The following is a 222,477-nucleotide window of genomic DNA, read 5'->3' as shown; positions in this document are numbered from 1 at the left end:
TTCGATACGGCGTCGCTTGATGCAACCCAAGCCCAGGGTCGGCGTTTCGACGAAACTTGACCATACCAACAAGGGTTCACACCATGCGCAAGATCATCACCCTGTCCATCGTCGCCGCCGCTCTGGCCGTTTCGGCCTGCAACACCATCGCCGGCGCCGGCCGCGACGTCTCGGCCGCCGGTTCGGCCGTCACGCAGGGCGCGAACGAAGCCAAGAACTAAGGCTTTTTCAAAAGCCCATGTTGGAAAGGCCCGCCGAATCCCGGCGGGCCTTTCTCGTATCCGTCGCATGACGGTGTTACGGTGCGCCATCATTCGGGAGACGGCGATGGGCTTTCTGGACAATGTGGTGAAGGGTCTCGGCGACGATGCCGCAGGCGGTCTGAGCGATCTGCTCAAGGGTCAGGGCGGCGTCGGCGGACTGGCCGAGAAGTTCGGTCAGGCGGGCCTAGGCGATGTGATCGGCTCCTGGGTCGGCACGGGGCCGAACGCCAACATCTCGCCTGAGCAGATCACGGCCGTCCTGGGCCACGGCCCCATCGCCGACATCGCCGCCAAGATGGGCGTGACCCCCGAACAGGCCGGCGAGACCCTGGCCGGCTTCTGCCCGAAGCCATCGACCGCTTGACCCCCGGCGGTCAGATCGACGGCGCCGACGACCTGCTTGGCAAACTGCCGGGTGGCCTGGGCGACATGATCGGCGGTTTCCTGAAGCGCTGAAGCCTCAGGACGGCTGGCCCTCGGTCGCCGCCACGGCAGATGCCAAAGCGAGCGAGTGCTCAGCTATAGCGTTGGAGTTTCAAGCTGTTTTCGTTGCCGCAGCAGAAGCAGCCAGCACAACAGAACAGCAGGTACGCCCACCGCAGCTGTCGCGGCGAAGAACAGGGCGTAGGCTTCCATCAGCGGCCGTCCCTGTTCCAGTCGTTCAACGGCGACGCCGGACAACCCCTTCAGGAACTTGCCGAGCAGAGCATAGAACGAACTCAGCAGAGCATATTGGGTCGCCGTGTAGCCGATGCTGGTCAGACTGGCCATGTAGGCGACAAGAGCTGCGCCAGCGAAGCCCTCGGAGAAGTTTTCCACGAACAGAACGCCGCCGAAGACCGGCGTCGACAGGCCGACCAACGCCATCACCGTATAGCCGAGGTTCGACATCGGCCCGATCAGGGCGCCCAGCAGCAAGGTCTTGCCGAAGCCGAACCGGACTGCGAAGAGGCCCCCTGCAGCAATGCCTAGCAAGGACGCAATAAGTCCGACGCTCAACCGCATGGCGCCGATGGTTTCCTTGGCCAGTCCCAAGTCGGTGTAGAAGGGCCCGATCATCGGCCCCATGACGAAGTCCGGCAGGCGGTACAGACTGATCGCCGCCAACATCAGGATCGCCGCCGCGCCATGCGTCTTCAGGAAGGTGAGGAAGGGGCCGACGATGGCGTCGAAAAGCCCTCGGGGTGAGAGCAGCGATACCTGCCCCGTGACCTGCTCCAACGTCCGACGATCCACCGGCTCCTTTGCGAACAGGGTGGCGACGACGGCGATCCCCATGGCCGCGCCATACATACCATAGGCACCATTCCAGCCGATGCCGGAGGCGACGAAAAGGATCAGCGCATTGCCCGCCAATATCGCCGCGCGATAGCCAAGCTGGAACGCGGAGGTGAGCAGCCCCTGATCCTCGTCGCTTTCGGCGCTCTCGATCCGCCAGGCGTCCGCGACGATATCCTGTGTCGCGGCGGAAAAGGCTGTCGCCAAGGCCGCTGCGCCCAACAGGGTCAGGCCGCCTTCCGGCCCGATCAGGGCCATGGCGATCAATGAAAGGCCGACCGCGATCTGGGACAGCAACAGCCAGCCCCTGCGTCGTCCCAGCCTGCCGAGCAGCGGCACATCGACCCGGTCAATTACCGGGGCCCATAGGAATTTTAGAGAATACGCCAGACCCACCCAGGAGATGAAGCCGATCGCCGCCAGCTCGGTTCCGCCCTCGCGCAGCCAGATACCTAGGGTGTTGCCGACCAGCATGAAGGGTAGGCCCGAGCCCAATCCGATCAGCAGGGTGATGAGCACGCGTCCACGCCCCAACGCTTTCAGGACATCGGTTGCTCCGACCGCCTTTTTCGGTGTGGGCTCGGCGGCGGGGGCAAGGGGGCCGTTGGGCGGCGTGAAGTTCGTCATGGGCAGGCGTCTCCGAGGGCGCCCTTCGGCGTCCTGATCTCAGCCGACCTTGGCGCGGATGTCGCGCTTCGTCCAGCGGGCGAGGGCGGCGCGCAGGGCCTCGGCGTCCAGCGGCTTGACGATATGGTCGTCCATGCCGGCCTCCAGACAGGCGCGGCGGTCCTCGGCGAAGGCGTTGGCGGTCAGGGCCAGGATCGGCGTCGTGTCGCCCGCCGCGCGGATTGCGCGGGCGGCGGCGGGGCCGTCCATGCCGGGCATCCGCATGTCCATGAAGACCACGTCATAGCGCGCGCGTTTCAACGCGGCGACGGCTTCATCGCCGGTGGCGGCCGTCTCGACGGTGCAGCCCTCGCGGCGCAACAGGGTGCGGGCCAGAAGCGCGCCGACGGGATTGTCCTCGGCCAGCAGGACGCGGATGCCTGCGAACTGCACGGGGGCGACGCGGTCGTCTTCGACCGGGGCGGCGCAGTGGGCGCTGGCCTTGTCCGGCGCCTCGGCGCCGATAGCGGCTAGGACGCGCTCGGCCAGGGACGCGCGACGCAACGGTTTGATCAGATAGCCGTGGAAGCCGACGGCGCGATAGCGGGCGATCAGATCGCGCTCGGCCGGTTTCAGCAGGACGATGCCGCGACCGCTCGAAGGCAGGGCCGCCAGCGCGCCCGCCGGAGCGTCTGCGTGATCGACGAGGGTCACCGGGGCATCATTCGCCACGACGCCGCCCGAGGCCTCGATCTGGGCGCGAGCCGCCGACAGGACGAAGGGATCGACGGCGCGCACCGCGACCGTCTGGCCGCGCAACGGCTTGTCGCGCGCCACCGCGACGGCGGCGAAGGCGGCCTCGAAGCGGAAGCGGGCGCCCCCGCCGGTTGCAGCGGCGTCGGGCCGGCTTTCGGCCTTCACCGAGCCGTCCATGGCGGCGGCCAGCTTTCGCACCACCGCCAAACCCAGGCCCGCCCCATCCTGACGCACCGCGTCGGAGCTGTCGGCGTGGCCGAATTCCTCGAAAATGCGTGTACGCGCCTCGGGCGCAACGCCGGGGCCGGTGTCGTCGACCAGGAAGGCCAGACGCGGGCGCGCCGCGCTGCCGCCGACGCGCTCGACCGCGATGCGCACCCCGCCGGTGTCGGTGAACTTCACGGCGTTGCCCGCCAGGTTGAAAAGCACCTGACGCAGCCGGCCTTCGTCCGCCAGCACGTCGGGCGCGTCGGCGGCGACCGACCAGACGATCTCCAACCCCTTGTCGTGGGCGCGCGGGCTCAGCAACTCGGCGACGCCGCGCACCAGACCTTCCAGATCGACGGGCGCCAGATCGAACTCCAGCGCCCCGGCTTCCAGCCGGGCGTAGTCCAGCAGGTCGTTGACCAGACCCAGCAGATGTTCGGCCGACTGACGCGCGTTCTCGGCATAGGCGCGCTGTGCGCCGTCCAGCCGGGTCCGCTGCAACAGGTTGATCATGCCGATGACGCCGTTCAGCGGCGTGCGCATCTCATGGCTCATCAACCGCAGGAACTGCTGGGCGGGGTCAACGGGTGCGCTCGTCCGCTCCTCGATCCGCTTCGTCGCCGTCCGTCGCGTCATGGCCGCCTCCCCAACAGGACAGAACCTAAAGACCGACGGTTAAGGATGTCTCCACCATGACGCGGGCGCGTCACGCGTGCAGGAAGGGCGTCTGCTCGTCATCGCCCTCGCGCAGGCCGAAGCCTTCATGGCGCTGCGCCACGCGGCGGTCGAAGTCGGCTTCGGCGCCAATGGTGGTGCGGCGGTAGATCAGGGCCTCGGCGATGTGGCGACGCAGAACGCCGGTGCTGCCATCGAGATCGGCGATGGTGCGCGCCAGGCGCAGGGTGCGGGTCCAGCCGCGGGCGGTCAGGCCGCCGGCCTCGCCCGCCCGCATCAGCAGCATCCGCCCCGCCTCGTCCGGCGTGGCAAACCGATCCAGCGTGCCGCCGGAGGCGCGGGCGTTCAGGCCTTGGGCGGCGTCCAGCCCCGCCTCGCGCACCCGGTCCTCCTGCATGGCGCGGGCGGTCGCGACGCGCGCCCGGGCCTCGGCCGTGCCCTCGGCGGGCGGGGGCAGGGCCATGTCGGCGGCGGTGACCGGCGGCGTCTCCACCGTCAGGTCGATACGGTCGAACATCGGACCCGAGACGCGGTTCTGATAGTCGCGCTGGCAACGCGGAGCCTTGCCGCATGCCCCGCGTCCGGCCCCGCCCATGCCGCAGCGGCACGGATTCATCGCCGCCACTAACTGGAACCGCGCGGGATAGCGAATGTGGGCGTTGGCGCGGGCGACGACGATCTCGCCGGTCTCCAGCGGCGCCCGCAGCGAGTCCAGGGCTTGGGCCGAGTATTCCGGCAGTTCGTCCAGGAACAGAACGCCATTGTGCGCCAGCGACGCCTCGCCGGGCTTGGCGCGAAGACCCCCGCCGGTCAGGGCCGCCATCGACGCGGAATGGTGCGGGCTGCGGAACGGGCGATCGCGGGTCAGGGCGCCGCGTTCGATCAGGCCGGCGACCGACCACACCATCGAGGTCTCCAGCAACTCCTGCGAGGTCAGGGGTGGCAAGAGGCCCGGCAGGCGCTGCGCCATCATCGACTTTCCCGACCCTGGCGGGCCGATGAAGAGCAGGTTGTGGCCGCCGGCCGCCGCGATCTCCAGCGCGCGCTTGGCGCTTTCCTGACCCTTGACCTCGCGCAGGTCGGGCACGGCCTTGCCGTCCGCCAGCGGTCCGGGCTCGGGCGCGCGCAGAACCTGGGTTCCCTTGAAATGGTTGACCAGGCCGATCAACGAGCGCGGGGCGAGGATGCGGGCGCCGCCCGCCCAGGCGGCCTCCGGTCCCGTCGCTTCGGGGCAGATCAGACCCAGGCCCATGGCGTCGGCGGCGACGGCGGCGGGCAGGGCGCCGCCGACCCGCGCGATCTGGCCGTCCAGCCCCAGCTCGCCGATGGCGGCCCAGCCGTCGAGCGCATCGGGGGCGATCACTCCCATGGCCGCCATCAGGGCCAGGGCGATGGGCAGGTCGAAATGGCTGCCCTCCTTGGGCAGGTCGGCCGGCGCCAAGTTGGCGATGATCCGCTTGGCGGGCAGGGCCAGACCAATGCCAGCGAAGGCCCCGCGCACCCGCTCCTTGCTTTCGGCCACCGCCTTGTCCGGCAGGCCCACGATGTTGAAGATGGTCGGCCCGTCATTGCCGATCAACTGGACCTCGACGTCCACGCGCCGGGCCTCGACCCCGTCAAAGGCGACCGTGACAACCCGCGCGACCATGTCGTTCTCCCACCTGAGAAGGAGAACGAACCATGAACTGAAATCTAATTCAAGTGGCGATCACACAACCTGTGCGGCGCGTTTGGCCTCGATGGCGTCCCACATCAGGGCCGTGGCGTCGATGCCGGTGAAGGCCTTCAACTGCTGGGCGCCGGTGGGGGAGGTGACGTTGATCTCGGTCAGATAGTCGCCGATCACATCGATGCCGACGAAGATCAGGCCGCGTTCCCTCAGCGTCGGGCCGATGGCGGCGCAGATCTCCAGGTCGCGCGGCGTCAGTTCGACCGGCATGGCCGTGCCGCCGACGTGCAGGTTCGAGCGCACTGCCCCCGCCGCCGGCACGCGGTTGATGGCGCCGACGGGCTCGCCGTCGATCAGCAGGATGCGCTTGTCGCCCTTGGACACGGCGGGGATGAACTTCTGGATCACCAGCGGATCGCGGCTGCCGGCGGCATGGATCTCGATCAGGGCGTCCAGGTTGGGATCATCGGCGCGCAGCTTGATCACGCCAGAGCCGCCATTGCCGTGCAGGGGCTTCAAAACCACTTCGCCATGCTTCTTGTGGAAAGCGTCCAGGGCGACGGGGTCGGCCGAGATCAGGGTCGGCGGTTGCAGGCCGGGAAAGGCGGTGACCATCAGCTTTTCGGGGGCCGAACGCACCTGGGCCGGGTCGTTGACCACCAGGGTCCGCGGATGGACCGTCTCCAGCAGATAGGTGGCGGTCACATAGGCCATGTCGAAGGGCGGATCCTGGCGCATCAGGATCACGTCCACGTCCTCGGCCAGATCCAGCTTTTCCCAGTCGCCGAAATCGACATGGTTGCCGACCTCGCGCCGCACCGTGATCGGGCGGGCGCGGCAGTAGAGGCGGCCCTCTTCCAGCGCCAGGGTGCGAAAGTCATAGACCCACTGTTTGTGACCGCGCGCCTGCGCCGTCTCGGCCATTAGGAAGGTGGTGTCCCCGGCGATGTCGACGGCCTCGATCGGGTCCATCTGGATGGCGACTCTGAGGGTCATTGTTCTAGGGCCTATCGCGCGTTGCGCTACTTGAGGCCCGTTGGGCGCGCCGCGCTCCGGGCCAGTGGATGTTCGGTGTCGGTGCGGCGGTCAGTCGAGCTGACGCGCTTCCTCGGCCAGCATGATCGGCACGCCTTCGCGGATCGGATAGGCCAGTTTGGCGCCCGCCGAGATCAACTCGTTGGCGTCGCGGTCGTAGGTCAGCTTGCCGCGCGTGACGGGGCAGACCAGCACCTCCAGCAGGCGGGGATCGACGGACACGGGCGTATTGAAGGCGTCACTCATTTTTCTTGGCCTATCGCGCTGGCGCTAGTTGAGAGCTCTTTAGGGGGCTACCGCGCTTTGCGCTACTTGAGCCCGTCATTGCATGGACGGCGCGGCGTCGTCACCGCCGTCGGCGGCGTCGATGCGCATCAGGGCGGTCAGGGCCTCGGCGCGGGGCATCAGGCCCATGGCCTCCAGCAGCGCCTGCTTCTCGGCGGGTTCGAACGGCAGGGCCATCGACAGGCTGTTGACCAGGGCCTCCATCGGCGCGGTCTCGGCCGTCTCCCAATCGATGTCCAGCAGCCGGTGGGCCATATAGGCGCGCAAGGCATCGAGGAAGGCGTCGCGGTCGAAGTCCGGCTCCTCGGGCGGGGAGACCAGATCGTCCTCATAGGCCTCGAACGCCGCTCGGACCTGGCGATAGGGGGTCTTGGACGGCATTTCGGCGGCGATGCGGAAGCGCGACACGCCGGTCAGGGTGATCAGATAGCGCCCGTCGGAGGTCTCGGCGAAACTGGTGATCCGACCCGCGCAGCCGACCGGCGACAGGCCGGGCAGGGCCGGGGTGCCGCCCTTGGGCTGGACCAGGCCGATGATCCGGTCGCCGGCCATGGCGTCGTCCACCATGTTCAAATAGCGCGGCTCGAAGATGTTGAGCGGCAGCTGTCCGCGCGGCAGCAGGATGGTTCCGCCCAGCGGAAAGACCGGGATCACCTGGGGCAGGTCGAGGGCGCGAACGTAACCCTGGGGCATCACTTCTCCTGGGGCCTACCGCGCTTTTCGCTGCTTGAGGCCCGCTTGTTCTGGATCACGAAAACAGAATGGACGACAGGCGGCGACGACCATCCTTGGACACGTCCGAGGTCAGGCCCGCCGCCTCGAAGATGACCAGCAGCTGTTTGCGGGCCGCCTGATCGTTCCACTCGCGGTCGGCCTGGATGATGGCCAGCAGATTGTCGACCGCGCCCTTGAAGTCGCCGGCCGCGCTCTGGGCCTCGGCCAGGTCGAAACGCGCCTGATGATCGTTCGGATCGGCGGCGACCTTGGCCTCGAGTTCGGCCGAGGCGCCGGAAGGGGTTTTAGAGGCCAGGGCCAGCTGGGCGCGCACGCTCTGGACCGCCGGTTCCTTGGAATCCTGCGGCGCCATGGCGATGGTCTGGGCCGCCTGTTCGGGGTCGCCGCCCGCCAGATAGACCCGCGCCATGCCGGCGATGGCCTTTTCGTTCTCGGGCTCGATCGACAGGACGTGGGCGAAGGCCTGGGCGGCACCGCCGAAGTCGTTCAGGCCCAGCGATTCCTCGCCCAGCTCCAGAAGCTGCGCCGTCTCGGTCGAGCCGCCCTGACCGCCGGTCAGTTTGTCGATGAAGGCCTTGATCTGGCTGTCGGGAATGGCGCCCTGGAAGCCATCGATCGGCTGGCCGTTGACGAAGGCGTAGACCGTCGGGATCGACTGCACCCGCAGCTGGCCCGCATAGGCCGGGTTGGCGTCCACATCGATCTTGACCATCTTCACCGCCCCCTTGGCGGCGCGCACGGCCTTCTCCAGCGCCGGGCCCAGGGTCCGGCACGGCCCGCACCAGGTGGCCCAGAAGTCGACGATGACCGGCTGATGTTTCGACGCCTCGATGACGTCGGTCATGAAGGAGGCGTCGGTGCCTTCCTTGATCAGGTCGCCGGCGGCGTCGGGGGTCAGGGTCGGGTCGAGCAGGGTCATGGGCGAGGTCCGCGCAGAGATCGGTCAGGTTCAACGGTTCAGATGGCGTCGGGATGCGTCGGCATCAAGCCGGGAAAAGGTCGCGCCGGGATTTCAGACGGTGGTCATGAAAAACACCGTCTAATTCGTCTAATTCGTCTGACTTCCCCCGCCGCTCGTCTGCCTCATTGTGCCCGACTTTGCGAGATGGGGCCTGTGCGGCAAGGTTCAAGCGGTCGGCGAAGACGAGGGTGTAAACGCAACGCTGCCGCGGTCCTCGCAACATTCCCGCAGTCCAACAGGATAGGTGCGCGACCGCTCTGGCATCGCCGCTAACCTGTCTTCAAGCAAGCCTGCCGTATTCAGGTTGAATGCTGGACAACCAAAACAGCCCCATCAGAAAGCCGCTGCCGCTGGCGGAGCGCGCTGCCGGTCGCAGGTTGCGCTTTGGTGAGGTGGTGTCGAACGCCCTCGGCACTGATCGGAGGGTTCTGGCGGCCGCCTTCGCGCCCGTGGATACAAAACGCAGCCTTTCGGAGGGCATCGAAGGCGGAAGCACAGCCGTTATTCCCTTAGGCATGGTTCACGGCTTCTTGGCCTTTGTCGCGCTCTTCACGGGCGACTGGTCCAGTCTGGTCGTGCATGGGGTGCTGACGGGATTTGTGATCCTGGCCTATTACGCCATCGTCTATGGACGCACGATTTGGCCGATCTGTTTTGTCCTCGCCTGGCTCGTGGTGGAAATCACCTGCGGCCGGTGGCTGTTCGACTACAGAATGGGCGGTAGCTATATGAACATCTTCGCCCTGCCGGTTGCGATCCTTGGCGTGCGGGCGGCGTGGAGAAGGGCGCGCCTGGCCAAGATGTAATTTCGCGTAATCGGTTCAAGCGCCCATCGCTTCGAAATCCACCACGATCGGCTCACGCTCCAACAGCGTCATCACGCGCCGAAAGGCCGACTGATCCAGGGCGGTGGTCGCCGTATTGGTCAGGGGGTGGAAGTTGACGATGTCGGCGTCCCAAAGGCGCTGGTCCAGCACGAAGGTGACGCGGCGGTCGATGTCGTTGATCAGGCCCAGCGCCGTGACCGAGCCGGGTCGGACGCCCAGCGTTTCCCACATCAGGGTCTCATTGCCGAACGACAGGCGGCCTGAGCCCATCGCCCCCGCCGCGCGCTTCAGGTCGATCACCGTGTCCTGACGCGCCGAGATCAGCCACAGCCGCCCTTTGTGATCCTTCAGGAACAGGTTCTTGGTGTGGGCGCCGGGCAAGTCGGCCTTGAGGTCCAGCCCTTCCTCGACGCGAAACACGGCCGGGTGGTCGTGGGTGAGGTGATCCACGCCGTTCGCCTTCAGCCAGACGGTCAGGGTCTCGCGGTCGAAAGCGGGTGCGTCAGTCATGGTTGAGCCGTCGGGTTTCGGGCGTTAGGAAATGGTCATGGTCGATAACGTCAACACGCGCCCGCTGGAACTGGAATGCTATCCGATGACGGCCCGGCCGCCGGACCTGGTGCCCGGCCGCCAGTCGCGCAACTGGATGGACGCCTTCATCAGCCGCCACCCCTATCGCTGTCTGCCGCTGAACATGGCCAACACCACGGGGTGGGAAATCCTGTGCCCGTTCGGCTTCTCGGCCGAGTGGAACGGCGGCCCGCGCCAGGAAGACATCGTCATCACGCCGGATCGGCCTCAGCACGATCTGGCCCATTTCGTCACCTCGCACTTCTCGCGCGGGGTGCTGACCATGCATCCGCAATATCTGTTCCGCACGCCGCCCGGCTGGGGGATGATGTGTTCGGGGTCGCCCAACCATGTGAAGGACGGCATCCAGCCTCTGGTCGGCCTGATCGAGACGGACTGGCTGCCCTTCCCTTTCACGATGAACTGGATCTTCACCCGGCCGGGGCGGATCACGTTTGAGAAGGGCGAGCCCTTCTGCTTCATCAATCTGATCGAGCACAAGAAGGTCGAGCAGTTCCAGCCGATCATCCGCACGCTGGAATCCAACCCGGTGATGAAGGGTCAGTTCGAGGCCTGGAACCGCGCCCGCACCGACTTCAACCAGCGTCTGGCCGGCGGCGATCCGGATGCGGCCAAGGAGGCCTGGCAGCGCTACTATTTCAAGGGCGAGGTGCCGGAAGACTTGGGCACGGCGCCCGCGACCCACTCCAACAAGCGCCGGCTGAAGTCGCCGCGCGTGGGATGAAAGAAAAAGCCCCTCTCCACGCCGTGGAGAGGGGCTTTCAGCATCAGGCCGCCGGGCGGGTGACCTGCGGACCCAGGTTCTGGATAACCTCGCGGGCGTCGAAGGCATTGGGGTCGTTGGCGGGTTTGGGCCCGCGACCCAGGACGATCTCGGCATTGGCCTCGAAGCGGTCGACCTGGCGGACGTCGAAGTCATTGACGCCCCACGGGCCGTACCGGTCCCACGGGCTCCAGAAGCCGCTGCGGTAGTAGCGCCACGACGGACCCCAGTAGGGGCTGTAGAAGCGGTTATAGCCCGAATAGAACGGGTCCGGCGTGCCGACGAAGCGGGTGTCGCGGTCGGTGGCGCGGTTGACGGTGGCGAACCAGTCATAGCCGCTCTCGACCGTCAGTTCGGCCGAACGCAGCAGCAGCGACTGCTCGACCTGTTCGCGCGAGGTCAGCGAATTGCCCGAGAAGCTGACCCGGAAACGGTTGTTCTCCAGGCGCTGCTCGGCATAGCCGCCACGTTGGCCGTTGAAGCCTGCGGGTTGGTACGGGGTGGCGGTGGCGCAGGCCGCCAGGGCCAGACCGGCGGCGACGGTCACCGCCAGGGTCTTGAAGGGGAGGGTTTTCATGACATCAAACTCCTTGATCGCCCATTCGGGCGCGCTGACGGCTGAACGGAGCATGAACGGCGGCGTTCCCGACAACTGTATGACGAAGCGTCGCGGCGTCTAGAGCCTAAGGACGATCAGGATCGCGGCGACCATCAGCAGCAGGCCGACGAAGACACCGAAGCCCTTTCGAAAGCGCGGTTGCTGCATGCGGCGCGACAGGGCGGCGCCGGACAGGGCGTAGGTGCTCATCGACACCATATCCATGCCCATGGCCGCCATGGCGAACATCGCCATCTGCGGGGCGACCGGCCGGTTCACGTCGATGAATGGCGGCAGGACGGCGGTGAAGAACAGGATGGCCTTGGGGTTGGCGATCTGGACGGCGAACCCGTCGATCAGGGCGCTGCGGCCTTTCTTGACGACGACCTCGTCGGGATCGGCGGCGGTGGCGAAGGCGCCGCGCAGCGCCTTGATCCCCAGCCAGGCGACATAGAGCGCGCCCAGAACGGCGATGACCTTGAAGGCGGCAGGCAAGGCCTTGACCAGGGCGCCCAGACCCAGGGCCGCCGCGCCGAACCACACCAGCGTCGCGGCGTTCATGCCCAGTACGCCGATCAGGGCCGAGGCGCGGCCCTTTTCAACGCCGGTCGCGACGGCGAACAGATTGGCCGGGCCGGGCGTGATCGCCATCACCGCCATGACGCCGAGGAAGGTCGAATAGAGGTGCGGATCGACGGGCAGGGCGGGCATGCGGCGCGATGTCGCTGCTTAGTCGGTCGCGGTCAAGGAACTCTGTCTCCTCCCCACGTCGAGGGGAGGTGCGCGGCGCGTCTTCGCGCCGTGACGGAGGGGCTCTTAACCGCCAATACGCATCCGCGCGATCACAAGAGCCCCTCCACCGCTGCGCGGTCCCCCTCCCCATTTCATGGGGAGGAGACGCGGATGTTAGGCGGCCGGGCGCGCGGGCGGCGCCGGCGGTTCGGGCGCTTCCGGGGCCTCGGGCGCTTCGGGAACCTCGGCGGCCGCTTCGTCCTCGACGACGGCGTCGGCGGCCTGGTCCAGGGCGTATTGGGCGACCAGGCTGTAGGTCTCCATCTGCTCGGGCGTCGGATTGGTCCAGGCGCTGTTGCGGGCGATGCCTTCTGCGGTGACGACGCCCTTCTGCATCCCCTCTTCCATCGCCTGTTTGACCTCGGGGTCGTTCAGCGCCTCAGCGACAATGGCCTCGACGTCGATGTCCTTCAGGGCCTGGGCGGCCATTTCGGTCGCGTGTTTCGTGGTCTCGGCGGTGAAGGCGGCGATGTCGGGCGCATACTCCGACCAAAGGGCGGCGATGCGACGACCGCGTTCGGCCTCGCTCAGGCTCTCGTCTTCGGAAATCGCCTCGGCCCGTTCGCCAAAGGTCTCCATGCGCGCCTCGAAGGCCTCGGCGGCGGCTTCCATCCGGGCCTCGGCGGCTTCGGCGGAAGCCGGAGAGGGCGCAGGCGGAGGGGTCTGGGCCAGGGCCGAGGACAGGGGCGCGATCGCCAGGGCGGCGGTCAGGCTGAGCGGGCGGATCATGGGACGGCTCCCGTTGAATGACCCGCGCTAACTCCGCCCTCCGCCGCCTCGTCTCAAGTGAAATCGCGGTAAGGCTCGGCTTACTGCGGTTGGGCGGGGGCTGCGGCGGCCGCTTCGATCTCGGTGCGGGCCTTCAGCGGAATGCCTTTGATCTGCTGCATCGCCATGGCCATCTGTTCGGCTGGCGCGCCCTGGCTGGTGGCGAAGGTGTTGACCTCCTCGGCGAAGGCGTCGACCTCGGCCTGATACTTGGCCTGCAAGGCGTCGAGATCGGACTCGGCCTTGGTCTTGTCAGCTTGCGCCGCTGCGGCCTGCATCTCGCTCGCCATGGCTTCCATGCGTTCGCCGAAAGCCTCGGCCTTGGCTTCGAAGGCGGCCTCTTCTGGGCTGTCCGCTTCTTGGGCGGGCGCCGGAGCGGCCTGCGGCGCAGGGGCGGCGGCCTGACCGGCGGCGAAGGCGGGGGTGGCCAGGGCCAGGACGGCGACGGCCGCGGCGGAAGACAGAAGGCGCATCGGAAACTCCACGACGGGCCGCCTTGCGGCCCCGAACGAGGCTGCATCCCAGCCCCGGCGGCACCCTCCTACAGTCCGGTCAGATTTCAAAGACCCGATAAGGCTTGTCGCCGAGGGTCTTCAGCACCGGCAGGGCGACATTATAGATGGGCGTGCCCTTGGTGGTGCGTCCCTCCGATCCGCCGCGATGGGCGTGGCCGTGCACAACCAGGCGAACATTGTCATAGCGGTCGATGGTCTCGGCGAGGCGCGACGACCCCAGGAAGGCGTGGATTTCGGGCGGCTCGCCCATCACCGTCTCGACCACGGGCGCATAGTGCAGCAGCACGACCGAGCGTTCGGTGCGCAGCATGCGGATCGAGTTTTCGATCAGATTGGCGTCCTCGACGGCCTCCTGCACGAAACGCTTGATCGAGGCCTCGCCAAACGAGGAGAGCATGTAGCGGCCGAAGCCGCCGACGAACCCCTTGCCGCCCGCAAAGCCGACGCCGTCGATCTCATAGGCCTCGCCGGTCAGCATCTTGACCCCGGCGTCGGTCAGCATCTTGGTGACGACCTCTGGCTGGCCGCACTCGTGCTCATGATTGCCCAGCACGCCGACCATCGGGATTTTGCAAAGCTTGAGATCCTCAAGCAGCCGCTCGACCTCGGGCGTCTTGCCGTAGTTGGTCAGGTCGCCGCACAGGCACAGGACATCGGCGTCGTCCGACACCCGCTCGAACAGGTCGCGGTAGCGATGCTCGGTGGTCTCGCCGACATGAAGGTCCCCGACGGCGGCGACGCGCAGTGTCTTGGCGGGGCCGGGTTCCAGGCCGGGTTGGGTCGTCTGGGGATCGGGGACGGTGTCGGTCATGGCGGCTTACCTTTCAGTGGCCCAGGTTGACGGGGTCGTGGCGTTCCTCCAGCCCCTTGCCGACGACATCGCCAAAGCCCCATTCGGCGACGTCGGCGACATAGTCGCGCGGGCTGAACAGCCGGCCGCGACAGACCTTCACGCGCGGCGCCGGCAGATCGATCTGGGCCGTCAGTCGCTGGACCAGCTCTTCCATCAGCCAGCGCGGAATCCGGTCGCGCTCGGTCGGATAGGCGAAGCGGAAGTTCAGCAGATGCGCCGCCAGGACCTCCCAATAGAGGTCCATCTGGTCCAGCAGGCTCTTCCAATCGATGGCGTCCGACTGTTTCAGGATGACGTGGTTCACATCGGCCCCGTCATAGCGATAGCGGTCCTGGATGAAGACCTTGGACAGGATCAGGGCCGTGGGCGGGGTGATCTGGACCTGATGCCCATAAACGGTGATCCGGTCCTCGCTAAACCAGCTGTCGGACACGGCGATGGTGCCGTTGGACATGGCGAAGATGACGTCGAAGAAGTGTTTCTCGTCCTTCCAGACCTTGGCGATCCAACGCTCGTCTTCGACGTCGGTGCGGTAACCGTGCTTCTGGAAGAAGGCCAGGATGCGGGGGTAGTCGCCGGGCTTGCAGAAGACGTCCAGATCCTTGGTCGGACGCCGGATCCCGGTATAGGCCGTGACCGCATAGGTGCCCGACAGCAGGAAGGGGATGCCGCTCTCCTTGAGCAAGCGCAGGCTCTCTTCATAGAAGGCCAGGGCGTCCGCCGGCGGCTCGAAGGTCGGTTCGGCGATCACATCTGACATCGGCTGGGCCCTTTGCTGGCAAGGGCGAATAAACGGCGACGCTGAACGGCGGTTCCGCAATTCTACCTAGCTGGGCCGCTACGGGATCCTTAACCCCTGCATGTCACTGTTCCGTCATGGGACTGGAATTGGTGAACGCAGAACGCGGGCGCTGGCGGCTTTTCCGCCACGAGGCCGGCCGCGCGGCGGGTCCGTCGCCCTATACCTATGTGGCGCTGTTCGTTCTGTGTCTGTCGATCAGCAAGTGGAGCGTTTACGCATTCGGCGCGACCGTGCTGTGGCCCGCGAATGCGGTGCTTCTGGCCGCTGTGCTGCAGCTTCATCGCCGTCAGGCCATCGGCGTGATGGTCGCCTGCGCCGCTATCAATCTGACCAGCAACATCCTCCGCGGCGATCCTGGCCCGATGATGTTCACCAATGTCATTCTGAACATGACCCAGGTCGTGGTCGCGGCTGTGCTGGCGCGTCGATTCTGCGGCGCCGCGTTGGATATGCGCCGGCCCTGGCGGCTGTTCCGCTTCGCCTTTTTCGCAGCCGCCCCTTCTGTTCTGCTTTCCACCCTGCTGGCGGGCGGCGTCGTCATTCTGATGAGATGGCATGTGCCGGGCACGCTTGGCTTCCGCATGCACCACCTGTTCGACATGGAACTGCTGGCGATGATGATCGTCACGCCGTCCCTGCTGCTGCTGGCGCGCAATCATCGTTTCCGGGATGACGCCAAGGCCAGCCTGGCCGAGGCGACGGCGATCATGACCCTTGTCGGCGGCGTCACGCTTTTCGTTTTTTCTCAGACCGCCGCGCCGGTCCTGTTCGCGATCTTCCCGCCCCTTATCCTGCTGGCGTTCCGGCTGGGCCCGCCGCTGACGGCGGCTGCGGTGATGATGGTCGCTGTGATCGGCGGAGCCGCCACGCTGACTGGGCATGGGCCGATCGTGGTGACGCATCTGACGCCCGATCCGATCCTGGCCGCCCTGCCGCCCGTGATGCGCCAGATGAATGTGTTCCATCTGTTCCTGCTGTGCGTCGTGGGGTCGGTGCTGCCCATCACCACCTTGTCGACGGAGCGTCGCCGGCTGACGGCGCGTCTGAGGGCGCGGACGGCGGCGGCGCTGGACGCCCTGGCGCGCGCCAAACGCGCCGATGAGGCCAAGTCGCGCTTCCTGGCCTTGATGAGCCACGAGATGCGCACGCCCCTGACCGGCGTCACCGGCTATACTGACCTGCTGTCGCGCTCGCCCCATCTGGACGCCGAGGGGCATCGCCAGGTGAATGCGGTGCGTCAGTGCGGCGAATCCATGCTGCGTCTGGTCGAGGATCTTCTGGAGATTTCGCGCGGCGGCGACGAGGTCGTGCTGAAGCCCGCCGATCTGCGCGCCTTGATCCAGGACGCCGTGGCGCCCGCGCGCGAGTGGGCCGAAATCCGCGGCCTGACGTTCGACCTGCACATCGCGCCGGAGGCCGAGGGCTGGGTGCTGACCGACATGCGCCGTCTGCGCCAAATCTTGCATCACCTGACGCTGAACGCCTCAAAGTTCACGATGCGGGGCGGTGTGACCGTGCGCGTCGATCGGCGCGATGATCGGCTGCGGATCGCCGTGTCAGACAGCGGCTGCGGCATGGACGCCGCCACCCTGGCGGGCGTTTTCCGCCTGTTCGAACAGGCGGACGCCTCGACCAGTCGTGCGCACGAGGGGGCGGGCGTCGGCCTGGCCCTGGCCAAGAGCCACGCCGAGCGGCTGAACGGAACGATCGCCGTCGAAAGCGTGCAGTGGCAGGGCTCGACCTTCACCCTGGAGATCGAGGCGCCGATCGTGGTTCCGGTAGAGACGGAGAGCGCCGCGCCGCTGGACAGCCGTCGCATGAAGGTTCTGATCGTCGACGACCACCCCGCGAACCGCGATCTGCTGCGCATCATGCTGCAGGCCGCTGACTGCGACACCGCCGAGGCCTGCGACGGGCGCGAAGCGGTGAACGCCGCCTCGGCCGAGGCCTTCGACCTAATCCTGATGGATGTGCGCATGCCGGTCATGGACGGCCTTGCCGCCAGCCGTGCGATCCGCGCCCTGGCCGATCCCGCCAGCCAGACGCCGATCCTGGCGGTCACCGCCGAGGCCATGCCCGAAGACGCCGCACGGTGCCTGTCCTCCGGCATGGACGGTCATCTGGCCAAGCCGGTGACCCAGGCCAAGCTCTACGCCGCCATCGACGAGACGCTGAGCGCGGCCGCGTCTCGCCCGGACGCCCAGGCTGCCTGAGCCGTCGGGCGCGGCTTCATCCCCAGGCCCGTCCCCAGGAATGTGCGGCATGGACACAACATCTAGCGGTCGAGATAAATTGTGATCGCAACATAGACCTATTTTGACTTGGCGCCGACGCCTTCAAATCGCATGGTGAATGCGTCTTCAGAATCGCCCTCAGGTCCAGTTCGATGAACGCCATCACTCCGATCATCCTTCCCGAGCGCGCCGGTCTTCTGACCCCGTCGGCCGCTTACAAGCCGTTCCGCTATCCGTGGGCGTTCGACATGTGGAAGAAGCAGCAGCAAGTCCACTGGATGCCCGAAGAGGTGCCGCTGGGCGAGGACGTCAAGGACTGGGCCTCGACCCTGAACGACAACGAACGCAATCTGCTGACCCAGATCTTCCGCTTCTTCACCCAGGCGGACATCGAGGTTCAGGACAACTACATGGAACGCTACGGTCGGGTCTTCAAACCGACCGAGGTGAAGATGATGCTGGCCGCCTTCGGCAATATGGAGACGATCCATATCGCGGCCTACGCCCTGCTGCTCGAGACCATCGGCATGCCCGAGAGCGAGTTCGGCGCCTTCATGGAATATGAGGCCATGCGGGACAAGCACGACTACATGGGCCAGTTCGGGGTCGACTCCGACGCCGACATCTGCCGGACCCTGGCCATGTTCGGCGGGTTCTCGGAAGGCGTTCAGCTGTTCGCGTCCTTCGCCATGCTGATGAACTTCCCGCGCCAGAACAAGATGAAGGGCATGGGCCAGATCGTGTCCTGGTCAGTGCGCGACGAAAGCCTGCACTGCGAAGGCGTCATCAAGCTGTACCACGCCTTCAACAAGGAGACGGGGGCCGTCACCAAGTCGGTCGCGGACGACATCGTCGACTGCTGCAAGACGGTGGTGAACATGGAGGACAAGTTCATCGACCTGGCCTTCGAGATGGGGTCGGTCCAGGGCATGACGCCGGACGACATCAAGCAATACATCCGCTTCATCGCCGACTGGCGCTTGCGTCAGCTGAAGCTGCCGGAAGTCTATGGGGTGACGGAAAACCCATTGCCGTGGCTGCAGTCGCTGCTGTCGGGCGTCGAGCACGCCAACTTCTTCGAGGCTCGCGCCACCGAGTATTCGAAGGCCGCGACGCAAGGAAACTGGCACGGCGCCGACGGCGTCTGGACCGAGTTCGACCGCATGATGGCGCGCCGCGACATGAGCCTGGTCGCGGGCTGAGCCTTTTGCCTAGACTCGCGGTCGGCGTCCGCTCGCCGTCGCAAAGCTGTCCAGCTTATTGGGCTGGCGCGACCCACGCGGGGCGCGACGTGCAGGCGGGACGGAAGCCTGTGCGGCACAGTCGCACCTGTTCCTGCCAGGCGGCGTAGTCGCGATCATATTTTTCCTGGGCCAAACGCGCCGTCTCGGCGGCGGCGCGCGCCTGTTCCTCCGCCTGACTGACCTCGATCTGATGACGGGCCAGGGCGGCGTCGTAGTCCAGCCGGTTGGCGGCGTCGGTCTTGTCGGCCAAGGCGTTCTGGGCGGCGATTTCGTCGTTGAGAGCGCGGGTGGTGCGCAGTTCCTCTTCGGTCTGCTGGGCGTCGCTGGCCCGGTGATAGGCCTCGCCCCGCGCCTTCAGCAAGGCGTCGCGGCTGGCGGGATCGGCCGGATCGGGCAGGGCGCGCTGATCGCGATACGGGTCGGCGGTCGCCGGCGCCGCCGTCTGGGCGGCGACGGGCGCGGTCAGGGCGGCGACCAGCAGGGCGGCGGCGACGGCGGTGCGAACGATCATGACTGTCTCTCCCGAGGCCGTGGCGTTCTGCGCAGCTTGGCCATTGTGATCCTGCTGCACAACGCCGCAGCGATGAAAAGGTGGCGAAAGGCCGAGCTTCGCGTCATGGTCGATCTCTCCCGACCGCAGCCTATCCGAGAAGACCGATGATCCTGAGCACCGCGTCCGGCGATTTCCCCATTCCTGCGGAGGTCGCGCGTCAGTTGCCGAACGTGCCGGCCCTGCCGGATACGACCGCCGCGGACGCCCGGCTCCAGATTGAGGACTTCCGTCACTGGCTGGACGCTTCGCCCGAGCACGCCATCGAGTACGAGCGGCTGCGGCGCTGGCATCTGGTTCAGGAAGAACTCGCGGCCCAGGCCAAGGCGGAGAACCGGCCCTTCGTCGTGTCGGACGACGGTCTGGAATAGGGCGGTTCAGCCCGGCAGGCGCAATTCGAACACGGCGCCCTTGCCGTCGGTCTCGACCAGCCGCAGATCGCCGCCGTGAAGGGCGGCCAGTTCGCGCGAGATGGTCAGACCCAGGCCCGAGCCGTCCGAGCTCTTTGAGCTGACGAAGGGTTCGAACAGGCGTTCGGCCAGACGCGGCGGAATGCCGGGGCCGTCGTCGGCGATGCGCACAACGCAGAAGCCGTCCTGACCGAAGGCGCTGACGGTGATGGCGCCCTTGCCGCGACGTTCGGGCGGACGCGTCGGATCGGCCTCGATGGCCTGGCGGGCGTTGCGCATCAGATTGACCAGGATGCGGTACAGCTGATCCGGGTCGGCCTCGACGGCGAACCGGGGCGGCAGCTGTTTGACCAGGCGCACGCCGTCGGGGTCCAGCCCGGCGTCCTCGGCCGCCAGGGTCAGGGCCTTGGTCAGGACGACGCGGGTCTTCTGGGGCGCGGGCTCCTCGCTCTTGCCGTACTCCAGCACATTGCGCGACAGGCCGGCGGCGCGGCTGAGCGCGCGCTCCAGCCGGGGCAGGGCCTTGGCCACCTGCGGGTCGGCGGAGGTCGCCAGCCGCTCGGACGCCATCTGGGCCGAGGTCAGCATGTTTCGCAGGTCGTGGTTGATCTTGGCCACCGCCTCGCCCAGCGCGACCAGACGGGCGCGAGAGCGCAGGGAATGGCGCACCTCCTCCTGCATCCGGCTGAGTTCGCGCTCGACGCGGCCGATCTCGTCGTGTCGGTCGGACGGCGCCTCGGCCTCGCTCTCGGGATCGGCGGCGAACCGCTCCATCGAGCGGGTGACGCGACGCAGCGGGCGCAGCACCAGCAGGGCCAGACCGCCATATAGCAGCGCGCCCGCCGTCACCGACACCAGCAGGGACACCAGCAGGCTGTTCAGCAGGAAGGCGCGCAGTTCCAGTTTCAACGGCTGGGCGGGGGTGACGATCTCGATGAAGTCGCCCGAACGATAGCGCGGCTTGGCCTGAACCCGCAGCGAGCGGTCCGGATGTCCGAACAGGGTGCGCCACGGGTCTGTCAGGCGCGACCAGCTGTCCTGACGCCTCAGGTCGATCAGTTCGGGCGCGCGGGGCAGGTTGGGAGCCTGAAGCAGCAGGCGGCGCACGCCTTGCTCCGTCAGGGCGACCGCCTGCACCCCGCCGATCCGCATCAGCTCGGCCGCCGTGTCGTCCTCGACTGCGCTGTAGGGCAGGGCTTCGACCCCGACCGAGGCCAGTTCGGCGGCCTGAAGCCGGTCGCGCAGCCAGCGCTCATGGAAGGCCGCGAGATTCGGCCCCAGGATCAGGGCCTCGACCGCCAGGGTGAAGGCGACGGTCAGCAGCAGCAGCCGCGCCGACAGGCCGTCTGGCGCCCTTGGATTCAGGGTCGGGGGCGTCAGACGCTCGCGCCAGAGACTGGCCTGGTCCGGCGTCAGGTTCAGCCGCGCCGCGATCCGGTCGAACAGGGCGCTCATGCCGCCGTCGCCCCGATCCGCCGTGCACGGATCATCTGGAATAGCTTGATGCCGATGGGCAGAAGCAGGGACAGGAAGACCACGCCCATCAAGGGCCAGAAGAACTGTTGCAGCAGCATGGGCAGGTCCGGGCGCACGCCGGCGCGCAGCAGGCCGCCCAGCTGCGATCCGATCCAGGTGTAGATGAAGGTGGACGGCAGCAGGCCGATGAAGGTGGCGATGATGTAGGGTCTCAGCGGCACCGCCATCATGCCCGCCGTCGCGTTGACCAGAACGAAGGGCACGCTGGGGATCACGCGCAGGGTGAACAAGGTGGTGAAGGCGTTGCGGTCGATGCCCTTGGCCAGCCGATCCATGAAGCCGGCGTCGGCCTCGAACTTGGCGCGCAGCCAGGAACCGATCGAGGTGCGATAGACATAATAGATGACGACCGAACCGATGGTGGCCCCCGTCGACTGGGCCAGGGCCCCGACATAGGGGCCGAACATCATCCCGCCCAGCAGGGTCAGGAAAACGGGCCCTGGAATGGTCGAGGCCGTCGCCACGGCATAGACGGCGATGAAGGCGACCAGCGCGATCCACCAGTTCTGTTGCGCATAGGCCTGAAGGTTCAGCCCGTGCTCACGGATCAGATCCATCGACAGATAGCGGTTCCAGCCCAGGGCGAAGAAGGCGATCACCAGCCCGGCGATGGCCGCCAGCGGCGCCAGCCGCAGGGCCCATTCCTTCGCCGTTCGTTTCGCCATCCGTTTCATCGTCCCGAAATGCCGTCCGAGCGTTGACTCACGCGGACATGCGACTTATACGCCCGCCCTTCCTGCGGCGGACGCCTCTTGCCCCGTCGCCCAACCTTTTAACGTCAGGAGCCGACCGTGAAGCGGACCTATCAGCCGTCGCGACTCGTGCGCAAGCGCCGTCACGGCTTCCGCAGCCGGATGGCCACCAAGAACGGCCAGAAGATTGTTGCGCGCCGTCGCGCCAAGGGCCGCAAGCGCCTGACGGCGTAAGCGGCTTACGCGTCCGGATCTTTTGGACGCATGAGCGACCCTTTACAGATCAAGCGTCTGTTGCGGCGGCCCCAGTTCCTGGCGGCCGCCAAAGGCGTTTCCGAGGCGCGCGGCGCCGTGGTGATCCAGCGGCTGGAGCGCGGCGACGGTTCGCCGCACATCGGACTGGGCTTCACCGCCACCAAGAAGATCGGCGGGGCGGTTCAGCGCAACCGCGCCAAACGCCGTCTGCGCGAGGCCGCACGGGCCATGCTGGCCCAGCACGGCGTGCCCGGAAGCGACTATGTCTTCATCGCCCGCATGGGCACGACCGAGCGTGCGTGGGACCGTCTGCTTGACGACGTGAAATCGACGCTTACAAGGCTGGCGACACCGCGACATGATCGGGGGGGCCACAAGCCCTCGCCCGCCCGCGCCCCCTCCGGCCAGGACCGCCAGAATCCATGAAAAACGAAAACACGCGCAACACGATCATCTTCATCGTGTGCTCGGTCCTGATCATGGGGATCTACTATTTCGCCGTGCTGCGTCCGCAGGCCGAGCGTCGCGCCGTGCAACAGCAGGCCCAGGCTGAGCAGTCGCAGACCGCCGATAACGCCGCGCGCACGGCGCTGAGCCCGCAAGGCCCGACCTTCGTCACCGACCGCAGCCAGGCGCTGAGCACCGCCGCGCGCGTGCCGATTCAGTCCGGCACGCTGAAGGGGTCGCTGTCGCTTCAGGGCGGCCGGATCGACGACCTGTTCCTGACCGACTACCGCGAGGTTCAGGACAAACCCCAGCCGGTGGAGCTGTTCCGCCCGCAGGGGATGCAGAACGCCTACTTCGCCCAGTTCGGCTGGACCGGCCCCAATGTCGTCGGCGGCGTGCCCGGACCCAATACCGTCTGGCGCCTGACCAATGGTTCGACCCTGACGCCGACGACGCCGGTCACCCTGACGTGGGACAACGGCCAGGGCCTGCGCTTCACCCGCGTGATTTCGGTCGACGACAAATACGTGTTCTCGGTGCAGGACACGGTCCAGAACCTGGGCACGCAGGCGATCACCATCGCCCCCTACGGCAGCGTCCAGCGCCAGGGCGTGCCGCCGGCAGCCGGCTCGTCGCACATCGTCCACGAGGGCGCGATCGGCACCTTCGGCAAGCCGGGCGACTACCGGACCGAACAGAAGAAATACAAGGACTGGCTGAAGGAGCCGCGGATCGAGAACGCCTCGACCGGCGGCTGGCTGGGCATCACCGACAAATACTGGCTAGCGGCCCTGCTGCCCCAGCAGAACGAGGCGGTCGAAACCGAATTCCGCGTCCGAGACCTGAACGGCGCCCAGCAGCTGGAAGCCAATGTCCTGGGCACCACCCGCACGATCCAGCCGGGCGCCACCGCGACCGAGACTCAGCGCCTGTTCGCCGGGGTCAAGCGCGCCGAGGTGCTGAAATCCTATGAGCAGAGCCTGAACCTGCCGCGCTTCGTCTATGCGATCGACTGGGGGATGTTCTGGTTCCTGACGCGTCCGATCTTCTGGATCCTGGAGAACGTCTATGGCCTGGTCGGCAGCTTCGGCGTCGCCATTCTGGCCCTGACCGTCATCGTCAAGCTGGTCATGTTCCCGCTGGCCAACAACGCCTACGCCTCGATGTCCAAGATGCGGAACCTCCAGCCCAAGATGGAGGAGATCAAGAAGAAGTTCAAAGACGACCCGCAGAAGCAGCAGCAGGAGACGATGGCCCTGTATCAGCGCGAGAAGATCAATCCGGTCGCCGGATGCCTTCCGCTGGTGCTGCAGATCCCGGTCTTCTACGCCCTGTACAAGGTGCTGACCGTGACCATCGAAATGCGTCACCAGCCGTTCCTGGGCTTCATCCATGACCTGTCGGCGCGCGATCCGTCGTCGATCTGGAACCTGTTCGGCCTGATCCCGTGGGATCCGGCGATGGCGCCGCTGATCGGCGGCCTGTTGGCCGGCCCGCTGCACCTGGGTCTGCTGGCGATCGCCTATGGCCTGACGATGTGGCTGCAGACGGCGATGAACCCGCCGGCGGCCGATCCGGTCCAGCGCCAGATCTTCCAGTTCATGCCGCTGCTGTTCACCTTCATCATGGCGCCGTTCGCGGCGGGTCTGCTGATCTACTGGGCCTGGTCCAACATCCTGACCATCCTGCAGCAGTATGTGATCATGCACCGCTACAAGGCCGAGAACCCGATCGATAGCTTCTTCGCCCGGTTCAAGAAGTCACCGGCGTGATCGACGAGACCGAGTTTACGCCCGAGGAGATCGAGGCGGCGCGCGTCCTGTTCGCGCGGCCTGCGACCTTCGTCATGGGCGCGGCCAAGATCGAGCAGTTGCCCGACCCCGACCTGCCCGAGATCGCCTTCGCCGGCCGCTCGAACGTGGGCAAGTCCAGCCTGATCAACGGGCTGGTCGGCATGCACAAGCTGGCCCGCGCCTCGAACGAGCCGGGCCGCACGCGCGAGGTCAACTTCTTCGATCTGGACGGCCGGATGCGTCTGGTCGACCTGCCCGGCTATGGCTGGGCCAAGGCGTCCAAGACCACGGTCAAGAAGTTCCAGGATCTGGGCCGCGACTATCTGCGCGGCCGGGTGACGCTGAAGCGGGTCTATCTGCTGATCGACAGCCGCCATGGGCTTAAGTCGGTGGATACGGAGGCGCTGGATGCGCTCGATCTGGCGGCCGTCAGCTATCAGATCGTCCTGACCAAGGCCGACAAGCTGAAGAAGGGCGAGGGCGAGGCCGTGCAGGCCGCGACCCTGAAGGCCATCTCCAAACGCCCCGCCGCCTTCCCGGTGGTGGCCCTGACGTCGTCGGAAAAGGGTCTCGGTCTGCCGGAACTGCGCGCCGAGATCATGCGCACGACGGGCGCGACGCTGGACTAGCGGCCCTCATCGTCGGGTCACACCCGAGCATGACGGCAAAAAGAAAAGGCCCGGAGATCGCTCTCCGGGCCTTCATCGTTGTGGTCTGTCGTCGCCCTATTGGGCGGCGGGGGCCGCCGCGCGGACCTCGACAGGGATGCCCAGGGCGTCCAGTTGCGGCTTGACCACCGAGGCGTCGCCGACCACGACCCAGACGAACCTGGACGGGTCGATGGCGGCCTTGGCGGCGGCGTCCAGCTGGGCCGCGGTCAGGGCGTTGGTGCGCGCCGCGATGGTTTCCGGATAGTCGTCCGGACGGCCCAGCAGGGCGTTGGAGCGCATGGCGCCGAGGACGGCGGCCGAGGTCTCGTAGCTGCCGGCCAAACGGCGGGTGTTGCCGTTGATCGTGCGTTGCAGCTCTTCGGGCGTCACGCCCTTGCCGCCCGACAGGAAGTCGTTGAATTGCTGGTTCAGGGCTTCGATAGCCGGGCCAGTCTTGTCGGCCTGGACCGGGGCGGTGACCAGATAGGGCACGCGTCCGGCGAACGGATTGACCGAGGCGTTGACGCCGTAGGACCAGCTCTTGGTCTCACGCAGATCCGAGTTGATGCGCGACAGGAAGTCGTTGCCGAGAACATTGTTGGCGGCGTTCAGCACCAGCAGGTCGTCCTTGCCCGACACGCCCAGGACCTCGCCGCCCATGATGTAGGACTGGGGAGATTGCGGGCGGTCGATCAGCACGATCTTGGGCGTCGCGGCCGGGATTGGGGCCGAGAAGTCCTTGACGGCCTTGGCCGATGCGGGCGGCACCCATTGACCGAAGGCGCTGTCCAGGATCGGCGTCAGCTCGGCCAGGGGCCGGTCGGAGACGACAAACAGCTTGGCGTTGTCCGCGCGGATCCACTTGGCGTAGTCGGCGCGGATGTCGGCGTCGGTGATCGCCTTCACGCTGGCCTCGTCGCCATTGCCGCTGAACGGACGGCCATAAGGGCTGTTCGGGCCATAGATCAGCTCGGGCAGGGCGCGGCTGGCCAGGGCGGCCGGCTGGGTCCGCTCGGCGGCGATGCGCGACAGGCGGGTGGCGCGAAGGCGCTCCAGCTCGGCCGGGGCGAAGGCGGGATTGCGCACCACCTCGGCCATCAGATCCACCGAAGGCTTCAGGTTCGGCGTCACCGCCGACAGCTGGACGACCGAACTGTCCATCGTCGCGCCGGTGGTGATGGTCGCGCCCAAAGCTTCCTGCGCCTCGGCCAGCTGCGTGGCGTTCAGGGTGCGGGTGCCCTCGTCCATCAGGTCCAGCATCAGGGTTTGCAGACCCAGTTTGGACCGGTCGTCGGCGGCCAGACCGGCGTCGAAGTCGAGCGCGATCTTCGTCGTCGGGGTGGCGTCGCGCTGGGCGTAGATCACCTCCATGCCGTTCGACAGGCGCGTGCGCTCAACGGCCGGGAAGTCGACGTTGGCGACCTGACCGATCTCGGGCTTGGGCATGCGCGGCTTGCGCTCGATTTCCGGGGCCGGCGTGCGGTTGGCCCCGGACGGCGCGGCGGCCGCCTCCTGATAGGCTTCGCGCTGGCCGGGCAGGGTGGTCAGCGTATAGGCCGGACGGGTCAGCCACTTCTGCATCGCCGCCTTGACCTGGGCCGGCGTGACGGCGGCGTAGGCGGCCAGCTGCTTCTTGTAGAACTCCGGATCGCCGGCATAGAGCTGGCCCTCGGCGAGCGCCGTGGCCTTGCCGCCGAAGCCGCCGACCTGTTCCAGGCCCTGGATGCGGCGCGAGGCGTATTGGGTCACGACGCGGTTGATCTCGTCCTGTGTCGGGCCGTTCGCGATCAGGCCGTTCAGGATTTCACGCATGCGCACCTCGACGGCGGCGGGGTCTTCGCCCGGCTTGATCGTGGCGCTCATCTCGAAGATGCCGACGCGGTGGAAGTCGCTGTTGTTGGCGGTGACCGAGACGGCGGTCTGCTCGCCGCGCACCAGTTCATTGTCCAGGCGCGAGGAGGCCAGGCCGCCCAAGACCGAGGCGGCGACGCTGAGCGGCACGGAATCCGGGTCCAGCATGCCTGGCACGGCCCAGCTGACATCGATCTTGGCGTTCGAGACGCGGTCGTGCGTGGTTTCGCTGAGCGGGGCGGACAGGGTCGGCACCGGGGCTTGGGCCGGATTGTTGACCGGACCCTTGGCGATCGGGCCGAAGTATTTATTGGTCAGTTCGCGCGCCTTGGCGGGGGTGATGTCGCCGGCCAGCACCAGCACGGCGTTGTTGGGGCCGTAGTTGGAGGTAAACCAGTCGCGCACCGTCTGCATTGAGGCGGCGTCCAGGTCGGCCATGGAGCCGATGGTCGAGTGGCGATAGGGGTGGCCTTCGGGGAAGAGCGCCTCAAGTTGCTTGTACTCGTTCAGGCCATAGGGCTGGTTGTCGCCCTGACGCTTTTCGTTCTGGACGACGCCGCGCTGCAGATCGAGCGTCTCCTGGCTGATGGCGCCCAGCATGTAGCCCATGCGGTCGCTTTCCATGAACAGGGCCTGTTCCAGCGCGGGGGTCGGGACCGTCTCGAAATAGTTGGTGCGGTCGAAATAGGTTGTCCCGTTCATGTCGGTCGCGCCCATGTTGCGCATCGGCGTGAAATAGCTGCCGGGCGCATTTTCCGAACCGCCGAACATCAGGTGTTCGAACAGATGGGCGAAGCCGGTCTTGCCGGCCGGCTCGTCCTTGGAGCCGACGTTGTACCAGACGGAGACGGCGACGACGGGGGCCTTATGATCCTCGTGGACCAGGACGGTCAGGCCGTTGTCCAGGGTGAACTTGGTGTAGGGGATGTCGACTTCGTTGATCAGCTGCGACACCGGCGCGGCCTGGACGGCGGGCGCGGCGGCCTGACCGGCGGCCTGATCGGCGGGTGCAGGCGCCACGGAGGCCCAGACGGGCGTTGAAACCGCCAGAAGGGCGGCGGCGGCGACGAGAGAGCCAGTGCGGCGCATGCGATATCCTCGGGATTGCGATGAAGGGGACCATAACGTCGGTCTGGCGACTGGCAACGCAACCAAATGGAACATGACGAAAGGTTCACCTTCTTGCCTGCGCGACCCGGAAAAGGTTGCATCGCCTGACCCCCGGTCTTATGCGCGCGTCAACTCCCCGACTGACCGCCCCTTGCTGAAAGAGCCGCCATGTCCGCCGCCGCCGACAAGCCCGTCAAGAAAGTCGTCCTCGCCTATTCGGGCGGGCTGGACACCTCGATCATCCTGAAGTGGCTCCAGACCGAATATAACGCCGAGGTCGTGACCTTCACCGCCGACCTGGGCCAGGGCGAAGAGTTGGGCCCGGCGCGCGAGAAGGCGCTGAAGCTGGGCATCAAGCCGGAAAACATCTTCATCGACGACCTGCGTGAGGAGTTCGTGCGCGACTTCGTCTTCCCGATGTTCCGCGCCAACGCCCAGTATGAGGGCGACTACCTCCTGGGCACCTCCATCGCCCGGCCGCTGATCTCCAAGCGCCAGATCGAGATCGCGCGTCAGGTCGGCGCCGACGCCGTCTGTCACGGCGCGACCGGCAAGGGCAACGATCAGGTCCGCTTCGAACTGGGCTACTATGCGCTGGAGCCCGACATCCGCGTCATCGCTCCGTGGCGCGAGTGGGAGTTCCGCAGCCGCGAGGCCCTGCTGGACTTCGCCGAGAACAACCAGATCCCGATCGCCAAGGACAAGCGCGGCGAGGCGCCCTTCAGCGTCGACGCCAATCTTCTGCACTCCTCGTCCGAGGGCAAGGTGCTGGAAGACCCGGCGGTCGAGGCGCCCGAGTTCGTCCACCAGCGCACCATCAGCCCTGAGGACGCGCCGGACGTGGCGACCGTCATCGAGATCGGCTTCGAAAAGGGCGACGCCGTCTCGATCAACGGCGAGGCCATGTCGCCCGCGACGATCCTGACCGCCCTGAACCAATATGGCCACGACAACGGCATCGGCCGCCTGGACCTGGTTGAGAACCGGTTCGTCGGCATGAAGTCGCGCGGCGTCTATGAGACCCCTGGCGGGACCATCCTGATCGCGGCGCACCGCGGCATCGAAAGCATCACCCTGGACGGCGGCTCCATGCACCTGAAGGACCAGCTGATGCCGAAATACGCCGAGCTGATCTACAACGGCTTCTGGTTCTCGCCCGAGCGCGAGATGCTTCAGGCCGCCATCGACAAGAGCCAGGAAAACGTCTCCGGCACGGTCAAGGTCAAGCTGTACAAGGGCAATGTCTCGGTCGTCGGCCGGCAAAGCCCCAACAGCCTGTACGATCAAGATCTGGTGACGTTCGAAGAAGGCGTCCAGGCCTACGACCACAAGGACGCCGCCGGCTTCATCAAGCTGAATGCCCTGCGCCTGCGCGTCCTGGCCAAGCGCGACACGCGCAAGAGCTAAGGCGTCTTATCCGACCGGGCGATCCTGAGGATCACCCGGTTTCGGTCGTCCGTGACCCAGATCGATCCGTCGGCGGCGACGGCCAGCACGACCGGCGCGCCGCGCGGCTGACGGCCTGCGACCCTGTCCCAGCCCGGAGTCAGCACCTTGCCGCTTATGCTGGGCGCGGCGGCGGGATAGGACAGGGCACCGCGCGGATAGATGGCGTAGCGGCCGCCGATGTCGGTCAGGGGGCGGCCCTCGCCATCCGTCTCGGTCGCCACGATCCGGCCGCCCGCATGACGATAGCCGTGCCAAGTCATCAGCAGCCGGCCGCGCAATTCTCGGAACATCGCCCCGTCGTAATAGATCAGGTCCAGCGGCGCGGCGTGCGGCGGCAGCAGGGCGGCCGGGCGGTCGCGCTGGCTGCACCGCGCCTGAGCCGCGCTCCAACCCGGCAGGGGCGTCGCCAGATCGACGCAATAGGGCCAGCCGTAATGGCCGCCCTGACGCAGGACGTTTATCTCGTCATAGGGATGGTCGGGCGTGGTCAGATCGACCGAGTTCTCGCCTTGCAGGATCGTGCCCGACGGATGCCGGACCACGGCGATGGAGTTCCGAAGGCCCGAGGCGAAGACCGTGCTGTCCTCGGCCCAGCGGCCGTTGCCCAGATAGGCGTGACGGCGCACCTGGGCCGTCGCGGCGCTGTCGATACAGGCGCCGGCCGCATTGGACCGCGCCCGGCCTCGCGCATCCACGCAGCGGTCACTGGGCGCGCCGACATTGACCAGCAGGTCGCCGTTGGCGTCGAAGACGAAGCTGGACAGGGGGTGACGATTGGCGTGTAGCCGATTGTCGGGTAGGTCGCCGATCACGGTGCGCACCGTCGCCGCCGGATCGGCCGCGTCGGGGTCCAGCGTCAGGATGCGGTTCATCTCGGACACATAGATGCGCCCGTCCGGCCCGCGCGCCGCCGTGTGCGGCATGCTCAGGCCTTGCGCCAGCCGTCGCCAGCGCGGTGCACCGTCGGGGCCGAACGACAGCCGCCAGATCGCGCCATTGCCCGGATACCAGTTGCCCAGATCCGTCACCAACCAGTCGCCATTGGTTAGCGCCAGCAGGCCACGCGGCATTCGCGGTCCCTCGGCACCCGCGCCCTGCCAGACCAGCCCCAGGCAATAGCCCGGCGCCATCCGCACGGTGGTCATGGGCCGCCCGCCGCAGTCGCCGTCGGTGGCATAGGCGCCTTGCGCGCCCCTCGCGCTGACAGGCGCGGCGACGAGCAAGGACAGCAGGGCCAGCAGGCGGACGGTCTTCATGACGCCAGAAGCCCCGACGGACGGTCCAAGATCAAGTGCGGCGTCAGATCAGCCCTTGCTCGCGCGCCGCCGCCGTCAGACCGTCGCGAAACTCCGGCGCGGCCAGGGCGATCAGGGCGCGGGCGCGCTCGCTGGACGACTTGCCCTTCAGATTGGCCCAGCCGTGTTCTGTGGCGACGATGTGGGTGTCGTTGCGCGGGGTGGTGACCGGCCCGTCCAGCCGGGCGACGATGCGAGAGGTCGTCCCCTTCGCCGCCGTGGAATGACAGGCGATGATCGACTTGCCGCCCTGCGACCCATAGGCGCCGCGCACGAAATCCAGCTGGCCCCCGGCGGCCGTGAACTGGCGCCCGTTCAAAAACTCTGAGCAGCAGGCGCCGGTCAGGTCGACCTGAAGCGTGGCGTTGACCGAGATCATCTTCGCATTGCGCGCGATCACGGCCGGGTCGTTCACATAGGAGACCGGATGGGCCTCCATGTCGCGATTGCCGTCCAGAAATTCATAGGTGTTGAGGTCGCCCATCGAGAAGGCGAAGACGCCCACACCCGGATGCAGGGTCTTGCGGGCATGGTTGGCGACGCCGGCCTGCATCAGCTCGACCAGGCCGGGCGTCAGCATCTCGGTGTGAACGCCCATATCGCGGTGGTCCATCAGGGCGTCGCAGACGGCGTTGGGCAGGGCGCCGATCCCCATCTGAAGCGTCGCTCCGTCCTCGATCAGGCCCGCGATGATCCGGCCAATGGCCAGGTCCGCCGGCTGAGGCTCGGCGCGCGGCACGACCAGCAGGGGCGCGGCATGTTCCACGATGCCGGCGACCTGGGACACATGGACGGTGCAGTCGCCGAACACGCGCGGCATGTGCGGATTGACCTCGACAATCACCGTCCGCGCCGTCTGCGACACCGGCTTGGCGTAGTCGGTGTTGGTCCCGAACGAGAAGAAGCCGTCCGCATCCATCGGCGAGACGGTGCAGATCAGCGCATCCACCTTGACCTCGTCGCACAGAAGGCGGGGCGACTGCTGAAAGCCGGTGGGGATGAACTGGACGGGATTGGGCCGGCCGTCCTCATGGGCCCGCTGTTCCAGCCGCCGTTCGATGGCGCTGTGGAACAGGCTCCATGGCCGGATCCGATCCATCAGCTCATAGCGCAGCACCGTGTCGCCTGCGATGGCGGTCGAGAGCAAATAGTAGAGGTTCACATCCTCGACCTCGCCACGCTCGGCCCGTTCGGCCAAGGCCTTGAGCAGGGCGGGCGGTTGGGAAACGCCAAGGCCCATGGCGACCTTGGCGCCCGACACGATCAGGTTGGCGGCCTGATCGGGGGTCTTGAGGCGTTCGGCGTAGAGGGCGGCGTGGTTCATGGCGTGCGTTTGCGTCATGTCGCCAGACTAGTCCGCCGCGAGACGGATCGCGGGCCTAGACTTTGGTCGGGTCGGGGGCGGCTTCGATCGGGGAGGCTTCGTCCTGCAGCGCCGCGCGGTGACGCTTCTGCCAGCGCGCCACCCCATAGGCGACCAGCCACAGGGCCATGGCCCAGGCCGCGCCGACCGCCCAGCCGGCGAAGACGTCGGTGGCCCAGTGGGCGCCCAGATAGATGCGCGTCAGCCCGACCAGCAGAGCCAGCAGAATGCCGACGCCCAGGACGAAGACCTTGAATCGCTCGCGCGGGAAGGCGCGGGTCAGCATAACGGAGACGCTGAGATAGAAGACGGTGGACAAGAGGGCGTGGCCTGAGGGGAAGCTGGCGTTGATCGTCTCCACCGCCTGCATGGCCGCAGGGGGCCGGGCGCGCTCGAACACCGCCTTCAGGCCTTCCGAGAGCACGACGCCGCCGGCCAGGCCGATGACCAGCAGCAGGGACGACAACCATTTCCGTTGGCTCAGCAGGAAGACGATCACGATCAGGGCGAACAGACCCAGCACAGAGATGCCGCCCAGCGAGGTGATGTCCGCCGCCGCCTCCTTCAGCCACCACGGCCCCCACGGCCGGCCGGGATCGTCGGCATAGGGCCGCATCAGCGCCAGGACATGAAGATCGAAGGCCTGGCCCTCGCCCTCAGTCATCTCATCGGCGAGGCCGGCGAAGGTCAGAACGCCGCCGGCGACGACCAGCAGGGCCAGAAGCGCGGCGATTTCCGTGCGGGCGACCGTCAGGGCGCGTATCAAAAAGGCGCGTAAGTCAGAAAGCGTCATGCGCGAGCCAACGGCCAAGCTGGGCAGTCGTTCCGATCACGCGTTCGTGATCACGCTGTCGCAGGCGCTCAAAACGGACGTGCTGGCTTGCACGCGGGCTTTTCCCCAGACGGCTGGGACTTGTCCGACCGATTCGCCCACAATGGTCGGCGTCAACCCGTTGACGGGTCATTAGGCATATGCGCCCTATATCTGGGCTCGGGGAGCGCAGAGGCCACAAGATGATGTGGTCGCGGCGCGGGCGGCTCAAACGACTTTTTGTTCAGGACGCAGATGACCATGGCTGGCGGCGAGGCATTGAAGACGACGGAATTCCAAGGCGTTGCGGCGACGCCGACGCCGGAGCGCCCCCACCTGACCGTGGTCAAATCGGTCCAGGTCGACCGCTCGCGCGACGATCTGCTGACCGACTTCGGCAAGAAGACGCTGGAAGATCGCTATCTGCTGCCGGGCGAAAGCTATCAGGACATGTTCGCGCGCGTCTCGACCGCCTTCTCGGACGACGCCGAACACGCCCAGCGCCTGTACGACTATATGAGCCGCCTGTGGTTCATGCCGGCGACCCCGGTCCTGTCGAACGGCGGCGCGGATCGCGGCCTGCCGATCTCCTGCTTCCTGAACGCGGTGGGCGACAGCCTGGACGGCATCCAGAACGTCTGGAACGAGAACGTGGCCCTGGCCTCCAACGGCGGCGGCATCGGCACCTATTGGGGCGGCGTTCGCTCCATCGGCGAAAAGGTGAAGGGCGCGGGCAAGACGTCAGGCATCATCCCCTTCATCCGCGTGATGGACAGCCTGACGCTGGCGATCAGCCAGGGTTCGCTGCGCCGCGGTTCGGCCGCCGTCTATCTGGACATCCACCACCCGGAAATCGAAGAGTTCCTGGAGATCCGCAAACCGTCGGGCGACTTCAATCGCAAGTCCCTGAACCTGCACCACGGCATCAACGTCACCGACGAGTTCATGGAGGCGGTCAAGGTCGGCGGAACCTTCGATCTGAAGTCCCCCAAGGACGGCGCGGTCATGAAGACCGTCGACGCCCGTTCGCTGTGGACCAAGCTGCTCGACATCCGCATGCAGACCGGCGAGCCCTATCTGATCTTCTCGGACACGGTGAACCGCCAGATGGCGCCGCACCAGCGCGACCTGGGCCTGAAGGTCAAACAGTCGAACCTGTGCGCCGAGATCATGCTGCACACCGGCCGTGACCACCTGGGCGTGGACCGGACCGCCGTCTGCTGCCTGTCGTCGGTGAACGCCGAGACCTTCCTGGAATGGCGTGAGGAGCCGCGCTTCGTCGAGGATCTGATGCGGTTCCTGGACAATGTGCTGGAGGACTTCATCCGTCGCGCCCCGCCCGCCATGGCCGCCGCCGTCTATTCGGCCAAGCGCGAGCGTTCGGTGGGTCTGGGCCTGATGGGCTTTCACTCCTTCCTGCAGGGGCAGGGCGTCGCCTTCGAAAGCGCCATGGCCAAGTCGTGGAACATGCGCCTGTTCAAACATCTGCGTCGCGAGGCCGACAAGGCCAGCCGCCTGCTGGCCGAGGAGAAGGGCCCGTGCCTGGACGCCCAAGAGCGCGGCGTGATGGAGCGGTTCAGCCACAAGCTGGCCATCGCCCCGACCGCCTCGATTTCGATCATCTGCGGCGGCACGTCGGCCGGCATCGAGCCGATCCCGGCCAACATCTACACCCATAAGACCCTGTCGGGGTCGTTTGCGGTCAAGAACCCCTATCTGGAGCGCCTGCTCGACGAAAAGGGCATCAACACCGAGGCGGTGTGGAGCTCTATCCTGGAGAACGAAGGTTCGGTCCAGCACCTCGACGCCCTGAACGAGGACGAGAAGGGGGTATTCAAGACCGCCTTCGAACTGGACCAGCGCTGGGTGATCGAACTGGCCGCCGACCGCGCGCCGGAAATCTGCCAGGCCCAGTCGCTGAACCTCTTCATACCCGGCGACGTCAACAAATGGGATCTGCACATGCTGCACTGGTCCGCCTGGGAGCGGGGCGTGAAGTCGCTCTATTATCTGCGCTCCAAGTCGGTCCAGCGCGCCGCCTTCGCGGGCGCCGAGGACAAGGCCGAAGAGGTGGTTGATCCCAATCAGCCCGATCTCTTCTCCCTGCCCAAGACCGACTATGACGAGTGCCTGGCCTGCCAATAGGGCCATCTGCACCGAACGATCCGAAGGGCTCCGCGACAGCGGGGCCCTTTTTCGTTTTGGAACCGCTGCTGGTCGTCCTCGTTCAAAAGCGACGAAACCATGACCAAAAGCCGTTGGACTCTCGCGCCTGCGGGTTGCAGTGTGTGTCCAGCGGATCGGTGGGGAGACCGGATGCGATTAAAGGCCTGTATTGTCGGCTTGGGGGGCGTGTTGGCGATGGCCGGCGCGAGCGCCGCCTGCGCACAGGCCTGGGCGCCCAACGCCTTCGACGCCTCGCCCGATGTCGAGGCGCGGTTGACTGAACAGACGCGTTTTCGCGTAGCACCTGACGCTCGGTTCGGCGCCCAGATCGAAATCCCGACCGCCTTCCGTCCCGACGACCGATCCGGCCTGTCCGCCAGTACGCGCAACGACGTCTGGATCGATCGCACCGACTTCACCGACCGGGTGACGCTGGAGACGGCCGGCCGTCTGCGCCGCGCCGACGGCTCGCCCCTGCCGGTCACGCCCGTCGACCGGGCCGAGCTGGACCCCGACGCCTATGACCTGCGCTATGTGCGCGGTTTCCGCGGCGCGCGCGGCCATACCGCCTCGGGCCTGGAAGTCAGCCTGACGCCCCACGCAGGCCTGGGCGTCGGCAGCGAAGGCCGTTCGGCCGAGGCCGGCGTCACGCTGAAGATCGGCGAGGGGCTGGATCGTCTGGCCCCCAACGGCCGCGAACGGTTCGGCGAGCGGCCGCGCTGGTATCTGTACGCCGCCGGATCGGGCCGGGCTGTCGGCTACAACTTCGCCCGCACGCGTGACGGCGACTACGCTCGCTCCGGCTACACCCAGGACAAGGGCAGCTTCCTGGGCGACGCCTCGATCGGGGTGGCCTATCGCAAGGGCGACATGCAGACCTCGTTCGGCGTAGTCTATCGCGAGATCGACGCCGGCAAGGGTCTGCGCGGCATGAACGGCCTGGACACCGACGTCAGCGAAGGCCTGCTGGCCTTCCAACTGTCGATCCGTCCCGGCCGCTGAGCCTTTAGCGAACCTCCGAGACCGCGACGCCCTCGCGTCGCGGATCGGCCCCGCGGTCCCAGCGCCCGTCGCGCCAGATCGCGCCATGCAGGCCCGAGGTCTCGGTAGCGTTGGGCTTAAGGGCCATGCCAGCCGCCGCCAGGGCGTCGCGAATATCCGGCGTGATCATGTCCGTATCAGCCCCGACCATCTCGCCCCGCACCACCAGATTGGGCAGGGCGATCGCCTCCTGCATCGACAGGTTCCACTCCAGCGTCCCGACCAAGGCCTTGGCGACATAGGCCAGGATGCTGGACCCGCCCGGCGAGCCGATGGCGCCGACCAGCCGCCCCTGACGATCCAGGATCAGCACCGGCGTCATAGACGAGCGCGGCCGCTTGCCCGCCGCCACCGCATTGGCGGCCGGATGCCCGTCCTCCAGCGGCGTGAAGGAGAAATCGGTCAGCTGGTTGTTCAGGAAGAAGCCGTCGACCATCCGCCCGTTGCCGAAGATGCTCTCGACCGTCGTAGTCATGCTGACCGCATTGCCCCAGGCGTCCACCACGACCATGTGCGAGGTGCCGCCCGGCTCGGCGGTCTGGTCGGCCCCGCGCGGCGGCGATCCCGTCGGGGCGCCGGCCTCGACCGGGCCGTTCACCTGAGGGGCCAGAGCCGCGCGCGACGCAACATAGGCGGGATCCAGCAGACCCGCGATCGGCACGCCGACGAAGTCGTTGTCGCCGATATAGCGGTCCCGGTCGGCGTACATCAGCCGCTGCAACCGCCCGAAGGCCACCCAGGCCTCGGGGCTGGTCGCGCCCTTGTCCAGATCCGGCGTGGCCTCGGCCATACCGAGGAATTCCAGCAGCGCGACGCCGCTGGACGGCGGCGGCGGTACGCAGATCACATAGGCCTGGTAGGGCCGGCACAAGGCGTCTCGGCGCAACGGACGATAGCCGGCGATGTCCGCCTCGGTCAGACCGCCGGGACGCGGTCCTTCGCGAACCGCCGCCGCGATGTCGCGCCCGATCGGCCCGCCATAGATGGCGCCCGGCCCCTGCTGCGCCAACCGCGCGACCGTGTCGGCGTAGGCCGGGTTCTTCAACGTATCGCCCGTCTGATATCGCGTGCCGTCAGGCTTGGTGAAATAGGCGCTGGCCCAGCGAGTCCACGCCTGCGGATTGCGCCCATTGATCATGCCGGCCAGACGCGGGCTGACCCTGAACCCGTCGCGCGCCAGCCGCTCGGCGTCCCCGAACAGATCGCGCCAGGCCAGCTTGCCGTGGTCCTTCTGCGCCATCGCCAGCATGGCCACCGCCCCCGGCGCCCCGGTCGAGCGGCCCGACAACACCGCGTCGATGAAGGGCAGGGGCTTGCCGTCTTCATAGAACAGTTCGGGAGTCGCCGACGCCGGCGCCGTCTCGCGCCCGTCATAGGCCGTGACGGTCTCGGTCTCGGCGTCATAGCTCATCAGGAAGGCCCCGCCCCCCAGGCCTGACGACTGCGGCTCCACCAGCCCCAGCACCGCCTGGATCGCCACCGCCGCATCCACGGCCGATCCGCCGCGCCGGAGCACAGTCATCCCGGCCTCGACCGCCAGCGGATTGGCCGCCGCGACGAAGGGTCCGCGCGCAGGCGATGGGGCCGACAAGGCCTGCGGCGATGCTGTCGTCGCCGAGGGCGCGCCTTGGCTGGCTGTCGCGGTCTGGCATCCCGCCAGGAGGACGGGAACCAGCACAGCGGCGATCTGGCGACGGAAAAGGCGCATGGAAGATCCGAAAGCAGGGAGCGTCAGACAGGCCTAAGCCGTCGCAGACGCCACGCCAACCGCTTCAGACGCAGAAACTGCATTCCCCCGCTTGCGTCCGCCCGATCCACCGGCTAAAGACCCGCCCTCGCCGCAAGGCAGCCGCACCCGTAGCTCAGCTGGATAGAGCATCAGACTACGAATCTGAGGGTCGGGCGTTCGAATCGCTCCGGGTGCGCCATCTTTTTCAACGACTTAGTGGACGAGGCGCGTGTTTTGATCCGCGCTGTTACAGTCGTTTTACACCCTTCGTTACAGTCTGCGTTCACGTCCCGTTCGAAGACCGTTTTCTCTCTGCCTTGAGCGCTACGACATTATCGACTCGGTCCTGTCCGCTGTCCGCCATGCGGCGACGCTGCGCCTGCCGGCGGTAAATCCGCGCCGCTCGTTCGGTGGTGTGTTCAAGCTGCGCCATGATTTCGGCATCAGATGCACCTGCGTACGCGAGTTCAAGCCCACGGGCATGGCGCAGGCCATGAGGTGTAAGATTGGGACGAGCGCGCTTAGTCTTAGCCAGCGCAGTGGCCAGGCGGGTGACAGCCTGATTAAGAGCGCGCACCTTCCAGGGGTGGCCGCGTTGGTTGTATGCGATGGTAAGAGCTTTGGTGGGCGTGCTCTCCAAAAAGGCAGAGAGGCGGTTGTCTTCACGTTTGTCGCACAAAACCTTACGCTTCTCGGTCGTCCAGTAGAGCCGGCGCTGGGGGAAACCGTCATCATCTTGCGCGATGATTCGAGCGCTCAGCGGGATGTTGCAGATTGTACCCCGACGGAAGCCGCCCCAGCGCCCTAGAGCCACGGCACGGGCCAGACCCGGCATGTTGCGCCGAAGGGCTAGCGCGATGAACGCGTCCACTTCCTCGTCTGTCCAGGCAAGGTTCACCTCATCAGCGTCATGAGGCGGAGCCAGCTTTTTCAGCCCCAAAAAAGGGTTGGTCTTTATGCGGTCGTCCTCAATGGCCGGCTTCAGGGCGTTTTTGAGCATCTGAACGCGGTCATTCGTGGCTTTATGGCCACGCGGCGCCCAAAGATCACGCAGGTCTCTTACCCAACCTTTATCAACTTCAGCGAGGCGAACGTCGCCGACGTCTACCTCGATCTCATTGAGTAGGCGCCCATATTCTATCTGTGTCGACTGGGCGAGCCCGATAAAATCGGCGGACTTTCTGTAGCGCTGGATAGCGCCGCCTACAGTCCCCGCCCTCGGCGTCTGAGCGGCTTGCGCCCTGGCGAGTCGAGCGAGAATCGCATCGACCTCGGCCTTCAGTTCTGGGGAACCATCGAGTGACCGCAGAGGGCCCTCACGGTGGTTCCCTTTGCGAAAATAGAGATCGACGGTGCCGTCCGGGCGTCGGATGCGCTGGACGTATTTAACCTTATCCATCGCGCGCTTCATCATTCAGTGACTGGCGGCTTTGGCTCAGACGATTAAGGGTACGGGCCCGAACCTTATCCAGCGCTGAGGTTCGACGTTCGTCGCTTTCGGCCTCGATGTTCGAAAGCGACGGAGCCGCTGGCGCAGCGTGTTTGATCGTTTTGGGCGGCAGGCTCGCAACCCATTCGTCGATCTGAAAACGGTTGTAGCGGATCACGCTGGCTCCCACATCAACAGGAGCCACCGTGCAAATCTTGGAAATCGTGGACCACGACAGCGCCAAGTAGGCGCTCAACTGCTCTTTCGTGAGCAGAAGCGGCCAGAACACTGGGGGTGCGGACGGTCGGCCTTCTTGGTCGATCTGTCCCGAGGGCAACAGGTGAAAGGCGACGGCCTTAAGTTGCGACCAATCTGTTGACGCCTTGTCGGCGGACGGGGAGGGGCGAGGGCGCATTGACGACAGACAATAGGTGTGCGGGCTCGGGATTGAGCGGTGCCTCCCTCGGTTGTCGTCACTGCCGAGGGAGAACATGATAGGAGCTGGTTATAGCAGGCCCTGCTGAATAAGCAACAGTGGATCTGGATTAACATACTGTTATTGTAAAGGAATTTTCTTCAGTCGCGTCGCTTTTGTTTAGTGCCCCCGTGAGGCGGGTGTGGTGGCATAGGCCGTCATAAAATCGAACATCGCGGCGGCTTCCTCGGACGACGCTAACGTTACATAGACGGCGACAGTCCAGCAGGGGCCGGGAGGGATCTGACCGAACTCGACCATGACCGCCTCCAGGGGCGTGACCTCGTCGTTAGCAGTGCTGATGTAGTCAATCAGGTCAGACTGAACGCATTGGCCGAGCCAGACAGCTTCAGCTTCACTGGTGCACCCATCGATTTTTATGATCGACATGACCCAGCCGTCTTCGAGCGGCTTGGTGCCGACGAGGACGCGCTGGTGGCGTGGAGTGACCTCGAGAGCCATAAAATGGCGCTGCAAACCTTCGCTGTAATCAACTTGGTTGGGCATCAGCGCTTCCAATCAGCGCGAACGAACGCCGCCTCCAGGAAGTTGGCCACCTTCGCCCATTCCTCACCGGCGCGCCCCTCAAGCGCTGCCTTACGCCGCACCTCGGCAAGCAGAAGTTCCCGGTCGAGGTACGCGGCCAGGCGCGCATAGTCTTCACGGCGCTGATCGACCGAAGCCACAGCGCGCTTGATCAGCCCCTCGATGTCGAGGGCGCCTTTCAAACGGTTCGCTTGGTCAGAGATCACGCGGGTGTTGCCGCGAACATAGCCAAGGGCGGGCCGGATACGATCAAGTGATGGCGAATTTGGCGACCGCATCTCGCCAATGACGAGTGGCACGCCCAGGGCTGGGCAGATCGAAGGCACAACCACATCGCTCACATCCAGATCGAACGGCAGCCCGCGACGGGCTGCACGCTGGCGGGCGCGGCTATGGAGCGCGACGGCCGGCGTCACTCGCCGCTGAACCTTGAGATAGCGACGCATATAGGCGGCATTGCACTTTGCGCAGGTCGAGCGCTGAAGGCATGCGCCGTGGATAGGGCAAGAGGGGTTGGGCGGATCGTAAACAGTCATGTAAGACACCTTCATCAGATTGAGCCTAGCAATTCAAACTTGGGCTAAAGAGTCAAATTGAATCATGAAGGCGCTTAGGAAGAAGCCAGCAGACCATCCGACGGGCGCCCAGTTGCGGGCGGCGCGAGGGCTGTTGAACATGTCGGTATTGGACCTAGCTGAGCGCACAGGTCTGGCGCCAAATACGGTTAAGCGGGCCGAGGGCGACAACGGACCCGCGCCCGTAAACACCGCCAATGCCAAGCTTATGGTTGCGACGCTTCAGGCTGCCGGCGCCGTGTTCCTACCCGCCGAAGGCGATATGGGCGCTGGGGTGCGCCTCGCGGCGTCGTCTCAGCCTGCCTTGGCTAAACGTCGGGTGCGGGATTAGTCGGAGCGCTAGTTGCAGCAGACTTTCGTTTGCCTGCACCCACGTTAGTCTGCGTTTCGGGTCAATGTGCCGCGCCGCCGGCCGCTGGTGCTGGGGGTGAAACCCCAGCCCCTGCACCAGCGGACCTCCGGTACGCAGTTTGCTCCCGAACTTGGATGTACTTTCCTGATATCTATCAGATTTGTATGGATTAATACCAGAGTCACGTTCCGTATATTGTCAAGAAACTAGACTTGATGCGAAACGTGACTCTGATTGAGCGACTGTTTTCGTTGAGGTTTTTTGTAGGTGTCATCAACGGGCTCTCTCGCGGGAATTCCTGAAGTTGGATGACCGACGGTCTCGCCACCACAGGTTCTGGCGCCACGCCTCAACAGATGCCCAAAGCCCAAGCGGCCAGCGACCTCGCCGCCGCAAAAGCGGCTTTGGCGGCACTGGCCGTTGACCCGTTCGTCGCTACGGCGGCCGGGCTAATCCCAAGGCTCGAGGCCTTGGCGGCCGATCCAGCCGCCGCAGCCGGCGTCAAGCGCGAAGCCCTGCTGACGAATGCGCTCGACCTGTTTGACGGTGAACAATGCCCGACGTGCGACACGCCCTACGGGCCTGACGCGTTCGTCGCTCACGTAAAGGAGAAGTTGGAACACTTGAAGGATGTCGCCGACCAGCGGGCGGCCCTGACCAAGGATATCGCGCCTCTCCTGACCGCCATACACGCCGCCGGCACGGGCCTCGCCACCATCATTCCCTATGTCGCGCAGTTGCAGCCGCCCGTGGACGGCAAGCCGTTGGCAGATTTCAAGCAGGTCTTGGTGGGCCGCTACCAGCAACTGCAGGTACTCGTGCCCCTTGAGGATACCAGTGCCGTCCTCGCCGTCGCCTATGAGGTGGCGGACCTGACGCCGACGCTTGATGCGCTGGGCGACGCCATCAACGCTTTACCGGAGCCGACCGCTCAGGACGCGGCGCGTCAGTTCCTCACAATCGCTGAGGAACGGTTGATCCAGTTTCGAGCGGCGCGCCAAGCCCATGCAGTCGGCAAGGAAAAGGCGACGAAGGCAGCCCGAGTCCACGCCGTCTTCAATGCTGAGACGACCAAGGCCCTTGAGGCGATCTATAACCAAGTCCAAGATCGGTTCGCCGAATTCTACCGCGAACTCAACAAGGACGACGAGAGCGCCTTTACGGCCAAGCTGATCCCGTCCTTGGGCAAACTCGGTTTCGACGTCGACTTCTATGGGCGCGGCCAATTCCCGCCCGGCGCCTATCACAGCGAAGGCCATCAGGACGGTATGGGGCTGTGCCTTTATCTGGCGCTGATGAGCCATCTGCTGGGCGACGGCTTCACCATCGCGGTTCTCGACGACGTCCTGATGTCGGTAGACAAGGGGCATCGACGGGAGGTCTGCGCCCTCCTGAAGGCCCGCTTCCCGAAAACTCAGTTCATCTTCACGACCCATGACGACGTCTGGCTCCGACACATGCGGTCGGAAGGGATAATCACCGATAAGAACGTCGCTCATTTCAAGACTTGGAGCGTGGACACCGGACCAGCCGAATGGACGCACGACACCGTCTGGGACGAGATCGACGCGCAGTTGGCGGACAATAATGTGTCCGGCGCGTCTGGCACGCTTCGCCGCTACCTCGAATATTTTTCTGGCGAGGCCAGCCACCGTTTAAGGGGTAGAGTTGAATACCGGGGCGACGGACAGTTCATGCTCGGAGATCTATTGCCGGGCGCCCTCTCCGCCATGAGCGACGGGCTGAAGAAGGCAAAAGGCGCAGCCAATTCGTGGGGACAGAAGGACGTGATCGACGTAGTCGCGCAGCGGGAAGCTGTCTTCGCCGCTGCCCGTCACGCGGCCGACGCCGACCAGTGGCAGCTTAATGCAGCCGTTCATTATAACCCTTGGGCTGACCTTTCTAAGGAGGATTTCACGCCGGTTGCGGCCGCTTATAAGACCTTGGTTGAGCAATACTCATGCACGACATGCAAAGGAATGTTCCATGTCACGCCGTCCCGGGGAGCAAAGGAGGCGCTGAGGTGCGGCTGCGGCGTTACCAATCTGAACTTAATGAGCAAATCTGGCGCTTAACATTGCGACGCCGTTGACGTCTTCAAGGGCCTCGTCGCGAGATTCCGAACGTCCTCTGATGAACGCCTTCGGCCATCGCGTCTTCTGGGTGGTGACGTGGATGTTTTCGGGCGGTTGATAAGGCGCTGGGCGGCCTTCAGCGCTGGGGGGTGATAAACGGAGTTCGCCCATGCGCAGCCGCCCCCATTATATCCACTTCCGTCGTGGCCGTCAGCTTTTCGGCGTCCGGCGCGTGACGGCCGGAGACCGCCTCCAGTTCGTCGGTTCCCTGAACGGCATCGACTGCGGCACCTGGCCCACCAAGGAGGCCGCTGTGCAGGCGCTGCTGCGGCGCGCGGCGTCGAACGTGCCCTACTAGTCCTCTCGTGCTAAACTTGCGCCAGATGCTGTCACCAACCCGAGAACCCTCGTGAGCCGTCCTCCTTTGGACGAAGACGACGATGCGGTCGCCGCTGACGTCGCGCGTGCGATCCGCAGAATCTTGGTGGATCACGATCACCCGCTGACGCGGGATGAGGCGAAGGAACTGGAGGCTTTGAAGGCCAAGCTTCCGTGTCCGTCGCGTAAAACTATGCGCGACCTCGGTCGACGCCTGGCTATGCCCGAAGACCCTCAGGACTGACCGACTCCATCCGCGTGCTGGACCAAGGATGCGGTCGCCGGGTCATACTCATAGGCGGTGATAGTCTGGTTGGTGATCCGCTCCACCACCTCGTCGATGACGTGTAGCGGCACTAGGTGTTCAGTCCAGGCATCTGGTGGATCGGATTGACGATGAACCGGTCAGGCTCTGACGTCCAGATTCTGGCGATGTATTCGTAAGGCGTGAGACCGTTGAGGGTCTTGAGCCTTCGGGCGAAGTTGTAGGCGGCCATAAAGTCGGCGAGGTGCGTACGCAGTTCGTCGTGGCTGTCGTAGTGGAAGCGTTTGACGGTGGCGTCCTTGATGGTGCGGTTCATCCGCTCGACCTGGCCATTGGTCCACGGATGGTTCGGCTTGGTCAGCCGGTGCTCGATGTCGTTGGCTTCGCAGATCATGTCGAAGCGCATCTGTCGCGAGAAGGCGGTGTTGCGGTTGCGAGGCTGCTCGGCGAACTGGATGCCGTTGTCGGTCAGGATCGTGTGGATCTTGTACGGCACGGCCTCCAACAACTGTTCGAGGAACTCCCAGGCGGTTCGTCTGTCGGCCTTGTCGACCAGCTGGGTGACAGCGAACTTGCTGGTGCGATCAATGGCGACGAACAGATTGAGCCTGCCCTCGGCCGTCTGCAGCTCGGCGATATCAACATGAAAGAAGCCGATCGGGTAACGCTTGAAACGCTGCCGCTTCGGCTTGTCGCCTTCGACATCCGGCAGGCGTGAGATGCCGTGTCGCTGCAAGCAGCGGTGCAACGCTGAGCGCGTCAGGTGCGGGATGGACGGCTGCAGGGCGTAGAGGCAGTCGTCCAGCGGCAGCAGCGTGTGCCGCCGGAACGCGACGACCATCGCTTCCTCGGCTTCCGTCAGAACCGTCGAGCGCGGCTCCTTCGGCCCGGTCTTGCGATCCTCGACCGAGGTCCGCTTACGCCACTTCGCCACCGTCTTGGGGTTGATCCCCAACTCCCGGCTCAGCGTCGCGAGCGAAGCCTGCGATCGCTGTATTGCTGCTCGGACGGCGTGCGTGGTCGTGGCGCTCCCGTGACGAACCTGGCCCATATGGCTTCCTTCCATTCCAACGAAAGGATCACACCATCTAAGCCTGGGACCAAACACCTAGTCGGGCCGGGTGGACGCTATATCACCGGCGCCACAATCGACGTCAACGCCGGGCGCACCGCAGCGAGCGTGGTGTAGGTGAACTCTCAGGTTCTTTAGAATAGGCCGGCATTGTGCGTGATCGGCTCACGTCCCTGAGGACCGGTCGCCGGGACTGTTCATGAGTTGATCGCGGATTTCGAGAACAGAAGATCGGCGAAGAGGGTCAACAATTCGCCGTCCTTTATTGTGGACGGTTCCAGTAGGCGCTGGAACATGGCGCCTTCGTGGACCGCCAGAATGAGGCGAGCGACGCGGGAAGACGCGTGGGGGCGGCTCGGCTCGATTCCCCTCCAGACACGGCCGACAGCCTCTTCGATAACCGAGAGGATGCGATTCTGCCGCGCGGCGTAATGGCTCGCCACCGCAGGGTTTCGTAGGGCGTGCAGACCGAAATCCGCCTGCAGCAGATACCAACTGCGGTCGAAGGCGTAGTCGGCGATGAACGCCCTGACGAAGTTCTCCGCCGCGGGTCCCGGTCTGGACAGGGCCGACGCAATCGAGATCTCGAGATGCCGTTCCAGCCGTTTGATCGTCCGATCGTAGATGGCGAAAAACAGCTCCTCCTGGGACCGGAAATTGGAGTTGTACGCGCCCCGGCTCAATCCGACCCGATCGCAAATGTCCTCCTGTGTCGCCCCCTGGAAACCGCGTTCGGCGAAGGCTTCCAGGGCGCCGTTGAGGATACGCTCGCGCGTCTGGGCACGCGTGGGACGGCTCCGGACAAGCCTTGGGCTCAAGAGAGCAGTCTTCTGAATCATTCGATACAGGTATGTATTGAGGTGGATCCATGCCAACGCTACGGTCGGCCAAGGAGAACCTCGCTCATGACCTTGCGACCTTCCATCCTGCTGGTCCTGCTGATCTCGTCGACCTGTGCGGCCGCCTACGCTCCCGCATCCAAGGCCCAGATCTCTGACGCCAAAACCTCCGGCCTCCAGACCGTTGGTCCTTTGCCCCTGACCTATCGCGACGCGCAGGCCAGGCTCCTGCAACGCTCGGACGCCATCGAGGCGTCGGACGCCGATGTCCGCAGCCGGGAAGCCCAGGAAAACGCCGTAAGGACGCTGCGGCTGCCCACGGTGGAGTTCGAGGGCCAGATGATGCGGTATCAAAAGACCCTCTATCTGCCGCTGGGGCCCTTGGCGGATGTCGCTCAGGACTACGCCATCAGCGATCCGTTGCAGTTCCAGATGGAACGCGACAGCACGCGGCCGATCGTCACCGCCACCGTCCCGCTTTATTCCGGCGGCCGGATTCCGGCCGCCCAAGCGGCCGCTGAGGCTCAACTCGGCCAGTCCCGGGCTGAGCGCCAGATCGTCGTCGATAACGCCCTGTTGCAGATGACCGAACTCTATTTCGGGCAACAGTTGCTCACCCGGGTTCGGGACGTCCGCCGCGACGTCCTGGCGGGCCTCGAACGCCACCTGGCCGATGCGACGATTCTGGAGCGCGGAGGGTTCATCAGTCGCGCCCAGCGCCTGCAGGTGGAGGTGGCGCGTGACGACGCGGCGCGCGAACTGGAGACGGCCGAAGCCAATCTGGCCAGCGCGGACACGGCGCTCTCTGGGACCTTGAGGGCGCCGTCGGGGATCGATCCGGCTACGTCTCTCTTCGTGCTTCTCCGGCCGCTCGAGCCGCTGGAAACCTATCTGCAAGCCGCCTATCGCGCCCACCCGCAGCTGGAGCGGCTCCAGGCCCTGGAAGACCAGGCGGAAGCCGGTGTCACCGCCCAGCGCGCCGAGCTTCTGCCGACGGTCTATGGCTTCGCCCAGTACAACTTTGATCGTCGGGACACCTTGTTGACCGATCCGGACTGGTCCGTGGGGGTCGGTCTCCGTTACACCCTCTTCTCCGGCGTCGATCGCTCGCAGAACGTCCGCGCCGCGCGCGAGAAGGTCGCTCAGGCCCAGGCGGGGCTGCGCGAGGCGCAAAGCCAGATCGAGATCGGCGTGACCCGATCCTGGAACGACGCGGAAGCGGCCCGGCGGCGGTTCCAGAGAACCGACAGCGCCATCGTCGCCGCCGAGGAGAACCTGCGCGTCCAGATGGTCGGCTACCAGGTGCAGCAAACCACCTCGCTCGACGTCATCGACGCCCAACTCGGCGTCGGACGCGCGCGGATCCAGCGCGCCCAGGCCGCCCATGACTTCGTGGTCGCGCTCGCCCGCCTTCTTCATGTCAGCGGCCGGATCGAGGACATGCCCGACTATATCGACCAGGGCGAAAGGATCGCGCCATGACCGACACCCAGGACACGCCGACGCCGAACACGGAGCCGGGCGGGGAACGGGGCGACGCCGGACCGTCTCGACGGCGCCGAAAACTGCTGCCCCTCGGCATCGGGGCGCTGATCGTGGCGGGGCTCGGCGTCGGCCTCTGGCTCAGCTATCGGCCCGTTCCCGATCAGCTTCAGGGGATGGTGGATGCGCGGGAGCTTCGGATCACCAGCAAGGTGACGGGCCGGATCGCCGACTTCCATGTGGAGGAGGGGCAGCCGGTCCGGGCCGGCCAACTGCTCTACACCCTCGACAGTCCCGAGGTCGCGGCCCGCTCGGAACAGGCGGGCGGCGCCCTCGTCGCCGCCGAGGCCACGGCCGACAAGGCCGACGAAGGCGCGCGTCCGGAGGATATCCGGGCCGCGGAAGCGCAATGGCGGCGCGCGCAGGCGGCGGCGGATCTGGCCCAGACGACCTATGCCCGCACCCAGGAGATGTACGACCAGGGCGTGATCGCGGGGCAGAAGCGCGACGAGAGCCGGGCCAATGCGGTGGCCTCGACGGAGGCCGCCCGCGCCGCTCGCGCCCAGTATGACCTGGCGCTGGCCGGGGCGCGCCGACAGGATCGCCAGGCGGCCGGGGGACAGGTGCGGCAGGCGCGCGGCGCCGTGGCTGAGGTCGAGGCGGCGGAGCGCGAAACCCGGGTGCTGGCGCCGTCGTCCGGCGAGGTCGGCCGGCGGCTCGCCCAGCCCGGCGAACTGGTCCCGCAGGGGTTCCCGGTCTTCATGCTCACGGACATAGAGCATCCCTGGGTGACGCTCACCCTGCGCGAGGATCAGTTCAGCGGGATTCGACGCGGACAGACTCTGACGGGTCGTATTCCCGCTCTGGAGAACCGCACGGCCCGGTTCCGGGTGACCTTCATCGCTCCCGCCGGAGATTTCGCGACCTGGCGTGCGACCCGGCAGTCGAGCGGCTTCGACGTCAAGAGTTTCGAGGTGCGCGTCGCACCGGTCTCGCGCGTCGACGGGCTGCGGCCGGGCATGACCGTCCTGTTCGACTGGCCGCAATGATCGCGGCGTTTCTCGCCGGCGCCCGACGCGAGATCGCCTTTCTGCGCGGGAGCTTCTGGGATCTGTTCCTCGTCGTCTGGCTACCGCTGGCGCTTCTCGCCCTCGTCGCCGTGCAGATGTCGGCGGGGGTTATGCGCGATCTGCCGGTCGCCGTCGTCGACGCCGACGGCGGAAGCGTCGCTCGCGATCTGGTTCGTCGTCTGGACGCCTCGCCCGGCCTGCACGTGGCGGCCCGCCCCAAGGATATGGCCGAGGCCGAGAGCGTGGTGCGGTCCAACCGCGCCTATGCGATCGTCATGCTGCCGCAAGGGCTCGAACGCGCGGTGCTGCGCGGCGAGGCGGGCAGGGTGCTGGTCTTCTACAACGCCAGCTACTCCACGCCCTCGGGGTCAGTGCTGCGCGAGGTCGGCGCCGTGATCCAGAGCCAGGCACGGACCCTGGCCGCGCAACAGAGCGCGGCGATCCTCGGCCCGGGCCGGGTGCGGCCGGCGCCGATCCAGGTCCAGAGCCGCATCCTCTACAATCCCCAGGCCAGCTACGAGCTGCAACTGGTCGCCCTGATCCACCCGGCCTTGCTGCATCTGCTGTTCATGGTGGCGGTCGTCAGCGCCCTGGGACGCGAACTGCGAGACGGGACGATCGGCGGCTGGCTGGCCGGGCCGCCGCGCGAGGCCGCTGCGGCGGTCGTGGGCAAGATCGCGCCCTATGTGGCGATCTTTCTCGTCTGGGGCGCCCTGGCGACCATCTATCTCGCGGCGTTTCGCGGCTGGCCGGTTGAAGGCAGCGTCGGCCTGCTCCTGGCGGGCTATGTCGGCCTCTATCTCGCTTATGCGGGTATGGCCACGCTGATCGTCGGCCTGACGCTGTCCATGGGGCAGGCGCTGTCCATGACCGCCCTCTATGCGGGCGCCTCCTTCGCCTTCGCCGGGGCCGTCTTTCCAATCGAATCCGCTTCGGCCTTCGCGCGCGTCTGGAGCGCGCTTCTGCCCTACACCACCTTCGCCCGTCTCGTCGCCGAACAATGGATGATGGGCGCGCCCGCGGCGATGTCGGTCAACCTGCTGCTGATCCTGATGACCTTCGCGGTCGTGGGGTTCGGGCTGGGCCTGCCGCAATATCTGGCCGCCTCCCGCAAACCCGATGTCTGGGGGCGACGTTGATCGGCCGGGCCTTCATCGCGACGTTTCGCGCGGTCCTCGCCGACCGGTCGGCCTTCATGCTGATCGTGGTGTCGACGATCCTCTATTCCTTCTTCTACCCTTCCGCCTATTCCGGCGAGGTCGCCGTCCGGATCCCGGTCGCCGTGGTGGATCTGGACAACACCGGGGCCAGCCGTTCGCTGGTGCACAAGCTCTCGGGTCTGCAGCAGGCGGATCTCGTCGCCCGCCTGCCGTCGCCCGAGGCGGCGGACGACTGGTTGCGGACGAGAGGGGCGGGGGCGATCGTCGTCGTGCCTGCGGGGTTCGAACGTCGCATCCTGACCGGCGGGCAAGGGACGGTGGCCCTCTATGGCAACGGCGCCTATCTGCTGCGCAGCAGCACGGCGCTGGCCGGCATAGGCGCGGCGATCACGGCCGAGGCGGGCGAGGCCGCCGTCGATCAGGCGATGGCGCAGGGCGCGCCGGCGCCGCCGGCCCTGTCGGTGATCGCGCGCCCGCTGTTCAACACCCGCGAAGGATACGGCAGCACCGTCTTTCCGGGCGTCGGCTTCCTCATCATTCATCAGACGCTGCTGATGGGACTGGCGATGCTGGCGGCCACCCTGCGTGGCGAGGGGGGGCGGCTTCGGTTTGCGTCCCGTCGTCTCCTCGGCGTCGCGCTCGCCTTCTTCGTCATCGGCTGGATCGACGTCGCCTACTACGCCGGCTTCGTCTTCTGGTTCCAAGACTATCCACGGGCCGCCGCCGCGCCCGGAACGCTGATCGTGGCCGGCAGCCTCTTCGTGGCGGCGACGGTTGCAGCGGCGCTCGCCCTTGCGAGCGTCTTCCGCACCCGCGAGCGGCCCCTGCAACTGCTCATGGGCACCTCCCTGGTCATCTTCTTTCTCGCTGGACTGTCCTGGCCCGCGGAGGCGACGCCGACCTGGCTCGCCTTCCTCGCCCGACTGCTGCCCACGACGCCCGGAATCCATCTCATGGTCGGGGTGAACCAGATGGGGGCCGGCCTCGTCGAACAGGGGCGGGAGGTTCTCAACCTCCTGGGCCTCATCCTCCTTTACGGCGGCGTGGCGTGGTGGCGCTTCACCCGGCCGTCCGGAGCGCCCTCGACCGGAGCGTGAGCCACGGCGGGGAATGATCGCCCGCCGCCGCCTAGACCGGCGCCGGGCGTCCCGGACCGATCGCGAGGGCGGCGTCCTGTCCGCTGGCGACCAGCCTTCGGGCGACGAAGCCGGAGGCGACCAGATCTTTGAGAAGCGCCTCCAGGAAACCGCGCCCGTGAGGCCGCTCGCGGGGGAGGGCGACGGCCTGCTCGATGGCCTGGAAACTGTCCGGGAGCAGGCGGACGCCGGCCCGGTCGTGCGCCGCCGCCTCGAGCGTCTGGCGCACACCGGCGCAGACGTCTGCGCCGCCCTCCAGGAAGAGGGCGACGGCCGCCTGGGAGGAGGGCGTATGAATCCGTCGGGCCTGTTTCAGCGAGCGGTTGAGAAAGAGATCGTAGGCGGTGTTCAGGCCCGACGCGATCGTCACATCCGCGACGTCCACGTCGCGGACGGAGCGGAAGCGGGACTCGGAGGGAACCAGATAGGAGGCTTCGATCCGGACGTAGGGCGCGGTATAGTCCAGGACGGCGCGACGATCCGGATCGATTGCGAGGAAGGCGAGATCGCAGGCCTGATCCTGAAGCGCCGCCACCGCCGCCCCCGCCGTGGCGAGGTTCGACAGCTCCATCTCCACGCCGAGGCGCACAGCGATCTCCCAGGCGAGATCGACAGACACGCCGGCGAGAGCCCCGTCCGCCGCCCTCTGCGCCAAGACTGGATTGCCGAGATTGATCGCCACGCGCAACCGTCCCAGGGGCGCCAGTTCGGACCGGATGATCTGCATCGACACGTCCATTGCCATCCTCAAGCGCCGCACCGTTTCGACCGGTCTGGCTGACGATAGGTGTTTGGTCCTCGCCGTTCCACTCCGGCGAGAGCCGCGTCCGTCATATCCTCGTGGTCCGCAGCCGAAGCGCATTGCCGATCACGCTGACCGACGAGAGAGCCATGGCCGCGGCGGCGATGACCGGCGACAGCAGCAGGCCGAACACCGGATAGAGCGCCCCCGCCGCGATCGGCACGCCGGCGGCGTTGTAGAGGAAGGCGAAAGCCAGGTTCTGCCGGATGTTGGCCATGGTCGCCCGCGACAGGCGCCGCGCCCGGACGATGCCGGTCAGATCGCCCCTCAACAGTGTCACGCCGGCGCTTTCGATCGCCACGTCCGTGCCCGAGCCCATGGCGATTCCGACATCGGCGGCGGCGAGCGCGGGCGCGTCGTTGACGCCGTCGCCCGCCATGGCGACCACCCTGCCTTGAGCCCTCAACCGTGCGACGACCGCCGCCTTCTGGTCGGGCAGCACATCGGCCTCGACGTCGTCGATGCCGAGCTCGCGGGCGACCGCCTCGGCGGTCGTGCGATTGTCGCCGGTCAGCATGACGATGCGGATGCCCTCGCCGTGCAAGGCCTTCAGCGCCGCCGGCGTCGTGGCCTTGATCGGATCGGCGATGGCGAAGACCCCGCCGAGCGCGCGGTCGATGGCGATGTAGATGGCGCTGGCGCCGTCGCGTCTCAGAGCGTCCGCCTCCCGCGCGAGCGCGGCCGTATCGACGCCGTGTTCCGCAAGGAAGGCCGCGCCGCCGAGAAGGACGAACTGCCCGTCCACAAGACCGGTCGCCCCCTGGCCGATCGGCGAATCGAAGTCGGACACCTCGGGTATCGGAATGCGGCGTTGTTCGGCCGCGGCGACGATCGCCCGGGCGAGCGGGTGCTCCGACGCCTTTTCCACCCCGGCGGCGAAGCGCAGGAGGGGCTCCTCGCCGAAGCCGGGCGCGGCGACGATCCGGACCACTGACGGCCGGCCTTCGGTCAGGGTGCCGGTCTTGTCCACCACCAGGGTGTCGACCGTCTCCATCCGTTCGAGCGCCTCGGCGTTTCGGATCAGAACGCCGCTGGCCGCGCCCTTGCCGACGCCGACCATGATCGACATCGGCGTCGCGAGCCCGAGGGCGCATGGACAGGCGATGATCAGGACGGAGACGGCGGCGATCAGACCATGGGCGAGGCGAGGTTCCGGCCCCCAGATCGCCCATGCCGTGAACGCCGACAGGGCGATGGCGATGACGATCGGGACGAACCATCCCGAAACCCTGTCCGCCATGCGCTGGATCGGCGCACGCGACCGCTGCGCATCGGCCACCATCTGGACGATCCGGGCCAGCATGGTGTCGCGCCCGACCTTTTCCGCGCGGATGATGAGCGCTCCCGTCTGGTTCAACGTGCCTCCGGTCACGGCCTGGCCGGCCGTGCGGGTGACCGGCATGGATTCTCCGGTCACCATGGATTCGTCGATCGACGAGCGCCCCTCCTCGACCACCCCGTCGACCGGCACGGTTTCGCCGGGCCGGATCCTGAGCCTGTCGCCGATGGCGACGGCGTCGATCGGCACATCCTCCTCCCGACCGTCCCGTCCGATCCTCCGCGCGGTCTTCGGTGCGAGGTCGAGCAAAGCGCGGATCGCGCCGGAGGTCTGTTCGCGGGCGCGCAACTCCAACACCTGGCCGAGCAGCACCAGAACCGTGATGACGGCGGCCGCCTCGAAATAGACCGGGACCGCGCCGTCGGCGGTGCGGAAGGCCCGGGGGAAGAGGTGCGGCGCCAGGGTCGCGACGACGCTGTAGACCCAGGCGACGCCTGTTCCCATGGCGATCAGGGTGAACATGTTGAGATTGCGGTTCGCCAGCGAGGCCCAGCCGCGTTCGAAGAACGGCCATCCCGCCCAGAGGACCACCGGCGTCGCCAGGACGAACTGAATCCAGACAGAGACGCGCATCGGCACGAGATGGTGCAGCGCCGGGACCAGGTGAGCGCCCATTTCCAGCAGAAAGACCGGAAGAGCCAGCGCCAGACCGATCCAGAACCGCCGCGTCATGTCGGCCAGCTCGGGACTTAGGCCGAGGTCCGCCGTCGCGACCAGAGGCTCCAGCGCCATGCCGCAGATCGGGCAGCTTCCCGGCGCGTCGCGGCGAATTTCCGGATGCATCGGACAGGTCCAGATCACGTCCATGGATGCCGACGCCGTGTTTCGGCTTGCAGGTTTTCCGTGCGGATGGGGGCGGGCATGCGGACGGTCATCGGCGCTCAAGGCGTTGTTCTGGCCGGCCGATGACGCATAGCGGTGCGGATCGGCAACGAACTTCGCCTTGCAGCCTGACGAGCAGAAGAAGAAGCGCCGACCCTCGTGCTCCGTATGAACGGCGGTCGCGGGATCGACCGCCATGCCGCAGACCGGATCGCGCAGGGGCGGGCCGGCCGGCGTCGCGCCGTCCGATCCCTTAGGATGGTGATGTCGCCGGCCTGCGGCGGGGCCGCTGCGGCGATCGTCGTTGGTCATTCTTCACCTTCTTTCGCGACGACGTCGCGCTTCGCTCACTCCGATATCAGGTGAAACTCCTCGATCAGTTTCGCAATCTCGGTGCCTTCAAGCTTCTTCATCAGCAGTTTGCGCAGGAAGGCGGGGCCGGGAACTTCTATGCCTTCGCCATCCCGAAGAGGCGTGATGGCGGCGAGCAGGGTCCGAATGTCATAGGTGGAGTTGAACACTTCCGGCACGCCGCGTTCGACATTCATCAACGTATAAACGGCCTCCATCGGCGTACGCACCGAATATTCGGTGGTGAAGATGCAGTCGCGTTGTCTGGATTCCGCGAACTGGCCAATGAAGGCGAAGTTGACCGCTCCCTCCGGCACCACGTCGGGCCGATCGCCGACCTGGCGCGGCATGAAGAAGGCGGTGATGTAGGCTCAGGACCCATTGAAGTGAGGCGTGCGATCTGATTCAGGCTCCTGAGGAGTCTGGATATGAGCGACCTGTATTGGCTGACGGACGAGCAGATGGCTCGGCTGGAGCCCTTCTTCCCCAAGAGCCACGGCAAGCCGCGCGTTGACGACCGCCGGGTATTGAGCGGGATCATCTTCGTCAACCGCAACGGCCTGCGCTGGCGGGATGCGCCGTCGGCCTATGGGCCGCACAAGACGCTCTACAATCGCTGGAAGCGGTGGAGCGAGGCGGGCGTCTTCGTCCGGATGATGGAGGGCCTGTCCGGCGCCCAGACCGAACGTCGGACTGTCATGATCGACGCGACCTATCTGAAGGCGCACCGCACGGCTTCGAGCCTCGCGGTAAAAAAGGGGGCCTCGGGCGGCTGATCGGACGCACGAAAGGCGGCATGAACACCAAGCTTCACGCCGTGACAGACGTCAACGGAAGGCCCATCAGCCTCTTCATGACAGCGGGTCAGGTCAGCGACTACATCGGCGCTGCCGCTCTCGTGGACAGTCTGCCCCGCGCCCAGTGGCTGCTGGGGGACCGGGGCTACGACGCCGACTGGTTCCGGGACGCCTTGCAGGCCAGGGGGATCACGCCGTGCATCCCTGGCCGCAAATCCCGGACCGAACCCATCCGCTACGACAAGCGACGCTACAAGCGGCGAAACCGGATCGAAATCATGTTTGGCCGCCTGAAAGACTGGCGACGGGTCGCCACTCGCTACGATCGCTGCCCGACCGTCTTCCTGTCCGCCATAGCCCTCGCCGCCACAGTGCTGTTCTGGCTATGAGTCCTGAGCCTAGGGTCAGGCCGTTGTCTCGCAAGAAGGCTTCATACTGACACCCTCTGTACCGCGCCCAGTCCGAAGCGCTATTGTCGCTCCGATCTCGACACGCCCCATAGGCGGACCATCCTCGCCATCATCAAATCCGTCAGCATCTCAGCCGCGCGGGCGGTAACTGGCGAGCCCGCCTGACCGAAATAGCGGATCGATGCATCAAGGCGATCATCGCTCAGGCCGTCGATGGCCGCCTTGATATCCGTCCATTTGGATTGCCCAGGCGAAGGCTCTTCCACATCCAGGTGGCGAGCGAGCAGGAGAATCGCAGCAGTGTCTTGAGCCGACATCGACCTGTTCGATTAGGCCGTGAACCCATAAAAATTTCAACGGGCGGCCGAGGCAGCATGGCTATCGATTTACCTGAGGGATGAGCGTGCTAAGCGGGGTTTATGAATAATTCGAAACCGACTGATACGTTTATCGAGACACCTGATGGCCGTCTGTTCGCTCGCTTTTGGGGGTCGGTGGGAAGGCCAGAAGCACCACCGATAATCTTATTCCACGACAGTTTGGGCTCCGTAGACCAATGGCGGGATTTTCCATGCAAGCTGGCTGCGGCCACAGGCCGTCCCGTAATTGCATATGATCGGCTTGGTTTTGGCAGGTCCGACCCAAATCCGAGAAAGTTGGAGCCAGATTTCGTCCGGAACGAAGCATCTGCTGGACTTGCCCATATTCGGGAGGCGTTCGCGGTCGATCACATGATTCTGTTCGGACATAGCGTTGGGGGTGGAATGGCGATTGCTTCTGGCGCGACATTTGCGACCGAAACTGATGCTGTGATCACTCTCGCCGCCCAAGCATTTGTCGAGGATAGGACGATTGCCGGTATCGAACAGGCGCGGGAGATGTTTCGAGACGAGAAGCAGATAGGACGCCTCGCCCGATATCATGGTGGTAAGACGCTATGGGTCCTTGATGCGTGGATCGAGACGTGGCTTGCACCTGCTTTCGCGGATTGGTGCCTTGATGATGACCTGCGCCGGCTAAATTGCCCGATCCTCGCCTTGCATGGCGATCTTGACGAATATGGATCGCGGGCACACCCAGATCGCATCGCGGCCTTGGCTGGCGGTGGCGCGCAGGAAGTGCTGCTTACCGATTGTCATCACATGCCGCACCGTGAGATGCCAGACGAAGTGCTACGATTAGTTCGGGATTTCACCAGCAAGGTGCTTGTCGAAGCTCGTGACAAGCACGACTTTCAAACCACATGAAAATCTGATTCAGGGACGGCATGAGCCGATATGACCTGACCGACTTCGAATGGCGCGTGATCGCGCCGTTGCTCCCCAACAAGCCTAGAGGCGTGTGACGTGACCCCCTGAAACTCCTCCAGGAATAGCTAGAGTCCGCCCCTCGAAAGGACGGACAGAATGAAGCGATCACGGTTCACGGAAGAGCAGATCATCGGAATCTTGCGCGAGCAGGAGGCCGGTGTCCCGGTGGCGGACCTGTGCAGGAAGCACGGGCTGAGCTCGCCGACCTTCTACAAGTGGAAGGCCAAGTATGGCGGCATGGACGTGTCGGAGGCCCGTCGTCTGAAAGCGCTGGAAGACGAGAACGCCAAGCTGAAACGGATGCTGGCGGACTCGATGCTGGACAACGTCGCGCTGAAGGATCTGCTGGGAAAAAAGTGGTGACGCCCGCTGCGCATCGAGAGGCGGCGGCGCACCTGCAGTCGGCCTACGAGATGAGCGAACGGCGGGCCTGCCGGGTGCTGGGCATTGATCGGACGAGCGTGCGCTATCAGGCGACACGACCGGACGATGGCACCCTGCGCGATCGGCTGAAGGCCCTGGCCCAGGAGCGTCGGCGGTTCGGCTATCGTCGTCTGCACGTGATGCTCCGGCGCGAGGGCCATGCGGTCAACAAGAAGCGGGTCCAGCGGATCTACCGCGAGGAAAAGCTGACGGTGCGTCGGCGCGGCGGGCGCAAACGCGCGATGGGCACAAGGCGGCCGCTGGAGATTCCTCTGGTCGCGAACCAGCGCTGGTCGCTGGACTTCGTGTCCGATCAGATGACCGACGGGCGGCGCTTCCGCATCCTGACGGTGATCGACAACTGCACACGTGAGTGCCTCGGACTCGTCGCCGACACCTCGCTGTCGGGCCGGCGGGTGGCGCGCGAACTGGACGCCATCATCCTGCGACGCGGGCGCCCCGAGACGATCATCAGCGACAACGGCACGGAATATACGTCCAACGCCATCCTGGCCTGGGCCGACGGCACCGGCGTGGGCTGGCATTACATCGCGCCGGGCAAGCCCCAGCAGAACGGCTTCAACGAGAGCTTCAATGGCCGCCTGCGCGACGAACTGCTGAACGAGACGCTGTTCCGGTCCCTGCCGCACGCCCGTGCCGTGCTCGAAACCTGGCGGCGCGACTACAACGAAACCCGGCCGCACTCGAAGCTGGGATGGCTGACGCCGCAGGCTTACGCAGATGCGCTCAACGGACAGATCGGCCGGTCCGCTGCGCTGGTTGAAGGCTGCGCTGACCGGCCTCTTGCCAACCCCACCAACCCCAGTTCAGATCAGCAAAGGACTCTCGTTATGGCTGGATGAGAAACGGGGGTCACGTCACGTGCCGCGTGTCGATGACCGGCGCGTGCTGAACGGCATCTTCTGGGTACTGCGATCCGGCGCACCGTGGCGCGACCTGCCGGAACGCTATGGCCCGCGCACAACTTGCTACAATCGCTTCGTGCGCTGGCGAAAAGCGGGCGTTTGAGATCGGATGATGGATGCTATCACCTCCGCGCATGATGGCGACATCCAGATGATCGACAGCACTTCCATCCGGGCGCACCAACAGGCTGCGACAGCAAAAAGGGGGATCGAGATCATTGTCTCGGTCGCTCCAGAGGCGGCCTCACGACCAAAATCCATGCGGTCGTCGACGGGCAAGGTCTTCCGATCCGACTGGGCCTTGCCGCTGGACAAAGCCATGACGTCCAAGCTGCCGGTGATCTGCTCGACCATGTCGGTGCTGGAACAATCGTGCTGGCGGACAAGGCTTATGACGCCGATCGCATTCGAACAACTCTCCGCGAAAAAGGAGCGTTCGCCAATATCCCGCCCAAGTCCAACCGCAGGTCGAAACCTTACTTCAGCACATGGCTTTACCGTGAGCGGAACCTGATTGAGCGCTTCTTCTCAAAATTGAAGCACTTCCGCAGGGTAGCTACACGATACGACAAGCTGGCCGAGAACTTCCTCGCAATGGTCCAACTCGCCTCAATGCGATTGTGGCTCCGCGTTTATGAGTCTACGGCCTAGTCTCGAAGGCTGGCCGGAACCTGGCCGCCATTCTCCGCAAGCTTTCGCCAGACCGCTTTGGACAGGGCGATGTTCTGTTCCGCCGAGCCATGAGCGCCAGCGTGCACGCCCAACTCCTCGGCGAGGTCCTTGCGGGCGTCGAGGCTGGAATCCAGGTCGAGTAGCTTGAGCAGATCGACGATCGATGTCCGCCAGTTTCCGCCGCCGCCCTTCATCTCGGCCATTTGGGAGAGGATCTGGTCCACATCGACCGGTTGAGGCGTGAAGGGAGTGGCGGGCGCCGCAGGAACGGGCTGCACCGAGACTGGGGTGCTCGTGGGCGCTTGGGCCTGAGGCGTCGTGGGACGCGCCTTATGGCCGATGATCTTGTCCCAAATTCTTCCGAAAAAGCTCATGACGTCTCCTCTGAAGGTGGATGGCCCGGGCGCTAGCCCCGGCCTGTGCGGTTAGCGCTGGACGACGACCAGTTCCGTGCGGCGGTTTTCAGCCAGTCCTCCGGCGGTGGCGTTGCTGTCGACCGGGTTGGTTTCCCCGCCTGAAAGCGCCTCGATACGGCGGGCATCCACGCCGGCTGCCGTCAGGGCGGAACGGACGATATCGGCCCGGGCCTGGGCGAGGGTTCGGTTCGCGGCGTCGGAGCCGCGCGCGTCCGCATAGCCGTACAGGCGGATCTTGGCATTCGGGTAGCGGCTCAGAACAGCGGCGACGGCCGCGATCTCGGGACGATCCTGGGGCCGAATGGTGCTGCTGCCGGTGTCGAAGTTGACGCGCTCGAACGCGAAAGTGCGCGGGGCGGCGTCCGAGCCAGCGAGGTAGGCGTCCAGCCCCGAAACCCCAACGGAAGCATTTGTGGCGGGCATGACCGGCGTCTCGGTCGTCGGAGCTACGGCGACGTCGTCAGTCGCTGCGGGATCCATGGCGGCGCGGTCGTCGCCACAGCGGGTCAGCATGAGTAGCAGCAGCAGGAGCACGACGGCTCCGATGATCCAGGGGAGGTATTTGCGCCAGGCCGGGGCCACTGGGGTCAGGCGAGTGTCGCGATCGCGGTTATCGGTCATGTCGAACTCGTCGTTAAATGGGGAAAAGAATGCGGCCGGCGATCTCGTCGATCGTCGGCCGCGGGTCTCACTGGGGCGGGGTCTTCGTGACCTTGTCGGCCCACGTCTGGGCCACCTTGCTGGCGGCGTCGCGCCCGCCGAGCCCGAAGGCTAGCGCTGCCGCCACCGCAGCCGCCCCCAGAATCAGGCCGAAGGCGAGAAGGACGATATCGTCGGCGATGCCCATGAAGCGAAGGCCCATGGCCGTCGCCAATGCGATCGTGGCCCAACGCACCAGGGTGGAGGCGAAGCCATCGGCGCCGCCCGTACCCTTGTTGATCAGGTTGGCGAAGACACCGCCGATCAGCACGCCGGCGGTGATAATGATCCCGCCGACGATGACATGTCCGGCCAGGGCCAGGATTTCCTGCAGCGTCACGGCGATCGTGCCGAACTGCAGAAGCTTGGCGGCCTCGACCGCCGTGAAGGCGACGATCGCCGCCATTGCGATCTTGCCCACGATGCTGGACGGCGTCATCGGCTTGGGCACATCACTACCTAGAGCCCTTGCGGTAGCCGGTGTCACGTCACCGGCATAGGGAGCCGCGGTCGGCTTCGGCGCGGCCGGCGCCTGAGTCGTGGCGGTCAGAGCCGTCAGGCTCGAGATGCTGCGATCGAACCCAGTCGCCGGCAGGATGCGTTCGATCAGCTGGGCGACCCAGCGACCGATGAACCAACCCACCGCCAAAACGATGGCAGCGGCGAGAACATGCGGGATCGCAGCCAAGACAGTCGACAGCACGGCAACCGCCGGAACCGTCAAAGACTCGATGCCCAGCTGCTCCAGCGCCGCGATCGTGATTGGGATCAGAATCAAGACGAACACCAGGGTGCCGATCGCGGTGCTGACGCCAGTCGAGCCCGTCGCCTTGGTCAGGCCGGCCTTCTCAAGCCAGCGATCCGCGTTGGCGGCCTGCAGTGCAGCCTCGACGACTCGCTTGGCCAAAGTCGCGACTACAAACCCAATGAAGAAGATCAGGACCGCGCCGAGGACGCTCGGAACGAAGGACGCGACCTGCGTTAACAGTGAGTTCAGGGGCGTGACGACCTGGCCCAGGTTCAGGACGCCGAGGGCGGCGACGACACCGAACAAGAGGATTAGCCAAAAGGCGACATCTCCCAGGCTGGCGCCGATCGAGTGCTTCGGGTTGTCACTGGTGCTCGCCTTGGCGGCGCCAGGAATACGATTGATCCCCTTCGCCAGGGCCCATTTCACGGCCTTGCCGATAAACCAAGCCGCGATGAGGATCAGCACAGCGCCGATCACCTTGGGCGCCCACTCATAGAGCAGCGCGTCCCATCCGATGAACTCGTAGTTTGTCGTTTGCATACATCCCTCAGGCCTGACGCTGATCGCGCGGGTTTCCAGTGGGCCTAACAAGATCGAGCCTGTTCTTGTTCCGGCGCTAACGAGAGGATTCGCCGGAACGGATGGTTGGCTCATCGCTAACGGGGCCGAAGCGGCTTTCCGAACGTCCGCACGACATCTAATCAACTCATCCAGCAGGAACATCCATGTCGACGCCAGAAGATCTGAAAGGCCTCTACACCGACGAGCTGAAAGACCTGTGGTCCGCCAACGACCAGATGCAGCGCGTGTTGAAGGAGATCGCCCCGAAAACCTCTGATCCTTCGCTAAGGCGCAGGACCCATTGATGTGAGGCGCGCGATCGGATTCAGGCTCCTGAGGAGTCTGGATATGAGCGATCTGTATTGGCTGACGGACGAGCAGATGGCTCGGCTGGAGCCCTTCTTCCCCAAGAGCCACGGCAAGCCGCGGGTGGATGACCGCCGGGTGCTGAGCGGGATCATCTTCGTCAACCGCAACGGCCTGCGCTGGCGAGATGCGCCGGCGGCCTACTGGCCGCACAAGACCCTCTACAACCGCTGGAAGCGATGGAGTGAGGCTGGCGTCTTCATCCGGATGATGGAAGGCCTGTCCGGGGCTCAGACCGAACGCCGCACGGTCATGATCGACGCGACCTATCTGAAGGCGCACCGCACGGCTTCGAGCCTGCGGGTAAAAAAGGGGGTCTCGGGCGACTGATCGGACGCACGAAAGGCGGCATGAACACCAAGCTTCACGCCGTGACCGATGCGAACGGAAGGCCCATCAGCCTCTTCATGACAGCGGGTCAGGTCAGCGACTACATCGGCGCTGCCGCTCTCCTGGACAGCCTGCCCCGCGCCCAGTGGCTTCTGGGAGACCGAGGCTACGACGCCGACTGGTTCCGGGACGCCTTGCAGGCCAAGGGGATCACGCCGTGCATCCCAGGCCGCAAAACCCGCACCGAACCCATCCGCTACGACAAGCGACGCTACAAGCGGCGAAACCGCATAGAAATCATGTTCGGACGCCTGAAAGACTGGCGGCGGGTCGCAACCCGCTACGATCGCTGCCCGAACGTCTTCCTGTCCGCCATAGCCCTCGCCGCTACCGTGCTGTTCTGGCTATGAGTCCTGAGCCTAGGGGCGCACCAGTGTGGACTGTTACAGAACGCATAGCGTAAGTTGCTGACCATAAGAAGGTTTTTACCAGACTACGAATCTGAGGGTCGGGCGTTCGAATCGCTCCGGGTGCGCCATCTTCCTAGAAAACTTAAGCCTGCCACGGCGTCGCGTCCCTTTGTCAACGCTGCGCGCCCTTTGCGGGCCATCGATGGTCCTTGGCGCCTTAGAACTGTTTGGACAGCGACACGAAGGTGCGCCAGCCCTTGTCGGGTTCGTTGTAGGGCGCGCGGGACAGGGGTTTGGCGAATTCGATACGCAGGGTGGTCTTGCGGTCGAAGGTGATGCGAGAGCCGAAACCGGCGGAAGACAGGCGTTCCGACCAATCCCGGCCGGGCATCTTGTTCCAGACCTTTGCGGTGTCGAAGAAGGCGAAGGCCTGGGCGAAGGAGATCAGGTCGCCCTTCGGGTCATAGCCGACCCGAGCCTCGATCATGCCGGCGACGGCCTTGTCGCCGCTGGTCTCGCCATAGTCATACGCCCGGCCATAGGTGGGACCGCCCACGAAGAACTCTTCGGAACTGAGCAGGGGATCGTCCGTCCACTGTCCCGCAGCCTCTACATAGACGCCGACGTATTTGCTCAGGTCCCGGTAGGCGCTGACCTGCGCGTTGACCTTCAGGAATTCGCCGGTCGCATCATAGCGGGTGTTCAGCGGCGAACGTTGGGTCGTGGCCCCGAAAGCGTCGAGCCCCTTGGACAATTGCAGCGAGCCGGCGACCCAGCCTGGGCTATAGCGACGTTGCGCCGCCACCGAGACGCGCGCCACGGTCAAGGTCTCGTCGGAGCGGCCGGTTGCGGCGTAGTTTTGTTCGACGCGGCGCACGTCCAGTCCGGCGTTCAGCCACAGGTTCTTGTCTCGCGACCGGATGAGGGGATGCGAAAGGGTGACGGAGGCCATGCGGCTGCTGCCGCCGATCCAGCCCGAGGCGTTCTGGATCGGCGCATCCGTCTCATAGCCCGAGACGCCGAAACGAAGGCGCCCCCCACCTGGCGCAACGACGGAGTAGGACGCATCGACATAGGTCAGTTCCTTGGGTCGCTCCGGAACGGTCAGGACGCCCAGCGTCATCTGATCGCCCGGCGTGAAGGTCGAGTTGCGGGCGCCGGACAAGTAGACCTGCCACGGGCCTTGGTTTTCGGAACCGCGATTGTCGACATAGGCGCCGGCGCTGCCCGAGGTCATTTGCGTCTCGACCACAAGCCGGTGTTGCGCCGGGTCGCCGATGACGGGTTCGATGCGACTGGTCAGCTTGATCCCCGGAACGTCGGACGCTAGCGACAGACGGCGATCCAGTTCGCCGATGGTCAGGGGGCGTTGGTTCACCAACGGCTTCAGGATCGGTTCGACCGCCCGGGCGCCCTCACCGGTCAGTTGCAGTTCCGATATATAGCCCTCGAACACCACGATGCGGGCGGCGCCGATCGTCGGATCGGTCTCGGCGACCACGGCGCGGGTCAGAAAATAGCCGTCGTTGCGATAGTGGGCCGTAATCGCATTCGCGGATTGCACCAAATCATCGACCGAGACGCGGCGCGCCAGCTGCTGGTCATAGGTGTCGGCCAGATCGGCGAGAGGATAGGCGCTGACACCCTGGATCAACATGCTGGTCAGAACAAGGCAACCGGCGCAGCCGCCGTCTGCTGAGGCGCTCGGCTCCGCATCGGCGCGAACCTGGCCCGCCGCCGCCACGGTCAGCAGCGCGACCATACCGAAGAGGATCGCCGCCGTCCTTAACCATGCAGTATTGAAAATGTGACGCACGCGGTTCTCCAACTAGGGAACGTCATCTACGCAATGGGGCTGAAAATCCTGTTAATATAGCGAGTTAAGAGCTTGGCAGGCATCGACTGCTATCACGGCGGTCAAGATATCATGTCAGGATTCTGTGATGGCTCATCGGTACGCGGTCTTCTTCGCCGTCCTCTTCTTCTTCGTGCGTTACCCCACTCAGGCGCTTGCTGATGAATGGCGGGTCCGGGAAGTCTCTGGCGTTGTTCGCGTGGCCATACCTGCGCGTCCCGTCGCGAACGGCTCGGTCGGGCTGGTATTACCGACGGGAACCAGCGTCACCACGGGCGGGAACGGCCGCGCGTTGATCACGAATGGGCAGCAACGGGTCGTGGTAGGACCGAACAGTCGCACCACCCTCGCGCCGGAAGCCGGAGGCATGACACGGGTCTTACAGGACCTGGGTTCGGCTCTTTTCCAGGTCGACCGACAACGCCAACCTCACTTCCGTGTCGAGACGCCGCTGCTGGCCGCCGTCGTCAAGGGGACGACGTTTACAGTGACCGTCGATCCCATGGGCGACCGTGTGCACGTGGCCGAAGGTCTTGTGGAAGTGCGCTCCAACAGCGGCAATGCGGTCAGCGACGTCGCAGCGGGCGCGACCGCCCTGGTCCCGCGCCAGCAACCGACCAGTGTCGAGGTTTCGGCGCCGGTTGCAGCCGTTCCCTCCGAAACAGCGCCGGTGGCGGCGCCGAGCCTCGATTATGAGACCCTGACCGACGGCTTGGTCCAGAACCCGCCGGCGACCACGCCCGCAGCGACCTCGACAACCGCCTCGACGGCCGTCACGCCAACCCCGTCTGCATCGCCTGCAAGCGGCGGCGCAGGCACATCCACAACGACCACCGCGACATCTAACGCACTCGGTGCAAGCGGATCGACGGCGCCATCCAACGGAAGCGCTATTGGAACGCCAGGCACGGTCGGAGCGCCCGGCGGCGGCAACGGCGCAGCCGTCGGTGCGGGCAACCCCAGCAACGGCAACCCTGGCTCCGGTAATCCCGGCAACGGAAACCCTGGCTCGGGCAACCCTGGTTCGGGCGACCCTGGAAACGGCAACCCTGGCGCCGGTGATGCGGGGAAGGGCAACCCCAATTCGGGCAACCCCGGCTCCGGTAATCCCGGTAACGGCAACCCCGGTTCGGGCAATCCTGGGAACGGCAACCCTGGCTCAGGCAATCCTGGAAACGGCAATCCCGGCTCCGGTGATCCGGGCAAGGGCGACCCTGGCTCAGGCAATCCCGGCAACGGCAATCCCGGTCCGGGCAATCCTGGAAACGGCAACCCTGGCGCCGGTAATCCGGGGAACGGCAACCCCGGCTCCGGCGATCCGGGCACGGGCAATCCCGGTTCGGGCAATCCTGGAAACGGCAATCCCGGCTCCGGTGATCCCGGCAACGGCAATCCAGGCTCGGGCGATCCGGGCAAGGGCGAACCTGGTTCGGGCAACCCTGGAAACGGCAACCCTGGCGCCGGTAATCCGGGCAACGGTAATCCCGGTTCGGGAAACCCAGGAAACGGCAATCCCGGCTCGGGCGATCCGGGCAAGGGCGAACCCGGTTCGGGCAACCCTGGCGCCGGTAATCCGGGCAACGGCAATCCCGGCTCCGGTGATCCCGGCAACGGCAATCCAGGCTCGGGCGATCCGGGCAAGGGCGAACCTGGTTCGGGCAACCCTGGAAACGGCAACCCTGGCGCCGGTAATCCGGGCAACGGTAATCCCGGTTCGGGAAACCCAGGAAACGGCAATCCCGGCTCGGGCGATCCGGGCAAGGGCGAACCCGGTTCGGGCAACCCTGGCGCCGGTAATCCGGGCAACGGCAATCCCGGTTCGGGAAACCCAGGAAACGGCAATCCCGGCTCCGGTAATCCGGGCAACGGCAATCCCGGTTCGGGCAACCCTGGAAACGGCAACCCTGGCGCCGGTAATCCGGGCAACGGTAATCCCGGTTCGGGAAACCCAGGAAACGGCAATCCCGGCTCCGGTAATCCGGGCAACGGCAATCCCGGTTCGGGCAACCCTGGAAACGGCAATCCCGGCTCCGGTAATCCGGGCAACGGCAACCCCGGTTCGGGAAACCCTGGCACCGGTAACCCGGGCAACGGCAACCCCGAAAAGCCTGGTGTTCCGAGCGTCCCCGGTGTTCCGAGCGTCCCCGGTGTTCCCGCTGTCCCGGGAGTTCCCAGCGTCCCTGGTATTCCCAGCGTCCCGGGAGTTCCCAGCGTCCCTGGTATTCCCAGCGTCCCTGGGATTCCCAGCACCCCCGGCATTCCCAGCGTCCCTGGTGTTCCTAGCTTCCCCGGCATGCCGGGTAACGGCAATCCCGGCTCCGGTGATCCGGGCAAGGGTGGTCCAGGGCCTCAGAAGCCGTGACCATGCGTGCTGATCTTGCTCGGCGTCGGCGTCAACTGTCGACGGTCATCTGGTGCGGATTGATCCTGCTGGCGACGGCTGTGGGCATGCTGGCGAACGCCTATCGGCCCATCGACGACGTCGTCGCCTCTGCGCGGTTCTCGATCCTGCCGAGGACCGCCAGCCAGACGCTGACGGTCGTGGAGATCGACTCCAGGAGCCTGACCGCCGCCAAAGCCTGGCCCTGGGATCGGCGGCGATATGCTCAAGCGATCGACAATCTGATGGCGGCAGGGGCGACCCTGGTGGCTGTAGACGTCGATTTCAGCGCGCCGTCGAATCCGGCCTCGGATCAGGCGCTGGCGGCTGCGGTGTCGCGTCACCCTGGTCAGGTGGCTCTGGCGACGTTCGAGCAGATGGAGTCGTACGGCGCCGGTGAGACGCGTAGATCAGGCAATCGTCCGATCGGGCCTTTGCTGAACGACGCTCTGCTCGCCTCGGTCAATGTTCCGGTCGATGCAGATGGACGTGTACGCCACTATGCCTACGGCGCTTCGGACGAGGCGCCGCCATCGGTGGCGGCCCTGCTGGCAGACGCTTCGGTACGTCAGGGCGCCTTCACCGTCGATTTTGGGATCAAGCAGAAGTCGATCCCGCATCTCAGTTTCGAGGACGTCTATCTCGGCCGCTTCGACCCTTCGCTCGTGCGGGGGAAACAGGTTCTGCTGGGCGCCACGGCGCTTGAACTGGGCGACGAGTTCGCCACGCCCGTCGGGCTCTTGCCCGGCGTCATCATTCACGCCCTCGCCTATGAAAGCATCGCTGACGGACGCGCCTTGATGAGCCTCAGCCCGCCGGCCCTGCTGATCCTTTGCGCCGTCCTTATGGCTGCGCTCCAGCCTGCCAGAAGCGGGGGAACTGCGCTGCGGCGGCTGGTCGTGCGCCATGTCGCGATCGCCGCCCTGATCATTGTCCTGCCGGTCCTGCTCCAGGCCTGGGCGCCAATCAACATCGATATCGCCGCCCTTCTCGGGACGCAGATTCTGATGGCGATCTGGGCGACGCGGGTCGAACTCTCCCGTCAGGCCCAGGCCATCATCCAGGCGCGTGAGGCGAGCCTGCTTCATCTGGCCATGCACGAGCCCGAGACGGGGCTTCCCAATCGCCGCGCCCTGTTGTCGGACATCGACGAGACGATCGCCAAAGCTGAACTCAGTGTCGCTGTGTTCGCCGTCGGCGTGGATCGTCATGCGGAGATGCGAGGGGTCGTTGGTTACGACGTCGCCAACACGCTGATGGTCCAGCTTGCCGCGCGTCTGGCCGAGCTCGCCGAGGTCGACTTGGTTGCGCAGATTTCGTCGTCGGTGCTCGCCTTTGCGCGCGCCGACCTGTCCGCCGATCAACAAGGCGACCTGGCCCGATCGCTTCGCGCCGTGGAGACGACCTTTGTCGTCGAGGGCCAGCCGCTGGATCTGTTCGTTCGCATCGGCAGCGCGTCTCAAGAGCCCGGCTCGGCCAGCGGCGACGCACTGATCGAGCGGGCGACGACGGCCCTCAATCAGGCCGATCTCTCGGAAGATCGTACGGTGCTTTATGACGAGGCGACCTTCGTCGATCCCGACAACAACCTCGCTCTGATGTCCGAGCTTCGCGACGCCCTGCGCGATAATGACGTCAGTCTGCATTACCAGCCCAAGCGCAAGACGTCGGACGGCACGACGGCGTCTGTCGAGGCGCTCTGCCGCTGGCATCATCCGGTTCGCGGCCGGATCGGGCCGGACCTGTTCATCCCCATCGCCGAACAGACGGGCCAGATCCGGGCTCTGACGGAGTGGAGCATCGTCAAGGCGATCGAGGATCAGGCCGCGCTGAGGGCCAACGGTGTTCATATAGCGATCGCCCTGAACGTCTCGGGACGTCTCCTCGTAGACGAGGCGTTCCGGACGCGCGCGCTTCAGTTGATCGAGGGCTGCGACGCCGATCTGATCTTCGAAATCACCGAAACCGCCGTCATCGAAAACCCGAAGATCGCGGCCCAGGCGATCGCGGCCTATCGAGCCGCCGGGGTAAGGATTTCGATCGACGACTACGGAGCAGGTCTGTCTTCGCTCAGCTATCTGAAGATGCTGAACGCCGACGAGTTGAAGATCGACCGATCCCTGATCCTCGATGTGGTCGAGAGCGCGCGCGATCGCCTGATCATCAAGTCAACGGTCGATCTGGCGCATGGGCTGGGGATGACCGTCGTCGCCGAAGGCGTCGAAACCGGGGAAGTCTTCGACACCTTGGCCGCCCTCGGATGCGATACGATCCAGGGCTATTGGGTCTCAAGGCCGCTGCCGTTCGACGATCTGATCACTTTCTTCGCAACATCTGGTGTGGAGGAAAGGCAGCTTCTGGTCGGGTAACGAGGTTGCCGGGATCAGCGATGACCCGTAGCTCATAACGGCCACACGAACGCTTAACCGCGCCCAATTTACAATCTATGCGAGCAATCGTGAGGTTGGCATGCGGACGTTCGGACCCATTGCTTCTGCAAGGCGACGCGGGCGCGAGGGCGTGGCGGCGGTGGAGTTTGCGTTGGTGGGGCCGATCCTGGTCCTGCTGCTGATCGGCATCGTCGTCTATGGCGGCTGGTTCTTGATGGCCCAGTCGGTTCAGGCCCTGGCGTCCGAGGGCGCGCGGGCGGCCATCGGGGGCCTGGATGCGGCGGAGCGTGACGGCTTGGCCCGGCGCGAGGTCAGCCACGCCGTTCAGGGCGTGGCGCTGAAGCCGGAACACACGACCATCGAGGTGACCGAGGATTCAGGACGTTTGCGGGTGGTCGTGGTCTATGACGCCAGCGACAGCCTGATCATGGCCCTGGGTGGGATGTTGCCTCGTCCGCCCTCCGTCATTCGGCGTTCTGCGGTCATCCATGTAGGCGACCCTTCATGACCGCCCGCCTGCCTCGTCTGTTGGTCAGGTTCGGCGCTGATCGTCGTGGGGCGGTGGCGGTGATCGCGGCCGTGGCGGGCGGTCTGTTGTGTCTGTTCACGGCGGCGGTGATCGATCTGGGAGTTCTGGTTCTGCACACGCGTCGCGTCCAGGGCGCGGCGGACCTGGCCGCCTTGTCGGCGGTGCGAAATCTGGCGCAGGCCGAGGGGAGCGTGGCCCAGGCGGCTCTGGCGACGGTCGAGGCCAATGTCGCGCCCGACGTCTCGGTCACTGTGGCGACGGCGCTGGGCGTCTATACGCCCGATCCGACCAAGGCGCGCAACGCCCGGTTCGCGCCGGGTGGGGCCACGCCGAACGCCGCGCGAGTGGAGGTCGCCAGTCGCGCGCCAATGTTCTTCACCCATCTGCTATTGGGGCGCGATCTGGTGCGCGTGACGCGCCGCGCCACCGCGACGATCGGGGGAGAAACGCCAAAGGCCATGATCTCCATCGGCTCGCGCTTGGCGCGGCTGGACGACGGCGTGGCCAACCAACTGATCGGCGGCCTGACCGGGTCCAAGGTGTCGCTAAGCGTCATGGACTATCGTCGTCTGATCGATCTGGACGTCAATCTACTAGGATACACCGACGCGCTGGCGACCGATATGGGCGTCCAGGCCGGCGACTATGACCGGCTCTTGGCGACTCAGGTCGACGCCGGCCGTGCGCTGAGGGTGCTGGAGCGGGTGGCGGGCGGCCAGGACGGCGGGGCGCTGGGCAAGCTGGCCTCGGCCTCGGTCGGGACCAAGGTCAGGCTGGGTGATCTGATCGGACTGGAGGCGCGCGCCCCGGACGGGATCCGCGAGGGGCTGGACGCCTCGGTCTCGGCCATGGATCTGGTCATGGCCATGCTGGAGGTCGGGGGCGGGGATGGGCAGGTCGCGCTGAATCTGGGCGTGCCGGCGGGGCTGGCCGATCTGAAGACCAGCCTGGCGATCGGCGAACGGCCTAATCGCTCGCCCTGGCTCACGGTGACGGCCGACGGCCAACCGATCATCCGCACAGCCCAGGCCCGTCTCTATGTGCGGGCCAGGACGGCGCAATCCCTGTCTGGTTTGGCGCGGGTTGAGCTGCCGGTTCTGATCGAACTGGCGGCGTCCGAGGCGCGGCTGACGTCGCTGTCCTGCGATCCGACGCGCGAGGTCGAGGTCGATGTAAGGCCGGGCGTCGCGCGCGCCTCGATCGGGGTGGTGGACGAGACCAGGCTGAGCGATTTCAAAGCCCCGCTGTCGCCGCAGCGCGCAACCCTGCTGTCGGTTGCGGGTCTGGTCAGCATTACCGGCAAGGCGGATGTCGAGGCGGCGGACGCCGGCTTCAGATCGCTGGGGTTCGACGCGGACGATATCGACAATCAGCGCGCCAAGACCATGGCCTCGCGCGGCTTCGCCAGCGGCGCGGTCGCCAGCCTGCTGGCGCGGCTGGACGTGGTCGTGAACGTGGTCGGCCTGGGTCTTGGCTTGGGAGATCTGACCAAGGCGCTAGGTCAGCTGCTGGAACCGCTGGGGCCCGTGCTGGACGGCGCGCTCAATCCCGTGCTGGACCTGTTGGGCCTGAAGTTGGGCGAGGCTGATGTGACGGTGCACGGCCTGTCCTGCCCGGACCGGGGGCGCGCCACGCCGCGTCTGGTCGGCTGACGGCCTTCGCCGGATCAGGCGCGGGCGGGCCGCAGACCTTCGGCAGAGGCCTGCTGCACGGCCGGACGCTTTTGACCGCCCGAAGCGATGATGCGGTCGATGCGGGCCTTTTCGGCACGGAAGGCGGTCAGGTCGGCGCCGGCCAATTCGGTGCCTTCCTGGGTGCGCACGCCGGCGGGATTGATCCGTTGACCGCCGCGCCATAGCTCATAATGCAGGTGCGGACCGGTCGAGGCGCCGGTGGAGCCGACATAGGCGACGATCTGACCCTGGCTGACCCGCTGGCCGGCGCGGATGCCCGAACCGTAGCGCGACAGGTGGCCGTAGCCGCTTTCCAGGCCGTTGTTGTGGCGGATGCGCAGCCAGTTGCCATAACCGCCCCAGCGGCGCGCCTCGACCACCACGCCGTCGGCGGGGGCCACGACCGGCGTGCCGGTTCCGGCGGCGAAGTCGATGCCCTGGTGCATCTTCTTGTAGCCCGAGATCGGGTGCGTGCGGAAACCAAAGCCCGAGGACACGCGGCGGAAGTTCTGCAGCGGCGTGCGCATCATGGCAGAGCGCAGGTTCTTGCCGTTCGAATCGAAGAACTGGGCCTCCTTCGCGCCGGCGGGCTTGAATCGATAGAAGGTCACGCCGCGCAGTTCGGCGTACATCAGGTCGCCCACGTCAACCGTGCGACCGGCCTCGGTCACTTCACGGTCGAAGACCATGGTGAACTCGTCGGTGGCGCGAATGTCGCGCTGCATGTCGAACTTGGTGGCGAACAGGCGGCTGGCCGAACGGACGATCGAGGCGGTGGCGCCCAGTTCACGCGCGCTAGCGGACAGGCTGCGCTCGACATCGCCCTTCAGGACGACCGTCTCGTGGGTGACCTTTTCTTCCAGCGAGCGCAGGCGCAGCGCGCCGTCGAAGCTGCGCGACACCGTCAGCTGCGACGCAGGGCCGGTGCGCATGGTCAGGCCGATCAGGCGAGCGTCGCCGCGGCCGTCGCGCGGCTTGGCGATGGCGGTCTCGAATTTCAGTCCGGCGCGCAGATCGGCCAGGTCAAAGGCGTTGGCGACGGTGGCGGCGACGGCGCTGGCTTCTTCGGGGGCGACGCCCGTGCGGCGCACGGCCTGCTCGAAGGTTTCGCCGCGACGAATCTGGACGTTGACGGCCTCGGGCGCGGTCAGGCCGGCGGGCGCATTGGCGGCGGCGAAGGCCTGGGCTTCCATGGCCGCCATCTGCGTCGAGGTCAGCGCGGGAACTTCTTCCGCCTGAGCGGGTTGATAGGCTCGACCGGCGAGCATCGCCACCGAGATTGCAGCTGCCGCCGTAAGCATGTGCGGCGCGAGCCGTGTCGGCTGGCGGCGTGGGTCGAACTGAGCCATCGGTCCCCGTCGTATTGCGACGCCTTCGGCGCCAAAGCTTTACTCGTTCTCGAAGATCGCGCCGTATCGCCCGTGGCGCGAAGGCGGTCCTATACCGTGCTTGTCTCATTTTGGAAAGCAGACCGTTACAAACGGTTAACGTGCGTCAGACAAAGCTCGACGGCGCAGGGATCCCGACCGGTCGATTCGCCGTTATCTGGCCCAGCTTGACCGGCAGGAAGCGGGCGGCGAAAGCCGACCGTCACGCTTTGATCTTGTGCTGAAGACAAGGATGACCAAGGTGGGCGGCCCGCTGTTTCAATCACGCGATCGATCCGTTTGACCGACACACCGTCCAAGCCCGAGCCAAAGCCAAAGCAGCAGGCTAAGACCCGTCGCGTCCTGCGCGCCGTCGCCGTTGGGGCTCTGATCCTGGCGCTGCTGGTCGGCGTCGTCGCGGCCCTGATCTATCTCAATCGCCGCGCGGTGGCGCGCAACGTCCTCGTCGGCTGGCTGGACCAGCGTGGGATCCCGGCCGATGTCGAGGTGGAGCGGATCGAAATCGACGGCTTCGTCGGTCGCATCCGCATCGGCGATCCCAACAATCCGGATGTCGTGGTCGAGCGGGCCGAGGTCGATTACGCCGTCGCCCTGCCGTGGTCCAGGTCGGGCCTGGGCGTGACCCCCAGCCGCATTCGTCTGGTGCGACCGGTCGTCCGGGCCAGCTGGAAGGGCGGAAAGCTGTCGTTCGGCTCGCTGGACCCGCTGATCAAGGAGTTCACGGGCGGGCCGCCGCGCCCGGATTCGCGCGGACCCGTTGTCATCGTCGAAGGCGGCCGCGGGCGGTTGAATACGGAATACGGGCCGGTCGATCTGCTGGCTGACGCCCGGATCGACGACGGCAAGCTGATGCGGCTGGCGGCGCGGCTGCCGAAGGCCGCGCTGAAGAGCGGCGACACGCAGGCCCAGGGCCTGTCCGGCCTTCTGGATCTGACCACGACCGGCGACCGGATGGCGATCAAGCTGTCGGCCGCCGCCGAGAGTTTCACGACACCGGTTGCGCGCGGGCAGGGGGCTGCGCTGACGCTGAGCGGCGATCTGCCCTATCCGGATCTGAAGACGCGGCGCGGCGACGGCCGGGCGGTTCTGGACGCCCGCCTGACCGGCGCACGCCTGGGAACCCCAACACTCAGCGCCCGCAGCGCCGATGTCGTCGCCCGGTTCGACGGCGTCGTCTCCGGCTGGATCGAAACCTTCCGGCTGGACGGCGAAGTCACGACCGCGCTGAAGGCGGCGGCCGTCGAGGGCGCCGACCTGCGCATCGCCGATGTCGCCGCGACGGCGACGCGCAGCAAGCTGACGGTGTCGCGCGACGACGCCGTGCGCTGGCGCATGCAGGGGCCGCTGGCCCTGACCGCCGGTTCGGGACGGACGGGTCAGACGACGATCGGCGGACTGTCGTTGAGCTCGCGCGACCTCGCGTTAGGCGGCAAGAACTCGGCCTTCGAGGCGACAGGGCCGTTGAGCGCGACCTTCGACCGTTTCGGTTTCGGCGACCTGGCGCTGAAGCGCGGTCGCGCCGATGTGGACCTGGACGTGGTCAGCGACGGCGGGCTTCAGATCGCGGCGAACGGATCGCTTCGCGCCGCGGACGGCGCCTGGCCACTGTTCGGCGCGGTCGGCCCCGACGACATCGCCGAGCTGGCCGAGATGAAGCGCGCGCTGGGACGCTTCGCCCTGAATGCGCCCGCCATCCGCTTCGCCACGGGCGCGGCCGGCACGACCGTCGCCCTGTCGCGTCCCGTGACCCTGACGCCCGCCAACGGCGGCGTCCTGACGGTGGCTCAGGGTCAGGGCGGCGCTTATCAGGCCGAGCCGGGACGGCTGGGCGGCGGGGCGCTGACCCTGACCGCCACGCGCGGCAAGGGCCTGCCGGAAATGTCCGTCGCGGTCCCGAACTGGCGCCTGACCGAAGGCGGGTTCGAAGCGACGCTGGACGGTCGCGCCCGACTGGATTTCGACCTGGCGCGCGGCATCGACGCCCGGACGCGCGGCGTCCTGGCCATGAACGCCGGCCGGCTGACCTATGCGACATCGGACTGCGTCGACCTGACCGTCGAGCGGCTGGAGCTGGACGAGAACGATGTCCACCAGGTCGCCGGCAAACTGTGTCCCCAGGGCGGTCCGCTGTTGACGTCCAAGGACGGCGTCTGGCGCGTCGCGGGTGGTTTCGCCCAGGTCTCGGCCCAGGCGCCCTTCCTCGGAATGCGGTTCGCCGACGCCTCGGGCCGTGTCACCGTCGACGGGACCAAGGCGGGCATCCGCTTGACCGCCGATGTGGCCGCCGCCCGCGTCATCGACGCCCTGACGCCCGAACGGTTCGAACCCCTGTTCGCCAAGGGTCGGGCGACCCTGACCAACGAACGCTGGAGCGGCGCCTTCGACCTGAAGGGCACGGGCGCGGCCGCCGCCTATGATCTCGGCCGCCTGACCCTGGCGCACGATGGGCGCATTGGCGCGGGCGGCATCGTCATCACCGCCCCGAACGTGGTCTTTTCCGAGCAGGGGCTTCAGCCGGCGATGCTCAGCCCCTTGGCCGCCAACTTCCTGCAGTCGCCGGTCGAGGGCGCCGTCAGCTTCGATGGGCGTTTCGACTGGACCAAGGACGCCGAACCGACCTCCAGCGGCCATCTGGTCACGCCGGGCCTGGATTTCGTCAGCCCGGTCGGGGCCGTGAAGGGCCTGCGCGGCGACATCGTCTTCAGCAGCCTGACACCCCTGATCACCGCCCCGAACCAGAAGCTGACGGCTGACAGCCTGGCCGTCGGCACCGCGGTCACGGCGCTGGATTTGACCTTTGCCATCACCGAAGAGGGCCTGCTGATCGACGGCGCCCAGGTCGTCGCCGGGGGCGGGACCGTTTCGGTCGAGCCCTTCACCGTCCCGCTGGACGCTGCGCAGCCCTACAGCGGCGTGATCGTGCTGGACCGGGTGCAGCTGGGCGATATCGTCGCCGACACCGGCTTTGACGACAAGGTTCAGCTGGACGCCGTCGTCTCGGGCCGCTTGCCCTTCATCATGGACCCCAAGCGCGGGCTCAAGATCACCGCCGGCAAGCTGGAGGCGGTCCAGCCGGGCCGCCTGTCGATCAAGCGGGACGTCCTGACCGACGTCGCCGCCAGCGGCGGGGGCGGCGAGGTGTCGGAAAACGTCGTCGAGGACCTGGCCTATCAGGCGATGGAAAATCTGTCCTTCGATCAGCTCAGCGCCGATGTGAACAGCCTGGACGGCGGCCGTCTGGCGGTCCTGTTCCACATCCGCGGCCGGCATGATCCGCCCAAGCGCCAAGAGCTTAGGCTGACGATCGGCGAACTGATCAGCCGCCAGTTCCTGAATCGCAAACTGCCGTTGCCGTCGAACACCCAGATCGATCTGACGCTGGACACGACCCTGAACGCCAACCAGCTGATCTCGGATCTGCTGGCCGTCAATCGCGCCCGCCAGGGTCAGCAGGAGGCGACGCTCCCGCCCGTCCCGGCGCCTGCCGATTGAACTTCACCATTCAGCGCGCGTTCATTGGACGGCGTGCTATTAGAGACATCACCCTCGGCCGAACCGGAGCCCATGTCATGATCCACAAGCGCCAACTGGCCGGCCTCGGTTTCGGAGCCGTCGTCGTCGCCCTCGCGGCCTGCGCCCCGACCATCCGTCTTGAGGTCGCGCCGATCCAGATCTACGCCAAGCTGGACGCCGATGTACGCGTTCGGCTGGACCAGGAGCTGCAGCAGCTGTTGCAGCAGAACCCCAACCTCTTCTGATTTCCCGCTTCTCTCTGAAAGGGACAGGCTGACATGACCTTCCGCAAACTCTTCGTCATCGGCGCCGCCGTTGCGGCTCTGGGCGTCGCGGGCGCCGCCCTCGCCCAGACCAGCGCCCAGAAGGCGCAGATCGACCAAGCCAAGGCCGCCGGCGCCGTGGGTGAGCAGGCCGACGGTTATCTGGGCTTCCGCACCCCGACCTCGGACGCCAGCCTGCGCGCCGCCGTGGACGCCACCAACTCCGGCCGCCGCGCCGCCTACGCCCGCAGCGCTGCAGAGGCCGGCACCTCGGCCGATGTCGCCGGGGCCCGGATGTTCGAGGCCCAGCTGCTGCCCCGCATCGCGTCGGGTCAATGGTACCGCAACGCCCAGGGCCAGTGGGTCCAGCGCTAGGATCACGCTTTTCCCACCCCTCGGGCGATATCCCGGGGGGTGTTTGTATCTCGGCGAGCAGTCGGCTGCTTCAGGCGGCGGCGCGTCGATCCACCAGCGCCGGCAGCAACAGCCCTTCGGCCAGCGCCCTGACCACCGGCACGGCCACCGCATCGCCCATCAGCTTCAGCGCGGCGCTTTCGCTCGACGGCAACTGATAGTCGTCCGACACGCCCATCAGCCGCGCGGCCTCGCGCCCGGTCAGACGCCGAACCCGCGCCCGGCCTTGATCGCACACCACCACATATTGGCGCGACGAGCCGCCGGCCGGCGTGCGCAGGCATCCGGCCAGGCCATCGAACCGGATTTCGAGCCGCTGAACCTTATGGCCGTTCTCGATCCGCACTCGGCGATAGGCGGCGCCGACGCAACGCTGGCCAGACGCCAGGGCCGACGCGATCCGGGCGCGGTGCAGCGGCGCGGCCAGGGCCAGGATGGCGTCCGCATCATCCAGCCAATTGACGGCGTCGTCCGGCTCCAGAATGGCCGCCAGGTCCAGATTGCGCTGCGACGGCGCAGGCAGCGACCACCAGGCCCAGGCCGTCTTCACCACCTCGGGCAGGCGCGCGTGCGCGGCGATGAGACGCGCTGAATGGAAGGGCTGGGTCGGACCCGCCGCGCGCGGCGCCTCGTCCTGAATGGCCACCACGAACAGACGCGGCCGCGACTGGGGCAGCCAGTGGGCGGCGTCTATCTCCAGCGCGCCGACCGTATAGCCCGCCTCGACCATCGCCGTGCAGACGGCCGCGAAATCCCGACCCATTTCGGTTCTTGGCCCGGAAGTCAGCAGGCCAATGACATTCTCCAGCACGATCACGCGCGGGCTGGGTCCCTCGGCCGCGAGGCCCTGCATCAGCCGCCAAAAGCCCCAGAAGGCGCCCGACCGCCCGGCCTCCAGCCCGCCGCGCGCGCCCGCCAGGCTGACGTCCTGACAGGGCGACGAAGCCCAGGCCAGGTCCGGCCGTCCCGGCAGATCGTCGACGGTCAGGCTCCAGACATCGCCCTGACGAAACGGGGTATGCGGATGATTGGCCGTGAAGGCGCGCGCCTTGGCCCCGTCCATGTCGTTGGCGAAGACGGTGTCGATGCCGGCGGCGGACAGTCCCAGCCCCGCCAGGCCGCCCCCGGCGAAGAACTCGAATGCGGTGGGGCGAATCGACATGGAACCAGCATAACCCAGCCGCGCCCCTTGACCGAGGCCGGCGGGGACCTCACCTGCGCCCGAACCAAAAGGAGCCGTCATGCGCCTCATTCCGCTCGCCGCCGCCTCGTTCGCCATCGCCGTTGCTGGCCTCTCGCTCAGCGCCTGTTACGACCGCGAAGATTCCAAGCCCAAGGCGGCCCCGCAGCCCCAGGCCGCCGTCACCCTGGGCGGGGTCGATCTGGGCCAGCCGGTGCGGGCGCTGGGGACGGAACCCTTCTGGGGCGTGGAGATCACGCCGGACGCCCTGATCTACACCCGCGTCGATCAGCCGACCCAGCGCGCGCCGAACCATGGCGCGACGGTCCAGGGCACTGTCGCGACCTTCGCCAGCTCGACCAATCTGAACAAGGCGCTGAACGTCGTGCTGATCGCCACCGAATGTTCGGACGGCATGAGCGACCGCACCTATCCGCTGACGGCCAAGGTCGAGATCGGCGACGACGAGCTGACCGGCTGCGCGGCGCCTGCGTCGATGCTGACCACCCAGCCCGCCCCCTGAAGCGTCACCACCATTCGGCGTCGCGCAGCATCCGGGCGTAGCGGCGGCTGACGGGCGCCGACAGACCGCCGTCCAGCGTCAGGGTCGCGCGGCCGTCGCCGCGTTCGACGGCGCGCACCGCCTCGCGCGCCACCCACCAGCTGCGGTGCGTCTGGGCGCCCTCCAGCCCCTCCAGCTCTTCCACCGCGTCCGACAGCCGCATCAGTATCAGGTCCGATCCCCGGTCGGTGTGGATGCGCAGATAGTGGTCCTCGGCCTGCACCGCCCGGATCGTCGCGCCTTTCAGCTTCATGGGCAGACGGTCCAGAAACCGAACCGGGCGAGCCGCTGTCTCGGGCGGCGCCGCATGGGTCTGGACCGGCATGGCCCGACCCAGAAAGACGTTCAACGTCGTCACCGCCGCCGTGATGATCACGACGGGCACGACCAGTTGCGGCAGCACGCCCAGCGGATAGAGCCTCTGGGCGAAGAACAGGCCCGTCGCCGCCCAGACGATGACGCACAGCGGCCCGGTGATCACGACCACCATGACCGCGATGCTCAGCCACGGCCGCTCATCCGAATCCACAAACCGGCTGACCACGAGGCCGCACAGATGGCCCCACAGTCCGCCCAACACCATGACCAGAACCCAATAGACGAGACGCAGGGGCAACGACGCGCCTGCGCTGCCGAAAGCGCCGGTGACCGCTAGGAACACGCCCCCGAGCGCGGCCACAATGAGCCCGCGCAGAAAGGTGCGGCGGCGGTCGGCGGCAGGGGACGTCATGGCGGCTTTCGGCATCTGTAGGTCGGGCCTTGAGACCATGATTTTCGGCCGGGCGAAAGCCGGGTGCGCGCCGGCCCTGGCGTGAACGATCAGCCTTGGCGCGCTGACAGACCCGCCACGGCCCGGAAGCCGGCGGCGGCAAACCGGACCATATAGTCGCCCGCCGTCTCCAGATCGCCCGATCGCGCCCGCCCGTTCGACAGCCGGTCAAGACGGCCCGTCTCGCCCAGGGTCAGGGTCAGGGCGCCCGACAGATTGTGATAGCCCCAGTACAGATCGACCTCGCTGGCGTCGGGCAGCACCTTGGCGATCAGCTCGATCAGCCGGTGGATGGCCGGGTCGAAATAGCGCGCCATCGTCTCGCCGCCGAAGCTGGGGTTGGCGTTGGTCTGGGCGACCAGGGCGGAATAGTGTTTCCAGCCCGGCCCGCCCTTCAGCGACCATTCGAACGGCGGCCGCAGGAAGGCCTCCAACAGGCCCTCCAGCGTCATGTCGTCACCCGCCGTCTCGGCATAGCGGTCGATGGCGGCGACGCGGTCGTCGTTCCAGACCTCGGCCCGGCGCAGGAAGACGGCGTCGAACAGCTCGCGCTTGGCCCCGAAATAGTAGTGTACCAGGGCCGTATCGACGCCGGCCTCGCGCGCCACCTCGCGGATGGTGACGCCATAGAAGCCATGTTTGGAAAACAGGTCCTCGGCCGCATCCAGGATCAGGTCGCGCGTCTCGCCCGCCGCCTTGGCCTCGGTCTTGGGCGGGCGGCCGCGCCGCGCCGGTGCAGCGCCCGCCGCCTTGCGGCGCGCGGCGGCGACGGGGCGGGGAAGGGGGGCGGCGGCGTCCGGCTTGCTCATCCGGCAAGGCTAGGCGCACGACTGCGACGGTGCAACGGCGCCACGGTCGACGATCCAAGTGACGCTGCGTCAGTCCAGTGTTTGACAGACGGCCGAAACCGGGTAGGTTCCGTGAAAATCATTGAACGCTGAATAAAAGCGTCCATCGGGCTGGAAACGACAAAGGGGTCTAGGATCATGAACCGTCATGTGAAGTGCGCGCTGCTGGCCGGCGCGGCGTGGGGCGTGCTTGCGGGGGCCACGGTCGCCCAGGACGCGGAGGCGACCGCTCAGGCCGCGAACGCGCAGGACGCCGCCACCGTCGACGACATCGTCGTCACCGCGCGCCGCCGCGCGGAAAGCCTGCAGGATGTGCCGGTCGCCGTGACCGCCGTCAGCGGCGAACAGCTTGAGGCGCGCGGCGCTCTGGACATCACCGAACTGGCGCGCTCGACGCCCAGCCTGACGCTGAACGCCGCGCGGGGCTCGAACTCGACCCTGATCTCCTTCATTCGCGGCGTGGGCCAGCAGGATCCGCTGTGGGGCTTCGATCCCGGCGTCGGCCTGTATATCGACGACGTCTATGTCGCCCGTCCGCAGGCCGCCGTTCTGGACATCTTCGACGTGGAGCGGGTCGAGGTGCTGCGCGGTCCGCAAGGCACGCTTTACGGCCGCAACACCATCGGCGGCGCCATCAAATACGTCACCAGCCGCATCAATGCCGACGAGCCCGAGGGACGCCTGCGCGCCTCCTACGGCAGCTATAACCAGCGCGACGTGATCGCCAGCGCTCAGCTGCCCTTCAGCGACGAGTTCAAGGTCTCGGCCGCCCTGGCCCGCTATCTGCGCGACGGCTACGGCAAGAACCTGAACACAGGCAATGAACACTACAACAAGGACGTCACCGCATTCCGCGCCAGCGCGGAATGGAGCCCGACCGAAAGTCTGTTCTTCCGTTTGGCCGGTGATCTGGTGAACGACGATTCCAACGCGCGCCACGGTCACCGCGAAGTCGCTCCGTCGCCCGCTGACGTCTATGACACCAACGCCGGCGCCGGCGACAAGAATCGCGTCCAGACGCGCGGCGTGTCGCTGACCGGCGAGTGGGAGATGAGCGACATGTTCACCTTCAAGTCGATCACCGCCTATCGTGAAGGCCTGACGCGCGGCAACATCGACTTCGACAACCTGCCCCAGCCCATCCTCGACATCCCGGCCGCCTATGATGACGACCAGTTCAGCCAGGAGTTCCAGGTTCTGGTCAGCGCGGGCCGCCTGAACGGCGTCGCCGGCGTCTTCTACATGGACGCCAACGCCTCGGGCGCGTTCGACACCGTCGTGGGTCTGGCCAATCTGACGACCCTGACCTCGGGTTCTGTGGCGACCAAGAGCTACGCCGCCTTCGCCGACTTCTCCTATGATGTCACCGACGCCCTGTCGGTCTCGGTCGGCGGTCGCGTCACCAAGGACGAGAAGGAAGGCACCGTCTTCCGTCAGCGTTACTTGGGTATCCGCAGCCCCTATTTCGGCAATGCGACCGCCGTGCCGTTCTTGGGCGAGGCTCCGCGCACCAACTACACCCGCACGCGCGAGTTCGAGAAGTTCACGCCGCGCGTCTCGGTCAACTACAAGTTCGGCCCCGATCTTACGGCCTATGCCTCGTGGGGCGAGGGCTTCAAGTCGGGCGGTTTCGACATGCGCGGCGATGCGGTCCTGTATCCCGCCACCGTCAACGGCTATGCGCCGGAAACGGTCGAGACCTACGAAGTCGGCCTGAAGGGGTCGCTGCTGGATCGTCGCCTGACCTTCGCCACCGCGATCTTCGATTCCAGCTACGAGAACCAGCAGATCACGACCCAGTATCCGGCCGGCGCGACGATCGCCTCGGTGGTGGACAATGTCGGCTCGTCCTCGATCCGCGGTTGGGAGTTCGAAGGCCGCGTGCGCGCTACCGACGCTCTGACGTTCAATGCCTCGCTGAGCTACATCGACGCCAAGTTCGACCAGTTCCTGGCCTACATTCCGACCGGCCCGCTGAACACGACCTGCCCCACAGCGGTCGGCTGCTTCGTCGATGTGTCGTCGCAGCGCGATTTCCAGAACACGCCGGAATGGACCGGATCGATCTCGGCCAACTACAATTGGGTCATGGAGAACGGTTCGTCGATCGCCTTCATTCCGTCGGTCGCCTATCGCGGCGCCTATCAGCAGTTCGAGACGCCCGCGCCGCTGCTCGATCAGGACGCCTACTGGATGTATGACGCCAGCATCGTCTGGACCTCGTCCGACGACCGTCTGACCTTCGGCGTCCACGGCAAGAACCTGGGCGATGAGCGCTATCGCGTCGGCGGCTACACCTTCCCCGGCGCCCTGACTGGCGACTCGATCATCGGCTTCTACGGCCCGCCGCGCACCGTGACGGCGACCCTGGGTCTGAAGTTCTGATCCACATCCATAACGCCTGACGACGAGGGGCGGCGGTCTCCGGGCCGCCGCCCTTTTCGCTTTGTCGGACCTATTTTGCACAGGCCGGACTTGCGGCTAGGCTCGCCGCAACGAACAACAAGACGCCGAGGGGAAACGCCGATGACGACGGAGACGCTGACGGTCCAGGAGGCGCGGCCCGAGCGGCCTGAGCGGCCTGGCTATCGCTACTATGTGCTGGCGGTTCTGATCCTGATCTACATGCTGAATTTCCTGGATCGCCAGATCATCGGCATCCTGGCCGCGCCGCTGAAGGAAGAGTTCGGCATGTCCGACAGCCAGTTCGGCCTGTTGGGCGGCATCGCCTTCGCCTCGGTATATTCGACGCTGGCCATACCCCTGGCCTGGCTGGCGGATCGGTTCAGCCGGGTCTGGATCATGACCGGCGCGCTCGCCGTCTGGTCTGGCTTTACCGCCCTGTGCGGCATGGCCGGGTCGTTCGGCCAGCTGTTCCTGTGCCGAATGGGCGTGGGCATCGGCGAGGCGGGCGGCGTGGCCCCGGCCTATTCGCTGATCGCCGACTACTTCCCGCCGCATCAGCGCGCGCGGGCCATGGCGGCCTTCGCCTTCGGCATTCCGCTGGGCATGGCGGCGGGCACCCTGGTCGGCGGCCTGCTGGCTGCGACCTACGGCTGGCGAACCGCCTTCATCGTGGTCGGCCTGCTGGGCGTGCTGGTCGCCCCGCTGCTGCGTCTCACGGTGCGCGATCCCAGGCGCGGCGGAACCGACGCCATCAAGACCGAAGCCCAGGTCGCGGCCCTGGCCGCCGCCCCCGTCGGCACGGACCGGGCCGGCAAGATCGCCGCCCAGATCATGCTGGGTCTCGGCGCCGGCCTGCTGATCCTCGGCGCCTTGAGCTGGCTGATGGGCATGTCGCTCGGCAATCCGCTGGTGCTGGCGTTCGGCGGCCTGCTGGCGGTGGTGATCGGCGTTTCGCTGATGATCGCGCGGCGCACCGCCTCGGTAGTGATCAAGAAGCCCAGCTTCTGGCTCCTGGGCCTGGGCGCCGCCTCGTCGTCGGTGTGCGGGTATGGCGTCGCCGGCTGGCTGCCGTTGTTTTTCATGCGCAGTTTCGACCTGACCTTGAAACAGACCAGCATCTACTATTCCGGCATCGCCCTGATCGGCGGCATCCTGGGCATCTGGCTGGGCGGCATGATCGCCGACAAGCTGTCCAAGAAGGGCAAGGGCGCCTATCCGCTGACGCCCGCCGTCGCCTTCCTGATCTCGGCGCCGTGCTTCATCCTGGCGATGAACTCGCCCTGGCTGATCGGCCTGGTTCTGCCCGGCGGCGGCAGTCACGTTCAGCAGCTGACCCTGGCCTTCCTGATCTTCCTGTTGCCGACCGGATTGAACCTGGCCTGGCTGGGTCCGATCACGGCGGCGGTCCAGCATCTGGTGCCGGCGGCCATGCGCTCGACGGCCTCGGCCCTGTTCCTGCTGCTGAACAATCTGCTCGGGATCGCGGTCGGCTTCTATTATTTCGGCTGGATGAGCGACCTGCTGGCCCCGCGCTTCGGCGAGGAAAGCCTGCGCTGGGCCATCTACACGGGTATGGGCTTCTATGTGCTGGCCGCGATCCTGCTGATCGGGGCGTCGCGCACCCTCAAGAAGGACTGGGTCGACTAAAGGGGGCCTGTGGACGGTTGCACCTGCGAAGGGGTGGGGCCTATAAGCCCCGCAACTCTCCCAGCAGCGGTTGCGACGGTCCCCCATGAACATTCACGAATATCAGGCCAAGCAGGTCCTCAAAGGCTTCGGCGCACCCGTCGCCGAAGGCGTCGCGGTGACGTCGGTCGATCAGGTCGAGGCGGCCGCCAAGTCGCTGCCCGGTCCGCTCTATGTCGTGAAGTCGCAGATCCACGCCGGCGGCCGCGGCAAGGGCAAGTTCAAGGAACTGCCGGCCGACGCCAAGGGCGGCGTTCGCCTGGCCTTCTCGGTCGAGGAAGCCGTCGCTCACGCCAAGGAAATGCTGGGCAACACCCTGGTCACCGCCCAGACGGGCGACGCCGGCAAACAGGTCAACCGCCTCTACATCGAGGACGGCGCCGACATCGAGCGTGAACTGTACTGCTCGCTGCTGGTCGATCGCGCCTATGGCCGAATCGCCTTCGTCGTTTCGACCGAAGGCGGCATGGACATCGAAACCGTCGCCCACGACACGCCCGAGAAGATCCAGAACATCGTCATCGACCCGAGCGCGGGCGTGACCGACGCCGACGTCGCCGCCATCACCGCCGCCTACGGCCTGACGGGCGCCGCGGCCGAAGACGCCAAGTCGCTGTTCCCCGCCCTGTACAAGGCCTTCGTCGAGAAGGACATGGACATGCTGGAGGTGAACCCCCTGATCGTGATGAAGGACGGCCATCTGCGTGTTCTGGACGCCAAGGTCAGCTTCGACGGCAACGCCCTGTTCCGCCACGACGACATCAAGGAACTCCGCGACGAAACCGAAGAAGACGCCAAGGAGATCGAAGCGTCCAAGTGGGACCTCGCCTACGTCTCGCTGGACGGCAACATCGGCTGCATGGTCAACGGCGCCGGTCTGGCCATGGCGACGATGGACATCATCAAGCTGTACGGCAAGGAGCCGGCCAACTTCTGCGACGTCGGCGGCGGCGCCGGCAAGGAGAAGGTCGCGGCGGCCTTCAAGATCATCACCGCCGACCCGAACGTCCAGGGCATCCTGGTCAACATCTTCGGCGGCATCATGAAGTGCGACGTCATCGCCGAGGGCGTGGTCGCGGCCGTGAAGGAAGTGGGCCTGAAGGTGCCGCTGGTGGTGCGTCTGGAAGGCACCAACGCCGAGCTGGGCAAGAAAATCCTGAACGAGTCGGGCCTGACCATCCAGGCCGCCGACGACCTCGACGACGCCGCCCAGAAGATCGTCGCGGCGGTCGGCTGACCTGCCGATAACCGGCGGCCGGGTCTAGCGACGATGACAGGCTTCGACGTCGTCGCCATGGCCCTGGCCCCGGAACGGCACATCGGCGTCTTCGTCGATCATTACCGGGCGAGGGGCGCCCAGCGTGTGCGGGTCTATTTCGACGGACCCGCTTGCGCCGCCCCTCACCCGAAGGCCGTCGGCTTATCCGACGACGAGCTGATCATCTGCGACGACGCCTTTTGGGCGGCGCGCGGCGGTCATCCCGCCTCGGTTGAGGCCCGCCAGCGCATCGTCTACGCCGACGCCTATCGCGACCTGCAGGCCGACTGGCTGGTGATCGTGGATATCGACGAGCTGATCTTCGGGCCGGTCGATCTGGCCGCTGCGCTTCAGGCCGTGCCAGCCGGGCGCGATCTGGCGATCTTTCCCACGGTCGAGGCGGTGTGGCGCGCCGGCGACGACCTGAACCGCGAATACGGCGCCGTCCTGGCGCGCAAATCCTACAGCGGGCCAGGCTGGTCCGAGCTTGGCCATCTGCTCTACCCGGGCGCGGGGGCCTTTTTCGTGAGGGGTCTGCTGGGCCACCACATGGGCAAATATGCGCTGCGGCGCGGACTGGACTGCGCCACCCCCTGCATCCACGAAGCCAAGCGGAACGAGGTTCCGCTGAAGGCCGCGCGACCGCGCGATCCGCGCACGGGCCGGCCCGTGCGGCTGCTGCACTACGACGCCATCAACCTGGACGCCTGGCGGGCCAAGTGGGACCGGCGCCTGACCGCAGGCGACACGGTCGAGATCGGACGTCGCCGTCGTCGTCAGCAGGCGACCTATGCCGCCGCGCGCGACACCGGCGGAGAGCGCGCCCTGTTCGCCAGACTCTACAGCCTGAACCGCCTGCAGGAGGCGGTCCTGCGCGGACTGGGCCTGCTGCTGGACATCCCGCGCGAGCCAGGGTCGGTTCGCGACTGACTTGCCCGCCAGCCCTCCACGGCCTATGTGCTCCACATAACCCGTGTAAGGCCATGACCCGCAACATCACCCTCGCCATCGACGACGCCCTGCTCGACAAGGTGCGGGTGCTGGCGGCCATGAAGCGGACGACCGTCAACGAGGCGGTGCGCGGCTTTCTGACTGAGTGGGTCCAGCAGGAAACGTCCAAGGACGAGGCGCGTGAAGCGCTGCTGAAATTGATCGACCAATCCAAGGGTCGTATGGGCGATTGGCGTCCCGGAAAGCGCGACGAGATCTACAGTGGGGATCGGCGGTTTGATCGCTAATTCCGATGTCTTTCTCGACACCAACATCCTGCTCTACGCCGCCTTGGGGCAGGAGCATGCGGGTCATCGTTGGGAGCGGGCGCGTGAGATCGCGCTGACCGAGGACTATTGCACCTCGGGCCAGGTGTTGACCGAATTCTACAATGTCTCGACCCGAAAGGGCGCGCCGCCGTTGACGTCCGACGAGGCGCGCGAGTGGATTCGGGTCATCGCCTTGAAGCCTTGCCAGCCGGTCACGCCCGAAGTGGTCGTCGCCGGCATCGCCAACGCGCGTCGCTACCAACTGTCCTATTGGGACGGCGCGATCATCGCCGCAGCCGAGCGCCTGGGCGCCAAGGTGCTTTATTCCGAAGACCTCTGTCACGGGCAGACCTATGGGTCGGTCCGCGTCGAAAACCCTTTCCTTCCCGCCTAACCCAACCAGCGAGACCTCATGTCCATCCTCGTCGACAAGAACACCAAGATCATCGTCCAGGGCCTGACCGGCAAGACCGGCGGCTTCCACACCGAACAGGCCCTGGCCTATCACGGCACCCAGATGGTCGCCGGCGTGCACCCCTCCAAGGGCGGCACGAACTGGACCGGCTCGCACGGCGAAACCCTGCCGATCTACGCCTCGGTCGCCGAAGCCCGCGACGCCACGGGCGCCGACGCCTCGGTGATCTATGTCCCGCCGTCGGGCGCGGCCGCTGCGATCATCGAAGCCATCGACGCCGAAATCCCGTTCATCACCTGCATCACCGAGGGCATCCCGGTGATGGACATGGTCAAGGTCAAGCGTCGCCTGGAAGGCTCCAAGTCGCGCCTGCTGGGCCCGAACTGCCCCGGCATCCTGACGCCGGACGAGTGCAAGATCGGCATCATGCCGGGCAATATCTTCAAGAAGGGCTCGGTCGGCATCGTGTCGCGTTCGGGCACCCTGACCTATGAAGCCGTGTTCCAGACCACCAACGAAGGCCTGGGCCAGACCACGGCCGTCGGCATCGGCGGCGACCCGGTCAAGGGCACAGAGTTCATCGACGTGCTGGAGCTGTTCCTGGCCGACGAGGAAACCACCTCGATCATCATGATCGGCGAAATCGGCGGCGGCGCGGAAGAAGACGCCGCCCAGTTCCTGATCGACGAAGCCAAGAAAGGCCGCAAGAAGCCGATGGCCGGCTTCATCGCGGGCCGTACCGCTCCGAAGGGCCGCACCATGGGCCACGCCGGCGCCGTCGTCTCGGGCGGCAAGGGCGATGCGGAATCCAAGATCGCGGCGATGGAAGCCGCCGGCATCCGCATGTCGGAATCGCCCGCGCGCCTCGGCAAGACCCTTGTCGAAGTCCTGAAGGGTTGATGCTCTCTGTTTGATCGCGTTTCGGCATCAAATATGCCGAGCGACGCATTGATGGACGCCCTCGGCTCAGGCCGGGGGCGTTTTTTTCTTGGGCCTGCGACCAATTTCCTACCAAATTGCCCCGTTTCGGTCATGACCCGTCAGGAAACGACGCCTATATGACGGGCGCGCCCCTCACGGAGATGTGTCCGTCGGGGCCCAGGGATTGCGAAACGATGGCGGACGATGCCGGTCGGCTGAACCAGGTCTTTGCCGAGACCTCATTCCTCTACGGGTCCAATGCGGCCTATGTTGAGGAGCTTCAGGAGAAGTGGGCGAAAGACCCCGGCTCCGTTTCCGCCGAATGGAAAGCCTTCTTCGACCAACTGCGCGACAACGCCGCCCTGGTGACCGCCTCGGCCGGAGCCGGGAGCTGGGGTCGCGGCGTGGCGACCGAACCGACGGAGGAGACCGGCGTCTTCGACGGCCGTTGGCCGGCGCCTAAGCCCGATCCCAAAAAGCCTGGCGCTGCGCCGGCTGCTGCGCCCAAGGCCGCGTCCGCCGACGTCTCGGCCGATGCGATCCGCGCCGCCGCCCACGATTCCATCCGCGCCCTGATGCTGATCCGCAGCTATCGCGTGCGGGGTCACCTGCAGGCCAAGTTGGACCCGCTGGGCATCGAACAGCCGGTCGAGAACCCCGAGCTGACGCCGGAATTCTACGGCTTCACCGGCGCCGATCTGGACCGCCCGATCTTCCTGGACGGCGTCCTGGGTCTTCAGACCGGCACGATCCGCGAAGTGCTGGAGATCCTGAAGCGCACCTACTGCGGCACGGTCGGCATCCAGTTCATGCATATCGCCGAGCCGGAAGAGAAATCCTGGCTGCAGCAGCGGTTCGAGGGCGCCGACAAGTTCGAGCAGAACGCCTTCTCCAAGGAAGGCAAGCTGGCCATCCTGTCCAAGCTGGTCGAGGCCGAAGGCTTCGAACGCTTCCTGCACAAGCGCTTCCCCGGCACCAAGCGCTTTGGCCTGGACGGCGGCGAGGCCATGGTCCCGGCGCTGGAGCAGGTCATCAAGCGCGGCGGTTCGCTGGGCGTCGACGAGGTCGTGCTCGGCATGGCCCACCGCGGCCGCCTGAACGTGCTCGCCGCCGTGATGGGCAAGCCCTATAAGGTCATCTTCCACGAGTTCCAGGGCGGCTCGGCCGTGCCGAGCGACATCGAAGGCTCGGGCGACGTCAAATATCACATGGGCGCCTCGTCGAACCGCGAGTTCGACGGCAACCACGTCCACCTGTCGCTGACCGCCAACCCGTCGCACCTTGAAATCGTCAACCCGGTCGTGCTGGGCAAGGCGCGCGCCAAACAGGCGTTCGACATTCGCGAGGCCAACGAGGGCGTGCCGGAAGGGCAGTGGGCTCTGGACCGCTCCAAGGTCGTGCCCCTGCTGATCCACGGCGACGCCGCCTTTGCCGGCCAGGGCGTGGTCGCGGAGTGTTTCGCCCTGATGGGGCTGAAGGGTTACCGCACCGGCGGCACGCTGCACTTCGTCATCAACAACCAGATCGGCTTCACCACCAGCCCGCGCAACTCGCGCTCGTCGCCCTATCCGTCGGATGTGGCCCTGATGGTCCAGGCGCCGATCTTCCACGTCAACGGCGACGACCCCGAGGCGGTCGTCTTCGCGTCCAAGGTGGCCACCGAATACCGCCAGAAGTTCCACAAGGACGTGGTGGTGGACATGTTCTGCTACCGCCGCTTCGGCCACAACGAAGGCGACGACCCCACCTTCACCCAGCCGCTGATGTATTCGAAGATCCGCGCCCAGCCCTCGACCCGCGAACTGTATTCGCAGCGTCTGGTGGCCGAAGGCGTGATCAGCCAGGCCGAGGTGGACGCCGAGGTCGAGCGGTTCGAGAAATTCCTCGACGAGCAGTTCGAGGCCGGCAAGACCTGGTCCGCCGAGAAGGCCGATTGGCTGGACGGCCAGTGGCAGGGCTTCCAGTCGCCCAAGGACGAACTGCGCGGCGACACCGCCGTGCCGCTGGCCAAGCTGACCGACCTGGGCCACCGCCTGACCACGATCCCCAACAGCGTCGACATGCACAAGACGCTGAAGCGCGTCATCGACGGCCGCCGCGAAGCCATCACCTCGGGTCAGGGCCTGGACTGGGCCACGGCCGAGAGCCTGGCGTTCGCCTCGCTGGTCGATGAAGGTTTCCCGATCCGTCTGTCGGGTCAGGATTCGGTGCGCGGCACCTTCTCGCAGCGTCACTCGGGCATCATCGATCAGACGACCGAAGAGCGCTACATCCCGCTCAACAACCTGCGCGAAGGCCAGGCCAATTTCGAAGTCATCGACTCGGCCCTGTCCGAAGAGGCGGTGCTGGGCTTCGAGTACGGCTACTCACTGGCCGACCCCAATACGCTGGTCATGTGGGAGGCCCAGTTCGGCGACTTCGTGAACGGCGCCCAGGTGGTGATCGACCAGTTCATCAGCTCTGGCGAACGCAAGTGGCTGCGCATGAGCGGCCTGACCATGCTGCTGCCGCACGGCTATGAAGGCCAGGGGCCGGAACACTCCTCGGCCCGTCTGGAGCGCTTCCTGCAGGCCTGCGCCGAAGACAATATGCAGGTCGCCAACTGCACCACCCCGGCCAACTACTTCCACATCCTGCGTCGCCAGATGCACCGGCCGTTCCGCAAGCCGCTGATCCTGATGACGCCCAAGTCGCTGCTGCGTCACAAGAAGGCGGTATCCAGCCTGGCCGATCTGGCCGAAGGCTCGTCCTTCCACCGCGTCCTGCACGACGACGCCCAGACGCGGCCCGAGATCGCCGGCATCACGATCAAGGCGGACAAGGACATCCGCCGCGTCATCCTGTGTTCCGGCAAGGTCTATTACGACCTGCTGGACGCGCGCGAGAAGAAGGCCAAGGACGGCCAGGCGGTGGACGACGTCTACATCCTGCGTCTGGAGCAGTTCTATCCGTGGCCGATCCAGTCGCTGCGCAAGGAACTGGCCCGCTTCCCCAACGCCGAACTGGTCTGGTGCCAGGAAGAGCCGAAGAACATGGGCGGCTGGACCTTCGTGGATCCGTGGCTGGAGCTGACGCTGGACAAGCTGGACGTGAAGGCCAAGCGCGCCCGCTACGTCGGCCGTCCCGGCTCGGCCTCGACCGCCGCCGGTCTGATGAGCCGGCACCTGAAGGAACTCGAAGCCTTCACGACCGAAGCCTTCGCCTGATACACGTACAAAAGACCGACTAGAGACGAGCTGGACCTGACATGGCCGACATCCTGACCCCCGCCCTCGGTGAATCCGTCACCGAAGCCACCATCGCAAAGTGGACCAAGAAGGTCGGTGATCCGGTCAAGAAGGACGAACTGCTGGTCGAGCTGGAGACCGACAAGGTTTCGCTGGAAGTCGTCTCGCCCGCCGACGGCGTGCTGGGCGACATCAAGGCGGCCGAGGGCGACAACGTCGTTCCCGGCACGGTCCTGGGTTCGGTGACGGAAGGCGCATCCGCCGGCGCCGCTCCGGCCGCTGCGCCCGCCGCTGCCCCGGCCAAGGCCGCCAAGCCTGACGCCAAGGCCGCGCCGGCCGCCGCTGCTCCGGCCGCCGCCGCCGCGATTGACATCACCGTGCCGGTCATGGGTGAGAGCGTCGCCGAAGGCTCGATGGGCAAGTGGGTCAAGAAGAACGGCGACACGGTCAAGAAGGACGAACTTCTGGTCGAGATCGAGACCGACAAGGTCGCGGTCGAAGTCTCCGCCCCGGCTGACGGCGTTCTGACCATCGCCGCCGACGAAGGCGCGACCGTCACGCCGGGTCAGAAGATCGGCTCCATCTCGGGTTCTGGCGATGCGAGCGCGCCGGCCGCAGCCGCTCCGGTGCCCGCCGGCGACCCGGCCAACACCGGCTCGGCTCAGGTTTCGGGCACCAGGAACGAAACCCTGTCGCCCGCCGTCCAGCGCGTGGTCGGCGAGAACGATCTGGATCCCAAGGCCATCAACGCCACGGGGCCGAAGGGCAACATCACCAAGGCCGACGCCATCGCCGCCATCGGCCAGGCCTCGGCTCCAGCCCCTGCCGCCGCCGCTGCGCCCGCCGCGCCGCGCGCCGACCAGCCGCGTGAAGAGCGGGTGAAGATGACGCGCCTGCGTCAGACCATCGCCCGTCGCCTGAAGGAATCGCAGAACACGGCCGCCCAGCTGACCACCTTCAATGAGGTGGACATGACCAACGTCATGGCCCTGCGCGCCCAGTACAAGGACGTGTTCGAAAAGCGCCACGGCGTGAAGCTGGGCTTCATGTCCTTCTTCACCAAGGCCGTCGTCGCGGCCCTGCATGAGATCCCGGCCGTCAACGCCGAGATCGACGGCACGGACATCATCTACAAGAACCACTACGACATCGGCGTCGCCGTCGGCACCGACAAGGGTCTGGTGGTGCCCGTGCTCCGCGACGCGGATGCCCTGTCGCTCGCCGGCATCGAAAAGGGCATCGGCGCCCTGGGCAAGGCCGCGCGTGACGGCTCGCTGACCATGGATCAGATGCAAGGCGGCACCTTCACCATCACCAACGGCGGCACCTATGGCTCGCTGATGTCGACGCCGATCCTGAATGCGCCGCAGTCGGGCATCCTGGGCATGCACAACATCGTCCAGCGCCCGATGGCCATCAACGGCGAGGTCAAGATCCGCCCGATGATGTATCTGGCCCTCAGCTACGATCACCGCATCGTCGACGGCAAGGAAGCCGTAACCTTCCTAGTCCGGGTCAAGGAACTGCTGGAAGATCCGGCGCGGGCTCTGCTGGACCTCTGATTTCCTGAAAGGCGGCGATGATCTCGCCGCCTTTTTCTTTGCTGCGAGGCGCGACCATGCTGACCCTCTACACCGCGACCGGATCCTGCAGCCGGGCCAGCCATATCGCGCTGGAGGAGTCGGGGCTGGCCTATGAGGTTCGTCTGATCGACTTCGGCAAGGCCGAGCAACGTGAGCCGGCTTATCTGGCGATCAATCCCAAGGGGCGCGTTCCTGCGCTCGCGACCGATCAGGGCGTCCTGACCGAGAGCCCGGCCATTCTGGCGCACATCGCCGCCCTGTCGCCGCCCGGCCTGTTGGCGCCGACCGATCCCTTCGCCTTTGCGCGGATGCAGTCATTCAACCTCTATCTGGCCACCACCGTCCACGTCGCCCACGCCCACGGTCGCCGCGCCGCGCGCTGGAGTGACGATGCCGCCGCCCAGACGTCGATGGCGGCCAAGGTCACGCAGAACATGCGCGACAGCTTTGCTTTGATCGAGGCGGATCTGGCCGGCGAATGGGCGATGGGCGACGCCTATACGGTCGCGGACCCCTATCTGTTCACCTTCGCCGGCTGGCTGGAAAGCGACGGCGTGGACATCGCCGAGTTTCCGCGCGTCCAGGCGCATTTCGACCGCATGAAGGCGCGTCCGGCGGTCCAGCGCGCCCTGGCCGCCAAGGCGTAACGGGCGCGCTCGCAGACCAACGGTTGTGTCTAATTTGCGCCGGTCGTTAACGATCCGAATCGGCGTCGCATTTTCCCTGATTACAAGCGCGGAAAATGGCGCCTTATTTCGGACATGGAGTGGGCGGCGCGCGCAATAGGGATGTTCTACGTCTTGGGCGGACTGATGCTTTTGTATCAGGCCTGGCTCAACTGGCGTCTGCAACGGGCCCTGTCTGGCGTCATCGCCGTTCCCGCCAACGATCAGATCGCAGACGGGGTGATCGCCCTGGGCGGCGTGGTGGTCCTGATGTCGGGCGTCGCCCTGGCGGCGCTCAGCGCCTGGGCCGTGGTCGCCTTCCTCGCCGGTTGGGCGATCCAGGCCGCCTATCTGCTGTGGGTCAACCGCGCCGATCTCGACAGTCCCCTGGCCAGCGGTCGGTTGAAGTCGGTGCACGCCTTCGCGGCCTATACCGCCGTCACCGGCGTGGTGCTGTGGCTGCCGCTGACCGGCGTGCTGGGCTGATCAGCCGAACTCGGCTTCCAGATCGGCTAGGCGCGCCGCTTGATCCTCGGCGATCAGGGCGTTCAGCAGCGGATCGATGTCGCCTTCCATGATCTGGGGCAGGCTGTGCAGGGTCAGGTTGATGCGGTGATCGCTGACGCGCCCTTGCGGATAGTTGTAGGTGCGGATCCGCTCGGACCGGTCGCCCGACCCGACCTGGGACTTGCGGCTGTCCGAGCGGGCCAGATCCTTGGCTTGGCGCTGCATGTCGTACAGGCGCACGCGCAGGTTCTTCATCGCCTTGTCGCGATTGACGTGCTGGGACTTCTCCGACGACGTCACCATGATGCCGGTGGGCAGGTGGGTGATGCGCACGGCGGAATCGGTCGTATTGACGTGCTGACCGCCCGAGCCCGACGCGCGGAAGGTGTCGATGCGGATGTCCTTGTCGTGGATTTCGATCTCGACGTCCTCGACCTCGGGCAGGACCGCCACCGTCGCCGCAGAGGTGTGGATGCGCCCCTGCGACTCGGTCGTCGGCACGCGCTGCACCCGATGAACGCCGCTCTCGAACTTCAGCCGGCCGAACACGCCTTCGCCGGTCACCGTGGCGATGATTTCCTTATAGCCGCCGGCGTCGCCCTCGGTCGCCGAGTCCAGCTCGATCCGCCAGCCGCGCGTGGAGGCGTAGCGCGAATACATGCGGAACAGGTCGCCCGCGAACAGGGCCGCCTCGTCCCCGCCGGTGCCGGCGCGCACTTCCAGCACGGCCGAGGCGTTCTCGTCGGCGTCACGCGGGGCCAGAAGCAGCGCGACCTCGCGTTCCAACTCGGGCAGCCTGTCGGTCAGCGCTCGCAGCTCCTCCTCGGCCATCGCCGCCATTTCCGGATCGGCCGTCATGGCCTCCAGGTCCGCCATCTCGGCGCGCGCCCGCGCCAGGCCCTGAACCGCATCGACGACGGGCTTCAGCTCGGCGTGCTCCTTGGACAGCCGCACGATCTCGGCGCCGTCGGTCGCCGAACCCATGCGCGCCTCCACCTCGTGGAAACGGTCGAGCACCTGATCGAGACGGGCCTGGGGCAGTCGCAAGAGGGAAATGTCCTGAGAAAAAGCGGAGCGCCGTCCTTACCCGCCAGGGGGCGTCGTGTCGATTGCCGGCCTCGGAACGGGTCCGGCGCCGCGCTTGTGATCGGATGACGCCAGGGTCACGAGCGTCAGTTCGGGTGACGCGCGGTGTTCGAACCCCTTAGTTGACGCCGAACAGCCGTAAGGAGGACGCCATGTTCGATCGCCCGCCCCCGTTGCAGCCGAACGCCGCCGAGGTTGCCGAAAGCGTCGATCGTCTGTGCCGGCTGTACGACACCCGTCTGGTCGAGACCGGCGGCGAGCTGTCGCCCGAGGACGCGCGCGAACTGAGGGCCATGGCCGCCATCTACGATCTGGACACCGACCGTCCCTCGACCGAGGTCTGGCGCGACCTTCGCGCCGTGGTCACGCGCCAGGCGCCGCTTGACGCGACGGCGCCGGCCGAGGTCGAGGCCCTGACCCTGCTGGTGGTCGAGGACGATCCCGACGCCGCCGCCTCGCTGACCGAACTGCTGACCGAGGCAGGCCACAACGTCGTCGGCCCGTTCCATAGCGCCGCCGCCGCCGAGGCCGCCGCTGCGCTGCACAGCATCGATGCGGCCCTGCTGGACATCAACCTGTCCGGCGAGATGACCGGGGTGGAACTGGCCCGCGCCCTGACCGACCGTTGGGCCGTGCGGGTCATCTTCATCTCCGGCGATGTCGCCGCCGCCGCGAAGAATGCGGACATGGCCGAGGCCCTGGTGCTGAAACCCTACAATGGCGCGCAGATTCTGGAGGCGGTGGCGCGCCTCGCCTGAGGGGCGGATCGAGTCCCCCCGGCTTGCGTCGGCGGCGCAGCCGGGCGATCACGGATCATGCTGTCGAACCGGTCTCGCTACGCCCTGCGCGCCATGGTGCATCTGGCCGGTCTGCCGGACGGCGGTCCTGCGACCATCGCCGAGATCGCCGAGGCGGCGGCGGCTCCGCGAAAGTTCCTGGAGGCCATCCTGCTGGATCTGCGCCGTCAGGGTCTGCTGGCCTCGAAGCGGGGCAGGGCGGGCGGCTATGCGCTGGGCGCGCCCGCTGACGCCATCAGCTTCGCTGACGTGATCCGCGCGCTGGAAGGCCCGCTGGCCCTCGCGCCCTGCGCCTCGCGCACCGCCTATGGTCCGTGCGAGACCTGCCCGGATGTCGAGACCTGTCCGTTGCAGCCCGTGCTTCAGGACGGTCGCGACGCGATCGCCGCCGTCTTCGAGGCGCGAACCCTTCTGCAAGCCGCCGTCACTTCTTCTCCTATTGACCGACTAGGGAAATAACCCGCACCGTTCGCCCCCTATTCCAGAGGCCGTCATGCAAGATTTCCTGCTCTTCCTCGCCGTCGGTTTTCTGGCCCAGATCGTGGATGGGGCGCTGGGCATGGCCTATGGCGTGATCTCCTCCACCGTCCTGCTGTCGTTCGGTGTGCCGCCCGCCACGGCGTCGGCCAGCGTTCATGCTGCCGAGGTCTTCACCACGGCGGCCTCGGCCGGGTCCCATACGGTCAACAAGAATGTAAACTGGAAGCTGTTCGTGCCGCTGGCGCTCGGCGGCGTCGTCGGCGGCGGCTTCGGCGCCTTCGTCCTGACCAGCATCGACGGCGATCTGCTGAAGCCCTTCATCACCACCTATCTGGCCATCATGGGCGTGGTGATCATCTGGCGGGCAACGCGTCAGACGCGCGAGCGGATATTCCCGCGCAAGTTCGCCGGCCCCCTGGGCTTGGTCGGCGGCTTCTTCGACGCCATCGGCGGCGGCGGCTGGGGACCCACGGTCACCACCACCCTGGTCGGCACGGGCCAGGATCCGCGCGTGTCGATCGGCACCACCAATACGGCGGAGTTCTTCGTCACCTCCGCCATTTCCGCGACCTTCCTGGCCGCCCTGCTGACCGGACATTGGCAAGAGGCGGAGGGCTTCTCCACCCACGCCATGGCCGTGCTGGGCCTGATCCTCGGCGGCCTGATCGCCGCCCCCTTCGCCGGCGTCATCGCCCGCATCGCGCCGCGCCGCGCCCTGACCTACGGCGTCGGCGCCGTGGTGCTCCTGTCCGCCGGCTATCAGGCCTTGCGTCTGTTCAAGGTGATCTGACATACGTCAGGTTGCGCGGGGCGATTTTCAGGGTATCTTCCCTCAGCGCAGTGTTGCGCATGGGGCTTATCATGAAACTTCAATATGTTGGCGCGGCCGTGGCTGCGCTTTGCGTCAGCGGCTGTGTCTCGTCGGGCAGCGGCGACACCATTCTGGCTATGCCGCGTGAACAGGCGGCGCGCATGTCAGTGGGGCAAATCGTCCTAGCTAGCCGTCCCGACAATGTCTCGGCTGATTTCGATCAGGTTTTTGCGACCCAAATCCGCGAAGAAATGGACAAGTGCGCAAAGGGCGCAACGCCTCTGCGACTCGAGGTCCGCATCACGGAGTTTAAACGCGCCAATCCAGCGATGACCTTCCTGGTTGGCGACTCTAATGTCATCAAGGGTCAGGCTGTGCTGATCGATCCGGCTACCGGCCAGAAGGTCGCAGATTTCGACATCGCCCGCTCTGTCGGCGGAGGCGGTCTGATCGCGGCGGCGGGCATGAGCCAAGCCGAAGAGCAGATGACCGGAGCCTTTGGTCAGGAAATCTGCAAACGCGCTTTCGGCGCCTAGAAGGATTGTCAGGACGCGCGGATCGCGCGTCCTGACACCGTCCTCACCGCGTCAGAGCGGCGACGAAGGCCGGATCGGCCATCAGTTCCTTGAGAGCCAGGCTCAGCGCTTGAGAGAGCGTTGTTGCAGCGTTTCCGCCGTTCGCAAGTTGCACGGTCCGCTCGGCTTGCCCGGCAATGGCGCGACGATAGACTTCCGCGCCCGCTGCATTGGTGACTGTGACAGTCAGACCGACATCGGCCTTGGACTTGCCGGCCAGCATTCCGACGGAGAAGTCATTGTAGAAGGTCGTCACCTCTGCATTTACCCGAGCGCCGGCGTCGCCCACCTGATAGCCGCGTTGACGGAGTTCGGCGGCGATGGCGTCACGCACGATGTCGGTCACCTCGACCTGAGACCGGATCGCGGCCATTTCCATGCCGTAACCGTTGATCTGGGCGCCGATGCGTGCGCGGTTTTCCGTTCGGGCGTCGCTGGAAGCGACGGTGACCCGAATACTCTGCGCGCCGGGCGTCGGCGCCGCCGAGCTGACGGCGTATGGCACAGGCACGATGTCTTCGGACGTGGCGCACGCGCTAAGCCCCACAAGCCCAGCCAGAGCCAGACCTGCGAAGAGGTTCGATTTCATAGAGTTTTCCCCCAAGGAACGAGAATCGGCGAGACGCCGATCCGCGTTTCTAGCGCGAGGAATGTGAAGGGCGCTACCCGGCGCTGCGAAAAGCCGCGGCCTTATTCCGCCGCCTCAAGCGCCGCCGCGCGCGCAGCGTCCAGTTCGGCGGCCTTCTGTTCGACCAGGTCGACGATGTGGTCGATCATGCCGTCGTTGGCCTGTTTGTGGGCGATCTTGCCGTTCAGATAGATCATGCCCGCGCCCTTGCCGCCGCCGGTGAAGCCGATGTCGGTATAGAGGGCCTCGCCCGGTCCGTTCACGACGCAGCCGATCACCGACAGGCTCATCGGCGTCGAGATATGGGCCAGCTTCTCTTCAAGCACCGCCACCGTCTCGATGACGTTGAAGCCCTGACGCGCGCAGGACGGGCAGGCGATGATGTTGACCCCGCGGTGGCGCAGACCCAGAGACTTCAGGATGTCGAAGCCGACCTTGATCTCCTCCACCGGATCGGCGGCCAGGGATACGCGGATGGTGTCGCCGATCCCTGCCCACAGCATCGACCCCAGGCCGATGGCGGACTTGATCGTGCCGGTGCGCAGCGGTCCGGCCTCCGTCACGCCCAGGTGGAGCGGGCAGTCGATCGCCTCGGCCAGCTGCTGATAGGCGGCGACGGTCAGGAACGGGTCGGACGCCTTCACCGAGATCTTGAACTCGTGGAAGTCGTGGTCCTGCAGGATGCGGGCGTGGTTCAGGGCGCTCTCGACCATGGCGTCGGGGCAGGGCTCGCCGTATTTTTCCAGCAGTTCCTTTTCCAGCGAGCCGGCGTTGACGCCGATCCGCATCGAGCAGCCATTATCCTTGGCCGCCTGGATGACGTCCCGGACGCGGTCGGCCGAACCGATGTTGCCCGGATTGATGCGCAGGCAGGCGGCGCCCGCCTCGGCCGCCTCGATGCCGCGCTTGTAGTGGAAGTGGATGTCGGCGACCAAGGGGACCTTGGCCTCGCGCACGATGGTCTTGAAGGCGGCGGTCGATTCCACGTCGGGGCAGGAGACGCGCACGATGTCGGCGCCGGCCTCTTCCAACTGGCGAATCTGGTCGATGGTCGCCGCCGCGTCCGTCGTCGGCGTATTGGTCATCGACTGGACGCTGATCGGGGCGTCGCCGCCCACCAGGACGGAGCCGACGCGGATCTGGCGGCTCTTGCGACGCTCGATGTGGCGCCAGGGTCGGACGTGCGTATGGTCGCTCATGGGAGCATCATATAGGCCGATGATGACGGCGGGACCACGGCCGACGCATCAGTTCGGCGCGGGGGCGGGTGAAGCGGGCGCGGGCGCGGGGGGAGGCGTCGCGGCCGCCTGGGTCCGAGCCCGGGCGGCCTGAGCCTGAGCCTGGGCCTGGGCCTGGGCGCGCGCCTGACTGGCGGCCAGCGCCTTGGCCGCCTGGTCCGCGCGACTGTTCAACTGGGCCAGCGGCGTCAGCACGCCGGCCAGGGGTCCGCCGTATTCGCCGTTCAGGAAGACGTCGAAGGCGGCCGGGTCGGACACGTCCACCGTCGCCGCCACGCCGATCGGCGCGCGCCAGGCTTCGCCCGGCGCCATCTGACGCGCGAACAGGGCCTGACCGTCGCCCAGCCGCACGACCAGGGCGCCGGCCGTTTTAGCCTGGATCACCACCATCGAGGCGTTGGCCGAGGCGCCATAGACGGCCCCGCGCGGGTTGAACGCCTTCTGCACCGGCTCCGGATTGGCGGCGGCGGCGATCACGGCCGGATCGGTCGGATCGACCCCGGTGAGTTCGGCCTCCAGCCCCGGGGTGATGTACAGCGCCGGCGTCGTCTGGTCGGGCGGCGCGGACATGGGCGCGCTGAGCGCGACCTGCGGATCGGGATCGGCCGCCCCGGTCCAGGTCTTTGGCACGGCGGCGATATCGGACGGATGGGCGGTCCGATGCAGGCTGGCGCGCTGGAACACGTTCCAGCCGATGACGGCGACCACCACGGCGGCGATGCCGGCGACGATGCGCGGCGAATGGCGTTTCACGTCCTCGAAGGCGATGCCGATGGGCGCCTTCAGCGGCACGGAGGTGTCCGGGCTCTCGCGCTTGAACCGCTCGACGGCGGTCTGTTCGTCCAGCGCCAGGGCCGAGGCATAGGCCCGGACATAGCCCAGGGCGAAGACGCGCGAGGGCAGGGACGACCAGTCGTTCTGCTCCAGGGCGGTCAGGAACCGGCGATGGACCTTGGTCTCGGCGGCCAGCTCGGCCGGCGACTTGCCCGACCGCTCGCGGGCGGCCCGAAAGCCGTCGCCCAGGGTCGCAGCGTCCACGAAGGCGGCCGTCGGATCCGGCCGGTCCGCAATGCTTTCGATCGCCTCGGGGGCGACCCCCGCATTCAGCGTCATGACGCCTGACCCCATGTCCGGGAAACACAGCGCCGACGCGCCGTTCACAGGGCCCGAGATAGACGATTGCGCGCCGACCAGCAACGCCGCCCGTGCGTCCAGACGGCTGCGATCAGACCGCGACGTTCAGCTTGCGCGCCAGGGATTCGATCTCGTTACGAACCGAGCCGGTGGACAGGTTCAGCAGATTGGCCATGCCGCGCCGGGCCGCATTCAGGTCCGCCGACAGGATCATCCGCTTGACCGGCCCGACACCGCCCGCCGGCGCCGACAGTCGGGTGAAGCCCAGCACGATCAGGGCGAAGGCCTCCAGCGGCCGCCCCGCCAACTCGCCGCAGATCGAGACCGGCGTGCCGGTGTCGGCGCAGGCCTTCTGGATGGTCTGGAGCGCACGCAGGGTCGGCGGCGACAGCGGGTCGTAGCGATCCGAAACCAGTGGATTGGTCCGGTCGGCCGCATACATGTACTGGAACAGGTCGTTGGTGCCGATGGAGACGAAATCCGTCAGCGGCAGCAGGGCGTCCAGATGCCACAACAGGGACGGGCATTCGACCATCGCCCCGACGCGTAGCAGGGCGGGCAAGGCGCGCCCGCGACGCCGCGCCCAGGCGCATTCTATATCCACCAGCTCGCGCGCGGCCCGGAACTCGTCCACCGTGGCGATCATCGGGAACATGACGCGCAGTTCGCGCCCGGCCCCCGCCGCCAGCAGCGCCCGCAGCTGCATCCGCAACAGCGACGGCCGATCCAGACCCAAACGGATGGCGCGGCGGCCCAGCGCGGGGTTCTCTTCGCGCTCGGCCTCAAGATACGGCAGGACCTTGTCGCCGCCGATGTCCAGGGTGCGGAAGGTGACGGGTTTGTCGCCCGCCGCGTCCAGCACCAGCTTGTAGAGCGCCGTCTGGGCGTCCAGCCGGGGCAGTTCGTCCGAGACCATGAACTGGAACTCGGTGCGGAACAAGCCGATGCCCTCGGCGCCCGTCTCGATCATGTTTTCAAGATCGACCGCCAGACCGGCATTGGTCAGGACCGTGATCCGCTGCCCGTCCAGGGTCACGGCCGGCACGTCGCGCAGCTGGGCGAATTCGGCCTGGCGCTGTTCGCGCACGGCCATGCGCGACTGCACCGCCTCCAGCATATCGGGGCGGGGGCGCAGATAGGTCTCGCCGGTCTCGCCGTCGGCGATGACCATGTCGCCTTCCGACAGCCGGTCGCGCAGGCCCATCAGGCGCCCGACGCACGGAATCTGCAGCGCGCGCGCGACGATGGCGGCGTGGCTGGCGGCAGAGCCCTCTTCGAGCAACAGCCCCTTCAGCTTGTCGCGCGGATATTCCAGCAGGTCGGCGGGGCCCAGGTTGCGCGCCACCAGGATGGCGTCGTCGGGCAGTTCGCGCTCGCCCGGCTTGTCGCCCGCCAGAACCCGCAGCAGCCGGTTAGCCAGGTCCTCGAAGTCGTGAAGCCGCTCCCGGATATAGGGGTCGCGCGCCTGGGCGAAGCGGGCGCGGTGTTCGTTCCTGACCCGGTCCACCGCCGCCTCGGCCGTCAGACCGTTCCTCACCGCCTCCTCCAGCGACCGGTTCCAGCCCCGGTCGTCGGCGAACATCCGATAGGTTTCCAGAACCTCGAACGAAGGACCGGCCAGGCCCTGGCCCTTGTCCAGCATGACGTCCAGGCCGCTCTTCAGCGTGGCCAGCGCCAGCTTCAGTCGCGCCTCCTCCATCGCCGGGTCGTCGGAAAGCAACTTCTCGGGCGCCAGCGGCGCCTCGTGCAGAACCACATGACCGAAGGCCAGGCCGTCGGCGAACTTCTGGCCCTTCAGCCGTTCGGGCCGGTGCGGCGCCAGCTCGACGTCGCGCAGTTCGTCCTGGGCCAGCAGTTCGCCCGACGACACCGTCTCGGACAGGACCATGGCGATGGTCTGGATGTCCTCGACCTCTTCCTCGTCATAGCGCCGCTCGGTGCGGTTCTGGACGACCAGGACGCCGATGGCCCGGCCGCCGCGCAGCAGCGGGGCGCCCAGGAAGGCGTGATAGGGGTCTTCGCCCGTCTCGGGACGATAGGAGAAGGAGGGGTGCGATGGGGCGTCCGACAGGCTGATGGGCTGGGCCATCCGCGCCACTTCGCCGACCAGGCCCTCGCCGGGCCGCAGCCGGGTGTTGTGCACGGCGTCGGGGTTCAGACCCTCGGTGGCGAACAGCTCGAGCTCGCCCGACGCGCGACGCAGATAGATGGAGCAGACCTCGGCGACCATCGACCGGGCGATGATCTTGACGACCATGTTCAGCCGGTCCTGCGCCGGCGTCGCGCCCGCGCCGGCCCCGCCCAGAGCCTCGCGGATCTGGCGCAGGAGGATCCGGGGTCCTCTGGTCATCGCGCCGCCTGCCGGCATCATGTCTCCCGCGCCTTTTTCGTGGATATAGGCGCCCTGTTCAGATCACCTATACTGCGTCCAGACCATAGGCCGAATGCAGGGCGCGGACGGCCAGTTCGGCGTAGGCGGCGTCGATCAGCACGCTGATCTTGATCTCGGAGGTCGAGATCGCCTGGAACTTCACGCCCTTGTCGGCCAAGGCCTTGAACATGGTCTGGGCGACGCCCGCATGGCTGCGCATGCCCACGCCGACGACCGAGACCTTGGCCACGTCCTCGTCGACGCGGATTTCCTCGAAGCCGAGCTGATCCTTGGCGGCGGTCATCAGGTCGGCGGCGCGCACGGCGTCGCGACGGCCGGTCGTGAAGGTCAGATTGACGGTTCCAGCGGTGCGCGACTGGCTCTGCACGATCATGTCGACGTTGACGTTGGCCTCGGCCAGGCGCGTGAAGACGTCGGCGGGCGCGTCCACCCGGTCGGACAGGCCCAGCAGGGTGATGCGGGCCTCGTCACGGCTCATGGTCACACCGGACACGATACGTTTTTCCACGATCTCCTCCTCGTCGCAGATCAGGGTTCCACCCTTGTCGGGCATGACGCCATTCGCGTCGGGTTCGATAAAGCTGGACAGCACGCGGACCGGGACCTGTTTGGCCATGGCCAGCTCGACCGAGCGGGTCTGCAACACCTTGGCGCCCAGGGACGCCATTTCCAGCATCTCTTCGTAGGACACCTTGGCCAGACGGCGCGCGCGGTTCTCGATGCGCGGGTCGGTTGTATAGACGCCGTCCACGTCGGTATAGATATCGCAGGGGCAGCCTAGGGCCGCCGCCACGGCGACCGCCGAGGTGTCCGAACCGCCGCGCCCCAAGGTCGTGATCTTGCCGTCCGCCGTCACGCCCTGGAAGCCGGGCACGATGGCGATCTCGCCGGCGTCGACGGCGGCGCCCAGCTTCTCGCCGGGGATGTCTATGATGCGGGCGCGGGCGTGGGCGTCGTCGGTCAGGATCGGCACCTGCCAGCCCATCCACGAGCGGGCGTTGAAGCCCATGTTGCGCAGGGTCGCAGCCAGCAGGCCCGAAGTCACCTGTTCGCCCGAGGCGACCACCACGTCATATTCGTCGTCGCTGAGCGGCAGCCCCGCAGCGGCCGGTCCGGCGCCGTCGGTCCAGGCGACCAGTTCGTTGGTCTTGCCCGCCATGGCGGAGACGACGACGGCGACCTGTTTGCCCGCCGAGACTTCGGCCGCGACGATCCGCGCTGCGCGGCGAATGCGTTCGAGGTCGCCCATCGAGGTGCCGCCGAACTTCATCACCAGTCGTGTCGTATCGGGCCGCGTCATCGTGGCGTTCCGCCCCCTGCTTGCGTGAAAGGGCGCGAAGGTTCATCCCTCGCGTCATGACCGCTTCTAACGGCGCCGCTCCGTCTCGCCTACCCCAACAGGGGCATGGTTTTTCGCAAAATTCGTCCGAAACGGCGTTCGGCGCATCGATCGACCCCGCCGACGTGGCGCGCTTCTCGGCCCAGGCGGCCGAATGGTGGGACGCGCACGGGCCGTTCGCGCCGCTGCACCGCTTCAACCCGGCGCGGCTGGCCTTGATCCGCGACCAGCTTTGCACGCGGCTGGGCCGCGATCCCAAGGCGCGCGCGCCCTTCGAAGGTCTGACCCTGCTGGACGTGGGGTGCGGCGGCGGACTGATCGCCGAGCCGATGCGGCGGATGGGCTTTGAGGTCACCGCCATCGACGCCTCGTCCGAGAACATCGGCACGGCCCGCGCCCACGCCGACATGGTCGGCCTGGATATCGCCTATCGCGCCGCCACGGTCGAACAGATCGAGGCGGAAGGGGCCGGGCCGTTCGACGTGGTCCTGACGATGGAGGTGATCGAACACGTCGCCGATCCCGAAGCTTTCGTGCGCGCCTGTTCGCGCCTGGTCCGGCCGGGCGGAGTGATGATAGTCGCCACCCTGAATCGCACGCTGAAGTCGCTGGCCCTGGGCAAGGTGGCGGCGGAATACATCCTGCGCTGGGTGCCGGCCGGCACCCACGACTGGGGCCAGTTCCTGAAGCCAGAGGAAATCCGCACGATGCTGGCCGCCGAGCCGGTGACGGTCGAGGGGCCCTACGGCCTGAACTACGACCCGCTTCACGACCGATGGAGCCAGACCGACGATGCGGGCATCAACTATATGATGGTCGCCACGCGCGCCTGACCCGGCTTCTCCCTCCCCGCCCCGGGGAGGGTGGTCGCGCAAGCGACCGGGTGGGGGCGGCCGGCAAGGCCGCATCTGTCCGACCCACGACAGACTTGCGACGTGTCGCCCTGCCGCCCCCGCCCGGCTTCGCCTTCGGCTCAGCCACCCTCCCCCGCTGGGGGAGGGAGAGGCGCCCGTCCGCCTCTAGACCTTCGAAGCCCGGCTGCGCGTCCAGGCGTACAGGCCGAACACCGCGACGGCGAAGCCGACGATGCCCGCCATCATGGCCGGCCAGGCCGAACCCTCGGGCAGCATGGCGAAGGGCGCGTCGTCCCGGGTCGCCACGATGACCCCGGCGGTGAAGACGCCGAACAGGCTCTCGCCCACGATCAGGCCCGAGGCCAGCAGCACGCCCATCCGGCGCGCCACGTCCGCGTAGCGGGTGGACGAGACCGCCTTGTCGTAGATCCAGCCGGCGACGGCGCCGATGACCAGCATGGTGGTGACCGCAGCCGGCAGATAGAAGCCGATGCCGACGGCCAGCGGCGGCAGCTTAACCTTGCCCTTGGTCGCCTTCGACACGACCGCGTCCAGCACGATGATGACCACGCCGATCGCCGCGCCCAGACCAATCAGATCCCAGCGCAGGTCGCCGCCGATGACGCCGCGCGCCAGGGCCGAGATCAGGGTGGCCTGGGGCGCCGCCAGGGTCTTGGCGCCTTCCACGATGGCGGGCGGGCCGCCCTCGAAGCCGAAGGCCTGGTTCAGCAGGTTCAGGATAAAGGGGATCACCAGGGCGCCGGCGCCGACGCCGACGATCAGCGCGACCTGCTGGCGCCACGGCGTGGCCTCGACCAGCTGGCCGGTCTTCAGGTCCTGGAGGTTGTCATTGGCGATGACGGCGACGGCGAAGACCACCGCCGTCACGATCAGGGCGAAGGCGATGATCGACGGATCGGCCGGCACGCCCGCGATGGCCATGACGCCCAGCATCAACAGGGAGGCGATGACGATGGCCAGGATGCCGACGCCCGACACGGGGCTGTTCGACGAGCCGATCAGACCGGCCATATAGCCGCAGATGGCCGCCACGGCGAAGCCGATCAGCACCACATAGACCAGGCCGCCGATCACCAGGAGCGGCGTCGAAGAGGCCAGGGCTGGGGCGCTCTGGGCGAACCAGGCCAGCAGGCCGGCGATGCCGACCAGGCAGGCGACCGAAACGCCGCCCACCAGTTTGATCGGCAAATCCTGTTCGGTGCGCTCAAGCACCTCGCCGTGGGCGCGTTTGGCGTTGGCGGCCAGGGCCGAGGTCAGGCCGCCGATCAGCGGACCGGCCAGTTTGATCAGGGTCCAGATGGCGGCGACGCCGATGACGCCCGCGCCCATGAACCGCACCTCGCGCGCCCAGACGGTGGTCGCCAGCTCCTCGGCCGGCGCGCCGGCGGGCAGGGTCGAGGCGATCGACGGGATGCCGTGCGCCGTGAGCCAGGCGACGGTGTCCGGGCTCGTCAGGATCGGCACGGCGATGGCCCAGGCCAGCACCAGGCCGAACAGTTGCGCCAGACCGACCGTCAGGCCGATCAGGTGACCGGCGCCCAGCAGGGCGAACTGCATGCCGAAGCCCATGCCCGTGGCCCCGCCGCCCAGCGCGGCCGGCAGCTTGAAGAACTTGGCCGCTTCGCCTGCAAAGACCCGACCCGCGACCAGCAGGGCGTAGCCGGCCGACACCACGGCCCCGGCGACCACCACCCACAGGCCCGACTTGTTCTCGCGCACCGCGCTTTCGGTTTGTTCGGCCCCGCGCGAGCCGACCTTCAGCACCTCGGCGGCGGCGACGCCTTCGGGGTAGGGCAGGCCGCCGTTGACGACCAGCGCCCGGCGCAGCGGGATCGAGAAGGTCACGCCCAGCACGCCGCCCAGGATGCAGATCGCCACCGACTGCCAGAACGGAAACTCCAGCCACCAGCCGATCATCACCAGGCCCGGCAGGACGAAGATGATCGAACTCATGGCCCCGCCGACCGAGGCCACCGTCTGGACCGTCATATTCTCCCAGATGGTCGAGGTGCGGAACGCCCGCAGCACCGCCATCGAGATCACCGCCGCCGGAATGGCCGAGGCGAAGGTCAGGCCGACCAGCAGGCCCAGATAGGTGTTGGCGGCGGTGAAGATCACCGCCAGCAGGCAGCCCAGCACCAGGGCGCGGAGCGTCAGTTCTAGCCGACCCTTGGGGGCGGCGGCGGCGTCTGTCATATGCGAGGTCCCACGTTTGCGCGGACGTAAGCGCATTCTGTCGCAGGCGGCAACTGGTCGCGGTCAGATGCGAGGCCCACGGCCGCTTGGCCCCGCGACCCGGACGGGCTAGGACCGGGCCATGCCCGAACTTCCCGAGGTCGAAACCGTCCGACGCGGCCTGACGCCGGTTCTGGAGGGCGCGCGGCTGTCGCGGGTCCGGATCAACCGGCCCGACCTGCGATTTCCCTTCCCCGAGCGCTTCGTCGAACGGCTGGAGGGGGCGACGGTCCTGCGGATCGACCGGCGGGCCAAATATCTGCTGATGCCGTTGTCCACCGGCGAGACCTGGATCACCCACCTGGGCATGACCGGCCGCTTCACCCTGGACGGAACCCTGCTGGGCGAGTTCGAGGAGGCTGCGCCCATCGCCGGCAAGCACGAACATTTCAGCGGCTGCGCCATTCGCGATGGGGCGGCGACCCGCATCGGATACGCCGACGCGCGCCGGTTCGGCTTCATGGGCCTGATCTCCAGCGATCAGGTCGAGACCCATCCCTGGTTCGCCGGCCTGGGGCCAGAGCCGCTGGGCAACGGCTTTTCCGGCGCCCATCTGGTCGATGCCTTCGCCGGCAAGAAGCAGAACATCAAGGTCAGTCTGCTGGACCAGCGGATCGTCGCCGGCCCGGGCAATATCTATGTGTGCGAGGCCCTGTACCGCGCCCGCATCTCGCCCCTGGTCGCCGCTGGATCGGTGTCGAAGTCGCGGCTGGAGCGTCTGGCGACCGAGGTCCGCAACGTCCTGAACGACGCCATAGCGGCGGGCGGCTCGACCCTGCGCGACTTCGCCAACGCCGAGGGCGGCCAGGGCTATTTCCAGCACCGGTTCGACGTCTATGGCCGCGAAGGCGAGCCTTGCCGAGGCGAGACATGCACCGGCGTCGTCGCTCGCATCGTCCAGGGCGGCCGTTCCACCTTCTACTGCCCCTCCTGCCAGAAGCGATAAGCCTTCGAGGTCCGACCCATGCGCAAAATCCACCTGTGGATCAGTCTGATCGTCGGCGTCCTGGTCTGGGGCGCCTATTTCGTCCACTTCGTCAAGGGCTTGCGCGCCGGCGACCTCGGTGACCTGATCTGGTGGTTCGTCGCCGCCCTGGTCGTCGCGGCCGTCGCCGAGGCCGCCGCCACCGGCCTGATCGCCCGTCTGTTCCGTCGCCGCGCCCGCGTGCTGGAGGAAGGACCGACGCTTCAGGCGGCGCTGAAGGCGGGTCATGTCGCCCTGATGCTGCTTGTGGGCCTGGTCCTGCTCTCGGCCCTGGTCCTCGCCCTGTCGTCCGTCTTCGGCTGGACCTTGGACCTGTCCGGCGCGCGGGGTCAGGTGATCGCCGCCAATCTGCTGCTGGGCATGGTGGTCGTGGTCGAACTGGTCCGCGCCGCGCTGACCCTGGCGCTGATGCCCCGACGATAGCGGCTGCGCTAGCGGGCCCCGCCTCGCGCCTGTATGACCGCCGTCAAAGGAGACCGACCATGGCCGACGCCTATTCCAACCTGCTGATCGAACGCCACGCCGACGGCTATGCGGTGGTGACCCTGAACCGGCCCGAGGCGCTGAACGCCCTGAACGCGGCCCTGTTCAAGGATCTGGCCGACTTCCTCGACAGCGTCGAACAGGACGACAGCGTGCGCTGCCTGATCCTGACCGGCTCGGGCGAAAAGGCCTTCGCCGCCGGCGCCGACATCAAGGAGATGGCGGACCAGACCTATGCCCAGATGTACACGGGCAACTATTTCGCGCTCGGCCACGACCGCATCACCCGGTTCAGAAAGCCGATCATCGCCGCGGTCAACGGCTTCGCCCTGGGCGGCGGCTGCGAACTGGCCATGCTGTGCGATTTCATCGTCGCCTCGGACAAGGCGAAGTTCGGCCAGCCCGAGATCAACCTGGGCGTCGCGCCGGGCATCGGCGGCTCGCAGCGCCTGACCCGTCTGGTGGGCAAGTCGAAGGCCATGGACATGGTCCTGACCGCCCGGATGATGGATGCGACGGAGGCCTTGGCGTCCGGCCTGGCCTCGCGCGTCTTCCCGCACGACACCCTGCTGGAGGAAGCCCGCCAGATCGCCGCCAAGATCGCCTCGCAAAGCCTGCTGGCGGTCATGGCCAACAAGGAGATGGTCAACGCCGCGCTGGAGACGACCCTGACCCAAGGCGTCCAGTTCGAACGCCGCCTGTTCCACTCCCTGTTCGCCTTCGAGGACCAGAAGGAAGGCATGTCCGCCTTCGTCGAAAAGCGCAAACCCGAGTTCAAGGGGCGATAGGTCGCACGCACGCGTCAACCGATCGCCGTGATCGGGCGTTAGGGGCGGATGATGATCCGCCTTTTCGCCTCGCTCCTTGCGACCCTGTTCATCCTCGCCCCGGTCGGCGTGCAAGCCCAGGGCCAGGCCCAATCTCAAACTCCGGCCTTCAGCTCCAGCCGCATAATCGTCGAGACGCGCGGGCGGGGGCCGGACATCATCTTCATCCCCGGCCTGGGCTCGACCGGCTCGGCCTGGCGATCGACGGCGGATCGGCTCGATGACCGCTATCGGGTGCATCTCGTCACCCTGCGCGGCTTTGGCGAGACCCAGATCGGCGGCAATGTCAGCGGCGGTCTTGCCGGCCCCGCCGCCAGCGAGATCGAACGCTACATCCGCGAGCAGCGCATCGACCGTCCCGCCGTGATCGGCCATTCGCTGGGCGGCCAGATCGCTCTGCGCGTCGCCGCCGACATGGGACAGGGGGCGGGGGGCGACCGAATCGGGCGCGTCATGGTGGTCGATTCCTCGCCCTTCTTCCCGTCCCTGATCGACGCGCGCACCACATCCGATCAGGTCGAGCCCCTGGCCCGGCTGGGCTATCAGGCCCTGCTCCTGTTCGGCGATCAGGCGCTGAAGTCCCAGGTCGCGGCCTTTGGCGTGGACATGGGTCTGGCCGGCGACATGGTATTCCAGGGGCTGGGACTTCAGGGCGGCGACCGGCGCGTCCTGGCCCAAGGCCTGTATGAGGCCCTGACCGTCGATCTGCGGCCCCGCCTGTCGCAGATCACCGCCCCGGTCACTGTCGTCTATGGCTGGACCCGCGATCCCGACGCGCCTCGCAACCGGCTGGAGGGCCTGTATCGCTACGGCTTCGAAGGCTTGCCGCGCACGGCCCGGTTCGAGCGGATCGAAGGCGCCGAGCACCAGGTGATGATCGAACAGCCGCAGCGGTTCCTGGCGGCGGTGCAGCGGTTCCTGAGCTGACGCTCAATCCTTCAGCGCATCCACGACCACGCCCTCGGTCAACAGCTGCGGCAGGGTTTCCGGCTCGGCCCGACCCGGTCGATACAACAGATACAGCGGCACGCCCGAGCGCCCATGCGCCTGAAGCTCGCGGGTGATGGCGTCGTCGCGCCGGGTCCAGTCGCCAACCAGATAGGCGGCGTTCGCCTCGCGCATGGCCTCGGCGACACGGGGCGAAGACAGGGCCGCGCGTTCGTTGATCTTGCACGTCACGCACCAGTCGGCGGTCAGATTGACCAGCACGGGGCGTCCCGACGCGGTCGCTGCATTCACCGCCGCCGCAGACCAGGGCTGGGCCGCCAGCGGGCCGCTGTCGCCTTGGGGCGTGGCGTCCGCATCCCGCGCTGCACCGGCCGCGATGCCTGCCAGGCCCAGCGCCAGAACGCCGACGACGGCCGCGCAGATCGGGGTCAGGATCGGCCGTTCATCACGCTGGCGCGCCGCTTGCGCCAGACCCAGCAGCCAGGCCGCCAGGGCCAGCAGCAGCGCCGCCGTCAGCAGCAGGCCCAGGGCGTCGACGCCGCCCTGTCGCGTGAACACCCACAACAGCCACAGCGCCGCCCCATACATGGGAAAGGCCAGCAGACCCTTCAGCCGCTCCATCCAGACGCCCGGGCGCGGCAGGCGCGACAGCAGGCCGGGCGACAGGCTGACCGCCAGATAGGGCAGGGCCAGACCCAGCCCCAGCATCAGGAACACGGCCAGCGCCATCGGCCAGGACAGGACCAGGGCCGCGCCGAGCGCTGCGGCCATGAAGGGCGCGGTGCAGGGCGCGGCAACGACCACGGCCAGAACGCCGGTGAAGAAGGCGCCCGCCGATCCGGGCAGGCGCGACAGGGGGCCGGACCCCGCGTTCTGCAATCCGGCGCCCACATGGAAGACGCCAGACAGGTTCAGGCCAACCAGCAGCATGACCAGGGCCAGGGCGGCGACCACGCCCGGCGACTGGAGCTGGAACCCCCAGCCGATCGCCTGACCCGCCGCCCTCAGCGCCAGCAGAACGCCGGCCAGAACCAGAAAACTGACCAGCACCCCGGCGGTGAAGGCCAGGCCGTCGCGCCGCGCCCGCGCCGGATCATGCGCCGCCGCCGACAGCGACGCCGCCTTCATCGCCAGAACCGGGAAGACGCACGGCATCAGGTTCAGCACCAGCCCGCCCAGCAGCGCCAGGCCCAGCGCCTGAAGGAAGACCCAAGCGCCGGTCTTCGCCGGGGGCGCCGTGGTTTCGTCCAGCGGCGTCAGCGCCCCGCCGCCTTGGGCGCCTGCCAGAGGCGCGCCCGGCTCCGCCGTGATCTCCCACGCGCCCTTGTCGGTCGCCAGGACCCCGCTCAGCGCCGTCTGCGTGGCATCCTTGCCGGGTACTAGCGTCAGCGTCAGGCCGTTGGGCCCCCGCTGACCCGACTGGGCCCCCGCATGGTCGATCCGCCCGCCGTCGAAAGGATAGAAATAGACCTGACCGATATCGGCCCCAATCAGCGGCCCACCGGTCGCGGTCAGGATCAGCTGGCCGCCCTGACGCGTGACGCGCGCCTCGATCCCGGCCGGGCGCGGCGCGGTCTCGACCAGCCGCTCGATCTCCTCACCCCAGGGTTTGGCCAGCGGCGCTGCGCCCTCGCGCACCGGCAGGGCCAGTGACAGGGTCATCGGCTCGGGCACGCACATCTGGTCGCTGCACACCAGAAACATCGCGTCCGTCGTCAGGGTCAGCACCTCGCCCGGCCGCGCCGTCGGCGGCACATGGATCGGCACGGGCAAGAGCACCGCGCCCGAATAGCCATAGTTCATCAGGCTCATCAGCCGCTGGCGGCTGGGCAGGGGCCACAGGATCGGATCGGCGGTCACCCCGGCGGGCAGGGTCCAGATCAGGCTGGTCGCACCACCGCTGTCGCCGGGATTGCGCCAATAGGTGTGCCAGCCGGGCGCGATCTTCTGGCGGACCGCCACCACGGTCGTCGAACCGGGCGCGACCCATTGCGACATCGGGACCAGTTCGGCCTCGATCCGCTCGGTCCGCTGCGGTCCGAAGGCGACGACGCCCGTGGGCTGGCTCTGCACCGGCTGGGCGACGGTCGCCGAAACGCCCGTCAAACTGAACAGCAGGCCGAGGAGAAGAGCGAAGAGGCGCAAACGCGTGTTCCGGCAGGCGAGGGGAGCGCCGCAACCTAATGCGTCACGCGTCCCCGCGCCATCGCTGCGCCCGCCCCCGCGTCGATCAGCGCGGATAGGCCTCGTAGATCACTTCCGCGCGGCGACGCAGCGGTTCGTCATTGCCGGCTGCCGTTGTGGCGCCCGCATCGCCTGCGGCGTTCAGCTCGAAGATCGGCGCGGGCATGCCCGCCTGGGTCAGCGCCTCGACCACCGTGCGGGCGCGCCGCTGCGACAGGTTCAGATTGGCTTCGGGCGTTCCCGTGGCGTCGGCCAGGCCAACCACGCGCACCTTGCGCACGTCGCAATCCTTCGCCTTGCTCGCCGCCGCCTTCAGCACCATCGCCGCCGGCTCGGTCAGTCGCGCCTGATTCTCCAGGAAGTAGATATCGAAACGCCCCGGCGCGCACAGCGATTCGCCCACCACCAGCGCCTCGCGCTTGGGCATCGGCGCGCACGCCGCCAGCACACCCACGGCCGCCACAGCCAGACCCATCAATCGCTTCATCTCAGCCCTCCTCCGGCTCGGCCGGCCCATTACGCAAAAGAGGCGGCCCGTCGTCCGACAGGCCGCCTCTTCAACCTAACGCCGGTCGCGGACCTTCGCGACCGGCATTTGATCACTGATCAATAACGGCGCGTACCGTTGTCCCAGTAGCACTCGTCCTGACGGTTGTCGTAGCAGTAGTAGTAGCGACCTTGGCTGTCGCGATAACGCTGCTGGTTGTTGCGGTCCTGGTTCGAGCCGCGGATGGCGCCGGCGGTGCCGCCCAGGGCGCCGCCGATCAGGGCGCCGGTCGCAGCGTTGCCGCCGCCGACGTTGTTGCCGATGATGGCGCCGGCGACGGCGCCCAGGCCGGCGCCGATGGCGCCCTGGCGGACGGTTTCGTTCGAGCCGTTGTTATAGCCGTACGGGTCGCTGGCGCAGGCCGAAGCCAGCAGGCCGGCGCCGGCAATCGCGATAATCGCCTTTTTCATGATGAATTCCTTTGTCCCTGGGTGTTGGCCCCTGTGGGCAGCAAACGTGTCCTCGCGGCATAGGTTCCGCACCGGAAGACTGCATTGGCAACTATGGTGACGCTTGGGCGGAACGACGGCGCCCGCGAGGCGTTCGGCCGCCATGACCGATGTCGCCCAACCCTCCTCCGACACAGACGACCAGCCTGCGTTGACGCCCCACGCGCAGATTCGGCACGCCGTGATGCTGGTCAATCCGCTGTCAGGCAGCGTCGGTCCACGCGCCGCCGGCGAGGCCGAAGCCCTGTTGGGGCAGTATGATCTCAAGGCCGAGGTCGTGTCGTTCGAAGGGGGCAACTTCGACCAGATCATCGCCGACGCCTTCGCCGCCAAGCCGGACGTGATCTTCGTTCTGGCCGGCGACGGCACGGCGCGCTCGGTGGCGTCGAAGGCCAAGCCGGACGGTCCGATGATCGCGCCCCTGCCCGGCGGTACGATGAACATGCTGCCCAAGGCGCTGTATGGCACCGCCGACTGGAAGCTGGCGCTGAAGCGGGCGTTGGAGGAGGGCGAGCCTCAGGCCGTTTCGGGCGGCGAGGTAGAGGGCGAATATTTTTACTGCGCGGCCATTCTAGGTTCGCCCGCCCTGTGGGCCCCGGCGCGCGAGGCGATGCGGACCGGCAAGATCAAGCTGGCCTGGCAATACGGCCGTCGCGCGCTGAAGCGGGCGTTTTCGGGTCGCCTGCGCTTCGCCCTGGACGGCGGAGAAAAACGCCGCACCGAGGCGCTGGTGCTGATCAGCCCAATGATCTCCAAGGCGATGGAGGACCCCATCGGACTGGAAGCGGCCGCCATGGACCCCAGCGATGCGACCCAGGCCTTCCGCCTGGCCGCGACCGCCCTGTTCAGCGATTGGCGCCACGATCCGGCCGTCTCGACCCGCCCGGCGAAACGGATCGAGGTGCGCGCGCGCTCCAAGATTCCGGCGGTCATCGACGGCGAGCCGCTGCTGTTGAAGCCGGAGGCCGTGATCCGCTTCGTGCCCAAAGCCTTCAAGGCGCTGGCGCCCAAACCGCCGTCGGCCGAGGACAGCATCTGATGGGACGCGTTCTTCAGTTTTCCGACGTTCACTTCGGCTGCGAGCACAAGCGCGCCTGCGCCGCCGCTCTGGAATACGCCCACGCGACGCCCAACGATCTGGTGCTGATCACGGGCGACATCACGCAAAAGGGTTTCCCCGACGAGTTCAAGGCTGCGGGCCAATGGATGCGGGCCATGCCCGAGCCGCGCTTCGTCATCGTGGGCAATCATGACGTGCCCTATTGGGACGCCGTCGCGCGAGTCTTCCATCCCTGGCGCGCCTTCGAGACCGAGACCGGCTTTCCCGCCCACGACGGCCAGTTCCGCAGCGACACGGTCATGGTGCGCGGCGTCGTCACCGCGCGCGGCTGGCAGGCGCGGCCCAACTGGTCGAAGGGCGTCATCGACCTGGACCAGACGCGGCGTGCGGCCGAGGCCCTGCGTCAGGCGCCCATCGGCGCGCTGCGGATCCTGGCCTGCCACCATCCGCTGATCGAGATGGTCGGCACGCCGATGACCGGCGATGTCAAGCGTGGCGACGAGGCGGCCCTGATCTTCGCCGAGGCGGGCGTCGATCTGATCATGACCGGCCACGTCCATGTGCCGTTCGCCATGCCGATCCCTCTGGCGGATCGATGCTCCTACGCCGTCGGCTGCGGGACGCTGTCGCATCGCGAACGCGGCGCGCCACCCGGCTTCAACCAGATCGACTGGGACGCCAAGACCATCACCGTGACGGCCCTGGCCTGGGATGGAACCAGCTATCGCTCGCACCAGGTCTGGCGCCTGCCGCGCCGTCAGGACACCCGCAAGGCGAACACCGCGCCCAGCCCGGTCGAGCCCGGCGAACTAGAGAAGGCGGCGGTCTGACCTTGTCTCCTCCCCATCTCATGGGGAGGTGGCTCGAAGCGTAGCGGAGAGACGGAGGGGTCTTTTCTGGCTACAGGCGCCGGTGGGACCCCAACAACCCCTCGACCGCTCCGGGGTCCCCCTCCCCACGCTGTGGGGAGGAGACGGCTGGCATCAACGGAACGGCGGCTCGTCGAAGGCGCGCAGTTTGCGCGAGTGCAGCTTGGAGCCCTCGCTGCGCATCAGGTCGACCGCCTGAATGCCGATCTGCAAGTGTTCGGAGATCGAGCCTTCGTAGAAGCGGTTGGCCTGACCCGGCAGTTTGATCTCGCCGTGCAGCGGCTTGTCCGACACGCAAAGCAGCGTCCCGTAGGGCACGCGGAAGCGATAGCCCTGGGCCGCGATGGTGGCGCTTTCCATGTCGATGGCGACGGCTCTGGACTGGTTGAAGCGCAGCGCCGACTTGGAATAGCGCAGCTCCCAGTTCCGGTCGTCGGTGGTGACGACCGTGCCGGTGCGCAGGCGCAGCTTGACCTCGTCGCCCGGCATGCCGCTGACCGACTTGGTGGCGTCGTACAGGGCGCGCTGGACCTCGGCGATCGACGGGATCGGAATGTCGGGCGGCAACACAGCGTCCAGCACGTGATCGTCGCGCAGATAGGCGTGGGCCAGCACATAGTCGCCGATGGTCTGGCTGGCGCGCAGGCCCCCGCAGTGGCCAATCATCAGCCAGACGTGCGGACGGGTGACGGCCAGGTGATCCGTGATTGTCTTGGCGTTGGACGGGCCGACGCCGATGTTGACCAGGGTCACGCCCTTATGGCCCGGCGCGGTCAGGTGATAGGCCGGCATCTGGTGCTTCTTCCACGCCGTGTCGCTGATCGCCGCCTCGGGGTTGGGCGTGTCGCGCGTGATCACCACGCCGCCGGCGCAGGACAGGGTCTGATACGGCGAGCCGGGCGTCCGAAGCTGCTCGATGGCCCAACGCACGAACTCGTCGACGTAGCGATTGTAGTTGGTGAACAGGACATAGGACTGAACGTCGTCCACCGGCGTTCCGGTGTAGTGTTTCAACCGCGCCAGCGAGAAGTCGGTGCGCAGGCCGTCGAAGTGCGACAGGGGGAAGTCGCCGCCCATTTCGAACAGGCCGTCCGCGATCTCGTCGCCGATATGGGCCAGGTCCGTCGTCGGGAACCAGCGCGCCAGGGCCGCCGTCATCGACCGGTCCAGCGCGACCTCCAGCCCGTCGGTCACATAGGGGAAGGGGATTTCCTGGCGCGACACGCCGACCTCGAAGGTCGCATTATATTCCTGCTCCAGCAGGCCCAGCTGTTCGGTCAGATAGGGGCGAAACAGGTCGGGCCGCGTGACCGTGGTGGAATAGCTGCCCTGTCTCGACAGCCGGGCGTAGGCGCGCGGCTCCAGGTCCTGGGGACGATCCCCGTCCCAGCGGATGCGAAGTTCGGGATAGGCGAACACCCCTTCGGCGCGTTTGACCGGATCGGGCCGCGCGCCGGTGTTGACGAAATCCCGCACGGCGTCGCGCAGATTGGTCACGGATTGGGTGTAGAGGGTTTCGAGGCGGTCCAGCGCCGCCTGTGCTGTCATCTGTTTTGTCATGACTTCCTCTAGCGAAGCTTCGCGGCTTTGGCGAGGCGCCGCCCGTTCAAACCCGATTTCGCTGCATTGCAGCAATTTATGACGGGCGTGCGGTTGCAGATCGGAGCGTGACGGCGCATCTGGCCCGGATGTCTTCTTCCCTTGCGTCAGCGCCCGTCAAGAAGGAGCTCGGCTTCGTCGAGTTCGTCTGTCTCATCGCCCTGATGATGGCGCTGAATGCGCTGGCGATCGATTCCATGCTGCCGGCCCTGCCGCACATCGGCGCCGACCTGAACGTGGCGACCGACAACGACCGACAATGGGTGGTGACCGCCTATCTGCTGGGCTTCGGCGGGGCGCAGCTGTTCTATGGTCCGTTGGCGGACCGGTTCGGGAGAAAGCCTGTCCTGCTGTTCGGCGTCGGCGTCTATGTGATGTTCAGCCTGCTGGCGACCCTTGCGCCGACCTTCGAGACGCTGATCATGGCCCGCGTCGGCCAGGGTCTGGGCAGCGCCTGCACCCGCGTGCTGGCCGTCTCGATCGTGCGCGATCGGTATGAGGGGCGCACCATGGCGCGGGTCATGTCGTTCAGCTTCCTGGTGTTCCTGGGCGTGCCGATCCTGGCGCCGTCGCTGGGACAATTGATCATGCTGGTGGGACCGTGGCGCTGGATCTTCGCCGGGCTGGGCCTGATCGGGGTCGGCCTGATCGTCTGGGCGTCGTTGCGACTGCCCGAGACGCTGAAGCCCGAGGATCGACTGCCGATCCAGGTGAAGCGGCTGACCGCAGCCTACAAGATCGCCCTGACCGACCGCACGGCCGTCGGCTACACCCTGGCCATGACGGCGATCACCGGAGCCCTGTTCGGCTTCATCAACTCGTCGCAGCAGATCTTCGCCGACGTCTTTCACGCCGAGGCGGCGTTCCCGGCCATCTTCGCCCTGATCGCGGGCGGCATCGCCGTGGCCTCGATCGTCAATGCGCGGCTGGTGGTGAAACTGGGTTCGCGCAAGATTTCGCACACCGCCTTGATCGGCTTCACCAGCATCGCGGCCGTCCATGCGGGGGTGGCGATCAGCGGTCATGAATCGATCTGGACCTTTGCGGTGCTGCAGACCCTGACCATGTTCTGTTTTGGCCTGATCGCGGGCAATTTTGGATCGATGGCGATGGAGACGATGGGCAAGATCGCGGGCACGGCCGCCTCGATCCAGGGGTTCATCTCCACCATCGTCGGCTCGCTGCTGGGCTTTGCGGTGGGCCAACAGTTCAACGGCACGACCATTCCGATGTCGGTCGGCTTCACCGTCTTCGGCCTGATCGCCCTGGGTTGGGTGCTGTTCGCCGAGCGGGGACGGCTGTTCCGGGCCCATCACGCGCCGGTCGCCGCCAAGGCTTGATCTTTTTCGCGTTTCCGCGCGTTCTCCGGGCCAATCGTCAAGATCAGCCCAGGAAACCTCGATGACGCTGAAAGCGCTCGGTCTCGTCTCCGCCCTCGCCCTGGCCGCCGCCATGGGTCTGAGCGCCTGCTCCACCACGACGGGAGGGTCGGCCATGACCCCGCCCGCCATCGCCCCGGCGCCCGGTCCCGAAGCGGTGGACGTCCACACCCACGCCCGGCCCGAGATAGCCCGAGTTGTCGATGTGGCCCTGGACCTGACCGCCGACTTCAACGCCAAGACCCTGGCGGGCACGGCGACCCTGGACATCCTGGCGATCCCGGGCGCCAACGAGATCGTGCTGGATATCCGCGACCTGGACATTCAGGACGTGCGCGACGCGGCGGGTCAGCCGCTGCGCTATGTCGTCGGCGACAATGACGCCGTCCTGGGCCAGCCGCTGACGGTCTATTTCCCGGCCTTCGCCGCCAATGAGCGGCGCAAGATCACCATCCGCTATTCGACCCGCCCCAACGCGGCGGCCCTGCAATGGCTGAGCCCCAGCCAGACGGCAGGTGGACAGAAGCCCTATCTGTTCAGCCAGGGCCAGGCGATCCTGACCCGCACCTGGGTCCCGACCCAGGACAGCCCCGGCATCCGCCAGACCTATTCGGCCCGCATCACCGCGCCCGAAGACCTGACGGTGGTCATGAGCGCCGATCATCTGACGCCCAACGGCGAGCGAGCCGCAAACGGGATGAAGACCTGGCGCTTCCGGATGGACAATCCGATCCCGCCCTATCTGATCGCGCTGGGCGTCGGCGATATCGCCTTTGCGCCGTTCGACGGCCGCACCGGGGTCTGGACCGAGCCCAGCCGCCTGCGCGCCGCCCAATGGGAGCTGGAGCCGACCGCCCAGATGGTGACGGCGGCCGAGAAGCTGTACGGCCCCTATCGCTGGGGCCGCTACGACCTCCTGGTCCTGCCGCCCTCCTTCCCGTTCGGCGGGATGGAGAACCCGAAACTGACCTTCGCCACCCCGACCATCATCGCCGGCGATCGCTCGCTGGTGTCGCTGGTCGCGCACGAGCTGGCGCACTCCTGGTCGGGCAATCTGGTGACCAACGCGACCTGGAACGACTTCTGGCTGAACGAGGGCTTCACCGTCTATTTCGAGAACCGGATCATGGAGTCGGTCTATGGTCATGACCGCGCCATGCAGGAGCAGGTGCTGGGCTGGGACAGCCTTCAGGACACGCTGAAGTCCTTGCCGGCGGCGGATACCCGCCTGCACCTGGACCTGAAGGGCCGCGATCCCGACGACGGCATGAACGACATCGCCTACGAGAAGGGCGCCCTGTTCCTGCGGACAATCGAACGCACCGTCGGACGGGATCGGTTCGACGCCTGGCTGCGCGGCTATTTCGACCGCAACGCCTATCGCCCCATGACGACGGCCATGTTCCTGAAGGACATCCGCGACAATCTGATCAAGGGCGACGCGGCGCTGGAAAGTCAGCTGCAGATGGACGCCTGGGTCTATCAGCCCGGCCTGCCATCCAACGCCGTGGCGCCGGTGTCCCACGCCTTCGAGCCGGTGGATGCGGCCGCCGTCGCCTTCTTCAAGGACAAGGGACCGGCCTCGGCAATTCCGTGGGCGGACTGGAACACCCAGCAGCGCCAGCGCTTCCTGGGCTGGCGGCCCGAGGGTCTGCGGGCGGGGGGCGACTGGCTGACGAATGCGCAGCTGGCCGATCTGGAGCGGACGCTGAACCTGGCGAACGAAGGCAACGCCGAACTGACCTTCGCCTGGCTGCAGATCGCCCTGGCCCATCGCTATCAGCCGTCGGTCGCCACGGCCGAGAAGTTCCTGACCAGCCAGGGGCGTCGCAAGTTCGTCCTGCCGCTGTTCCAGACCCTGTGGAACGAGGGCGAATGGGGGCGCGGCAATGCGCGACGCATCTACGCCGAGGCCCGGCCGCTCTATCACCCGGTCACCAGCGGTTCGGTCGATCAGCTGGTCGGACGGCCGTAAGGCTAGATGTCCACGACCGCCACGCCGGTTTCCTCCGACAGTCGTTCCGCCAGGACGGCGCGGTGGCAGCCGGCGTGGTCGGCCTCAAAGCACAGCAGGGCGACGGGTTTGTCGACCGCCAGCGCCTTCAGCCGCTCGTACTCGACCTGCGCCTGGGGTTCGGCCAGGTGATCGGCGAAGATGGCGCGCATTTCGTCGACACGGCCCTTGCGCGCCGCGTCACGTCCCGCCTTGGGCGTGCCCAGCCCGCGCAGGTGGACATAGTCGATCCCTTCGGCCTTCAGACTCTCGCCCAGGATCGTCTTGGAAAAGCCGGCGCGGCGGGATGCGGCGACCGCGCGGACATCGACCAGGGTCTGCACGCCGGCCGTCTTCAGCCGCGCGATGACGTCGGCCTGGGTCGCGCCCTCGTAGCCAATGGTGAAAAGCTTCATCCGCCTCAGATGGGCGGCCGCGCGTCGAACGCCAGCGTGACCGTGAAGGCTCGCGTTGCGGTGCGGCGCCCTATCGTCTATCCCGCCGAAACGGATTTCGACTGGAGCTTTCCCCATGGCTGACCTCGCCCCCGGCGTCGTGACCCTCTTCGGAGGTTCGGGCTTTATCGGGTCGCAGGCGGTGCGCGCCCTGGCGCGTCGCGGCTGGCGCATTCGGGTCGCCGTGCGCAACCCGGTCCTGGCGATCGAGATCCAGCCGCTTGGCGATCCCGGACAGATCCAGTTCATGCGCTGCGACATCACCAACCCGGCGGATGTGGCGCAGGCCGTGCGCGGCGCGGACGCCGTCGTCAATCTGGTCGGCGTGCTGCATGACGCAGGCGGCAAGCGCGGCTTCGACGCCGTCCACACCGAGGCGGCCAAGACCATCGCCGAGGCCGCCAAGGCGGCGGGCGTTGAGCGCCTGGTCCAGATCTCCGCCATCGGCGCCGACGCCGCCAGCCCTTCGGCCTATGGTCGCACCAAGGCCCAGGCCGAGGCGGCCGTTCGCGCCGTCTATCCGGATGCGGTGATCCTGCGTCCGTCGCTGGTTTTCGGCGCGGGCGACAGCTTCCTCAATCGCTTCGCCGCGATGGCGACGATGGCGCCGGCCCTGCCGCTGATCGGCGGCGGCGAGACCCGGTTCCAGCCGGTCTATGTCGGCGACGTCGCCGAGGCCATCGCGCGCGGCGTGACCCGCGCGGACGCGGCCGGCCGCACCTATGAACTGGGCGGGCCGAGCCTCTACACCTTCCGGGAAGTGCTGGAGCTGGTGCGGCGTGAGACGGGTCGCGACCGGATGCTGGTTTCGGTGCCCTTCAGCGTCGCCAAGCCCCTGGGTTCGCTGCTGCAACTGAGCCGGTTCGTCGGGCTCACGCCGCCGCTGACGCGCGATCAGGTGCTGATGCTGGAGAAGGACAATGTAGTCGCCGCCGATGCGTTCGGCCTCAGCGATCTGGGCATCGACCATCCGGCCGGCATGGCGGCGATCGCCCCATCCTATCTGTGGCGCTACCGCGTCGGCGGCCAGTTCGCCGAAGCGCCCGCCCACTAAACCCTCCCCCTATGACGCCGCCGCCGGTCGCCTTCGCGGCCGGCGGCGTCTTCTGTTTGGGAACAAAGAGTGCACAGCTTAAGGATGCCGGCCACGCGCCCCCAGTTCTCCCGCACCGATACGCCTGACCTGAACGACGCGCGGACGTTGCTGGCGCGCGTCTGGGGGCACGCCGACTTCCGGGGGCTGCAGGGGCAGGTGGTCGAGCGGATCCTGTCGGGCGGCGATGTGCTGGCCGTCCTGCCGACCGGCGGCGGCAAGAGCGTCTGCTATCAGATCCCGGCCATCCTGCGCCCCGGACTGGGGCTGGTGGTGTCGCCGCTGATCGCCCTGATGACCGATCAGGTCGAGGCGTTGAAGCAGCAGGGCGTCGCGGCGGCGCGGCTGGATTCTGGCGTGTCTCTGGACGAGCGTTCGGCCATCTGGGCGGCGGCGCGGTCGGGGGGGCTGGACCTGCTCTATGTCTCGCCCGAAGGCCTGGCGGCGGGCGCCATGATGGACCGGCTGGCGGAACTGCCGCTCAGCCTGATCGCCATCGACGAGGCGCACTGCGTCTCGCAATGGGGCCACGACTTCCGCCCCGACTATCGCAACCTGGGTCTGCTGGCCGAGCGGTTTCCCGATGTCCCGCGCATCGCGGTGACGGCGACCGCCGACGCCCGCACGCGCGACGACATCCTGCGCTCGCTTCGGCTGGAAGAGGCGACGGTCTTCGTCGACAGCTTCGCGCGTCCGAACCTGCAGCTTTCGGCTGAGCGCAAGGAGAGCGCATCTCGCGCCAAGACCGACGCCCGCGTCATCGAACTGGTGCGCGAACGGCGGGGCAAGTCGGGCGTGGTCTATTGCGGCAGCCGCGACGGCTGCGACCGCGTGGCCCAGGCGCTGCGCGACGCCGGGACCAACGCCATCGCCTATCACGCCGGCATGGACACGAAGGAGCGTGACCGCCGGCTGGAACGCTTCCTGGCCGAAGAGGGCGCCGTGATGGTCGCCACCATCGCCTTCGGCATGGGCGTCGACAAGGCCGATGTCCGCTTCGTCATCCACGCCGATCCGCCGGGCAGCCTGGAGGCCTATTGGCAGGAGATCGGCCGGGGCGGGCGCGACGGCGAACCGGCCGAGGGCATCACCCTGTATGGGCCGTCCGACATCGCCTGGTCCTTGCGTCGGCTGGATAGCCGCCCGATGGCCGAGGAGGTCAAATCGGTCCAGGTCAGGAAGACCCGTCAGCTGTTCGCCATGCTGGACGGCGCCGTCTGTCGCGCCCAGGCCGTGCGGCGATACTTCGGCGAGCATGACGCCCAGCCTTGCGGCGTCTGCGACATCTGCGGCGACCCGCCCCAGCTTTATGATGCGACCGTCCCGGCCCAGAAGGCGTTGGCGGCGGTGCAGCGCTTAGGCGGCCGGTTCGGGCGCAATCGCGTCGTCGATCACCTAACCGCCCGCACCAAGGACGTGCAGCCGTGGGAGCAGCAACTGTCCACCTGGGGCATCGGGCGCGAGATTTCGCTGAACAGCTGGCGCGAGATCGTCGATCACCTGCTGTTCGAAGGTCTGCTGGCCGAGGATCCCAATGACGGTAAGCCGCTGGTCGGGCTGGGCGATCCCGAGGCGGTGCGGGCCGTCTATCGCGGCGAGCGCCAGATCGAGGTGCGTCGCGCGCCGCTGAGGGCCGATACGGCCCCGCGCCGTCGTGACCGATCGGGCGAAGGGCGCAATGCGGCGCTGGAGACGATGGACGCGGACGTCCGCGCCCGGTTCGAGGCCTTGCGCGCCTGGCGCCGCGACCGCGCCTCGGAACAGCACGTCCCGCCCTATGTCATCTTCCAGGACCGGACGCTGCTGGAGATCGCCCAAGCCGAGCCGGGCGACCTGAACAGTCTGGGCGCCATTTCCGGCGTCGGTCAGTCCAAGCTGGATCGCTACGGCAAGGGCGTACTGGAGGCGCTGGCCGCTCTCTAGAAGGCGTCAGACTTCCGGCTTGGGCGGGGCGGTGATGACTTCGACGTTGTCGTTCAGCAGATAGGACAGTTCCGACAGGGCTGTGGCGCGTTCGGCCGGGTTGGCGGCGGCCTGAACGGCTTGAACCTTCTTGGGCATGTCCTCGGAAATGCCGCGCAGGATGCATTTCAGATCGCCGTCGGTGCCGCGTTCCTTCAGGATCAGGTGGCCCTGCATGTCCAGGGCGGCCAACTGTTCCGCCTGGGCCTTGAATCCGGTGAAGGCCTGGCTGGTGAAGAAGGCGGCGTCGTCTGCGGCCTTGGCGGCGGCCCAACCGTCGACCACGGCCTTCAGGCTGGCCGAGCGCGAGATGATGTCGGCGAACAGCGGCTCGCCCGCCACCGAGACCGGCGCGCCGGGCGCGGCGGCCGGCTGTTCGGCGGCCAGGGCCACCGAGGGATTGGACATCGCCAGGGCGATCGTGAGAGCAAGGCCGCAGGACATGGAGGTGACTTCCTGTTTCAGCGTCCGCTGGGACGTTGAACCTGAATACGCCCCAGCCGTAAACGAGTGTTTACCCTGTCATTCCCGATGGAGACGACGATGACCTGCGACGCCGCCTGGACCGCCTTCGACCAAGCCGCCGCCGAGGCCGCCTCCGCGCGGATCGTCGATCAGTTCGCCGCCGATCCCGACCGGCTTGCACGGATGTCGGTCGAGGCGGCGGGGCTCTATCTGGACCTGTCGAAACAGAGCTGGACCCGCGCAGCCTTCGACGCCTGTCTGGACTTGGCGCGCGCCAGCGATGTCGAGGGACGTCGCGCGGCCCTCTTCGCCGGCGAGGCCGTCAATCTGACCGAAGGGCGGGCGGTGCTGCACCCGGCTCTGCGCGCCGCGCCGGGCGCCGACTTTAAGGCCCTGGGCGAGCCGGTCTCGGCCGAGGTGGACGCCGTGCGAGCGGACATGAAGGCCTATGCCGACGCGGTGCGGTCGGGCGCAGAGGCGGGCGCGACGGGGCGTAAGTTCGAGGCGATCGTCCATGTCGGCATCGGCGGGTCGGACCTGGGGCCGCGCGTGGTCTGGGATGCGCTGCGCCCGCTGGACCCGGCCATCGACCTACGCTTCGTCGCCAACATCGATCCGCGCGACATGGCCGAGGCGCTGACGGGCCTCGATCCCGAAACCACCCTGGTGGTGGTCGTGTCCAAGACCTTCACGACGCAGGAAACCCTGGCCAACGCCGAGGCGGCGAAGGCCTGGCTGGCGGCGTCGCTGCCGGCCGAGGGGATGACGAAACACTTCATCGGCGTGACGGCGGCGCCGGACAAGGCGGCAGCCTTCGGCTGCGGTCGGACGTTCGCCTTCCGGGACTGGGTCGGTGGGCGGTATTCCCTGTGGTCGGCGGTCAGCCTGTCGTGCGGCATCGCCCTGGGCTGGGACGTGTTCGAACGGATGCTGGCGGGCGCCGCCGCGATGGACGATCATTTCGTGTCGGCCCCGCTGGAGCGGAATGGGCCGATCCTTCTGGCCCTGGCCCAGATGTTCAACGTCGATGGCCTCAACCGGCCCGCCCGCACCGTCGCCCCCTACGCCCACGCCCTGCGTCGCCTGCCGTCCTTCCTGCAGCAGCTGGAGATGGAGTCGAACGGCAAGCGGGTGCATCGCGACGGCGCGCCGGTGATGCGCCAGACCTGCCCCGTTGTCTTCGGCGAGCCCGGCACCAACGGCCAGCACGCCTTCTTCCAGCAGATCCACCAAGGGCCGGAGGTCGTGCCGGCGGAGTTCGTGATCGTCGCCAAAACGCATGCGGATGCGCCGGAATCGCCGCTCTGGTCCAACGCCCTGGCCCAGGGCCAGGCCCTGATGCTGGGCAAGACGACCGAGGCCGCCAAGGCCGAGGGGTTGGCTCAAGGATTGTCGGATGAGGAGGCGACGCGCCTGGCGTCCCACCGCACCTTCACCGGCAACCGTCCGTCGACGGCCATCGTCATGGAGCGGCTGACGCCCGAGACCCTGGGCGCGCTTCTGGCCCTGTATGAGCACAAGACCTTCGTCGAGGGCGTGATCTGGGACATCAACAGCTTCGACCAATGGGGCGTCGAACTGGGCAAGGTCCTGGCAAAGGCGATCCTGAAGGACGTCGACGCGGGCGGCCCCTCGATGGACCTGGATCCGTCCACGTCGGCCCTGATGCGCCGCCTGATGGGCTGACGTGAAAAAGGCCCGACCGGGCGGTCGGGCCTTTCCTTTTGAAGATCCTCGCCAGTTACCAGCGGCGATCGTAGCGGTAGTCGCGATCGTAGCGGTAGTCGCGGCGGTCGTAGCGCGAGTCGTAACGGCGGCCATCGTAGCGATAGTCGTAGCCAGAGCGGCTGCGATCGATACCGTGCTCGCGCTCCCAGTGACCCTGGTTACGGTAGCATTGGCCGCCGCGGTAGTATTCGCAGCCCGAGCCGCGGTTCGAGGAGGCCACGGCTCCGACGGCCGCACCGGCCAAGGCGCCGCCGGCGATGTAGCGACCGTCCCCATTGCCGTAGAGGGCGCCGGCCAAACCGCCGACCGCCGCGCCGATTAGGGCGTTGCGGCTGGTATTGTCGCGATCGCGCGACTGGGCCGAGGCCGGGGCGGCCATCAGGCTCAGGGCCACGACGGGGGCGGCGGCGACCGCAGTGATCTTCAGCAGCTTGGACATTTTGGTCTCCTTCGTTCTCTGCCGATCTGCGCTCCCGCACCAGGGAAGGCAGCCAGCGTTGAACAGGTTCTATCGCCGCCAGTTTGAACGACCCCGGAGGTCGGCATTCATTTTCGGTTCATTTGTCACAGAGAATTCGCGCGGCGATCCATCGCCGCCGCTTGACGATGACCCTGCCTCTGCCTAACTCCCGCTCGCGTTAGCACTCTCGCTGGTCGGCTGCCAAAACGGCGATCGCGAGAGCGCCGCACACCGTTTCAAAAACGCCCCGATCCGGGGGTTTTACAGGGAGAAGTCCGATGGCGTTCCGTCCGCTCGGCGACCGCGTGCTGGTCAAGCGCGTTGAAGAAGAATCCAAGACCAAGGGTGGCATCATCATCCCCGACACCGCCAAGGAAAAGCCGCAGGAAGGCGAAGTCGTCTCCGTCGGCCCTGGCGCCCGCGACGACCAAGGCAAGGTCAATGCTCTTGAGCTGAAGGCTGGCGACCGCATCCTGTTCGGCAAGTGGTCGGGCACGGAAGTGAAGATCGACGGCGAAGACCTGATCATCATGAAGGAATCCGACGTCCTGGGCGTGCTGTCCTAAGCACCCGACGTCCGACGTTCTTCAATCAATCCATATAGATAGGAGCTGCCCGCATGGCCGCTAAAATCGTACAGTTCAACACCGACGCGCGCGACAAGATGCTGCGCGGCGTCAACGTCCTCGCCAACGCCGTCAAGGTGACCCTGGGTCCCAAGGGCCGCAACGTCGTGATCCAGAAGTCCTTCGGCGCCCCGCGCTCGACCAAGGACGGCGTGTCGGTCGCCAAAGAGATCGAGCTGGAAGACGCCTTCGAGAACATGGGCGCCCAGATGATCCGCGAAGTCGCTTCGAAGACGAACGACAAGGCGGGCGACGGCACCACCACTGCGACCGTTCTGGCTCAGGCCATCGTGCAAGAGGGCCTGAAGGCCGTCGCCGCCGGCATGAACCCGATGGATCTGAAGCGCGGCATCGACAAGGCCGTCGGCCTGGTGCTGGAAGAGATCAAGACCAACTCCAAGCCGGTCTCCAACAACTCGGAAATCGCCCAGGTCGGCACGATCTCGGCCAACGGCGACTCCGAAATCGGTGAGCTGATCGCCCAGGCGATGGCCAAGGTCGGCAACGAAGGCGTCATCACCGTCGAGGAAGCCAAGACCGCCGACACCACCGTCGACGTCGTCGAAGGCATGCAGTTCGACCGCGGCTACCTGTCGCCCTACTTCATCACCAACGCCGACAAGATGGAGGCCCAACTCGAAGAGCCGCTCATCCTGCTGTTCGAGAAGAAGCTGACCTCGCTGCAAGCCATGCTGCCGATCCTGGAAGCCGTGGTGCAGTCGGGCCGTCCGCTGCTGATCATCGCCGAGGACATCGAAGGCGAAGCCCTGGCGACCCTGGTCGTCAACAAGCTGCGCGGCGGCCTGCGCGTCGCCGCCGTCAAGGCTCCGGGCTTCGGCGACCGCCGCAAGGCCATGCTGGAAGATATCGCCATCCTGACGGGCGGCCAGGTTATCTCGGAAGACCTGGGCATCAAGCTTGAGAGCGTCACGCTCGACATGCTCGGCAAGGCCAAGAAGGTCTCGATCACCAAGGACGACACCACCATCGTCGAAGGCGTCGGCGGCAAGGACGAGATCGAAGCCCGCGTGGCCCAGATCAAGCGCCAGATCGAAGACACCACCTCGGACTACGACAAGGAAAAGCTGCAGGAACGTCTGGCCAAGCTGGCCGGCGGCGTTGCAGTCCTGCGCGTCGGCGGTTCGACTGAAGTCGAAGTGAAGGAAAAGAAGGACCGCGTCGACGACGCCCTGAACGCCACGCGCGCCGCAGCTGACGAAGGCATCGTTCCGGGCGGCGGCATCGCCCTGCTGAAGGCCTCCAAAATCCTGGCCGACGTCAAGGGCGACAACGCCGACCAGAACGCCGGCATCGCCATCATCCGTCGCGCCCTGCAGGCTCCGATCCGTCAGATCTCGGAAAACGCAGGCGTCGAAGGCTCGATCGTCGTCGGCAAGGTGCTGGAAAACGACCAGTCCTCGTTCGGCTTCAACGCGCAAACCGAAGAGTACGGCGATCTGGTGCAGATGGGCGTCATCGACCCCGCCAAGGTCGTCCGCACGGCCCTGCAAGACGCCGCTTCGGTCGCCGGCATCCTGATCACGACGGAAGCCGCCGTCGCCGACGCTCCCAAGAAGTCGGGCGGCGCTGCGGCTCCCGACATGGGCGGCATGGGCGGCATGGGCGGCATGGACTTCTAAGTCCAAGCCTTCCGACGCTGAAATGCAGAAGGGCGGGACCGCAAGGTCCCGCCCTTTTTTCATGTCTCCTCCCTGCGAACGGGGAGGGGGACCGCGCGTAGCGGGGTGGAGGGGGTCTTGAAGTCACGCCCATGTCGGAGATGCGGCGCCAGCCCCTCCGTCACGACGCCAAGAGGCGTGGCACCACCTCCCCACGAGGTGGGGAGGAGACCGCGTTCTAGAACTCCGAAATCGCGCCCGGCTTGCGGGACCGCGTCTTCAGCCACATCACGCCCAGGAGATCCGAGACCGAGGCGCGCAGGCGGCCCCAGTTGGTGTATTTCGAGCGGCCGACCTCGCGGTGGCGGTGGTCCACGTCGAGATACTGGTTCTTGAATCCCTCGCGGATCATCAAGGCCGGCAGGTAGCGGTGGATGTGATCGAAGTAGGGCAGGCGCAGGAAGACGTCGCGGCGGAAGGCCTTCAGCCCGCAGCCGGTGTCGTCGGCGTCGTCGCCCAGCAGTTTGCGGCGGATGCGGTTGGCCCAGATCGAGGCCTGGCGCTTGGCCTCGGTATCCTGGCGTTTGGCGCGACGGCCGCCGACCAGGCCCACGTCGCCGGGGGCGGACAGAAGCGCATCGACCAAGCGGGGCGCATCGGCCGGCGGGTTCTGGCCGTCGCCGTCCATCGTCACCACGACCGGCGCGCGCGCGGCCAGGACGCCGGTTCGAACCGCCCGGCTCTGGCCCGCATTGGTCCCGTGGGCCAGCACGCGGAGCGCTGGCAGTTCGGCCATGGCCGCCTTCAACTCGGCCAAGGTCGCGTCCCTGGACGCATCGTCCACGAAGATCATCTCGTACGAACGGCCGGCGAAGGCGGCGGCGATCTCGCGCGCCAGGGGCACGGCGGCGCCCGCCTCGTCATGGACGGGAACGACGACGGAGATTTCGGGCGTTTCGGGGGTCATCGGCGCTCCATAGAGGATAACGAGAGCTTAGGGGAGACGGCTGACGCAGGCGTGGTCGCCGTGTAAGGAGTCTGAAATGAAGACTTTCGATCTGGATGGCCGCATCGCCGGCTGGCGCGGGCCGGTTCTCGCGGCCCTGCTGACGCTGATCGCCGGGCTGCCGGGCGTGCTGCTGCTGCCGCCGCTGGATCGCGACGAGAGCCGGTTCGCCCAGGCCACGTCCCAGATGCTGGAAAGCGGCGACTATGTCGATATCCGCTATCAGGACGAGCCGCGCTGGAAGAAGCCGGTCGGCATCTACTGGATGCAGGCGATCGCCGTGGGCCTGACCTCGGATGTCGAGGACCGCGAAATCGCGCCCTATCGCATTCCGTCCCTGCTGGGCGCCATGCTGGCGGCCTGGGCCGTGGCCTGGGCGGGCTCGGCCATGCTGGGCAGCCGGGTCGGCTTCTTCGGCGGGGCCATCATGGGGGCGACCTTCCTGCTATCGACCGAGGCGGGCATCGCCAAGACCGACGCCATGCTGTGCGGGGCGACGACCCTGGCCATGGCGGCGCTGGCGCGTATTTATATGGCGACGAAGGCGGGCGAACGACCGATCCGGCCGCACAAGCTGCTGTTCTGGATCGGGATCGGTCTGTCGATCCTGATCAAGGGACCGATCGGGTTCCTGGTCGTGGCCCTGGCGATCATCGCCCTGTCGATCTGGGATCGGAACATCAAATGGCTGTATCGCCTCGGCTGGGGGTGGGGCTTGCCGCTGGTCGCCCTGATGGTCGGACCGTGGGCCATCGCCATCACCATCGCCACCGACGGCGGTTTCTGGCGCGAGGCCATCGGCGGGGACCTGGCGCCCAAGATCGCCGGCGCGCACGAAAGCCATTCGGGCTTCCCCGGCATGTATTTGTTGCTGGCGCCCCTGCTGTTCTTCCCCTCGACCCTGCTGTTGCCCGCCGCCGTGTCGACGGGCTGGAGCCGACGGGCCGAGCCGGCGATCCGGTTTCTGGTCTGCTGGCTGGTCCCGGGCTGGCTGATGTTCGAACTGGCGCCGACCAAGCTGTGGCACTACACCCTGCCGACCTTTGGGGCGCTGGCCCTGCTGGCGGCCGCCGCCCTGGCCCAGCCCATCGGCAAGGTCTCGCGCATCACCGGCGCGGTGCTGGGCGCGTTCGCGGCCCTGCTGATCATCGGCATTACCGTCTATGGACTGACCGTCTATGGCACCTCGACGGCCCAGACCTGGGCGGCGCTGACAGTGGTCATGGCGCTGGCGGCGGGGGCGATGGGGGGCTTCCTTCTGCTGAATCGCGCGCCGGTCGCGGCTCTGGTCGCCTCGCTGGCGTTCGGGATCGTGGCGCATGCGGCCCTGTCGGGCACGATCCGCCAACTGCGGCCCCTGGCCATCGCGCCCCAGCTTGAAAAGGCGCTGGAGGCGGCGGACCTGCATCCGCGTCAGGGCCGCACGCCGGGGCCGGTGGCGATCACCGGCTTCCATGAACCCAGCTTCGTCTTCCTGACCGGGCGCGACACCGACCTGACCGACGCCCAAGGCGCGGCCGAGGCCCTGGCCGAGGGGCGGCCCGCCATTGTCGAGGGACGCGATGCCGAAGCCTTCCGTGCGGCCGCGGCGCGTCTGGGCGTGTCGGGTCGCGCGGTCGGGACGGTCAACGGCTACAACTATTCGGCGGGCGATCCGGTCAGCCTGACCGTCTATGCGCCGCCGCCCCGAAACGGGAATGGGAACGGTAACGCCGCAGCGGGAGCCGAGTGATGGGCCGTTTCATCCAGATCGTCGAAGTCGGGCCGCGTGACGGGTTGCAGAACGAAAAGGCGGTGCTTGAGCCCGCCGTCCGCGCCGATCTTGTGCGACGGCTTGAGCAGGCGGGGGCGAAACGGATCGAGGCCGTCTCCTTCGTCCATCCCAAATATGTGCCGCAGATGGCTGGCGCTGAAGAGGTCATGGCCGACCTGCCGCACGAGGCGGGGCGCAGCCGCATCGGCCTGGTGTTGAACGGCAAGGGCTATGATCGGGCGCTGGCGACCGGGGTGGACGAGGTCAACGTCTCGGTCGCCGCCACAGACGGCTTCGGCCTGAAGAACCAGGGCCTGGCGGTGAAGGATCAACTGGCCATGCTGGGCGAGATCGTCGCCCGCCGCCACAACGCCGAGGCCAGCGAGGGCGCGCCGTCGCTGTCGGCCATGATCTCCTGCGTCTGGGGCTGTCCGTTCGACGGCGAGGTTTCCATCGATCAGGTCTCGGACATGGTCGGCGCCATCGCCGAGATGGGCGTCGGCGAAATCGGGCTGGCCGACACCATCGGCGCGGGCGATCCCTGGGCGGTGACGCGCAAAGTCGAGGCGGCCAGGGCGGCCGCGCCCGACGCGACCCTGCGCCTGCACTTCCACGACACCCGCAACACCGGCCTGGCCAACGCCTATGCGGGCGTCGAGGCGGGGATCGACGTGCTGGACGCCTCGGTCGGGGGGATCGGCGGCTGCCCGTTCGCGCCGGGCGCCACGGGAAACATCGCCACCGAGGACCTGGTCTATATGCTGGCGCGGGCCGGGTTCGAGACCGGCTATGACTTGGACGCCCTGATCGCGACGGCGCGCTGGATCGGCGAGGCCATCGGCCGGCCGGCACCGTCGGCGCTCAGCCGGGCTGGCGGATTTCCCAAGCGCTGAACGCTTGTGGCGGCGTTTCGCAAACGGCGCTAAATCAAGGTGAACAGGCGTAGCCGTTGGACCGGCTGCGAAGAGGACCGTCCATGCTGCTCGCCATTCCGCTGCTGCTGATCCCGGTGGTGCTCTACAATATCGTGGTGCTGTTCGGCGCGCCGAGCGGGGCGGGGATGGTGCAGGCGGACGTGCTGCTGCGCGATCCGCTGTTTTCCGTCACGATGACCTCGGGCGCGCAATGGACGATCGGATCGGGCGACCTGATCCTGTTTCTGGGTCTGATCCTGCTGTTCTTCGAACTGGTGAAGTCGACCTCCAGCCAGCGGATCGCCATCATCAATCACGCCCTGTCGATGATCCTGTTTATCGGCGTGCTGGTGGAGTTCCTGCTGCTGCCGGGGTTCGCGACCTCGACCTTCTTCCTGATCGTCATCATGATCCTGCTGGACGTCCTGGCCGGCTTCATCGTGACCATCATCGCGTCGCGCAAGGATTTCGATTTCGGCGGGGCATGAGCCAAACGGCCTCAAGTCGCGCAAAGCGCGGTAGGCCCCAAGAAACATGCGCTCAAGCAGCGCGAAGCGCGGTAGCGCTACGAAAATGCCGTGAAGATCAGGGCGACGACGGCGACGTCGAAGGCTTTGGCGGCCAGGGTGAAGACGGCGGGCATGGGCGGGTCCGGCTGAGGGCGTTCTGTCTCGCCCCCAGCAAACCCCGTGCCGCCCGAGCGGCGTCAGCTCAGATGTCGGTCTTGGCGGTCTTGCCCGTTTTCGGACGACGCTCGGCCGCGCCCGAATATTCGGCTCCGAGGTAGGCGGAGCGGGCTGCATCCAGCACCGGCGGGCCGCCGCGCAGGCCGCGTTTCTGCCCGCTCTGGCCCATCTGCTGGGCGATGAAGGCGGCGGCGCCGGGCTCGGGCGTCGGGAGGACGGCAGCTCTTGCCGGGGCCGGTTGGGGCTCGACCATCTCAGGCGCATCGACGGGGACCAGGGCGCGCGAGGCGGATCGGGCGCGCCGCTCGCGCTCGCGGCGTTCGCCTTCGCGGCGATCCACTCTGTCCGGTCCGCCGACAGCCTGGATCCGATCGGTCATTTGCTCTTGCCGCCCGCCAGCTTTTCGATCTGACGACGCATCTCGTCCATCTGGCGACGCATCTCGTCCAGGGCGTCGGGCGCCTCGGGCGGCGGGGCCGGCTCGGCCTTGTCATCGGACGCGGCGGGCGTCGGCTCTGCGCGCGGATAGGTGAAGGCTGGGAACATCTGCATGGCGCGCTCGAACATCGCCATGTTGGCGCGCGCGGCGTCCTCCATCAGGGTCGCGCTCGCGCCGGTGCCGAAGGCGCGGCCCATCTGACTGGCGAACTGCTCCTGCTGGCGACCGAAGTTGGCCAAGGACATCTCCAGATAGGAGGGCAGGACGCCCTGCATCCGACCGCCGTAAAAGCCGATCAGCTGGCGCAGGAACTGAACCGGCAGCAAGGCCTCGCCCCGGCTCTCTTCCTCGAAGATGATCTGGGTCAGGATCTGGCGGGTCAGGTCGTCGTTGGTCTTGGCGTCATAGACGACAAACTCGGTCCCCTCGCGCACCATGGTCGCCAGGTCTTCCAGCGTCACATAGGCGCTGGTCCGCGTGTTGTAGAGCCTGCGGTTCGCATACTTCTTGATGACGACCTGAGCGTTGTCGCCGGTCTTTCCACCCATGGTCTTTTCGTCAGCCACGCTTGTTCTCGCGATGTTGCAACGCGTCACTATCCTCCGTTGCGACACGATGCGCCAGAGGGAGAGAAACCGCCGGGAACGGACGATCGATCAGTGGCTCATGGCCGGGGCCAGCACGACGCCGACCAGCACCGCCGTCCAGTGGACCGTGGCGCCGGTGACGACGAACCCGTGCCAGATGGCGCGGCGGAACTTCACGCGCGGGCTGATGAAGACGAAGACGCCGGCGGTGTAGATCAGGCCGCCGATAACCAGCAGGGCCAGGGCGATCGGATGCACCGTCTCGACCATCGGCTTCAGCGCCGCGACCGCTAGCCAGCCGAAGACGACATAGACGCCGCTCCAGAACTTGTCCGAGATGCGCGGCGCGAACAGCTTCACCCCGGCGCCCAGGAAGGCCAGGGTCCAGATCAGGGTGGTGAAGCCGATGGCCCACAGACCCTCGAACCGTTGGGTGGTGAAGGGGGTGTAGCTGCCGGCGATCATCAGGAAGATCGCCGCCTCGTCCAGCCGCCGCAGCACGGGCCGCGCGGCGCAGGGGTTGGTCCAGTTGTAGATGGTCGAGGCTGTCAGCATGCCGACGAGGCACAGGGCGTAGATGGCGGTGGCCATCACGCCGCCGATCCCCGCATAGACCCCGGCCAGACCCGCCAGGATGATGCCGCCGACCGCCGCCAGCATCAGGCCGACGACGTGAACCCACAGATCCGCCAGCTTTTCCGCGCGCGTCGGATAGTGCTCGATCATGTCCAGCTCGTCCGGCGTGCAGACGTGGGTGGCAAGACGTTTCAGCGTGCGCAGCATGGACCTTCCAATCCGTCGATCGCCTCTATCGTTCCCCGACAATGCGCCGACAGGGTGACGATTGGCTGAATCGCGCCCTGTCCATGTCGTCGCAGGTGACGAACGCGCTGCAATGCGGCAAAACGGTCACGCCGAATTATTCTTCAAAGAGTGAAATCCCATGACCGACGTCGTCATCGTTTCCGCCGCGCGCACCCCGGTCGGCTCCTTTCTGGGCGCCCTGTCGTCCCTTCCGGCGTCCAAGCTGGGCGAGATCGCCATCAAGGCGGCGCTGGAACGGGCCGGTGTCTCCGGCGACGAGGTCGATGAGGTGATTTTGGGTCATGTGTTGCAGGCCGCCGCCGGTCAGGGCCCTGCGCGCCAGGCCGCCGTCGGCGCGGGCGTTCGAAAGGAAGCCGCCGCCTGGAGCCTGAACCAGATCTGCGGCTCGGGCCTTCGCGCCGTCGCCATCGCCGCCCAGCAGATCGCTCTGGGCGACGCCAGGATCGTCGTCGCCGGCGGCCAGGAGAGCATGAGCCAGGCGCCGCACGCCCAACAGCTACGCGGCGGTCACAAAATGGGCGACGTCGCCCTGGTCGACACCATGGTCAAGGACGGCCTGTGGGACGCCTTCAACGGCTATCACATGGGTCAGACGGCCGAGAACATCGCCGAAAAATGGTCCATCAGCCGCAACGCGCAGGACGAATTCGGGCTAGCCAGCCAGCACAAGGCCGAGGCGGCCCAGAACGCCGGCAAGTTCGATGACGAGATCACGCCGGTCGTCATCCCGGGGCGCAAGGGCGATGTGACGGTCGACAAGGACGAATACATCCGCCATGGCGCGACGCTGGAGCTGATGCAGAAACTCAAACCCGCCTTCACCAAGGACGGCAGCGTCACCGCCGCCAACGCGTCCGGGCTGAACGACGGCGCCGCCGCCATGGTGCTGATGAGCGCCGACGAGGCCAAGGCGCGGGGCCTGGAGCCGCTGGCCCGCATCGCCTCCTACGCCACCGCCGGCGTCGATCCGTCGATCATGGGGACCGGCCCGATCCCGGCGTCGAAGAAGGCGCTCGAGAAGGCGGGCTGGGACGTTTCCGATCTGGATCTGGTCGAGTCCAACGAGGCCTTCGCCGCCCAGAGCCTTTGCGTGGTCAAGGAACTGGGTCTCGACCCGGCCAAGGTCAACGTCAACGGCGGCGCCATCGCCATCGGCCACCCCATCGGCGCCTCGGGCGCGCGTATCCTGACGACGCTACTGTTCGAGATGAAGCGGTCGGGCGCGAAGAAGGGTCTGGCGACCCTGTGCATCGGCGGCGGCATGGGCGTGGCCCTGTGCGTCGAGCGCGCGTGATTTTCTAAGCCCTTCTCCCGGTGGGAGAAGGTGGCCGGGCGGAGCCCGGTCGGATGAGGGTCGGATGGTGGGCCAGATCGCACCAGCCGACCCTCACCGTTTGGCTGCTTCGCGCCGCCCTTCGGGTCGCACAAGGACGACGGCTGCGCCGCCGTGTGCTCAAGCCCTCTCCCAACGGGAGAGGGGCGCCATTTTCAGTCCGCCGCCGGATATTCGAACGGATCGCTCGGCGTGGGCTGGGTCGGCAGCGGCATGCGGGGCAGGGGCTCGTCGCGGTTGGCGGCGTTCAGCAGGAAGCTGGCCAGAATGATGGCCGCCTGACGCAGGTCCTCGGCCTTCAGGTGGTCGTAGCTGTCGATGCTGGTGTGGTGCAGGCGGCTGGAATAGTCGAGCGGGTCCTGGATGAACTGATATCCCGGCACGCCGACAGTCTGCATATAGACGTGGTCGGTGCCGCCCGAATTGCGCAGCGAGACCGTCGTCGCGCCCATGCTGGCGAACGGCGCCAGCCATTCCTGGAAGATCGGGGCGGCGGCGACATTGCCCTCGGCGTTGATGCCGCGAATCTTGCCCGAGCCGTTGTCCAGATTGAAATAGGCGACCAGATCGCGATAGCCGGCGCGCGGCTCGATCGGCCAGCGGCTGCGCCAGGTGCGGTTGTCCGGCAGGCCCGCCAGCGCCGGATCGTTCGACGCAGCCCGCGTCGCCAGATGACGGTCGACATAGGCGAGAGAGCCCAGAATGCCTTGCTCCTCGCCGTTCCACAGGCCGAAACGGATGGTGCGTTTGGGCTTGACGTTGAGCGCCTTCAGGATGCGGGCGGCCTCCATGACCACAGCGCTGCCGGCGGCGTTGTCGACAGCCCCGTCCGAGGCGACCCAGCTGTCCAGGTGGGCGCCGGCCATGACGTATTCAGTTCCGCGCGCCGTGCCGGGGATGTCGGCCAGGATGTTGTAGGCGTTGACGTCCTCGTCGTGGAAGCGGACCTCGCTCATCAGCTCCAGCGTCGGCGGCGCGTCGGTCAGGGCGAGGCGCGCCAGACGGCGATAATCCTCGGCCGCCAGCTCCATCCCCGCCAGCCTCGGCGTGGCGCCGACCTGATAGGTGTAGCCTGTGCCGTGCAGCAGGCCGCCGTCACGCTGGGAAATCCGCACCCAGGCCAGGGCACCCTGCTCGGTCAGGAAGGCGTCCAGCTGATTGGCGAAGTTGACGGTCTTCAGCGAGCGTTCGATGGCGGCCGGCGAATGCTGGGGCTGATTATAGGTGTTGCGCTCGGCCAGTTCGGCGCTGGTCCAGCGGCGGAAGGCCGGCTCGGTCGGCTCCGACCCCGTGCCCGGCTGGGACAGCATGACGATCTTGCCCGCCAGCTTGCCGCGCCATTTGTCGAAGTCCTCGACCTTGGAGATCGGGGCCACGATCACGCCGCCGCTTATCACGCCATTGGTCGAGGGCGTCCAGGCCACCGGGATGGCGCGCAGATCCAGCGGGCGCGGCGCGGTCATTCGGGCGCTGGAGCGGACGATGGACCAGCCCCGGCCGAACTCGAACCCCTCGGCGCGCACGTCGGACAGACCGTAGTCGCGGAACTGCTGCTGCGCCCAGCGTTCGGCCTCGCGCATCTGGGGCGAGTTGGTCATCCGTCCGCCGATCCGGTCGGTCAGATAGGCGGCGGTCTGCATCACTTGGCTGTGGTTCAGCCCCTGGTCGATGATGCCGTTGACGGCGACGCGGTCCACCGACTGGGCGGCGACCGGCGTGGCGAGAAGAGCGGCGGCGGAGACGAAGGCGAGCAGACGCGACATGGATTTCCCCAAGAAAGCCCGATGGCTGAACAGGGGCGCATCTGATGTGATCCGGTCGCGGAGTGCAAACCGCAAACGGCGTTCAGGCCGCGACGATCAGCCCCATGTTCACCCGCATCATCACCCCCAGGGGCCGCGCGGCTCCGTTGGAGTGGTCGGGACGCCGGTGGTCGTGAAACCGGCGGCCGGGCGCGGCTGGGTCAGGTCCGGCGTGCGGTGGCGCGGCTGCATGCCCATCTTCGCGCCCAGCTCCATCAAGGCCCGGACGCGGTTTCCCGTCGCCGGATGGGTCGAGAACAGATTGTCCGCGCCACGGCCCGCCAGCGGATTGATGATGAACATCTGACCCGAGGCCGGATTGCGCTCGGCCGTCTGATTGGTGATCCGTCGGGCGTAGGCGTCGATCTTCTGCAGGGCCGAAGCCAGGGCCTGGGGATCGCCGGCGATTTCGGCGCCGACGCGGTCGGCCTCATATTCGCGGCCTCGGCTGATGGCCATCTGTACCAGACCGGCGGCCATGGGCGCCAGCAGCATCTGGGCGATCGTGCCAATGACGCCGCCCGGCCGCTCGCGGTCGTTGCCGCCGAAGAACAGGGCGAAGTTGGCGAGGGCCGCGATGGCGCCGGCGATGGTCGCCGTCACCGTCATGATCAGGGTGTCGCGGTTCTTCACATGGGCCAGCTCGTGCGCCATCACCGCGCGCACCTCCTCGCGCGTCAGCATGTCCAGCAGGCCGGTGGTGGCGCAGACGGCGGCGTTCTCGGGGTTTCGGCCGGTGGCGAAGGCGTTGGGCTGATCATTGGGAATGATGGCGACCTGCGGCTGGGGCAGGCCGGCGTCGCGGGCCATCTGACGCACGTCGGCGACATAGTTGCGGACCACGGCGTTGGGGTGCTGCTCGTCGACCGGCTGGGCCCGATACATCTTCAGCACGATCTTGTCGGCGTTCCAGTAGCTGAACAGATTCATCCCGCCCGCGAGCAGCAGGGCGATGGCCATGCCGGGGCCGCGACCGATCATATAGCCGACCCCTGCGAACAGGGCCGTCATCGCCGCCAACAGAATGAAGGTCTTCAGATGGTTCATCGCGGTTCCATTCCCGATCCGTCTGGCGTCACGGGCTTGAACCTCTATTTGAGAGAAGGCGCATCAAGCCTCAAGGGAGCCGCCCTGTGACCGAACATCCCACCCTCGCGCCGGATGACGCCGACGAAACGCCGGCGGCAGCGCCCGTTTTCAACGCCGACGTGCCCCACGCCACGCCTGAACGGCCGCTCAGCGAGGCCGCGCGGCGCGCGCTTCAGGAAGCGGCGGATCGTCGCGCGGCGGAAACGACCCTTCAGGCGGACACGGAATACGGCGGTCCGACCGGTCCCGAACCGACCCGTTTCGGCGACTGGGAGAAGAAGGGGCTGGCGGTCGATTTCTGACCGGCCGAGCCTGCTGCGACGGGCGCAAAGGTTAACCACGCCTTAAGAAACAGGCGCCGGACTTGCCAGTCACGGAACAACTCAGAGGAGTCTGTCCCGTGACGATACAGTCGATACTTACCGCCGCGTCGGCGGCTCTGCTGCTCTCCGCAGCGCCCGCTCTGGCCGGCGGTCCCGGTCACGGGGGTTATGGCGGCGGCCATCCCGGCGGCGGCTGCGGCGGGGGCTGCGGCGGCGGCGGTCACTACGGCGGCGGCAACTACAACGCCAACCACAACGTCAATGTGAACGTGAACGGCGGCGCCAACGCCAACGCCAACGCCTATGCAAGCGCCTCGAGCTATTCGGCGAGCAGCGCCCGGTCCTATTCCAGTTCGTCCAGCTTCCAGCGCGGCTATGTCGGCGGCGGCACGACCTATGTCGGAAGCGGCGGCTATTCGGACGGCTATTACGGCGGCGGCTATGTCGGCGGCGTCAGCGCGACCTCGGTCCTGGTCGGCCGTCCTCCGGTCAGCGCTCCAGTCGGCTATCCGGTCTATGGGTTCGGCCGTGACTATATCGGCTGGCGCCCGTATCCGGGCCGTCCGATCGACTGCAACTGCCGTCTGCCCGTTCGCCCGCCGGTTCGCTACGAACATCGCTATGAGCAGCGGTACGAGCAGAGCTACGTCGATCAGCCGCCGGTCTATGTCCAGGCGCCGCCCGTCCAGATCGCGCCTCACCGCATCTATGTCGCGCCTTCGCAGGTCAGCATGGCGCCGCCCCATATCGAGATGGGACCGCCCACCTATATCGAACAGCCGCCCATCTATGTGCAGGTGCCGCCGGTGAACATCGGGCCGCAACGCGTCCAGGTGGCTCCGTCGCAGGTGAACCTCGCCCCGGCCCAGGTCGATGTCGGCCCGCCCGTCTATGTCGATCAGGCCCCGGTCTATGTGCAGTCGGCGCCCGTCAACATCGGTCCGCAACACATCCAGGTCGCCCCGGCCCAGGTCAATGTCGCGCCTGCCCAGGTCGAGGTCGGCGGCCCGGTCTATGTCGATCAGTCGCCGGTCTATGTGCAGTCCGCGCCGGTCAATGTGGCCCCGGCCCAGGTCTATGTCGCGCCGCCGGAAGTGAACACGGCTCCGCCGCCGGCACCGCCCCCGCCTCCGCCGTCGGGCTACTACGGCGACCTGCCGCCGCCCGAGGCGCCCGCGCCCCACGCCCCCCCGCGTCACGGCTACGCCCAGGAGCCGGGCGAGCGCGGCTGATCGCCTCGCGCGAGAACAACCAAAGACGAACGGTCGCCCTGGTCTGTCTCAGATCAGGGCGATCTGCTGTGCGATCGCTTGCGCGGCCGCGCGAGGATCGCTCGACGCCGTGATCGGCCGGCCGATGACCAGATGGGTCGCGCCGCTCTCAAGCGCCGCCTGTGGCGTCGCCGCCCGCGCCTGGTCGTCCAGCGCGGCGCCGACGGGTCGCACGCCGGGCGTGACGATCAGGAAGTCGGGCCGGCCCGCCTCGACCGCCAGAGCCCGGGCACGCGCCGCCTCATGCGGGCTGGAGACGACGCCGTCGATCCCGGCCTCCAGCGCCTGCCGCACCCGCCGCTCGACCAGATCGGCCGGAGACAGGTTGTGGTCGTCGGCGGCCAAATCCTCGGCCGTCAGGCTGGTCAGGACCGTAACCCCCAGCACCTTCATCTTCGAGCCCGCCGCGCCGCGCGCCGCCGCCGCCATGACCTGGGGCCGCGCATGCACCGTCAGCAGGTCGCAGTCGGCGCCCGCCAGATTGGCCGTCGCCTTCTCCACGGTCGCGCCGATGTCGTGCAGTTTCCAATCCAGGAAGATCTTTCGCCCCTGCGCCTTAAGTTCCCGCGCCAGCGCCATGCCGTCGACCGCGAACAGTTGCAGTCCGACCTTGTAGAAGCCGATCGCATCGCCGATCCGCTCGGCCAAAGCGGCCGCCTCGGCTGTGGTCGGCACGTCGAGGGCGCAGATGATCCGCTCGTCGGGCGCACGATCGGAGAGGGTTTGGGGATCGGTCATCGACGGACTCGCGCTGAGCGGCTATGCCTGACACGAGGGCGCGTCGGCAGGGCGGCGTGATGGATTGAGGGCGAGGGCAGGCGATGAACGCAGTCGATTTAGGTGTCAACCTGTTCGTGACCCTGTTCGCCCTGCTGGACCCGATCGGCAATCTGCCGATCTTCGCCGCCGCGACGGCCGGGGCGACCCTGCGTCAGCGGATTTCGGTCTCGGCCCTGATCTGCGCCTTCGCCGCCGTTTTCCTGGCCTTCTTCCTGTTCACGGGCCTGGGCCTGTTGCAGTTCTTCGGCATTTCGCTGGCGGCGTTCCGCATCGCGGGCGGCATACTGCTGCTGTTCCTGGGGCTGGACATGGCGCGCGGCGACTTCCTGGCCATGTTCGCCGACAAGGATGCGCTGGCGGATTCCAAGGACGTGCGCGGCTACGCCCGTCGACGTTTCCAGCGTCTGGTCGTGCCCTTCGCCATTCCGCTGATGATCGGCCCCGGCGCCATTTCGGCGGTCATCATCCAGGCGGGCGAGGCGGCCAAGCTAGGCTACGCCGGGACCATGGGCTCGCTGGTCGCGATCGCGGCGGCCTGCGCCGTCTCCTTCGTCTGTTTCGCGCTGACCGGGTCGCTCAGCCGCCTGCTGGGCGAGGTCGGCATGGCGATCATCGTCAAGGTTCTGGGCCTGATCCTGTGCGCCCTGGCGATCCAGTTCATCCTGCTGGGCCTGGGCGAGGCCATTCCCGGCATGATCTCCGGCGCGGTGACGACGCCCTATCCGGCGACCAAGTAAGACGTCAGTCCGCCTCGTCCTCGATGGCGTGGATGTCGTCGTCAGTCAGGCCCAGATGGTGGCCGATCTCGTGGATTAGGACGTGGGCGATCAGTTCGCCGATCCCCACGTCGCCGCGCTCGCACCATTCGTCCAGGATAGGGCGGCGATAGAGGAAGACCCGCGACGGCTCGGCCGCCGGGCCCAGGCTGTCGCGCCGGCCGATGTCCACGCCATGATACAGGCCCGTCAGCTCGAACGGGTCCTCGATCTCCATCTCCGCCAGCGTCGCTTCGTCGGCGAAGTCGTCGATGCGGATGACCACCTCGCCCGCCGCGTCTTTGAACGGTCCGGGCAGGGCGTCGAACGCCTCTTGAGCCAGGCGGGCGAAGTCATCGAGAGAGGGGGCGATCGGGTCGGTCATGTCCGCATATCGCCGCCCCGACGCTCTGCCGCAACGGGGCGCGATGACGCGATTACTAGACTGCCGCTTTTTCGCGCGCTTGGAGTATGGTTAGCGAATCGGGGCTGAGACTCTTCTCCAGGGACACGAATGGCCGAGGCCGACATCGCCTATGTCGCCACAGCGGGCGCAGCCGGACTGGCCATGGCCGTCAGCGCCTGGGCCTTGCTGCTGCGTGGGCGGTTGCATGAGACCGCCGTCGCCGCCGAGCGCGAGCGGGTTGAGGCCCTGGCCGACCTCAGCCGCCATGACGCCATGCTGCGCGCCTTCGATGACGTCAGCCTGGCCCTGACGCCGGACGGGCAGGCGGCCGGTCTGCCGATCGGTTCGGCCGAACTGATCGCGCGGCTGGCGGGTGAAGACGCCGAGGCCGGGGCCGCCGTCCTGAACAAACTCCGGATCACCCACGGCGCGCTGATCGACGCCCTGGTTCACGAAGGTCAGGCGTTCGAAGGTCTGGTCGCGCTGGACGATGTGGAGCCCTGGCGGATCGAGGGCCGGGTTGCGGGCGGTTCCGCCTGGCTGCGGCTGTCGCCCGCCTCGCGCTTCACCCTGACCGGGGCAGATGCGACCGAAAGCGGCCTGGCCCTGTTGGGCGACGCCTCGCCGACCCCGACCTGGGTCGTGGACGGGACCGGCAAGCTGGCCTGGGCCAACCGCGCCTGGCTGAACGAAACCAATTCCGAGAGCATCGATGACGCCGTCGAAAAGGGCGTGTCCTTCGACCGCGGCGCCGACGCCCTGGTCGCCGAGGCCGCGCGGCTGGGCGTGCGCCAGGAGGGCTTCCGCTGGACGACCGGCGGCGGCGCGCGGCGCGCCTGGCGCATCATCGCCGAGCCTGCGGGCGGCGGCGCCGTCACCGCCTTCGCCATTGAGGTGACCGAGGCGGAAGAGACGCGCGACACCCTGCGCCGCCACGTCGACGCCCATGACGAAACGCTGAACCACCTGGCCGACGCCGTCGCGATCTTCGGTCCGCAAAAGCGGCTGGCCTTCCACAACACCGCCTTCCAGACTCTGTTCGACATCGACGCGGCCTGGCTGGACGAACGTCCGACCCATGCCGAGCTGCTGGACCGCCTGCGCCAGCGTCGCAGCCTGCCCGAAGTCGTCGATTACGCCGGCTGGAAGGCACGTGAGCTGGAGTTCTATGGCGCGTCGGAGGCCTCGCCGGACGACAGCTGGTCCCTGCCGGACGGGCGCACCCTGCGCGTCGTGCGCCAGCCGCACCCGCTGGGCGGCATTCTGCTGATTTTCTCGGACATCACCGACGAGCTGAAGCTGCGCAGCCGCTTCAACGCCCAGATCCAGGTCCAGCGCGCGACGCTGGACAAGCTGAACGACGCGGTCGCGGTGTTCGGCTCCGACGGCCGACTGCGGCTGCACAATGAGGCGTTCGAGACCTTCTGGAACCTGTCAGCGGACAAGATCGCGACGGCCTCGGACTTCGACGCCCTGGCCGAACTGTGCAAGGCCGTGCTGCCCGATCCCGCCCTATGGCTGGGGCTGAAGGCGCGCGTCGCCGATCCCGATCCCGAAAGCCGCGTCGCCATTTCCGGCGAGGGCCGGACCGTGGACGGTCGCGTCGCCGCCTGGCAGACCCGCCCCCTGCCGGACGGCGCGACCCTGGTCGCCTTCTCGGACGTGACGGCCCGACGCGGGCTGGAGCAGGCGCTGGTGCAGCGCGAACAGGCCCTCGCCGAAAGCCAGGCGCTGAAGCGCGAGTTCGTCGGCAGCGTCTCCTATGAGCTGCGCACGCCGCTGACGACCATCGTCGGCTATTCCGAACTTCTGGAGGTCATGGGCGACCTGCCCGAGCGCAGCCGCCAGCACGCGGGCGCCATCCGCATTGCCGCCAGCCAGCTGGCCCGCTCCATCGACGACGTGCTGGACATGGCCCAGATCGACGCGGGCGAGATGGAGCTGTCGCTGGGCGACCTCAGGGTCTGCGACTTGCTGAGCCAGGCCGCCGAAAAGGTCCGGGCGCGGGTCGAGGGGCGCGGCGCCACCCTGACCGTGTCCTGTCCCGCTGATCTCAAACCCATCCGGGCCGACGAACACCGCATCGGCCAGGCGCTGGATCATCTGCTGGAGAACGCGGCGCGCGCCGTGTCCGAAGGCGGGGCGGTCGAGCTGAAAGCCGAGACCGGGCCGTCCGAAATCCGCCTGACGGTGTCCGACACCGGGCGCGGCATTCCCTATCATTTGCAGGCCCACGTCTTCGACCGCTTCGTGCGGCGCGAGCGCGGCGGTCCCGGCGTGGGTCTGGCCCTGGTCAAGGCCCTGGTCGAACTGCACGGCGGCTGGGCCGAGGTCGAAAGCGAGCCAGGCAAGGGCGCCGCCTTCATCCTGCATCTGCCGCTGGGCGCCGCGACCACCGCCGCCGCGCCCGAGCTTCAGCTGGAACTCTAGCGCCGCGAAGCCTTCGAGGCGTCCCGCGCCGGGCCGAACTCGGCGCCGGCGTTCCATTCCGGCCATTGGTCGCCGTTCGCCAGCTCGCGACCGACCGCGTAGATCAGGGCCACATCGGCGGCGGCGGCGTCCATCGTCCAGGTCGAATCCCATTCGTCCGTGGGCTGATGATAGCGGTTCTGGACATAGTCGCGGCTGACCGCGCTGGCGCCGGTGAAGCCCGCCGCCGGGAACAGGGCCGGCACGCCCTTCAGCGCCAGGGGGAAATGGTCCGAGCGATAGAAGGCCCCGGCCTGGGGCGCCGGATCGGCGATCAGGGTGCGGCCCGTCTCGGTCGCATGGCGCGCCAGAATGTCGTCCAACTGGTTCTTGCCCTTGCCGATGACGACGACGTTCGGATCGATCTCGGTTCCGGGCAGCAGGCTGTCGACGTTGATGTTGGCGACCGTGGTCTCCAGCGGCCAGACCGGATTGGCGGCGTAATAGGTCGAACCCAGAAGGCCCGCCTCCTCGCCCGACCAGGCGGCGAAGACGACCGAGCGTTCGGGGCGCGGACCTTCGGCGAAGGCGTGGGCCAGTTCCAGCAGAGCCGCGACGCCGGTCGCATTGTCCACCGCCGCATTATAGATCTTGTCGCCCTGTGCGTTCGGCGTGCCGACGCCGTAGCCGTCCCAATGGGCGCCGTACATGACGGTCTCGTTCGGGCGTTCCGAACCGGGAATGCGGGCGATGACGTTCTTGGTCTCCACCTTGTCGGCGATCTGGCCGAAATCGACGCTCATCGTCAGGCCGCTCAGGACGACGGGTTTAAAATCGGCGCTGCGCGCGCTGTCCTTCAGGGCGGCGAAATCCAGGCCGGCGGCGGTGAACAGCTCTTCCGCCTTGGCGCGCTGGATCCAGCCCTGGAACGCCGCGCGCTCGGCGTCGGGGCTGGCGCGCACGATGTCGAACTTGGGCGCGGCCGATGAGTTCTGCAGCGTGGACCAGGGATAGCCTGCGCCGGCCGTCTCATGCACCACCAGCACCCCCGCCGCGCCGCGACGGCCCGCCTCCTGGAACTTGTAGGTCCAGCGGCCATAGAAGGTCATGGCGTTTCCGTCGAACTTGCCCGCGACCGGGTCGCCGTCGGGCGCCTGGAAGTCGGGATCGTTGACCAGGACGACGATGACCTTGCCGCGCACGTCCACGTCCTTGAAATCGTCCCACTGGCGCTCGGGCGCCGTGGCACCGTAGCCGACGAAGACCACAGGCGCGTCGGTCACCGTGATGTGGTTGGTCGGCCGGTCGCTGGACACCAGGACATCGGGACCGCGCTCCAGGATGATGGTCTTGCCGCCGACGGTCGCGGCGACGGTGGCCGGACCGTCCTGGCGCGTGCGCGACAGATGGGCGACCTGGACGAAGGCGCCCTCCGGCCCGCCGCCCTCGGCCCCCGCGGCCTTGAACCGTTCGACCAGCCAGGCGACGGTCTTTTCCTCGCCGGCCGAGGCGGGGGCGCGGCCTTCGAAATCGTCCGACGCCAGAACCCGAACCGACTCATTCATCCGCGCGGCGTCGATGTTCGGTGCCGTCTCCTGCGCCAGGGCCGGACAGCAGGCCATCATCAGGGCCAGGATGGAAACAGCGGGGAGGGCGTGGCGCATCGGATACTCCTGATCGAACCGCGCGACCCTGCCTTTCTCAGTCCCGGCTGTCGAGCCAGTCGATGACGCCGTCGGCCGCGACGACGGCGGAGGCGAAGCTGGCCTGAAGCAGATAGCCGCCGGTCGGCGCCTCCCAATCCAGCATCTCGCCGGCGACGAAGACTCCCGGTCGCGCCGCCAGCATCAGCCGTTCGTCCACGCCGTCCAGTTTGACGCCGCCCGCCGAGGAGATCGCCCGCTCCAGTCCCTGAACACCGGTCAGGATCAGCGGCATGGCCTTGATCCGTTCGGCCAAGGCCCGAGGCGAAGCGGGCAGGGGGCCGGCCTCATACAGCAGGGCGACGGCGGCCGCCTCCAGTCCGACAACCTTGCGCAGATGGTTCGACAGGCTGGCCTTGCCGCGCGGCTTCGACAGCCGGTCGGTCACTTTTCCGATCGCCACATCGGGCTTCAGGTCGATCTGGATCTCGGCGCGCTCCTCCGTCTCGACCGTCGTCCTGAGCGTCGCGGACAGCGCATAGATCGCGCCGCCCTCGATGCCGTAGCGGGCGATCATCGCCTCGCCCCGCGCCGTCCGGCCGCCATGGGTGACAGCGACGCCTTTCAGCGGTCGGCCCGCGAACCGGTCACGAAACAGCGCCGACCAGGCCACGTCGAAGCCGACATTGGCCGGTCGGAACGGCGACACGGCGGCGCCCTGCGCTTCCAGCCATGGGGCCCAGGCCCCGTCCGAACCCAGGCGCGGCCAGCTGGCGCCGCCCAGAGCCAGGACCACGGCGTCGGGCCGTTCCAGCCGCTCCCCGTCCGGCGTCTCAAACACCAGCGCGCCGTCGCGCCAATCGGTCCAGCGCGAGCGCGTGCGGATCTCGACGCCCTGCGCCTCCAGCCGCGTCAGCCAGGCCCGCACCAGCGGCGAGGCCTTCATGGCCTTCGGAAACACCCGCCCGCTTGAGCCGACGAAGGTCTCCTGCCCCAGGGCCTCGACCCAGGCGGTCAGGTCGGCAGGCGTGAACCGGTCGATCCAGGCGGCGGCCGTCGGCTGGGCGGGACCATAGCGCGTCAGGAACCGGTCCAGTGGTTCCGAATGCGTCAGGTTCAGCCCGCCGCGTCCGGCCATCAGCAGCTTGCGGGCCACGGACGGCATCCGGTCGTGTACCACGACCGCCGCCCCTGCTTGCGCCAGCCGTTCGGCCGCCATCAATCCGGCGGGACCGGCGCCGATCACGTGAACGGTGCGAGAGGTCGTAAGACTGGGCGACTGTTGCATGGCGTGGCTTTGCGCGCTTGCGGCCGCGCTGGCTATAGGCGTCGTCATCGCTATGTTCCGTACCATGAGCGTTGCCTTCACCCGCGAAGAAGATCTGGAAGCCACCGCCGCCGACCTGGCGGACCGCCCGATCTCGCCCCATCCCAATCTGGTCACGCCCGAGGGGCTGGCCGCGATTGAGGCCGAACTGGCCGCGGCCCGCGCCGCCTATACGGCCGCCCAGGTGCAAGGCTCGATCGAGAGCGACCGCACCGCCATGGCGCGGGCGACGCGGGATCTCCGCTACTGGTCCGCACGGCGCGCCTCGGCCCAGTTGGTCGAGCCCACTGAAGACGACGGGGCCGTGCGGTTCGGGGGTTCGGTCTCCATCGAACGCGAGGACGGCCGCGCCCAGACGTGGCGCATCGTCGGCGAGGACGAGGCCGATCCGGCCGCAGGCTCGGTCAGCCATGTCTCGCCCCTCGCCCGCGCCGTCATGGGCAAAAGGGTTGGGGATGAGGTGACGGTGGCCGGTCAGTCGGCCGAGATCGTCGCGGTCGGCTAGAGCTCAGTTCTGGGCGTCGTCGTCGCCCAGCATATCCCGCATCATGTCCAGGATCAGCTTCTGCTTGCGCGCCGGCAGGCGCGGCGCAAGGCGTGTGATTTCGACGCTGGTCTTGGTGGGGCGATGCTCGTGGTCGAAGGCGGGCGCCTCTTCGGCGACGCCGACCGTCGCGCTGCTGTAGCCGTCGAAGAAGAAGGGGATGCCGACCTTCATGAACTCGGCCATCTCGAACAGTTTCGAGGCCGAGACGCGGTTGGTGCCCTTTTCGTACTTCTGCACCTGCTGGAAGCTGACGCCGACAGCCTTGGCCAAGGCGGTCTGGGTCAGGCCGAGGTCCAGACGCTTCTCCTGAACGCGACGGCCGACATGGCGATCGACGGGATGCGGATCCTCGTCCTTTTCACGCGCCATGACGTCCCCCGAAATGCTCAAATCGCTGCGCCGTTCGAGCGAACCCTAGATCGTAAAATCAACGGCCACAAGGATAGGACGAGCGCTGCCGCAAGGCCGATGAAGAACAGAAGGTCACCGAACCGACCATAGGGCGTGACGCCTGTCGGCCGCGGCAGAGGCGCGTCGATGACGCCCATGACGCCGCGCTCCAATCGTTGACCTTCGACGATCCGGCCCCACGGGTCGATCATGGCCGAAATGCCGGTCGGGGTGGCCCGCGCGATGGGCAGGCCGGTCTCTATGGCGCGATAGCTGGCCAGGTTCAGATGTTGGCGCGGGCCCGAGGTCGCGCCGAACCAGGCGTCATTGGACGCATTGACGATCCACTCGGGCCGCCCCGCCGCGCCGGGCGTGAAGCCGGGATACAGGCTCTCATAGCAGATCAGCACCTGGGCAGGCGGAGCGCCTGGAACAGAGATCGGGGCCGGCGTCGGTCCGGCGGAAAAGTCGCTGGGCATGTGCACTAGGCTACGCAGGCCGATGGAGGTCATGATCGACCCCAAGGGCAGGTACTCGCCGAACGGCACCAGCCGGTGCTTGTCATAGACGGCGGCGACCCGAAGACCCGCCCCGCCTTCGTCAGCCAGGGCGAACACACTGTTGTAATAGCGCGCGCCCTCAGGCGCGGTCAGGTCCGGCTCGCCGCGCGCCAGGCCCATCAGCAGGGTCTGTCCGGGACGCAGGGCGCCCGCGATGGCCTGAGCGTCGGCGGAGGCGAAGACGTCGTTGGCCGAGGCGGGCAGGGCGCCTTCGGGCCAGACCACGACATTGGGCGTCCGCGTCGCCGCCTGACCGGTCAGGGCCACATAGCGATCGACGATGGAGCGATAGGCTTCAGGCGACCATTTGGTCTCCTGCTTCACATCGGCCTGAACCAGGCGGACGACCGTGTCTGTGAACTGAAGATCCGACTGCGCTAATCTGACAGCCCCGAAGCCGCCGACGCCGATCAGGGCCAAGGCGCCCAAGCCTGCGGAGATCAGGCGGCTGCGCTTGTCGCCTGGCCCGATCAAGGGCGCGAAAGCCGCCGTGGCCGCGACCGTCACAAGGCTCAGCCCATAGACGCCGACGACCGAGGCGAACTGGGACATGCCGCCGCCCGCGCGCCAGGTCGCGCCGGCCGGGTTCCACGGAAAGCCCGTCAGAACATGACCCCGCAACCATTCGGCGGCGCAGAACAGGGCGGCGAACAACAGCACCCGCACAGCTCCCAGCGGCGCGAACCGGCGATAGAGGGCACAGGCCGTCCCCCAGAACAGCCCCAGGCCCGCCGGCAGCAGGCTGGCCGCGAACGGCGCCATCCACGCCTGTTCGGGATTGACGAAGAACGCCTCGGCCACCCACCAGCACCCGACAAAGAAATAGGCGAACCCCGCCAGCCAACCCATCCAGAAGGCGCCGCGCACCGTGTCGGACCGCTCCGACAGGATCATCAGCAGCGGATAGCCCAGAAGCCCGATCAGCACCCCGAACGGCGGATGAGCGAAGGCCGTCCCGGCGCCGGCCAGCAGCGCCAGAACGATGCGGATCAGCCGCCACGTCAGGGCGCGCTTCCTGTCAGGCAGGGCGCGGATCGGGGCCGCGAAACGGTCCAGCAGGGCGTCGGGGAACATCGGGTCAGTCCTGCTCGGCGAGATAGGGGTCGGCGACGCCGATCTGGGCCAGGATTTCGCGCTCTTCGGCCTCCATCTCCTCGGCCTCGGTGTCGTCTTCGTGGTCGCGGCCCAGCAGGTGCAGCACGCCGTGGACGACCAGATGGCTCAGATGATCGGCCAGGGTCTTGCCCTGCGCTTCGGCCTCGGTCGCACAGACGCCATAAGCCAGGACGATGTCGCCCAGATGCGGAAACGCGTTTTCCGGCGCCGGGAAGGACAGGACATTGGTCGGCTTGTCCTTGTCGCGAAACCGCCCGTTCAACTCGCGCATGGCGGCGTCGTCGGTCAGCAGGACGGCGATGTCGCCCTTCACGGCGCCCAGCGCGGCCTGCGCCGCGCGCTCCACGACGGCCTCGGCGTCCGGCAGGGCGCCGGTCCAGGCCTCGGCCTCGACTTCAATCTCGATCATTCGGGGTCTTCGAGGTCCGGGGCCGGACGGCCTTTCGCGGCGTCGGCGTCATAGGCGCGCACGATCCGCTCGACCATGGCGTGACGCACCACGTCCGAGGCCTCGAACTTCAGGATGCCGACGCCCTGAACTCCGTCCAAAATCCGCAGGGCGTGGGCCAGGCCGGAGTCGCGCGGGTTCAGCAGGTCGATCTGCGACGGATCGCCCGTCACCACCATCCGTGCGCCCTCGCCCAGGCGCGTCAGCACCATCTTCATCTGCAGGCGGCTGGTGTTCTGGGCTTCATCGACGATGACGAAGGCGTGGCTGAGCGTGCGGCCGCGCATGAAGGCGATCGGGGCGGCTTCGATTTCGCCTTTGTCGCGGCGACGCTGCACGTCCTCGGCACCCAGAATGTCGTTCAGCGCCTCCCAGATCGGCGCCAGATAAGGATCGACCTTTTCGTTCAGATCGCCGGGCAGGAAGCCCAGCTTCTCGCCCGCCTCGACCGCCGGGCGGGTGATGACCAGCCGGTCCACCTGCCCCCGCCGCAGCAGCGACGCGCCATAGGCCGCCGCCAGAAAGGTCTTGCCGGTGCCCGCCGGGCCGACGCCGAAGCTCAGTTCGCACCGGCCCAGCATGTCCAGATAGGCGGCCTGCGCCTTGGTCTTGGGCACGATGGCGCCGCGCTTGCCGCCCGGTAGCGACACGCCCGCCGCCGCCATGCCGGGCGTGCCGCGACCGCCGCGCGCCTGGCCCAGCGCCGCGCGCACGTCGGCCTCGGTGACTTCGGCGCCCAGGGCCGCGCGCTTGGCCAGATCCTCGATCACCTGGCGGGCGTCCGTGCGGTCGCGTGCGCCGCCGTTGACTGAGACCCCGCCGCCCGGGGCCTCGACCAGCACCTTGAACGCGTCCTCGATCAGGGCGACGTGGCGACTGTTCGGCCCGATGACCGCCCGCAGTTCGGCATCGTTCAAGGGGACGAATTCAGACTCACGCGCCATCAAGCGGCCTTTTCTGCTTGGGCTGTTGCCGAGCCCGCGGGACCCGGCTGCTTGAGCCCGTCTGCTGTGAGCCGGCCCGACAGACTGTTCTGCTGGCCGGCGATGATCTCGACCGGAACGATCTGCCCGATCAGATGATCCGCGTCATCGACGTGGACCGATTGAAGATATGGGGATCGACCGATCGCTTGGCGAAGGTGGCCGTGCCGTCCCGGCTTTTCGAACAGCACGTTCAGCGTCCGGTTGGCCTGCGCCGCGTTGAAAGCGGTCTGCTGTTCCGTCAGCAGGGCGATCAGACGATGCAGTCGATCCTTGACGATTTTCGGCTCGACCTGTTTGCCCATGCCCGCCGCCGGCGTGCCCGGCCGCGGCGAATAGGCGAAGGCGAAGGCCCCGGCGTAGTTCACACGCAGCACCAGATCGAGCGTGTCCTCGAACTCGCGATCCGTCTCACCGGGGAAGCCGACGATGAAGTCGCCCGCAATGGCGATATCGGGCCGTGCCGCACGGATTCGGTCGATCAGGTCGAAATATTTCTGACGCCCGTGCTTGCGGTTCATCGCTCGCAAAATCCGATCCGACCCCGCCTGAACCGGCAGATGCAGATAGGGCATCAGGGCGTCCAGATCGCCATGCGCGGCGATCAACTCATCGGCCATGTCGTTGGGATGGCTGGTCGTATAGCGGATGCGGTCCAGGCCGGGGATCTCGGCCAGGGCATAGGCCAGTTCGGCCAGGGTCGCCTTTCGCCCGTCCGGCCGCTCGCCGTCATAGGCGTTGACGTTCTGGCCCAGCAGGGTGACCTCGCGCACGCCCCGGTCCGCCAGTTGTCTCGCCTCTTCCAGCACCGCCGCCATCGGCCGCGACCACTCTGCGCCGCGCGTATAGGGCACGACGCAGAAGGTGCAGAACTTGTCGCAACCCTCCTGCACCGTCAGAAAGGCGGTCGGCCCCTCGGTGAAGCGGGCTGCGGGCAGGGCGTCGAACTTGTCGTCAGGAGCGAAGTCGGCGCCGATTCGCTCGCCCCGCGCCCGCGCCGTGCGGGTCAGAAGCTCGGGCAGTTGGTGGTAGGCCTGGGGACCGACGACGATGTCGACCGCCGGCTGACGCCGCATGATCTCCTCGCCCTCGGCCTGGGCGACGCAGCCGGCGACGGCGATGGTCAGGTCCCCGCCGGTCTCGCGCCGGATGTCGCGCATCTCGCGCAGCTTGCCGAGCTCGGAATAGATCTTCTCGGCCGCCTTTTCGCGGATATGGCATGTGTTCAGGATGACGAAGTCGGCGGCTTTCACGTCGTCGGTGACGCCATAACCCAGCGGGCGCAGCACATCGGCCATGCGCTCGGAGTCATAGACGTTCATCTGACAGCCGTAGGTCTTGATGAACAGACGTTTTTGGGGCGCCGTCTCGACTTGAGGAACCAGTGTCTCGGTCATCGTGGGCTTATGATCGCCCGCAAGCGTCGCGACAAGCCGAGCGTCAGCCCGCATCCACATCGGCGGGATCGACGCGCGCCGCATGGCGGGTGAAGATCAGGCCTTCGCGCTTGGACGGTTCGGCGCCCTCGATCGCAACGCCGTAGAGCTCCAGCTTGTGGCCGATCAGCTGGAAGCCCAGCCGTTCCGCGATCTCGTTCTTCAGCCGCTCGATCTCGGCGTCGAAGAATTCGATAACCTCGCCAGACTTGGTGTCGATCAGGTGGTCGTGGTGATCGTCGCCGGCCTCTTCATAGCGGCTGCGGCCGTCGCCGAAGTCGTGCTTCTCGACCACGCCCGCCTCTTCGAACAGGCGCACGGTGCGATAGACGGTGGCGATGGAGATGTGCGGATCGATGGCCGAGGCGCGGCGATACAGCTCTTCCACATCCGGGTGGTCCGCGGCGTTGGACAGCACCCGGGCGATCACCCGGCGCTGTTCGGTCATACGCATGCCGCGCTCGGCGCAGAGTTTTTCGATCCGGTCCATGCGCCTAGAATAGGGGCTTGGATCGCATCAGGGAAGCGTCAGGTTGGCGTCAGGCGCACAGAGCTCGCGGCTCATCACCACCGCATCGGTCCGCGATCCGTCGGCGCCCGCATAATAGGCTTTGCGGCGACCGATCGGATCGAACCCGGTCCGCTCATACAGGTCACGCGCGGCGATATTGTCGTCGGCGACCTCCAGGAACAGCCGCGTCGCGCCGGCCTGGGCCGCAGCGACGGCCGCCGCCTCGACCAGACGCCGCCCCAGTCCGTGGCGGCGCGCGGACGGGACCACGGCCAGGGTCAGGATTTCCGCCTCGTCGACGACGGTCCGGATCAGGATGAAGCCGTCGGCCTCGCGTACCGCCAGCACGCCCGGCTGCGACAGCAGATCGGCGAAGGTGTCGGCGCTCCACGGCGCGGCAAACGCCTGAACGTGCAGGGCGGCGAGAGAGACGGGGTCCGCCGTTGTCATGACGCAGGCTGGCGCGGCTGGCCCGGCAGGCGGCTGGGCGGCGTGGCGTCGGGCGCGCGCAAATAGAGCGGACGGGGCGGATGGGTCGACGGATCGGCGGCGGCGGCCAGGCGCGCCAGCGCCTCCGGGGACGGTGCGACGCGGTCGTCCAGATGGGCGAAGGTCAGGTCGGGAAAGGCCTGGGCGATGACCGCCGCGCCATTGCCGACCAGGGCCACGTCCGATCCGATGTCGGCGATCCGCCGCGCGGCCTCTTCCAGCGACAACGCTTCATCGTGTCCGAGCGGCCCACCGTCGGCGAAGAGGCGCGCATAGACCTGACCCCGCCGCGCATCGATCAGGGCTGCGATGGGGCCGTCTTGATTGGCGAGCGAGGCGGCGAGGGCGTCCAGCGCCGACAGACCGACGACCGGCCGATCCAGCGCCGCGCCCAGACCCTGGGCAAAGGCCAGGCCGACGCGCAGACCGGTGAACGAACCCGGTCCGACCGTGACGCCGATCCGGTCCAGGCTGTCGAACCCGCCGCCCGCCTCGGCCATGACATCGCGCACCAGGCCGCCGATCCGTTCCTGGTGCCCCTTGGTCATCGGCTCGAAGCGCACGGCAAGCGCGCGATCGTCCTCGAACACCGCCGCCGTGCAGGCGCCGAGCGCCGTATCGATCACCAGAAGTCTCATGGGCGTCTTCTAGGCGGCGCGTCGCAGAACCGCCACCGCGTCCGGATCAGAGGGTCTGTTCGACCCGCGTCACCTCGGGCACATAGTGGCGCATCATCTGCTCGACCCCGGCCTTCAGGGTCGCCGACGACGACGGACAGCCGGCGCAGGCGCCGCGCATCCGCAGGTTCAACACACCCGTCGCCTCGTCAAAGGAATCGAACAGGATGTCGCCGCCGTCCTGGGCCACGGCGGGGCGAATGCGGCTGTCCAGCAGGGCCTTGATCTCGGCGACGATCTCGCTGTCGTCCTCGGCATGGCCGTCGGTTTCGCCGCCGGCGCCGCGCGTGAGCGCCTGACCCGAGACGAAGTGATCCATGACGACGCCCAGGATCGGCGCCTTCATCTCGGACCATTCCGGACCCTGCGGCTGGCGGGTCACCGAAACATAGTCGGCGCCGAAGAAGACGCCGTCGACGCCTTCCAGTTCGAACAAGGCCTCTGCCAGCGGAGAGGCCGTCGCCTCGTCGGTGGTGCGGTATTCCAGCGCGGCGGTCGGCGACACGTCGCGGCCGGGCAGGAACTTCAGCACGTTGGGATTGGGCGTGGGTTCGGTCTGGATGAACATGAGCGGGAGATGCGCTCGCCCCCGCCCCGTTGCAAGACCCGAGCGGAACCTAGCGCCGCTTCAGCCCGCCCAGCAGACCGCGCATCAGCTCGCGGGTCAGGGTCGATCCGGCCGTGCGCAGGACCGACTTGGTCAGCGCCTCGACCGGAGTTTCGCGGGTGGCCCGGCGCGCAGGTTTTGCGGCCTCGCGCGCCGCCCGCGCTTCGGCCTGGGCTTGAGCCTTCGCCCGCGCTTCGGCGGCCTTCTGATCGGCCTTGGCCTGAGCGGCGGCGGCCTTGTCGGCCTCGGCCTGCGCCTTGGCCTGAATTTGGGCCTGAACTTCAGCCTGATCGGCGGCGCTGTGGCGATTGGCCAGGATTTCGGCGGCGGATTCGCGGTTCAGCACCTGCTCGTAAAGGCCTCGCACCGGGCTGGCGGCTATGACGGCGGCGCGCTCAGTATCGGTCGCGGGACCCAGGCGCGAGGCCGGCGGGCGGATCCTGGTGCGGGCCACGATGGTCGGCGCGCCCTTTTCGTCCAGCACGGACACCAGGGCCTCGCCCACCCCCAGACCCTGAATGGCCTCGGCCGTGTCGAAGGCGGCGTTGGCTCGGAAACTCTGCGAGGCGGCCTTCAGCCCCTTCTGCTCGGACGGCGTATAGGCGCGAAGCGCGTGCTGAATGCGGTTGCCCAGCTGGGCCAGGACGCTGTCGGGAATATCGGCCGGGTTTTGCGTCACGAAGTAGACCCCGACCCCCTTGGATCGGATCAGGCGCACGACCTGCTCGACCTTTTCCAGCAGGGCGCGCGGGGCGTCGTTGAACAGCAGGTGCGCCTCGTCGAAGAAGAAGACCAGGCGCGGCTTTTCCGGATCGCCCACCTCTGGGAGCTGTTCGAACAGCTCCGACAGCAGCCACAGCAGGAAGGCCGCATACAGGCGCGGACTGTTCATCAGCCGGGTCGAATCCAGCACATTGACCTGGCCCCGGCCGTCCAGGCCGACGCGGATCATGTCTTCCAGCTTCAGGGCCGGCTCGCCGAAGAAGGCGTCGCCGCCCTGCTGCTCGACCTGCAACAGCGCGCGCTGGATGGCGGCGATGGAGGCGGGGGCGACGTTGCCGACCTCGCGCCCGATCCGCTCGGCGTTCTCGCCGACATAGACCAGCAGGCTTCTCAGATCGTCGAGGTCCAGCAGCAGCAGACCTTCCTTGTCCGCGACGTGGAAGACGACGGTCAGCACGCCCTCCTGCACCTCGTTCAGGTTCAGCATCCGCGCCATCAGCACCGGACCGATTTCCGACACGGTGGTGCGGATCGGATGTCCCTTCTGCCCGTACAGGTCCCAGAAAACGGTGGGGGCGGCGCGCGGCGTCAGGGTCAGGCCCATCTCCGTCGCGCGGGCGATCAGCTTCTCGTTCGGCGCGCCGACCTGGGAGATGCCCGACAGGTCGCCCTTCACATCGGCGCAGAAGACCGGCACCCCGGCGTCGGAAAAGCCTTGGGCCATGATCTGCAGCGTGACCGTCTTGCCGGTGCCCGTCGCGCCGGCGACGACGCCGTGGCGGTTGGCGCGATTGAACAGCAGGTTTTCCGGCTGGGCGGCGTCGGACTGGCCGAGGAACAGGCCGGGCAGGGCGTCGGGCATTGGGGTCTCCGATGGCGTCTCCGGCAAAGGTCTAGCGCGTTCCCGACGCGCTCGGAACAGCGATTGACGGCGGTCGCGCGCGGATCGACAACACGGTCATGAAAAACCCGATCGCCACGCCGTCCTCGGTCGCCGCCCGCAATGCCCTCGGCGTCATCGCCACGGTCGCGGCCGGGGCGGCGATCTATTGGCTGCGGGACATCCTGACGCCGCTGGCGATGGCCATCTTCCTCCTGATCATGATCGATGGGGTGAAGCGGTCGGTCGAGGCGCGCACGCCGTTGAACAGCCGCATGGCCGGGATCGCGGCCCTGGCGCTGGTGGTGCTGGCCTTCTTCGCCTCCATCGCCATCATCGTGAACGGGGCGGCGGGCTTCTTCGGCGAGGCGTCCGGCGTGTCCCAGAACATCGGCCCTCGCATCGATCAGATCATTCGCGACGCCTATGGGCTGGTGCGTCTGGCCAATCCGCCGACGGCGCAGGATCTGATCAACGGCGTGGATGTGCGCGGCTGGCTGACCTCCATGGCGTTCCAGGTGCAGGGCATCGCGTCGGGCGCCTTCTTCGTCCTGATCTATCTGGGCTTTCTCCTGGCCTCTCAGGTCGGGTTCCGGCGCAAGATCATCGCCATGTTCCCGTCCGAGGCCCAGCGCGACGAGGCGGTCGCGGTGTTCCAGCGCGTGCGCGGCGGGGTCGAGGGCTATATCTGGGTGCAGTCGGTGACCGGCGCGATGATCTGCGTCGTCGCTTGGATCCTGATGCGGGCGGTCGGGCTTCAGAACGCCGAGTTCTGGACCTTCGTCATCTTCATCGTCGGCTTCATCCCCGTGCTGGGCGGGGCGGTCGCGGGCCTTGCGCCGCCGCTGTTCGCCCTGGTCCAGTTCGAAAGTTACTGGCCCGCCGCCATCCTGCTGGTCGGGTTGCAGGTCATCCTGTTCGTCGTCGGCAACTTCATCCAGCCGCGCATGCAGGGCGACAACCAGAATATCGACCCGGTCGTGGTGCTGCTGGCCCTGGCCTTCTGGGGAAAGCTGTGGGGCGTGGTCGGCATGTTCCTGTCCACGCCGCTGGCGGTCATGGCCATGGCGATCCTGGCCGAGTTCAAGGGCTCGCGCTGGATGGCGATCCTGCTGTCGGGCGACGGCGAGCCCTATGCGAACGAGGGCAAGACGACCGACAACCCGAAATCGACCCGTCGCAAACCCAAACCGGAGCCCGCAGCGGAGGCCTGATCAGGGCTGCCAGCCGCTGATCTGGTCCGCGTCGCTGTCGCCGGCCAGGGCGCCGCGCGTCTTCTTCACCTCGGCCCAGGCGGCGCGCAGCAGGGCGGGCACGCCCTCGCCCGACACGCCGGACACCAGCATGGGACGGCGACCCGCGACGGCCTCCAGTTCGGCGGCCTTTTCTTCGCGCGCCTCCGGCGTCAGGGCGTCGATCTTGTTCAGGGCCAGGATTTCGGCCTTGTCCGCCAGACCCTCGCCATAGGCTTCCAGCTCGCCCCGGATGATGCGGTAGGCTTCGACCACGTCGTCCTGGGTGCCGTCGATCAGGTGGATCAGGCTAGCCGAGCGTTCGACATGGCCCAGGAAACGCGTGCCGAGGCCCGCGCCCTCGCTGGCGCCTTCGATCAGGCCGGGAATGTCGGCGATGACGAACCGCTCGGACGGCGACAGGTCCACCATCCCCAGATTCGGCGCCAGGGTGGTGAAGGGATAGTCGGCGATCTTGGGCTTGGCGGCGCTGGCGGCCGACAGGAAGGTCGATTTACCGGCATTGGGCAGGCCTGCCAGGCCGATGTCGGCGATCAGCTTCAGCCGCAGCCAGATCCAGCGTTCCTGACCGTCTTGGCCGGGGTTGGCGTAGGTCGGCGCCTGATTGGTCGGCCCCTTGAAGCGCACATTGCCCCAACCGCCGTTGCCGCCCTTCAGCAGCAGCTCCATCTTGCCTGGCGTATCCATGTCCAGCAGGACCGTTTCCTTGTCCTCGTCCAGCACCTGGGTGCCGACCGGGACCTTCAGATGAACGTCCTCGCCCTTGCCGCCATGCATCTGGCGCCCCTGGCCGTGGTGCCCGGTCTGGGCCTTGAAATGCTGCTGATAGCGATAGTCGATCAGGGTGTTCAGACCCTCGACCGCCTCGATCCAGACATCCCCGCCCTTGCCGCCGTCGCCGCCGTCCGGCCCGCCGTTCGGGATGAATTTCTCGCGTCGAAACGACACGGAGCCCGCGCCGCCGTTGCCGGAGCGGATATAGATCTTGGCCTGGTCGAGGAACTTCATCGCGGGCTTATGCCGCAGAAGCGCGGCGAATTACAGGCCCGGCGACCCGGCGCTATTTCAGCGCCAGTGTCACCGTCTTGACGTCCACATATTCGTCGATGCCGTGGATCGAGCCTTCGCGGCCATAGCCCGACTGCTTGACCCCGCCGAACGGCGCGGTGGCGGTGGAGATCAGGCCGGTGTTGACCCCGCACATGCCGGCCTCGATCCGCCGGCTGAATCGCATCGCACGGTCCAGGTCGCGGGTGAACAGATAGGAGGCGAGGCCGTAGTCGCTGGTGTTGGCCTTCTCCAGCGCCTCCTCCTCCGTATCGAAGGCGAAGACGGGGATCATGGGGCCGAACGTCTCTTCCTCGCGGAACAGGGCGTCGTCGCCGCCTAGGGTCACGGTCGGCTGGAAGAAGCGGCCGCCCAGATCGTGGCGCGACCCGCCGGTCAGCACGTGGCCGCCGTCGGCCTTGATCGCCGCCACATGCTTTTCCACCTTGTCGATCGCCTTGTCCTCGATCAGCGGCCCGACCTTCACGCCGTCGTCGAAGGCGGGACCGACCACGATCTTGGCCACCTCGGCAGCCAGTTTTTCGGCATAGGTCTCGGCGACTGACCGCTCGACATAGACCCGGTTGGGGCAGACGCAGGTCTGGCCAGAGTTCCTGAACTTGCCCTTGATGGTCTCGGCCACCGCCAGATCCAGGTCGGCGTCGGCGAAGACGATCAGCGGCGCCGCGCCGCCCAGCTCCATCGACACCCTTTTCAGCGTCGGGGCGCACTGTTCGGCCAGCTTGCGGCCCACGCCGGTCGAGCCGGTGAAGGACAGTTTGCGGATGTCCGGGCTGTCAGTCAGCGCCTTGCCGATGGTGGCGGCGTCCCCGGTGACGATCGACAGGGCGCCTTTCGGCAGGCCGGCTTCATAGGCCAGTTCGGCCAGGGCGATGGCGGTGAACGGCGTCTGGCTGGCCGGCTTGACCACGGCGGTGCAGCCTGCCGCAAAGGCCGGCCCCAGCTTTCGCGTCAGCATGGCGGCGGGGAAGTTCCAGGGCGTGATCAGCGCGCATGGCCCGACCGCCTCGCGATAGGTCAGGATCAGATGGCCCAGCGGACTGTCCTGGGTCTCGCCGATCAACCGCTCGGCTTGGCCGGCGAACCACTTCAGGAAACCGTTGGCGTAGGTGACCTCGCCCTTGGCCTCCTCGAACGGCTTGCCGTTTTCCAGCGCCATCAGGGCGCCCAGACCATCCAGATTGTCGTCGATCAGCGCCGCCCATTTGCGCAGAAAGGCCGCACGTACGTGCGGATCGGATCGCGACCAGGTCTTGAACGTCTCGTTCGCCGCCGCGATGGCCTGTTCGGTTTCGGCGGCGCCCAGATCGGGGACATGGCCGATCACATCGCCTGTCGCCGGATCATCGACGGCGATGCCGCCGCCGTTGGCCGGAATGGCCTTGCCGGCGATCAGGGCGTGCTGGCGCAAGAGTTTGAGGCCGGCGTCGCGGGCGGTGTGGTTCACGGGATGGCTCCTGTCGCGGTCCTGAAACGAACAAGGCCCCGACGATGCGGGGCCTTGCCGGTAGAATGCTGCAGCCTGGGCTGCGGCTGTCGATTAGTTCTTGGCGTCTTGGGCGGCGCCGGTCACGGCCTGGCCGGCGGCCTGGGTGTCACGGCCCACGCCTTCGACGGTGTTGCAGGCGGCGGTGGTCAGGGCGGCGGCGGCGGCGACCAGAACGAAAATCTTGCGCATAGGGGAAGCTCCAGGGTTGGCCGGGGTGAAACTCCGCCGGTCTCGCCTCATCAACGCGACGCCAGCGCTGCGGTTCCGGGCGTCTTGTCCGACGGATCGACGGGCGCGAGCGCTTCCGGGGTGGCGAAGATCATGCGGGCGATGGTGCCGCCGCCGGGCGGGGCGGCGAACTCGGTCTCGCCGCGCAACTGTTTGGCGAAGGCGCTCATCAGGGTGCGGCCCACCCCGACCTCGGCGCCGGCCTGGGCGCCAGGGCCATTGTCCTCGACTTCCAGAACCGATGTCTCGCCCTGGACGCGGAAGCGCACCTTCAGCTCGCCACCGCTGTGGGCGAAGGCGTGCTTCTGCGCATTGCTGACCGCCTCGACCAGCCACAGCGCCAAAGGCGCCAGCTTGTCGGGATCGACGTGCAGGGAGTCGGCGTCCACCGAGCTGATGACTACCGGTCCGCGCCCGGCTTCGCTGGCGATCAGCTGTCCGACCAATTCGTTCAGAAACTCGCGCGCATCGGCGTGGCGGATGTCGTTGCTCTGATAAAGGGTGCGGTAGATCAGGGCCAAGGCCGAGATGCGCTGGCGCGTATCGCCCAGAGCCGCCTTGGCCGGCGCATCGGTCAGGGCGCGCTGCTGCATCGATAGCAGGGAGGAGATGATCTGAAGGTTGTTCTTCACCCGGTGATGGATTTCACGCATCAGCGCGTCCTTTTCCATCAGGGCGTCCGTCAGCTCGCGGTCACGCAGTGTGATGGCCTCGGCCATCTCGTCCAGCGTACGCGCCATGGTGCGGATTTCCGACGGGGCGTTCATCGCCTGCAGCGGACGCACCGAGAACCGGCCCTTGGCGTAAATGCCCGCGACCCGCTCCAGATAATCCAGCCAGCGGATGAAGATGCGCTCGGATAGCAGCATGACCGCCGCGAACGCCGTCAGCCACGCCCCCAGCGGCAGCAACAGGGTGCCGATCGGGTTGAGCCGCGCCCAGGACAGCCACCCTGGCGCCGGGGCCGACAGCAGAGCGTAAAGGTCGCCGCCAGCCAGGGCCGCGCCCGCATAGTCGCGGCGCCGCTTCTGCGAATCCTTGGCCTCGAACACCGCCGATCCCTGGTCGCGCGCGCGGGCCACCCAGCCGGCGATGTCGTCTCCGGCCGACAGTTTGAACACGTCCGGATCACTGGCCGTCAGAATGCGCCCGGCGCCGTCGGTCAGGGCGGCTTGAGCGCCCGAGGGCAGGGCGGGATCGGTGACATCCGGTTGCAGGGCGGAGAAGGGGATCACGGCGACCATGGCGCCGTCGAACCGGCCCATCGGCCGTTCGGCGCGGGTGGCCACGATCAGCGCGCCTTCATAGCCGGCGCCGTCGGGCGCGCGCATGACGACAAGCTCTTCGCCGTTGCGCAGCCGCTGGAACCAAGTCGCCTGGGCGGCGGGCGCCACGCCGGATCTCACGCCGTCCGCCCGGCCGGAGGCGCAGACCGCCTCGCCCGTCGGGCTGATGCGATAGAGGCCCTCATAGCCTTCCAGACGTCCGACCAGCGCCGTCAGGCGCGGTGCGCAATACGGACCCACCGCATCGGGGCTGAGCGCGCGCAAAAGCACCTGCGCGCTGTCCAGCTGCGCCTTTGCGCTGGAGGCGCTGCGTTCGGCCGCCAGTTGAAGATCCACCTGCCGGTCGTCGGCCTGTCTTTGGAAGTCAGCCTGCGTCTGGATCAGGCTGAGCACGAAGATCGGCAACAGGGCCATGGCCATGGCCGCGCCCAGACGAAAGCGGATGCCCTGAAAGCGATCCGTCCGCCACGTGCGACCGAGCCGCGACCGTGAGGTCTCCCTGGTCGTCTGGTTCACCGCAGATCAGCTCCGGGCGCCGGCCAGCCTGTCGGCCTCGCCGAGAATCGAGCGCATGGCGTCGCCTGCCGCCTTGCCGTCGCGTCCGTAGCCGCCCCGTTCCAGGGTGGCTTGCAGCGCACGCCGCGCGCGGCTGACGCGGCTCTTCACCGTGCCGACGGCGCAGCCGCAAATTTCGGCCGCTTCTTCGTAGGCGAAGCCGCCGGCGCCCACCAGGATCAAGGCCTCGCGCTGCTCTTCGGGCAGGGTCTTCAAGGCTTGACGCAACTCGTCCAGAGCGACGGGCGCCTCGGGATCGTCCACGGCGACCAGTGTCCGTTCGGCCGCTTCCTGATCCAGCTGCGACTGGCGCCATGAGCGGCGCTTTTCGGAATAGAACTGGTTGCGCAGGATCATGAAGGTCCAGGCCTTCATGTTGGTGCCCATCTGATAGCTGGCGCGCGCGTCCCAGGCCTTCATCATGGCGTCCTGCGCCAGATCGTCGGCCGCGGTCGGGTCGCCGGTCAAGGTCCGGGCGAAGGCGCGCAAATGCGGGATCAGCAGCACCAGTTCGCGCTTGAAGCCCTCGTCATCGGCCGAGGCGGGTTTGGGAGCGGCCCCCAGGCGTGAGGTGCTCATGCGGCGCCGTCCGAAGCCTTGGCGTCGGCGCGTTTTAGAATGTCGAGAAACTCATCGGGCACGGGTTCGTTGACGACCTCGTCGAACATATGCCGCAGCTTAACGCCGATGGCCTGCTGGCGAAGACGAGCTTCTTCGAGCCCTGCCTCCCCCTTTGGGTCGCCTTTGGCACGAGAGGAGTCTGGAGAATCGATCATAGACAGAGCCAAGCCCACCCAACTGTCATCATGAGAAGATGTCGGTCTCAAACGTCATCCGACCTGCAGGGTTCCTGCATGAACGGCTTTTAATGCTAAAGCTTGTTCGCAGCGGCGGAACCGTGGTGCGAATGCGACGTTTAATCCGTCTACAGCGCCCATCCCCCGCGGGATTGGGCTATGATTTGTCGGGGACTATCTGAATGAGCCTTCTGGCCAGACTCGCGCCGCATCTTCCTTATGTGCGCCGTTACGCACGCGCCCTGACCGGCGATCAATCCACAGGCGACAATTATGTCCGTGTCGCTCTGGAGGCCTTGGCGGCCGGCGAGCAGCAATTGTCGGCCGATATGACGCCGCGGGTCGCTCTCTATCATGTGTTCCACGCCATCTGGTCCTCGACCGGTGCGCAACTGGAAACCGGCACGCTGGAAACCACGGGCAGCGACGCCTCGCAGCGTCTGCTGCGTATCGCGCCGCGCTCGCGTCAGGCCTTCCTGCTGACCGCCCTTGAAGGCTTCACCCCTTCGGAAGCCGCGCAAATCCTGTCCGCCGATCCGCGCGACGTGGAGCGTCTGATCGCCGACGCCCAGGCGGACATCGACGCCGAACTGGCCACGGATGTTCTGGTCATCGAGGACGAGGCCATCATTTCGGCCGACATCCAGAGCCTGGTCACGGAACTGGGTCACCGCGTCACCGGCACCGCCACGACGCACGACGAGGCGATCGACGCCGTCGCCCGCCACAAGCCGGGCCTGGTTTTGGCCGACATTCAACTGGCCGACGGCTCGTCGGGCATCGATGCGGTCAAGGATATCCTGAAGACGATGGACGTGCCTGTGATCTTCATCACCGCCTTCCCGGAACGTCTGCTGACCGGCGAGCGTCCCGAGCCGACCTTCCTGATCACCAAGCCCTTCCAGCCGGAAACGGTGAAGGCGGCGATCAGCCAGGCGCTGTTCTTCCACCCGTCGCGCCAGAAGGAAGCCGCTTAAAACTGGTCTTTCGCTGACAACAAGATCGGCCTCGGTCCCTCGGGATCGAGGCCTTTTCTTTGGTTTGCGCCAGCATTGGTGGGCCAAAGTACGAAGGCGCAAAAAAAGCGATCGAGGTCGGGAACCGGCTTCAGGCGCCGTCGTTATCGGTCCGTGGAGGCGGCGACGCCCCCCGACTTGATCTGCGAAAGCCGATCATGCCGCCTCCGCGCCTCATTCTCGATGATGCCACTTCAAAGCGATCCGCAAGGGTCGCTTTTTTCTTGTCGCACACCTCGACCGAGGCCGCTGTCGCGGCCAAGATGGTGGTCAAAGAAAACGCACGGAGAGACGCCAATGGCTTCGACAAGCGGCAAGACGAACCGTCAATGGGTGCTGCGCCAGCGCCCCAAGGGCCTTATCCAGCCTAGAGATCTGGAACTAGTCGAGACGGCCATCCCTGATCTGCAAGAGAACGAGGTGCTGGTCCGCACCGTCTATCTGTCGCTGGACCCGACCAATCGCACCTGGATGAACGATTCCGAGGGCTATCTGCCGCCGGTCGGCCTGGGCGAGGTCATGCGCGGCCTGACGCTGGGCGTGGTCGAAGCCTCGCGATCCAGCCGATTCAAGGCCGGCGATATCGTCATGCCGACCTCGGGCGGCTGGGCTGACTATGCGGTCGTGCCGGAAGGCGGCTTGCGCCCGGTCCACCGCGCGCCTGGCCTGCCGTTGACGGCCAATATGTCCGTGCTCGGCATGACCGGCCTGACCGCCTATTTCGGCGTCACCGATGTGTTGAAGGCCAAGGAAGGCGAGACCATCGTCATCTCGGCCGCCGCCGGCGCGGTCGGCTCGATCGCGGGGCAGATCGCCAAACAGCGCGGCTGCCGCGTCATCGGCATCGCGGGCGGCCCGCAGAAGTGCGCCTGGCTGACCGACGAACTCGGTTTCGACGCGGCCATCGATTACAAGAACGAGGATGTCGGCGAGGCGCTGGACCGTCTGGCCCCCGACGGCGTCGATCTGAACTTCGAGAATGTCGGCGGCGACATCATGATCGCGGTTTTCAACCGTCTGAAGGTCCACGGCCGGATGGCGGTTTGCGGCCTGGTGTCCTCCTACAATGCGACCAAGGCGCCGCCGTCGCCTAACTTCGCGCGCATCATCACCCATCGCCTGCACGTCCAGGGCTTCCTGGTCCTGGACTACGCCCCGCGCGCTCGCGAGATGGTCGCGGAAATGGGTCCGTGGCTGGCGGACGGCCGGGTGAAATGGAAGGTTCACGTCGACGACGGGCTGGAAGGCGCGGTGGGATCGTTGAATCGCTTGTTCACCGGCGATCACGACGGCAAGCTGCTGGTTCGCGTTTCCGAAGAACCCGCCTGAACCCAAGGTCTGCGCATGAGCGATCCGCTGCACGTCCATTTCGAAGACCTGGAGGTGGGGCAGGTCGTGCCGCTGGGCGCCTGTGCGGTCGATCAAGGGGCGCTGGACGTCTTCATCGAGCGGTTCTCGCCGGGCTGGGACGTGGCCTACGGCGCGCCGGACGCCATGGTCTATGTGCTGTGGAGCCGACTGGCGGCCGACAAGTCCGGCGGCTGGGCCCAGACGAAGGTCCTGGCCGTCGATGGGCTGCGCTATATGCGCAATCCCCCGGCGGGCGAACTGCTGCGGGGTCGCATGACGGTGATGGGCAAGGATCCGGTCGGCGACGACAAGGGCATCGTCATCGCCTCGCATGACCTGCTGGACGAGGCCGGTCGTCTGGTCTTTTCCTGCCTGACCCGGGCGCTGTTCTCGCGCCGCTGAAACGAAAAGCGCCCCGCCGGCGAACCGGCGGGGCGGGTATCTAGTCGGCGTCTCGCGATCAGTTTACTGAAGCCGGCGCCTCGGCTTGGCGTTGGAAGGCAAGAGCGATCAAACGCTCCCAACCCAGCAGAGAGACCAGATGGGCGTAGATTTGGCCCAGAGCCCCGTTGTCCCGCAGCTCGACCAGTTTCTCGGCCGAAAGAGCGCGCAGCTTGTCTTCTGACACCGCGTAGTATTCGGCAATCTTCTGCGGCTGCGCTGGCGTGCCGTCGGCGTTGCGTGGAGTGAAGGTCGCGTCGCGCACATCCAGCAGATCGAGCTCGTTCACGAGAGCCAGGAAGGCTTCCGTACGAAGACGCTCCTGCTCGAAGTTGTTGCAGAAATCCATCGCCATCTGCGTGTATTCGCTCGCTTGTCCATCAACGAACAAGGGGTTTTCGCCGCCCTCTACGACGATCTCTGCATCGCGATCGATGCAAAGGACCATGCGCTCATTCTGCTTGTCGTCAGCGAAGACGAAGGGATAGCGGCGCACGTAGGCGGGAACGTAGGCGTCAGGGCGGAAGTCGCCTGCTGCAGACACAAAAAGATTGTCGCCCTGACGCAGACCCATGACCGCCATGGGCAGTTTCTGGTCGCCGATGAAGATGATTGGGTAGGACAACGCCGCCGGGGCGAATTCGGTGACCGTCAGCGGGACGATATTGGTCTTGCCGACGAACGCATAAGGCTTCTCGGCCGGGTTGACGCCAAGCGAGGCATGAAGGCCGGCGTCCAACGGCTCAGGGTTGGTGTAGAAGAGGACGTTGCCTTCAAGCGGCGAATTGTTCGTGTCGGTCATGAAGCGAGGACGCTCTGGTTAAAGATCGGAGGCGCGCCTTCTAGCCCAACGCCGCGCAACCGGCAAACCCGCGATGCGTCGGTTGCAGTGGGGGTCGCCAGCCATTAGCTGTGGCGTATGGGTTCCGCCTGCGATCACGACCATGACCACTCCGGCCTGAACGGCGGGGCGCTGGACCGCGCCCTGGCGGCGGCCGAGGCGCGCGCGGTCCAGCAGGGCGAGCGTATGACGGCCCAGCGTCGTCGCGTCCTGGCCCTGCTGCTGGAAAGCGGCGAGCCGGTTAAGGCCTACGATCTGATCGCGCGCTTCGGCGAAGACGGCCAGGCCGCCAAGCCGCCGACCGTCTATCGGGCGTTGGAGTTTCTGGAGCGGCTGGGCATGGTCCACCGCATCGCCTCGATCAGCGCCTATGTCGCCTGCACCGACGACGGCGAGGCCGCCCACGCGGCCGCCTTTTTGATCTGCGACTGCTGCGGCGCGACGCGCGAGGTCAGCGGCCCCGACCAGAGCGCCATGAACGCCGCCGCCTCAGCCGCCGGCTACGCCATCGCCCGCACCACGATCGAGGCGCACGGTCGCTGCGCCGCCTGTCGCGAAGTCGCATGACCATGGATGCGGCGTTGATGTCCCCACCGCGTCGCCTGTCCGTGCCAATCGACAATCGCTGGGGCGCCGGCGAGATGGTCGTGCTGGATTTCGGTGATCCGAACCGGCCGGTCGATCTGATCTTCTCTCACGCCAACGGCTTCAACGCCGCCACCTATCGCAGCCTCTTGTCGCCGTTGTCGGCGTCCTTGCGGATCTGGGCGCCGGATCTGCGCGGCCATGGACGGTCTGCGCTGCCGACCTTCGCCCGGCCCAAGACCAGCTGGCTGGACCACCGCGACGACCTGCTGGCGCTGCTGGAGGCCATCGACGGCCCGCCCGTGGTCATGGCCGGCCATTCGATGGGCGGCACGGCCTCGCTTCTGGCGGCCGCCGTTCGGCCTGATCGGGTGTCCAGCCTGGTGCTGTTCGATCCGGTGATCTGGAAACGATCTGCGGTCTTCGCTTTCAACCTGCCCTTCGCCCACAAGCTGATGAAGGCGATCCCCATCGCCAAGGCCACCCTGCGCCGTCGCAGCCAGTTCGACAGCCGCGAACAGGCCATGGCCGCCTATCGCGGGCGCGGCGCCTTTAAGGGTTGGCCCGACATGGTCCTGGCCGACTATCTTTCCGAAGGCCTGAACGAAGGCGACGGCGGGTTCAGCCTGACCGCGGCGCCGGCCTGGGAGGCGGCCAACTACGCAGCCCAGGCGCACGATCCGTGGCGGGCCATGAACCGCTATCCCGGACCGGTTCGCATCCTCAAAGCCGAACACGGCGCCCTGACCCATGTGCCGGTCCGGCCCCGTGGCCTGCCCAATGTCTCCGTCGAGGTCGTGGCCGGCGGCGGGCACCTGTTCCCCATGACCCATGCCGACGTGGCGCGCGACGCCCTGTTCGACGCCGCCGTCTGAGAACGAATTCTGTAGGCGGAGCATGGGCGCGCGCTATAAGGGCGCCGCTGAGCATAACGCCCGCCGCCCGAGACGCCGCTTGTCCTTCTTCCACGCCGGTCCCGCGCCCAAAGGCGCCGGCCCCCGCTCCGGGGCGCTGCGCGACGGTTTGATCCTCGCTCCAGGCATGAAGGTCGGTCTGTTCGGCGGCTCCTTCAATCCCGCCCACGACGGTCACGCCCATGTCGCCGAGACCGCCATGCGGCGTCTGGATCTCGACCGGGTCGTCTGGCTGGTCTCGCCGCAGAACCCGCTGAAGGACGCCCGTCACAGCGCGCCGCTGGAAGACCGCATGTCCTCGGCGCGCCGGCACGCGCGTGGTCCGTCGATGATCGTCTCGGATTTCGAGAGCCGGGCCGGCGTCGCCTGGACCGTGGACACCCTGCGCCTTCTGGTCGCGCGGCATCCGGGCGTGCATTTCGTCTGGCTGATGGGGTCGGACAATCTGGCCAGCTTCCACCGCTGGCGAGGCTGGACCGACATCATGCGGCTGATGCCGGTGGCCGTCATCGCCCGGCCGGGTTCGCTGCTGGACAGCCGCACGGCGCCGGCCGCCGCCCGCTTCGCCGGTTTCCGCATTCCCGCCCAGCAGGCGGGGCTTCTGCCGACGCTTCAGGCGCCCGCCTGGACCTATCTGACGGCGCCGCTCAATCCCCTGTCGTCCACGGCGATCAGGACCGGCAAAGGCGTGCGCGCGACCTCGTGATCACCGGATGATTCGGGCGGCGGTTCACGTTGCGGCCTATCCGTGCTAGAGGGCTTCTTTAGTCAACGCTCCCGGAGCCCTCCGCTGACCCCCTCGCCCGCGTATGATACGCAAGACGCCGCCGTCTCGAATACGGCGCACGAGATGGACCCTATCGAACCTCTCCATTCCGAAGACGGCTTTGAATCCGACGCCTCCCCGCGCGGCTTCGACGATTCCGCTCCCCGCCCCGTCGGCTCCACGCCGCTGGAAGAAGCCCTGCTGAGCCGCCTCGACGAGGACAAGGCCCAGGACATGGTCCTGATCGACCTGAAGGGCAAAAGCGCTATGGCTGACACCATGATCGTGGCGTCTGGTCGTTCGCACCGTCACGTCGGCGCCATCGCCGACCACCTGCTGCGCACGCTCAAGGAACAGGGCCTCGGTAAGGCCAAGGTCGAGGGGCTGCCGCACTGCGACTGGGTTCTGATCGACGCCGGCGATGTGATCGTGCACCTGTTCCGCCCGGAAGTGCGCACCTTCTACAACATCGAAAAGATCTGGGCGGTCGATTCCGCTCACCGCATGGTCCGCGACTGACAAGATGAAGCTGAGCATCGTCGCCATCGGCCGACCGGGCCGAGGGCCTGAAGCGACGCTCGCCGACGACTACGCCAAGCGCGCCACCCTGTCGGGGCGCGCGCTTGGCCTCGGTCCACTCGAACTGATCGATCTGGAAGCCCGCAAAACCGGCAAGGCGCCGGAGGCCGAGCTGATCCTCGCTGCCGCCGAGGGCGCGCACCTGATTGCCTGCGACGAGCGCGGCAAGACCTATTCCTCGCGCGCCTTCGCCGACCACATCGCCAAACTTAGGGATCAGGGCGAGCGCCGTCTGGTCTTCGCCATCGGCGGGGCGGACGGGCTGGACGCCAGCGTGCGCGACGCCGCGTCCTCGACCCTAGCCTTCGGTCCCCAGACCTGGCCTCACGCCCTGGCGCGCGCCATGCTGGCCGAACAGCTGTATCGGGCCGTGACCATTCTGGCCGGATCGCCCTATCATCGCGACTGACATGCGTCGCGCCATACCCTTATCGCTGGCCCTGCTGACGGGTTTCGTCTGCGCTGCCCCGGCGATGAGCAACCAGGCGCCCGAGAGCGAACTGTCGCGCATCCAAGCCGAATACCGCGACGAAACGGTGCGCGCCCGTCGTCTGCGCGCTGACGCCGACGCCGCCAAGACCGAACTGGCTCAGTTGGAGCGCCGCCTGGCCTCGCTGCGAGCCGACGAACAGACCGGCGACCGTCAGATCGACGATCAGCGCGCGCGCCTCCAGCAACTGACCGAACGCGAGGCCGAACTGGTCACGGACCTGACGCGTGAGCGCGGCGCCCAGGGCCGTCTGCTCAGCGCGCTGCAGATGATGAGCCGCCGCCCGCCGCCGCCCTTGCTGGTGCCCGCCGACAAGGCCATCGACACGGTGCGCGCCTCCATCCTGCTCAAGGCCATGACGCCGGATCTGGAAGGCCGCGCCAAGGTGCTGGCCGCCCGTCAGGCCGAGATCATGCGCATCCGCCGCCTCGCCGTCCTGTCCTCGGAGCGACTGCTGACGACCGAGAGCGAGCAAGGCGACCGGCGCGGCGAGATCGAGGGGCTGACGGCGCGCAAGACCGCCCTGACCGCCGTCCTGAACGCCGAGGCCCGCGCCGCCGAACGCGCCGCCGCCGTGCTGGAGCGCCGCATCCGCGAACTGGGCGGCGCGGTCCCGACCACCCAGGCCGAAGAGACGCCGACCGCTCGCCTTCCGGCCGGACGCGGTCGCCTCAGTTCGCCCGTCGCCGGCGCGCCCAGCCAGACTTGGGGCGCCGGAACCTCCGGCTGGCGCTGGCGGGCTGACCGCGCGGCCGTCGCCGCGCCCGCCGACGCCAAGGTCGCCTACGCCGGGCCGCTGACGGGGTGGGGCAATGTGGTGGTGCTGGACCTCGGTCCCGGCTGGCGCGCCGTCATCGCCGGCCTGGAAAGCGTCGATGTGGGTCCGGACGCCCGGGTCTCGGACGGCCAGACCCTGGGGCGCAGCGGCCCGGACGGCGACGTCTATTTCGAACTGCGCCGCGACGAACGGCCGATCGATCCGGGACCGTGGTTGCGTTGAACCCGCAATAGTCCTTTGCATTCTCGTCTGACGCTGATTTTATCGGCGGGACGCCGCGTCGCCACGATTTGGTCGTGAGGACGGGGCCTTAACCTTCCCACGGGCGCCCACAGTGATCGGCCCGACCGAAAGAGACCGAATGCGTAAACTGCTCCTCGTCGGCTGCGCCGCTCTGGTGCTCGGCGGATCCGCCGCTGCTGTCAGCAGCCAGACCCCGCGAAACGAAACCTTCCGCATGCTGGAGCTGTTCGGCGACGTGGTCGGCATCGTCGAGCAGGCCTACGTCGTCCCGGTCGACAACAAGAAGCTGATCGAGGCCGCGCTGGCCGGCATGATGACGGCGCTGGATCCGCACTCCAACTATCTGCCGCCCTCCAACTACGACGATCTGCGCGAACGCACCGAGGGCCAGTATTCGGGCGTCGGCCTGACCATCAGCGCCGACGGCGGCATGGTGAAGGTCATCTCGCCGATGGACGACAGCCCCGCCGCCAAAGCCGGGGTCCAGGCGGGCGACGTGATCTCTTCGATCGAGGGCCAGAACGCGGCGGGCCTGACGGTCAGCCAGGTGTCCGAGAAGCTGCGTGGCGCCGTGGGCACCAGCGTCAAGGTGACCTTCCTGCGCGACGGTTCAGACCCGCTGGAAGTGACCCTGACCCGCGAGGTCATCAAGGTTCAGTCGGTCACAGGCAGGGTCGAGGGCGACTTCGGCTATCTGCGCGTCTCGACATTCAACGAGAACACCGGCCGCGAGCTGAACGAGGCCATCGCCAAGATCAAGGCCGAGAAGCCGGGCGTGAAGGGCTATGTCCTGGACCTGCGCAACAACGGCGGCGGCCTGCTGAACGCCGCCATCGATGTGTCCGACGCCTTCCTGGAACGCGGCGAGATCGTCAGCCAGCGGGGCAGGAAGCCCGAGCAGATCCAGCGCTATTCCGCCAAGCCCGGCGACGTCACCGGCGGCCTGCCGCTGGTCGTCCTGGTCAACTACGGCTCGGCCTCGGCGTCGGAAATCGTCGCCGGCGCCCTGAAGGATCACCAGCGCGCGACCATCGTGGGCCTGACCAGCTTCGGCAAGGGATCGGTCCAGACCGTGATCCCGCTGCGTCAGGGCCAGGACGGCGCCTTGTCGATCACGACTGCGCGCTACTACACCCCCTCGGGCGCCTCGATCCAGAAGATCGGCATCGAGCCGGATCTCGAGGTTGCGCGTTCGGAGGCCGAGGCGCGCATCGTCTCGCGGTCCAGCTTCATCTATTCCGAGGCCGCCTACGCCACGGCCCTGGACGCCTCCATCGGCGCCGAGCGCAAGGGTCCGCACACCCCGCGCGAAGCTCCGGGCGACAAGTTCGACAAGGAAAAGGACTATCAGCTTCAGCGCGCGCTGGACGTCCTGCGCGCCGGCGGCGACCTGTCGAAACTGCCGGCCGCGCCCGAAGGCATCGTCGTCACCGAGCCGGGTTCGACGCCCAAGCCCGACGCCGAACCGGCGGCGGACGAACCGAAGGAAGAATAGGACGGGGAAGGGCGGCGCGAGCCGCCTTTTTTCTTGCGCCTACGACAGGCGGTCGCGGAAGGCCGAATAGTCGAACGCGCGCACCGTCGTCAGCGCATCCGTCTGGGAGTTCCACAGCACGATGGACGGCAGCGGCACGCCGTTGAAGGTGTTGGTCTTCACCATCGAATAGTGGGCCTGGTCCAGAAACGCGATGCGCGTTCCCGGCGTCGGCCGTTCGGCGAAGACGTAGTCGCCGATGATGTCGCCGGCCAGGCACGACGGCCCGCCCAGCCGCACCGTCACCCCATGTTCGGGCTCTTTCAGCAGCGCGGGGCGATAGGGTGCCTCGATCACATCCGGCATATGGCAGGTGGCCGAGATGTCTGTGATGCCGATGGGCATGCCGTTTTCGAACACGTCCAGCACCTCGCCGATCAGGATGCCGGCGTCCAGCGCCACGGCCTCGCCCGGCTCCAGATAGACCTGAACCCCGTGCCGGGCCTGCAGATCGCGCACGAAGGCGGTCAGATCCTCGGTCTGATAGTCGGCGCGGGTGATGTGGTGCCCCCCGCCCAGGTTCAACCATTTGATCCCGCCCAGCAGCGGCGCCAGCTTCGGCTCCACCGCCGCCCAGATGCGCGACAGCGGCTGGAAATCCTGCTCGCACAGCGCATGGATATGCAGACCATCCACGCCGATCAGATGGTCGGCCGTCAGTTGCGACACCGGAAAGCCCAGGCGCGAACAGGGCTGGGCCGGGTCGTATTTGGCGACCTCGCCTTCGGAATGTTCAGGGTTCAGCCGCAGGCCGATCTCGAACACCTGCCCTTCAGCCCGCGCCTTGGCGATCAGATCGGCGAAACGGGCGATCTGGGCCGGGTTGTTGAAGATGACGTGGTCCGACAAACGCAGGATCTCAGGCAGGTCCTGCGCCGTATAGGCCGGCGAATAGGTGGTCAGCTCGCCCGTGTAGAACTCGCGCGCCAGCCGCGCCTCCCACAGACCCGACGCGCAGACCCCGTCGAGGTATTCGCCGACCACATCGGCCAGCGACCACATCGAAAACGCCTTCAGCGCCAGAAGCACGCGCGCCTCCGCTCCGTCGCGCACGCCCTTCAGCACGGACAGATTGCGACGGATGGCCGCCTCGTCCACCACGAAGGCGGGCGAGGCGACGCGGTTCAGGTCGAAATGCGCAAAGGCGCCCGGATCGCCGGCCTGGGTCTGCATTCAGTCGGTCCGATCAGAAGTCCAGAGGGGCGTCCAGGTCCTGAACCTTCCACGGCAGGCCGTGCTTGTTCAGCATGTCCATGAAGGGATCGGGGTCCAGCTGCTCCATGTTGAACACGCCATCGCCCTTCCACTGGCCCGTCACCATCAGGGCCGCGCCGATCATGGCCGGCACGCCGGTGGTGTAGCTGACGGCCTGGTTGCCGGTCTCGGCATAGGCCTCTTCGTGGTCACAGATGTTGTTGACGTAGACCGTCTTCTTGACCCCGTCCTTCAGGCCGGTGGCGATGACGCCGATGTTGGTCTTGCCCTTGGTGATCGGACCCAGCGAGGCCGGCTCGGGCAGCAGGGCCTTCAGGAACTCGATCGGAATGATCTCGCGGCCCTGGAACGACATCGGCTCGATCGAGGTCATGCCGATGTTTTCCAGCACTTCGAGGTGCTTCAGATAGCTGTCGCCGAACGTCATCCAGAAGCGGATGCGCTTGATCTCGGGATAGAACTTCGCCAGCGATTCCAGCTCCTCATGGTACATGAGGTACATGTTCTTCGGACCCACGCCTTCGAAGTCGAAGGTCTGTTTGTGGCTCAGCGCCGGGCCTTCGACCCACTGGCCGTTCTCCCAGTGACGTGAGTTCGCCGTCACTTCGCGCAGGTTGATCTCGGGGTTGAAGTTGGTCGCAAAGGGCAGGCCCGTGTCGCCGCCGTTGCAGTCCAGGATGTCTAGTGTCTCGATGGAATCCAGCAGATGCTTCTTGATGTAGGTGGTGAACACCGAGGTCACGCCGGGATCGAAGCCCGAGCCCAGCAGCGCCATCAGACCGGCGTCCTTGAAACGGTCCTGATAGGCCCACTGCCACTTGTATTCGAACTTGGCTTCGTCGCGCGGCTCGTAGTTGGCGGTGTCCAGATAGTCGACGCCGGCGGCCAGGCAGGCGTCCATGATCGACAGGTCCTGATAGGGCAGGGCCAGGTTCACGACCAGTTCGGGCTGCACCTTCTGGATCAGCGCCGTGGTCGCCGCCACGTCGTCGGCGTCGATGGCGGCCGTGTCGATGTCGACGCCGAAGCGCGATTTCACGGACTGGGCGATCGCATCGCACTTGGACTTGGTGCGGCTCGCCAGGGTGATATGCGAGAAGATGTCCGCGTTCATCGCCATCTTGTGGACGGCCACCGAACTGACGCCGCCTGCGCCGATAACCAGCACCTTGCTCATCTGTGCTTCTCCCGAAGTCTGAAACCCTGGCGACAGCGCCGCCCCTATAAAGGGCGCGGCTCTTAGCACGATGATGACAATCCGCTAAATCCCTGCGCCGATATTGGCTCTTATAGCGTGACTGAATCGCTCCGGTTGCCTTTGTGCGGTTTTTCCGCCATAAGCCGCCGCTTCCGACGCAAGTGAACCTGCGTCTCCACCGGGACGACCCTCATTTCGATGAGACGAGCCCGGCGAGAACCCTCCGCCGACGTGATCGTCGCCGGGGGCCGTTGTCGTATGGAGCCGTTTCACCTGCGCCATAAGAGGTAGTGAATGTTCGAGGCTCTGAACGAGCGGCTGACAGGCGTCTTTGACCGGATCACCGGGCGCGGCGCCCTGTCCGAAAAGGATGTCGCCGAGGCGATGCGCGAAGTGCGCGTGGCCCTGCTCGAGGCCGACGTCGCCCTTCCGGTCGTCAAGGAATTCATCGCCTTCGCCACCGAGCGCGCGACCGGCGAAGAGGTCATCCGTTCGGTCAAGCCGGCCGATCAGGTGGTCAAGATGGTCTATGACGGCCTGATCGAGATGCTGGGCGGCGAAGAGCCGGTCCCGCTGAACACCAACGCCAACCCGCCCGCCGTGGTGCTGATGGCCGGCCTTCAGGGCTCGGGCAAGACCACGACCTCGGCCAAGCTGGCGCTGCGCCTGACCAAGTTCGATCGCAAGAAGGTCATGATGGCCTCGCTGGACACGCGTCGTCCGGCCGCGATGGAACAGCTGGCCACCCTGGGCAAGCAGATCGAGGTCGCCACCCTGCCGATCGTGGTGGGCGAGAGCGCGGTCCAGATCACGCGCCGGGCGCTGCAGTCGGCAAAACTCCAGGGCTTCGACGTCCTGATCCTCGACACCGCCGGCCGCATCACCCTGGACGAGGGGCTGATGAACGAGGTGGCCGAGGTCGCCGACATCGCCAAGCCCGTCGAGACCCTGCTGGTCGCCGACAGCCTGACCGGCCAGGACGCGGTGCGCACCGCCAAGGCCTTCAACGAGCGCCTGCCCCTGACCGGCCTCGTCTTGACTCGCGCCGACGGCGACGGTCGTGGCGGCGCCATGCTGTCGATGCGGGCCGTCACCGGCCTGCCGATCAAATATCTCGGCGCCGGCGAAAAGGTCGATGCGCTGGACGTGTTCGACGCCCGTCGCGTCGCCGGCCGCATCCTGGGTCAGGGCGATATCGTCGCCCTGGTCGAAAAGGCCAGCCAGGATCTGGATCAGGCCAAGGCCGAGAAGATGGCCCGCAAACTGGCCAAGGGTCAGTTCGATCTGGATGACCTTGCCGGCCAGCTTCAGCAGATGAAGCGGATGGGCGGGCTTCAGGGCATCATGGGAATGCTGCCCGGCGTGGCCAAGATGAAGGGTCAGATGGCCGAAAGCGGCATCGACGACCGGATGATCCTGCGTCAGGAAGCCATCATCTCCTCGATGACCAAGGCCGAGCGCAAGAAGCCCGACCTGCTGAACGCCTCGCGCAAGAAGCGGATCGCCGCCGGCGCCGGCGTCGATGTGCAGGACGTGAACCGGGTTCTGAAGCAGCACCGCCAGATGGCTGACGTGGTCAAGTCGATGGCGCGCGGCGGACCCAAGAAGATGCAGCAGATGGCCGCCATGCTGGGCGGCCTCGGCGGCGGCAGCGGCGTGCCCGGAATGGGCAGCGGCCCCGACATGGCCCGCCTCAAGGCGCTGGGCGGCGGCAAGATGGCCGAACCCTCCGCCGACGATCTGAAAGCCATCCAGGACCGGCTCGCCGGACTGGGCGGCGGACAACTTCCGGGAGGTCTTCCTGGCCTGCCGGGCTTCCCTCCCAAGAAATAACGATTTTCTAGAAAGAGACCTGAAATGCTGAAGATTCGTCTGGCCCGCGGCGGCGCCAAGAAGCGCCCCTACTACCACATCGTCATCGCCGACTCGCACTCGCCGCGCGACGGCAAGTTCATCGAGAAGGTCGGCAGCTACAACCCGATGCTGCCCAAGGACGGCGCCCAACCGCGCGTCGCTCTGAAGGTCGAGCGCGTCGCCGAGTGGCTCGGCAAGGGCGCCCAGCCGACCGACCGCGTCGCCCGCTTCCTGTCGCAGGACGAGACCCTGGGCCAGAAGGTCAAGTGGACGCAGTCGAACAACCCGAACAAGGGCGCTCCGGGCAAGAAGGCGCAAGAGCGCGCCGCCGAACGCGCCCAGCGCGAAGCCGACCGCCTGGAAGCCGAAGCCGCCGCCAAGGTCGAGGCCGCTGAAGCCGCCGCCCGCGCCAAGGAAGAGGCCGCCGCCGCCGCCGAAGCCGCCAAGAACGCTCCCGCTGCTGAAGAAGCGCCTGCCGAAGAGGCTCCGGCCGCTGACGCCGCCGCCGAGGAAGCCCCGGCTGCTGAAGCGACCGAGGAAAAGGCCGAAGGCTAAGCCTTTCGGTTTGACGATGATCAGGGCGGCGTCCTTCGACGCCGCCTTTTTCATGGGTTAAGAACACGCATGACCACGGACAGCAGATTGATCCTCGTCGGCCAGATCGGCGGTGGCTTCGGCGTGCGGGGCGAGGTGCGGGTGACCGCCTTCACCGCCGACCCCCTGGCCCTGACCGCCTATGGCCCTCTGCTGCGCGCCGATGGGACCGTGGCCCTGACCCTGACCTCGACGCGGCCCGACAAGAACGGCGTCGTCGGTCGGGCCAAGGAGATCACGACCAAGGAACAGGCCGACGCGCTGCGCGGCCTGAAGCTGCACGTCCCCCGCGACCGGTTCCCCGAGCCGGATGAGGACGAGTTCTACCTCGCCGACCTCTTGGGCGTTCAGGTCCGCGACACGGCGGGCGCCGTCATGGGCACGGTGAAATCGGTTCAGAACTTCGGCGCCGACGACATGCTGGAGATCGCGCCCGCCGCCGGCGGCCCGACCTGGTATCTGCCCTTCACCAAGAAAGCGACGCCGGAACTGCATCTGGCCGACGGCTGGCTCATGGCCGTACCGCCGACTGAGGTGGGCGAGCGCGAGCCCGATTAGGCGTCCTCTACGGGCGCGTCGACGACGTGCTTCTTGATAGATTCGATCGCCCGCTTGGCGCCCGACTTGTCTGCGTAGCCTTCGGTCGAGAAGATGACCTCGGAATTGTATTTGAAGCGGACGCGGTATTCGCCGGCCTTGTCCTGATAGACTTCGAACTTGTGCGCCATCGGGCGTTCCCCTGACTGCGACCGTCGATCGGTCACGGCCAAGCTGGCATCGCCAGCCGTACGGTTCCAGACACAAGCCCGCGATCAAATGGCGCCGGTGACTGTTGCGAAGCCTGCAGACCGCGCCAACATAAGGACGGAAACCCGCAGAGGCCCGCCATGACCGACCTGTCCGCCTTCCCGATCACGCAACGCTGGCCGGCCCAGCACCCCGATCGCATCCAGTTGTATTCCCTGCCGACGCCCAACGGCGTGAAGGTCTCGATCATGCTGGAGGAGGTCGGCCTGGCCTATGAGCCGCACCTGGTCGACATCACCAAGAACGAGACCTGGGGGCCGGAGTTTTTGTCGCTGAACCCCAACGGCAAGATCCCCGCCATCCTCGATCCGAACGGCCCGAACGGAAAGCCGCTGGCCCTATTCGAATCCGGCGCCATCCTGATCTATCTGGCGGAAAAGACCGGCAAACTGCTCTCGGCCGACCCGGCGACCCGCTACGAGACGATCCAGTGGGTCATGTTCCAGATGGGCGCGATCGGCCCGATGTTCGGCCAGCTGGGCTTCTTCCACCGCTTCGCCGGCAAGGACTACGAGGACAAGCGCCCGCGCGACCGCTACGTCGCCGAAAGCCGCCGCCTGCTGGAGGTGCTGGAGACGCGGCTTGCCAATGACGGGGGAGAACCCCGCGACTGGCTTGTCGGCGACTATTCCATCGCCGATGTCGCCACCCTGGGCTGGGTCCGCAACCTGATCGGCTTCTACGAAGCGGGCGAAATCGTGGGATTCGCCGACTTCCCGCGCGTCGCCGCCTGGCTGGAGCGCGGTTTGGCCCGCCCCGCGGTCCAGCGCGGCCTAGAGATTCCGGCGCGTCACTGAACCGTCGCCGCCCACGGGCATTATCTGACGGCATCAACTGGAGCGCGACCTATGGGTATCTTCTCTTCGATCTGGAACAAGATCACGGGCCACAAGCCCAAGGCGGCGCCTCAGCCGACCCCGGCGCCCAGCGCCCAACCCGCGCCGGGCACCGCACCAACTCCGACGCCGGCCCTGCCGCCCGTCGATGTCGAGGCGGTCCTCAGCGATCTGGCGGCGTCCAAGGGCGGCGGCGGCAACTGGCGCACCTCGATCGTCGACCTGCTGAAGCTGCTGGACCTGGATTCCAGCCTGGCGGCCCGCAAGGAACTGGCCGACGAACTGAACGTCCACGCCGGCGAGCACGGCTCGGCCGAACAGAACATCGCCCTGTCCAAGGCGGTCTGGAAGAAGCTGGCCGAAAACGGCGGTCAGGTCCCGGCCTCGCTGCGGGATTAATCCCTCTCGCTGGATCAGGCCCGCGGTCTGATCCAGCGCATCGCGGCCAGCGCCGCAAACCCTACCACCAGACCCCAGAAGGCCGACCCGACGCCGAACAGGGTCAGGCCTGACGCCGTAGCCGCAAACGTCAACACAGACGCCTCGCGCGATCCAACCTCCGTCATCATGTTCTGCAGCGCGCCGGTCAGCGGCGCGATCAGCGCCAGACCCGTCACCGCCGCCAGCACGGCCGGCGGCATGGCGGTGAACAGGCCCGCCAGCGGCGCGGCGAACAGGGTCACCACCAGATAAAGACCGCCGTAGATCACGCCCACGATCCACCTCTTGGCGAAGTCGGGATGAGCGTCAGGCCCGGTGCAGATGGCCGCCGTGATCGCCGCCAGATTGACCCCATGCCCGCCGAAGGGCGCGATCAACAGGCTCGCCACGCCGGTCGACAGGATCAATCGGTTTGCGGGGGGCGGATACCCCGCGCTCCGCAGCACCACCAGCCCGGGCAGGTTCTGGGCCGCCAGCGTCACGAGAAACAACGGAAAGCCCAGGCTGACCGCGGCCTTCCAGTCGAAGACGGGCGCGATCGGCTCCAGATGGCCGAATAGGCCGGTCCCGGCGGGCAGGGTCAGCTGCCCCCGCATCGCTAGCACCGCAAAAGCCGCCGCCAGCACGGCGGGCAAGGCCCAGGTCGGCCACAGCCGTCTGAAGATCAGGAACACCGCGATCAGCCCGATGACGAGGGTCGTCTCTTCCGGCGCCACCTTGAACAGTCTCAGCACGAAGGGCAGCAACACCCCGGCTAGCATGGCCGAGGCGATGGCCGCCGGTATCCGCGCGGCCAGCCTTCCCAGCGCCGGGATCAGGCCGGTCAGGATCATCAGCAAGGCGGCGAAGACGAAGGCGCCGATCGCCGTCGGCCAGGACAGGCCCAGGGTCGAGGCCGCCAGCAGGGCCGCCCCCGGCGTGGACCAGGCCAGCACAACCGGGATCTTCAGCCGCCAGCTCAGAAAGGCGCCCGGCGCCCCGATGCCCAGGCACAGGGCCGTCACCATTGACCCGATCTGGCCCGCGTCCGCGCCCATAGCCTGGCCCGCTTGGACCACCAGGGCGACCGTCCCGCCAAACCCGATCACCGTCGCCACGGCGGCGGACGAAAAGGCGGAGGCGGGCAGGGCGCGCATGGAAAAGGCCGGAGCATTCATGCCCCGGCCTTAAACCGTCACCTCTGACGCCGGAAGGGCCGGATCAGGCTTCCCCGATCAACCTTCTCCAATCAACCTTCGATGTCTTCCGGGAGGCCCACGGCGTGGAAGCCGGCATCGACGTGGACGACTTCGCCCGTGGTCGAACGGCCCAGGTCCGAACACAGCCACAGGGCCGCGCCCGCAACGCCTTCCATCGAGGTCTCTTCCTTGATCAGCGAGAACTGCGCCGACTTGGAGTGCAGGCCGCGCCCGCCCGAAATGCCGGCCAGCGACAGGGTGCGCATGGCCCCGGCCGAGATGGCGTTGACGCGGATGTTCTTCGGACCCAGGTCGCGCGCGATATAGCGGGTCGCGGCTTCCAGCGCGGCCTTGGCCACGCCCATGGTGTTGTAGTTCGGAATGACCCGCTCGGACCCCAGATAGGTCAGGGTGATCAGGCTGCCGCCGTTCGGCATCAGCTTGGCCGCGCGCTTGGACACGTCCACGAAGCTGAAGGCCGAGATATTCATGGCCAGGAGGAAGCTGTCGCGCGTGGTGTTGTCGACAAAGCTGCCCTTCAACTCGTCCTTGTTGGCGAAGGCCACCGAATGGACGACGAAGTCGATCGTGCCGAAGGTCTTTTCCAGCTCGGCGAAGGCCGCGTCCATCGAGGCGTCGTCGGTGACGTCGGCAGGGATCAGCAGCTTTGCGCCGACGCTTTCGGCCAGGGGACGAACCCGGCGCTCCAGGCTCTCGCCCAGATAGGTGAAGGCCAGCTCGGCACCCTGGGCCGCCAGCTGCGAGGCGATGCCCCAGGCGATGGAGCTGGAGTTGGCCACGCCCATGATCAGGCCCTTCTTGCCCTTCATGAGGTCGCCGGTCGGCATGTCCCAGCCTTCGGAAGTCGCCATGGTTCGTCTCCAGATGATTTGCGCGGAGGGTTAGCAGGGGCGGGCGTAAACCGGAACCCCCGCCGCCTTCCCTTGCGTCAGAGCAGGCCCGCGATCGCCTGGCGCGCCGCGTCGCCCAGATCGGGGCGTTTCAGGGCCAGGGCGACGTTGGCGCGCAACAGGCCGATCTTGTCGCCGCAGTCGTGGGTGACGCCTTCGTATTCGACGGCGGTGAAGCTCTGGTCCGCCATCAGTCGCGCCATGGCGTCGGTCAGCTGGATCTCGCCGCCCGCGCCCTTTTCCTGCGTCGCCAAAAGGTCGAAGATCTCCGGCTGCAGGATGTAACGGCCCGAGATCGACAGGTTGGACGGCGCGGTTCCTGCGGCGGGCTTTTCGACCATGCCCTTCATGACGATGCGCGAACCGTCGCGGCTCACCGGATCGACAATGCCGTATTTGTGGGTCTGATCTTCGGGGACGGATTCCACGCCGATGATGTTGCCGCCGGTTTCGGCATAGACCTCGGCCAACTGCTTCAGGGCGCCGGGCTGAGAATCCACGATGACGTCGGGCAGGATGACGGCGAAGGGCTCGTGGCCGATGATATCGCGCGCGCACCAGACGGCGTGGCCCAGGCCCTTGGGCTGCATCTGGCGGGTGAAGCTCATCTCTCCGGCCGAGGCCAGTTCGGCGTTCATCATCTCCAGGATATCGGTCTTGCCCTTGGCCAGAAGCTGGGCTTCCAGCTCGATCTGGTGATCGAAATAGTCCTCGATCGCGCCCTTGGAGCGACCGGTGACGAAGACGATGTGCTCGATCCCGGCTTCGCGCGCCTCTTCGACGATGTAGGACAGGATCGGCCGGTCGACGACGTTCAGCAGTTCCTTGGGCGTCGTCTTGGTGCCGGGCAGGACCCGGGTGCCGAGGCCCGCGACGGGCAGTACGGCCTTGCGCAGGCGCGCGGGCGTGGTGGTCATAAAATCATCCTGACAGCTATCCCGCCCCTTCTACGGCCTCGTGCGCTTCAGTTGAAGCGCTTCGCGCTTCAACGGGGCGACCCGGTGAAAGAAGGGGCGGAACGGCGGTCGGGTTCCGCCTTATTTGGCGGGGCGTGCCATCGGCGTCATGGCGGCGATGGTCGCGCGCTGGGCCAGCAGTTGGTCTTCCGGCAGCGGGATCAGGCCGCGGTCGGCCAGATAACCGCCCTTGCCGGCGGCGCCTTCCGACAGGAACTCCTGCACGAACTGCTGCAGGCCCGGAATAACGCCGATATGGGCCTTCTTCACATAGATGTAGAGGCTGCGCGACAGCGGGTATTCACCGCTGGCGATGGTGTCGGCGGTCGGGGCGACGCCGTCGATGGTCTCGGCCTTCACCGTATCCAGGTTCTGCTCCAGGAACGAATAGCCGAACACCCCCAGCGAGCCTGGCGTGCGGGTCAGGGTCTGGACGATGGCGTTGTCGTTCTCGCCGGAATCGATCCAGGCGCCGTCCTCGCGCAGGGTGTGGGCGATGGCTTCGAACCGATCCTTGTCGTCTTCGATCGCCTTAACCGCCGGCACCAGTTTGGCGCCCGGCGTCATGCCCAGCTCCAGGAAGGCGTCGCGCGTTCCCGAGGTGGGCGGCGGGCCATAGACCTGGATGCGCTGGTTCGGCAGGCCGGCGTTGACCTGGTTCCAGGTCTTGGCCGGATTGGCGACGAACTGACCGTTGGCGCCCGGCACTTCCTTGGCCAGGCCTTCGTACAGGTCGTTCAGTTCGAAGTTGAAGCCGTTGCCGTTACGGGCCGTGGCGATGACGATGCCGTCGAAGCCGATCTTGATCTCGACGATGTCGGTGACGCCGTTCTTGGCGCACAGGTCGAACTCGGACTGCTTCATCTGACGCGAGGCGTTGGCGATGTCCGGGGTGGTCGGGCCGACGCCCTGGCAGAAGGCCTGGATGCCGCCGCCGGTGCCCAGCGATTCGACGCGCGGCGCCGCGCCGCCCGAACCGCGCGCGAAGGTCTCGGCGACCCGCGTGGCGAAGGGGAAGACGGTCGACGAACCGGCCGCCCAGATGCCGGAGCGCGCCCCGGAGGCGGAGCCGCCCCCGCCGTTGTCGCCACAGGCCGCCAGGGCCAGAAGGGCGGCGGCCGAAGCCGCCAGTTTCAGTGTGCGGATCATCCAAGGCTCTCCCTGAGCATCGATTTCGCGATGCTTAGAGCAGAGGATTATGACAGTCCCGCGAAGGGGACCGCCGCCGCTACAGCAGGCGGCGGCGCATCACCTGCGACAGCGTGTCGATCAGGGTCACGGCGACCACGACGACGATGACGATGGCCGAGACGGCGCGGAAATCGAAGGCGTTCATGCTGTCGAACAGCACCTGGCCGATGCCGCCCGCGCCGATCAGACCAAGCACGGTCGCGGACCGGCTGTTGGATTCGAAACGGTACAGGGCGAACGAGGTCCAAAGCGGCGCGACCTGAGGCAGGACGCCCCAGACGATCTCATGCAACTTGCCCGCGCCGGTGGCGCGCACGCCCTCGACCGGACCCTTGTCGATTGACTCGACCGCTTCCGAGAACAGCTTGGCCAGAACCCCGGCCGTATTCAGGGTGATGGCCAGAACACCCGCCAGAGGCCCCAGGCCCACGGCGGTCACAAACAGCAGGCCGATCACCAGATCCGGCACCGAACGCAGCAGGTTCATGATCCAGCGCACCGGCGTCACGACCCAGACGGGCGCGATGTTGCGCGCCGCCGCCAGACCCAGCGGGATACCTAGGATCACGGCCAGGAAGGTGCCCCACAGGGCGATCTGCACCGTCTCCCACATCTTGGCGACGAACATCTTCCAGTCGCTGAAGTCGGGACGCAGCAGGTCGTGGACGAACAACTGTGTGCTGTCGTTGCCAGCGAACAGACGCGAGATATTGCCCAGGTCGACGGCGTCGATGCTGTACAGCAGGACGGCGGCGACGCCGCCCCAGACCAGGACGTCGGCGACCCAGGCGAGGGCGGACTTCTTGGGCGCCGCCGGAATCGCGACGGCGGGAGACGCGACTGCGGTCAAGGCCGGACCTCACGCAGGCTGCGCAGGCGTTGAAGCTCGCGCTCGGCGGCGGCGGCGGCGGCCGTATCGCCCTTGGCGCGGGCCTCGCCCAGCTTCTGGTCGGCGATCATTTCGCGGATCGGGTCCAGATAGCTGTCGTCGGCGGCGGTGAAGCGGGAATATTCCAGGTCCGCCAGAATCTTGCGCTGCCGCTCGGCCTCGGCGCCTTCACCCTGGCCATAGGTCAGGAAGAAGCTGCGGATTTTTTCCTTCAGCGCCGGATCCAGGTCCTCGCGCACGACGATGCCGCTCTCGGGGATGGGCGGCGAAGTCCAGATTTCCTCGATCTGGCCGGCCAGCTGCGGGTTTTCCTTGCGCATGAAGATGGTGTTCACGCTGTTGGACGTCGCCACGTCGATCACGCCGGTCGCCACGCCGAAGGCGTTGGCCTGGTGGTTGGCCGAGCGCACGGTCTTGAAGCACTGGCTGGGGACGACGCCGCGCGGATTGAACAGGAAGGTCAGCGGGGCCAGGGTGCCCGACGTCGACTGGGCGTCGCCGATGCCGAAGTTGTACTTCTTGCCGCACGCCATGACCTGATCCAGCGTGATGCCCGACCCCTTCTTGACGATCAGGGTGGACTGATAGCTGTCCAGACCCTCGCGGTTGACGGTGCGGGCGATGACTTCGGCCTTGGCGCGATCGATGGCCTCGACCTCAGGCTTGGCCGAGAACCAGCCCACCTGGGTATGGTTGCCGCGCATGGCCTCGACCAGGACGGTGTAGTTCGAACCGAAATAGGGCTTCACCGGCACGCCGATGGCCTTGGACATGTCGTCCAGCAGCGGCTGCCACAGCGGGCCGGCCGAGGCTTGGCCTTCGGCGGACAGGATGGAGAAAGTGATCTCGCTGGGCGCCCCGCCCGCAGCCTTCTTGTCCTCGCCGCCGCCGCAGGCCGCCAGGCCCAGGATCATGACGGCGGCGCCGGCCGCAGCAATTAGACGGCGGGTGGGGGAAATGCGCGACAGGCTCATGCCTTGGTCTCCCAGAACGCGTCCTCGAACTCGGGACCGTAGATTTCGATCAGGCGCTTTTGGTCCAGCGCCGTGGACGGGCCGTCATAGACGATCTTGCCGCCTTGCAGGGCGATGACGCGGTCGCAGTAGCGGATGGCGTAATCGACCTGGTGCAGGGTGACGATCACCCCCATGCCGTCGCGCTTGTTCAGCTCAACCAGCAGTTCCATCACCTTGCGGGCTGACACAGGGTCCAGCGAGGCGACAGGTTCGTCGGCCAGAATCGCCTTGGCGCCCTGCACGATGGCGCGGGCGATGGCGCCGCGCTGCTGCTGACCGCCGGACAGGGTGTTGGCGCGCTGGGCGGCGTAGTCGCTGACGCCGACGCGGTGCAGGGCCGCCATGGCCTTGTCCTTGTCCGCCTGGGGCCACAGGCCCAGCAGGCCCTTCCATCCGGGCAGACGGCCTAGCGCGCCCAGCATGACGTTGGAGAACAGGCTCAAGCGCCCGACCAGATTGAACTGCTGGAAGATCATGCCCAGCTTGCTGCGCGCCTTGCGCACGGCGCCGGTGACGCGGCCGTCCTTCTGCACGGTCTCGCCGAACACCTGGATCGTGCCGGCGCCGGCGTCGATCGACTGCAGGCCGGTGATGGAGCGGAGCAGGGTGGACTTGCCCGACCCGGACGGACCGATCAGGGCGACCATTTCGCCGGAGGCCACGGAAATCGAGACGCCGTCCAGCGCCTTTCGCGATCCGAAGGTCTTCGACACGTCACGCGCCAGGACTAGCCCAGGGGCGGCGGCGGCTGCGGATGAACTCATGAACTCGCTAGGAGGCTATGGCGAAGGGGCGCCGCAATAAGCTGAAATCGCGCTCGGGCAAGTCCTAATCGCACGTCGGGCGCAATCTCGTCCAGACCCGAGCGCTTCAGGAGCCTTCCGCCGCACCCTTCACCCGGGCGTAGTCCGCCGGAATCGGCAAGGCGGCGCGCGATCGCTCCAGCGCTTGATCGGCCATTGTCCGGACCGGCGCGGCCAGACAAGGGATCGAGGCCAGCGCCCTCAGCCCCTTTTGCAATCTGATGGCCACCGCAACGTCGCCGGCCCCATAGCGGGCGATGGGACCGAACAGATCGTCGAGTAGGTCATCATCCGACACGCCCGGCATCATCAGGCGATCGCGCAGGGTCCGCTTCTCGTCTTCCCCGCGCTCGCGGGCCCAGATGTCCATCAGCCTCACGCCGGTCGACACCACCTGAATGGCCGTTCCGGGATCGTTGACGCCAGGCGACAGAGCCTTGGCGGCGATCTCGCCCAGAACGATCAGGCCAAAGCGCGGGTCTTGATCATAGGAGCGCGAGTCTCCGATCGCGAAGGCGGAGCAGAAGGCGTCCTGGGCCTCTTTGTCGCAGGCCGGCAGACTCACCCGGGCGAGGACCTCGCCGCGTCGCACGAAGGCGCCGGGCGCGGCGACCACCTCGACCTGGCACTCTCGTTTCTCGGCCATGGCTTGCAGGCGATCGGGATCGACGTTCTGGACGTAGCCGGTTTCCGGCGCCGTCACCTCTGCGCCGTTTTCAAGACGGCCTGCGCGCCCGCCCAGAAACGGATTGTCGCGTCGCTGCTCCAACGCCTCGCGCGCCCGGGCCTCGACCAGATCGATCATGTGACCGACCCGCGCCAGGCTGGACAGACGGTTGATCCAGGCCAGGAGGCGAAACGCCACCAGACCCACCATGGCTAGGCTGATCAGGAACAGGATCGCCCGGCCGTTCTGGCCGTAATAATGGGCGTTGATCGCGGTGACGGCGACGATGGCGTAGAGGAACGCTCCAACAAAGGTCGCCAGCGATTTCTGGGTCTCGTCATCGCTGGTGACCAAGGCCGCCACACGCGGACTGGCCGCCGACGACACCGACGTATAGGCCGTAACCATGGCGCCGACCGAAAAGGTCGCCACGCCCAGCAGGCTGGACGCGAGGATCGTCAGGATCGATTCTACAGACTCGCCGCCCAGACGCTCGGCCATCTCCTGCGGCACCCAGGGGGCCAGGGCGGCTGCCAGCAAGGCTGCGGCGACGCCTGCGGCGGCATAGGCCGTGGCGCGCACCCACAGCTGACGCTGCATCTTGCGCCAAAAGAACAGCCATCGGTTCATGAAACCCTCCGACCATGGCAACGGCATAGAAAGGTCAAGGTTGCCGCTAGATCGTGTCGTGGAGGGCGCAGGGGGGATTTGTGACAGCCAAACCTAGGCCCCGCCACGAAAAAACCTCTTTACATGACAGTCGCGCGTCCCCATATCGCGCTCTCCGGCGGACCCCGTAGGTCCTGTCTGCGCCGCTAACGCCGGTCTGGGTTTAACAATTAGCAGGGGGTTACGTGAATTGCGCACGTATCAGCTTCCCCTGGACCTGGTCCGTGAGCGGTCCCCTGAACGTCCCGTCGCCCTCGTGCGGCCGCGTTCGGTTTCCGTAGCGGCGCGCTGGTTCCAGGATAATCTAAAGGCCGACGTCTTCTACGCTGTGAAGGCCAACCCTTCGCGCTGGGTCGTCGAAACCCTGATTGAGGCCGGCGTTCGCGGCTTCGACGTGGCGTCCATCGCCGAGATCGAGCTGGTTCGCTCGGTCAGCCATGACGTGCGCCTGGCCTTCATGCACCCGGTCAAGAGCCGCTCTGCGATCACCAAGGCCTATTTCGATCACGGCGTGCGCACATTCTCGCTCGACTGCGTCGATGAGCTGAACAAGATTCTCGACGCCACCGGCGGCGCGGACGACCTGAACCTGATCGTGCGCATGGCCGTCTCGGCCGACGGCGCCGCCTATACGCTGTCGGGCAAGTTCGGCGTGTCGTCGGATCAGGCGCCGGCCCTGCTGATGGCGACGCGCCAGGCGGTCAAGGACGGCCTGATGGGCGTCTCCTTCCACGTCGGCAGCCAGTGCATGCGCCCGACCGCCTATCAGGCCGCCATGGCCCAGGTCGGCCGGTCGATCAGCCGTGCGGGCGTGATCGTCGATATCGTCGATGTCGGCGGCGGCTTCCCGTCCGTCTATCCGGGCATGGTTCCGCCGGACATGAGCGAATATGCCGACGCCATCCATCGCGGCTTCAACGAGATGCCGGTGTCGGAAACGACCGAGCTGTGGTGCGAGCCCGGCCGGGCGCTGGTCGCCGAAAGCTCGTCGATCCTGGCCCGTGTCGACCTGCGCAAGGGCGACGCCCTGTATCTGAACGACGGCTCGTACGGCTCGCTGTTCGACGCGACCCATTCGCGCTGGCCCTTCCCGACCAAGCTGGTGCGGGACGGTGAAAGCGCGGGCGAGCTGAAGGCTTTCCAGTTCTACGGCCCGACCTGCGATTCCATCGACCATATGCCGGGGCCCTTCTGGCTGCCGGCCGATGTGCGCGAAGGCGACTTCATCGAGATCGGCATGCTGGGCGCCTACGGCGTGGCCATGTCGACGGGCTTCAACGGCTATGGCGAACACGACATCGCCGCGGTCGAGGACGCCCCGATGGCCTCGCTGTACGGTCTGGCTCCACGTTCCATCCCCACCGTGCGCACCACGGCGGAGGAGAACGCCCGTAAGGTCGTGCGCCTGTCACGCCCCAAGGGTAAAGCCGGTCAGCGCAAGTCGCGCCGGAAGTAGGACGCCCGCACCTGTAATCGTCATCCTCGGGCTCGACCCGAGGATCGGCCGCTCTGCGTCTTCCTTGCGAGGAGCGCGCGGCGGAACGTCCGACCCTCGGATCAAGTCCGAGGGTGACGGCCGAAGGTCGGGCGTCTATCGGTCCTGTCGGTCGCTCCGTCCCGGCACGTCTGCTTGTTCGACGGGCGCTCAAATCACAGGGAAACCGCCGAAATGAACGCACCCGTTTCGTCCAACGCCAAGGCCCAACTGCTGCAGAATGTCGTCGAGCACGTCGACATCACCAGCTTCGACGCGCGCCCGATCATCGACTCGATGCGCAAGATGTCCTTCTCGTCGCGCGACACCGCCCGCGCTGCGGACATCTTCTCGATGGCCATCGAGGACAAGGACTGCTCGCCCTGGCTGATCCTGGCCGGTTCGACCTCGGCCGGCGGCTGCATGCACGTCTACCGCGACATGGTGAAGTTCGGCATGGTCGACGCCGTGGTCGCCACCGGCGCCTCGATCGTCGACATGGATTTCTTCGAGGCTCTGGGCTTCAAACACTATCAGGCGGCCGGCGAGGTGGACGACAACGTCCTGCGCGACAACTACATCGACCGGATCTACGACACCTACATCGACGAGGAAGAGCTCCAGGCCTGCGACCACACCATCCTGGAGATCGCCAACCGGCTGGAGCCGCGCGGCTATTCCAGCCGCGAATTCATCTGGGAGATGGGCAAGTGGCTGAGCGAGGGTAACGCCAAGAAGCCCGGCTCGCTGATCCAGACCGCCTATGAAGAGGGCGTGCCGATCTTCTGCCCGGCCTTCGTCGATAGCTCGGCCGGCTTTGGTCTGGTCAAGCACCAGAAGGAACGGGCCGCCGCCGGCCAGCCCTATCTGATGCTGGACGCCATCGCCGACTTCCGCGAACTGACCGACATCAAGATCGCCGCCGGCGTCACCGGCCTGTTCATGGTCGGCGGCGGCGTGCCCAAGAACTTCGCCCAGGACACGGTCGTCTGCGCCGAGATCCTGGGCGTCGAGGCCGAGATGCACCGCTATGCGGTCCAGATCACCGTCGCTGACGTGCGTGACGGCGCCTGCTCGTCCTCGACGCTGAAAGAGGCAGCCTCCTGGGGCAAGGTCCAGACCACTCACGAACAGATGGTCTTCGCCGAGGCCACCACGGTCGTCCCCCTGATCGGCTCCGACGCCTACCACCGCGGAGCCTGGAAGGCCCGCGACAAGCGCCGCTGGAACAAGCTGTTCGAGAAGTAAGACTTACTCGTCGGCTTCCTTCTCCCCAAAAGGGAGAAGGAAGCCGGCATAGTCAGCCGTTGAAGATGGCGCCGATCTTGTTGCCGGACGGGTCGCGGACATAGGCGGCGAACCAGTCCGGTCCATAATGCGGCCGATGGCCCGGCTCGCCCTCGTCAGTCCCGCCGTGAGCCATGGCGGCGGCATGGAAGGCCTCGACCGCCTCGCGCGACGACGCCGGCAGCCCCAGCATGGTTCCGTTGCCGGCCGTCGCCGGCTGACCGTCGAAGGGCTGGCAGATCCAGACGGTGAATCCTTCGCCGGCTCCTCCGGCCGAATAGGCGCGCCAGCCCGGAAAACTCACATGGCTGCTCCAGCCGACCGTGGACATAACGGCGTCGTAGAAGGCATTGGCAGCGTCGGCGTCTTTCACGCCAAGGGTAAGATAGGGCTGCATTGACGTCTCCTCATCGGTGAGACGTCCATCCTTGTGTACGAATCAGAACAAAGCAAGAACTTTAGGCCGCACAGGCCTCAAACCCTTGGCGCAGTTCGGTATCGTTCAGATCGCGGCCGATGAAGACCGCCCGGCTCCAGCGGCGTTCGGCGGCGCCCCATTCGCGTTGCAGATCGCCTTCCAGGATCATGTGCACGGCCTGGAAGACGAGGCGGCGGTTCTCGCCCTTCACGTCGATGATGCCCTTGGCGCGCAGGATGTTCTGACCCTGCTCGCCCAGCAACCGGTCCAGCCAGGCAGTGAATTTGGCCCCGTCCAGCGGCCGATCCAGAGACAGGGAGATGCCCTTGATGTCGTCCTGGTGGGCGTGACCCCTGACTCCGTGGGAATGGGCGCCGTGATCGTGATCGTGGTGATGATGGTCGTGCCCGTGATCATGGTCGTGGTCATGACCGCAGTGCTCGTCGTGCACATGGCCGTCCGCGCCGTGCGGCGGGTTCACGAAGTCCGGCTTGACCTCGAGAATGCGCTCCAGATCGAAGGCGCCCAGGCCCAGCACCTGATCTAGCGGCACGTTCGACCGCTCGGCCCGCACGACGGGCGCCAGCGGGTTCAGCGCCCGCAGACGCGCCTCGACCGCGTCCAGTTCGTCAGCCGTCGCCAGATCGACCTTGTTCAGGATGATCCGGTCGGCGAAAGCCACCTGCTCGCGCGCCTCTTTGGAGTCGTCCAGACGCGCCATCACGTGTTTGGCGTCGACCAGGGTCGTGACGCTGTCCAGCTGCGTCTTGGCCTTGACGTCCTCGTCCACGAAGAAGGTCTGGGCCACGGGACCGGGATCGGCCAGGCCCGTTGTCTCCACGATAATGGCGTCGAAAGCCGGCTTTCCCGGACGTTGGCGCTTCATCAGGCCGGCGACCACACGGATCAGGTCGCCCCGTACCGTGCAGCAGACGCAGCCGTTGTTCATCTCGAACACGTCCTCGTCGGCGCCGACCACCAGGTCGTTGTCGATGCCGATCTCGCCGAACTCATTGACGATGACGGCGTAGCGCTTGCCGTGATCCTCGGTCAGGATGCGGTTCAGCAGCGTCGTCTTGCCCGCGCCGAGATAGCCGGTCAGGACGGTGACGGGGATCTTGCCGTTCGTTGCGGCAGTCGAGGTCGGGGCGGCGAGGGTGTCGGTCATAGGCCGCTAGATGGCGGCTGCATCGCGCGAAGGGAAGAGGGTCAGGCCTTCTTCACGAACTCGGTGCGCAGGACCAGGCCGCGCACCTTCTCCACATTGGCCTCGATCTCGTCCGCATCGCCAGTCAGGCGGATGTTCTTGACCAGCGTCCCGCGCTTCAGCGTCACCCCGCCCGATCCCTTGACCTTCAGGTCCTTGATCAGGGTCACGCTGTCGCCGTCGGCCAGGATATTGCCGTTGGAATCTTTGGTCACGTCATCGGTCATGGCCAAGCTTCTAGCGTCCGGGTGGGCGAATATCCATGCTAAATATGCGGCTATTCATAACGTCTCCTCCCCATCGCAGATGGGGAGGGGGACCGCGAAGCGGTGGAGGGGCTCTCGAAGCCCCACCGACGTCGGTCCTTCGCGCGGTGAAAGCCCCTCCGTCTCTCCGCTGCGCTCCGACCCACCTCCCCATCTGCGATGAGGAGGAGACAGTCAGTCCGGCACGTTCGCGTCGAGTTCATCCAGCCAGACCCGCGCATTGCCGTCCGACGGCGCGCGCCAGTCGCCGCGCGGCGACAGCGATCCGCCGGTGACGACCTTGGGCCCGTTCGGCAGGGCCGAACGCTTGAACTGGGCCGTCTGGAAGAAGCGGATCAGGAACTTCCGCAGCCAGCCCTTGATCGTCGCCAGATCGTATTCGACCTTCTCGTCGTCCGGCGTATTCGCCGGCCAATGCCCTGCGCCCGCATCGCTCCAGGCCTGATGCGCCAGGAAGGCGACCTTGGACGGCGCCATCCCGAACCGGCTGATGTAGAACAGGAAGAAGTCGTTCAGCGCATAGGGTCCGACGGTCCCTTCCGTCGACTGGATCACCCCATCCTTGGCCGGCACCAGCTCGGGCGAAATCTCGGTGTCCAGAATGGCGTGCAGCGTGTCGCGCGCGCCCGCGCCGATCAGGTCGCCAGCCGCCACCCAGCGGATCAGGTGCCGGATCAACGTCTTCGCCACCCCGCCGTTGACGTTGTAGTGGCTCATATGGTCGCCGACGCCATAGGTGGCCCAACCCAGCGCCAGTTCCGACAGGTCGCCGGTCCCCAGGACGAAAGCTTTGTGCTGGTTCGCCAGCCGGAACAGATAGTCGGTCCTCAGGCCCGCCTGCACGTTCTCAAAGGTGATGTCGTGAACCGGCTGCCCCTCGGCATAGGGGTGGCCGATGTCCCGGAACATCTGTTCGGCGGCGGGGCGGATGTCGATCTCGGCGCCCGTGACGCCCAGCGCCTTCATCAGGGCCCAGGCATTGGACTTGGTCCCGTCCGAGGTCGCGAACCCCGGCATGGTGAAGGCCAGGATGTTCGTCCTCGGCAGATCCAGCCGGTCGAAGGCGCGACAGGCCACTAGCAGGGCCTGGGTCGAATCCAGCCCCCCGGACACCCCGATCACCAGCGACCTGGCGCCGGTCGCCGTCATCCGGCGCATCAGCCCCTGAACCTGGATGTTGAACGCCTCGTAGCAGTCTTGATCCAGCCGCCCGGCGTCGTCCGGCACGAAGGGGAACCGGTCCAGCGGCCGGATCAGCTCGCTGGCCTCAGGATCCTCGCGCGCCATGAACGGCACGACCGTCGCCGGCTCGCCTTCGTTTCTCGCACACTCGGCGAAGGTGCCGTTGCGCAACCGGTCCAGTCCGATCCGGTCCACGTCCACATCGGCGATCGTCAGATGGCTCTCCAGGGCGAACCGCTCGCCTTCGGCCAGTTTGGACCCCAGTTCATGGATCGTCGCCTGACCGTCCCAGGCCAGGTCGGTGGTGCTCTCGCCCCAGCCAGAGGCGGCGAAGACATAGGCCGACAGCGTTCGCGCCGAATGGCTGGCGCTCAGCATCGCCCGCTCGTCCGCCTTGCCGATGACGATGTTGGACGCCGACAGGTTCAGCAGGATCCGCGCGCCCGCCAATGCGGCCCTCGTCGAGGGCGGCAGCGGCGCCCAATAGTCCTCACAGATCTCGACCGAGAAGACGAAGCCCGGCCGATTGACGGCCTCGAACAACAGACCCGGCGCGAAGTCCGCCGTCTCGCCGTTCAGCGCGATCACGTCCTCGGCCCGCGCCGTCGCCGGCGCGAACCAGCGTTTCTCATAGTATTCGCGGTAGTTGGGCAGATAGGTCTTGGGCACGACCCCCAGCACCTCGCCGGACCCGATCACCACCGCGCAATTATACAGGGCGTCGCCGTTGCGGATCGGCGCCCCGACCACCGCCACGACGCCCGCCTCGGCCGTCGCCTCGGCTGCCACAGCGATCTGCCGCTCGACCTCGTCCAGCAGCGCCGCCTGCATATGCAGATCGTCGATGGCGTAGGCCGACAGCGACAGCTCGGGAAAGACCATCAGGTCCACGCCCTGCTCGCCCGCCTGACGGATCAGCGCGACGTGCTCTTGCCCGTTCGCCCTGGGGTCGCCCGGATGGCTGACCGGCGTCGCCGCCGCCACGCGCACAAAGCCGTGGGTCTTGGGAGAATGGAACAGAGCATCAGCCATCGGATCGTCCGCATCACCCGGCCCGCGCCGGTCGTCGGCCTTCATATAGGCGCGAATGATGAAGGGACGGAAACTCTCCTTCGCGCGCCTATGCGCCCCGCTTCTCGTCCGGCCTCAGGGTCAGGACCCGTACACCGTCCTTCGTCACCGCCACCGTATGTTCGAATTGGGCCGACAGTTTTCCGTCGGAGGTGACCACGGTCCAGCCGTCGTCCTCGGTCAGGACCGTGCGCACGCCCTGGTTCAGCATCGGTTCGATGGTGAAGGTCATGCCTTCGCGCAGGGTTACGCCGGTCCCGGCCTTGCCGAAATGCAGCACCTGCGGCTCTTCATGCATCTCGCGCCCGATGCCATGCCCGCAGTAGTCGCGCACTACTGAATAGCCGGCCTGCTTGGCGTGTCTTTCGATGGCGAAACCGATGTCGCCGAGCTTCGCGCCCGGACGCACCGCCTGAATGCCCTTCCACAGGGCCTCATATGTGGTGCGCACCAGCCGCCGGGCCTGCGGTCCCACCGATCCGATGAGATAGGTCTTGGAGGAATCGGCGATGAAGCCGTCCTTCTCCAGTGTGATGTCCAGATTGACGATGTCGCCGCTGTTCAGCACGAAGCCATAGCCGTACTGACCCTTGCTTGCCGGCCGCGCCTTCAGTTCGTCGACGATGAAGGCCTCGACCCGTCGGTCGATTTCCAGCGTGCTCAACCCCTCCAGCGTCATCGCGTCCAGGTGGGTGAAGACCGAGGCCAGCAGTCGCCCCGCCTCGGCCATCAGCGCGATCTCTGCCGGCGTCTTGATCATGCGGCGGCGTCCGTGGGGACCGACGCATCAACGCCCGCCGCCCGCAACTCGCGCGCCACCAGTTCCTGGAACGTCACGCCGGGGTGCGTCTCACACAACATGCCAATCCTGATCCAGAACGCCGCCTGGGCGTTGATCGACCGATAGGACGCCTTCGCGGCGCGACGCAGCTGCTCGTGCAGTTCGTCCTCGATATTGACGATGCCCACCTGCTGGCTCCCGAATATATGCAACAGATACGTTTCGTATATTATATCGATAGAACGACAAGCCATATTGTTGAGTCCGGCTCGGATGATGGCCTCGCCTGTCAGCCGCTGTTAAACAGCGCAGATGACCGCCGCTCCTGTGCCACCGCCCCAAGCTGAACCCGCCCCGTCCAAGGCGGGCGCGCAGCCCTTCGGCAAGGGGTTCGTCACCGACGCCTGGTATTTCGTCGCCCTGGGCCGTGACGTCGCGCCTGCCAGCCTGAAACGCTACGAGATCATGGGCGAGCCGGTGATGATCGGCCGCACCCGCGCGGGCCAGGTCTATGCGATGCGCGACATCTGTCCCCACCGCGCTGCACCCCTGTCGGCCGGCAAGCTGGTCGAGAAGCCCGGCGAGGGCGAGACGGTCGAATGCCCCTATCACGGCTGGCGTTTCCGGCCCGACGGCGTCTGCGCCGCCATTCCTTCGCTGGTCGAGGATCAGGCGTTCGAGGCGAACCGCATTCGCGTGCGGTCCTATCCGGTGCGCGAGAGCCAAGGGATCGTTTTCGTCTGGATGGCGTCGGACGCCCGCAATCCGATGGAGCCGGACCATGAGCCGCCGCTCTTCCCCGGCGTGGTCGGCGGCGAGGCCAAGCTGGTCGAGGCGATGGATTTCGACAGCCACATCGACCACGCCGTCGTCGGCCTGATGGACCCCGCCCACGGCCCCTACGTCCACCAGCAATGGTGGTGGCGGTCCGAGCATTCGATGCACGAGAAATCCAAGGCCTTCGCCCCGACCGCGTTCGGCTGGGCCATGGTGCGCCACGCCCCGTCGTCGAACAGCCGCCTTTATAAGATCCTGGGCGGCGCGCCCGCGACCGAGATCACCTTCCGCCTGCCCGGCTTCCGCTGGGAACATATCCAAGTGGGCGAAAAACAGGTCCTGGCCCTGACCTGCCTGACGCCGATCACCGATACCAAGACGCGGATCACCCAGATCTTCTGGTCCGACCACTGGGTGTTCGGCCTGGCCAAGCCCTTCCTGCGTATGGGGGTCGTCGCCTTCCTGAAACAGGACGGCGGGATGGTGAACCTTCAGAACGAAGGCCTGCGCTACGACCCCGCCCTGATCTGGATCGACGACGCCGACAAACAGGCCAAATGGTATCAGCAGTTGAAGCGCGAATGGGCCAAGAGCCGCGCTGAGGACCGCGCGTTCGTGAACCCGATCCAGCCGACGACGCTGAGGTGGAAGAGCTGACGCCGTGGTCCCCCTCCCCACTTTGTGGGGAGGGGGACACTGGGTCTTACAGCTTCAGCCCGTTCTCCTTGGCCAGGTCGACCAGCTTCACCATCGGGCGCGGGCCCCAGTGGGCGATGACTTCGGACGCCGCCAGCGAGCCCAGCTTGCCGGCCTCATCCAACGTCAGGCCGCGCGCAAGGCCCAGCAGGAAGCCGGCGGCGTACTGGTCGCCGGCGCCGGTGGTGTCGATCACCTTGGCGACGGGATAGGCGGCGACCACGACGCGCTCGTCGCCCTTGATCACGACCGAGCCGTGCTCGCCGCGCGTGACGGCGGCGATCTCCACGATGGCGGCCAGTTGCGCGGCGGCGGCATCGAAATCATCCGTTTCGAACAGGGCGCCCAGCTCGGCCTCGTTGGCCAGGACGATGTCGGCGGACTGGGTGATGAAGTCCAGCAGTTCGGCGCGCCAGCGGGCGACGACGAAGGTGTCCGACAGGGTGATGGCGACCTTGCGGCCCGCCTTGTGCGCGGCGGCGGCGGCGCGTTCGAAGGCGGCGCGGGCGGGCGCCGGATCGAACAGATAGCCTTCCAGATAGACGATCTCGCTGGCGCCGATCAGGGCCTCGTCGATGTCGTCGGCATACAGCTGGTTTGCGGCGCCCAGGAAGGTCGCCATGGTGCGCGCGCCGTCCGACAGCACATTGATCAGGCAGCGGCCGGTGCCGAAGCCCTGATCCGCCCCGCCCGTCAGGACAGGCGTGTCGAAGTGAACGCCGGCGGCGCGGATGTCGTGGGTGAAGACCTGGCCCAGCGTATCGTCGGCGACCTTGCCGATATAGGCCGCGCGCCCGCCGAACGAGCCGACGCCCGCCACGGTGTTGCCAGCCGACCCGCCCGAAGCCTCCACGCCCGGCGCCATGGCGTCATACAGGGCGGCGCTGCGTTCGGCGTCGACCAACTGCATGGAGTTGGGCACCAGGTCCTGGGCCGTCAGGAAGGCGGCGTCGCAGGGGCTGAGGACATCGACGATGGCGTTGCCGACGGCGCAGACATCATATTGGGCGGTGTTCTGGGTCATGGTCGCGCCTTAGCTGGTGAATGCCCGCACGTCACCCGAAATCATATAAGGAAGCCCTTATATGCTGCGCGTCGCTTCGGTATGAGGACTGCATGACCCAGATCGCCGTCCTGACCCCCGATCGCGCCGACAAATCCTACATCGGCCGCTGGCCCGAGGTGCTGGAGCGGTTGAAGGCGACGCTGGAGAGCACGGGCGTGACGGTCACGGCCACGCCCTGGACCGATCACGTCGAGGACGCGTCGGGGTTGGCGGCCTATGACCTGATCCTGCCGGTCATCGCCTGGGGCTATCATCGCGATCATGGGCGATGGCTGAAGGCGTGCGCGACGTGGAGCGAAGCCGGCCTGGCGGTCGCCAATCCGGCCGAGGTGCTGCGCTGGAACTCCGACAAGACCTATCTGGCGCGACTGGCGGACAGGGGCGTGCCGATCCCGCCGACGCGATGGACCGACGGCGTGACCCAGGAACAGGTGCACGCCGCCTTCGCAGAGACCGGCGCGCCAGTGCTGATCGTGAAGCCGACCGTCTCGGCCGGGGCGTTTCGCACCCTGCGCCTGATGCCAGGCGAGGTGTTGAGCGATGCGCCCGAGGGCGCGGCGATGATCCAACCCTATCTGAAGTCTATCGAAACCCAGGGCGAGACCTCGCTGCTGTTCTTCGGCGGCCGGTTCAGCCATGCGGTCAACAAACGGCCGGCAGCCGGCGACTTCCGCATCCAGGTGCAGTTCGGCGGCCTGTATACGGCCGTGACGCCGGATGCGGCGGCGATGGCCTTGGCCGAGCAGGTGCTGGCCGCCATCGACGAACCGCTGCTTTATGCCCGCATCGACATGGCCCGCGACGACGCCGGCCGATGGGTGCTGATGGAGGCCGAACTGATCGAACCGGACTTCTACCTGGACCACGACCCCGCGAATGGCGCCGGCTTCGCCGAGGCCGTCAAAGCGCGGCTTGAGCCTTAAGCCGCCTCGCGCACGGGCGGCAGCAGATTGTCCAGGTCGAGCAGGCTGATCAAGGCGCTGTCCACGGCGAAGACGCCGGAGACGACGCCAGCGCCTTGAGCTTCGCCCATGTTCGGCGGGTCCTGACGCGCCGCATCGTCCAACTGCATGATGTCCGACACGCCTTCGACCAGCAGGCCGACAGTGCGTTCGCCGCAGCGCACGACGACGATGGCGTGGCGGGCGGACGGCTCGGTCGTCGGCAGGCCCAGCCTGACCGCCAGATCGATGATCGGCAGCACCGTCCCGCGCAGATTGACGACGCCCTTCATATAGGCCGGCGCGCCGGGAAGGGGCGTGGTCGCCGTCCAGCCCCGGATCTCAAGCACCGAGGTGATGTCGATGCAGAAGGCCTGGTCCCCTACGCGGAAACCGACCAGCTCTCTTTTGCCGAGGGCTTGGTTCGTCATCAGAACTCCTCCCAGTCGGATTGGACGGCGGCGATGGCGGCCTGTCCGCCGCCTGCGGCCATGCGGGCGCGGGCGGGGGCGGCGTGGGCGCGGGCGAAGCTTTCGACACGCGCCTTCATCTGCTGGACGGCGGGCTGACGGATCGGCGTGGGGGCCTTGGCGGCGACCTGGCTGGTCTCGAAACGACCGACCAGTTCGGCCAGTTCGGCCGCCTCGCGGCTCAGGCTCAGGCTGGCGGCGGTCGACTGTTCGACCATGGCCGCGTTCTGCTGGGTGACCTGATCCATCTGGTTCACCGCCGTGTTGACCTCGGCCAGACCGACCGCCTGCTCCTGGGTCGAGGCGCGGATCTCGCTCATCAGGGTGGTGATCTCCTCGATCCGCCCCGCAATGCCCGCCAAGGCCTCGCCCGACTGACGCACCAGAACCACCCCGTCCTTGACCTGGCTGGAGCTGGCCGAGATCAGCGTCTTGATCTCCTTGGCCGAGTCCGCCGATCGCTGGGCCAGGGCGCGCACTTCCGAGGCGACGACGGCGAAGCCGCGACCGGCCTCGCCCGCACGGGCGGCCTCGACCCCGGCGTTCAGGGCCAGGAGGTTGGTCTGGAAGGCGATCTCGTCGATGACGCCGATGATCTGGCTGATCTGATCGGACGAGCGTTCGATCTCGCCCATGGCGGCGACGGCCTTCTGCACGACCACGCCGCCGGTCTCGGCCTGGCTGCGTCCCTGGGTGACCACCCCGTCCGCCGCCTGGGCGTTCTCGGCGGTCTTGCGCACGGTCGCGGTGATCTGGTCCAGCGCGGCGGCGGTTTCCTCCAGGCTGGCGGCCTGCTGTTCGGTGCGGCGCGACAGATCTTCGGCGGCGCTGCTGATCTCCTGCGCGCCCGACTGCATCGACCCGGCGTTCGTGCCGATCACCCCGACCGCCTCGTCCAGAGCGCCCATGGCCTGGTTGAAGTTGTCGCGCAGGACGGCGTAGTCGCCGGGGAACTCATCCTGGATGCGATAGGACAGATCGCCCGCCGCCATCGCCGACAGGCCCTTGGCCGTGCCCGCGACGACGGCGGCCTGGACCTGGGCGGCCTCGCGCTCGATCTCGGCGCGGCGCTCGCGCTCCTGCTCGACCGCAGTCACGTCCATGGCGAACTTGACCACCTTGTAGGGGCGGCCGTCCTTGTCGAGGATCGGATTGTAGCTCGCCTCGATCACGACGCGCTTGCCGCCCTTGCCGTAGCGCACGAACTTGTCGGCGACGAACTCGCCAGCGTTCAATCGGCGCCAGAACTCGGCATAGGCGGGCGTCTGCGCCTCAGCCGGATCGACGAACATCCGGTGATGGCGCCCCACGATCTCGCCGAGCTCATAGCCAATGACCGACAGGAAATTCGCGTTCGCCTCGCGCACCGTCCCATCCAGGTCGAACTGGATCACCGCCTGAGACCGATCAACCGCGGCCAACATGGCTTGCAACTCGACAAGCTTGCTGTCGTCCCGAGGCTTACCAAAAACGCGCATCCCCTTGGCCTCCCTATAGATTTTCCAAGCTTAATCCCACACAACCCCTTTAGAAGGACTATGGCCCTGGTTAGCATGCTAAGGCTCAACCACGACGGGTGTGGTCTTCGTGTTTGCGTTCATTGTTGCCACTCAAACGACGGGCCGTCGGAGGGCTCTCCGAGGACGCCGTGCCCAACATCCACGCCTTGTCGCCCAGCCTCTCGCGCGAGGCCTTACAGCTGAAGGTCGCCATGCAGGTCATGCTGACCGCGCGGCGATGGAAACTCTGGATGGGCGAGATGTTTAGGAACGCAGGCCATACCGGCGCGCCGATCGTCGTCCTCTACCACCTGGCCGATGAGCCAAAGGGGCTGACGCTTTCCGAACTGTCGGTCAGGATGGAGCTGTCAGGCGCATCCTTGACGCGATTGGTGCAGAGGCTCGAACGCGACGGCTTTGTCAGTCGCCATCGCATGATCGGTGATGGGCGGTCGTGGCTCATCATCATGGAACCGGCCGGTCGCGCGGAGATGCAGGCGTTCGAAGTGCATGCCGCCTCCATGCGGCAGAGGGTGTTTGATGGTGTTTCGCAAGACGACTTGGCCGCCGCGCTCCGGGTTCTGAACGCCGTGGCGGAGAAGCTCGCTGACGGGACGGACGGCGCGAAGCGGCCTTAGACGCCCTCGCCCAGCGCCATCAGATTCGCCCGCGACGGGCACAGGTCGGCGATGATGCAGGACGGGCATTTCGGCTTGCGCGCCGTGCAGGTGTAGCGGCCGTGCAGGATCAGCCAGTGGTGCGCCTTGGGCAGCCAGTCCTCCGGCACGACCTTGAACAACTGGGCTTCGACCTTGTCCGGCGTGCCTGCATTGGCCAGCCCCAGCCGGTGCGAGACGCGAAAGACGTGGGTGTCGACGGCGATGGCCGCCTCGATCCCCAGTTCGTTCAGCACCACCGAGGCCGTCTTGCGACCCACGCCGGGCAGGGCCTGAAGATCGGCGCGGTTGAGTGGGACCTCGCCGCCATGCTGCTCCAGCACGATGCGGCTCAGAGCGATGACGTTCCGCGCCTTGCCGCGATAAAGGCCGATGGAGGCGATGTAAGGGATCAGGCCTTCCTCACCCAGGGCCAGCATCTTCTCCGGCGTGTCCGCGACCTTGAACAAGCGCTCGGTCGCCTTGTTGACCGAGACATCGGTGGCCTGGGCCGACAGGGCGACGGCGACGACGAGGGTGAAGGGATTGGAGAAATCCAGCTCGGTCTTGGGTTCCGGCATGACGCCGAACAGGCGTTCGAAGATCGCCTCGACGCGGTCTTCGTCAGGCGGCCAGCGCAGCACGGGGATGGCCGCCCCGGTCATCACAGCCGGGCGTTTGGCAGGCTTGGCGGCGGGCTTTTTGGCCTTGGCGGGCTTCATGCCTCGCTGTCGTCCTGGGGGCGACGCGGGTCAAGACCCAGGGTAGTCAGTGCGGCGTCGGCGGCGCGCTCGCCCTCCATCCAGGCGCCGTGGGCCGTGCCGTAATAGACCGGCGCGGTCGCCTCGCCGGCGAGGAAGATTCGGTCCTCCACCGACGAGCGCAGCTTGGCGCGGTCCGCCGCATGGCCCGGCAAGGCGTGGGAATAGGCGCCGCGCGACCAGGGGTCGACGCCCCAGCCGCTGACCGCGACCGCTTCCAGCCGGCGGCGCATGTCCGATCCCAGGGCCGCGACCAGTTCGGACACGGCGAAGTCGAACAGGGCGGCCGGCCCCTGCGCCTCCAGCCCCCAGGCCAGGTCGGCGCCGAAATAGGCCTCGATCATCGGCCGCCCGAAGGGCCGCAGGTGATAGCCGCCGGTCTCGGCCGTATCGGTGCGGGTCCACAACTGGGTGTCGGGCTGGAAATCGCCGGCGCCGCGCACGGTCATATGCACCTTGGACGCCAGGCCCAGCGGGATGCCCGCCGTCGCCTCGAGCAAGGCCGGAACCGGGGGATCGATGCGGATCGTCTCGCTGGCGATCAGGCTGTTGGGCACGGTCAGGATGACGATCCGCGCGGTCAACTCGCCGCGATTGGTCTCCAGGCGCAGCACAGGTCCGGAACGGTCGATGCGGCTGACGGCGCAGTCCGTGACCGTGATGGGCGACACAGCCTCGCCCAGCCGCGCGATCAGGCGGCCGTAGCCCTCGCGCACCCGCCAGTTCACGCCGGTGTCGCCATAGGCGTCGTAATCCAGGCTGGACACCTCGGCGAACCGCGCGCCGTTCAGGGCGCCCGAGATGGCGTCCATGCGCGGGTTCCAGCGACAGTCGGGATCGAAGAAGTCCGACGCCGGACGATCCTCACCCACACTCGCGCGGACGAGGGCCGCCGCCTCGGTCACCCGCTGGTCGAAGGCGGCGAAGGCCTCGCCGAACTCGGCCTGATCCGCGCGGGTCATCTCGTGATCGAAGGCCTGGGTGCGCCAGGGCGGCGGGGTCTGGTCCAGCGTCAGCCCCTCGGCCTCGACCCGTCTCGCCAGCACATTGTCATCGGCGGAATGCAGCCAGCCGCAGCCCATGTCCAACCCTTCGCCCTCGGCCCGAACCGTCCAGGCGCGCCCGCCGATCCGGTCGCGGGCCTCCAGCACCAGAACCGACACGCCGGGTCGCATCAGACGACGCGCGGCGGCGATGCCGGCGGCGCCTGCGCCGATCACCACGACATCGACCTGTGACGGCAGCGGCTGGGAGGCGGAGATGCGGGCGTTCATGGCGTCAGGACATACACGAAAACCGGTCGTGATCGGCGCCGTCCCGATCGCCTATTGATTTTTGGACGGCGGGGTCCATTTTAGCGCTGCTTCAAAACGCCGCACCTCCCCCGGATTTTCCATGTCGCCTGAACTCAAGAAACGCCTGCCGCTGTTCGCGGCCGCCCTCGTCGGCCTGGCCCTGATCGTGGGCGGCATCGTCTGGTGGGTGAACGGCCAGCGTTGGGAAAGCACCGACAACGCCTTCGTCCAGGCGGACACTACCCTCGTCAGCCCGCAACTGTCCGGCCGGGTCACCGAGGTCTTGGTGGGCGACAACCAGCGGGTCGCGGCGGGCCAGATCCTGGTCAAGCTGGACGATTCCGACCAGAAGGCCCAACTGGCGCAGGCCGAGGCCAATCTGGCCGCCGCCATCGCCGCCGTCGACCATGTCGACGCCCAGGCCGAGCAGGAACAGGCCACCATCGCCGCCCGCGCCGCCTCCGTCGCCCAGGCCAACGCCCAGGCCGGCCTGGCCCGCGCCGAGGTCGATCGTTATGGAAAACTGGCCGAACAGGGCTGGGTCTCGCAGCAGCGCATCCAGACCGAGCGCGCCTCGGCCGCCACCGCCGCCGCCAGCGTCCAGCAGGCCCAGGCCGCCCTGGTCGCCGAACAACGCACCGCCGGGGTGCTGGGCTCGACCCGTCAGCAGAGCGTCGCCGCCGTCGAACAAGCCCGCGCCGTCGTTGATCAGGCTCGCATCGCGCTGGAGCGCACCGTCATCCGCGCCCCGGTCGCCGGCGTCGTCGGCGCCCGCAGCGTGCGGCCCGGCCAGTATGTCAACGCCGGCACGCAACTGCTGTCGGTCGTGCCCCTGACCAACACCTACATCGTCGCCAACTTCAAGGAGACGCAGCTGGACAAGGTGCGTCTGGGCCAGACCGTCGAGATTTCCGCCGATGCCTTCCCCGGCCGCAAGATCGAGGGCCGCGTGGACAGCTTCGCCCCCGCGACAGGATCCGAGTTCGCCCTGATCCCGGTCGAGAACGCCACGGGCAACTTCACCAAAATCACCCAGCGCGTGCCCGTCCGCATCGTCGTCAGCGGCGCAGACCGCAGCCTGGCCCTGCGTCCGGGCCTGTCGGTGGACGTCAAGATCGACCTGAAGAGCCAGGGTGGCCAGAGCTTCGCGGAAGCCGCCACGACGACCGGAGCCGCAGGCCAGTGACCGCCGCCAACCCCGCCGCAGATGGCGGGGCCCCTGTCGCGCAAAAGGGTCCCGTCGCCGGCCATCCCGAGATCAACTGGACCATGCTGCTGCTGGGCTTCGCCGGCATGGTGGTGGGCCAGTTCATGGCCATTCTGGACATCCAGATCGTCGCCGCCTCCCTGCCTCAGATCCAGGCGGGGGTCGGCGCCTCGGCCGACGAGATCAGCTGGATCCAGACCGCCTATCTGATCCCCGAGGTGGTGATGATCCCCCTGTCGGGCTTCCTGTCGCGGCTGTGGGGCACGCAGCGGCTGTTTCTGGTCTCCTGCGCCGGCTTCGTGCTGATGAGCGTCGCCACGGGCCTGTCGTCGTCGATCGACATGATGATCCTGTTCCGCGCCATTCAGGGTTTCGTGGGCGGCGCCATGATCCCGACCGTCTTCGCAGTCGCCTTCACCGCCTTTCCGCCCGACAAGCGCGTCACCGCCAGCGTCGTCATGGGTCTGATCGTCACCCTGGCGCCGACCGTCGGCCCCACGCTGGGCGGGCACCTGACAGAGTGGCTGAGCTGGCGCTGGCTGTTCTTCATCAACGTCGGGCCGGGCCTGCTGGTGCTGTTCCTGGTCGGTCGCTACGGAAACTTCGACAAGGGCGATCCGTCGCTGGCCAAGGGCTTCGACTGGTGGGGCCTGGGCCTGATGGCCGCCTTTCTGATGTCGATGCAATTCGTGCTGGAAGAGGGCGCCAAGAACGACTGGTTCGACGACACCCACATCCTGCTTTTGACCGTCGTGGCGGCGGTTGCCGGACCGATCTTCATCTGGCGGTCCCTGACCTATCGCCAGCCGATCGTGGAGTTGCGCGCCTTTGGCAATCGCAACTTCTTGGTGGGGTTCATCATGACCTTCATCGTCGGTTTCGCCCTGTTCGGCGGCACCTTCCTGCTACCGCTCTTCCTGGGCCGGGTGCTGGGCTATTCGTCGTCCGAGGTCGGCACCACCATGGTCGTCTCGGGCCTGGCCATGTTCGCCACCGGCCCCTTCGCCGGACGACTGGTGCGCAAGCTGGATGCGCGGGTGCTGATGTTCGGCGGTTTCATGTTGTGCGCCTGGGGCATGTGGGAGGCGCGCGTCGTCACCGACAACTGGGGCTTCTGGAACTTCGCCTCGATCCAGGCCTTCCGGGGCGTCGGCGCGATGCTGGCCATGATCGCGTCCCAGCAGGTGACGATGGCGACCCTGCCGCCGCACATGGTCAAGAACGCCTCGGGCCTGGTCAATCTGGCGCGCAACGTCGGCGGCGCCTTCGGCCTGGCGATCCTGAACACCAGCCTGACGTCCAACACCGCCCTGCACATGAGCGAACTGACCAGCGCCATCGGTCAGGGCGACCAGGCCATACGTAACATGATGGCCGGCATGACCCAGAGGTTCGCCGGCACCATCGACCCCGCCGCCTCGGCGATGAAGGCCGTCTATGGCCTGTTGCAGAAGCAGGCCACGACCATGGCCTTCGGCGACGCCTTCGCCCTGTTGGGCGTCCTGTGCGCGGGCGCGGCCTTCGTCACACTGCTGGCCCAGCCGGTGAAGGCCCCGGCTGGCGCCCCGCCGTCGGACGCCCATTGATGGCGCGCCGTCGCGGACAGGTCGACGAGAAGAAGAGCGAGGCGATTCTGGACGCCGCCGCGACCCTGTTCGCCGACAAGGGATTGCAGGCCAAGATGGACGAGATCGCCAAACTGGCGGGCGTCTCCAAACAGACGGTCTACAACCGCTTCGCCTCCAAGCTGGAGATCGCCCAGGCCCTGGCGTCAAAGCGGGTCGAGGATATCGTCGCCCCCCTGCGCGGCGCCGGCGATCCGCAGACGGTGCTGGAGGCCCTGGCCCTGACGCTGCTGAACCGGGTGTGCAGCGCCGACAAGGTCGGCTCGATGCGCGGGGTCGCCCTGGTTTCGGTCGAGGCGCCCGAGATCGCCCACGCCATCTATGAGGCCGGCCCGCGTCGCAGCCTGCGCGAACTGGGCGCCTGGTTGTCGGAACAGACGCGGCTGGGGCGGATGAACGTCGCCGATCCGGAAGAGGCGGCCGAGATGTTCGCCGGCCTTGTGCTGGGCCACGGCCATCTGCGCGCGATGCTGGACGTGCCGCAACTGGAGGCCGACAAACGCGCAGGCCGCGCCAGAGAGGCCGCCCGCATCTTCATGGCCGCCCATCCGCCCGCCACGGCCGCCAAGACTTCCTGAGCCCGGCGCGCTACAGTCGTTCCACCCTGTCGCCTGAGACCGCCTTCATGCTGATCCACCTGTCCTCCTGGCCCGAAATCGATGCGCGACTGAACGACGGCGGTCCGCTGTCCAGAACGGTGATCGTGCCCATCGGCTCCAACGAGCAGCACGGACCGACGGGGCTTCTGGGCACAGACTGGCTGTGCCCGGAGATCATCGCCCATGCGGCCGAGAAGACTGACGCCAACCTGATCGTGGCCCCGACCTTCAACATCGGCATGGCACAGCATCACCTGGCCTTCGCCGGCACCATCAGCTTGCGCCCTTCGACCTTCATGGCCGCGATCACGGACTGGGTGTCGTCCCTGAGCCGTCACGGGTTCGAGCGGATTTACTTCCTGAACGGGCACGGCGGGAACGTCGCGACCATCGAGGCGACCATCTCGGAAATCTACGCCGAGTGGAGCTTCATAGAGGAGGAGCCTCCGTTTGTGCTCAAGCTGAAGAACTGGTGGGACTTGCCCGGCGTCCATGGCCTGTGCAACCGCCTGTTTCCAACCGGCCACGGCATGCACGCCACGCCGTCCGAGATCGCGGTGACGCAGGCCGCCTATCCCGAGCGGATCAAGACCGCCGACTACAGCCCGCAGATCGCGCCAAACGGGCCGATCCGCGACGCCTTGGACTATCGCGCCCGCTTCCCCGACGGCCGGATCGGCTCGGACCCGGCCCAGGCCAGCCCCGAGAAGGGACAACAGATCATCGACGCGGCGATCCCCGCCCTGTTGAGCGACATCGCGGCCTTCGCCGCAGAGACCCAACCGGGAGCGTCGCTCTGACCCGCAGGACGCCCACAGCCGCCAGCGCCGCCGTCGTCGGCGCCGAGATTCTGGCCGCCTCGGCCGAGGTGATCGCGGCTCGCACCGGGCTGATGGCCGAGGGCCTGACCAGCGCCAAGGGGCAGGACTTCAAGGAGCTGTCGCTGATGAGCTCCGAGAAGACCGAGGCGATGTCCGCCTCCGCCGAAGCCATGGCCGCCAGCGCCGGGGCCATCGGTCAGCGGCTGGGGCGTGTGGCGATGGACGAGAGCGCCCATGCCCTGCGGGCGGCGGCGGCTGTGGCCCAGGCCCGCACTCCGGCCCACGCGGCCGAGGCCCAGTTCAGCTACGCCATGGGCTGGTGGAGCCGGGCGGCGGCCCAGGCCATGACCCTGAACGGCGAACTGCTGAAGGCCCAGGCCGAAGCGCTGGCGCCGATCCACAAGACCGCGACCGCCAACGCCAAACGGCTGCGCAAAAAGAGCTAGGCCGGCTCCACCAGCTTCAGCTTGGGTTTCTTGACCTTGGGCGCCTTGACTGGACGGTCGGCCTTCTTGGCGGCTTTCTCGGCCTTCCGGGCTTCCTTTTCCGCCGCCTTCAGCGCCTTCTTGGCGGCCTTGGCCTCGGCCTTTGCGGCGTCGGGAGCGGCGTCGGCGGCGGCGGCCAGATCGGCCAGCTGATTGAGGAAGGTCTCGCGCTGGCCCTTGGGCAGCAGGGCCATGATCCGCTTGTCGGCGGCCTCGACCAGCGGGCGGGCGGCCTCCAGACGGGCGGCGCCCTCAGCCGACAGACGCACGGCCTTGGCGCGGGCGTCCAGGGTCGAACGCTCCCGCTCCAGCAGGCCCTTGCTGGTCATGCGCGTGACCAGATCGGCCAGGGTCGAGCGGTCGATGCCGGTCATGCGCACCAGTTCGGTCTGGGTCAGGCCGGCCTTGAGCGACACCGCCTCCAGCACCGCGAACTGGCGCTGGGTCAGGCCGTCGGCCCCGGTCTCCTCGGCATAGATGTCGAGCGCCAGTTGCAGGGCGCGGTGCATCAGGTGGCTGGGCGAGGTGGCCAGGGGCCCGACCTTCCTTGCCGCTTTTCCCGCCTTCACCATCGCGCCGCTCCCCTGAAGTTTCGTCCGAACACGTATCAGCTCTGCTTTACGATTTGACGGGGAAAGCGCGTCGGTTCCGTGACAGTTCCGCTTGCGCCCTAGAGCCCGGTATCGGGCGAGACGGGCGCCGGCTCGTCGTCCTTGATCAGGTGCTTCATGATGAAGAAGACCTGCCAGACGCCGAACACGGCCGAGGCGATCCACAGTCCGCCGCGGAAGGCGACCCATGTGTCGTCGGACTGGGTGCGCCAGACGATCTCGTTGATTATGCAGACGGCGGCGAAATACATGCCGTAACGCAGGGTCAGCCCGCGCCAGCCCGCGTCGGTGATGCGGATCGCCTCGCCCAGCAGATATTTGAACGGATAGCGGTTCAGCGGCAGCGACCCCAGCAGAACGACCGCCAGCAGGCCGTTCTGGATCGACAGCTTGATCTTCAACAGGTTCGGATCGTGGAAGACGATGGTCAGCACGCCGAAGATCAGGGCGAAGCCGCCGGTCAGCAGCGGCAGAGGCGCCAGCCGACGCTCCACCACATAGCCGACGATCAGGGCGATCAGCGAGGCGCCGACCAGGACCCAGGTCGCCTGAACCAAGGCTTCCTGACCGTCCAGACCGCGAGCGAACCGGTTGACCGCATAGGCGGCCATGAAGGCCACGAGGGCGCCGAAATCGACGGCCTGGCGGATGTTGGAAGCCTTCTTCGGCGTCTCGGTCATGTCAGTCTTCCAGTCCCACCAGCGAGCGGGAGAAGGCGCGGGCGTCGAAGGGTTGCAGATCCTCGACCCCTTCGCCGACGCCGATCAGCATCAGGGGGGCGTCGGACGCCTGGGCCACGGGCACCAGCACGCCGCCGCGCGCGGTGCCGTCCAGCTTGGTCATGACCACGCCAGTCACGAAGGCGGTGCGGCCGAAGATCTGTTCCTGGGCCAGGGCGTTGCGGCCGACGGTGGCGTCCAGCACCAGCAGGGTGTCGTGCGGCGCCTCGGGATCGACCTTCTTCAGCACGCGGACGATCTTGAGCAGTTCGTCCATCAGGGCGGACTTGTTCTGAAGCCGGCCGGCGGTGTCGATCAGGACGACGTCATAGCCTTCGGCCCGCGCCTTGGTATAGGCGTCGAAGGCCAGGCCTGCGGCATCGGCGCCGTCGCGACGGCTCTCGAAGTCGGCGCCTGAGCGCTCGGCCCAGACCTTCAGCTGTTCGCGGGCGGCGGCGCGGAAGGTGTCGCCGGCGACGATCATCACCTTGGCGCCCTTGCCCGTCAGATCGGCGGCGATCTTGCCGAGCGTCGTGGTCTTGCCCGACCCGTTCACCCCGACGAACAGGACGACATAGGGTTTGGGGCCGGACAGGGGGTCGAAGGTGGCCTGGCGCGGCGACAGTTCGGCGGCGACCGCCTCGGCCAGGGCCTCCTTGACCTCACGCTCGGGCGCGTCCTTGCCGAACTTCAGCCCGCGAAAGCGTTCGACGATCCGGGCCGAGGCGGCCGGGCCGAGATCGCTCTCCAGCAGATGCTCCTCCAGCTGCTCCAGCGAGGCCTCGGACAAAGGCTCCTTGACGAAGGTGGCGACGACCTGATCGGTCATCTGTTTGGAGGAGCGCGAGAGCCCAGCGGACAGGCGCTGGAACCAGCCCTTTTTCGGCGTATCGTTCATGCAGTGGCTTTAGCGGGGGCGAAGGCCGACGTCATCCGCATTCGCGAACGCGGTCCGGCCGTTCAGACGGTCGGCGACAAAAACACCGTCTAATTCGTCTAATTCGTCTGAAGTCAGGCGAGCGAAGCGGGGGATGATAGTCTCCATAAAAACGAGTCTAATTCGTCTCACTGGTCCAATGTCGGTGCCATCGGTCGAAAACCCCACATTATAGCGCGACTGCAGGCGGGGACGGCTGGCGGTCCCAAAGGAGCTACAAGACGTTGAATAGACTGACTAAAGGCCGGCAGATTGCGCTGGCTGGAGAAGCCGATATACCGCCTAACATGGCAGAGAACTTTACATATCAAAGTTTATGCACCATAAGCGGGCGTCAAAGGGGAGTTTGATCATGACCATCGCATCCATTCTGAACCGCACCGTCGGCGCCGCAGCGGCAGCCGCCCTGCTGTGTGTCGCACCGGCCGCCCTGGCGCAGGACGGGCACGGCGCCCATGCCGAAAGCGGCCATGCTCACGGCCATCAGCACGCCGACTTCCAGTCCGACCGCATCCACGTCCGCGTCGACGGCGACGCCGGCGGGCGCGACATCATCCTGATCCCCGGCCTGAGCTCGTCGCAGGAGGTCTGGCAGGGTACGGTGGATCATCTGGGCGCCGGCTGGCGCGTGCATCGCGTGCACGTCCAGGGCTTCGCCGGCGCGCCGGCCGAGGGCAATGCGCAGGGCGCGACCCCGTCGCCGGTCGCCGCGCCGGTCGCCGAAGAGATCGCGCGCTATATTCGCGAACAGGGCCTGACCAAGCCGGTCGTCGTCGGCCATTCGATGGGCGGCACCATCGGCATGATGCTGGCCGCGCGCCATCCGGATGCGGTCGGCAAGCTGATGGTCGTGGACATGGTGCCTTTCATGGGCGCGATGTTCGCCGCCCCCGGCGCCTCGGCCGAAAGCGTGACCCCGGTCGCGGACCAGATCTGGGCCGCCCAGGCCAACAGCCCGCGCGAGGCCTATGTCGCCCAGGCGACGACCAGCATTAACGGCATGATCAACACCGAAAGCCGCCGCGCCGAGGCATTGGAAGACATGCGCGAAAGCGACCAGAAGGTCTCGGCCGCCGCCTTCCGCGAGCTGATCACAACGGACCTGCGTCCCGAACTGTCCAAGATCACCGCCCCGACCGAGGTGCTTTACGTCAAGTTCAACGATCCGCGCATGACGCCCCAGATCACCGACAGCATCTATCGGATGTCGTTCGCCAATCTTAAGGACGCGCAGTTGAAGCGGATCGACGACAGCGCCCATTTCATCATGTTCGACCAGCCCCAGGCCTTCTACGCCGACCTGGACGCCTTCCTGGCGAAATAAGCGCCGTGACCCATCCGTCGGAGAAACGGATCGTCGGCCTCTATCGGGACAAGGCCGACGACTGGGTCCGGGATCGGGGCGCGACCCTGTATTCGGGCGAGGGCGGGGTTGACGAAGCGGTCTGGCTGGGCCGCTTCGTCGCCGGCCTGCCCGCTGGCGCATCTGTTCTGGACGTCGGCTGTGGTTCGGGCTGGCCCATCGGGGCCGCCCTGTTGGAGCGGGGGCATCAGGTGACGGGGGTGGATGCGTCGCCGGGCCTGATCGCCCATGCGCAGGCGACGCTGCCGACAGGCGTTTGGTTGGTGGCGGATATGCGCCGTGCGTTTCCGCCGGGTCCGTTCGACGGCGTTCTGGCCTGGCACAGCCTGTTTCATCTCAGCCCCGACGATCAGAAAAAGGTGCTGCCGAAACTGGCCGCATGCGTCGCCCAGGGTGGGCGGCTGATGTTCACCTCCGGCCAGGCGCACGGCGAGACCATCGGGCACTGGCGGGGCGAGCCGCTCTATCACGCCAGTCTTGACCCGGAGGCCTATCGCGCCTTGCTGGCCGACGCCGGATTGCGCGTGGAATACGACGGGGCGGAAAGCGGCGTGTGGCTGGCCCGGCGCGCCTTTCTTTCGGCGAAATAGCCGCTCACGATCCCGTGAAGTCGGCGGGACCGTTTCGGCGGGCGTTCATACGCGATACACAGCCGATGAACGAGAACTCGCCCAGGGCGGCATCTGAAGGACGGACATGGCGGGACCGGTGAATGCGGGCGGACCACAGGCGCAGGGCAAGCCCCGCCGGTCGGCCCTGGGACGGTTGTTCTATTGGAGCGCCGTGCTGGCGGTCTGGGGGCTGATCTTCCTGGTCGTCTTCTTCGCCGTCTTCGCGCGCGGCCTGCCGGACACCTCCAGCCTTTATCAGGTCGACCGCCAGCCCTCGATCACCTATCTGGATCGCAATGGGGCGCTGATCGCGACGCGAGGCACCCAGATGGCGCCGCCCGCCGATCTGGACGCCCTGCCGGACTATGTGCCGGCCGCCTTCATCGCGATCGAGGACCGGCGTTTCTACCGCCACCCCGGGTTTGACCCCATCGGCATGATGCGGGCGATGGCGACCAACGTCCGCGCCGGTCGGGTGGTGCAGGGCGGCTCGACCCTGACGCAACAGCTGGCCAAGAACCTGTTCCTGACGCCCGACCAGAACCTGCGCCGCAAGGTGCAGGAGCTGATGCTGGCCGTCTGGCTGGAGATGAAATTCTCTAAGAAGGAGATCCTGGCCCTGTATCTGAACCGGGTCTATTTCGGCGCCGGGGCCTATGGGATCGAGGCGGCGTCGCAACGCTATTTCGACAAGTCGGCCAAGAACCTGACGGTCGGCGAGGCCGCTCTGCTGGCGGGTCTGCTGAAGGCGCCCTCGCGCTATTCGCCGGTGTCGGAGAGCGAGCGCGCCGCCGCCCGCGCCACCGTCGTGCTGAATGAGATGGAAGAGGCCGGCGTCATTACCGCCGCCCAGCGCGAACAGGCCGTGACCCAGCCGGTCATCGTCTCGCGGACGCTCGCGACCCAGCACGCCCAGTATTTCATCGACTGGCTGGACAAGTCGATCCGCAGCCTGGTCGGCGAACCGACCGAGGACATGGTGGTCGAGACCACGCTGGACCTGACGCTGCAGACGGCGGCCGAGCGGTCGGTGCGCCGCATCCTGGATCGTGACGCCGGCAAGGGCGTGCAGCAGGCGGCCCTGGTCGCGCTGGACGGCGACGGCCGGGTGCGGGCCATGATCGGCGGCTCCTCCTATGCCGACAGCCAGTTCAACCGCGCCGTCGACGCCAAGCGCCAGGCGGGTTCGGCCTTCAAGCCCTTCGTCTATCTGGCGGCTGTCGAGGCCGGCTATACACCCCAGACCCCGGTGGTCGATCAGCCCATCACCATCGGCAACTGGTCGCCCCGCAACTATTCGGGCACGTTCAGCGGAAACATGACCCTGGCCCAGGCCGTGGCCCAGTCGACCAATACGGTGGCGGCCTACGTCGCCGATCAGGTCGGGCGCGACAGCGTGGCCCGCGCCGCGCGGCGTCTGGGCATCGAAAGCCGCATCGGTCTGGAGCCCGCAATGGCGCTGGGCGCGGTCGAGGTCTCGCCGATCGAGATGGCCACCGCCTATGACGCCTTCGCCAACGGCGGGCGCCGTGTCGACGCCTATGGCATCAGCCGCATCCGCACGCCGCAGGGCCGCGTCATCTATCAGCGCCAGTCTGGCCAGAACGGTCAGGCGATCAACAATCCGTCGCTGTACTATATGAACCAGATGCTGCGGGGCGTGGTGACCAGCGGCTCGGGGCGGTCGGCCGCGATCTCGGGACGCGACCTGGCGGGCAAGACCGGCACGACCTCGGATTACAAGGACGCCTGGTTCGTCGGCTATACCGGCGGCTTCGTCACCGCCGTCTGGGTGGGCAAGGACGACAACACCGCCATGCGCGGCGTGACCGGCGGCTCGTCGCCGGCCGCCATCTGGAAAGGCTTCATGGAGGCGGCCTTGCCGCGCCTGGACGCCCCCGCCATCCCCAACGGTCCGCCCATGCCAGAGGGGTGGATGGCGCCCGATCCGGTCGGCGACCTGATGAGCGGCCTGGACCAGAACGGCTTGCCTGTCGAACCCGTCGATCCCCTGGCCGGCGAGCCCTATGTCCCGGACGACCAGGCGCCGATGCAGCCGCCGTCGCCGCAACCGTCCAGTCCGGCGTCCCCCAAGGGCGGTTATCGCGATGCGCCGAACCCACAGCAGCCCGAAGGCCGTCCGGCGCCCGAGCGAAAGGGCGACGCCCTCTTCTTCTGATCGCGACGCAAACAGCGCGTAAAAAAGGGAGGCGATCCGGCGGTCGCCTCCCTCTGCATTTCAGGCCTGGGTCAGCGGGGGCAGGACAGGTCGCCTTCCTGACATTGGCTGAGGGTCCGCAACTGGCGTGTCCGCTCGGTCGTCAGGCGCGCGAGGCAGGTCGAATGCACCATCGGATAGGCGGACCCACCCTGAACGCCGGAGGCCTCGAACCGGCATTGCTGATCGCGGAAGCTGATCCAGGTGCGTTGGGCGGTGCGCAGCAGGGTGCGGCTGGCGGGCGAAAGCCGTCCCATTGTCGTCGTGTATTGGCTGTTCAGCGCGCGATCGGCGCGCTGCAGTTCCTGTGCGGCGTTGGCGTTCATTGTGGCCTGCGACTGGGCGCTGGCGGACGAGGCGGCGGCAGCGGCGAGGCCGAGCGCGATCGACAGGGTGATCATCGTTTTCATGGGGCGTTCCTGAGTGGACGGGCCCTGCTGAAACGCGCTTGGCCGCCGTGGTTTCCGCCTAGCGCCCCACGGCGTGCAGCGCGGCGCCGTAATCCTTCAGCCATTTCCGCCAAGGCTTGTGATCCCCGACCAGACGTTCGACCACGGACCAGTAGGCCGGGCTGTGGTCGGCGTGGACCAGGTGGGCGACCTCGTGGGCGGCGAGGTAGTCGATGACGGGGGGCGGGGCCATGATGACGCGCCAGGAGTAGCGGATGGTGCGGTTGTGCGGGCTGCAAGAGCCCCAGCGCGACCGGGTGTCGGCGATGCCCATCTTGACCGGGCCTTGGCCCAGCGCTCGCAGATGGTGGTCGGTGCGTTCCAGAAGCGTCTCGCGCGCCTCGCGCTTCAGCAGGTTCTCGACGCGGCGGGCGTAGGCCTCGCCTTCGCCGCCCGAGCGGATGATCGTCCCGTCCTCGACCAGGCGCGCGGCGCCCACGCCGGGCACGGCCTCAAGCCGCACAGGACTGCCGCGCAGGGAGATGACCTGGCCCGGTTCCAGCGGGCGGCTCTTGGGGCGGACGGCCAGGCGTTCGCTGATCCAGACGGCCTTGGATCGGGCGAAGGCGACGGCCTGGCTCAGGCCGCGCTCGGTCGGGGCGATGACCACGGCCTCGCCGGCGCGCGCGTCGATCCGCACCGACAGGCGCCGCGCGCGCGGATTGACCGACAGTCTCAGGGTCGGGCCAGAACCTTCGCTCCCGCCGGCCCCGCTTTCGTCAAGCGGCAGCCGCTGACCGTTGCGGTACGCCACCGGCGGCCTCGTTCTGGGCGATGAAATCGCGCACGCAGGGATAGATCTCGTCACGGAATCGCCGGCCGTTGAACACGCCGTAATGGCCCACGCCCGGCTGGACGTAGAGGACGCGGCGATCTTCAGGGATATTGGGACACAGGCCGTGCGCGGCCTGGGTCTGGCCGACGCCGGAGATGTCGTCCTTCTCGCCCTCGACGGTCATCAGGCCGATGTCGGTGATCCTGGACAGATCGACCTTGCGCCCGCGATGTTCCAACAGGCCGCGCGCCAGCAGGTGCTGCTGGAAGACGATGTCGATGGTCTGGAGATAGAACTCTTCGGTCAGGTCCAGCACCGACAGATATTCGTCGTAGAATTCCTCGTGCTTCTCCACCCCGTCGCCGTCGCCGGCGATCAGGCTGTTGAAGTAGTTCCAGTGAGCGTCGCGGTGGCGATCCTCGTTCATCGACATGAAGCTGTAGAGCTGGACGAAGCCCGGATAAACGCGCCGCCCGAAGCCCGCATAGGGCAGGGGCACGGTGTGGATCATGTTCGACTTGAACCAGGTGAAGGGCTTTTCCTCGGCCAACTGGTTGGTGACGGTCGGCGACAGGCGCGCGTCGATGGGCGACCCCATGAAGGTCATCGACAGCGGACGGTTTTCGTCCTCGTCCTCGGCCATCACCGCGCCGGCGGCCAGCACCGGCGGGCCGGGCTGGCACACGCCGACGACGTGGGCGCGGCCCCCGATCTCGGCCAGCATCAGCCGGACGTGGTCGATGTAGTCGAAGAAATCGAACCGCCCCTCCAGCATCGGCACCTGGCGGGCGTTGACCCAGTCGGTGACGTAGACGTCGTGGTCCTGAAGGAAGGCTTCGACCGTGCCGCGCAGCAGGGTGGCGTAGTGGCCCGACAGCGGGGCCACGATCAGGACGGCCGGGCCGGAGGCGGGCTTTCTGGCGCGCTTCAGGTCGCCGATGTTGCGGGCGAAGCGGACCAGTCGGCACCACGGGCTTTGCCAGATCACCTGTTCGGTGGTGCGCACCGGCTTGCCGCCGATGTCGATGGTTTCCAGCTTCCAGGCCGGCTTGCCGTAGCGCCGCGTCACGCTCTCGAACAGTTCTGCCGAGGCGTAGGCCGTGCGGCCGATGGCGGTGTCGGCCACCGGGTTGAACGGCGAGGTCCAGAAGGTGCGGGCCAGTTGCGCGCCGACCCGGAACGGCAGGGCCGACTGGTAGGCGAGTTCATGAAAGGCGTAGAGCATGACGATCCGATACGGCCGAGCGCCGTTTGTGCAGGGCAACATATAATGCATCACCCTGCAAAAGGATTATGGGGTCGCTGCTAACCCCGGGCCATCGCCTGTTCGATGATCCTAGTCGTCTTGTCCGGACCCATTCCATAGGCGACGGCGGTGCGGAACCTGCCGTCCGGGCCCATCAGATAGACGGTCAGGGAGTGGTTCATCGTATAGCCCTCGCCCTCGCCGACCTTCTGGTAGAAGGCGCGGTAGGCCTTGGCGGCGGTGGCCACCTGTTCGGGCGTGCCGGTCAGGCCGATGGTCCCCTTGGGAAACCCGTCGGACGACAGATAGTCCTTCAGCGCCTGGGGCGTATCGCGTTCGGGATCGACGCTGATGAAGACGACCTGCAGATTGTCCGCCTTGTCGCCCAGCCGCTGCTGCACCGCGCCCAGCTCGGCCAGGGTGGTCGGACAGAACTCGGGGCAGTAGGTGAAGCCGAAGAAGACCAGGCTCCATTTGCCGTTCAGCATCGTCTGATCGACGGGTTGTCCATCCTGATTAACCAGTTTGAAGTCGCCGCCGACGAGAGGCTGACCGGTCGACGTCACCTCGGCGCCGTCCGACGTCGGCGTCCTGCCGCTGACCACCACGACCGTGATGATGGCGAGCGCCACGGCGATGGCGATGCAGGCGCCCGCGAACAGCAGGATGGAACGACGCGGCATGACGGCCTCTCACGAAACGGATGTGATCGGTCTATAGAAGGCGTGTGACCTCGACAGAAGCCCGCATGGCGCCGCACGGCGCATCCTCTTCGGAGCCGTTGAACGGCTGGAGCGATGCCCCGCGTCGTGGTCGGGGGTTTTCACTGCGGACCCTGATCGTTCTGCGCTGGCTGACGATCATCGGCCAGAGCGCGGCGATCCTGACGGCGCATCAGGGGCTGCATTTCCCCCTGCCGCTCTGGCCCTGCCTGATCGTGATCGCCATCAGCGCGGCTGTGAATGTGGGGGCCATGGCGCGGGTACGCCGGCTGGAGGCCAGCCTGCCGGACGGGCGCACGACGGCGATCCACCTGGGCTTCGACATCTTCCAGCTGGGCGTGCTGCTGGGTCTGACCGGCGGGCTGGAGAACCCCTTCTGCCTCTTGCTGGTCGCGCCCGTGACCATCGCGGCGGCGGCCCTGCCGGCGCGTCAGGCTCTAATGCTGGGCGTGCTGGCCCTGATCGCGGTCGGGGTGCTGTTCTTCTGGTCCGAGCCTCTGCCGTGGCGACCGCACGAGAACTTCCACCTCCCGACCCTGTATCGCCTCGGCATGGCCATGGCGCTGGTGACCGGCGTGGTCTTCACCGCCGGCTACGCCTGGCGGGTGGCGGCCGATGCGGAGAAGCTGGAACTGGCCCTCGCGACCACCCAGGACGTGCTGCAACGCGAACAGAGGCTGGCGGCGCTGGGCGGCCTGGCGGCGGCGGCGGCGCATGAGCTTGGCACGCCGCTGGCGACCATTCAGGTGGTGGCCAAGGAGCTTCAGCGCGCCTCAGCCCCCGACAGCGACGCGGCCGAGGACGCGGCCCTGATCCTGCAACAGGCCGAACGGTGCCGGGGCATCCTGACCCAACTGTCGCAACAGCCCGAGGGCGACGACGCCCTGTATGCCGACGTCTCGCTGAAGGCCCTGCTGGAAGAGGTGGTGGAGCCGCACCGGGGCTTCGACCTGGCCTTTGATGTGCTGGTCAAGACGCCGCCGGGTCAGCCCGCGCCGCGCGTGCGCCGGATGCCCGAGGTGATCCACGGCCTGTCCACCCTGGTCGAGAACGCCGCCGATTTCGCCAAGACGACGGTGCGGGTCCAGGCGGTGGTGGACGCCGGCTGGATCGAGATCGAGATTCTGGACGATGGGCCGGGCTTCGCTGGCGACATCCTGCCCCGGCTGGGCGAGCCCTATGTGACCAGTCGGCCGCAGGGCAAGGCGCGCCAGGCCCTGGCCGCCCAGATCGCCGCCGCCGCCCGCCCGTCCAAGCCCCGCACAACGGTCGAGCCGGCCATCGCCCCCAGCCAGGGCGGCATGGGCCTGGGATTCTTCATCGCCCGCACCCTGCTGGAGCGGACCGGCGGCTCGGTCAGCGTGGGTCAGGGCCTGCCGCAATCGGAGGCCAAGGCGGCGCCCCGTGGCGCGCGCGTGGCGGTGCGCTGGGCGCGGCCGGCGCTGGAGGTCGCGGCATGAGGCGATTGGGTCGAAGCGTCGCAGGCGGAACCTTGGCCTTGACCCGCGCGCTACCCGTCCCGACTTGAAGCGGCAGGAGAGAGAAACGCATGTCAGAACTCGAAGCCCGCATCGCCGCCCTGCCAGACAAGTCCCTGCTGCTGCTGGATGACGACCAGGCCCTGCGCACCCGCATGGGGCGGGCGCTGGAGGCGCGCGGCTTTCAGGTGACGACCGCTGAATCCGTCGCCGAGGCGATGCAGTTGCTGCATGACAAGGCCCCGGCGTTCGCCGTGCTGGACATGCGGCTTGAGGACGGCAACGGGCTGAAGATCGTCGAAGCGGTGCGCGAAAAGCGCGAGGACGCCCGCATCGTCATGGTGACCGGCTACGGCGCCATCGCCACGGCGGTCGCGGCGGTCAAGGCCGGCGCCGTCGACTATCTGTCCAAGCCCGCCGATGCGGACGACGTGGTCAAGGCCCTGCTCGCCACCGGCGATTCGCCCGAGCCGCCCGAAAACCCGATGAGCGCCGACCGCGTCCGCTGGGAGCATATCCAGCGCGTCTATGAGCTATGCGACCACAATGTCTCGGAGACGGCGCGCCGCCTGGGCATGCACCGTCGCACCCTGCAACGCATCCTCGCCAAGCGCGCGCCGCGGTAGGGCGCGGGGCGCCATACTGTTTAGCTACCACCCAACGCGTCCTTCCGGGGCGTCCAAAGGACGAACCCGGAACCCAGGGGGCGCGCAACCGGCGTCGAATACTTTGACCACAGCGACTGCGGCCCTGGGTTCCGGGTTCTTCGCTGCGCTCAGCCCCGGAATGACGGGCGCTGACCCATCTAGTCCTCGTCGTCCTCGACCACGTCGGGGATTTCAGGGGTGACCACGGTCGGGGCGATGGTCTTGATCTCGCCCAGCTTGGCGCCGGGGAAGGCCTGAAGCACCGCCTGGACGAAGGGATTGGCCTCGACCTCGGCGCGTTCGGCGGCGCGGGCCTTTTTCTGGATCTCGATGACCGTCTCGGCCCCGCCCTGGCCGTTGGCGGCGATCAGCCAGGTGCGGCCGGTCCATTCGCGCAGGCGGGCCGACAGCTTGCGGGCCAGTTCGATCGGCGCGCCCTGGACGCTTTCATAGACGATGGCGCCGGGCTTGAACGAGACCGGCTTCACATACCGCTCCACATCCATCTGAAGCCCGACCTCGCGCTTCTCGCCGATCAGGGCGACGACCTGTTCGAAGGTCTGCGGATCGGGCAGGGCGGGGGCCATGACGGGACGCGCCGCCAACTGCGCCGAGGTGCCGCCTCCGCCTCCGCCGCCGCCACGCGGGGCCGATCCGCCGCCTATCGGTTCGCCGGATTGCAGCCGCTTCAGCGCCTCCTCCGGTCCCGGCAGGTCGGCGGCGTAGGCCAGACGCACGATGGCCATTTCGACCGCATCGGCCGGATTGGGTGCGCGCCGCACCTCGTCCAGCGCCTTCAGCAGCATCTGCCAGGTGCGCGACAGGGTCGCCGCCGGAATGGCCGCGCCCAGGGCCGCCAGCTTCTGCGCCTGATCGTTGGGCAACCGCGTCGCGTTCGGACCCAGCATCTTAGCGACCGAGGCGGCGTGGCAGTGCTCCAGCAGGTCGTTGGTCACCTGCACCGGATCGGCGCCGAAGCCGTAGAGGGTGCGGAAACTCTCCAGCGCCTCGGGCGTGCGGCCGGCCATGACGCTCTCGAACAGGGCGATGGTCTGGGTCCGGTCGGCGAGACCCAGCATGTCGCGCACCGTCTCGGTCTTGACCATCT

214 protein-coding genes, 2 tRNA genes and 2 pseudogenes (1 of these 218 cut by a window edge) are annotated in these 222,477 nt (G+C 67.1%); 106 read left to right on the top strand and 112 right to left on the bottom strand.

Annotated features, from left to right (window positions below):
• Positions 1-83 precede the first annotated feature (83 nt).
• Both O2K97_RS01355 and O2K97_RS01350 read left to right on the top strand, forming a co-directional pair.
• Positions 84-221, top strand: a complete 138-nt coding sequence (locus O2K97_RS01355) for an entericidin A/B family lipoprotein (RefSeq protein ID WP_017505021.1) — start codon at positions 84-86, stop codon at positions 219-221.
• A gap of 67 nt (positions 222-288) precedes the next feature.
• Entirely contained in the window at positions 289-627 is a 339-nt protein-coding gene (locus O2K97_RS01350; RefSeq protein WP_269220150.1) for a YidB family protein, read from the top strand.
• A 155-nt stretch (positions 628-782) separates the two neighbouring features.
• On the opposite strand, the gene O2K97_RS01345 is transcribed toward O2K97_RS01350, so the two are convergent.
• The 7 genes from O2K97_RS01345 to O2K97_RS01315 form a co-directional block, all read right to left on the bottom strand.
• The gene (locus O2K97_RS01345; protein ID WP_269220149.1) at positions 783-2,168 is read right to left on the bottom strand and encodes an AmpG family muropeptide MFS transporter; all 1,386 of its coding nucleotides are present in this window, start codon (positions 2,166-2,168) and stop codon (positions 783-785) included.
• 39 nt (positions 2,169-2,207) lie between these two features.
• Complete coding sequence (locus tag O2K97_RS01340; protein ID WP_269220148.1) at positions 2,208-3,746, bottom strand: response regulator; 1,539 nt, start codon at positions 3,744-3,746, stop codon at positions 2,208-2,210.
• 70 nt (positions 3,747-3,816) lie between these two features.
• Entirely contained in the window at positions 3,817-5,433 is a 1,617-nt protein-coding gene (locus O2K97_RS01335) for a YifB family Mg chelatase-like AAA ATPase (protein WP_269220147.1), read from the bottom strand.
• Between the two features lie 60 nt (positions 5,434-5,493).
• Positions 5,494-6,450, bottom strand: a complete 957-nt coding sequence (gshB, locus tag O2K97_RS01330) for a glutathione synthase (protein ID WP_269220146.1) — start codon at positions 6,448-6,450, stop codon at positions 5,494-5,496.
• A 90-nt stretch (positions 6,451-6,540) separates the two neighbouring features.
• Positions 6,541-6,735 (bottom strand): Trm112 family protein, encoded by a 195-nt coding sequence (locus tag O2K97_RS01325; RefSeq protein WP_055754657.1) that lies wholly within the window; start codon positions 6,733-6,735, stop codon positions 6,541-6,543.
• A 75-nt stretch (positions 6,736-6,810) separates the two neighbouring features.
• Positions 6,811-7,467 (bottom strand): LON peptidase substrate-binding domain-containing protein, encoded by a 657-nt coding sequence (locus O2K97_RS01320; protein ID WP_026108391.1) that lies wholly within the window; start codon positions 7,465-7,467, stop codon positions 6,811-6,813.
• Positions 7,468-7,522: 55 nt separating this feature from the next.
• On the bottom strand, positions 7,523-8,428 hold the full coding sequence (locus O2K97_RS01315; RefSeq protein WP_269220145.1) for a thioredoxin family protein: 906 nt from the start codon (positions 8,426-8,428) through the stop codon (positions 7,523-7,525).
• 350 nt (positions 8,429-8,778) lie between these two features.
• Between O2K97_RS01315 and O2K97_RS01310 the strand changes: the two genes are divergently transcribed.
• On the top strand, positions 8,779-9,276 hold the full coding sequence (locus O2K97_RS01310) for a hypothetical protein (protein ID WP_269220144.1): 498 nt from the start codon (positions 8,779-8,781) through the stop codon (positions 9,274-9,276).
• A gap of 15 nt (positions 9,277-9,291) precedes the next feature.
• Here the strand turns inward: O2K97_RS01310 and O2K97_RS01305 are convergent, their stop codons facing one another.
• The gene (locus tag O2K97_RS01305; protein WP_269220143.1) at positions 9,292-9,807 is read right to left on the bottom strand and encodes a prolyl-tRNA synthetase associated domain-containing protein; all 516 of its coding nucleotides are present in this window, start codon (positions 9,805-9,807) and stop codon (positions 9,292-9,294) included.
• Positions 9,808-9,844: 37 nt separating this feature from the next.
• On the opposite strand from O2K97_RS01305, the gene O2K97_RS01300 reads away from it, so the two are divergent.
• Positions 9,845-10,612 (top strand): DUF6065 family protein, encoded by a 768-nt coding sequence (locus tag O2K97_RS01300; protein WP_269220142.1) that lies wholly within the window; start codon positions 9,845-9,847, stop codon positions 10,610-10,612.
• 43 nt (positions 10,613-10,655) lie between these two features.
• Here the strand turns inward: O2K97_RS01300 and O2K97_RS01295 are convergent, their stop codons facing one another.
• The 6 genes from O2K97_RS01295 to O2K97_RS01270 all read right to left on the bottom strand — a co-directional run bounded on the left by O2K97_RS01295 (position 10,656) and on the right by O2K97_RS01270 (position 14,937).
• Positions 10,656-11,228: a CC0125/CC1285 family lipoprotein gene (locus O2K97_RS01295; protein ID WP_269220141.1), complete on the bottom strand. Its 573-nt coding sequence runs from the start codon at positions 11,226-11,228 to the stop codon at positions 10,656-10,658.
• A gap of 99 nt (positions 11,229-11,327) precedes the next feature.
• Positions 11,328-11,960 (bottom strand): LysE family translocator, encoded by a 633-nt coding sequence (locus O2K97_RS01290; RefSeq protein ID WP_269220140.1) that lies wholly within the window; start codon positions 11,958-11,960, stop codon positions 11,328-11,330.
• Between the two features lie 195 nt (positions 11,961-12,155).
• Entirely contained in the window at positions 12,156-12,770 is a 615-nt protein-coding gene (locus O2K97_RS01285; RefSeq protein ID WP_269220139.1) for a hypothetical protein, read from the bottom strand.
• A gap of 80 nt (positions 12,771-12,850) precedes the next feature.
• A complete protein-coding gene (locus tag O2K97_RS01280) occupies positions 12,851-13,282 on the bottom strand; it encodes a hypothetical protein (protein ID WP_269220138.1) in 432 nt (143 codons plus the stop codon).
• Positions 13,283-13,361: 79 nt separating this feature from the next.
• Entirely contained in the window at positions 13,362-14,135 is a 774-nt protein-coding gene (locus tag O2K97_RS01275) for a metallophosphoesterase family protein (RefSeq protein ID WP_269220137.1), read from the bottom strand.
• Between the two features lie 13 nt (positions 14,136-14,148).
• On the bottom strand, positions 14,149-14,937 hold the full coding sequence (locus O2K97_RS01270; RefSeq protein WP_055754649.1) for a nucleotidyltransferase family protein: 789 nt from the start codon (positions 14,935-14,937) through the stop codon (positions 14,149-14,151).
• Between the two features lie 131 nt (positions 14,938-15,068).
• Between O2K97_RS01270 and O2K97_RS01265 the strand changes: the two genes are divergently transcribed.
• Both O2K97_RS01265 and O2K97_RS01260 read left to right on the top strand, forming a co-directional pair.
• Positions 15,069-17,192, top strand: a complete 2,124-nt coding sequence (locus O2K97_RS01265) for a response regulator (RefSeq protein WP_269220136.1) — start codon at positions 15,069-15,071, stop codon at positions 17,190-17,192.
• A 173-nt stretch (positions 17,193-17,365) separates the two neighbouring features.
• On the top strand, positions 17,366-18,415 hold the full coding sequence (locus O2K97_RS01260; protein WP_269220135.1) for a ribonucleotide-diphosphate reductase subunit beta: 1,050 nt from the start codon (positions 17,366-17,368) through the stop codon (positions 18,413-18,415).
• A gap of 55 nt (positions 18,416-18,470) precedes the next feature.
• Here the strand turns inward: O2K97_RS01260 and O2K97_RS01255 are convergent, their stop codons facing one another.
• Positions 18,471-18,968, bottom strand: coding sequence for a hypothetical protein (locus O2K97_RS01255; RefSeq protein ID WP_269220134.1), 498 nt, complete (start codon positions 18,966-18,968; stop codon positions 18,471-18,473).
• Positions 18,969-19,114: 146 nt separating this feature from the next.
• Here O2K97_RS01255 and O2K97_RS01250 point away from each other — a divergent pair, with 146 nt between their 5' ends.
• Positions 19,115-19,378: a hypothetical protein gene (locus tag O2K97_RS01250; RefSeq protein WP_269220133.1), complete on the top strand. Its 264-nt coding sequence runs from the start codon at positions 19,115-19,117 to the stop codon at positions 19,376-19,378.
• 6 nt (positions 19,379-19,384) lie between these two features.
• On the opposite strand, the gene O2K97_RS01245 is transcribed toward O2K97_RS01250, so the two are convergent.
• A complete protein-coding gene (locus tag O2K97_RS01245) occupies positions 19,385-20,872 on the bottom strand; it encodes a sensor histidine kinase (protein ID WP_184280276.1) in 1,488 nt (495 codons plus the stop codon).
• On the bottom strand, positions 20,869-21,618 hold the full coding sequence (locus tag O2K97_RS01240; RefSeq protein WP_269220132.1) for a TVP38/TMEM64 family protein: 750 nt from the start codon (positions 21,616-21,618) through the stop codon (positions 20,869-20,871). Before O2K97_RS01240 ends, O2K97_RS01245 begins: the two co-directional genes overlap by 4 nt.
• A 126-nt stretch (positions 21,619-21,744) precedes the next feature.
• Here O2K97_RS01240 and rpmH point away from each other — a divergent pair, with 126 nt between their 5' ends.
• From rpmH to yihA, 4 genes are read left to right on the top strand one after another with little or no spacing between them, the layout of a single operon-like run.
• Entirely contained in the window at positions 21,745-21,879 is a 135-nt protein-coding gene (gene rpmH, locus O2K97_RS01235) for a 50S ribosomal protein L34 (RefSeq protein ID WP_003164000.1), read from the top strand.
• A 30-nt stretch (positions 21,880-21,909) separates the two neighbouring features.
• On the top strand, positions 21,910-22,326 hold the full coding sequence (gene rnpA / locus O2K97_RS01230) for a ribonuclease P protein component (RefSeq protein ID WP_269220131.1): 417 nt from the start codon (positions 21,910-21,912) through the stop codon (positions 22,324-22,326).
• Positions 22,323-24,119, top strand: coding sequence for a membrane protein insertase YidC (yidC, locus tag O2K97_RS01225; protein WP_269220130.1), 1,797 nt, complete (start codon positions 22,323-22,325; stop codon positions 24,117-24,119). Before rnpA ends, yidC begins: the two co-directional genes overlap by 4 nt.
• Positions 24,116-24,769, top strand: a complete 654-nt coding sequence (gene yihA, locus O2K97_RS01220) for a ribosome biogenesis GTP-binding protein YihA/YsxC (RefSeq protein ID WP_112862963.1) — start codon at positions 24,116-24,118, stop codon at positions 24,767-24,769. The genes yidC and yihA overlap by 4 nt, the downstream gene beginning before the upstream one ends.
• Positions 24,770-24,865: 96 nt before the next feature.
• On the opposite strand, the gene O2K97_RS01215 is transcribed toward yihA, so the two are convergent.
• Complete coding sequence (locus O2K97_RS01215) at positions 24,866-27,730, bottom strand: M16 family metallopeptidase (RefSeq protein WP_269220129.1); 2,865 nt, start codon at positions 27,728-27,730, stop codon at positions 24,866-24,868.
• Between the two features lie 189 nt (positions 27,731-27,919).
• Here O2K97_RS01215 and O2K97_RS01210 point away from each other — a divergent pair, with 189 nt between their 5' ends.
• Complete coding sequence (locus O2K97_RS01210) at positions 27,920-29,158, top strand: argininosuccinate synthase (RefSeq protein ID WP_269220128.1); 1,239 nt, start codon at positions 27,920-27,922, stop codon at positions 29,156-29,158.
• Here O2K97_RS01210 and O2K97_RS01205 read toward each other — a convergent pair.
• The 3 genes from O2K97_RS01205 to O2K97_RS01195 are packed head-to-tail and all read right to left on the bottom strand — an operon-like array spanning position 29,155 to position 32,651.
• Complete coding sequence (locus tag O2K97_RS01205; RefSeq protein ID WP_269220127.1) at positions 29,155-30,456, bottom strand: PQQ-dependent sugar dehydrogenase; 1,302 nt, start codon at positions 30,454-30,456, stop codon at positions 29,155-29,157. The genes O2K97_RS01210 and O2K97_RS01205 overlap by 4 nt on opposite strands.
• 43 nt (positions 30,457-30,499) lie before the next feature.
• Positions 30,500-31,837 carry an acetyl-CoA hydrolase/transferase family protein gene (locus tag O2K97_RS01200; protein ID WP_269220126.1) on the bottom strand — a complete coding sequence of 446 codons (1,338 nt, stop codon included), beginning with the start codon at positions 31,835-31,837 and terminating at the stop codon, positions 30,500-30,502.
• Between the two features lie 37 nt (positions 31,838-31,874).
• Positions 31,875-32,651 (bottom strand): phosphatase PAP2 family protein, encoded by a 777-nt coding sequence (locus O2K97_RS01195; RefSeq protein ID WP_269220125.1) that lies wholly within the window; start codon positions 32,649-32,651, stop codon positions 31,875-31,877.
• Positions 32,652-32,924: 273 nt separating this feature from the next.
• Between O2K97_RS01195 and O2K97_RS01190 the strand changes: the two genes are divergently transcribed.
• Positions 32,925-34,814: a ribonucleoside-diphosphate reductase subunit alpha gene (locus O2K97_RS01190; protein ID WP_269220124.1), complete on the top strand. Its 1,890-nt coding sequence runs from the start codon at positions 32,925-32,927 to the stop codon at positions 34,812-34,814.
• Between the two features lie 216 nt (positions 34,815-35,030).
• A complete protein-coding gene (locus O2K97_RS01185; RefSeq protein ID WP_220116689.1) occupies positions 35,031-35,837 on the top strand; it encodes a lipid A-modifier LpxR family protein in 807 nt (268 codons plus the stop codon).
• Positions 35,838-35,841: 4 nt separating this feature from the next.
• Here the strand turns inward: O2K97_RS01185 and O2K97_RS01180 are convergent, their stop codons facing one another.
• Positions 35,842-37,584 carry a gamma-glutamyltransferase family protein gene (locus tag O2K97_RS01180; protein ID WP_269220123.1) on the bottom strand — a complete coding sequence of 581 codons (1,743 nt, stop codon included), beginning with the start codon at positions 37,582-37,584 and terminating at the stop codon, positions 35,842-35,844.
• A gap of 143 nt (positions 37,585-37,727) precedes the next feature.
• Here O2K97_RS01180 and O2K97_RS01175 point away from each other — a divergent pair.
• A tRNA-Arg gene (locus tag O2K97_RS01175) sits at positions 37,728-37,804 on the top strand.
• Between the two features lie 84 nt (positions 37,805-37,888).
• Here the strand turns inward: O2K97_RS01175 and O2K97_RS01170 are convergent.
• The 4 genes from O2K97_RS01170 to O2K97_RS01155 all read right to left on the bottom strand — a co-directional run bounded on the left by O2K97_RS01170 (position 37,889) and on the right by O2K97_RS01155 (position 40,501).
• Complete coding sequence (locus tag O2K97_RS01170) at positions 37,889-39,019, bottom strand: site-specific integrase (protein ID WP_017505057.1); 1,131 nt, start codon at positions 39,017-39,019, stop codon at positions 37,889-37,891.
• Entirely contained in the window at positions 38,997-39,290 is a 294-nt protein-coding gene (locus O2K97_RS01165) for a hypothetical protein (RefSeq protein WP_155966031.1), read from the bottom strand. The genes O2K97_RS01170 and O2K97_RS01165 overlap by 23 nt, the downstream gene beginning before the upstream one ends.
• A gap of 339 nt (positions 39,291-39,629) precedes the next feature.
• Positions 39,630-40,016, bottom strand: coding sequence for a hypothetical protein (locus O2K97_RS01160; protein ID WP_017505059.1), 387 nt, complete (start codon positions 40,014-40,016; stop codon positions 39,630-39,632).
• Entirely contained in the window at positions 40,016-40,501 is a 486-nt protein-coding gene (locus O2K97_RS01155; protein WP_017505060.1) for a hypothetical protein, read from the bottom strand. Before O2K97_RS01155 ends, O2K97_RS01160 begins: the two co-directional genes overlap by 1 nt.
• Positions 40,502-41,290: 789 nt before the next feature.
• Here O2K97_RS01155 and O2K97_RS01150 point away from each other — a divergent pair.
• Positions 41,291-43,057, top strand: coding sequence for a hypothetical protein (locus tag O2K97_RS01150; protein ID WP_269220122.1), 1,767 nt, complete (start codon positions 41,291-41,293; stop codon positions 43,055-43,057).
• Between the two features lie 169 nt (positions 43,058-43,226).
• Positions 43,227-43,415 carry a hypothetical protein gene (locus O2K97_RS01145; protein WP_003168750.1) on the top strand — a complete coding sequence of 63 codons (189 nt, stop codon included), beginning with the start codon at positions 43,227-43,229 and terminating at the stop codon, positions 43,413-43,415.
• Positions 43,416-43,669: 254 nt separating this feature from the next.
• Here O2K97_RS01145 and O2K97_RS01140 read toward each other — a convergent pair whose 3' ends face one another.
• From O2K97_RS01140 to O2K97_RS01130, 3 genes are all read right to left on the bottom strand, one after another.
• The gene (locus O2K97_RS01140; RefSeq protein WP_003168748.1) at positions 43,670-43,792 is read right to left on the bottom strand and encodes a hypothetical protein; all 123 of its coding nucleotides are present in this window, start codon (positions 43,790-43,792) and stop codon (positions 43,670-43,672) included.
• Positions 43,792-44,751: an IS481 family transposase gene (locus O2K97_RS01135; protein ID WP_026108399.1), complete on the bottom strand. Its 960-nt coding sequence runs from the start codon at positions 44,749-44,751 to the stop codon at positions 43,792-43,794. Before O2K97_RS01135 ends, O2K97_RS01140 begins: the two co-directional genes overlap by 1 nt.
• A 218-nt stretch (positions 44,752-44,969) precedes the next feature.
• Positions 44,970-45,611 (bottom strand): TetR/AcrR family transcriptional regulator, encoded by a 642-nt coding sequence (locus O2K97_RS01130; RefSeq protein ID WP_269220121.1) that lies wholly within the window; start codon positions 45,609-45,611, stop codon positions 44,970-44,972.
• A 66-nt stretch (positions 45,612-45,677) separates the two neighbouring features.
• Here O2K97_RS01130 and O2K97_RS01125 point away from each other — a divergent pair, with 66 nt between their 5' ends.
• Genes O2K97_RS01125 through O2K97_RS01110 form a run of 4 tightly spaced genes read left to right on the top strand, consistent with a single transcriptional unit; the run spans position 45,678 to position 50,420 of the window.
• Positions 45,678-47,093, top strand: a complete 1,416-nt coding sequence (locus tag O2K97_RS01125) for a TolC family protein (protein ID WP_017505075.1) — start codon at positions 45,678-45,680, stop codon at positions 47,091-47,093.
• Positions 47,090-48,142, top strand: a complete 1,053-nt coding sequence (locus O2K97_RS01120; RefSeq protein ID WP_017505076.1) for an HlyD family secretion protein — start codon at positions 47,090-47,092, stop codon at positions 48,140-48,142. The genes O2K97_RS01125 and O2K97_RS01120 overlap by 4 nt, the downstream gene beginning before the upstream one ends.
• A complete protein-coding gene (locus tag O2K97_RS01115; RefSeq protein WP_003166883.1) occupies positions 48,139-49,302 on the top strand; it encodes an ABC transporter permease in 1,164 nt (387 codons plus the stop codon). The genes O2K97_RS01120 and O2K97_RS01115 overlap by 4 nt, the downstream gene beginning before the upstream one ends.
• Entirely contained in the window at positions 49,299-50,420 is a 1,122-nt protein-coding gene (locus O2K97_RS01110; RefSeq protein ID WP_017505077.1) for an ABC transporter permease, read from the top strand. The genes O2K97_RS01115 and O2K97_RS01110 overlap by 4 nt, the downstream gene beginning before the upstream one ends.
• Before the next feature lie 31 nt (positions 50,421-50,451).
• On the opposite strand, the gene O2K97_RS01105 is transcribed toward O2K97_RS01110, so the two are convergent.
• The 3 genes and pseudogenes from O2K97_RS01105 to O2K97_RS01095 form a co-directional block, all read right to left on the bottom strand.
• A complete protein-coding gene (locus tag O2K97_RS01105; RefSeq protein ID WP_167334172.1) occupies positions 50,452-51,186 on the bottom strand; it encodes a transporter substrate-binding domain-containing protein in 735 nt (244 codons plus the stop codon).
• Positions 51,187-51,289: 103 nt separating this feature from the next.
• Positions 51,290-53,734 (bottom strand): heavy metal translocating P-type ATPase, encoded by a 2,445-nt coding sequence (locus O2K97_RS01100; protein WP_017505079.1) that lies wholly within the window; start codon positions 53,732-53,734, stop codon positions 51,290-51,292.
• 35 nt (positions 53,735-53,769) lie between these two features.
• Positions 53,770-54,141: pseudogene (locus tag O2K97_RS01095) on the bottom strand (oleate hydratase); the annotation flags it as partial.
• A 60-nt stretch (positions 54,142-54,201) separates the two neighbouring features.
• On the opposite strand from O2K97_RS01095, the gene O2K97_RS01090 reads away from it, so the two are divergent.
• A protein-coding gene (locus O2K97_RS01090) for an IS5 family transposase (RefSeq protein WP_112862666.1) occupies positions 54,202-54,959 on the top strand; the annotation gives its coding sequence in 2 pieces (ribosomal slippage) (positions 54,202-54,523 and positions 54,523-54,959; 759 coding nt in all).
• Between the two features lie 80 nt (positions 54,960-55,039).
• On the opposite strand, the gene O2K97_RS01085 is transcribed toward O2K97_RS01090, so the two are convergent.
• Positions 55,040-55,297 carry a hypothetical protein gene (locus tag O2K97_RS01085; RefSeq protein ID WP_269220120.1) on the bottom strand — a complete coding sequence of 86 codons (258 nt, stop codon included), beginning with the start codon at positions 55,295-55,297 and terminating at the stop codon, positions 55,040-55,042.
• 102 nt (positions 55,298-55,399) lie between these two features.
• Here O2K97_RS01085 and O2K97_RS01080 point away from each other — a divergent pair, with 102 nt between their 5' ends.
• From O2K97_RS01080 to O2K97_RS01070, 4 genes and pseudogenes are all read left to right on the top strand, one after another.
• Positions 55,400-56,227 carry an alpha/beta fold hydrolase gene (locus O2K97_RS01080; protein WP_051034419.1) on the top strand — a complete coding sequence of 276 codons (828 nt, stop codon included), beginning with the start codon at positions 55,400-55,402 and terminating at the stop codon, positions 56,225-56,227.
• Positions 56,228-56,386: 159 nt separating this feature from the next.
• Positions 56,387-56,653, top strand: coding sequence for a transposase (locus O2K97_RS15670; protein ID WP_419466127.1), 267 nt, complete (start codon positions 56,387-56,389; stop codon positions 56,651-56,653).
• Positions 56,650-57,576, top strand: a complete 927-nt coding sequence (locus O2K97_RS01075; protein WP_419466126.1) for an IS3 family transposase — start codon at positions 56,650-56,652, stop codon at positions 57,574-57,576. Before O2K97_RS15670 ends, O2K97_RS01075 begins: the two co-directional genes overlap by 4 nt.
• A pseudogene (locus tag O2K97_RS01070) lies at positions 57,545-58,290 on the top strand (IS5 family transposase). Before O2K97_RS01075 ends, O2K97_RS01070 begins: the two are co-directional and overlap by 32 nt.
• Here the strand turns inward: O2K97_RS01070 and O2K97_RS01065 are convergent.
• The 3 genes from O2K97_RS01065 to O2K97_RS01055 all read right to left on the bottom strand — a co-directional run bounded on the left by O2K97_RS01065 (position 58,287) and on the right by O2K97_RS01055 (position 60,900).
• Positions 58,287-58,685 carry a DUF3597 domain-containing protein gene (locus O2K97_RS01065; RefSeq protein WP_017506861.1) on the bottom strand — a complete coding sequence of 133 codons (399 nt, stop codon included), beginning with the start codon at positions 58,683-58,685 and terminating at the stop codon, positions 58,287-58,289. The pseudogene O2K97_RS01070 and the gene O2K97_RS01065 overlap by 4 nt on opposite strands.
• Before the next feature lie 51 nt (positions 58,686-58,736).
• Complete coding sequence (locus O2K97_RS01060; RefSeq protein WP_017506860.1) at positions 58,737-59,348, bottom strand: OmpA family protein; 612 nt, start codon at positions 59,346-59,348, stop codon at positions 58,737-58,739.
• A 67-nt stretch (positions 59,349-59,415) separates the two neighbouring features.
• Positions 59,416-60,900 carry a mechanosensitive ion channel gene (locus O2K97_RS01055; RefSeq protein ID WP_269220119.1) on the bottom strand — a complete coding sequence of 495 codons (1,485 nt, stop codon included), beginning with the start codon at positions 60,898-60,900 and terminating at the stop codon, positions 59,416-59,418.
• 2 nt (positions 60,901-60,902) lie between these two features.
• On the opposite strand from O2K97_RS01055, the gene O2K97_RS01050 reads away from it, so the two are divergent.
• From O2K97_RS01050 to O2K97_RS01040, 3 genes are all read left to right on the top strand, one after another.
• Complete coding sequence (locus tag O2K97_RS01050; protein WP_017506858.1) at positions 60,903-61,043, top strand: DUF892 family protein; 141 nt, start codon at positions 60,903-60,905, stop codon at positions 61,041-61,043.
• Positions 61,044-61,086: 43 nt separating this feature from the next.
• Positions 61,087-61,844, top strand: a protein-coding gene (locus O2K97_RS01045; RefSeq protein ID WP_269220118.1) for an IS5 family transposase whose coding sequence is annotated in 2 segments (ribosomal slippage) — positions 61,087-61,408 and positions 61,408-61,844 — 759 coding nt in all. Because the reading frame shifts where the segments join, the coding sequence is not laid out codon by codon here.
• A 49-nt stretch (positions 61,845-61,893) separates the two neighbouring features.
• Positions 61,894-61,972, top strand: a tRNA-OTHER gene (locus tag O2K97_RS01040).
• A gap of 89 nt (positions 61,973-62,061) precedes the next feature.
• On the opposite strand, the gene O2K97_RS01035 is transcribed toward O2K97_RS01040, so the two are convergent.
• Positions 62,062-63,660: a ShlB/FhaC/HecB family hemolysin secretion/activation protein gene (locus O2K97_RS01035; RefSeq protein ID WP_269220117.1), complete on the bottom strand. Its 1,599-nt coding sequence runs from the start codon at positions 63,658-63,660 to the stop codon at positions 62,062-62,064.
• A 127-nt stretch (positions 63,661-63,787) separates the two neighbouring features.
• Between O2K97_RS01035 and O2K97_RS01030 the strand changes: the two genes are divergently transcribed.
• The 4 genes from O2K97_RS01030 (at position 63,788) to O2K97_RS01015 (ending at position 70,650) form a co-directional block, all read left to right on the top strand.
• Positions 63,788-66,061 carry a FecR domain-containing protein gene (locus O2K97_RS01030; protein WP_269220116.1) on the top strand — a complete coding sequence of 758 codons (2,274 nt, stop codon included), beginning with the start codon at positions 63,788-63,790 and terminating at the stop codon, positions 66,059-66,061.
• A gap of 2 nt (positions 66,062-66,063) precedes the next feature.
• The gene (locus tag O2K97_RS01025) at positions 66,064-68,448 is read left to right on the top strand and encodes a putative bifunctional diguanylate cyclase/phosphodiesterase (RefSeq protein ID WP_269220115.1); all 2,385 of its coding nucleotides are present in this window, start codon (positions 66,064-66,066) and stop codon (positions 68,446-68,448) included.
• Positions 68,449-68,548: 100 nt separating this feature from the next.
• Positions 68,549-68,977 carry a TadE/TadG family type IV pilus assembly protein gene (locus tag O2K97_RS01020; RefSeq protein WP_269220114.1) on the top strand — a complete coding sequence of 143 codons (429 nt, stop codon included), beginning with the start codon at positions 68,549-68,551 and terminating at the stop codon, positions 68,975-68,977.
• Positions 68,974-70,650 (top strand): TadG family pilus assembly protein, encoded by a 1,677-nt coding sequence (locus O2K97_RS01015; protein WP_269220113.1) that lies wholly within the window; start codon positions 68,974-68,976, stop codon positions 70,648-70,650. Before O2K97_RS01020 ends, O2K97_RS01015 begins: the two co-directional genes overlap by 4 nt.
• A 14-nt stretch (positions 70,651-70,664) precedes the next feature.
• Here O2K97_RS01015 and O2K97_RS01010 read toward each other — a convergent pair whose 3' ends face one another.
• On the bottom strand, positions 70,665-72,020 hold the full coding sequence (locus O2K97_RS01010) for a M23 family metallopeptidase (RefSeq protein WP_269220112.1): 1,356 nt from the start codon (positions 72,018-72,020) through the stop codon (positions 70,665-70,667).
• 318 nt (positions 72,021-72,338) lie between these two features.
• Between O2K97_RS01010 and O2K97_RS01005 the strand changes: the two genes are divergently transcribed.
• From O2K97_RS01005 to O2K97_RS00995, 3 genes are all read left to right on the top strand, one after another.
• Positions 72,339-75,551: an intermembrane phospholipid transport protein YdbH family protein gene (locus tag O2K97_RS01005; RefSeq protein WP_269220111.1), complete on the top strand. Its 3,213-nt coding sequence runs from the start codon at positions 72,339-72,341 to the stop codon at positions 75,549-75,551.
• A gap of 77 nt (positions 75,552-75,628) precedes the next feature.
• The gene (locus O2K97_RS01000; protein WP_055754620.1) at positions 75,629-75,817 is read left to right on the top strand and encodes a YnbE family lipoprotein; all 189 of its coding nucleotides are present in this window, start codon (positions 75,629-75,631) and stop codon (positions 75,815-75,817) included.
• A 33-nt stretch (positions 75,818-75,850) separates the two neighbouring features.
• Positions 75,851-76,210: a DUF1318 domain-containing protein gene (locus O2K97_RS00995; RefSeq protein ID WP_269220110.1), complete on the top strand. Its 360-nt coding sequence runs from the start codon at positions 75,851-75,853 to the stop codon at positions 76,208-76,210.
• A 70-nt stretch (positions 76,211-76,280) separates the two neighbouring features.
• Here O2K97_RS00995 and O2K97_RS00990 read toward each other — a convergent pair whose 3' ends face one another.
• A complete protein-coding gene (locus tag O2K97_RS00990; protein WP_269220109.1) occupies positions 76,281-77,411 on the bottom strand; it encodes a DNA cytosine methyltransferase in 1,131 nt (376 codons plus the stop codon).
• 79 nt (positions 77,412-77,490) lie between these two features.
• On the opposite strand from O2K97_RS00990, the gene O2K97_RS00985 reads away from it, so the two are divergent.
• Positions 77,491-77,952, top strand: a complete 462-nt coding sequence (locus O2K97_RS00985) for a COG3650 family protein (protein ID WP_269220108.1) — start codon at positions 77,491-77,493, stop codon at positions 77,950-77,952.
• Between the two features lie 4 nt (positions 77,953-77,956).
• On the opposite strand, the gene O2K97_RS00980 is transcribed toward O2K97_RS00985, so the two are convergent.
• Both O2K97_RS00980 and O2K97_RS00975 read right to left on the bottom strand, forming a co-directional pair.
• Positions 77,957-78,721 carry a LytTR family DNA-binding domain-containing protein gene (locus O2K97_RS00980; RefSeq protein ID WP_269220107.1) on the bottom strand — a complete coding sequence of 255 codons (765 nt, stop codon included), beginning with the start codon at positions 78,719-78,721 and terminating at the stop codon, positions 77,957-77,959.
• Positions 78,722-78,810: 89 nt separating this feature from the next.
• Positions 78,811-79,569, bottom strand: a complete 759-nt coding sequence (locus O2K97_RS00975; RefSeq protein WP_269220106.1) for a TetR/AcrR family transcriptional regulator — start codon at positions 79,567-79,569, stop codon at positions 78,811-78,813.
• Positions 79,570-79,746: 177 nt separating this feature from the next.
• On the opposite strand from O2K97_RS00975, the gene O2K97_RS00970 reads away from it, so the two are divergent.
• From O2K97_RS00970 to O2K97_RS00920, 11 genes are all read left to right on the top strand, one after another.
• Positions 79,747-81,993, top strand: a complete 2,247-nt coding sequence (locus O2K97_RS00970; RefSeq protein WP_269220105.1) for a TonB-dependent receptor — start codon at positions 79,747-79,749, stop codon at positions 81,991-81,993.
• A 141-nt stretch (positions 81,994-82,134) separates the two neighbouring features.
• Positions 82,135-83,661 carry a spinster family MFS transporter gene (locus O2K97_RS00965; RefSeq protein ID WP_269220104.1) on the top strand — a complete coding sequence of 509 codons (1,527 nt, stop codon included), beginning with the start codon at positions 82,135-82,137 and terminating at the stop codon, positions 83,659-83,661.
• Positions 83,662-83,746: 85 nt separating this feature from the next.
• Positions 83,747-84,937: an ADP-forming succinate--CoA ligase subunit beta gene (gene sucC, locus O2K97_RS00960; protein WP_017506562.1), complete on the top strand. Its 1,191-nt coding sequence runs from the start codon at positions 83,747-83,749 to the stop codon at positions 84,935-84,937.
• A gap of 33 nt (positions 84,938-84,970) precedes the next feature.
• On the top strand, positions 84,971-85,888 hold the full coding sequence (locus O2K97_RS00955) for a hypothetical protein (RefSeq protein ID WP_269220103.1): 918 nt from the start codon (positions 84,971-84,973) through the stop codon (positions 85,886-85,888).
• Positions 85,889-85,941: 53 nt separating this feature from the next.
• On the top strand, positions 85,942-86,196 hold the full coding sequence (locus tag O2K97_RS00950; protein ID WP_269220102.1) for a hypothetical protein: 255 nt from the start codon (positions 85,942-85,944) through the stop codon (positions 86,194-86,196).
• A complete protein-coding gene (locus O2K97_RS00945) occupies positions 86,186-86,611 on the top strand; it encodes a PIN domain-containing protein (protein WP_269220101.1) in 426 nt (141 codons plus the stop codon). Before O2K97_RS00950 ends, O2K97_RS00945 begins: the two co-directional genes overlap by 11 nt.
• An 18-nt stretch (positions 86,612-86,629) precedes the next feature.
• A complete protein-coding gene (gene sucD / locus O2K97_RS00940; protein ID WP_055754611.1) occupies positions 86,630-87,532 on the top strand; it encodes a succinate--CoA ligase subunit alpha in 903 nt (300 codons plus the stop codon).
• Between the two features lie 215 nt (positions 87,533-87,747).
• The gene (locus O2K97_RS00935) at positions 87,748-90,759 is read left to right on the top strand and encodes a 2-oxoglutarate dehydrogenase E1 component (protein ID WP_269220100.1); all 3,012 of its coding nucleotides are present in this window, start codon (positions 87,748-87,750) and stop codon (positions 90,757-90,759) included.
• A 41-nt stretch (positions 90,760-90,800) separates the two neighbouring features.
• Complete coding sequence (gene odhB / locus O2K97_RS00930) at positions 90,801-92,342, top strand: 2-oxoglutarate dehydrogenase complex dihydrolipoyllysine-residue succinyltransferase (RefSeq protein WP_269220099.1); 1,542 nt, start codon at positions 90,801-90,803, stop codon at positions 92,340-92,342.
• 17 nt (positions 92,343-92,359) lie between these two features.
• Complete coding sequence (locus tag O2K97_RS00925) at positions 92,360-93,010, top strand: glutathione S-transferase family protein (RefSeq protein ID WP_269220098.1); 651 nt, start codon at positions 92,360-92,362, stop codon at positions 93,008-93,010.
• A 141-nt stretch (positions 93,011-93,151) separates the two neighbouring features.
• Positions 93,152-93,514 (top strand): hypothetical protein, encoded by a 363-nt coding sequence (locus O2K97_RS00920; protein ID WP_265149999.1) that lies wholly within the window; start codon positions 93,152-93,154, stop codon positions 93,512-93,514.
• Here the strand turns inward: O2K97_RS00920 and prfA are convergent, their stop codons facing one another.
• Complete coding sequence (gene prfA / locus O2K97_RS00915) at positions 93,515-94,582, bottom strand: peptide chain release factor 1 (RefSeq protein WP_017505440.1); 1,068 nt, start codon at positions 94,580-94,582, stop codon at positions 93,515-93,517. It lies immediately after the preceding gene.
• A gap of 191 nt (positions 94,583-94,773) precedes the next feature.
• On the opposite strand from prfA, the gene O2K97_RS00910 reads away from it, so the two are divergent.
• The 4 genes from O2K97_RS00910 (at position 94,774) to O2K97_RS00895 (ending at position 97,245) form a co-directional block, all read left to right on the top strand.
• Entirely contained in the window at positions 94,774-95,379 is a 606-nt protein-coding gene (locus tag O2K97_RS00910; RefSeq protein ID WP_269220097.1) for a response regulator, read from the top strand.
• Between the two features lie 57 nt (positions 95,380-95,436).
• Positions 95,437-95,877, top strand: coding sequence for an RrF2 family transcriptional regulator (locus O2K97_RS00905; RefSeq protein WP_055808795.1), 441 nt, complete (start codon positions 95,437-95,439; stop codon positions 95,875-95,877).
• Positions 95,878-95,911: 34 nt separating this feature from the next.
• Positions 95,912-96,688: a sulfite exporter TauE/SafE family protein gene (locus tag O2K97_RS00900; RefSeq protein WP_269220096.1), complete on the top strand. Its 777-nt coding sequence runs from the start codon at positions 95,912-95,914 to the stop codon at positions 96,686-96,688.
• Positions 96,689-96,759: 71 nt separating this feature from the next.
• The gene (locus O2K97_RS00895) at positions 96,760-97,245 is read left to right on the top strand and encodes a hypothetical protein (protein ID WP_157004473.1); all 486 of its coding nucleotides are present in this window, start codon (positions 96,760-96,762) and stop codon (positions 97,243-97,245) included.
• 43 nt (positions 97,246-97,288) lie between these two features.
• Here the strand turns inward: O2K97_RS00895 and O2K97_RS00890 are convergent, their stop codons facing one another.
• From O2K97_RS00890 to O2K97_RS00870, 5 genes are all read right to left on the bottom strand, one after another.
• On the bottom strand, positions 97,289-97,873 hold the full coding sequence (locus O2K97_RS00890; protein ID WP_017505445.1) for a YajG family lipoprotein: 585 nt from the start codon (positions 97,871-97,873) through the stop codon (positions 97,289-97,291).
• A gap of 101 nt (positions 97,874-97,974) precedes the next feature.
• On the bottom strand, positions 97,975-99,111 hold the full coding sequence (ispG, locus tag O2K97_RS00885) for a flavodoxin-dependent (E)-4-hydroxy-3-methylbut-2-enyl-diphosphate synthase (RefSeq protein ID WP_017505446.1): 1,137 nt from the start codon (positions 99,109-99,111) through the stop codon (positions 97,975-97,977).
• A 48-nt stretch (positions 99,112-99,159) separates the two neighbouring features.
• Complete coding sequence (locus O2K97_RS00880) at positions 99,160-100,263, bottom strand: helix-turn-helix domain-containing protein (RefSeq protein ID WP_269220095.1); 1,104 nt, start codon at positions 100,261-100,263, stop codon at positions 99,160-99,162.
• A 112-nt stretch (positions 100,264-100,375) separates the two neighbouring features.
• On the bottom strand, positions 100,376-102,634 hold the full coding sequence (gene ptsP / locus O2K97_RS00875; RefSeq protein WP_419466072.1) for a phosphoenolpyruvate--protein phosphotransferase: 2,259 nt from the start codon (positions 102,632-102,634) through the stop codon (positions 100,376-100,378).
• Between the two features lie 67 nt (positions 102,635-102,701).
• The gene (locus tag O2K97_RS00870) at positions 102,702-103,976 is read right to left on the bottom strand and encodes an aspartate kinase (protein WP_269220093.1); all 1,275 of its coding nucleotides are present in this window, start codon (positions 103,974-103,976) and stop codon (positions 102,702-102,704) included.
• Positions 103,977-104,032: 56 nt separating this feature from the next.
• On the opposite strand from O2K97_RS00870, the gene ubiG reads away from it, so the two are divergent.
• The gene (gene ubiG / locus O2K97_RS00865; RefSeq protein ID WP_269220092.1) at positions 104,033-104,848 is read left to right on the top strand and encodes a bifunctional 2-polyprenyl-6-hydroxyphenol methylase/3-demethylubiquinol 3-O-methyltransferase UbiG; all 816 of its coding nucleotides are present in this window, start codon (positions 104,033-104,035) and stop codon (positions 104,846-104,848) included.
• Positions 104,849-105,034: 186 nt separating this feature from the next.
• Here ubiG and O2K97_RS00860 read toward each other — a convergent pair whose 3' ends face one another.
• Positions 105,035-107,086 carry an OPT family oligopeptide transporter gene (locus O2K97_RS00860; RefSeq protein ID WP_269220091.1) on the bottom strand — a complete coding sequence of 684 codons (2,052 nt, stop codon included), beginning with the start codon at positions 107,084-107,086 and terminating at the stop codon, positions 105,035-105,037.
• Positions 107,087-107,207: 121 nt separating this feature from the next.
• Between O2K97_RS00860 and mutM the strand changes: the two genes are divergently transcribed.
• Genes mutM through O2K97_RS00840 form a run of 4 tightly spaced genes read left to right on the top strand, consistent with a single transcriptional unit; the run spans position 107,208 to position 110,347 of the window.
• Positions 107,208-108,071: a bifunctional DNA-formamidopyrimidine glycosylase/DNA-(apurinic or apyrimidinic site) lyase gene (gene mutM / locus O2K97_RS00855; protein ID WP_269220090.1), complete on the top strand. Its 864-nt coding sequence runs from the start codon at positions 107,208-107,210 to the stop codon at positions 108,069-108,071.
• Between the two features lie 18 nt (positions 108,072-108,089).
• The gene (locus O2K97_RS00850) at positions 108,090-108,533 is read left to right on the top strand and encodes a hypothetical protein (protein WP_269220089.1); all 444 of its coding nucleotides are present in this window, start codon (positions 108,090-108,092) and stop codon (positions 108,531-108,533) included.
• Positions 108,534-108,592: 59 nt separating this feature from the next.
• Complete coding sequence (locus O2K97_RS00845) at positions 108,593-109,381, top strand: enoyl-CoA hydratase-related protein (protein WP_269220088.1); 789 nt, start codon at positions 108,593-108,595, stop codon at positions 109,379-109,381.
• A gap of 51 nt (positions 109,382-109,432) precedes the next feature.
• The gene (locus O2K97_RS00840) at positions 109,433-110,347 is read left to right on the top strand and encodes an alpha/beta fold hydrolase (RefSeq protein WP_269220087.1); all 915 of its coding nucleotides are present in this window, start codon (positions 109,433-109,435) and stop codon (positions 110,345-110,347) included.
• A 3-nt stretch (positions 110,348-110,350) separates the two neighbouring features.
• Here the strand turns inward: O2K97_RS00840 and O2K97_RS00835 are convergent, their stop codons facing one another.
• The 3 genes from O2K97_RS00835 to O2K97_RS00825 all read right to left on the bottom strand — a co-directional run bounded on the left by O2K97_RS00835 (position 110,351) and on the right by O2K97_RS00825 (position 113,509).
• Positions 110,351-112,513, bottom strand: coding sequence for a protein-disulfide reductase DsbD family protein (locus O2K97_RS00835; RefSeq protein WP_269220086.1), 2,163 nt, complete (start codon positions 112,511-112,513; stop codon positions 110,351-110,353).
• A gap of 85 nt (positions 112,514-112,598) precedes the next feature.
• Positions 112,599-113,039: an OmpA family protein gene (locus O2K97_RS00830; RefSeq protein WP_269220085.1), complete on the bottom strand. Its 441-nt coding sequence runs from the start codon at positions 113,037-113,039 to the stop codon at positions 112,599-112,601.
• 119 nt (positions 113,040-113,158) lie between these two features.
• Positions 113,159-113,509, bottom strand: a complete 351-nt coding sequence (locus O2K97_RS00825; RefSeq protein ID WP_112862866.1) for a glycine zipper domain-containing protein — start codon at positions 113,507-113,509, stop codon at positions 113,159-113,161.
• A 142-nt stretch (positions 113,510-113,651) separates the two neighbouring features.
• On the opposite strand from O2K97_RS00825, the gene O2K97_RS00820 reads away from it, so the two are divergent.
• Together O2K97_RS00820 and O2K97_RS00815 are read left to right on the top strand one after the other, a co-directional pair.
• Positions 113,652-114,587: a diacylglycerol/lipid kinase family protein gene (locus tag O2K97_RS00820; protein ID WP_269220084.1), complete on the top strand. Its 936-nt coding sequence runs from the start codon at positions 113,652-113,654 to the stop codon at positions 114,585-114,587.
• Complete coding sequence (locus tag O2K97_RS00815) at positions 114,587-115,438, top strand: metallophosphoesterase family protein (protein ID WP_269220083.1); 852 nt, start codon at positions 114,587-114,589, stop codon at positions 115,436-115,438. The genes O2K97_RS00820 and O2K97_RS00815 overlap by 1 nt, the downstream gene beginning before the upstream one ends.
• A gap of 153 nt (positions 115,439-115,591) precedes the next feature.
• On the opposite strand, the gene O2K97_RS00810 is transcribed toward O2K97_RS00815, so the two are convergent.
• A complete protein-coding gene (locus O2K97_RS00810) occupies positions 115,592-117,037 on the bottom strand; it encodes an AMP nucleosidase (RefSeq protein ID WP_269220082.1) in 1,446 nt (481 codons plus the stop codon).
• Positions 117,038-117,165: 128 nt separating this feature from the next.
• Here O2K97_RS00810 and O2K97_RS00805 point away from each other — a divergent pair, with 128 nt between their 5' ends.
• Together O2K97_RS00805 and O2K97_RS00800 are read left to right on the top strand one after the other, a co-directional pair.
• Positions 117,166-118,416, top strand: a complete 1,251-nt coding sequence (locus O2K97_RS00805) for a multidrug effflux MFS transporter (RefSeq protein ID WP_269220081.1) — start codon at positions 117,166-117,168, stop codon at positions 118,414-118,416.
• A 61-nt stretch (positions 118,417-118,477) separates the two neighbouring features.
• Positions 118,478-120,430: a M1 family metallopeptidase gene (locus O2K97_RS00800; RefSeq protein WP_269220080.1), complete on the top strand. Its 1,953-nt coding sequence runs from the start codon at positions 118,478-118,480 to the stop codon at positions 120,428-120,430.
• 2 nt (positions 120,431-120,432) lie between these two features.
• Here O2K97_RS00800 and O2K97_RS00795 read toward each other — a convergent pair whose 3' ends face one another.
• Positions 120,433-120,864, bottom strand: a complete 432-nt coding sequence (locus O2K97_RS00795) for a DUF488 family protein (RefSeq protein ID WP_269220079.1) — start codon at positions 120,862-120,864, stop codon at positions 120,433-120,435.
• Between the two features lie 115 nt (positions 120,865-120,979).
• On the opposite strand from O2K97_RS00795, the gene O2K97_RS00790 reads away from it, so the two are divergent.
• Both O2K97_RS00790 and recQ read left to right on the top strand, forming a co-directional pair.
• A complete protein-coding gene (locus tag O2K97_RS00790) occupies positions 120,980-121,957 on the top strand; it encodes a complex I NDUFA9 subunit family protein (protein WP_269220078.1) in 978 nt (325 codons plus the stop codon).
• 84 nt (positions 121,958-122,041) lie between these two features.
• Positions 122,042-123,919, top strand: coding sequence for a DNA helicase RecQ (gene recQ / locus O2K97_RS00785; RefSeq protein ID WP_269220077.1), 1,878 nt, complete (start codon positions 122,042-122,044; stop codon positions 123,917-123,919).
• 6 nt (positions 123,920-123,925) lie between these two features.
• On the opposite strand, the gene O2K97_RS00780 is transcribed toward recQ, so the two are convergent.
• A complete protein-coding gene (locus tag O2K97_RS00780) occupies positions 123,926-124,402 on the bottom strand; it encodes a hypothetical protein (RefSeq protein ID WP_199060238.1) in 477 nt (158 codons plus the stop codon).
• Positions 124,403-124,501: 99 nt separating this feature from the next.
• Between O2K97_RS00780 and pgi the strand changes: the two genes are divergently transcribed.
• Positions 124,502-126,109: a glucose-6-phosphate isomerase gene (gene pgi / locus O2K97_RS00775; RefSeq protein ID WP_269220076.1), complete on the top strand. Its 1,608-nt coding sequence runs from the start codon at positions 124,502-124,504 to the stop codon at positions 126,107-126,109.
• Between the two features lie 55 nt (positions 126,110-126,164).
• Here pgi and O2K97_RS00770 read toward each other — a convergent pair whose 3' ends face one another.
• A complete protein-coding gene (locus O2K97_RS00770) occupies positions 126,165-126,590 on the bottom strand; it encodes a hypothetical protein (protein ID WP_269220075.1) in 426 nt (141 codons plus the stop codon).
• A 299-nt stretch (positions 126,591-126,889) separates the two neighbouring features.
• On the opposite strand from O2K97_RS00770, the gene groES reads away from it, so the two are divergent.
• Both groES and groL read left to right on the top strand, forming a co-directional pair.
• Positions 126,890-127,177, top strand: coding sequence for a co-chaperone GroES (groES, locus tag O2K97_RS00765; protein ID WP_017505470.1), 288 nt, complete (start codon positions 126,890-126,892; stop codon positions 127,175-127,177).
• 53 nt (positions 127,178-127,230) lie between these two features.
• Positions 127,231-128,877, top strand: coding sequence for a chaperonin GroEL (groL, locus tag O2K97_RS00760; protein WP_017505471.1), 1,647 nt, complete (start codon positions 127,231-127,233; stop codon positions 128,875-128,877).
• Positions 128,878-129,094: 217 nt separating this feature from the next.
• Here groL and O2K97_RS00755 read toward each other — a convergent pair whose 3' ends face one another.
• The gene (locus O2K97_RS00755) at positions 129,095-129,823 is read right to left on the bottom strand and encodes a glycosyltransferase family 2 protein (protein ID WP_205681907.1); all 729 of its coding nucleotides are present in this window, start codon (positions 129,821-129,823) and stop codon (positions 129,095-129,097) included.
• Positions 129,824-129,899: 76 nt separating this feature from the next.
• On the opposite strand from O2K97_RS00755, the gene O2K97_RS00750 reads away from it, so the two are divergent.
• The 3 genes from O2K97_RS00750 to O2K97_RS00740 all read left to right on the top strand — a co-directional run bounded on the left by O2K97_RS00750 (position 129,900) and on the right by O2K97_RS00740 (position 133,017).
• On the top strand, positions 129,900-131,594 hold the full coding sequence (locus tag O2K97_RS00750) for an ArnT family glycosyltransferase (protein WP_269220074.1): 1,695 nt from the start codon (positions 129,900-129,902) through the stop codon (positions 131,592-131,594).
• On the top strand, positions 131,594-132,508 hold the full coding sequence (locus tag O2K97_RS00745; protein WP_269220073.1) for a hydroxymethylglutaryl-CoA lyase: 915 nt from the start codon (positions 131,594-131,596) through the stop codon (positions 132,506-132,508). The genes O2K97_RS00750 and O2K97_RS00745 overlap by 1 nt, the downstream gene beginning before the upstream one ends.
• An 83-nt stretch (positions 132,509-132,591) precedes the next feature.
• Complete coding sequence (locus O2K97_RS00740) at positions 132,592-133,017, top strand: hypothetical protein (RefSeq protein WP_066553946.1); 426 nt, start codon at positions 132,592-132,594, stop codon at positions 133,015-133,017.
• Positions 133,018-133,240: 223 nt separating this feature from the next.
• Here the strand turns inward: O2K97_RS00740 and O2K97_RS00735 are convergent, their stop codons facing one another.
• From O2K97_RS00735 to trhA, 3 genes are all read right to left on the bottom strand, one after another.
• On the bottom strand, positions 133,241-133,594 hold the full coding sequence (locus O2K97_RS00735) for a hypothetical protein (RefSeq protein WP_269220072.1): 354 nt from the start codon (positions 133,592-133,594) through the stop codon (positions 133,241-133,243).
• A complete protein-coding gene (gene phaR, locus O2K97_RS00730; RefSeq protein ID WP_269220071.1) occupies positions 133,591-134,220 on the bottom strand; it encodes a polyhydroxyalkanoate synthesis repressor PhaR in 630 nt (209 codons plus the stop codon). The genes O2K97_RS00735 and phaR overlap by 4 nt, the downstream gene beginning before the upstream one ends.
• Before the next feature lie 90 nt (positions 134,221-134,310).
• Positions 134,311-135,024: a PAQR family membrane homeostasis protein TrhA gene (gene trhA / locus O2K97_RS00725; RefSeq protein ID WP_269220070.1), complete on the bottom strand. Its 714-nt coding sequence runs from the start codon at positions 135,022-135,024 to the stop codon at positions 134,311-134,313.
• A gap of 160 nt (positions 135,025-135,184) precedes the next feature.
• On the opposite strand from trhA, the gene O2K97_RS00720 reads away from it, so the two are divergent.
• The gene (locus O2K97_RS00720) at positions 135,185-136,360 is read left to right on the top strand and encodes an acetyl-CoA C-acetyltransferase (protein ID WP_269220069.1); all 1,176 of its coding nucleotides are present in this window, start codon (positions 135,185-135,187) and stop codon (positions 136,358-136,360) included.
• Between the two features lie 194 nt (positions 136,361-136,554).
• On the opposite strand, the gene O2K97_RS00715 is transcribed toward O2K97_RS00720, so the two are convergent.
• On the bottom strand, positions 136,555-138,162 hold the full coding sequence (locus tag O2K97_RS00715) for a M20/M25/M40 family metallo-hydrolase (protein WP_269220068.1): 1,608 nt from the start codon (positions 138,160-138,162) through the stop codon (positions 136,555-136,557).
• Positions 138,163-138,282: 120 nt separating this feature from the next.
• On the bottom strand, positions 138,283-139,248 hold the full coding sequence (gene htpX, locus O2K97_RS00710; RefSeq protein ID WP_331276132.1) for a zinc metalloprotease HtpX: 966 nt from the start codon (positions 139,246-139,248) through the stop codon (positions 138,283-138,285).
• An 86-nt stretch (positions 139,249-139,334) separates the two neighbouring features.
• Here htpX and O2K97_RS00705 point away from each other — a divergent pair, with 86 nt between their 5' ends.
• Together O2K97_RS00705 and O2K97_RS00700 are read left to right on the top strand one after the other, a co-directional pair.
• Entirely contained in the window at positions 139,335-139,592 is a 258-nt protein-coding gene (locus O2K97_RS00705) for a DUF1674 domain-containing protein (RefSeq protein ID WP_269220067.1), read from the top strand.
• A 98-nt stretch (positions 139,593-139,690) separates the two neighbouring features.
• Entirely contained in the window at positions 139,691-140,845 is a 1,155-nt protein-coding gene (locus O2K97_RS00700) for a hypothetical protein (protein WP_269220066.1), read from the top strand.
• 48 nt (positions 140,846-140,893) lie between these two features.
• On the opposite strand, the gene pyrF is transcribed toward O2K97_RS00700, so the two are convergent.
• Positions 140,894-141,622, bottom strand: coding sequence for an orotidine-5'-phosphate decarboxylase (gene pyrF / locus O2K97_RS00695; RefSeq protein ID WP_269220065.1), 729 nt, complete (start codon positions 141,620-141,622; stop codon positions 140,894-140,896).
• 83 nt (positions 141,623-141,705) lie between these two features.
• On the opposite strand from pyrF, the gene O2K97_RS00690 reads away from it, so the two are divergent.
• A complete protein-coding gene (locus O2K97_RS00690) occupies positions 141,706-142,401 on the top strand; it encodes a MarC family protein (protein WP_017505485.1) in 696 nt (231 codons plus the stop codon).
• Positions 142,402-142,405: 4 nt separating this feature from the next.
• Here the strand turns inward: O2K97_RS00690 and O2K97_RS00685 are convergent, their stop codons facing one another.
• Positions 142,406-142,804, bottom strand: coding sequence for a metallopeptidase family protein (locus O2K97_RS00685; RefSeq protein WP_045809509.1), 399 nt, complete (start codon positions 142,802-142,804; stop codon positions 142,406-142,408).
• Positions 142,805-142,933: 129 nt separating this feature from the next.
• On the opposite strand from O2K97_RS00685, the gene O2K97_RS00680 reads away from it, so the two are divergent.
• Entirely contained in the window at positions 142,934-145,255 is a 2,322-nt protein-coding gene (locus O2K97_RS00680; RefSeq protein ID WP_269220064.1) for a sensor histidine kinase, read from the top strand.
• Here the strand turns inward: O2K97_RS00680 and O2K97_RS00675 are convergent.
• Together O2K97_RS00675 and O2K97_RS00670 are read right to left on the bottom strand one after the other, a co-directional pair.
• On the bottom strand, positions 145,252-146,898 hold the full coding sequence (locus O2K97_RS00675; protein WP_269220063.1) for a M28 family metallopeptidase: 1,647 nt from the start codon (positions 146,896-146,898) through the stop codon (positions 145,252-145,254). The genes O2K97_RS00680 and O2K97_RS00675 overlap by 4 nt on opposite strands.
• Before the next feature lie 37 nt (positions 146,899-146,935).
• Complete coding sequence (locus O2K97_RS00670) at positions 146,936-148,165, bottom strand: TIGR03862 family flavoprotein (protein WP_269221076.1); 1,230 nt, start codon at positions 148,163-148,165, stop codon at positions 146,936-146,938.
• Positions 148,166-148,229: 64 nt separating this feature from the next.
• On the opposite strand from O2K97_RS00670, the gene greA reads away from it, so the two are divergent.
• Complete coding sequence (gene greA, locus O2K97_RS00665) at positions 148,230-148,709, top strand: transcription elongation factor GreA (RefSeq protein WP_269220062.1); 480 nt, start codon at positions 148,230-148,232, stop codon at positions 148,707-148,709.
• 3 nt (positions 148,710-148,712) lie between these two features.
• Here the strand turns inward: greA and O2K97_RS00660 are convergent, their stop codons facing one another.
• Genes O2K97_RS00660 through O2K97_RS00615 form a run of 10 tightly spaced genes read right to left on the bottom strand, consistent with a single transcriptional unit; the run spans position 148,713 to position 157,553 of the window.
• Positions 148,713-149,120, bottom strand: coding sequence for a helix-turn-helix domain-containing protein (locus tag O2K97_RS00660; protein WP_066625335.1), 408 nt, complete (start codon positions 149,118-149,120; stop codon positions 148,713-148,715).
• Positions 149,121-149,137: 17 nt separating this feature from the next.
• The gene (lnt, locus tag O2K97_RS00655) at positions 149,138-150,775 is read right to left on the bottom strand and encodes an apolipoprotein N-acyltransferase (RefSeq protein WP_269220061.1); all 1,638 of its coding nucleotides are present in this window, start codon (positions 150,773-150,775) and stop codon (positions 149,138-149,140) included.
• Positions 150,776-150,779: 4 nt separating this feature from the next.
• Positions 150,780-151,226 (bottom strand): rRNA maturation RNase YbeY, encoded by a 447-nt coding sequence (ybeY, locus tag O2K97_RS00650; protein WP_269220060.1) that lies wholly within the window; start codon positions 151,224-151,226, stop codon positions 150,780-150,782.
• Positions 151,223-152,209, bottom strand: a complete 987-nt coding sequence (locus O2K97_RS00645; protein ID WP_269220059.1) for a PhoH family protein — start codon at positions 152,207-152,209, stop codon at positions 151,223-151,225. Before O2K97_RS00645 ends, ybeY begins: the two co-directional genes overlap by 4 nt.
• Positions 152,209-153,645 (bottom strand): tRNA (N6-isopentenyl adenosine(37)-C2)-methylthiotransferase MiaB, encoded by a 1,437-nt coding sequence (gene miaB / locus O2K97_RS00640; RefSeq protein ID WP_269220058.1) that lies wholly within the window; start codon positions 153,643-153,645, stop codon positions 152,209-152,211. The genes O2K97_RS00645 and miaB overlap by 1 nt, the downstream gene beginning before the upstream one ends.
• 43 nt (positions 153,646-153,688) lie before the next feature.
• Positions 153,689-154,174, bottom strand: coding sequence for a Fur family transcriptional regulator (locus tag O2K97_RS00635; protein ID WP_017505496.1), 486 nt, complete (start codon positions 154,172-154,174; stop codon positions 153,689-153,691).
• A gap of 27 nt (positions 154,175-154,201) precedes the next feature.
• A complete protein-coding gene (rimI, locus tag O2K97_RS00630; protein WP_269220057.1) occupies positions 154,202-154,645 on the bottom strand; it encodes a ribosomal protein S18-alanine N-acetyltransferase in 444 nt (147 codons plus the stop codon).
• Complete coding sequence (gene tsaB / locus O2K97_RS00625; protein ID WP_269220056.1) at positions 154,642-155,322, bottom strand: tRNA (adenosine(37)-N6)-threonylcarbamoyltransferase complex dimerization subunit type 1 TsaB; 681 nt, start codon at positions 155,320-155,322, stop codon at positions 154,642-154,644. The genes rimI and tsaB overlap by 4 nt, the downstream gene beginning before the upstream one ends.
• Before the next feature lie 46 nt (positions 155,323-155,368).
• Positions 155,369-155,929 carry a NifU family protein gene (locus O2K97_RS00620; protein WP_269220055.1) on the bottom strand — a complete coding sequence of 187 codons (561 nt, stop codon included), beginning with the start codon at positions 155,927-155,929 and terminating at the stop codon, positions 155,369-155,371.
• 49 nt (positions 155,930-155,978) lie between these two features.
• Entirely contained in the window at positions 155,979-157,553 is a 1,575-nt protein-coding gene (locus O2K97_RS00615) for a helicase HerA-like domain-containing protein (protein ID WP_269220054.1), read from the bottom strand.
• A 98-nt stretch (positions 157,554-157,651) separates the two neighbouring features.
• On the opposite strand from O2K97_RS00615, the gene O2K97_RS00610 reads away from it, so the two are divergent.
• On the top strand, positions 157,652-158,785 hold the full coding sequence (locus tag O2K97_RS00610) for an AI-2E family transporter (RefSeq protein WP_269220053.1): 1,134 nt from the start codon (positions 157,652-157,654) through the stop codon (positions 158,783-158,785).
• On the opposite strand, the gene obgE is transcribed toward O2K97_RS00610, so the two are convergent.
• From obgE to O2K97_RS00580, 6 genes are all read right to left on the bottom strand, one after another.
• Positions 158,786-159,832 (bottom strand): GTPase ObgE, encoded by a 1,047-nt coding sequence (obgE, locus tag O2K97_RS00605; protein ID WP_055754561.1) that lies wholly within the window; start codon positions 159,830-159,832, stop codon positions 158,786-158,788. It abuts the gene before it with no gap.
• Positions 159,833-159,884: 52 nt separating this feature from the next.
• Positions 159,885-161,339 carry an NAD-dependent succinate-semialdehyde dehydrogenase gene (locus tag O2K97_RS00600; protein WP_269220052.1) on the bottom strand — a complete coding sequence of 485 codons (1,455 nt, stop codon included), beginning with the start codon at positions 161,337-161,339 and terminating at the stop codon, positions 159,885-159,887.
• Between the two features lie 93 nt (positions 161,340-161,432).
• Complete coding sequence (locus O2K97_RS00595) at positions 161,433-161,570, bottom strand: entericidin A/B family lipoprotein (protein WP_017505506.1); 138 nt, start codon at positions 161,568-161,570, stop codon at positions 161,433-161,435.
• A gap of 50 nt (positions 161,571-161,620) precedes the next feature.
• Positions 161,621-163,315 carry a sensor histidine kinase gene (locus O2K97_RS00590; RefSeq protein WP_269220051.1) on the bottom strand — a complete coding sequence of 565 codons (1,695 nt, stop codon included), beginning with the start codon at positions 163,313-163,315 and terminating at the stop codon, positions 161,621-161,623.
• A gap of 102 nt (positions 163,316-163,417) precedes the next feature.
• Positions 163,418-164,029 carry a sigma-70 family RNA polymerase sigma factor gene (locus tag O2K97_RS00585; RefSeq protein ID WP_055754558.1) on the bottom strand — a complete coding sequence of 204 codons (612 nt, stop codon included), beginning with the start codon at positions 164,027-164,029 and terminating at the stop codon, positions 163,418-163,420.
• Entirely contained in the window at positions 164,026-164,226 is a 201-nt protein-coding gene (locus tag O2K97_RS00580; protein ID WP_066554012.1) for a NepR family anti-sigma factor, read from the bottom strand. Before O2K97_RS00580 ends, O2K97_RS00585 begins: the two co-directional genes overlap by 4 nt.
• Before the next feature lie 203 nt (positions 164,227-164,429).
• On the opposite strand from O2K97_RS00580, the gene O2K97_RS00575 reads away from it, so the two are divergent.
• From O2K97_RS00575 to O2K97_RS00565, 3 genes are all read left to right on the top strand, one after another.
• A complete protein-coding gene (locus tag O2K97_RS00575; protein ID WP_026108480.1) occupies positions 164,430-165,224 on the top strand; it encodes a response regulator in 795 nt (264 codons plus the stop codon).
• A 336-nt stretch (positions 165,225-165,560) separates the two neighbouring features.
• A complete protein-coding gene (locus O2K97_RS00570) occupies positions 165,561-166,592 on the top strand; it encodes an NADP-dependent oxidoreductase (RefSeq protein ID WP_269220050.1) in 1,032 nt (343 codons plus the stop codon).
• Positions 166,593-166,607: 15 nt separating this feature from the next.
• A complete protein-coding gene (locus O2K97_RS00565) occupies positions 166,608-167,015 on the top strand; it encodes an acyl dehydratase (RefSeq protein ID WP_017505512.1) in 408 nt (135 codons plus the stop codon).
• Positions 167,016-167,073: 58 nt separating this feature from the next.
• On the opposite strand, the gene O2K97_RS00560 is transcribed toward O2K97_RS00565, so the two are convergent.
• Positions 167,074-167,856: a SapC family protein gene (locus O2K97_RS00560; protein ID WP_112862826.1), complete on the bottom strand. Its 783-nt coding sequence runs from the start codon at positions 167,854-167,856 to the stop codon at positions 167,074-167,076.
• Positions 167,857-167,973: 117 nt separating this feature from the next.
• Here O2K97_RS00560 and O2K97_RS00555 point away from each other — a divergent pair, with 117 nt between their 5' ends.
• The 7 genes from O2K97_RS00555 (at position 167,974) to O2K97_RS00525 (ending at position 173,745) form a co-directional block, all read left to right on the top strand.
• A complete protein-coding gene (locus O2K97_RS00555; protein ID WP_066554022.1) occupies positions 167,974-168,462 on the top strand; it encodes a Fur family transcriptional regulator in 489 nt (162 codons plus the stop codon).
• A 2-nt stretch (positions 168,463-168,464) separates the two neighbouring features.
• Complete coding sequence (locus O2K97_RS00550; RefSeq protein ID WP_269221075.1) at positions 168,465-169,355, top strand: alpha/beta fold hydrolase; 891 nt, start codon at positions 168,465-168,467, stop codon at positions 169,353-169,355.
• A gap of 79 nt (positions 169,356-169,434) precedes the next feature.
• A complete protein-coding gene (locus tag O2K97_RS00545; RefSeq protein WP_269220049.1) occupies positions 169,435-170,100 on the top strand; it encodes a nicotinate-nucleotide adenylyltransferase in 666 nt (221 codons plus the stop codon).
• Between the two features lie 144 nt (positions 170,101-170,244).
• Complete coding sequence (gene rsfS, locus O2K97_RS00540; RefSeq protein ID WP_082064315.1) at positions 170,245-170,679, top strand: ribosome silencing factor; 435 nt, start codon at positions 170,245-170,247, stop codon at positions 170,677-170,679.
• Between the two features lie 4 nt (positions 170,680-170,683).
• Entirely contained in the window at positions 170,684-171,148 is a 465-nt protein-coding gene (gene rlmH, locus O2K97_RS00535) for a 23S rRNA (pseudouridine(1915)-N(3))-methyltransferase RlmH (protein ID WP_269220048.1), read from the top strand.
• A 1-nt stretch (position 171,149) separates the two neighbouring features.
• Positions 171,150-172,229 carry a murein hydrolase activator EnvC family protein gene (locus O2K97_RS00530; protein WP_269220047.1) on the top strand — a complete coding sequence of 360 codons (1,080 nt, stop codon included), beginning with the start codon at positions 171,150-171,152 and terminating at the stop codon, positions 172,227-172,229.
• 139 nt (positions 172,230-172,368) lie between these two features.
• Entirely contained in the window at positions 172,369-173,745 is a 1,377-nt protein-coding gene (locus O2K97_RS00525; protein ID WP_269220046.1) for a S41 family peptidase, read from the top strand.
• Between the two features lie 39 nt (positions 173,746-173,784).
• Here O2K97_RS00525 and O2K97_RS00520 read toward each other — a convergent pair whose 3' ends face one another.
• Positions 173,785-174,957 carry a carboxynorspermidine decarboxylase gene (locus O2K97_RS00520; RefSeq protein WP_269220045.1) on the bottom strand — a complete coding sequence of 391 codons (1,173 nt, stop codon included), beginning with the start codon at positions 174,955-174,957 and terminating at the stop codon, positions 173,785-173,787.
• A 13-nt stretch (positions 174,958-174,970) separates the two neighbouring features.
• Positions 174,971-176,176, bottom strand: a complete 1,206-nt coding sequence (locus O2K97_RS00515) for a saccharopine dehydrogenase family protein (protein WP_066554042.1) — start codon at positions 176,174-176,176, stop codon at positions 174,971-174,973.
• 315 nt (positions 176,177-176,491) lie between these two features.
• On the opposite strand from O2K97_RS00515, the gene ffh reads away from it, so the two are divergent.
• The 3 genes from ffh (at position 176,492) to rimM (ending at position 179,203) form a co-directional block, all read left to right on the top strand.
• The gene (gene ffh, locus O2K97_RS00510) at positions 176,492-178,030 is read left to right on the top strand and encodes a signal recognition particle protein (RefSeq protein ID WP_269220044.1); all 1,539 of its coding nucleotides are present in this window, start codon (positions 176,492-176,494) and stop codon (positions 178,028-178,030) included.
• Between the two features lie 24 nt (positions 178,031-178,054).
• Complete coding sequence (gene rpsP, locus O2K97_RS00505) at positions 178,055-178,606, top strand: 30S ribosomal protein S16 (protein WP_269220043.1); 552 nt, start codon at positions 178,055-178,057, stop codon at positions 178,604-178,606.
• 69 nt (positions 178,607-178,675) lie between these two features.
• Entirely contained in the window at positions 178,676-179,203 is a 528-nt protein-coding gene (rimM, locus tag O2K97_RS00500) for a ribosome maturation factor RimM (protein WP_269220042.1), read from the top strand.
• Here rimM and O2K97_RS00495 read toward each other — a convergent pair.
• Positions 179,200-179,373, bottom strand: a complete 174-nt coding sequence (locus O2K97_RS00495; protein WP_269220041.1) for a YegP family protein — start codon at positions 179,371-179,373, stop codon at positions 179,200-179,202. The two genes, rimM and O2K97_RS00495, sit on opposite strands and share 4 nt — an antisense overlap.
• 159 nt (positions 179,374-179,532) lie before the next feature.
• Here O2K97_RS00495 and O2K97_RS00490 point away from each other — a divergent pair, with 159 nt between their 5' ends.
• Both O2K97_RS00490 and O2K97_RS00485 read left to right on the top strand, forming a co-directional pair.
• Positions 179,533-180,249 carry a glutathione S-transferase N-terminal domain-containing protein gene (locus O2K97_RS00490; protein WP_269220040.1) on the top strand — a complete coding sequence of 239 codons (717 nt, stop codon included), beginning with the start codon at positions 179,533-179,535 and terminating at the stop codon, positions 180,247-180,249.
• A gap of 51 nt (positions 180,250-180,300) precedes the next feature.
• Entirely contained in the window at positions 180,301-180,687 is a 387-nt protein-coding gene (locus tag O2K97_RS00485; protein ID WP_269220039.1) for a DUF3597 domain-containing protein, read from the top strand.
• 14 nt (positions 180,688-180,701) lie between these two features.
• On the opposite strand, the gene O2K97_RS00480 is transcribed toward O2K97_RS00485, so the two are convergent.
• The 8 genes from O2K97_RS00480 to O2K97_RS00445 form a co-directional block, all read right to left on the bottom strand.
• Positions 180,702-181,865: a benzoate/H(+) symporter BenE family transporter gene (locus O2K97_RS00480; protein WP_269220038.1), complete on the bottom strand. Its 1,164-nt coding sequence runs from the start codon at positions 181,863-181,865 to the stop codon at positions 180,702-180,704.
• Positions 181,866-181,957: 92 nt separating this feature from the next.
• Positions 181,958-182,755: an enoyl-ACP reductase FabI gene (locus O2K97_RS00475; protein WP_169802112.1), complete on the bottom strand. Its 798-nt coding sequence runs from the start codon at positions 182,753-182,755 to the stop codon at positions 181,958-181,960.
• A 101-nt stretch (positions 182,756-182,856) separates the two neighbouring features.
• Complete coding sequence (gene galU, locus O2K97_RS00470) at positions 182,857-183,735, bottom strand: UTP--glucose-1-phosphate uridylyltransferase GalU (protein WP_066554058.1); 879 nt, start codon at positions 183,733-183,735, stop codon at positions 182,857-182,859.
• A gap of 120 nt (positions 183,736-183,855) precedes the next feature.
• On the bottom strand, positions 183,856-184,923 hold the full coding sequence (locus O2K97_RS00465) for a substrate-binding domain-containing protein (protein ID WP_269220037.1): 1,068 nt from the start codon (positions 184,921-184,923) through the stop codon (positions 183,856-183,858).
• Between the two features lie 79 nt (positions 184,924-185,002).
• Entirely contained in the window at positions 185,003-185,815 is an 813-nt protein-coding gene (gene phnE, locus O2K97_RS00460) for a phosphonate ABC transporter, permease protein PhnE (protein ID WP_045809538.1), read from the bottom strand.
• Positions 185,812-186,828, bottom strand: coding sequence for a phosphate/phosphite/phosphonate ABC transporter substrate-binding protein (gene phnD / locus O2K97_RS00455; RefSeq protein WP_205681859.1), 1,017 nt, complete (start codon positions 186,826-186,828; stop codon positions 185,812-185,814). Before phnD ends, phnE begins: the two co-directional genes overlap by 4 nt.
• Positions 186,825-187,634, bottom strand: a complete 810-nt coding sequence (gene phnC, locus O2K97_RS00450; RefSeq protein ID WP_017506638.1) for a phosphonate ABC transporter ATP-binding protein — start codon at positions 187,632-187,634, stop codon at positions 186,825-186,827. The genes phnD and phnC overlap by 4 nt, the downstream gene beginning before the upstream one ends.
• A gap of 106 nt (positions 187,635-187,740) precedes the next feature.
• Complete coding sequence (locus O2K97_RS00445) at positions 187,741-188,970, bottom strand: DUF2254 domain-containing protein (RefSeq protein ID WP_269220036.1); 1,230 nt, start codon at positions 188,968-188,970, stop codon at positions 187,741-187,743.
• A gap of 229 nt (positions 188,971-189,199) precedes the next feature.
• Between O2K97_RS00445 and O2K97_RS00440 the strand changes: the two genes are divergently transcribed.
• Together O2K97_RS00440 and O2K97_RS00435 are read left to right on the top strand one after the other, a co-directional pair.
• Positions 189,200-190,465, top strand: a complete 1,266-nt coding sequence (locus O2K97_RS00440; RefSeq protein ID WP_269220035.1) for a type III PLP-dependent enzyme — start codon at positions 189,200-189,202, stop codon at positions 190,463-190,465.
• A gap of 213 nt (positions 190,466-190,678) precedes the next feature.
• A complete protein-coding gene (locus O2K97_RS00435) occupies positions 190,679-191,731 on the top strand; it encodes a 1,9-bis(guanidino)-5-aza-nonane synthase (protein ID WP_269220034.1) in 1,053 nt (350 codons plus the stop codon).
• A 52-nt stretch (positions 191,732-191,783) separates the two neighbouring features.
• Here the strand turns inward: O2K97_RS00435 and O2K97_RS00430 are convergent, their stop codons facing one another.
• The 6 genes from O2K97_RS00430 to O2K97_RS00405 all read right to left on the bottom strand — a co-directional run bounded on the left by O2K97_RS00430 (position 191,784) and on the right by O2K97_RS00405 (position 196,883).
• The gene (locus O2K97_RS00430; RefSeq protein ID WP_269220033.1) at positions 191,784-192,167 is read right to left on the bottom strand and encodes a VOC family protein; all 384 of its coding nucleotides are present in this window, start codon (positions 192,165-192,167) and stop codon (positions 191,784-191,786) included.
• 61 nt (positions 192,168-192,228) lie between these two features.
• Entirely contained in the window at positions 192,229-193,356 is a 1,128-nt protein-coding gene (locus tag O2K97_RS00425; RefSeq protein WP_269220032.1) for a CobW family GTP-binding protein, read from the bottom strand.
• Positions 193,357-193,397: 41 nt separating this feature from the next.
• Complete coding sequence (locus O2K97_RS00420; RefSeq protein ID WP_269220031.1) at positions 193,398-193,622, bottom strand: alkylphosphonate utilization protein; 225 nt, start codon at positions 193,620-193,622, stop codon at positions 193,398-193,400.
• Positions 193,623-193,835: 213 nt separating this feature from the next.
• The gene (locus tag O2K97_RS00415; RefSeq protein WP_269220030.1) at positions 193,836-195,875 is read right to left on the bottom strand and encodes an NAD(+) synthase; all 2,040 of its coding nucleotides are present in this window, start codon (positions 195,873-195,875) and stop codon (positions 193,836-193,838) included.
• 88 nt (positions 195,876-195,963) lie between these two features.
• A complete protein-coding gene (gene map / locus O2K97_RS00410; RefSeq protein ID WP_269220029.1) occupies positions 195,964-196,674 on the bottom strand; it encodes a type I methionyl aminopeptidase in 711 nt (236 codons plus the stop codon).
• Positions 196,671-196,883 carry a ParD-like family protein gene (locus tag O2K97_RS00405; RefSeq protein ID WP_269220028.1) on the bottom strand — a complete coding sequence of 71 codons (213 nt, stop codon included), beginning with the start codon at positions 196,881-196,883 and terminating at the stop codon, positions 196,671-196,673. Before O2K97_RS00405 ends, map begins: the two co-directional genes overlap by 4 nt.
• A gap of 124 nt (positions 196,884-197,007) precedes the next feature.
• Between O2K97_RS00405 and O2K97_RS00400 the strand changes: the two genes are divergently transcribed.
• Positions 197,008-198,129, top strand: a complete 1,122-nt coding sequence (locus O2K97_RS00400) for an aromatic ring-hydroxylating oxygenase subunit alpha (protein ID WP_269220027.1) — start codon at positions 197,008-197,010, stop codon at positions 198,127-198,129.
• A 46-nt stretch (positions 198,130-198,175) separates the two neighbouring features.
• On the opposite strand, the gene O2K97_RS00395 is transcribed toward O2K97_RS00400, so the two are convergent.
• On the bottom strand, positions 198,176-199,192 hold the full coding sequence (locus tag O2K97_RS00395) for an adenosine kinase (RefSeq protein WP_269220026.1): 1,017 nt from the start codon (positions 199,190-199,192) through the stop codon (positions 198,176-198,178).
• A gap of 92 nt (positions 199,193-199,284) precedes the next feature.
• Between O2K97_RS00395 and O2K97_RS00390 the strand changes: the two genes are divergently transcribed.
• Positions 199,285-200,157, top strand: a complete 873-nt coding sequence (locus O2K97_RS00390) for an ATP-grasp domain-containing protein (RefSeq protein WP_269220025.1) — start codon at positions 199,285-199,287, stop codon at positions 200,155-200,157.
• On the opposite strand, the gene O2K97_RS00385 is transcribed toward O2K97_RS00390, so the two are convergent.
• Both O2K97_RS00385 and O2K97_RS00380 read right to left on the bottom strand, forming a co-directional pair.
• The gene (locus O2K97_RS00385; protein WP_269220024.1) at positions 200,154-200,606 is read right to left on the bottom strand and encodes a chemotaxis protein CheW; all 453 of its coding nucleotides are present in this window, start codon (positions 200,604-200,606) and stop codon (positions 200,154-200,156) included. The genes O2K97_RS00390 and O2K97_RS00385 overlap by 4 nt on opposite strands.
• Entirely contained in the window at positions 200,606-202,069 is a 1,464-nt protein-coding gene (locus O2K97_RS00380) for a methyl-accepting chemotaxis protein (protein ID WP_269220023.1), read from the bottom strand. Before O2K97_RS00380 ends, O2K97_RS00385 begins: the two co-directional genes overlap by 1 nt.
• 287 nt (positions 202,070-202,356) lie before the next feature.
• On the opposite strand from O2K97_RS00380, the gene O2K97_RS00375 reads away from it, so the two are divergent.
• A complete protein-coding gene (locus tag O2K97_RS00375; RefSeq protein ID WP_269220022.1) occupies positions 202,357-202,782 on the top strand; it encodes a MarR family winged helix-turn-helix transcriptional regulator in 426 nt (141 codons plus the stop codon).
• Here O2K97_RS00375 and nth read toward each other — a convergent pair.
• The gene (nth, locus tag O2K97_RS00370) at positions 202,779-203,522 is read right to left on the bottom strand and encodes an endonuclease III (protein WP_269220021.1); all 744 of its coding nucleotides are present in this window, start codon (positions 203,520-203,522) and stop codon (positions 202,779-202,781) included. The genes O2K97_RS00375 and nth overlap by 4 nt on opposite strands.
• Positions 203,519-204,835 (bottom strand): flavin monoamine oxidase family protein, encoded by a 1,317-nt coding sequence (locus tag O2K97_RS00365; RefSeq protein WP_269220020.1) that lies wholly within the window; start codon positions 204,833-204,835, stop codon positions 203,519-203,521. The genes nth and O2K97_RS00365 overlap by 4 nt, the downstream gene beginning before the upstream one ends.
• Positions 204,836-204,956: 121 nt before the next feature.
• On the opposite strand from O2K97_RS00365, the gene O2K97_RS00360 reads away from it, so the two are divergent.
• From O2K97_RS00360 to O2K97_RS00340, 5 genes are all read left to right on the top strand, one after another.
• Entirely contained in the window at positions 204,957-206,042 is a 1,086-nt protein-coding gene (locus O2K97_RS00360) for an HlyD family secretion protein (protein WP_269220019.1), read from the top strand.
• Positions 206,039-207,649: a DHA2 family efflux MFS transporter permease subunit gene (locus O2K97_RS00355; RefSeq protein WP_419466071.1), complete on the top strand. Its 1,611-nt coding sequence runs from the start codon at positions 206,039-206,041 to the stop codon at positions 207,647-207,649. The genes O2K97_RS00360 and O2K97_RS00355 overlap by 4 nt, the downstream gene beginning before the upstream one ends.
• Entirely contained in the window at positions 207,649-208,266 is a 618-nt protein-coding gene (locus O2K97_RS00350; RefSeq protein WP_269220018.1) for a TetR/AcrR family transcriptional regulator, read from the top strand. Before O2K97_RS00355 ends, O2K97_RS00350 begins: the two co-directional genes overlap by 1 nt.
• A gap of 47 nt (positions 208,267-208,313) precedes the next feature.
• Positions 208,314-209,087 carry a creatininase family protein gene (locus O2K97_RS00345; RefSeq protein WP_269220017.1) on the top strand — a complete coding sequence of 258 codons (774 nt, stop codon included), beginning with the start codon at positions 208,314-208,316 and terminating at the stop codon, positions 209,085-209,087.
• 92 nt (positions 209,088-209,179) lie between these two features.
• Positions 209,180-209,554, top strand: coding sequence for a phasin family protein (locus tag O2K97_RS00340; protein WP_269220016.1), 375 nt, complete (start codon positions 209,180-209,182; stop codon positions 209,552-209,554).
• Here O2K97_RS00340 and O2K97_RS00335 read toward each other — a convergent pair.
• From O2K97_RS00335 to ftsY, 3 genes are all read right to left on the bottom strand, one after another.
• Complete coding sequence (locus O2K97_RS00335) at positions 209,551-210,165, bottom strand: MarR family winged helix-turn-helix transcriptional regulator (RefSeq protein WP_269220015.1); 615 nt, start codon at positions 210,163-210,165, stop codon at positions 209,551-209,553. The genes O2K97_RS00340 and O2K97_RS00335 overlap by 4 nt on opposite strands.
• 98 nt (positions 210,166-210,263) lie before the next feature.
• Positions 210,264-210,884 carry an inner membrane-spanning protein YciB gene (locus O2K97_RS00330; protein ID WP_269220014.1) on the bottom strand — a complete coding sequence of 207 codons (621 nt, stop codon included), beginning with the start codon at positions 210,882-210,884 and terminating at the stop codon, positions 210,264-210,266.
• A 1-nt stretch (position 210,885) separates the two neighbouring features.
• A complete protein-coding gene (gene ftsY, locus O2K97_RS00325; RefSeq protein WP_017505610.1) occupies positions 210,886-211,821 on the bottom strand; it encodes a signal recognition particle-docking protein FtsY in 936 nt (311 codons plus the stop codon).
• 391 nt (positions 211,822-212,212) lie between these two features.
• Here ftsY and O2K97_RS00320 point away from each other — a divergent pair, with 391 nt between their 5' ends.
• From O2K97_RS00320 to O2K97_RS00310, 3 genes are all read left to right on the top strand, one after another.
• A complete protein-coding gene (locus O2K97_RS00320; RefSeq protein ID WP_269220013.1) occupies positions 212,213-213,184 on the top strand; it encodes an alpha/beta fold hydrolase in 972 nt (323 codons plus the stop codon).
• A gap of 5 nt (positions 213,185-213,189) precedes the next feature.
• A complete protein-coding gene (locus O2K97_RS00315) occupies positions 213,190-213,813 on the top strand; it encodes a class I SAM-dependent methyltransferase (RefSeq protein ID WP_269220012.1) in 624 nt (207 codons plus the stop codon).
• 106 nt (positions 213,814-213,919) lie between these two features.
• The gene (locus O2K97_RS00310; protein ID WP_017505613.1) at positions 213,920-216,013 is read left to right on the top strand and encodes a transglycosylase domain-containing protein; all 2,094 of its coding nucleotides are present in this window, start codon (positions 213,920-213,922) and stop codon (positions 216,011-216,013) included.
• 71 nt (positions 216,014-216,084) lie between these two features.
• Here the strand turns inward: O2K97_RS00310 and O2K97_RS00305 are convergent, their stop codons facing one another.
• From O2K97_RS00305 to O2K97_RS00290, 4 genes are all read right to left on the bottom strand, one after another.
• On the bottom strand, positions 216,085-216,462 hold the full coding sequence (locus O2K97_RS00305) for a lysozyme inhibitor LprI family protein (RefSeq protein WP_055808962.1): 378 nt from the start codon (positions 216,460-216,462) through the stop codon (positions 216,085-216,087).
• A 58-nt stretch (positions 216,463-216,520) separates the two neighbouring features.
• On the bottom strand, positions 216,521-217,255 hold the full coding sequence (locus O2K97_RS00300) for a M48 family metallopeptidase (RefSeq protein ID WP_269220011.1): 735 nt from the start codon (positions 217,253-217,255) through the stop codon (positions 216,521-216,523).
• The gene (locus O2K97_RS00295; protein WP_269221073.1) at positions 217,221-218,501 is read right to left on the bottom strand and encodes a polyhydroxyalkanoate depolymerase; all 1,281 of its coding nucleotides are present in this window, start codon (positions 218,499-218,501) and stop codon (positions 217,221-217,223) included. Before O2K97_RS00295 ends, O2K97_RS00300 begins: the two co-directional genes overlap by 35 nt.
• A gap of 80 nt (positions 218,502-218,581) precedes the next feature.
• Positions 218,582-219,205, bottom strand: coding sequence for an SCO family protein (locus O2K97_RS00290; RefSeq protein ID WP_269220010.1), 624 nt, complete (start codon positions 219,203-219,205; stop codon positions 218,582-218,584).
• Between the two features lie 44 nt (positions 219,206-219,249).
• On the opposite strand from O2K97_RS00290, the gene O2K97_RS00285 reads away from it, so the two are divergent.
• Positions 219,250-220,704, top strand: coding sequence for an ActS/PrrB/RegB family redox-sensitive histidine kinase (locus O2K97_RS00285; protein WP_269220009.1), 1,455 nt, complete (start codon positions 219,250-219,252; stop codon positions 220,702-220,704).
• A gap of 89 nt (positions 220,705-220,793) precedes the next feature.
• Positions 220,794-221,348 (top strand): ActR/PrrA/RegA family redox response regulator transcription factor, encoded by a 555-nt coding sequence (locus O2K97_RS00280; protein WP_269220008.1) that lies wholly within the window; start codon positions 220,794-220,796, stop codon positions 221,346-221,348.
• A gap of 179 nt (positions 221,349-221,527) precedes the next feature.
• Here O2K97_RS00280 and O2K97_RS00275 read toward each other — a convergent pair whose 3' ends face one another.
• Positions 221,528-222,477: the 3' portion of a DNA polymerase III subunit gamma/tau gene (locus tag O2K97_RS00275; RefSeq protein WP_269220007.1), read on the bottom strand. It continues 892 nt past the right edge of the window; 950 of the gene's 1,842 nt are visible here — the last part of the coding sequence; the start codon falls outside the window, past its right edge; its stop codon occupies positions 221,528-221,530.

This window comes from Brevundimonas vesicularis, assembly GCF_027105095.1.
Taxonomy (GTDB): Bacteria; Pseudomonadota; Alphaproteobacteria; order Caulobacterales; family Caulobacteraceae; genus Brevundimonas; species Brevundimonas vesicularis_E.
Note: the sequence above shows the minus strand (reverse complement) of the source record. Positions and strands in the feature narration are given on the sequence as shown.

What these genes read in the sequence shown, in the direction of transcription:
- O2K97_RS00985 (WP_269220108.1), top strand. Translation starts at nt 77,491, where the DNA reads ATGCGCCTCATTCCGCTCGCCGCCGCCTCGTTCGCCATCGCCGTTGCT.
- htpX (WP_331276132.1), bottom strand. Translation starts at nt 139,248, where the DNA reads ATGAACCATCTGAAGACCTTCATTCTGTTGGCGGCGATGACGGCCCTG.
- O2K97_RS00560 (WP_112862826.1), bottom strand. Translation starts at nt 167,856, where the DNA reads ATGACCGACACGAACAATTCGCCGCTTGAAGGCAACGTCCTCTTCTAC.
- groL (WP_017505471.1), top strand. Translation starts at nt 127,231, where the DNA reads ATGGCCGCTAAAATCGTACAGTTCAACACCGACGCGCGCGACAAGATG.
- odhB (WP_269220099.1), top strand. Translation starts at nt 90,801, where the DNA reads ATGGCCGACATCCTGACCCCCGCCCTCGGTGAATCCGTCACCGAAGCC.
- O2K97_RS00715 (WP_269220068.1), bottom strand. Translation starts at nt 138,162, where the DNA reads ATGTCGCGTCTGCTCGCCTTCGTCTCCGCCGCCGCTCTTCTCGCCACG.
- pyrF (WP_269220065.1), bottom strand. Translation starts at nt 141,622, where the DNA reads ATGACCGATCCCCAAACCCTCTCCGATCGTGCGCCCGACGAGCGGATC.
- O2K97_RS00595 (WP_017505506.1), bottom strand. Translation starts at nt 161,570, where the DNA reads ATGCGCAAGATTTTCGTTCTGGTCGCCGCCGCCGCCGCCCTGACCACC.
- rsfS (WP_082064315.1), top strand. Translation starts at nt 170,245, where the DNA reads ATGGACCCTATCGAACCTCTCCATTCCGAAGACGGCTTTGAATCCGAC.
- O2K97_RS15670 (WP_419466127.1), top strand. Translation starts at nt 56,387, where the DNA reads ATGAAGCGATCACGGTTCACGGAAGAGCAGATCATCGGAATCTTGCGC.
- O2K97_RS00995 (WP_269220110.1), top strand. Translation starts at nt 75,851, where the DNA reads ATGACCTTCCGCAAACTCTTCGTCATCGGCGCCGCCGTTGCGGCTCTG.
- gshB (WP_269220146.1), bottom strand. Translation starts at nt 6,450, where the DNA reads ATGACCCTCAGAGTCGCCATCCAGATGGACCCGATCGAGGCCGTCGAC.
- rlmH (WP_269220048.1), top strand. Translation starts at nt 170,684, where the DNA reads ATGAAGCTGAGCATCGTCGCCATCGGCCGACCGGGCCGAGGGCCTGAA.
- O2K97_RS01055 (WP_269220119.1), bottom strand. Translation starts at nt 60,900, where the DNA reads ATGTTCCTGCTGGATGAGTTGATTAGATGTCGTGCGGACGTTCGGAAA.
- O2K97_RS00350 (WP_269220018.1), top strand. Translation starts at nt 207,649, where the DNA reads ATGGCGCGCCGTCGCGGACAGGTCGACGAGAAGAAGAGCGAGGCGATT.
- sucD (WP_055754611.1), top strand. Translation starts at nt 86,630, where the DNA reads ATGTCCATCCTCGTCGACAAGAACACCAAGATCATCGTCCAGGGCCTG.
- O2K97_RS01130 (WP_269220121.1), bottom strand. Translation starts at nt 45,611, where the DNA reads ATGATTCAGAAGACTGCTCTCTTGAGCCCAAGGCTTGTCCGGAGCCGT.
- O2K97_RS00495 (WP_269220041.1), bottom strand. Translation starts at nt 179,373, where the DNA reads ATGGCGCACAAGTTCGAAGTCTATCAGGACAAGGCCGGCGAATACCGC.
- O2K97_RS00830 (WP_269220085.1), bottom strand. Translation starts at nt 113,039, where the DNA reads ATGAAGCGATTGATGGGTCTGGCTGTGGCGGCCGTGGGTGTGCTGGCG.
- O2K97_RS00910 (WP_269220097.1), top strand. Translation starts at nt 94,774, where the DNA reads ATGTTCGATCGCCCGCCCCCGTTGCAGCCGAACGCCGCCGAGGTTGCC.
- O2K97_RS00340 (WP_269220016.1), top strand. Translation starts at nt 209,180, where the DNA reads ATGGCCGAGGGCCTGACCAGCGCCAAGGGGCAGGACTTCAAGGAGCTG.
- O2K97_RS00570 (WP_269220050.1), top strand. Translation starts at nt 165,561, where the DNA reads ATGGCTTCGACAAGCGGCAAGACGAACCGTCAATGGGTGCTGCGCCAG.
- O2K97_RS00780 (WP_199060238.1), bottom strand. Translation starts at nt 124,402, where the DNA reads ATGTCCTGCGGCCTTGCTCTCACGATCGCCCTGGCGATGTCCAATCCC.
- yidC (WP_269220130.1), top strand. Translation starts at nt 22,323, where the DNA reads ATGAAAAACGAAAACACGCGCAACACGATCATCTTCATCGTGTGCTCG.
- O2K97_RS00770 (WP_269220075.1), bottom strand. Translation starts at nt 126,590, where the DNA reads ATGTCCAAGCTGCTGAAGATCACTGCGGTCGCCGCCGCCCCCGTCGTG.
- O2K97_RS00870 (WP_269220093.1), bottom strand. Translation starts at nt 103,976, where the DNA reads ATGACGCGGCCCGATACGACACGACTGGTGATGAAGTTCGGCGGCACC.
- O2K97_RS00685 (WP_045809509.1), bottom strand. Translation starts at nt 142,804, where the DNA reads ATGACCGACCCGATCGCCCCCTCTCTCGATGACTTCGCCCGCCTGGCT.
- O2K97_RS00565 (WP_017505512.1), top strand. Translation starts at nt 166,608, where the DNA reads ATGAGCGATCCGCTGCACGTCCATTTCGAAGACCTGGAGGTGGGGCAG.
- O2K97_RS01310 (WP_269220144.1), top strand. Translation starts at nt 8,779, where the DNA reads ATGCTGGACAACCAAAACAGCCCCATCAGAAAGCCGCTGCCGCTGGCG.
- O2K97_RS00375 (WP_269220022.1), top strand. Translation starts at nt 202,357, where the DNA reads ATGCAGGTCATGCTGACCGCGCGGCGATGGAAACTCTGGATGGGCGAG.
- O2K97_RS00380 (WP_269220023.1), bottom strand. Translation starts at nt 202,069, where the DNA reads ATGTTGGCCGCGGTTGATCGGTCTCAGGCGGTGATCCAGTTCGACCTG.
- O2K97_RS00590 (WP_269220051.1), bottom strand. Translation starts at nt 163,315, where the DNA reads ATGGCCATGGCCCTGTTGCCGATCTTCGTGCTCAGCCTGATCCAGACG.
- O2K97_RS01170 (WP_017505057.1), bottom strand. Translation starts at nt 39,019, where the DNA reads ATGATGAAGCGCGCGATGGATAAGGTTAAATACGTCCAGCGCATCCGA.
- O2K97_RS00615 (WP_269220054.1), bottom strand. Translation starts at nt 157,553, where the DNA reads ATGCCCGACGCCCTGCCCGGCCTGTTCCTCGGCCAGTCCGACGCCGCC.
- O2K97_RS00555 (WP_066554022.1), top strand. Translation starts at nt 167,974, where the DNA reads ATGGGTTCCGCCTGCGATCACGACCATGACCACTCCGGCCTGAACGGC.
- O2K97_RS01200 (WP_269220126.1), bottom strand. Translation starts at nt 31,837, where the DNA reads ATGACGCAAACGCACGCCATGAACCACGCCGCCCTCTACGCCGAACGC.
- recQ (WP_269220077.1), top strand. Translation starts at nt 122,042, where the DNA reads ATGCCGGCCACGCGCCCCCAGTTCTCCCGCACCGATACGCCTGACCTG.
- map (WP_269220029.1), bottom strand. Translation starts at nt 196,674, where the DNA reads ATGATCAAGACGCCGGCAGAGATCGCGCTGATGGCCGAGGCGGGGCGA.
- O2K97_RS00290 (WP_269220010.1), bottom strand. Translation starts at nt 219,205, where the DNA reads ATGCCGCGTCGTTCCATCCTGCTGTTCGCGGGCGCCTGCATCGCCATC.
- O2K97_RS00755 (WP_205681907.1), bottom strand. Translation starts at nt 129,823, where the DNA reads ATGACCCCCGAAACGCCCGAAATCTCCGTCGTCGTTCCCGTCCATGAC.
- O2K97_RS01160 (WP_017505059.1), bottom strand. Translation starts at nt 40,016, where the DNA reads ATGCCCAACCAAGTTGATTACAGCGAAGGTTTGCAGCGCCATTTTATG.
- O2K97_RS01245 (WP_184280276.1), bottom strand. Translation starts at nt 20,872, where the DNA reads ATGAGCGCCCTGTTCGACCGGATCGCGGCGCGGCTGAACCTGACGCCG.
- O2K97_RS00390 (WP_269220025.1), top strand. Translation starts at nt 199,285, where the DNA reads ATGACCCAGATCGCCGTCCTGACCCCCGATCGCGCCGACAAATCCTAC.
- O2K97_RS01215 (WP_269220129.1), bottom strand. Translation starts at nt 27,730, where the DNA reads ATGCGCCGCACTGGCTCTCTCGTCGCCGCCGCCGCCCTTCTGGCGGTT.
- O2K97_RS00800 (WP_269220080.1), top strand. Translation starts at nt 118,478, where the DNA reads ATGACGCTGAAAGCGCTCGGTCTCGTCTCCGCCCTCGCCCTGGCCGCC.
- O2K97_RS01145 (WP_003168750.1), top strand. Translation starts at nt 43,227, where the DNA reads ATGCGCAGCCGCCCCCATTATATCCACTTCCGTCGTGGCCGTCAGCTT.
- O2K97_RS01150 (WP_269220122.1), top strand. Translation starts at nt 41,291, where the DNA reads ATGACCGACGGTCTCGCCACCACAGGTTCTGGCGCCACGCCTCAACAG.
- O2K97_RS00360 (WP_269220019.1), top strand. Translation starts at nt 204,957, where the DNA reads ATGTCGCCTGAACTCAAGAAACGCCTGCCGCTGTTCGCGGCCGCCCTC.
- O2K97_RS00720 (WP_269220069.1), top strand. Translation starts at nt 135,185, where the DNA reads ATGACCGACGTCGTCATCGTTTCCGCCGCGCGCACCCCGGTCGGCTCC.
- O2K97_RS00445 (WP_269220036.1), bottom strand. Translation starts at nt 188,970, where the DNA reads ATGAACCGATGGCTGTTCTTTTGGCGCAAGATGCAGCGTCAGCTGTGG.
- O2K97_RS01290 (WP_269220140.1), bottom strand. Translation starts at nt 11,960, where the DNA reads ATGCCCGCCCTGCCCGTCGATCCGCACCTCTATTCGACCTTCCTCGGC.
- O2K97_RS01135 (WP_026108399.1), bottom strand. Translation starts at nt 44,751, where the DNA reads ATGGGCCAGGTTCGTCACGGGAGCGCCACGACCACGCACGCCGTCCGA.
- O2K97_RS00395 (WP_269220026.1), bottom strand. Translation starts at nt 199,192, where the DNA reads ATGACCCAGAACACCGCCCAATATGATGTCTGCGCCGTCGGCAACGCC.
- O2K97_RS00815 (WP_269220083.1), top strand. Translation starts at nt 114,587, where the DNA reads ATGGGACGCGTTCTTCAGTTTTCCGACGTTCACTTCGGCTGCGAGCAC.
- O2K97_RS01295 (WP_269220141.1), bottom strand. Translation starts at nt 11,228, where the DNA reads ATGAAAACCCTCCCCTTCAAGACCCTGGCGGTGACCGTCGCCGCCGGT.
- O2K97_RS01315 (WP_269220145.1), bottom strand. Translation starts at nt 8,428, where the DNA reads ATGACCCTGCTCGACCCGACCCTGACCCCCGACGCCGCCGGCGACCTG.
- O2K97_RS01340 (WP_269220148.1), bottom strand. Translation starts at nt 3,746, where the DNA reads ATGACGCGACGGACGGCGACGAAGCGGATCGAGGAGCGGACGAGCGCA.
- sucC (WP_017506562.1), top strand. Translation starts at nt 83,747, where the DNA reads ATGAACATTCACGAATATCAGGCCAAGCAGGTCCTCAAAGGCTTCGGC.
- O2K97_RS00810 (WP_269220082.1), bottom strand. Translation starts at nt 117,037, where the DNA reads ATGACAAAACAGATGACAGCACAGGCGGCGCTGGACCGCCTCGAAACC.
- O2K97_RS00480 (WP_269220038.1), bottom strand. Translation starts at nt 181,865, where the DNA reads ATGCGCGCCCTGCCCGCCTCCGCCTTTTCGTCCGCCGCCGTGGCGACG.
- O2K97_RS00795 (WP_269220079.1), bottom strand. Translation starts at nt 120,864, where the DNA reads ATGAAGCTTTTCACCATTGGCTACGAGGGCGCGACCCAGGCCGACGTC.
- O2K97_RS00430 (WP_269220033.1), bottom strand. Translation starts at nt 192,167, where the DNA reads ATGCAGCCCTATCTTACCCTTGGCGTGAAAGACGCCGACGCTGCCAAT.
- O2K97_RS00530 (WP_269220047.1), top strand. Translation starts at nt 171,150, where the DNA reads ATGCGTCGCGCCATACCCTTATCGCTGGCCCTGCTGACGGGTTTCGTC.
- nth (WP_269220021.1), bottom strand. Translation starts at nt 203,522, where the DNA reads ATGAAGCCCGCCAAGGCCAAAAAGCCCGCCGCCAAGCCTGCCAAACGC.
- O2K97_RS00415 (WP_269220030.1), bottom strand. Translation starts at nt 195,875, where the DNA reads ATGGCTGATGCTCTGTTCCATTCTCCCAAGACCCACGGCTTTGTGCGC.
- rimI (WP_269220057.1), bottom strand. Translation starts at nt 154,645, where the DNA reads ATGACAACGGCGGACCCCGTCTCTCTCGCCGCCCTGCACGTTCAGGCG.
- O2K97_RS01015 (WP_269220113.1), top strand. Translation starts at nt 68,974, where the DNA reads ATGACCGCCCGCCTGCCTCGTCTGTTGGTCAGGTTCGGCGCTGATCGT.
- O2K97_RS00850 (WP_269220089.1), top strand. Translation starts at nt 108,090, where the DNA reads ATGCGCAAAATCCACCTGTGGATCAGTCTGATCGTCGGCGTCCTGGTC.
- O2K97_RS01280 (WP_269220138.1), bottom strand. Translation starts at nt 13,282, where the DNA reads ATGCGCCTTCTGTCTTCCGCCGCGGCCGTCGCCGTCCTGGCCCTGGCC.
- ftsY (WP_017505610.1), bottom strand. Translation starts at nt 211,821, where the DNA reads ATGAACGATACGCCGAAAAAGGGCTGGTTCCAGCGCCTGTCCGCTGGG.
- mutM (WP_269220090.1), top strand. Translation starts at nt 107,208, where the DNA reads ATGCCCGAACTTCCCGAGGTCGAAACCGTCCGACGCGGCCTGACGCCG.
- O2K97_RS01050 (WP_017506858.1), top strand. Translation starts at nt 60,903, where the DNA reads ATGTCGACGCCAGAAGATCTGAAAGGCCTCTACACCGACGAGCTGAAA.
- O2K97_RS00475 (WP_169802112.1), bottom strand. Translation starts at nt 182,755, where the DNA reads ATGCCGACCGGCGACCTCATGAAGGGCAAGAAGGGCCTGATCATGGGC.
- O2K97_RS00400 (WP_269220027.1), top strand. Translation starts at nt 197,008, where the DNA reads ATGACCGCCGCTCCTGTGCCACCGCCCCAAGCTGAACCCGCCCCGTCC.
- O2K97_RS00660 (WP_066625335.1), bottom strand. Translation starts at nt 149,120, where the DNA reads ATGGCGCGTGAAAAGGACGAGGATCCGCATCCCGTCGATCGCCATGTC.
- O2K97_RS00975 (WP_269220106.1), bottom strand. Translation starts at nt 79,569, where the DNA reads ATGAGCAAGCCGGACGCCGCCGCCCCCCTTCCCCGCCCCGTCGCCGCC.
- O2K97_RS00330 (WP_269220014.1), bottom strand. Translation starts at nt 210,884, where the DNA reads ATGACCGAGACGCCGAAGAAGGCTTCCAACATCCGCCAGGCCGTCGAT.
- O2K97_RS01320 (WP_026108391.1), bottom strand. Translation starts at nt 7,467, where the DNA reads ATGCCCCAGGGTTACGTTCGCGCCCTCGACCTGCCCCAGGTGATCCCG.
- ubiG (WP_269220092.1), top strand. Translation starts at nt 104,033, where the DNA reads ATGACCGCTTCTAACGGCGCCGCTCCGTCTCGCCTACCCCAACAGGGG.
- miaB (WP_269220058.1), bottom strand. Translation starts at nt 153,645, where the DNA reads ATGACCGAGACACTGGTTCCTCAAGTCGAGACGGCGCCCCAAAAACGT.
- O2K97_RS01000 (WP_055754620.1), top strand. Translation starts at nt 75,629, where the DNA reads ATGATCCACAAGCGCCAACTGGCCGGCCTCGGTTTCGGAGCCGTCGTC.
- O2K97_RS01205 (WP_269220127.1), bottom strand. Translation starts at nt 30,456, where the DNA reads ATGAAGACCGTCCGCCTGCTGGCCCTGCTGTCCTTGCTCGTCGCCGCG.
- O2K97_RS00735 (WP_269220072.1), bottom strand. Translation starts at nt 133,594, where the DNA reads ATGACCGATCGGATCCAGGCTGTCGGCGGACCGGACAGAGTGGATCGC.
- O2K97_RS00335 (WP_269220015.1), bottom strand. Translation starts at nt 210,165, where the DNA reads ATGGTGAAGGCGGGAAAAGCGGCAAGGAAGGTCGGGCCCCTGGCCACC.
- pgi (WP_269220076.1), top strand. Translation starts at nt 124,502, where the DNA reads ATGACCTGCGACGCCGCCTGGACCGCCTTCGACCAAGCCGCCGCCGAG.
- O2K97_RS00970 (WP_269220105.1), top strand. Translation starts at nt 79,747, where the DNA reads ATGAACCGTCATGTGAAGTGCGCGCTGCTGGCCGGCGCGGCGTGGGGC.
- O2K97_RS00860 (WP_269220091.1), bottom strand. Translation starts at nt 107,086, where the DNA reads ATGACAGACGCCGCCGCCGCCCCCAAGGGTCGGCTAGAACTGACGCTC.
- O2K97_RS00805 (WP_269220081.1), top strand. Translation starts at nt 117,166, where the DNA reads ATGTCTTCTTCCCTTGCGTCAGCGCCCGTCAAGAAGGAGCTCGGCTTC.
- O2K97_RS01105 (WP_167334172.1), bottom strand. Translation starts at nt 51,186, where the DNA reads ATGCAGATCATCCGGTCCGAACTGGCGCCCCTGGGACGGTTGCGCGTG.
- O2K97_RS01125 (WP_017505075.1), top strand. Translation starts at nt 45,678, where the DNA reads ATGACCTTGCGACCTTCCATCCTGCTGGTCCTGCTGATCTCGTCGACC.
- greA (WP_269220062.1), top strand. Translation starts at nt 148,230, where the DNA reads ATGAGCGTTGCCTTCACCCGCGAAGAAGATCTGGAAGCCACCGCCGCC.
- tsaB (WP_269220056.1), bottom strand. Translation starts at nt 155,322, where the DNA reads ATGAGACTTCTGGTGATCGATACGGCGCTCGGCGCCTGCACGGCGGCG.
- obgE (WP_055754561.1), bottom strand. Translation starts at nt 159,832, where the DNA reads ATGAAGTTCCTCGACCAGGCCAAGATCTATATCCGCTCCGGCAACGGC.
- O2K97_RS01335 (WP_269220147.1), bottom strand. Translation starts at nt 5,433, where the DNA reads ATGGTCGCGCGGGTTGTCACGGTCGCCTTTGACGGGGTCGAGGCCCGG.
- O2K97_RS01350 (WP_269220150.1), top strand. Translation starts at nt 289, where the DNA reads ATGACGGTGTTACGGTGCGCCATCATTCGGGAGACGGCGATGGGCTTT.
- galU (WP_066554058.1), bottom strand. Translation starts at nt 183,735, where the DNA reads ATGACCACCACGCCCGCGCGCCTGCGCAAGGCCGTACTGCCCGTCGCG.
- O2K97_RS00525 (WP_269220046.1), top strand. Translation starts at nt 172,369, where the DNA reads ATGCGTAAACTGCTCCTCGTCGGCTGCGCCGCTCTGGTGCTCGGCGGA.
- ybeY (WP_269220060.1), bottom strand. Translation starts at nt 151,226, where the DNA reads ATGATCGAGATTGAAGTCGAGGCCGAGGCCTGGACCGGCGCCCTGCCG.
- ispG (WP_017505446.1), bottom strand. Translation starts at nt 99,111, where the DNA reads ATGAGCGACCATACGCACGTCCGACCCTGGCGCCACATCGAGCGTCGC.
- O2K97_RS00385 (WP_269220024.1), bottom strand. Translation starts at nt 200,606, where the DNA reads ATGACGAACCAAGCCCTCGGCAAAAGAGAGCTGGTCGGTTTCCGCGTA.
- O2K97_RS01010 (WP_269220112.1), bottom strand. Translation starts at nt 72,020, where the DNA reads ATGGCTCAGTTCGACCCACGCCGCCAGCCGACACGGCTCGCGCCGCAC.
- rnpA (WP_269220131.1), top strand. Translation starts at nt 21,910, where the DNA reads ATGAGCGACCCTTTACAGATCAAGCGTCTGTTGCGGCGGCCCCAGTTC.
- O2K97_RS00645 (WP_269220059.1), bottom strand. Translation starts at nt 152,209, where the DNA reads ATGGCGCGTGAGTCTGAATTCGTCCCCTTGAACGATGCCGAACTGCGG.
- O2K97_RS01305 (WP_269220143.1), bottom strand. Translation starts at nt 9,807, where the DNA reads ATGACTGACGCACCCGCTTTCGACCGCGAGACCCTGACCGTCTGGCTG.
- phnD (WP_205681859.1), bottom strand. Translation starts at nt 186,828, where the DNA reads ATGAGCCTGTCGCGCATTTCCCCCACCCGCCGTCTAATTGCTGCGGCC.
- O2K97_RS00320 (WP_269220013.1), top strand. Translation starts at nt 212,213, where the DNA reads ATGACCATCGCATCCATTCTGAACCGCACCGTCGGCGCCGCAGCGGCA.
- O2K97_RS01085 (WP_269220120.1), bottom strand. Translation starts at nt 55,297, where the DNA reads ATGTCGGCTCAAGACACTGCTGCGATTCTCCTGCTCGCTCGCCACCTG.
- O2K97_RS00365 (WP_269220020.1), bottom strand. Translation starts at nt 204,835, where the DNA reads ATGAACGCCCGCATCTCCGCCTCCCAGCCGCTGCCGTCACAGGTCGAT.
- O2K97_RS01185 (WP_220116689.1), top strand. Translation starts at nt 35,031, where the DNA reads ATGGCCGGCGCGAGCGCCGCCTGCGCACAGGCCTGGGCGCCCAACGCC.
- O2K97_RS00485 (WP_269220039.1), top strand. Translation starts at nt 180,301, where the DNA reads ATGGGTATCTTCTCTTCGATCTGGAACAAGATCACGGGCCACAAGCCC.
- O2K97_RS00935 (WP_269220100.1), top strand. Translation starts at nt 87,748, where the DNA reads ATGGCGGACGATGCCGGTCGGCTGAACCAGGTCTTTGCCGAGACCTCA.
- rpsP (WP_269220043.1), top strand. Translation starts at nt 178,055, where the DNA reads ATGCTGAAGATTCGTCTGGCCCGCGGCGGCGCCAAGAAGCGCCCCTAC.
- O2K97_RS00585 (WP_055754558.1), bottom strand. Translation starts at nt 164,029, where the DNA reads ATGAGCACCTCACGCCTGGGGGCCGCTCCCAAACCCGCCTCGGCCGAT.
- O2K97_RS00990 (WP_269220109.1), bottom strand. Translation starts at nt 77,411, where the DNA reads ATGTCGATTCGCCCCACCGCATTCGAGTTCTTCGCCGGGGGCGGCCTG.
- O2K97_RS01025 (WP_269220115.1), top strand. Translation starts at nt 66,064, where the DNA reads ATGCGTGCTGATCTTGCTCGGCGTCGGCGTCAACTGTCGACGGTCATC.
- O2K97_RS00425 (WP_269220032.1), bottom strand. Translation starts at nt 193,356, where the DNA reads ATGACCGACACCCTCGCCGCCCCGACCTCGACTGCCGCAACGAACGGC.
- O2K97_RS00675 (WP_269220063.1), bottom strand. Translation starts at nt 146,898, where the DNA reads ATGCGCCACGCCCTCCCCGCTGTTTCCATCCTGGCCCTGATGATGGCC.
- O2K97_RS00820 (WP_269220084.1), top strand. Translation starts at nt 113,652, where the DNA reads ATGACCGATGTCGCCCAACCCTCCTCCGACACAGACGACCAGCCTGCG.
- O2K97_RS00280 (WP_269220008.1), top strand. Translation starts at nt 220,794, where the DNA reads ATGTCAGAACTCGAAGCCCGCATCGCCGCCCTGCCAGACAAGTCCCTG.
- O2K97_RS01195 (WP_269220125.1), bottom strand. Translation starts at nt 32,651, where the DNA reads ATGACGCTTTCTGACTTACGCGCCTTTTTGATACGCGCCCTGACGGTC.
- O2K97_RS01210 (WP_269220128.1), top strand. Translation starts at nt 27,920, where the DNA reads ATGTCCGCCGCCGCCGACAAGCCCGTCAAGAAAGTCGTCCTCGCCTAT.
- O2K97_RS01180 (WP_269220123.1), bottom strand. Translation starts at nt 37,584, where the DNA reads ATGCGCCTTTTCCGTCGCCAGATCGCCGCTGTGCTGGTTCCCGTCCTC.
- lnt (WP_269220061.1), bottom strand. Translation starts at nt 150,775, where the DNA reads ATGTTCCCCGACGCCCTGCTGGACCGTTTCGCGGCCCCGATCCGCGCC.
- O2K97_RS00880 (WP_269220095.1), bottom strand. Translation starts at nt 100,263, where the DNA reads ATGACGCTGAATGCGGGGGTCGCCCCCGAGGCGATCGAAAGCATTGCG.
- O2K97_RS00295 (WP_269221073.1), bottom strand. Translation starts at nt 218,501, where the DNA reads ATGCTCTACGCCTTTCATGAACTCGCCTACCAGTCGGCCCTGCCGTTC.
- O2K97_RS01250 (WP_269220133.1), top strand. Translation starts at nt 19,115, where the DNA reads ATGATCCTGAGCACCGCGTCCGGCGATTTCCCCATTCCTGCGGAGGTC.
- O2K97_RS00840 (WP_269220087.1), top strand. Translation starts at nt 109,433, where the DNA reads ATGATCCGCCTTTTCGCCTCGCTCCTTGCGACCCTGTTCATCCTCGCC.
- O2K97_RS00955 (WP_269220103.1), top strand. Translation starts at nt 84,971, where the DNA reads ATGACAGGCTTCGACGTCGTCGCCATGGCCCTGGCCCCGGAACGGCAC.
- O2K97_RS00920 (WP_265149999.1), top strand. Translation starts at nt 93,152, where the DNA reads ATGTTCTACGTCTTGGGCGGACTGATGCTTTTGTATCAGGCCTGGCTC.
- O2K97_RS00520 (WP_269220045.1), bottom strand. Translation starts at nt 174,957, where the DNA reads ATGCAGACCCAGGCCGGCGATCCGGGCGCCTTTGCGCATTTCGACCTG.
- O2K97_RS00310 (WP_017505613.1), top strand. Translation starts at nt 213,920, where the DNA reads ATGGCGGGACCGGTGAATGCGGGCGGACCACAGGCGCAGGGCAAGCCC.
- O2K97_RS00420 (WP_269220031.1), bottom strand. Translation starts at nt 193,622, where the DNA reads ATGACCGATGACGTGACCAAAGATTCCAACGGCAATATCCTGGCCGAC.
- O2K97_RS00345 (WP_269220017.1), top strand. Translation starts at nt 208,314, where the DNA reads ATGCTGATCCACCTGTCCTCCTGGCCCGAAATCGATGCGCGACTGAAC.
- O2K97_RS01120 (WP_017505076.1), top strand. Translation starts at nt 47,090, where the DNA reads ATGACCGACACCCAGGACACGCCGACGCCGAACACGGAGCCGGGCGGG.
- O2K97_RS00690 (WP_017505485.1), top strand. Translation starts at nt 141,706, where the DNA reads ATGAACGCAGTCGATTTAGGTGTCAACCTGTTCGTGACCCTGTTCGCC.
- O2K97_RS01065 (WP_017506861.1), bottom strand. Translation starts at nt 58,685, where the DNA reads ATGAGCTTTTTCGGAAGAATTTGGGACAAGATCATCGGCCATAAGGCG.
- O2K97_RS01100 (WP_017505079.1), bottom strand. Translation starts at nt 53,734, where the DNA reads ATGACCAACGACGATCGCCGCAGCGGCCCCGCCGCAGGCCGGCGACAT.
- O2K97_RS01325 (WP_055754657.1), bottom strand. Translation starts at nt 6,735, where the DNA reads ATGAGTGACGCCTTCAATACGCCCGTGTCCGTCGATCCCCGCCTGCTG.
- O2K97_RS01300 (WP_269220142.1), top strand. Translation starts at nt 9,845, where the DNA reads ATGGTCGATAACGTCAACACGCGCCCGCTGGAACTGGAATGCTATCCG.
- O2K97_RS00965 (WP_269220104.1), top strand. Translation starts at nt 82,135, where the DNA reads ATGACGACGGAGACGCTGACGGTCCAGGAGGCGCGGCCCGAGCGGCCT.
- O2K97_RS00515 (WP_066554042.1), bottom strand. Translation starts at nt 176,176, where the DNA reads ATGAGCAAGGTGCTGGTTATCGGCGCAGGCGGCGTCAGTTCGGTGGCC.
- O2K97_RS00550 (WP_269221075.1), top strand. Translation starts at nt 168,465, where the DNA reads ATGGATGCGGCGTTGATGTCCCCACCGCGTCGCCTGTCCGTGCCAATC.
- O2K97_RS00670 (WP_269221076.1), bottom strand. Translation starts at nt 148,165, where the DNA reads ATGCAACAGTCGCCCAGTCTTACGACCTCTCGCACCGTTCACGTGATC.
- phnC (WP_017506638.1), bottom strand. Translation starts at nt 187,634, where the DNA reads ATGAGTTCATCCGCAGCCGCCGCCGCCCCTGGGCTAGTCCTGGCGCGT.
- O2K97_RS01060 (WP_017506860.1), bottom strand. Translation starts at nt 59,348, where the DNA reads ATGACCGATAACCGCGATCGCGACACTCGCCTGACCCCAGTGGCCCCG.
- O2K97_RS00895 (WP_157004473.1), top strand. Translation starts at nt 96,760, where the DNA reads ATGAAACTTCAATATGTTGGCGCGGCCGTGGCTGCGCTTTGCGTCAGC.
- O2K97_RS01030 (WP_269220116.1), top strand. Translation starts at nt 63,788, where the DNA reads ATGGCTCATCGGTACGCGGTCTTCTTCGCCGTCCTCTTCTTCTTCGTG.
- O2K97_RS00435 (WP_269220034.1), top strand. Translation starts at nt 190,679, where the DNA reads ATGAACGCACCCGTTTCGTCCAACGCCAAGGCCCAACTGCTGCAGAAT.
- O2K97_RS01155 (WP_017505060.1), bottom strand. Translation starts at nt 40,501, where the DNA reads ATGCGTCGCTATCTCAAGGTTCAGCGGCGAGTGACGCCGGCCGTCGCG.
- O2K97_RS00305 (WP_055808962.1), bottom strand. Translation starts at nt 216,462, where the DNA reads ATGAAAACGATGATCACCCTGTCGATCGCGCTCGGCCTCGCCGCTGCC.
- groES (WP_017505470.1), top strand. Translation starts at nt 126,890, where the DNA reads ATGGCGTTCCGTCCGCTCGGCGACCGCGTGCTGGTCAAGCGCGTTGAA.
- O2K97_RS01355 (WP_017505021.1), top strand. Translation starts at nt 84, where the DNA reads ATGCGCAAGATCATCACCCTGTCCATCGTCGCCGCCGCTCTGGCCGTT.
- O2K97_RS00740 (WP_066553946.1), top strand. Translation starts at nt 132,592, where the DNA reads ATGCTGCTCGCCATTCCGCTGCTGCTGATCCCGGTGGTGCTCTACAAT.
- O2K97_RS00635 (WP_017505496.1), bottom strand. Translation starts at nt 154,174, where the DNA reads ATGGACCGGATCGAAAAACTCTGCGCCGAGCGCGGCATGCGTATGACC.
- O2K97_RS01260 (WP_269220135.1), top strand. Translation starts at nt 17,366, where the DNA reads ATGAACGCCATCACTCCGATCATCCTTCCCGAGCGCGCCGGTCTTCTG.
- O2K97_RS01240 (WP_269220132.1), bottom strand. Translation starts at nt 21,618, where the DNA reads ATGGCGAAACGAACGGCGAAGGAATGGGCCCTGCGGCTGGCGCCGCTG.
- O2K97_RS00980 (WP_269220107.1), bottom strand. Translation starts at nt 78,721, where the DNA reads ATGACGTCCCCTGCCGCCGACCGCCGCCGCACCTTTCTGCGCGGGCTC.
- O2K97_RS00465 (WP_269220037.1), bottom strand. Translation starts at nt 184,923, where the DNA reads ATGATCCGCACACTGAAACTGGCGGCTTCGGCCGCCGCCCTTCTGGCC.
- ffh (WP_269220044.1), top strand. Translation starts at nt 176,492, where the DNA reads ATGTTCGAGGCTCTGAACGAGCGGCTGACAGGCGTCTTTGACCGGATC.
- O2K97_RS01255 (WP_269220134.1), bottom strand. Translation starts at nt 18,968, where the DNA reads ATGATCGTTCGCACCGCCGTCGCCGCCGCCCTGCTGGTCGCCGCCCTG.
- O2K97_RS01345 (WP_269220149.1), bottom strand. Translation starts at nt 2,168, where the DNA reads ATGACGAACTTCACGCCGCCCAACGGCCCCCTTGCCCCCGCCGCCGAG.
- O2K97_RS00790 (WP_269220078.1), top strand. Translation starts at nt 120,980, where the DNA reads ATGGCTGACCTCGCCCCCGGCGTCGTGACCCTCTTCGGAGGTTCGGGC.
- O2K97_RS00490 (WP_269220040.1), top strand. Translation starts at nt 179,533, where the DNA reads ATGACCGACCTGTCCGCCTTCCCGATCACGCAACGCTGGCCGGCCCAG.
- O2K97_RS00750 (WP_269220074.1), top strand. Translation starts at nt 129,900, where the DNA reads ATGAAGACTTTCGATCTGGATGGCCGCATCGCCGGCTGGCGCGGGCCG.
- O2K97_RS01285 (WP_269220139.1), bottom strand. Translation starts at nt 12,770, where the DNA reads ATGATCCGCCCGCTCAGCCTGACCGCCGCCCTGGCGATCGCGCCCCTG.
- O2K97_RS00620 (WP_269220055.1), bottom strand. Translation starts at nt 155,929, where the DNA reads ATGTTCATCCAGACCGAACCCACGCCCAATCCCAACGTGCTGAAGTTC.
- rimM (WP_269220042.1), top strand. Translation starts at nt 178,676, where the DNA reads ATGACCACGGACAGCAGATTGATCCTCGTCGGCCAGATCGGCGGTGGC.
- O2K97_RS00950 (WP_269220102.1), top strand. Translation starts at nt 85,942, where the DNA reads ATGACCCGCAACATCACCCTCGCCATCGACGACGCCCTGCTCGACAAG.
- O2K97_RS00900 (WP_269220096.1), top strand. Translation starts at nt 95,912, where the DNA reads ATGCAAGATTTCCTGCTCTTCCTCGCCGTCGGTTTTCTGGCCCAGATC.
- O2K97_RS00610 (WP_269220053.1), top strand. Translation starts at nt 157,652, where the DNA reads ATGAAAAACCCGATCGCCACGCCGTCCTCGGTCGCCGCCCGCAATGCC.
- ptsP (WP_419466072.1), bottom strand. Translation starts at nt 102,634, where the DNA reads ATGACCAGAGGACCCCGGATCCTCCTGCGCCAGATCCGCGAGGCTCTG.
- O2K97_RS01020 (WP_269220114.1), top strand. Translation starts at nt 68,549, where the DNA reads ATGCGGACGTTCGGACCCATTGCTTCTGCAAGGCGACGCGGGCGCGAG.
- O2K97_RS01270 (WP_055754649.1), bottom strand. Translation starts at nt 14,937, where the DNA reads ATGTCAGATGTGATCGCCGAACCGACCTTCGAGCCGCCGGCGGACGCC.
- O2K97_RS00680 (WP_269220064.1), top strand. Translation starts at nt 142,934, where the DNA reads ATGGCCGAGGCCGACATCGCCTATGTCGCCACAGCGGGCGCAGCCGGA.
- O2K97_RS00890 (WP_017505445.1), bottom strand. Translation starts at nt 97,873, where the DNA reads ATGAAATCGAACCTCTTCGCAGGTCTGGCTCTGGCTGGGCTTGTGGGG.
- O2K97_RS00745 (WP_269220073.1), top strand. Translation starts at nt 131,594, where the DNA reads ATGGGCCGTTTCATCCAGATCGTCGAAGTCGGGCCGCGTGACGGGTTG.
- O2K97_RS00575 (WP_026108480.1), top strand. Translation starts at nt 164,430, where the DNA reads ATGAGCCTTCTGGCCAGACTCGCGCCGCATCTTCCTTATGTGCGCCGT.
- O2K97_RS01190 (WP_269220124.1), top strand. Translation starts at nt 32,925, where the DNA reads ATGACCATGGCTGGCGGCGAGGCATTGAAGACGACGGAATTCCAAGGC.
- O2K97_RS00905 (WP_055808795.1), top strand. Translation starts at nt 95,437, where the DNA reads ATGCTGTCGAACCGGTCTCGCTACGCCCTGCGCGCCATGGTGCATCTG.
- trhA (WP_269220070.1), bottom strand. Translation starts at nt 135,024, where the DNA reads ATGCTGCGCACGCTGAAACGTCTTGCCACCCACGTCTGCACGCCGGAC.
- O2K97_RS01115 (WP_003166883.1), top strand. Translation starts at nt 48,139, where the DNA reads ATGATCGCGGCGTTTCTCGCCGGCGCCCGACGCGAGATCGCCTTTCTG.
- O2K97_RS00925 (WP_269220098.1), top strand. Translation starts at nt 92,360, where the DNA reads ATGATCTCGCCGCCTTTTTCTTTGCTGCGAGGCGCGACCATGCTGACC.
- O2K97_RS00845 (WP_269220088.1), top strand. Translation starts at nt 108,593, where the DNA reads ATGGCCGACGCCTATTCCAACCTGCTGATCGAACGCCACGCCGACGGC.
- O2K97_RS01275 (WP_269220137.1), bottom strand. Translation starts at nt 14,135, where the DNA reads ATGACCGACACCGTCCCCGATCCCCAGACGACCCAACCCGGCCTGGAA.
- O2K97_RS00580 (WP_066554012.1), bottom strand. Translation starts at nt 164,226, where the DNA reads ATGATCGATTCTCCAGACTCCTCTCGTGCCAAAGGCGACCCAAAGGGG.
- O2K97_RS00825 (WP_112862866.1), bottom strand. Translation starts at nt 113,509, where the DNA reads ATGAAAAAGGCGATTATCGCGATTGCCGGCGCCGGCCTGCTGGCTTCG.
- O2K97_RS01080 (WP_051034419.1), top strand. Translation starts at nt 55,400, where the DNA reads ATGAATAATTCGAAACCGACTGATACGTTTATCGAGACACCTGATGGC.